A 224,176-nucleotide genomic window follows, 5' to 3' on the forward strand; every position below is an offset into this window, starting at 1 on the left:
GCGGGGAACTGCGCGACCAGCCCACCACCGGGCGGCAGACAAAGTCCGGGCCCTGAAGGGGCGCGGGGAACTGCGCGACCAGCCCACCACCGGGCGGCAGACAAAGTCCGGGCCCTGAAGGGGCGCGGGGAACTGCGCGACCAGCCCACCACCGGGCGGCGGACAAAGTCAGCCCGCACCTCGTCCCGCACCCGGCACACCTCACCCCTCCGGACGGAACACCGGCACCGTCACCCCGCCCCCCTCCCGGAACCCCACCCGTAACGGCATCCCCACCCGCAGCACAGCACCCCCCACCACCTCCGTCATCATCCGGGGCCCCTCCGCCAGGTCCACCACCGCCGCCGTGTACGGCACCCGGTCCCCGAAGGGCGGGAGGTCGTTGCGGTGGACCACCGACCACGTGTACAGCGTGGCCCGGCCGCTCGCCCGTTCCCAGGACACGTCCTCGCCCCAGCAGTACGGGCAGAACTCGCGCGGGTAGTGGTGCGCCCGCCCGCACCCCCCGCAGCGGCGGATCAGCAGATGACCGGCCGCCGCCGCGTCCCAGTACGCGCGCGTGAACGCGTCCGTCTCCGGCACCGCCCCACCACCGGGCGTCGGCTTCATCGGAACCAGCCGATCGCGTCGTCCAGCGACCACGTCTGCCAGGACACCGCGAAGAGCGCCACCAGCGAGATCAGCGCCATCATCGCGTTCTGCCCCTGTTCGGCCCAGTCGTGGATCATCAGGACGAGGTAGAGCAGGTTGAGGACCAGGCCCCCTACCAGTGCCACCGGTGTGAGCAGGCCCGCCACCAGGCCGAGGCCGAGGGCCAGTTCGGCGTAGACCACCACGTACGCCATCGTCCGGGGCCGGGGCTTCACCACGAGCGCGAAGCCGCTGCGGACCGCCTCCCAGCGGTGCTTCGCCGCCACGTCCGCCGCCCAGGCGATCCCCGTGCCGCGCTCGAACCACCCCTTCTTGTCCTTGTGGCGCCAGCTCTCCAGCCACCACAGACCGAGGCCGATCCGCAGGACGGCCACCCACTCCGCGCCGCTGAGCCAGATCGCTTCCATCCGCCGCCCCTTCCCCACCACGTCATCACCCCATCTGACGGTACGTCAGTTCAGCGGACCTTGCCGCCCCGCGCAAGGACTCCCGCTCCCCCGCACTCCGGAGCGTGATCGATTCGTAACCGATTCAGGTCTTGACCGAGACCCATCAAAGAACCGCGTCGTTACGCTCGGTTCCCATGGCCACCAACGACCCCACGCGCCCCGTCTACGTCATCGGCGCCGGCCCCGGCGGGCTCGCCGTCGCCGCCGCGCTGCGCGGCCGGGGCGTACGGGCCGTCGTGCTGGAGAAGGCCGACGCCGTGGGGGACTCCTGGCGCCACCACTACGACCGGCTGCGGCTGCACACCACGCGGCGCCTCTCGTCGCTGCCGGGCCTGAAGATGCCCCGTTCGTTCGGGCGCTGGGTCGCCCGGGCCGACGTCGTGCGGTACCTGGAGAAGTACGCCGAGGTCCATGAGCTGGAGATCGTCACCGGCGTCGAGGTGTCCCGCGTCGAGCGCGCCGAGGACGGCGGCTGGCTGCTGCACGCCACCGGCGGGCGGCGGCTGACCGGGCGGGCGGTCGTGGTGGCGACCGGGTACAACCACACCCCGTACGTGCCCGAGTGGCCCGGCGCGGACACGTACACCGGCACCTTGCTGCACGCCGGGCAGTACACGAACCCCGCGCCGTACGCCGGTCGTGACGTGCTCGTGGTGGGCGCGGGCAACACCGGTGCGGAGATCGCCGTCGACCTGGCCGAGGGCGGCGCCGGGCGGGTGCGGCTCGCCGTGCGCACGCCGCCGCACATCCTGCGCCGCTCCACCGCCGGCTGGCCCGCCCAGCGCTCCGGCATCCTGGTACGGCGGCTGCCGGTCCCGCTGGTGGACCGGGCGGCCGGGGCGCTGGCCCGGCTCAGCGTGCCCGACCTCGCCGCGAAGGGGCTGCCCCGGCCGGACAAGGGCCTCTACGCGCGCGTGCGCGAAGGCGCCATCCCCGTACAGGACGTGGGGCTGATCGCGGCCGTGCGGGCGGGCCGAATCGAGCCGGTGGCGGCGGTCGAGTCCTTCGAGGGCGCCAAGGCCGTCCTGGCCGACGGCAGCCGCGTCTCGCCCGAGGCCGTCGTCGCGGCCACCGGCTACCGGCGAGCCCTGGAAGGACTGGTCGGCCACCTCGGCGTACTGGACGGGCGGGGTCGTCCGGTCGTCCACGGCGGCCGTGCCGCGCCCGGCGCCCCCGGCCTCTACTTCACCGGGTTCACCAACCCCATCAGCGGCATGCTCCGCGAGCTGGGCATCGACGCCCGCAAGATCGCCCGGGCGGTCGCCGGCTCCTGACGCGGCCGGGACCGGCGCCCGGCCCGCGCCCCCGTGACGCCACCCGCGCACGCCGTAGTTGGCGCAATGGTGACGGGTAGCCGCCCTGCGGACGGGTACGGACAACGTACTCGGCCGGACCTCCCGCGCGTCCCGGAGCCTTCGGTGAGCATTTGCCCGCACGACGGTTCCTGACTGGTCGTCAGGTCTGTAATCTGACTGTGCGTCAGTTACCAGCCAGTCACGTCACGACAGCCGCGCACGTGCCATGTTGGCCATCGACCAGGAGCGGGCGGAACGATGCTTGGATCGACTCACGGCACCCTCACGACCGACCTCCGCGCCCGGGTGGTGGCCTGCGGCGAGCAGCCCCGGCCCGGCACCGTCCACGGCACCGCCGCCGCCCAGGGCGACCTGGACGTCAGCGGCCGGCCCCTGTACGCGCCCGTGCCCGACCTCGACCGGTTCTTCCGGCCCGAGTCACTGGCCGTCGTCGGCGCCTCCGACACCGAGGGCCGCCCCAGCACCGGCATCACCCGCCAGCTGATCGCCTGGGCCGAGCGGGTGGGCGCCCGCGTCCATCCCGTGCACCCCACCCGCGACGCCGTCTTCGGCCTGCCCTGCACCGCGTCCGTCGCCGAGCTGCCGGAACAGGTGGACCTGGCCGTGCTGCTGGTGGGCGACCCGCTCCCGCTGATCGACGAACTGGCCGAGGCCAAGGTGAAGTTCGCCGTCGCCTTCGCGAACGGCTTCGCCGAGACCGGTGACGACGGCGCCGCCGCCCAGGAGCGCCTGGGCGCCGCCGTGCGACGCTCCGGGATGCGCCTGCTCGGCCCCAACACCAACCTCAACGCCTTCGAGCGCTTCCGGGACGACCTGGAAGGGCCCGCCATCGCCCTGATCACCCAGTCCGGCCACCAGGGCCGCCCGCTCTTCGCGATGCAGGAGCTCGGGGTGCGCCTCTCCCACTGGGCGCCCACCGGCAACGAGGCCGATCTGGAGAGCGCCGACTTCATCGCCTACTTCGCCGAGCGCCCCGAGGTCGGGGCCATCGCCTGCTATCTGGAGGGGCTCAAGGACGGCCGCTCCTTCCTGCTCGCCGCCGACCGGGCGGCCCGTGCGCGGGTGCCGGTGGTGGCGGTGAAGGTCGGCCGCACCGAGACCGGGGCGCGCACCGCCGCCTCCCACACCGGCAAGCTGACCGGCGCGGACCAGGTGGTGGACGCGGCGATGCGGCAGTACGGGGTGATCCGCGTCGACGGGCTCGACGAGCTCCAGGACACCTCGGCCCTGCTGGCGCGGGCGCGTCCGCCGGTCGCCGAAGGGGTGGCCGTCTACTCGATCTCGGGCGGCACCGGCGCCCACTTCGCGGACCTGGCGACGGCGGCCGGACTCACCCTCCCCACGCTCTGCGAGGCCAAGCAGGCCGAGCTGCACACCTGGATACCACCGTATCTGAACGTGGCCAACCCGGTCGACAACGGCGGCCACCCGGTGGGCGACTGGCGCGGCCGGAAGATCATCGACGCGATCCTGGACGACCCCTCGGTGGGCGTGCTGATCTGCCCCATCACCGGGCCGTTCCCGCCGATGAGCGACCGGCTCGCGCGGGACCTGGTGGAGGCGGCGGAGCACACCGACAAGCTGGTGTGCGTGGTGTGGGGCTCGCCGGTGGGCACCGAGGCCGCCTACCGCGAGACGCTGCTCGGCTCCTCGCGCGTCGCCACCTTCCGTACGTTCGGCAACTGCGTGGGCGCCGTCCGCGCCTACCTCGCCCACCACCGCTTCACCTCCTCCTACCGCTCCCCCTTCGACGAGGCGCCCCGCCTGCCCTCGCCCTCCTTCCGCAAGGCGCAGGCGCTGATGCGGCCGGGCCGCCAGCTGAGCGAGCACGCCGCCAAGCAACTGCTGCGGGCGTACGGGATACGGGTGCCGCGCGAGCAGCTGGTGACCAGCGCGGCTGCGGCCGTGCGGGCGGCGGGCCAGGTCGGCTACCCGGTCGTCATGAAGGCTTCCGGCACCCGCCTCGCCCACAAGACCGAACTCGGCCTGGTCAAGGTCGGGTTGACCTCGGCCAGCCAGGTGCGCGACGCCTACCGCGAGCTCACCGACACCGCCCGGTACGAGGGGGTGGAGCTGGACGGGGTGCTGGTGTGCCAGATGGTCGCCCGGGGGGTCGAGATGGTCGTCGGCGTCACCCACGACGCGCTCTTCGGACCGACCGTGACCGTGGGCCTGGGCGGCGTCCTGGTGGAGGTCCTGGGCGACGCGGCCGTGCGCGTGCCGCCCTTCGGCGAGGAGCAGGCCCGCGCGATGCTCGGCGAACTGCGCGGCCGGGCGCTCCTGGACGGCGTACGCGGCGGGCCGCCGGTCGATGTGGACGCGCTGGTGGAGGTGGTGCTGCGGGTGCAGCGGATGGCCCTGGAACTGGGCGGGGAGCTCGCGGAGCTGGACATCAACCCGCTGATGGTCCTGCCGCGCGGGCAGGGCGCGGTGGCCCTGGACGCGCTCGTGGTGTGCTCATGAGCGGCGAGGACGCCCGCCCGCTCACCGAGACCGTCCGCCACACCACCGACGGCGGCGTCTCGTGGATCACGCTCGACCGGCCCGAGGCGATGAACGCCGTGACCGGGGAGCAGCGGGAGCGGATCATCGCGCTCCTGGACGGAGCGGGCGCCGACCCGGCCGTACGGGCGGTCGTGCTCACCGCCACCGGCAGGGGCTTCTGCGCGGGCGCGGATCTGCGGGGCGCGGTGGTGTCCGGGGAGCGGGTCGCCGGGGACGTGGCCCGCACGATCCGCCGGGGCGCCCAGCGGCTGGTGGCGGCGGTGCTCGACTGCGAGAAGCCGGTGATCGCGGCCGTCAACGGCACGGCGGCCGGGATCGGCGCGCATCTGGCGTTCGCCTGCGACCTGGTGCTGGCGGCGGAGTCGGCCCGCTTCATCGAGGTGTTCGTGCGGCGCGGGCTCGTCCCGGACGGCGGGGGCGCGTATCTGCTGCCCCGGCTGGTGGGGCCGCAGCGCGCCAAGGAGCTGATGTTCTTCGGGGACGCGGTGGCGGCGGCGGACGCCGAGCGTCTCGGCCTGGTCAACCGGGTGGTGCCGGACGAGGACCTGCCCGCACTGGCCCGGCAGTGGGCCCAGCGCCTCGCGGCCGGCCCGACCCGCTCGCTGACGCTGGCGAAGCAGCTGGTCAATGCCTCCCTGGACGGCGACCGTACGAGCGCCTTCGCCGCCGAGGCGGCCGCCCAGGAGATCAACATGACCACCCGGGACGCCCAGGAGGGCGTGGCGAGCTTCGTGGAGCGCCGGACGCCCAAGTACCGGGGCCTGTGAGGGTTCCCATCTGATGACCCGTCAGGTTCAATGAGGGCGTGATGGGACACGAAGGGATGGCGGCGACCGTCGTCCGATACCTGCGGTCCGTCGGCGGCCTGGCCACGGACCCCGCCGAGCCCGTCGAGGCGCTGCCGCGGCCCGACTTACGGGCGGTACGCGACGACGAGCGACTGCCGGTCGACCCCGCCGAGTTCCGGGGCGTCCTTGGCCACTTCGCCACCGGCGTCACGGTCGTCACGGCCCGCGACGAGCTGGGCCCGACCGGCTTCGCCTGCCAGTCCTTCGCCTCGCTCTCGCTGGACCCGCCGCTGGTCGTCTTCATGGTCGGCCGTACGTCGACGACGTGGCCGCGCATCGCCCGCGCGGGCACCTTCTGCGTGAACATCCTGGGCGCGGCCCAGGGGCCGCTGTGCCGGGCGTTCGCGGTGAGCGGCGCCGACAAGTTCGCGGGCGTGGACCACGACGCGGCCCCCGTGACCGGCTCCCCGCGCCTGGCGGGCGTACCGGCGTGGGTGGACTGCCGCATCCAGACCGTGCACACCGGCGGCGACCACCTGATCGTGGTGGGCCGCGTGGAGGCGCTCGGCGGGACCCCGGAGGGCGAGCCGCTGCTGTTCCACCGGGGCCGGTTCGGGCGCTTCACCGCCTGACGGCGCCGGGCGCCCCCGTCCTCACCAGGACCGCTCGACGACCCTGCCGCCACTGCGGGTCTCGATCCGCAACCGCCCCTTGTCCCCGTACGCCGCGTGGCGCCAGGCGGCGAAGACGTCCGCGATCCGGCGGCCGTCGTAGTCGTCCTCGCCGGACGGGACGAAGTTGACGGTGACCAGCGCGCTGACCGAGTCGCCCTCCTGCTTGAGGCGGGCGGCCGCCACCGAGGGCCACCGGCCGTCGTCGGCCTTGGTGAGGTGCTGGGCGTAGTAGTCGGTGAACTCCTCGGTCATGTCGAACCACCCGGCGGGCAGACAGGGCGGGGCGGTGCCCTCGGTGGGCGGCCCGGGGTCACCGGCGTCGTCGTCAGTGGTCTCGTCCGTGGGCGGCCCGGAGGAACCGGCACCGTCGTCGGTCGTCTCGTCGCTCGTCTCGTCGACACCCGGGCCCGACGCCTCGTCGGTGGTCTCGTCGGTCCGGGCCGACGTCCCCCCCGACACCTCCTCCGACGTCTCGTCCACGCCCCCGCCCGCCGACGCGTCCTCGGTCGTCCCGTCCGGCGGGCACGGCCGCTTCCCCGCCGCGGCGGCCGACGACGGCGGGGCGGGCCGCCCCCCGGCCCCCGCACCGCCCGCCTCCTCGGTCCCGCACCCCGCCAGTACGGCGCAGAGCAGCCCCGCCACCGCCACCGCGCCCGGTATGTTCCTCGGCTTCATCCGGCCCCCCTCCCCCGGGAAGAGGGGATCACGCGACCGCCGGTTCCGCAGGCGGCGTGGCGGCCGCGCCCGTTCCCGGGCGGCGGATCACCAGGGCCATCAGCGCGGCCACCGCGCACAGCGTGCCCGAGCCGTACCAGACCAGGTCGTAACTGCCGAAGGCGTCGCGCGCGAGGCCGCCGAGGAAGGCGACGACGGCCGCGCCCACCTGGTGGGAGGCGAGCACCCAGCCGAAGACGATGGCGCTGTCCTCGCCGTAGTGCTCGCGGCAGAGCGCGAGGGTGGGCGGGACGGTGGCGACCCAGTCCAGACCGTAGAAGACGATGAAGAACAGCATCGGCGGGTGGATGGAGGGCGCGAGCAGCATCGGCAGGAAGAGCAGGGAGACGCCGCGCAGCGCGTAGTACGTGGCGAGCAGGCGGCGGGACTCGAAGCGGTCGGTCAGCCAGCCCGAGAAGATCGTGCCGGCCACGTCGAAGACGCCGATGACCGCGAGCAGTCCCGCGGCGGCCGTCACCGGCATGCCGTGGTCGTGCGCGGCGGGCACGAAGTGGGTCTGGATGAGACCGTTGGTGGAGGCGCCGCAGATCGCGAAGGTGCCGGCGAGCAGCCAGAACGGCCCGGTGCGCACCGCCGAGAACAGCACCTTCACCGCGCGCCCCGCGGCACCCGGCACGGGGGCGGGCTTCTCCACGTACGTGTCCGAGCCGTACGGCGCGAGTCCCGAGTCCGCCGGGTGGTCGCGCAGCAGCAGCCACACGAACGGCACCACCGCGAGCGCGGCGAGCGCGACCGTCACCGCGGCCGGCCGCCACCCGTGGTGCTCCACCAGCCACGACAGGACCGGCAGGAAGATCAGCTGCCCGGAGGCGGACGCGGCGGTGAGGATGCCGGTGACCAGGCCGCGCCGGGCGGTGAACCAGCGGTTGGTGACGGTCGCGGCGAACGCCAGCGCCATCGACCCGCTGCCGAGCCCCACGAGCAGGCCCCAGCAGAGCATCAGCTGCCAGGCGGCGTCCATGAAGACGGTGAGCCCGGCCCCGGCCGCGATCACGGTCAGCGCCGCGGCCACGACCCGGCGGATGCCGAACCGGTCCATCAGCGCGGCTGCGAAGGGCGCGGTGAGCCCGTACAACGCGAGGTTCACCGAGACCGCCGCCCCGATCGTGCCGCGCGACCAGCCGAACTCCTCGTGCAGCGGGTCGATGAGCAGCCCCGGCAGCGACCGGAAGGCGGCCGCGCCGATGATCGTCACGAAGGTGACGGCGGCGACGAACCAGGCGCGGTGGATACGGCGGCCGGGCCCGGGCCGCGGGGAGGGGGCCGCCTGAGCGCCCGGGGCGACGGCATCGGTGGTCTGGGACATGCGGACAGCCTGGCGTGGTGGTCCGGTCCGCACGAGTGGCCGGATAGCCATGCTTCGCAGAGATCGGGCCATATACACTCGGCCGTATGACCCCGGCCGCTCCCCACCGCGTCGTCGTCCTCGCCCTCGACGGCCTCCTCCCCTTCGAACTCGGCATCCCCCAGCGGATCTTCGGGCTGGCGCGGAGCACGGACGAGGGGCGCGAGCCGCTGTACTCCGTCACCACTTGCTCGGTGCGCGCGCCCGGCCCCGTGCGGACCGACGCCGACTTCGCCGTGCTGGTGGAGAACGGGCCCGAGGCGCTGGCGCTCGCGGACACCGTGGTCGTGCCCGCCTCGCACGAACTGGGACCGGTCTACGAGGAGGGCGTGCTCACCGACGACCTCGCCCGCGCCTTCGCCCACGTACGGCCCGGCACGCGCATGGTCTCCATCTGCACCGGCAGCTACGTCCTGGCCGCCGCCGGGTACCTCGACGGGCGGCCCGCCACCACCCACTGGCGGCACGCCGAGCACTTCCAGCACCTCTTCCCGTCCGTCGCCGTCGACCCGGACGTGCTGTTCATCGACGACGGGGACGTGCTGACCTCGGCCGGGGTCGCCGCCGGGATCGACCTCTGCCTGCACCTGGTGCGGCGCGACCACGGGGCGGCGGTCGCCAACGACGTGGCCCGGCGGACCGTGGTGCCCCCGCACCGGGAGGGCGGGCAGGCCCAGTACATCGAACGGCCGGTGCCGCAACCCCAAGTGGCGACGACCACGGGCGCCCGCGCCTGGGCACTGGGCCGCCTGGGCGAGCCGATCCAGCTGCGGGACATGGCGGAGCAGGAGGCGATGTCGGTACGGACGTTCACGCGCCGGTTCCGTGAGGAGACGGGGACGAGCCCCGGCCAGTGGCTCACCCAGCAGCGCGTGGAGCGGGCCCGGCACCTGCTGGAGTCGAGCGACCTGTCCGTGGACCGGATAGCGCGGGCCGCCGGGTTCGGCACGGCGACCTCGCTGCGCCAGCATCTCCAGGCCGCGCTCGGCGTCCCGCCGACCGTCTACCGGCGCACCTTCCGCGCCGCCGGACGCGACCGCGTGGGGGGCTGAGCCGCCCGCCCCTCAGAACGTCAGCACCCCGCGCGCCACCCTCCCCTGCCGGGCGTCCTGAACCGCCTTGGCGAAGTCCTCCACGGGGTAGGTCTCGGTCACCAGCTCGTCGAGGAGCAGGGCGCCGGTGCGGTACAGCTCGGCGTAGCGGGGGATGTCGCGCTGGGGACGCGAACTGCCGTAGCGGCAGCCGAGGATGGACTTGTCCAGGAACATCGCGGCGGGCGCGAAGGTCGCCTCCTCGGTCGGCGCGGGCATCCCGAGCAGCACGGCCTGGCCGTGCCGGTCGAGGAGGTCGACGGCCCGGCGGACGAGCCCGACGTGGCCGACGCACTCGAAGACGTGGTCGGCGCCGGTCTCCAGAACCTCCCGTACGCCGTCCACCGAGGTCAGGAAGTGCGTGGCGCCGAACCGGCGCGCCGCGGCCTCCTTCGCCGGGTTGCTGTCGACGGCGACGACCGTGCGCGCGCCCGCGATCCGTGCTCCCTGGAGGACGTTGAGGCCGATGCCTCCGGTGCCGATGACGACGACGGTGTCCCCGTGTTCGACGCGGGCGCGGTTCAGTACGGCGCCGACGCCGGTCAGGACCGCGCAGCCGATGAGGGCCGCGGAGGTGAGCGGCAGGTCGGCGGGGATCCTCACCGCCTGCACGGCCTTGACCACCGTACGTTCGGCGAAGGCGGAGTTGGCGGCGAACTGGTGGACGGGCGCGCCGCCGCGCGAGAACGGCCGCCCCGGCCGTCCGATCGCCCGGCGGCACATGGTGGGCCGCCCCCGGTCGCAGTCGGCGCAGGCCCCGCAGTTGGCGAGGGTGGAGAGCGCCACGTGGTCACCGGGGGCGACATGGGCGACCCCGGTCCCGACCGCCTCGACCACGCCCGCGCCCTCGTGGCCGAGCACCACGGGCACGGGGAAGGGGATGGTCCCGTCGATGACGGAGAGGTCGGAGTGGCACAGGCCCGCCGCGGCGATCGCCACCCGGACCTCACCGGGCCCCGGGGCGCGTACCTCCAGGTCGTCGACCACCCGCGCGTGGGTACCGTCGAACAGGACACCTCTCACTCGCCCCGTGCCTCCTTCGGCAGGCCGAGCACGCGCTCGGCGATGATGGTGCGCTGGATCTCGTCCGACCCGCCGTAGACGGTGTCGGCGCGGGAGAAGAGGAACAGCCGCTGGAGCGCGTCGATGCGGTACGGCTCCCGCTCGCTCCACTCCTGCGGCCCGACCGTGCCGGCCGCGCCCCGCACGGCCATGGCGAGTTCGCCGAGGCGCTGGTGCCAGCCGCCCCACAGGAGCTTGGCGACGCTGGGGGCCCCGGGGTCGCGGCCGCCGAGGGTGCGCAGGGCGTTCCAGCGCATGGTGCGCAGCTCGGCCCACTGGCGGATCAGCAGGTCCCGCAGGAGCGGGTCGCTCGCCGCCGGCTCCCGTCCCGCCCACTCCCGTACGACCTGCGCCAGCTCCTCCTCGAACCCGATCTGCTGGGCGAGCGTGGAGACTCCGCGCTCGGCGGCGAGCAGGTCCATGGCGACGCGCCAGCCGTTGCCCTCGCCGCCGACGAGGTGACCGGGGTCGGCGCGGGCGCCGTCGAAGAAGACCTCGTTGAACTCGCTGGTCCCCGTCAGCTGCCGGATCGGCCGGACCTCGACGCGGCCGTCCGGCTGGTCCATCGGGACGAGGAGGAAGGAGAGTCCGTGGTGGCGGTGCGAACCGGGTCCGGTACGGGCCAGCACGAAGCACCAGTCGGCCTCGTGGGCGTGCGAGGTCCAGATCTTCTGGCCCGTGACGCGGTACGCGCCCGTGGGGTCGCCCACGTCGCGTACGGCGGTGGTGCGCACCGCCGCGAGGTCGGATCCGGCGCCGGGTTCGCTGTAGCCCTGGCACCAGATCTCCTCCCCGCGGGCGATCGGCGGCAGGAAGCGGTCGCGCTGGGCGGGGGTGCCGTGGGCGAGGAGGGCGGGGGCGAGGAGGTTCTCCCCGATGTGGCCGAGGCGGGGCGGGGTGGCGGGGTGGCGGGCGTACTCCTCGGCCCAGACGACCTGCTGCGTGATCGTCGCGGACCGGTTCCCGTACGGCGTGTCCCCCCATCCGAGCCCGATCCATCCGCCGGTGCCGAGCTCGTGCTCCCACTGGCGGGGGGTGCCGTGGGGTGGGTGGGTGGTGAGCCAGGTGCGGGCGGTGTGGCGGAAGGTTTCGTCGGCGGGGCTGGGGGCGAAGTCCATGGGGTGCCTTCCTTGTGGGCCGGGTGTGTCTCCCCCACCCCACCCCTCCCCGAAGTCCCTCGCCGGGCGGCGGCGGCCTGCGGCCGGGGCTCGGTGGTTGGCTGCGGGTGCTGGTGGGGTGCTCGCGCAGTTCCCCGCGCCCCCTGTCGGGCCGGTAGTCGGCCGCGGGTCGGGGTGGGTTGCTCGCGCCGTTCCCCGCGCCCCTGTCGGGCCCGTAGTCGGCCGCGGGTGGAGGTGGGCTGCTCGCGCCGTTCCCCGCGCCCCTGGGTGGTTGGGGGCGCGGGGAACTGCGCGCTCAGCCACAGACGGTCCGCGGATCTTCGCGAAGCGGGTGGGAGCGGGCCGCAGGCCCGAAGCGGGGGTACGGGGGGCGGAGCCCCCGCCCGGGGGGCAGGGGGCACGGCGCGGCCCCCCGGCCGTGGGACCCCCTCCAGGGGGTGCAGGGGGCGCAGCCCCCAGTTGGGGTTCCGGGGAAGTGTCCTCGGGGTTCACGCGTTGGGGCGGGCGCCGGAGGCCGCCGCCCGGCCCATCTCCCCCACCCGCCCCAGCAACGGCATGGGATCCACCCCCACACCCCCCGGCAGAAACTCCGCGATCCGCTCCGGAGTCCACCCACCCCCCGCCACATACCCCGACCGCAACTCCCGTGGCTGCGCCCACACCGCGATCTTCGGCCCGGCCACCGTGTAGACCTGCCCGGTGACCCCCGCCTCGCGGGCCCGGTCGCTCAGGAGGTACACCACGAACGCCGCCACGTCCTCCGGCTCGCCGATCTCCGTCAGCTCCGTGGGCACGTTGGCGGACATCCGGGTCCGCGCCACCGGCGCGACCGCGTTGGCGGTGACGCCGTACTTGTGCAGCCCGAGCGCCGCGCTGCGGACCAGGGAGATCACACCGCCCTTGGCCGCGCTGTAGTTGGCCTGCGCCACACTGCCCTGGTGGTTGCCGCTGGTGAACCCGATCAGCGTGCCCGTGCCCTGCCGGCGCATCACCGCCGAGGCCGCCCGGAACACGGTGAAGGTGCCCTTGAGGTGGGTGGCGACCACCGGGTCCCACTCCTCCTCCGTCATGTTGAAGAGCATGCGCTCGCGCAGGATCCCCGCCACGCACACCACCCCGTCCACCCGCCCCCACCGGGTGAGGGCGGTGTCGACGATCCGCAGGCCGCCCTCCATGGTCGAGACGTCGTCGGCGACGGCCACCGCCTCCCCGCCCGCCGCCTCGATCTCCTTGACCACCGCGTCCGCGATCTCACTGCTGGGCGAGGCGCCGTCGATGGAGACGCCGTAGTCGTTGACGACGACCCGGGCGCCCTGGGCCGCCGCCGCGAGCGCCACCGCGCGGCCGATGCCGCGCCCCGCGCCGGTCACGGCGACCACCTTGCCTGCCAAGAAGTTCCCCACGCCGGCCCCTTCCCGCGGTTTCTGACGGACCGTTAGATTCTAGGGCCCGGCAGGCACCGGAAGACAAGACCCAGGGAGGGCCCACATGTCCGCCACGTCCGTCGCCCCCACCGCGTCCGCGCTGCCGCCCGAGTTCCACGAGATCGCCGAGCGCGTGAACAACTGGGGGCGCTGGGGCCGCGACGACGAGATCGGGACGCTCAACCTCGTCACCGACGAGGTGGTACGGGAGGCCGCCGCCACCGTCCGCTCCGGCCGCCGCGTCCCGCTCGCCCTCCCTCTGGAGCAGAACGGCGTCCAGACCGGCCTGATCCCCGGCCGGGTCAACCCGCTGCACACCATGGTGCAGATCAACCAGGAGATCTTCGGCCCGGGCACCGTCGCCACCAGCGACGACACGGTGACCTTCGGCCTCCAGGCCGCCACCCACTGGGACGCGCTGACCCATGTCTCGCACTCCGGCCGCCTCTACAACGGCCGCCCCGCCACCACCATCACCGCCCACGGCGGCGCCGAGTTCAGCGGCATCGACAAGCCCCGCCACCTCGTCTCGCGCGGTGTGCTGCTGGACGTGGCCCGCGTCCACGGCGTGGACCGGCTGCCCGGCGGGCGCGCGGTCACCCCGGAGGACCTGTCGGCCGCCGAGGAGCTCGGCCGGGTCACCGTCCGCGCGGGCGACATCGTGCTCGTACGGACGGGGCAGGTCCAGCTCTGCCTCGCCGGTGACAGGCACGGGTACGCCTTCCCCTCGCCGGGCCTGTCGCTGCGTACGCCCGAGTGGTTCCACGCGCGCGATGTCGCGGCCGTCGCCAACGACACCCTGACCTTCGAGATCTTTCCGCCGGAGATCGAGAACCTGTGGCTCGCCGTGCACGCGCTCGATCTGGTCGAGATGGGGATGCTCCAGGGCCAGAACTGGAATCTGGAGGAGTTGTCCACAGCCTGTGCGCAGGAGCGGCGGTACGCGTTCTGGCTGTCGGCGATGCCCGAGCCGTTCGTGGGGGCCACCGGGTCCCCGGTCGCGCCGGTCGCCGTGCTGTAGCGCCGCGCCGGGACGTACGAGGAGTCCGCGTCCCGGTCCGACCACGGGTGGCGGCGCGTCATGCGCACCCCGAGCACGGCACGGCGGCCGCCACCCGGCCACGGCGTGCTCGCCCTGCTCCCCATGCCCTGAAGGAGCCTTGCCCTGAGCCCACGCCGGGCCACGACCCGCACTCGCCGAGGAGAACCAGGACCGGCCCAGGACGGACCAGGGGCCAGCCCGCGCCCTCGACGTCCCCTCGCGACGAATCGCTCATCCAAGGGTGATCAGGCCACCACGGCGCGTCAACACCTAGTGAAAGCTTTGCCCTTTACGCCCGATTTGTGACAGCGCACGACGGCTCATACGCGCCCGGCTCGAACGCCCCGCCCGTACGCTCCGGCGCGCCCCCGTCGCAGCAGCGGTCCACTTCGCACCAGATCGACTTGCCCACGCCCTCGGCCTGCCAGCCCCAGCGGTCGGCGAGGCCGTCGACCAGCTCCAGGCCCCGGCCGTTGGTGTCGTCCCCGTCCGCGTGGCGCGGCCTGGGGGCGCAGGCGCTGCTGTCGGCCACCTCGACCCGGACCGTGCCGCCGTCGTCCGGCCCGTCGACGGGGCCGAAGAGCATCCGCAGCACGGCGGGACAGCCGGTGTGCACCACCGCGTTGGTCACCAGCTCGGAGATCAGCAGGATCAGGGTCTCGGCGAGGGGCTCGTCGAGCCGTATCCCGCACCCGGCCAGCCGCGAACGGGCCCATCTGCGAGCGCGTCCCACCTCGGCGGGGTCGGCTCCGACCTCCAACTGAACCTGAAGCACCTGCACCGCTCACACCATCCGAACCGGCGGACACATCGCCTCGCGCCTCGAGAAGCTCACGGAACGTGATTTCCTTACGAGACAGCATGGTTGACGTACAGTCACCGCAACAAGCGCTTCAGGCATATTCCAGCGCGAAGGAGTACGCGTGGTGCATACTGTGCGACGCACATTGCGGGGGGTCGAACAGGGGCGCGCCGGATGCCTGGGGGATCGCACTCCACGGAGGGTACCCGAGGGCGGCCCCGACTCCGGGGTGTGACGAGTCCTTCGAAGGACACAACCCGGTATCGACGCACGGTGACGCTTCATCACGCTCCGGCCAACGCCTGAGGGGAAACCGCGCCCGGGCGGCCCCACGCCCGCCTCACACCGCCACCCCCGGCTCCCCGCCCCGTCCCTCCTCCCGCCCCTCCCCCATCGCCTCCTCCAGCGCCGCCGCCTGGAGCTCCCGCGCCCGCTCCGCGGTCGGCCACCGCGCGCCGCGCAGCCACGCCCGCTTCAGGTGGAGGTGGACCTCCGCCTCCCAGGTGAAGCCCATCCCCCCGTGCACCTGGAGGCAGTCCCGGGCGCACCGCACGGCCGCCTCGTCGGCGAGCAACTTGGCTCCCGCGATCTCCACCGGGTCGCCGGTGACGGCCGCCGCGTAGACGGCGGCGCGGGCCACCTCGGTGCGGACCAGCATGTCCGCGCACAGGTGCTGCACCGCCTGGAAGGCCCCGATGGGCCGCCCGAACTGCTCACGGGTCCGTGCATGTTGGACCGCGAGGGCGGTGCTGCGGCCCGCGCTGCCCAGTTGCTCGGCGGCGCTCAGGAGCGCCCGCTCCGGGATCTCGGGGCTTCGGGCCGCGGCGGTGTCCGGGAGGCGGTGCAGCGGGGTGAGCGGGTCGGCCGAGCGGACGGGCTCGGCGCCGGTGACGTCCCCCCGGACGGCGTCGGCCTCCGCCAGCCACTCCACCAGGCCCCCGTCGGGCGCGGTCACCACGGTCGCGCCCTCGGCCGCCCCCTCCACCAGGCCCGCCGCCAGCTGCGTGGCGATCAGCGGGCCGGGCAGCAGCGCCCGCCCCGCCTCCTCGAAGAGCAGCACCGCCTCCGCCAGCCCGAGCCCGACCCCGCCCGCCTCCCGGGGCAGCCGCAGCGCGAAGAACCCGGCCTCACCGAGCGCCCGCCACAGCTTCCGGTCGAGCCCGCACCCGTCGAGGGCGGCGCGCAGCGCGGCGGCGTCGAAGCGCCGGGCGAGCACCTCCCGTACGCCCGCCCGCAGGGCCCGCTGGTCCTCGCTCAGCCGGAAGTCCATCAGCGGCCCCCCTTGGGCAGGCCGAGGATCCGCTCGGCGACGATGTTGCGCTGGATCTGGGAGGTGCCGGCGGCGATGGTGTACGAGAGCGAGGAGAGCCGGTCCCGGGTCCACTCGCGGCCGAGGTCCAGTGCGTCGGGGCCGAGGACGGCCGCGGCCGCGTCGTACAGCTCCTGGCGGGCGTGCGAGTAGCGCAGCTTGAAGACCGAGCCGCCGACGCCGGGCACGCCCCCGCCGCGCTCCGCCTCGCTCACGTTCCACTGGATCAGCCGCCACAGGGCGGCGAACTCCGCGTGCAGCGAGCCGAGTCGGCGCCGCACCCCGGCATCGTCCCAGGTCCCGTTGGCGTGCGCCGCGCGGGCGACCTCCAGCAGGACGCGGCGGCAGGCGACCACCTCGCCGACGAAGGCCGTGCCCCGCTCGTACGACAGCGTCACCATGGTCACGCGCCAGCCGTCGTTCTCGGCGCCGACCCGGTGGGTCACCGGGACGCGCACCTCGTCGAGGAAGAGCTGGGCGAACTCCTGCGACCCGGCGAGCGTGCGCAGCGGCCGTACCGTGATGCCGGGCGCGTCCATGGGCATCGCCAGCCAGGTGATGCCCCGGTGCCTGGGCGCGTCCGGGTCGGTGCGCACCAGCAGCTCGCACCAGTCGGCGACCTGCGCGTGCGAGGTCCAGATCTTGGTGCCGCTCACCACGTACGCGTCCCCATCCCGCACCGCCCGGGTCCGCAGCGCCGCGAGGTCCGACCCCGCCTCCGGCTCGGAGAACCCCTGGCACCACACCTCGTCGCCGCGCAGCACCGGCTCCAGCCACCGCGCGCGCTGCTCCTCGCTGCCCTCGGCGGCGATGGTGGGGCCCGCGTGCAGCAGTCCCACGAAGTTGGCGCCGACATAGGGCGCGCCGGCCCGCTCGGTCTCCTCCAGGAGGATCAGGCGCCGGGTGGCGCGGGCGTCCCAGTGCACGCGGGCGTACCCGGCGTCGTGGAGCATCCGCTGCCAGCCGGTGTCGTACGCGCGCCGCCCCGGCCAGTCGAGCGGATCGGGCCTCGGCGGCAGCCCCGGCAGCACGGCCGCGAGCCACTCCCGCAGCCCGGCCCGGAACTCCTCCTCCTCGTCGGTGTGGGTGAGGTCCACTACCGGCGGCCCTTGTCCAGCTCCAGACCGAGCATGCGGATCGCGTTGCCGCGCATCAGCTTGTACACCGTCTCGTCGTCGAGGCCCTTCACATGGTCGAGGGCGACCTCCTTGGTGTGCGGGAAGGTGGAGTCGACGTGCGGGTAGTCGGTCTCGAAGGTCGCGTTGTCCCGTCCCACCACGTCGAGCGACGCCACCCCGTGCTTGTCGCGGAAGAAGCAGCAGAAGATCTGCCGGTAGTAGTACGTGGACGGCGGCTCGGGGATCAGGTCGCGGACCCCGCCCCAGGCGCGGTGCTCCTCCCACACGTCGTCGGCGCGCTCCAGGGCGTACGGGATCCAGCCCATCTGGCCCTCGCTGTACGCCAGCCTCAGGCGCGGGAACTTCACCAGCACCCCGCTGAACAGGAAGTCCATCATCGACGCCATGGCGTTGTTGAAGGAGAGCGCCGCCTGGACGGCGGGCGGGGCGTCGGGGGACGCGGCGGGCATCTGCGAGCTGCTCCCGATGTGCATGTTGACCACGGTCCCGGTCTCCTCGCACACCGCGAAGAAGGGGTCCCAGTGGCCGGAGTGGATCGACGGCAGGCCGAGGTGGGTGGGGATCTCGGAGAAGGTGACGGCCCGCACCCCGCGTGCGGCGTTGCGGCGGATCTCGGCGACGGCCAGGCCGATGTCCCACAGCGGGATGAGGCAGAGCGGGATCAGCCGCCCGCCGCTGTCCCCGCACCACTCCTCCACCATCCAGTCGTTGTAGGCCCGCACACAGGCCAGCGCCACCTCCTTGTCCTGCGCTTCGGCGAAGGTCTGGCCGCAGAAGCGCGGGAAGGTGGGGAAGCAGAGGCTGGCCTCGACGTGGTTGAGGTCCATGTCCGCCAGCCGCGCCTGGGGGTCCCAGCAGCCGCGCCGCATCTCCTCGCGGGTGATGCCCTCCAGGGTCATGTCGTCGCGGTCGAAGCCGACGGCGGCGATGTTGCGCTTGTACGGGAACTTCAGGTCCTCGTAGATCCACCAGTCGGCCGGCGGCCCGTCCGGGTCCATGGTGATCCGGTACCTGCCGCCCACGTAGGCGAGTTCCCCGATGCCGGCGGTCAGCGGGCGCGGCCCCCGCTCGCGGTACTTCACCGGGAGCCAGGTCTCGAAGAGGTGGGCCGGTTCGATCACATGGTCGTCGACGCTGACGATGCGCGGCAGTTCGGTCATGCGTGGCCTCCACCCGCTGGCATATCTGATGGGCCGTCAGAAGGCAGGCTAGCCCCGTACCCCTGGACCGACAAGGCGGTGCGCCCCTACGCTCCAGGCACGATCTGACTGACCGTCAGCTACCGTTGTTCCCTGGGGGTCGACGTGAACGACACCGCACACGCACTGGGCACCTCGCACACCCTCTGGGAGCTGGTCACCCGGCGCGCCTCCCTCACCCCCGGCCGCCCCGTCCTGCTCCAGGACGACCGCGCCCTGACCTTCGGCGAGCTGCGCGACCGCGCCGAGCGGGTGGCCGCGGGCCTGTACGGCATGGGCGTACGGCCCGGCACCGTGGTCGCCTGGCAGCTGCCGACCCGGATCGAGACCGCGCTCCTCTCCTTCGCCCTGACCCGCCTCGGAGCCGTCCAGACGCCCCTCATCCCCTTCTACCGCGACCGCGAAGTGGGCTTCGCGCTGCGGAAGTCGGGCGCGGAGTTCTTCGCGGTGCCCGGGCTCCGGCGCGGGTTCGACCACGGGGCGATGGCGGCCCGGCTCGGCGCGCGGGGCGTCTTCGAGGCGTACGGGACGCTCCCGGACGGCGACCCGGCCGTCCTGCCGCCCCCGCCCTCCGACGGCACCGCCGTCCGCTGGATCTACTGGACCTCCGGCACCACCTCCGACCCCAAGGGCGTCCTGCACACCGACCGCTCACTGATCGCGGGCGGCTCGTGCCTGGCCCACGCGCTGCGTCCGACGGCCGACGACGTGGGCTCGATGGCGTTCCCGTACGCCCATATCGCCGGGCCCGACTACACCGTGATGCTGCTCCTGTACGGCTTCCCGGCGGTGCTGTTCGAGCACTTCGCGCTGCCGGACGCGCTGGAGACGTACCGCGAGCACGGCGTGACCGTGGCGGGCGGGTCGACCGCGTTCTACTCCATGTTCCTTGCCGAGCAGCGCAGACGGCCGGGCGAGAAGGTCATCCCCACGCTGCGGTTGCTCGCGGGCGGCGGGGCGCCCAAGCCGCCGGAGGTCTACCGCGCGGTCGTCCGCGAGATGGGCGTGCGGCTCACCCACGGCTACGGCATGACCGAGGTCCCGATGATCACGATGGGCGACCCGGACGACACCGACGAGAACCTGGCGACGACGGAGGGACGGCCGTCCGAGGGGATGGAGATACGGATCGTGGACGGGGAGGTGCGGCTGCGCGGGGAGGCCGTCTGCCAGGGGTATCTGGACCCGGCGCAGAGCGCGGAGGCGTTCGACGAGGACGGCTTCCTGCGCACGGGCGATCTGGGGTACCTGACGTCCAGCGGGCATCTGGTGCTCACCGGGCGGCTCAAGGACGTGATCATCCGCAAGGGGGAGAACATCTCGGCGAAGGAGATCGAGGATCTGCTGCACCAGCACCCCGCGGTGGGTGACGCGGCGGTGGTCGGACTGCCGGACACGGAGCGGGGGGAGCTGGTCTGCGCGGTGGTCGAACAGCCCCCGGGCGCGCCCGTGCTGACCCTCTCCGACGTCACCGCGCATCTGCGGGCGCGGGGGCTGTCCGTGCACAAGCTGCCGGAGCGGCTGGAGGTGGTGGAGGCGCTGCCGCGCAACGAGACGCTGCGGAAGGTGCTGAAGTACCGGTTGCGGGAGAGGTTCGGGGGTGGTGGGGGCTGAGTTCCGGGTGCGGGCTGTGGGTGGCTGAGCGCGCGGTTCCCCGAGGCCCTTTTCGGCCCGGGGTTCGTCTGCGGGCCGGTGGTGGGCTGGTCGCGCAGTTCCCCGCGCCCCTTGAGTGGCCCCGGATGTCACGGCTGGCGCGCCCCTTGAGTGGCCGCGGACGTCACGGCTAGACGGAGAGTGGTTCCGCTTCCTCTCGGGCCGCCGTCGCCACGTCCCCGTAGACGTCGAAGAGGCGGCGGACGCCCAGCGCCGCCAGCACCCGGTTCACATGGGAGCCGTCCTCCGCTCCCCGGGCCGGGAGGATCAGGCGGAGCCTGCCCTGGCAGGAGCGGATCAGGCGGCGGCTGGCGATCAGCACGCCCACGCCGCTGGAGTCGCAGAAGAGCACCCCGGACAGATCGAGCACCAGATCGTGCCGCCCCGCCGCGACCACGTCGTGCACCACGCGCCTGACCTGCGGCGCCGTCACCAGGTCCAGTTCCCCGCGGACGCACACCACGGCCCATCCGCCCTGCTCGGCCTCGTTCACGATCAGCGTCACGCGTCCGGTACCTCTCTGTGCCGTCGGCCCCCGCCCGTGCCCGGCGCCTTCCCGGCCCGCATCGCGCGAAACCACCTCGCCCCTACCACGACCTGCCGCTTCGGGGGCGCACTTGCGGTAAACGAGCGCTCCTTCTCGGCCGGGCGCACTACATTCGAGGAGACACGAGTAACAGGGGCGCGGACAAAAGACACAAAGAGCGCGGAACGGTACACGCACAGACGGTTGGGGAGCCGCATGGCGAAGGACGCACCACCTCGCTGGGACCGCAGGATGCAGCAGCGCCTCGCGCGCGGCGAGGCGGCCGCGCTCGGCGAGCTGTACGACCGGTTCGCCTCGCTCGTGCACAGCCTCGCCCACCGGGTGCTCGGCGAGGACTCCGCCGCCGACCAGATCACCCGCGAGGTGTTCGGCTACGTCTGGGAGAACCCGGACGCGTACGACCCGAAGCAGGGCTCCATGCGCTCCTGGGTCGCCAAGCTCACCCAGCGCCAGGCCGTGCTGCGGCTGCGCCAGGCCGAGGCGGCGCAGTACGCGCGCCACGGCGGCTCCGCCGAGGAGCTGGAGGCCAAGGTGTCGCGGGCCACGGCCGCCGCCCGCGCCGACTACATCGTGACGTCGATGCCCGCGCCGCTGCGGCAGGCGCTGGAGCTGGCGTACCACCAGCGCCGCGACTACCGGCAGGCCGCCGCCGACCTCGCCATCAGCGAGGACGAGGCACGGCGCCGGCTGCGGCTCGGGCTGCAACTGCTCTCCACGGCCAACACCCGCCCCGCGGAGGGCTCCTCGCCGCCCGGTTACGGACGGGCGCTGTGAGCGGGCCCGCCGAGCAGGGCCCGGCCCTTCCCGACGACGAGAACGGCACGCCGCGCATACCGCCACCGCGGCGCGCGGCGGACGACATCGAACGCCTCCCGTCCCCGCCGTCGGCACCCGATCCCGCGCCCGCACCCGACCCCGCGCCCGGGCCCGAGCCCGTGGTCCGCACGCACGCCATACTGAAATCGCTGCTCGGGGCGTGGGCGCTGACCGCGTGCTCGACGGAGGAGACCGAGGCCGTGGAGGCGCATCTCACCGAGTGCGCGCCCTGCGCGGAGGAGGCGCTGCGGCTGCGGGACGCGGTGGGGCTGCTGCACACCGACCGCAACCTGGACCTGGACCCGCTGCTGCGGTCCCGGGTCCTGGAGAACTGCCTGGGCCGACGCCCCGCGCGCATCCCCGTCCCCGCCTGGGCGTCCGCGTACGACGCGGAGGCCGCCCGGCTGGACGCGCTGCTCCATGACTTCGGCGACGCGGAGTGGCATGCCCCGGTGCGGCTGAAGTGGTTCGAGCAGGAGCGGCAGACGAGCCGCAGGACCACGGTGGCGGGGGTGATCGGTCACCTGATGGCGGTGGACGGCCTGGTGGCCGCCGCCCTCGGTCTGGACGACCCGGCGGGCACGGGCCTTCCGGCGGGGCCGACGGCCCGTACCGAGGCGTTCTGGACCTCGACGCGGTTTCCGCTGACCCGGGCGGTACGGGAGCCGTGGCGCGAGCAGACGCACACGCTGATCCGTACGGTGTCGTTCGCGGGGCGGGGCGCGGCCGAACTCGCGGTCCCCTACGGCGGCTTCGCGCTTCCCCTCCAGGACGCGCTGCTCGACCGGGCCTTCGAGTGCTGGATCCACGCGGGGGACATCGCGGACGCGGTCGACTATCCGTACGACCCGCCGTCGGGCGCCCATCTCCACCGGATGATCGACCTCGCGGCGCGGATCCTGCCGGACGCGCTGGCGGCCCGGCGGCGCGCGGGCCTCGCACCACCGCCGGCCCGGCTCGTCACGGCGGGCTCGCCCGGACGGTCGTTGCGGCTGGAGATCGAGGGGGCGGGCGGGGGTGACTGGTACATCGCGCTGGACTCCCCGGCGGCGCTCGGCTCCCCCGACCACGAGGTGGCCCACATCGCCCTGGACAGCGTCGAGTTCTGCCGCCTGGCAGCGGGGCATGTGCCACCGGAGGACGCGGCGGCGGGGCGTCTCGGGGACCGCGAGGCGATCAGAGACGTCCTGTTGGCCACAGCGTCCCTGAGCCGCCTGTAGCCCCCCGGGGGCTGCGGCCCCGCCCCGCCCGTGTCATCCACGGACGTGACGGACCACCCACGAAGTTCCCCGCGCCCCTGAGCTGCCGGGGTTTCGCCTGCGGGCCGGTGGTGGGCTGCTCGCGCAGTTCCCCGCGCCCCTGAAGGGGCCTGCGGCCCCACCCGTTTTCGTCTGCGGGTTGTACGGGGTCGCTCGCGCAGTTCCCCGCGCCCCCAAAAAGGGGCCTGCGGCCCCATCACCCCGTTCGCGCCTGCGGACCGTGCTGGGTCACCCGCAGTTCCCCGCGCCCCTGGGCAGTCAGGGGCGCGGGGAACTGCGCGACCAGCCCACCACCGCCCGCAGACGAACCCCCGGCCCCATAGGGGCGCGGGGAACTGCGCGAGCAACCCCCCACCGCCCGCAGCCAAAGTCCCGGGCCCTGAAGGGGCGCGGGGAACTGCGTGACCAGCCCGCCACCGCCCGCAGACGAACCCCCGGCCCCATAGGGGCGCGGGGAACTGCGCGCTCAGACACAGACGGCCCGCAGAAGAACCCCGGGCAGCCCAGGGGCGCGGGGAACTGCGCGAGCAACCCCCCGCCCACCCGCAGACGACCACCGGGCCAAAACCGCCGCACCCCACCGCCCGCCCACCGGCACAGACCCCCCGGCCCGGCAGGGCACAGGGGACTGGGGCCGCAGCCCCGGATGGGGTTACGCGAAGACCACCGTGCGGCGCCCGTTCAGCAGAATCCTCCGCTCCGCATGCCACTTCACCGCCCGCGCCAACGCCTGGCACTCCACATCACGCCCGACCGCCACCAGCTGGTCGGGGGTGACCCCGTGCCCCACCCGCTCGACCTCCTGCTCGATGATCGGCCCCTCGTCGAGGTCCGCCGTCACATAGTGCGCCGTCGCCCCGATCAGCTTCACGCCCCGGGCGTGCGCCTGGTGGTACGGCTTCGCGCCCTTGAAGCTCGGCAGGAACGAGTGGTGGATGTTGATGATCCGGCCGCTCAGCTGCGTGCAGAGGTCGTCGGAGAGCACCTGCATATAGCGGGCGAGCACGACGAGCTCGACGCTCTCCTCCCGTACCAGCGCCAGCAGCTCCGCCTCCGCCGCCGCCTTCGTCTCCTTCGTCACGGGGATGTGGCGGAAGGGGATGCCGTACGAGGCCACCAGCTCCGCGAAGTCCGTGTGGTTGGAGACCACCGCCGCGATCTCCACCGGCAGCGCGCCGATCTTCGAGCGGAAGAGCAGGTCGTTGAGGCAGTGGCCGAACTTGGACACCATCAGCACGATCCGCATGCGCTCGTCCGCGCGGTGGATCTGCCAGTCCATCTGGAAGGAGTCGCCCACGGCCGCGAAGCCGGCCCGCAGCTTCTCCACCGTCACCGGCGCCTCGGCCGAGAAGTGGACCCGCATGAAGAAGAGACCGGTGTCGCGGTCCCCGAACTGCTGACTGTCCTCGATATTGCAGCCGGTGATGAAGAGATAGCTCGACACGGCGTGCACGATGCCCTGTTTGTCCGGGCAGGAGAGCGTGAGGACGTACTGGTCAGTCATCCAGGCAGGATGCCACAAACCACCCCGCCCCCCGGGCACGGCCCAGGATGCGGACCCCCCGCGACCGCTACGCCACGCCGCTACGCCGACCGCGTCAGGATCCGCAGGACCTCCAGGGAGCGCGGCTCCGCGTCCGGGTCGTCCCCGTCGTTCACCGCCAGCCGTACGTGCGCCTCGCGCGCCGCCCGTACCGCCTCCGGCCACCCGTGGTGGGCGAGGAACGCCGAGACCGGGGCGTCCGCGCCGACCTGGTGCATGATCCGCAGCACCCGCAGCACGGCCACGTCCACCAGCGCGGCCTCACCGGAGTCCCGGAAGACCGTGCCGACGTACTTCTCGGCCGACCAGTTGTCCAGCCAGGTGTCCTCGACCAGCCGGTAGACGGCGTCGGTGATGTCCCCGTACCCCTCCCGCCCGGCCAGCCACACCTCCTGCTGGAAGGCGTCGTCGGAGAGCATGTGCAGCGCGGACCGCACGTTCGCGCGCCAGCGCCACCAGGGCATGTCATTCAACGGCATGCCGCCCATGGTGGAGGAGCGGCGGCCGCGACGGGAAGAGCTGGCTGAACCTTGCTGCACGCGTTCGATCGTACGTTCACCTCCGCCCGCACGTCTCCCGGACCCCGGGGACCCGGGTTATTCACCCGCCCGTCACCCTGTGTTGGGAAATGCTCACTCCGCCGTTACCCGTGGGGCGGAATTGTGCAGGGACATGACCGGATGGCGCAGCTCCTTCCTCCCCCGCCCCTTCCACTGCGCGATGACCGCCCTGGTGGCCGCGTGCACGGCGGCCGGAGCCACGCTGGTGACCGGCTGTGGCGCGCTCCCTGGGACCACGGGGGGATCCAGGGAGTCCGTCACGGTCATGACGTGGGCACCGGACCACACCCGCGCGACCAATATGCCCGGAATGCCGGCCATGGCACAGGCGTACGCCCGCTGGGTCAACGCCCACGGCGGCATCGACGGGCACAAGCTCCGGGTCCTCACCTGCGACGAGCAGAACACCGCCGTCGGCGCCGCCGAGTGTGCGCGGCGCGCGGTGAAGGAGCACGCGGTCGCCGTCGTCGGCTCCTACAGCCAGCACGGCCGCGCCTTCATGGCCCCCCTGGAGGCCGCCGGCATCCCGTACATGGGCGGCTACGGCGTCTCCGACGAGGAGTTCACCAGCGCGCTCTCCTATCCCGTCAACGGCGGCCAGGCCACCCTCCTCGCCGGCACCGGCAAACAGCTCGCGGTGTGGTGCGAGAAGGTCGCACTGGTACGGCCGGACACCGTCTCCGGCGACATCCTGCCCGTCCTGCTCAACTCCGGCCTGACCGCCGGCCACCGCGGGCCGTCCGCCGACATCCGCACCACCGAGGACGCGGGCGACTACACCCCGCAGGCCCAGGAGGCGCTCGTACGGGCCGGGGCGGACCCGGAGCTGCCGGGGAAGGTCGGCAGGAAGGCGGCGGCGGAACGGGCCCGCAAGGGGTGCGTCACGGCCGTCCTGGGCGACCGCACCGAGACCTTCTTCGACTCCTTCCGGCGCGTCGAGAGCGACGGCCAGAAGGTGCAGATCGCCTCGGTGCTCGGCTCGGTCGGACAGCCGCTGGTCGACCGGACCGGCGGCGCGGACGGCCCGTTCGAGGGCGCGTACATCACCGGCTGGTACCCGGAGGCGGGCGACAGTCGCTGGGACGCGATGAAGCAGGTCATCCGGGAGCAGGCGTTCCGGGACGAGTCCATCGACGCGGCGGACGCGGGGGTGCAGACGACCTGGATCGCGTACAGCGTCCTGAAGAAGGTCGTCGAGTCGCTCGGCCAGGACGGCATCGCCGCGCACGACCTCGTCCGCGCCCTCAACAAGGGCGTGAGCGTGGAGACGGGCGGGCTGACGCCGACGCTGCGGTGGAAGTTCGAGGACATGCTGGCGGCGCCGGGCTTCCCCCGGATCGTCAACCGCCAGGTGACGTTCCAGGTGGTGAAGGCGGGGCGGCTCACCGCGGCGCAGCGCGGGTTCACGGACGTGAGCCGGACGCTGGAGGACGCCTCGGCGCTGGGCTGACACGCCGTCACGGTCCGGCGCCGGTACGGTCCGGCGCTGTCGCGGTCCGGCGCTGTCACCATGCGACGCCGGTACGGCTCGGACCAGTACGGGTCAGAGCTGCGTGGAGGAGCGCTTGGTCAGCCCGTACTTGCCCGCGATGGCGTTCCACAGGCTCGCCGCCTGCTTCTTGGCGAGGGTGGCCTCGCCGCTGGCGCGGTCGCCCTGGGCGGCCTCGGGCGTACGGCGGGCGTGGCCGTGCTTGCAGCCCTTGTCCTTGCCGGACTGGTCGGCCCAGGCGGCGTAGTGGTTGTCGGCGGACGCCGATGCCTGCCACGCCTTGGTGAGTTCGGCGGTCAGCCGCGCGTTGTTGGGCAGCTTGTCCACGGCGACCTTCTGGAGCCGGGTGACCAGCTCGCCGCGCTGGCGGGCCGCGCCGCGCAGGGTCGAGGCGGCGGTGTCCAGCCTGTCGCAGCCGCGGATGTCGGCGACCGCGCCGATGACGGCGTCCCGGCTGTTGTTGCTGTCCGCGAGGAGCTTGTCGAGCTCGACGGCCTGCGCCTTGGCGGGGTCGGCCTCGGGCTTGCCGTCGGCGCCGCCGGTGGTCGGCGTGGTGGCGGCGATGGGCGCGTTGTCGTCCTTCTCCGGGCCGCCACCGCCGCCGCCACCGCTGATGAGGTACCCGGCGCCGAGGCCCACGACGGCGAGACCGACGCCGACGGCGGCGATGACACCGAGGCGGGAGCGGCGCGGGGGCTCGTCGTCGTACGCGTCGTAAGGGTCGTGCGCGGCGGGCGGGGGCGGTGCCTGCGGGGTCTGGAGCTGGACCTGGACGGGCGGGGCCGGGGCGAACCGCGGCAACTGCTGGCTTCCGGCCGCATGGTGGCCCTGCGGGTGCCGGCCCTGCTGCGCCGCGTCGCTCCTGAACAGGCTGTCGAACTCGGCGGGCGGCTGCCGCTCCTCGGGCGCGTCCGGCCGTATGCCGTAGGGAGCGTCCTGCGAGGCGGCGGCCGGTATGGGCGGCAGGTACTGGGTGGCCTCGGCGCCGCCGCCCGGGGTCTCCGGGGGGAGCGCGCCCGGGGGGCCCTGGGGCACGGGGGCGATGTACTGCGTCGCGTCCGAGGCGCCGGGGGACGCCGGGGGCACGGGGGCGATGTACTGCGTGGCGTCGGAGGCGCCCGGGGGCGGCGGGGGGACGGGCGCGATGTACTGCGTGGCGTCCGAGGCGTTCGCCGGGGGCGGGGTGAGGTACTGGGTCTCCTCGGGGCCCGCCGGTACGGGAGCGATGTACTGGGTGGCGTCACCGCTCTCCGGGGGCAGTGGCTGCGCCCACCCGTCCTGCTGGGCTCCCCACGGGCGGCCGCCGGGCGGCCAGGGGGCGGATCCGTCGGCGGGCAGCACGACGCCCTCGTGTGCGGGCCGTGCAGCGGGCTGCTGCGGCTCGTCACCCTGTCGGCTCTGCGTCACCGGGACTCCTACGCGTGGGACTACGGAATCGTCGAGTCACGCTACCGGGTCGGCGGCCCGGGGTGCCACGCCGCCCGCCGCCCCCTCCCCCCTGGGGCCCGCCCCAGTCCCCCGCCACTTCCGACGAGACCCACGCCCTGTCGGGCCGGGACTTCACCTGCGGGCCGGTGGACGACCGGTCGCGCAGTTCCCCGCGCCCCTCATAGGGCCGGGACTTCGGGTGCGGGCCGGTGGTGGCTTACTCGCGCAGTTCCCCGCGCCCCCTATGGGGCTGGGACTTCGTCTGCGGCTCGGTGGTGGGCTGGTCGCGCAGTTCCCCGCGCCCCTTCAGGGCCCGGTGGTCGTCTGCGGGTCGTCTGTGGCTGAGCGCGCAGTTCCCCGCGCCCCCAACTGCCCAGGGGCGCGGGGAACTGCGCGAGCAACCCACCACGGTCCGCAGACGAACAAGGGGTTGGGGGCGCGGGGAACTGCGCGACCGGCCCACCACGGTCCGCAGACGAAGGCGGGCACCGGGGCGCAGCCCCGGTCAGGGGACGGGGTCCCCGGGGCCGGCCCCGGGGAGGTGCGGCCCCGTCGCCGGAGGGGACTACGCCGCCTGGAGTTCCAGGCGCTCCCCGAACTCCCGCACAGACGGCTCCTCCGCATACGGCTCCAACCGCTGCTGAAGATCGTCCAGATAATCCGCCCCCCGGTTCGTCCGCAGCGTGGACAGCAACTCCACCGCCCGCGTCCCCGTCGCACACGCCAACTCCACCTCCCGCTGCTGCACCTGCGCCGTGGCCAGCAGGATCATCCCGATCGCCCGGCGCCGCGCCCGCGTCTCGGGATGCCCCGCCAGGGACTCCTCCGCGCGCCGCGCCGCCGCCTCGGGCTGCCCCAGGTCCCGGTGGCAGTGGGCGAGTTCGTCACAGAGGTAGGCGTGGTCGAAGTGGGCGATCCACGACGGGTCGTCCCCGGAGTCCGCCGAGGCGGCCTCCATCGCGGCCAGCGCCCGCCCCGCCACGGTCTGGCACGTGCGCACGTCCCCGAGCAGCGCGTGCCCCCGTGCCTCGGCCGCGAAGAACATCGCCTCCGCACGCGGGGTGACCCGCCCCCGGGCCCCCTCCTGGGCCGCCCGCGCCAACTGCGCGATCTCGCGCGGATTGCCGAGCTGGGCGGCGAGGTGGCTCATGGAGGCGGCCAGCACGTACCCCCCGTACCCCCGGTCCCCGGCCGCCTGGGCGAGCCGCAGCGCCTGGATGTAGTAGCGCTGGGCGAGACCGGGCTGACCGGTGTCGACCGCCATGTACCCCGCCAGCTCCGTCAGCCGCGCCACCGCCGCGAACAGCTGGCGCCCGACCGTCTCCCGGTACGAACCGGCCAGCAGCCCGGACACCACGCTGTTGAGGTAGTGGACGACGACCGGCCGTACGTGCCCGGAACCGAACCGGTGGTCGAGCTCGACCAGCGCCTGGGTCATCGCCCGCACCGCGTCGACGTCCGCGACCCCGACCCGCTGCCCAGCGTGCCGCGCGACCTGCGCGTCCGCCCCGGTGATCAGCCAGTCGCGGCTCGGCTCGACCAGCGCGGAGGCGGCGACCGTGGAGCCGGTGAGGAAGTCGCGCCGGCCCACGTCGCTGCGCCACAGCTCGCAGACCTGCTCGATCGCGCCGACGACCGTGGGCGAGAACTGCAGGCCCACCCCGGACGCCAGGTTCTTGCCGTTCGCCATGCCGATCTCGTCGATCGTCACCGTGCGCCCGAGCTTGCGCCCCAGCGCCTCCGCGATGATGCCCGGCGCGCGTCCCCTGGGCTGCTGGCCCCGGAGCCAGCGCGCCACGGAGGTCTTGTCGTACCGGAGGTCGAGCCCGCGCTCGGCGCCGACCATGTTGACGCGCCGGGCGAGACCCGCGTTGGAGCACCCGGCTTCCTGGATGAGCGCCTGCAGCCGTTCATTGGGCTGGCGGGCGACTAGCGGCCTGGCTGCCATGTGAACCCCCTGATGCGGCAGTTGATCACTGCTGTGATCACTGCCCTGCGAAAAGGCAGAGAATGCGAAGGAAGTGAAGGGAACGAAGAAAAGTGCGGGAACCGCAGAAAACGCAGAATGCGCCGTTAATCGGATGAATGACGTTCCTGACTGTTGTCGAACGAACGCGCGGATTGTCCGGTTCCTCTGAGCCCCCCGCTTGTGGTTACCCGCCATGAGCGGCCCGGCCGCACGCGCGCCCCCGTCCATGCACCCATGCGCCCCGGATGCAGGATCGATGCGCCCGCGCCGCCCGTCGCGCGCCCGTAACCCGGGGTGGTGGGGGGAGTTGAGTCCTGCGTGGAAGAGACCATCACAGGCACGGAAGCGGCACAGATCCCCAAGCAGCGCGGTGACCAGCTCCTCGACAGCGCGGTGCGGTACGCGGAAGAGCGGCACTGGGACGTGTTCCCCGGCACCTGGCTGGAGGCGGCCGAGGGCGTGGAGCACTGCTCCTGCGGCGACGCCGCCTGCCCCGCGCCGGGGGCGCACCCGTCCCGGCCCGACTGGGCGACCCAGGCCACGGGAAGCGCGGTGGCCGCCCGGCGCCTGTGGTCGAAGCAGCCCAAGGCGTCGATCCTGCTCCCCACCGGCCGCACCTTCGACGCGATCGACGTCCCCGAATCGGCCGGCTTTCTGGCACTCGCCCGGATGGAGCGCATGGAGCTCACGCTGGGCCCGGTGACCTGCACCCCGGACCGCCGGATGCTGTTCTTCGTGCTGCCCGGAGCCTGCGCGAAGGTCCCCGACCTGGTGCGCGCGCTGGGCTGGACGGCCTCCTCGATCGACCTGGTCACCCGCGGCGAGGGGGAGTACGTGGCGGCGCCGCCGACCCGGGTCGGCGGCCACGGCGCGGTGCTGTGGGCCCGCCGCCCCACCCCCGCCAACCGCTGGCTGCCCGACGCGGAGGAGCTGATCAGCCCCCTCGCGTACGCCTGCGGACGCGAGGCCGCCGACGCCCGGGGGCGCCGCTCGTAGGCTGTCCCCCGAGGCCGTACGGACAGCCGTACGGACGGGGACGAAAGGCGCACCACCATGCCGGACCAGACATTCGACGGCGGCTCCGCTCCGGCGGAACCGGCACCCGCGGGGCACCGGCCGCCCGCCGTCCGGGTCAGCGATCTGTGGAAGCGCTTCGGTGACCAGATCGCCGTCGCCGGGATCGATCTGGAGCTGCCGGCGGGCAAGTTCATCGGTTTGGTCGGGCCGAACGGGGCGGGCAAGACCACCACCCTGTCGATGGTGACCGGCCTGCTCCGCCCCGACCGGGGCACCGTCGAGATCGGCGGCCACGACGTGTGGCGCGACCCGGTGGCGGTGAAGTCCCGGATCGGTGTGCTGCCCGAGGGGCTGCGGCTCTTCGAGCGCCTCACCGGCCGCGAACTGCTCGGCTACACCGGCCGGCTGCGCGGACTGCCCGGCGCCGAGGTCGACAAGCGGGCCACCCAGCTCCTGGACGTGCTGGACCTCGCGGGCTCCCAGCACAAGCTCGTCGTGGACTACTCGACGGGGATGCGCAAGAAGATCGGGCTGGCGGCGGCGCTGCTGCACAACCCCGAAGTGCTCTTCCTGGACGAGCCGTTCGAGGGCGTCGACCCGGTCTCGGCAGCCACCATCCGCCGCGTCCTGGAGCGCTACACCGCCTCCGGCGCGACCGTGGTCTTCTCCAGCCACGTCATGGAACTCGTGGAGTCGCTGTGCGACTGGGTCGCGGTGATGGCCGCGGGGCGCATCCGCGCGCAGGGCACGCTCGCGGAGGTACGGGGGAGCGCGAACTCGCTCCAGAGCGCCTTCCTCGAACTCGTGGGCGCCCACGGCCGCGACACCGGCGACACCCTCGACTGGCTCGGCGGCGGTGCGGCCCGATGAGCACGCGCACGGCGCCCGCCTCCCCGGGCGCGCCCTCCCTCACCCCGCTCTTCGTCCGGCTGAAGCTGTCGCTGCTCAGGAACGGCCTGCGCCAGTCCGGCGGGCGGCGCGCCGCCTACGTCACCTCGATCGTCCTCGCGCTGCTCTTCGCCGCCCTCCAGCTCCTGGGCCTGGTGGCGCTGCGCGGCGACGCCCACGCGGCCACGGTGGCCGTCCTGGTCGCCGCCGTCCTCGCGCTCGCCTGGACGGTGATGCCGCTCTTCTTCCCCAGCGGCGACGAGACGCTGGACGCGACGCGGCTGGTGATGCTGCCGCTGCGGCCGCGCCCGCTGATCGTGGCGCTGCTCGTGGCCTCCCTGGTCGGCATCGGGCCGCTGTTCACGCTCTGCCTCGCGCTCGGCGCGGCGCTCGCGGTGGCGCACGGCGCGGCGGCGGCCGGGGTCGCGGTCGTCGCCGTACCGCTGGCGATCCTGGTGTGCGTGGCTCTGGCGCGGACTGTGGCGACCGCCAACACCCGTCTGCTCACCTCCCGCAAGGGCCGCGACCTCGCCGTCCTGAGCGGTCTGGTGATCGCCATCGGCTTCCAGGCCGTCAACTTCGGAGCGCAGAAGCTCGGGGACTCCGGCGGCCTCTCCGCCCTGGACCCGGTCGCGGACGTGGTGCGCTGGCTGCCGCCCGCCGCCGCGATCGGCGCGGTCGACGCGACGAGCGAGGGCGCGTACGGCCGGGCCGCCGCGCAACTCCTGCTCACCGCCGTGGCGCTGGCGGCCCTGCTGTACGCCTGGCAGGGCTCGCTGGTCCGGCTGATGACGAGCCCGGACAGCTCCACCCTGCGCCCCGCCGACTCCGCCCGCGAGCAGGCCGGGCGGCCCGGCCTGACGGCGCTGCTGCCCGAGGGCCGCACCGGCACCGTGATGCTGCGCACCCTGCGGTACGCCTGGCGGGACCCCAAGACCAAGGCGGCGTGGATCACCTCGCTCGCCCTCGGTCTGATCGTCCCGGTCGTCAACGCCCTCCAGGGCAACGGCACGGTCTACTTCGCCTCGTTCGGCGCGTTCATGCTGGGCGCCCAGATGTCCAACCAGTTCGGCCAGGACACCTCGGCGTTCTGGATGGTCGTCCAGACGGTCTCCACACCCCGGGACGCGTTCCTGGAGCTGCGCGCCCGCGCGCTGGCGATCGCCCTGGTGACGGTGCCGTACACCGTCCTGGTCGCGGTGGTGACGGCCTCGCTGGTCGGCAACTGGTCGGCGTTCCCGCAGGCGTTGGGGCTCTCGCTGGCGCTGCTCGGGGCGATGCTGGGCACCGGCGCGGTCGCCTCGGCGGCGTTCCCGTACTCGATCCCCCAGGACAGCCGCAAGAACGTGGCGCCGGGCCAGGGCGGGATCGCGTTCCTGGCGATCATCGGCGGGATGCTCACCTCCGCGCTGCTCTGCGCGCCGCTGATCGCCCTGACGGTCTGGCTGCACCTCACCGACCGGCACGGCGCGCTGTGGCTGCTGCTGCCGGTGGGGGCGGTGTACGCGGCGCTCGTCGCGTACACCGGACTGCGGGCGGCGGCCCCGCGCACCGCGAAGCGGCTGCCGGAGATCCTCGCGGCGGTCAGCCGGGGCTGACGCGGGGGCTGGCTCAGGGGTCGGTCCCGGGCTGGTTCAGGGGCTGGTCAAGGGTTGGTTCAGCTGATGCGGGGGCGGGGGCTGGTTCATGGGCCGGAGGGGACGGGGTGCCCGGCCGTCTCCTGGAGGAACGGCTCGACCACCGCCCGCCAGGCCTCGGGCTGGTCGCAGTGGACGAGGTGGCCGGCGCCGTCCACCTCCGCGTACCTCCCCCGGGGCAGGACGCGGACCATCTCCTGGGCCTCGGCACGGCCGAGCTCGCCGTCGAGGCCGCGTACCACCAGCGCGGGGCAGCGCACCTGCGCCAGCTCCTCCCAGTGCGCGTCGAACACCCAGGTCTCGCGGGCCCGCAGCATCTGGCGGCGGGAGAAGAGCGGGCGCCAGCCGTCGCCGCGCTCGGCCATCACCTCGGCGAAGAAGTCGCCGCGCGCGGGGCTGGGGCGCTCCACCCACGGGTCGTCCTCGCCGAACCACTTCCGTACGTCCGCGAGCGTCGCGAAGGGGACCGGCCAGGACGTGAACCAGTCCTCCCACTCCCGCTGGGAGGCCGCGCCGAGCGCCGAGGCGCGCATGTCGCAGATGACCAGGGCCCGGACCAGGTCGGGGCGGCGGGCGGCGAGCTGCCAGGCGGTGAGGGCGCCCATGGAGTGGCCGACGAGGACGACCGGGGCGAGGCCCAGCTGCTCGATCGCCGCCTCGGCGTCCGCCACGAAGGCCTCGCGGGTGAAGGGGCCCTCGGGGGGCTTGTCGCTGCGGCCGTGGCCGCGCTGGTCGAGGGCGACCACGCGGTGCTTCTCGGCGAGCCAGCGGGCGGTCGGCGCCCAGTGGGCGGCGCGGCCCATCAGTCCGTGGAGCAGTAACACCCCGGGGGCGGCCCGGTCGCTCTCCCCCCGGTCCTTGGGAGGGTCCGCGAACTCCCAGGCAGCGAGGCGTACGCCATCGGATCCCGTCACGTCGCTGCGTCGCACCATGTGTCCTGGCACCCCCTTCAGCCCCCGAAGCTCTCGGTCGCTCTGGAGTCAGTTCACCGCAGGGTATCGAACCTCTATTCGAAAACTCGCGTCTCTCACGCAACACCCCTCGTTCGAGTGACCGCTCTCAAGGATTGACGGGCCGCCCCGAGGGGAGATCTTCTGCGGGAGGCGGGCGGCCACGGTGGGACACCGACCGGCCGGCCCGAGGGAGCTGACCCCGAGAGCTCGGGGCTCCGGGTCAGCACCGGGGAGGGCAGGCCCCGGCGCCGCAGGGCGCCGGGGCCCTCTGCCGCTCCACGGGGGGTGGCGGGATGGGGGGTGGCTAAGCGGGGCGGGGCTGCAAGGGCGGGAGCCGTGCGGGGCGTGGCGCCGGGCGCAGCCGTGCGGGCCGGGGTGCCGGTCACGGCCGTGCGGGGCGTGCCTCGGTGGGTCGTGGCCTCCGGCATGGTCCCCACCCTCCCCTCGCGGGCCGTGCGCCCTTCGGCCCCTCCGGGCCCTTCAGGTCATATGCCTCACCCGACAGCGTGGCACGCGAACCGCCCGTCCGCTGCCGATCCGACCGGAAAGAACGGGCGGAAACGGCACCCGGCCCGCTCCCTCGACTTCCTTGTGCCCCAAAGGAGACGGGAGCGACGCCGCGCACCCGCGCGACACCGCTCCCGTCCGACGCAGGGATCCGCCCCGCCCCTACCGCTTGGCCACGAAGACGTGGGACGCCACGTCCGCGCCGAGCTCGGCGGCCTCGCCGCTGCTGCCGACCAGGAAGCCGCCCGGGGAGGAGGTCACGCTGACGACCGCGCCGGGCTGCACACCCGCGCGCCGCAGGGTGTACATCAGCTGGGCATCGGTCTGGATGGGCTCTCCGATGCGGCGCACCACGACCGTCATGCCGTCGTCCGCCGGCTCCAGCTCGGCGAGGCTGATGATGCCGTCCTCCAGGAAGGCGTCGGCCTCGGCCTTCTCGCCGAGCTCCTCGAGGCCGGGGATCGGGTTCCCGTACGGGGACTCGGTCGGGTGGCGCAGCAGCTCCAGCACGCGGCGCTCCACCGCCTCGCTCATCACGTGCTCCCAGCGGCAGGCCTCGGCGTGCACCTGCTCCCACTCCAGGCCGATCACGTCGACGAGCAGGCACTCCGCGAGCCGGTGCTTGCGCATGACGCGGGTGGCCAGACGGCGGCCCTCCTCGGTGAGCTCCAGATGCCGGTCGCCCGCGACCTGGACCAGGCCGTCGCGCTCCATGCGCGCGACCGTCTGGCTCACGGTCGGCCCGCTCTGGTCGAGTCGCTCGGCGATCCGGGCGCGCATGGGGACCACACCCTCTTCCTCAAGTTCGAGGATGGTGCGGAGATACATCTCCGTCGTGTCGATCAGTCCGGACATACGTGCCCCTCGATGCTGTGAATGTTGAAAGCACTCGTGCGCTGGCCCTGGCTCAATTCTGACGCATCGCACTGACAACCGTGCCCCGGCCGCGTACGGCCCCCGCGACGGACCGCGCCGAGTTGGATGACGGGTGGATGACGGGCGTATTGACACGGCAATGGTCCAGACCGCAACGTGTGCGGCGGCACGGACTATTCCCATTCCCCAGCATTCCCCCGGAAAGGGCCCAGGCGATGAGCGAGAGCAAACTGGCCGGTCAGTTCTTCGACGCCGCCATCGGGCTGCTCCAGCGGGTACGGGACGAGGAGGGCGGGAACGTCGCCGCCGCCGGGGCCGCGATCGCGGACACCGTGGCGGCGGGCGGCCGGCTGTTCGCGTTCGGCGCCGGGCACTCCTCGCTGGCCGCGCAGGACGTGGTCTACCGGGCCGGGGGTCTCGCCCTGATGAACCTCCTGGCCGTGCCGGGCACGGTCGGGGTGGACGTGACGCCCGCGACGCTGGGGTCGGCGCTGGAGCGGGTGGACGGGCTTGCCGGGGCGGTCCTGGACTCCAGCCCCGCGAAGCCCGGCGACGTCCTGGTGGTCGTCTCGCTCTCCGGGCGCAACTCGCTGCCGGTCGAGATGGCGATGAACGCTCGGGCGCTGGGGCTGAAGGTCATCGGGGTCACGTCGCTGGCGTACACCGAGGGCACGAAGTCGCGGCACGTGTCGGGGACGTTCCTGCGCGACCACTGCGACATCGTCCTCGACAGCAAGATCGCGATCGGCGACGCGGAACTCACCCACGAGGCGGTCCCGGCGCCGTTCGCACCGGCGTCGACGGTGGTCACGAGCGCGCTGATGCAGGCGATGATGGCCGCCGCCGCGGAGTCCCTCGCGGAACGCGGCATCGAACCGCCGCTGCTGCGGTCGGGGAACGTGGACGGGGGCCACGAGTGGAACGGGCGGGTGCTGGCGGAGTACGGGGACCGGATCTTCTTTCGGCACTGACGGGGCCGGGGGGCGGCGGCCGGGGGGCTGGGATGCCGCTAGGTGCCGGATGCCTCTGACGTCTCATGGGCCTCTGCTGTCTCAGGGGACTTTGACGTCTCAGGGGCCTCCGACGTCTCGTACACCTGCGGCTTCGTATAGAGGATCTCCCTAGCCTGTTCCGCGGCGCGGGTGATGCTTTCGCCCACGAAGTCGACGAAGCGGGCGATGTTCTCCAGGCGGGCGGCGGCCGGGGTGTCGCGGCCCAGGACATGGACGCCCTGCCGGGCGGTCTCGGCGAGCTGGGCCTGGGAGCGGGCGGCAGCGATCATGGACTGGTACCAGACGTCGTCGTCGACGACATAGCGCTCGCGCCGCCCCTGGCCGCGTTCGCGGCGGACCAGTCCCTGGCTTTCGAGGAACGTGATGGCCTTGGAGATGGACGCCGGGCTGACCTGGAGGCTCTGGACGAGCTCGGCCGCGGTGAGGCTGCCCGCGTCCGCGGTGTAGAGACGGGTGAGCACCCCGGCCATCATCCTGGGCAGGCCGGACTGCATGAGCAGCGTGGTGAAGGTCTCCTCGTACGCGCGTACGGCCTCGGGGTCGCGCCCGTGCGCCTGCTCGGGCGCCCGCGCGCCCCGGGGTGCGGCCGGTGCGGTCCGCTTGCGGCGGCGGGCGCGGTGCTCGGTGGCGCGGTGGGCGAGGTCGGCCCGGTAGGCGGCGGGGCCGCCGTTGCGCATGACCTCGCGGGTGACGGTCGAGGTGGGGCGGTCGAGGCGCCGGGCGATCTCCGCGTAGGGGAGGTCGTCGGCCAGGCCCAGGGCGATCTGCTGGCGTTCGTGGTGGGTGAGTCTGCCGCCGGGCACGGGGGTCTCCTCGGGGTGGTCCTCTGGGCTGGTTCTTCGGGGTGCCGAGCATAGCGTTCAGTTTTGGTTCATTGCAACGGCATTGCGGCATCCTGTTGCGTTAGATCCAGGACGGTTGCAACGATTGAGGGCCTTTGAGCTGTGCTTATGCGTTTCTGGCGCAACATTCATATTGCCGCTCCCTCGAACGCAACGTAGCTTTTCCTTCATCAGAAACGACAAGCCGAAGGACAGGCATCATGCAGAAGTTCGCCACCGCCGCGCCGATCTCCGCAGTCCTGGACGTTCCCGCCGGGCGGGTGCGGTTCATCGCGGCCGACCGGGCCGACACCACGGTCGAGGTGCTGCCGGCCGACGCCGCCAAGGGGCGGGACGTGAAGGCGGCCGAACAGACCACCGTCGAGTACGCGGACGGGGTGCTGCGGATCACGGGCGCCGCCAGGAACCAGGTCCTCGGGGCGTCCGGCTCCGTCGAGGTGACCGTCCAACTGCCGTCCGGGTCCCGCGTGGAGGCGAAGGCGGCCAGCGCCGAGATCCGGGGGGTCGGCCGGCTCGGAGAGGTCACCGTGGAGAGCGCGCACGGCCCGATCAAGCTCGACGAGACGGCCGGGGCTCGGCTCAGCACGCTCGCCGGGGACATCTCGGTGGGGCGGCTGGGCGGCGCGGCCGAGATCAGCACGGCGAAGGGGGACATCCGGGTCGCGGAGGCGGTGCGGGGTGCGGTGGTGCTGCGTACGCAGTCGGGTGATGTGACGGTCGGGGCGGCGGCGGGGGTGTCCGCGGTGCTGGACGCGGGGACGGGGTATGGGCGGGTCCACAACGGGCTGAGGAATGTGGAGGGGGCGGGGGCCGGGCTGAGCATTCATGCGACGACCGAGCATGGGGACATTACGGCGCGGAGCGTCTGAGTGGGGGCGGGGGGTTGCCCGCGCCCCCTGTTCGGCCCGGACTTCGACTGCGGCACGGTGGTGGGCTGCTCGCGCAGTTCCCCGCGCCCCTATCGGGCCGGAACGTCGACTGCGGCCCGGTGACCGGTTGCTCGCGCAGTTCCCACCGGGCCGCACGCCGAACAACACACCCCCCACGGGGCGAAGCCCCGTTCCAAGGGGCGCGGGGAACTGCGCGAGCAGCCCACCACCGGCCCGCAGCCGAAGTCCGGGCCGGACAGGGGCGCGGGGAACTGCGCGAGCAGCCCCCACCGGGCCGCACGCCGAACGGCACACCCAGAACCCCGCCGGGCGGCACCGCGGGCACCACCCCCCACGGGGTGAGGCCCCCCGGCCCCGGAGGGTTCAGGGAACGGGCGGGGTGGGGGAAAGCAGCCCGGACAAGTCCAGGGACGCCGCCACCCTCACCGCCACACTCTCCGCGAACACCGCGTCCGGCCGCTCGAACGCCGGCCGCCCGGGCCCCCGCAGGAACGTCAGGACCCCCAGCGTGCGCCCCCGGCTGCGCAGCACCGTGCACAGGGCGTGCCGCGCGTCCGGAGGCCACTGGCGCTCCCGCCCCCACGCCCCGTCCCCGCTGGCCCGCACCGACCCGATCCGGTCGACCGCCTGGAGCGCGGGGTGACCGGGCGCGTACCGCACCGGGAACCCGCCACCCGCCACCGCCGCGACGGGGCCGGGCGCGCTCGCGGGCGACGCCGCCGTCCGTACCAGCCGCTCCCCCACCGCCACGTCCACCAGCGCGTGCTCCGCGAAACCGGCGAGCGCGAAGTCGAGGTAGACGATCGCCGCCTCCTGAGGTTCCTCGCACTCCGCCGCCGTCCGCGCCGCCCGGTACAGCTGGTTCCAGCGGAAGCGCAGCCGGTCCGCCTCCTGTTCGGCCAGTTTCGCGTCGGTCACGTCCTGGAAGAGCCAGGCGACCCCCAGCGGCACCGGTTCCTCCGCCAGCGGCGAGGACAGCCGCAGGAAACCGCTGCGCCAGCAGCGCCGCCGCTCGCCCTCGGCGGTGCGCAGCGTCACCCACAGCTCGGCGGGCGAGGTGGGCGGGCCCTCCGCGAGGACGTGGTGGAGGGCGTTCTCCAGCTCCTCCACGCCCTGGGTGATCAGCTCGCCCAGCGGGCGCCCGAGCAGCGTGGCTCGTCCGGTCCCGAGCGCCCGCGCCGCGTACGCGTTGACGACCGTCGGGCGCAGGTCCACGTCCACCAGGACGACGCCCCACGACCCGTCCTCGAACAGCGCCTCGCTGAGCGCGATCGCGCGCTCCAGGTCGATCTGCGCGTGCACCTCGCCGAACGCGCAGTACACGCCCGCCGGTCTGCCGTCCGCGCCCCGGACCCCGGCCGACTGCGTCCGCACCAGCACCCGTCCGCCGTCCTTCGTCAGCAGCGCGAACTCGTGCACCTGGCGGCCGGGCGCCTCCATCGCGGCCATCAGCCGACCCTGGATCTCGTCCGCGTCGGCGGCCCGGACCGCCCAGCCGGCGAAGCCCCGGCGCCCTACGGCCTCCTCGGCGCTCCAGCCGAGGATCCGCTCAGCCTCGCGGTTCCAGTGGGTCACCACGCCGCCCGCGTCGAACGCGCAGAGCGCCGCGTCCATGCCGTCGAGCAGCGCGGCGAGCAGGTCGCCGCCGTGCTCGGGCCCGGGGGCACCGCCGGGGCCGTGGTCGTCGCCCCGGTCCGGCTCGTCGGGACCGAGGGCGTTGGTGGTCTCACTCCGGGAAGCACTCATCCTGGCACCCCCTGCAGGACGTGTCGCCGCGTCACACGGACGCGCCGACGCACCGACGCGCGTCAGATCATTCAACTGGAACGTGACGCATCCCACAGCGACTTCCCGGAAATCGCCATGGCGGAGGGATCGTTTTTCGACGCCCGGGCGAAGGGGGAGGGGCGTGCCCGGACAGCCTGGCTCAGGGGGTGAGCTCCGCGCTCCAGCGCACCTCGCCGTCCTGGCGCCCGTCGGTCGGGGAGAGTCCCGCCGCGCGCGCGACGGCGGCGGACGCGGTGTGATCGGGGTGGATGTGCGCGACGACGCGGCGCACCCCTCGGGCGGCGAGCCCCGCCACCAGCGTCCGCGCGGCCTCGGCGGCGAGTCCGCGACCCTGCCACGGCGTCCCCACGACCCAGGCGATCTCGGCCGTACCGCTCTCCACAGTGGCCTGGACCGTACCCACCGCGCGGTCCTCGCACCGCAGCCGGACGACCCAGTTGAGCCAGTGCACGGCCGGGTCGCCCGACCCGGCGGTGATCCGGGCGTACCGGGCGCGCAGCTCTTCGGCGGTGTCCGGGGCGCCGCCGATGAAGCGGTGCAGGGCCGGGTCGCCGAGCACGCCGGCCATCTCCTCGGCGTGAGCGGTCACCAGGGGTTCCAGGCCGACGCGCGCACCGGACATGGCCCACGCGCGCGTAAAGCCCTTTTCGGCCCCGGACTCTTCGAACATAGTGACGCCCATGAGCTCTCTTGTACGTCATACGACGTTCGACTGCACCGACGCCCACACCCTGGCCACCTTCTGGGCCGCGGTCCTCGACGGCAAGGTCGGCGACGAGGACTTCCCCGGCGACCCGGAGGCGCTGGTGACCGCCGAGGGCGCCACGCTCCTGTTCGTGACGGTCCCCGACGCCAAGACCGTGAAGAACCGCGTCCACCTCGACCTCCAGCCCCAGGACCGCACCCGCGACGAGGAGGTGGACCGGCTGCTCGCCCTCGGCGCCACGCTGGTCGGCGACCACCGCCGCCCCGACGGCCGGGGCTGGGTGACGCTCGCGGACGTGGAGGGCAACGAGTTCTGCGTCGAGCGGTCGGCCGGGGAACGGGCCGAATAATTCGGTTGTCGCGCCGCGCGCGGCTTCCTAATGTGTGGTGCACACGAGAAGGGAGGTGGTTCGGCAGATGTATGGATACCGGACGCGTGAGGTGACTGCGGGCTAGCGCCTGCCAGTCGCACACTCTGTGTGGTGCCGGCACGTCGCCGGCCGAAATTCCCAGCAGTCACCGACCCGCGGGCTCGCCGGTACGTCCGGCCGGCTCCTCTCCGGAGGAACCCGAGCCCGCGGGTTTCTGCGTGCCCGGGCCCGTGGATGCCCCCCTGCCCCCCTGGCGCGGTTCACGGGCGGCCGCGGGCGGCCTACGGGGCCAGTCGCTCCACCCGCCAGGTGTCCGGGGCCGGCGCCGCGGGCACATAGCGCAGCCGGTCGTGCAGCCGGTTCTCGTGGCCCTGCCAGAACTCCACCGTCTCCGGCGCCACCCTGAAGCCGCCCCACTCCGGCGGGACGGGGACCTCGGTGCCCTCGGGGTAGCGGGCCGCCAGCTCCTCGTAACGCGTCGTCAGCTCCGCGCGGGAGACGAGCGGGGACGACTGGGGGCTCGCCCAGGCGCCCAGCTGCGAGCCGTGCGGCCGGACCCGGAAGTACGCCTCGGTCTCCTCCCGCGCCACGCGCGCCGCCCTGCCCGCCACGATGACCTGGCGGGAGATCTGGTGCCAGGGGAAGAGCAGGGAGACCTGGGGGTTGGCCGCCAGTTCGCGGCCCTTGCGGGAGGCGTAGTTCGTGTAGAAGACGAAGCCGCCCTCGTCGTAGGCCTTCAGCAGGACCGTACGGGTGGACGGCCGGCCGTCGGGGGTGGCGGTGGCGACGACCATGGCGTTCGGCTCGTGCAGACCCCCGGTGACGGCCTCCTGGAACCAGCGCGCGAACTGGGCCATGGGGGTGGCGGCGAGGTCCGCCTCGTCCAGGAGCGTGGTGCGGTACTGGCGGCGCATGGCGGCGGGGTCGTGATCGGTCACGGCGTCATCCTGCCGCAGGAGGGCGCGGGCGCGCCCGGCCGCCCCCGCATGGCACGGCGTGTCAGTTTTCCCGGCACGGAGGGTCGCCAACCCTTCGCGTGGCAAATGGGGCAGTGTGCCGGATGTCACGCTTCCCCGCACCCGTCGGACCCGCCAAACTCTCCGCTGGGCCACTGTGGCCCCCCTACGACCCGGTGGGTGACTTTCCACCGCGCACGGGGCATCACGGGGGGAGGGGCGCCCCCCTGCCCGACCCATTCCCGCAGCTGTCGCACGCATCACGAGGAGCCGCCTGATGTCCGACTTCGTACCCGGACTTGAAGGAGTCGTCGCGTTCGAGACGGAGATCGCCGAACCCGACAAGGAAGGCGGTGCTCTGAGGTACCGGGGTGTCGACATCGAGGATCTCGTCGGCCATGTGTCGTTCGGGAACGTCTGGGGGCTGCTGGTCGACGGCGCCTTCAACCCCGGGCTGCCGCCCGCCGAGCCGTTCCCCATCCCCGTGCACTCCGGTGACATCCGCGTCGACGTGCAGTCGGCGCTGGCGATGCTCGCCCCGGTCTGGGGGCTGAAGCCGCTGCTCGACATCGACGAGCGCACCGCCCGCGACGACCTGGCCCGCGCCGCCGTCATGGCGCTCTCCTACGTCGCCCAGTCGGCGCGCGGCCAGGGGCTGCCGATGGTGCCGCAGCGCGAGATCGACAAGGCCGAGTCGGTGGTCGAGCGGTTCATGATCCGCTGGCGCGGCGAGCCGGACCCCAAGCACGTCAAGGCGGTCGACGCGTACTGGACCTCCGCCGCCGAGCACGGCATGAACGCCTCGACGTTCACCGCCCGCGTCATCGCCTCCACCGGCGCCGACGTCGCCGCCGCGCTCTCCGGCGCGGTGGGCGCGATGTCCGGCCCGCTGCACGGCGGCGCCCCCTCCCGCGTCCTCGGCATGATCGAGGAGATCGAGCGGACCGGCGACGCCACGGCGTACGTGAAGAAGGCTCTGGACAAGGGCGAGCGCCTGATGGGCTTCGGCCACCGCGTCTACCGCGCCGAGGACCCCCGCGCGCGGGTGCTGCGCCGCACCGCCAAGGAGCTCGGCGCGCCCCGCTTCGAGGTCGCCGAGGCGCTGGAGAAGGCCGCGCTGGAGGAGCTGCACGCCCGCAGGCCCGACCGGGTGCTGGCCACGAACGTGGAGTTCTGGGCGGCGATCATGCTGGACTTCGCGGAGGTCCCGGCGCACATGTTCACGTCGATGTTCACCTGCGCCCGTACGGCGGGCTGGTCGGCCCACATCCTGGAGCAGAAGCGGACGGGCCGTCTGGTACGCCCGTCGGCCCGCTACATGGGCCCGGGCCCGCGCGACCCGCGCGAGGTGGAGGGCTACGGGGACATCCGGGCCTGAGCCCCGGCCCGACGCGGCCCCAGCCGTGCGTGCGGCGCCGCCCCCGACCCGGGGGCGGCGCCGCACGCGCATCCGCCCCCACCCGCCCCCCTTGATCATTTGGGTGGCGGGATTGGATAGGGTTTCGGGTACCAGTCCACCCCACAACGGGCTTTCCGGGCCCGGGATTTGGAGTACCCATGCGTCGTACCGTGACCGCTGTCCTCTCCGCCGCGCTGCTCGCCGGCGGTCTGGCCGCGACCGCCGCGCCCTCCGCGCAGGCCGCCGAATTCATCTGCAAGCCGGCCGAGCTGCGCCAGGAGGCCGCCAAGCTCGACCGCAAGGCCGAGGAGCTGAAGCACCTGGGCGAGCGCGCCGCCGCCACCAGGGCGCACCAGAAGGCCGACGCCCTGCGCAAGAAGGCCAAGATGTGCGAGGACGCGGACAGCCGCGCCTCCTAGCCGACCGGACGGGCCGGGGCGGTCGTCCGCCCCGGCCCGTCCCGCTTCCGTGGACGCGCCCCGGCCCGTCGTCCCGGCCGCGGCCCGGTGACCGGGAGGGCCGTGGGCTCACCCCAGCGCCCGGTCCACCAGCTCCGCCCACTGCGCCACGACCCGTTCCCGCCGTGCCCCGTCGTCCGTCAGGACGTTGGCGAGGCCCAGGCCGCGGGCCATGTCGAGCAGGCCCTGGACCGTTTCGCGCACGCCGGGCACCGACTCGTCCGCCCCGAGCAGCGCCACCGCGATCCGGTGCGACTCCCGGCCGACCCGCGCCTCCAGCTCCCTTACCCGCGCGTGCAGTTGCGGCTCGTTGGCGGCGGCCACCCACAGATGCAGGGCGGCCCGGAACAGCGGGCCCGTGTACAGGTCGACGAGGCGGGCGACCACCGTGCGGCGGTCGGTGGGGCCCAGGGCCCGCAGCGCCGAGGAGCGCTCCTCGGCGACGTACTCGACGGCCGCCGTGAACAGGTCCTCGCGCGTGGGGAAGTGGTGCTGCGCGGCCCCGCGCGAGACACCGGCCCGCTCCGCCACGACCGACACCGTCGAGCCCGTCCAGCCGTGTTCGGCCAGGCAGGCGACCGCCGCCTCCAGCAGGCGCTGCCGGGTCGCCCGGCTGCGGTCCTGCTTGGGGCTCTTGGCGGCGGACGTCACCACACCCATACGGGATCCCGTCGTTCCAGGAACGCGGCGACGCCCTCCCGCGCCTCCTTCGAGGCGAACAGGGCCGCCGATCGCGCGCTCAGCTCTTGCGTCCAGCGGTCGAACGTCTCCACCACGGTAGCCGTGACCAGTGCCTTCGAGGCGGCCAGGCCCTGCGGGGAGGCCCGGCGCAGCCCGTCGAGGACCGGGGCGAGGGCCGCGTCCACGTCCTCGGCCGCCTCCGTGAGCAGCCCGGCCCGTACCGCCTCGGCCGCCCCGAACCGCTCCCCCGTGAGGTAGTAGCGCCCGGCGGCGCGCGGGTCCATCCGGGGCAGCAGCGGCATGGAGATGACGGCCGGGGCGAGCCCGAGCAGCGACTCGGTGAAGGCGTACGAGGAGTCCGGGCCCGCCACCGCGATGTCGCAGGCCCCGAGCAGCCCGAGCCCCCCGGCCCGCACGTGTCCGGTCACCCGCGCCACGACCGGCTTGGGCAGCTCGACCACGGCCCGCAGCAGTGCCACGAAGGCGGCGGGGTCGGGCGGCTCCTTCAGATCGGCGCCCGCGCAGAACGCCGAGCCGGTGTGGGTGAGCAGGACGGCCCGGACCTCCTCGTCCCGGCCGCAGCGCTCCAGCGCCGCGGCCAGCTCGCCGACGAGCCCCGCCGACAGGGCGTTGCGGTTGGCGGGCGAGTCCAGGGTGAGCGTCTCGATCCCCCGCTCCCGCGACCGCTGCACGTAGGTCATGCGCTGCCCTTCTGCCGTTGCCTCAGTTCGCGGCGCAGGATCTTGCCGGTGGCCGCGCGCGGTACCGCGCCGACGAACTCCACCCGGCGCACCTTCTTGTACGGGGCCACACGCTCGGCCACGTACGCCATCACGTCCTCGCCGGTGAGCTCCGGCGCGCCCGGCGCCCGTACGACACAGGCGCACGGCACCTCGGTGCCGTCCTCGTCGTACACCCCGACGACCGCGGCGTCCGCGACGGCGGGGTGGGTGAGCAGCAGCGCCTCCAGTTCGGCCGGGGCCACCTGGTAGCCCTTGTACTTGATGAGCTCCTTGACACGGTCGACGACGAAGAGCCAGCCGTCGTCGTCGACGCGGCCGACGTCGCCGGTGTGCAGCCAGCCGTCCGCGTCGATCATCTCGGCGGTGGCGTCGGGCCGTCCGAGGTAGCCCTTCATGACCTGCGGGCCCCGGATGGCTATCTCGCCCCGCTCGCCCGGCGCCGCGTCCCGGCCGGGGTCGTCCAGGGACAGCAGCCGCATCTCGGTGCCGGGCACCAGCTTGCCCACGGTGCCGGGCGGCGGGTCCTGCGCCGACAGGGGGACGGCATGGGTGCCGGGCGAGAGCTCGGTCATCCCGTACGCCTGCCGCACCGGCGGCAGCTTCAGCCGGGCCGAGCAGGCGGCAGCGAGCGCCGCGTCCAGCGGGGCGGCGGCGCTGACGACGTACTCCAGGCAGGAGAGGTCGTACTGCGCGACCGCCGGGTGCTTGGCGAGGGCGAGCACGATCGGCGGGGCCACGTACAGGCCGGTGACGCGGTGGCGCTCGATGGCCGCGAGGAACTGCCCGAGGTCGAAGCGCGGCAGCACCACGACCGTGGCGCCGTGCCGCAGGGGCGCGTTGAGCAGCGCGGTGAGCCCGTAGATGTGGAAGAAGGGCAGTACGGCCAGGATGCGGTCGCCGGGTTTCATGGGGACGAGCGGGGCGAGCTGGGCGAGGTTGGTGGCGATCGAGCGGTGGGTGAGCATCACCCCCTTGGGGACGCCGGTGGTGCCCGAGGAGTAGGGCAGGACGGCCACGTCCTCGCCGGGGTCGATCTCCACGACGGGTTCGGGGGCGGTGGAGGCGAACATGTCCAGGACCGAGCGGTGGCCCTCGGCCCGGTCGCAGACGAAGATCTCCGCTGTGCCGCCACTGAGTTCGGCCGCCCGCCGGGCCGTCTCCAGCAGGGGCGCGACGGTGACGACGAACCGCGCCGAGGAGTCGGTGAGCTGCCGGGCGAACTCCTCGGCCGTGGCCTGCGGATGGACCGTGGTCACCGAGGCCCCGGCGCGCGTCGCCCCGTAGAACACGGCCGGGAAGAGCACCGAGTTGGGGCTGTGCAGGGCGAGCACGTCCCCCTTGCGCAGCCCGGCCTCGGCGAGGGCGGCGGCCAGACGGCGGTGCCGGGTGTCGAGCAGGTCGTACGAGACGGTGGCGGAGCCCGTCGGGTCCGTGCCGTCGATCAGGGCCGGGGCGGCGCCGTACCGGGCGGCGTGGCCGAGGACGGCCTCGTGGATGGGTGCGTCGACGGTCTCGACGGGCGGGTACTCGCTGTGGAAGACCATGGGGGCACGTCCTAGTACGGCTAGTAGGACTTGGGAAGCCCCAGCGTCCGATGCGAGACATAGTTGAGGATCATCTCCCGGCTGACCGGCGCTATCCGCGCCACGCGCGCCGCCGTGATCAGCGCGGCGAGCCCGTACTCTCGGGTGAGGCCGTTGCCGCCGAGGGTGTGCACGGCCTGGTCGACGGCCCTGACGCAGGCCTCGGCCGCCGCGTACTTGGCCATGTTGGCGGCCTCGCCCGCGCCCGCGTCGTCGCCCGCGTCGTAGAGCGCGGCCGCCTTCTGCATCATCAGCCGGGCCAGCTCCAGCTCGATGTGCGCCTGGGCGAGCGGGTGGGCGATGGCCTGGTGGGCGCCGATGGGCGCCTTCCACACCTGCCGCTCGCGCGCGTAGCTGACCGCCCGGCCCAGCGCGTAGCGGCCCATGCCGATCGCGAAGGCGGCCGTCATGATCCGTTCGGGGTTGAGCCCGGCGAAGAGCTGGAGCAGCCCGGCGTCCTGGTGGCCGATCAGCGCCCCGGCGGGCAGCCGCACCTCGTCCAGGACGAGCTCGAACTGCTTCTCCTGGGCGTGCAGTTCCATGTCGATCCGCGAGCGCCGGAAGCCCGGGGCGTCGCGGGGGACGATGAACAGGCACGGCTTGAGGCTTCCCGTCCGCGTGTCCTCGGTGCGGCCGACGATCAGGGTGGCGTCCGCGATGTCCACGCCCGAGACGAAGACCTTGCGGCCGGTGAGGATCCAGCCGCCGCTCTCCTCGTCGCGCCGGGCGGTGGTGGTGATGCGGTGGGAGTTGGAGCCGGCGTCGGGCTCGGTGATGCCGAAGGCCATGGTCCGCGAGCCGTCCGCGAGCCCCGGGAGCCAGGCGCGCCTCTGCTCCTCGGTGCCGAAGCGGGCGATGACCGTGCCGCAGATCGCGGGCGAGACCACCATCATCAACAGCGGGCACCCGGCCGCGCCCAGCTCCTCCAGGACGATGGACAGCTCTGCCATGCCGCCGCCCCCGCCCCCGTATTCCTCGGGCAGGTTCACGCCCAGATAGCCCAGTTCGGCGGCCTCGGCCCACAGCGCCTCGCGCTGGTGGTCCCTGCCGTGCCGCCGCCCCAGGGCCGCGACGGCGGCCCGCAGGTCCTTCAGTTCGGGGCTTTCCACGGCACTGCTGCGTACGGGGGTCATGACGGCTGGTCCTCCTGTGCGACGGGGGCGTCCTGGACGACGGCGAGCAGGGCGCCGACCTCGACCTGGCGGCCGGGGGCGGCGTGCAGCGCGGTGAGGGTGCCGGTGGCGGGGGCGGTGATGGGGTGGGTCATCTTCATCGCCTCCAGCCAGATCAGCGGCTGCCCGGCGGTGACCTCGGCCCCTTCGGCGAGCCCGTCCGCGACCCGGACGACCACGCCCGGCATCGGCGCGAGCAGCGATCCGGGGGCGAGCGGGCCGCCGGGGTCGGGGAAGCGGGGGTGCGCGGTCAGCGTGTACGAGCCGGCGGCGGTGTCGACGTACACCCGGTCGCCGTACCGCGCGACCAGGAAGTCCCGCGCCACTCCGTCGGCTTCGAGCCGTACGCGGCCGGGTTCGCACGCCAGGAGGCGCACGCCGGGGAAGTCCTCGGCCACCAGGCCCTCTCGGGTGAGGCGGTAGCGGATCTCGTTCTCGCCGTACCGTTTCGTCTGTGGCTGGGACGGCAGGTTGCGCCAGCCCCCGCCGAAGCGGGAGGTGCGGCCCGCCGCGTCCGCCAGAGCGGCGGCGAGGGCCGCGTGCGCCTCCCCCTCGCGCGGCACGGTGAGGGCGGGCAGATGCCGGGCGTAGAAGCCGGTGTCGACGCGGCCGGAGGTGAAGTCCGGGTGGCGCAGGGAGCGCACCAGCAAATCGCGGTTGGTCGCGGGCCCGTGCACCCGGGCCCGTTCGAGCGCGCGGGCCAGCCCCCGGACGGCGGCGGCGCGGGTGGGGGCGTGGACGACGGCCTTGGCGAGCATCGCGTCGTAGTGGACGCCGATGGTGTCGCCGTCGCCGTAGCCGCGGTCGAGGCGGACCCCGGGCACGTCGAGCAGGTGCAGCACCCCGCTCTGCGGGGTCCAGCCGGCCGCCGGGTCCTCCGCGTACAGCCGCGCCTCGACGGCGTGACCGGAGGGCTCGGGCGGCTCGGCGGACAGGGCCGCGCCCTCGGCGACGTGGAGCTGGAGCGCGACCAGGTCGAGCCCGAACACCGCCTCGGTGACCGGGTGTTCGACCTGGAGGCGGGTGTTCATCTCCAGGAAGTACGCCCGGCCGTCCGGGTCCACCAGGAACTCGACCGTGCCCGCGCCCCGGTAGGAGACGGCCCGGGCGGCGGCCACGGCCGCGTTGCGCAGCCGGGTGTGCACCGCCTGGGGCAGCCCGGGCGCCGGGGCCTCCTCGATGACCTTCTGGTGGCGGCGCTGGAGCGAGCAGTCACGGGTGCCCAGCGCCCACACCGTGCCGTGCGCGTCGGCCATGATCTGCACCTCGACATGGCGCCCGCGCTCCACATAGGGCTCCGCGAACACCTCGCCGTCCCCGAACGCGGACGACGCCTCGGCGGCCGCGGCGGCCAACTCCGCGTCGAGTGCCGCCAGTTCCGTGACGATGCGCATCCCGCGTCCGCCGCCGCCCGCCGCCGCCTTCAGCAGCAGCGGCAGATCGGCGGCGGTGGCCTTCGCCGGGTCGACGGGCGTGAGCAGCGGCACCCCGGCCGCCGCCATCAGCTCCTTGGCGCGGGTCTTGGAGGCCATCGCCTCCACCGCCGCCGGCGGCGGGCCGATCCAGGTGAGCCCCGCGTCGAGGACGGCCCGGGCGAACCCGGCGCTCTCGGAGAGGAACCCGTACCCCGGGTGCACGGCGTCCGCGCCGGCCGCGAGTGCGGCCTTCACCAGGAGGTCGCCGCGCAGATACGTCTCGGCGGGCGTGGCCCCCGGCAGCCGCACGGCGGCGTCGGCCTCCCGGACGTACGGCAGGGACGCGTCCGGGTCGGAGTGCACGGCGACCGTGGAGATGCCCAGGTCACGGCAGGTACGGAAGATCCGGGAGGCTATCTCGGCCCGGTTGGCGACAAGAACGGACTGGATCATCAGCGCCTCACATCCTGAAGATGCCGAAGCCGCCGCGCGCGCCTTCGACCGGGGCCGTGTGGACGGCGGACAGACAGATGCCGAGGACCGTGCGGGTGTCGCGGGGGTCGATGACGCCGTCGTCGTAGAGCCGCCCGGAGAGGAACACCGGCAGCGACTCGGCCTCGATCTGCTGCTCGACCATGGCGCGCAGCCCGGCGTCGGCGTCCTCGTCGTACGGCAGCCCCTTGGCCCGTGCCGAGGCGCGCGCGACGATCGACAGCACGCCCGCGAGCTGCTGTGGGCCCATGACGGCGGACTTGGCGCCGGGCCAGGCGAAGAGGAAGCGGGGGTCGTAGGCGCGCCCGCACATGCCGTAGTGCCCGGCGCCGTAGGAGGCGCCCATGAGCACCGACAGGTGCGGCACCTTCGAATTGCTGACCGCGTTGATCATCATCGCGCCGTGCTTGATGATGCCGCCCTGCTCGTACTCCCTGCCGACCATGTAGCCGGTGGTGTTGTGCAGGAACAGCAGCGGGATGTCGCGCTGGTTGGCGAGCTGGATGAACTGGGCGGCCTTCTGCGACTCGGCGGAGAACAGGACGCCCTGGGCGTTGGCGAGGATGCCGACGGGATAGCCGTGCAGCCGTGCCCAGCCGGTGACCAGGCTCGGCCCGTAGAGCGGCTTGAACTCGTCGAAGTCGGAGCCGTCGACGATCCGGGCGATCACCTCGCGCGGGTCGAACGGCGTCCTGAGGTCCCCGGGCACGATCCCCAACAGCTCGTCCTCGTCGTACTTCGGCGGCTCGTACACCGGGTCCGGGTCGGGTCGCGCCTTGCGGTGGTTGAGGCGGGCGACGATCCGCCGGGCCTGGCGCAGGGCGTCGTGCTCGTCCACCACGTAGTGGTCGGCGAGACCGGAGGTGCGGGCGTGCATCTCGGCGCCGCCCAGCGACTCGTCGTCGCTCTCCTCGCCGGTGGCCATCTTCACCAGCGGCGGACCGCCGAGGAAGACCTTGGACCGCTCCTTGATCATGACGGTGTGGTCGGACATCCCGGGCACATAGGCGCCGCCTGCCGTGGAGTTGCCGAAGACCACCGCGATGGTGGGAATGCCGGCGGCGGAGAGCCGGGTGATGTCGCGGAAGAGCGCCCCGCCCGGGATGAAGATCTCCTTCTGGGAGGGCAGATCGGCGCCGCCGGACTCCACGAGGCTGACGCAGGGCAGCCGGTTGGCGTACGCGATCTCGTTGGCCCGCAGCGCCTTCTTCAGCGTCCACGGGTTGGAGGCGCCGCCGCGCACGGTCGGGTCGTTGGCGGTGATCAGGCACTCGACGCCCTCGACGACCCCGATGCCGGTGACCATCGAGGCGCCCACGGGGTAATCACTCCCCCAGGCGGCGAGCGGCGACAGCTCCAGGAACGGCGTGTCCGGGTCGAGCAGCAGCTCGATCCGCTCACGGGCGAGCAGCTTGCCGCGCCCCCGGTGGCGTTCGGTGTACTTGGCGCCGCCGCCCGCGAGCGCCTTGGCGTGCTCGGCGTCCAGCTCGGCCAGTTTGGCGAGCATGGCCTCGCGGTGGGCGGCGTACTCGGCCCCGGCGGTGTCGAGCGCGGTGGGCAGGACCGTCACAGCAGTACCTCCGGGATGTCCAGGTGGCGCGAGCGCAGCCACTCGCCGAGCGCCTTGGCCTGCGGGTCGAAACGGGCCTGCGAGGCGACGCCCTCGCCGAGCAGGCCGTGAAGGGTGAAGTTCAGGGCGCGCAGCCGGGGAAACAGATGCCGCTCGACCTCCAGCCCGGCGCACTCGGGAAGCAGTTCGCGCAGCCGGTCCGTGGTGAGGGTGTGCGCGAGCCAGGCGAAGGCGTCGTCGGTGCGCACCCACACCCCGACGTTGGCGTCCCCGCCCTTGTCACCGCTGCGGGCCCCGGCGACCAGGCCGAGGGGGGCGCGCCGGGTGGGGCCGGGGGGCGGGGGCGGCGGCAGCGGGGGCGCCTCCACGCCCTTCAGGGGCCGGGTCCGTACGGGGTGGGGCAGCGTCCGCCGGGAGCCGTCGGGCAGCGCGGCGAGGTGCTCGACCTCGGCGGCCGGCAGGGAGTCCGCCTCGAACACCCCGTACGGCGTGCCCTTTCCGGGCGGGGCCGTGACGTGGAAGCCCGGGTAGCTGCCGAGGGCCAGCTCGACGGCGGCGCCGCTGACGGTCCGCCCCACCGCGTCCGGATCGGGGTCCCGGACGACGAGGCGCAGGAGAGCGCTGGCCGTCTCCTCGGTGGACGCGTCGGGCCGGTCGGTGCGCGCGAGCTCCCACTTCACGTGGCGCGGGCGGGACTTGGCACGGGCGAGGGCGTCCTCCACCTGGGCGCGGACGAGGGCGGCCTTGGCGTCGATGTCGAGGCCGGTGAGGACGAAGACGACCTCGTTGCGCCAGCCGCCGACCCGGGTGCGGCCGACCTTGAGCGTGGGCGGCGGCTCCTCCCCGCGCACCCCTGCGATCCGCACCCGGTCGGGCCCGTCCTGGACGAGCGTCACGGTGTCGAGCCGGGCGGTGACGTCGGGCCCGGCGTACCGGGCGCCCCCGGTCTCGTACAGCAGCTGGGCGGTGACGGACCCGACGTCGACGACCCCTCCCGTACCGGGGTGTTTGCCGATGACGCTGCTGCCGTCGGCGCGGATCTCGGCGAGCGGGAAGCCGGGGCGGCGGACGTCGTGGTCGCGGAAGAAGGAGTAGTTGCCGCCGGTCGCCTGGGTGCCGCACTCCAGGACGTGCCCGGCGACGACGGCTCCGGCGAGCGCGTCGTACTCCTCGGGCCCCCACCCGTGCCACCAGGTGGCGGGCCCGGTGACCAGGGCCGCGTCGGTGACCCTCCCGGTGACGACGACATCGGCCCCGGCGGCGAGGCAGGCGGTGATCCCGGCGCCGCCGAGGTAGGCGTTGGCGGTGAGGGCGCCGGGGGGCAGGGGAAGGGCGTCGCCCTCGACGTGACCGACTCTCGTGGGCACACCGACGCGGGCGGCCAGCTCCTTCACGGCGTCGGCGAGCCCGGCGGGGTTGAGCCCCCCGGCATTGGCGACGATCCTCACGCCCCGCTCATGGGCGATTCCCAGCACCTCCTCCAACTGCCGCAGAAAGGTCTTGGCATAGCCGAGGCGGGCGTCCTTGAGGCGGTCGCGGCCGAGGATGAGCAGGGTGAGCTCGGCGAGGTAGTCCCCGGTGAGCACGTCGAGCGGGCCGCCGGTGAGCATCTCGCGCAGGGCGTCGAAGCGGTCGCCGTAGAAGCCGGAGGCGTTGCCGATCCGCAGGGGGCGGCGCATCAGGCCCCCTTGGGCGTACGTCCGGGTCCGGCCGGCCCGGCGAAGGCCTGGGCGATGTCGAGCCAGCGGTCGGCGTCGGGCCCCTCGGCGCGGACGGCGGTGTCGCGGCGGTGGACGCGCTGGGTGACGAGGAGGCAGAAGTCCAGGGCGGGGCCGGTGACGCGCTGGGGCGCGTCCTCGGGGCCGTACGTCCACAGCGTCCCCCCGTCCGGGGCGACGAGCTCGACCCGGAACTCCTCCCCCGGCGCGGCGAGCCCCCGCACGCCGAAGGCGAAGTCCCGTGCGCGCACCCCGATCCGGGCGACGTGGCGCAACCGGTCGGTGGGCTCGCGGGTGCGGCCGAGCGCGTCCCACACGTCCTGGCCGTGGGCCCAGGTCTCCATGAGCCGCCCGGTGGCCATGGAGGCGGCGGACATGGGAGGGCCGTACCAGGGGAACCGGGCGCCCCGGGGCGCGCCGAGCAGCGCCTCGCGCAGCCGGGCGCGCCCGTCGCGCCAGCGCCGCAGGAGCTCACCGGGCGCGAGCCGGGCCCCCTCCTCGGCACCCTCGTCGACGAAGGTGTCCGGGGCGGCGGCGGCCTTCTCGACCTCGGCGGCGAAGGCGTCCGGGTCGGTGAGGGCGAGCAGGGCGGCACGGTCGGTCCAGGCGAGGTGAGCGATCTGATGAGCCACACTCCACCCCTCGGCGGCGGTCCCCCGCCGCCAGACCCCTGGCTCCAACTCCCCCACGAGCCGATCGAGTTCTTCCCCTTCGTCACGCAGATCGTCGAGCACGGCGGTCGTCGGATCGGACACGGGGGATCCCTTCGGGGTGGGATGCGGGGGTGTTCGTGTCGGGGAGCATGGCAGCGGGGCCGAAAACAAGCAAGCGTGCTTGCATGATTTTTTGACGGGGGTTTGGGGTGAGGATGCGGCTGAGTGGGACCCCGTTTTCGGCCCGGCCGCTGTCTGCGGCTGAGTGGGGGTTGTTCGCGCAGTTCCCCGCGCCCCTGAAGAACTGGTGGCTGATCCAAGTTCCCCGGCTGCGGCCGACTACCCAAGGGGCGCGGGGAACTGCGCGACCAGCCCAAGCCAGCCCGCAGACGAACAAAGGCCCCAAGGGGCGCGGGGAACTGCGCGACCAGCCCCCGCTCAGCGGCAGAAAAGGTCCGGCCGGAGCAGGGCGCGGCGGGCACCCCTCGGCCGGCCGCAGGCGAAGGGGTGGGGCCGGACGGGCTACCGCCCCCGACCCGCCTGCGACCGCACCGCCCCCACGCTCGCCCCGATGACCAGCGCGATCGCCAGCGCGTCGGCGGCCGACAGGGCCTGGTGCAGGACCAGGAAGCCCGCCGTCGCCGCGATGGCCGGTTCCAGGCTCATCAGGATCGCGAACGTGGACGCGGGCAGGCGGCGCAGGGCCAGGAGCTCCAGGGTGTACGGCAGGACCGAGGACAGCAGCGCCACCGCCACGCCCAGGCCGACCGTCGACGGCACCAGCAGCTTCCCGCCCGACTGGAACGCCCCCAGCGGGAGGGACAGGACCGCGGCCACGGCCATCGCCAGCGCCAGGCCGTCCGCCTGCGGGAAGCGGCGGCCCGTACGGGCGCTGAACAGGATGTACACCGCCCAGCACGCCCCCGCCCCCAGCGCGAACGCCGCCCCGGCGAGGTCCAGCGCCCCGAACCCCTCGCCCCCGCCGCTGCCCAGCAGCGCCACCCCGGCGAGCGCGAGCCCGGCCCAGACGAAGTTGACCAGGCGGCGTGAGGCCAGGACGGAGAGGGCGAGGGGGCCGAGGACCTCCAGGGTCACGGCCGTGCCGAGCGGGATGCGGTCGACCGCCTGGTAGAAGAGGCCGTTCATCCCGGCCATCGCGGCGCCGAAGGCGACCACCGTGCCCCAGTCGGCCCGCCGGTAGCCCCGCAGCTTCGGACGGCACAGGACGAGCAGGACCAGTGCCGCCGCCGCGAGCCGCAGCGTCACCACGCCCGCCGCGCCCGCCCTCGGCATCAGCATCACCGCGACCGCCGAGCCGAACTGCACCGAGATACCGGCTGAGACCACCAGCGCGACGGGCGCGAGCGCCACCCCGCGGCCGCGCGCGGTCCGCAGTCCGCCCGCCGCCTCCGGCGTGGAGACGGCCGCCGCCGCGGTGGCGGTCGGCTCTGCGGCGGCGGTGTGCGGACTGGTCACCGTGGCTCCTGTGCGATCGGTACGTTCACTTCATTGGACTGAGTAGGCAATATATTGCACTCATCGCGCCGCACGGTCCAGGGGATACCCGCCGACGCCCGGGCGGACCCCAAGCGGAGCGCAGCCCTCCGTACCAATGTACGGGTCCATGTAAGTGGCGCTGCCCGGCTCCGTCCCTAACCGGCCTCGCCCGGCAGATGTTCCGCCAGCACCTCCGCCAGATGCCGGGCCCGCCGCCCCGCCAACTGCTCCAGCTGCGTACGGCACGAGAACCCGTCCGCCAGGATCTCCGTGCCGGGCTCCGCCGCCCGTACCGCAGGCAGCAGTCGGTCCTCGGCGCAGGCCACCGACACCTCCCAATGGCCCCGCTCGAAGCCGAAGTTCCCGGCCAGTCCGCAGCAGCCGCCGCTCAGGTCGCCCGTCAGCCCGGCCCGCTCCCGCAGCCGGCGCTCGGCCGCGTCCCCCAGCACCGCGTGCTGGTGGCAGTGCGTCTGCCCGGCCACCGCCCGCCCCACGTACGGCGGCGACCAGTGCGGCGCGCACTCCTGGAGCGTCTGCGCGAACGTCCGCACCGAGGCAGCCAGCCGCGCCGCCCTCGGGTCGTCCGCCAGCAGCTCCGGCAGATCGGTCCGCAGCGCCGCCGCGCAGCTCGGCTCCAGGACGACGACCGGGAGGCCGCGCTCCAGCAGCGGCTCCATCGCGTCGAGCGTGCGGCGCAGGACCGCGCGGGCGCGGGTGAGCTGGCCGGTCGAGACGTACGTCAGACCGCAGCACACCCGCCCGCGCGGCGCCACCACCCCGACCCCCGCCGCCTCCAGGACCCGTACCGCCGCCCGGCCCGTCCCCGGCGACAGATGGTCGGTGAAGGTGTCCGGCCACAGGATCGCGGCGGCCGGGGCCCGGCCGTCCCCGCGCCGCCTCAGCCACGACCGCAGCGTCCGCGTCGCCAGCACCGGAAGACCCCGCTCCGGGGCGATCCCCGCCAGCCGCTTCACGGCGGCCGCCAGCGGACGCACCCGGGCCAGCGCGTTCAGGCCCCGCGCCCACGGCGCCGCGAGCCGCAGCCAGCGGGGGAGCCACCCCATCGCGTAGTGGGAGGCGGGTCGCCGCCGCCCCGCGTAGTGGTGGTGCAGGAACTCCGCCTTGTACGTGGCCATGTCCACCCCGACCGGGCAGTCGCTGCGGCAGCCCTTGCAGGACAGGCACAGGTCGAGCGCGTCCCGCACCTCCGAAGAACGCCAGCCGTCCGTGACGATCTCGCCCGCCAGCATCTCGTGCAGCAGCCGCGCCCGGCCCCGCGTGGAGTGCGCCTCCTCGCCGGTGGCCCGGAACGACGGGCACATCACGCCCGGACCGGCCTGCGTCGTACGGCACTTGGCGACGCCCACACACCGCCGTACCGCCGCCGAGAAGTCCCCGCCGTCGTGCGGATAGCCGAACTCCACCTCCACCGGCCGCCTCGGCAGCACCGCGAAGCGCAGGTTCTCGTCCAGCCGGGCCGGACGCGCCAGGATGCCGGGGTTGAGCAGCCCCGACGGATCCCACACGTCCTTGAACTCCCCGAACAGGCCCACCAGTTCGGCCCCGTACATCTTCGGCAGCAGCTCCGCCCGCGCCTGCCCGTCGCCGTGCTCACCCGAGAGCGAGCCGCCGTGCGCGGCCACCAGGTCCGCCAGTTCCCCGGAGAACCGGCGAAAGCGCGCCACACCCGCCGCGCTCAGCAGGTCGAAGTCGATCCGGACGTGCACACAGCCGTCGCCGAAGTGCCCGTACGGCGTGCCGCGAAGGCCGTGCTCCCGCAGCAGCGCCCGGAAGTCGCGCAGATACGCCCCCAGGCGCACGGGCGGCACCGCGCAGTCCTCCCAGCCGGGCCACGCCTCGCTCCCTCCCCCGAGGCCTCCGTCCAGGGGGGACTCCCGGATCCGTGTCGCCGTCCCGGCCGCGTCCTCGCGCACCCGCCACAGCGCCCGCTGCCCGGCCGGGTCGGTGATCACGGCCGCGTCCAGCGGGTCCGCCGCGCGCACCAGCTCGCGGGCCCGGGCCAGCGCCTCGGCGGCCCCCTCGCCGCCCGTCTCCACGAAGAGCCAGGCGCCCCCTCGTGGCAGCCCGGCAGCGCCGCGCACCAGGTCGGCGGCCATGCCCTCGACGGTCAGCGGCCCGTACGGCAGCAGGGCGGGCGCCGCCTCGGCCGCCGCGCTCTCGTCCGGGTAGCCGAGCACGGCGAGCGCCCGCGCGCCCGGCGTCCGCACCAGCCGTACGGTCGCCTCGGTCAGCACCCCGAGCGTGCCCTCGCTGCCGCAGAAGGCGCGGGCGAGGTCGGTGCCGCGCTCGGGCAGCAGCGCGTCCATGGCGTACCCGGAGATCCGGCGCGGCAGGTCCTGCGGATAGCCCGTGCGCAGGGCGGCGAGGTTGCGGCCGACGAAGGCGCGCAGGCCCTCCGGGGCGCCCGTCCAGCCCCGGCCCAGGTGGAGCGGGCCGCCCGCGCCGCTCACCACCGTCAGCGCCCGGACGTTGTCGGCGGTCGTCCCGTACGCCACCGAGTGCGCCCCGCAGGCGTTGTTGCCGATCATCCCGCCCAGCGTGCAGCGGCTGTGCGTCGAGGGGTCGGGCCCGAACGTCAGCCCGTACGGCCGGACCGCCTCGCGCAGCACGTCGAGGACGAGGCCCGGCTGGACCACCGCCGTGCGCGCCTCGGCGTCCACCGAGAGCAGGGACCCCATGTGCCGGGTGAAGTCCAGGACGAGCCCGGTCCCGGTGGCCTGCCCCGCGATCGAGGTCCCGCCGCCGCGTGGCACCACCGCCACCCCGTGCTCCCGGCAGACGGCGAGCGCCGCCGCCACGTCCTCGGCGTCCCGGGGCGCGAGGACCGCCCGCGGCACCCGCCGGTAGTTGGACGCGTCCATCGTCGTCAGCGCCCGCGCGGTGGCCGAGGAGTCCACCTCCCCGCGCACGGCGTCCCGCAGCTCCCGCTCCCACGCCCGCCAGGCCCCGGGCGTACGCCCCCGGCCGCCACCGTCACCCCTGTCACCCATGGGGACCAGCCTGCCCGTCCGGCCCCGCCGCAGGCGGGACGGCGGCCGGGCGCGTCTCGCGGGGTGGACCGGAGCCGCGCGCTCCCCTCGCGTGCCGATACCCTGCGCTCGTGGCTGAGATCCAGATTCCCGCTGACATGAAGCCCGCCGACGGCCGTTTCGGCGCGGGCCCCTCCAAGGTGCGGACGGAGGCGCTGGACGCCCTGGCCGCGACCGGTACCTCGCTCCTGGGCACCTCCCACCGCCAGGCCCCGGTCAAGAACCTGGTCGGCGAGGTCCGCCAGGGTGTACGGGACCTGTTCTCGCTGCCCGAGGGGTACGAGGTGATCCTGGGCAACGGCGGCTCGACCGCGTTCTGGGACGTCGCGACCCACGGGCTGATCGAGAACAAGTCGCAGCACCTGAACTTCGGCGAGTTCTCCTCCAAGTTCGCCAAGGCCGCCAAGCTCGCGCCGTGGCTCGCCGAGCCCAGCGTGATCGCCTCCGAGCCCGGCACGCACCCGGAGGCTTCCGCCGAGGCGGGCGTCGACGTCTACGCCCTCACCCACAACGAGACCTCCACCGGTGTCGCGGCCCCCGTCCGGCGGGTCGCGGGCGCCGACGAGGGCGCGCTCGTCCTGGTCGACGCGACCTCGGGCGCGGGCGGTCTGCCCGTCGACATCACCGAGAGCGACGTCTACTACTTCGCCCCGCAGAAGTCCTTCGCCTCCGACGGCGGACTGTGGATCGCGGCCTTCTCGCCCGCCGCCCTGGAGCGCGCCGCGCGGATCCACGCCTCGGGCCGCCACATCCCGGAGTTCTTCAGCCTGCCGACCGCGATCGACAACTCGCTGAAGAACCAGACGTACAACACCCCGGCGCTCGCCACGCTCTTCCTGCTCAACGAGCAGCTGAAGTGGATCAATGGCCAGGGCGGTCTGGAGTGGTCGACGGGCCGTACGGCCGCGTCCGCCAAGGCGCTGTACGGCTGGGCCGAGGAGTCCAAGCACGCCAGCCCGTTCGTCGCCGACGCGGCGAAGCGGTCGCAGGTCATCGGGACCATCGACTTCACGGACGAGGTGGACGCGGCGGCCGTGGCGAAGGTGCTGCGGGCCAACGGGATCGTGGACACCGAGCCCTACCGCAAGCTCGGCCGCAACCAGCTGCGGATCGCGATGTTCCCGGCGATCGACCCGGCGGATGTCGAGGCGCTGACGGCTTGCGTCGACTACGTGATCGAGCAGCTCTGAGGTCGTTCACCTGCGGGTGATCTGGTGCCCGGACTCTGTCTGCGGCCCGGTGGTGGGCTGGCCTTCAGGGCCCGGCCTTTGGCTGCGGGTCGTGGGTGGCTGAGCGCGCGGTTCCCCGCGCCCCTGACTACCTGGGGGCGCGGGGAACCGCGCGAGCAACCCAGCACCGGGCCGCGGGCAAAGACCGGGCAACCGATCACCCGCGCCGGAAGAGCCTCCTCAGCCCCACCCACGCCGCCCCCACCCCCACCACGGCCAACCCCCCGTACACCAGGCTCCGGTGCCCACCCCCGGAGTCGGCGCTCGCGCCACGCCCCCCCGCACCGGACGGTGAACTCCCCCCGCCCGACGACGACTCGCCCCCGGCGACGGCGACCCGCACCACCGGACTCCCCGCCCCCTCGCTCCCGAACAGCAGCCCCTTCCCGTCCGGCGTGTACGTGACGGACTCCGCCTGCCGCATCAGCGGGGCGGACACCCCGTGCCGCGCCCCCGGTTTCCCGCCCTTCCAGTCGTACTCGGCCGCCCAGAAGTACCCGCGCAGCGCCAGCTTCGTCCCGTCCGGGGAGAAGGCGCCGTCGGTGACCCACGGCACGTCGCCGACCCGCCGGAAGACGTTCGTACCGGCCGTGGAGAGGTGCTCGGGGCCCTCGTAGAGCCCGCCGCCGCCCTCCTTCTTGGAGGCGATGTAGACCCGCCCGGTCCGTGGGTGGACCATCAGCGCCTCGGCGTTGCGCGGCCCGTCGGCGTACTTCACCACGTACTGCGTCGCCTTGACGGTGGCGTCCTTCAGCCGCTTCGGCTCGGGGAACTTGTAGATCCAGACGTTCTTCCAGGTGCCGCCGAGGTTGTCCCCGATGTCCCCCACGTACACGTTCCCGTCCGGGCCGACCGAGATCGCCTCGACGTCACGCGGGCGCCCGACGCCGGTCAGGGTGATCCGGGCGACGGTCTCGCCGGTCTTCGCGTCGACCGCGTAGACGTACGGCCCGTCGTCGCTGTCGTTGTGCGTCCAGTAGATCCCCGGGTGCGCCCGGCTGGCGGCGAGTCCGCTGGACTCCTTGATCCGGGGGTCCTTGATCGTGAAGCCGCCGTCGCCGCCGTCGGCCGCCGCCGGTCCGGCGGCCCCCAGGACGACGAGCCCGGCGGCCGTGACGGTGGACAGAAGCGAACGCATCGGGAAACGCATGAGGCCAAGTGTCCATCGTCACGTGGCAGCCCGTCGAAGCGGTCCAGGTGATCCGCCATCATGGCCCCATGCGTTTCATGTTCGTCGGCGACTCCATGACCATCGGACGCGCCGGCGACATCACCTGGCGCTACCGGATGTGGCAGCACCTCACCACCTCCTTCGCCGGCCCCTTCGCGATCGTGGGGCCGCGCAGCGAGCTGTACGACACGGAGGCCGGGGCCCCCTCGGCGTCCGCGTACGGCGCCGAGGACTTCCCCGCACCGGCCCGCCGCCATCTGTCGGGGTGGGGCGAGGGGTGGCTGCACATGGCCCCGCTGATCGCCGATGCGGTGACCCGGGCGCGGGCGGACGTCCTGCTGGTCTCGCTCGGCCTCATCGACCTGGGCTTCTACACCGACAGCGACCAGACGGCGGCCAACGTCCGCGCCTTCGTGGCGGCGGCGCGCACCGCGAACCCGGCGATCCGGATGGTGCTGCTCCCCGTCATCCCGAACATACGCGCCGAGTCGGACGCCCCCTTCGCGGCCGAGGTGGCCCGCTTCAACGAGCTGCTCGCGAAGGCGGTGGCGGACCTGGACCAGCCCTCCTCCCCGCTGCTGCTCGCCTCGCACCCGCCGACGTACGACATCCACGCGGACACCTACGACGGCACGCACCCCTCCGCCTCCGGCGAGCACAAACTGGCGGCGGCCTTCGCGGACGCGATGCACCAGGGGTGGGGGCTCGGCGGGCCGTACGCGGCGCCGGTGGCCGGCGCCCAGGAAGCCCCGGTCGGCTAACGCGGCCCGGCCGGCGGAACACCTCCGGCGGGAGGCCGGGCGGCACCCCGTGCCCGCGACCGGCCCCCCTTGCTTCGAGTGCACTTCAACAGCTTCGCTGGTACCTCATGGAGTACACGCAGCTCGGACGCACCGGACTCAAGGTCAGCCGCCTCGTCCTCGGCACCATGAACTTCGGTTCCCAGACCGAGGAGGCCGAGAGCCACGCCATCATGGACGCCGCCCAGGACGCGGGCATCAACTTCTTCGACACCGCCAACATCTACGGCCTCGCCGAGCACAAGGGTCTGACCGAGGAGATCGTCGGGTCCTGGTTCGCCCGGGGCGGCGGGCGCCGGGAGCGGACGGTCCTGGCGACCAAGGGCTACGGGAACATGACCCAGGACGGCAGCTCCTGGAACACCAGCGTCTGGCCCAACGACAACAAGCTCTCCGCTCTCAACATCCGCCGCTCGGTGGAGGCCAGCCTCAAGCGGCTCGGCACCGACTACATCGACCTCTACCAGTTCCACCACGTCGACCGGCAGACCCCCTTCGAGGAGATCTGGCAGGCCATGGACGTCCTCGTCCAGCAGGGCAAGGTGCTCTACGTCGGCACCTCCAACTTCCCCGGCTACAAGATCGCCCAGGCGAACGAAGTGGCCGCGCGGACCGGGCGGCTCGGGCTCGTCAGCGAGCAGTGCCTCTACAACCTCGCCGAGCGCCGCGCCGAGATGGAGGTCATCCCCGCCGCCCAGGAGTACGGCGTGGGGATCATCCCCTGGTCCCCGCTCCACCAGGGCCTCCTCGGCGGCGCCCTGCGCAAGGAGCGGGACGGGGACGGGGCGCGCACCAAGGGCGGCCGGTCCGCCGCCGGACTCGCGGACCCGGCGGTCCGGGCGCAAGTGCGGGCGTACGAGGACCTGCTCGCCAAGCATGAACTGGAGCCGGGCGAGGCGGCGCTGGCCTGGCTGCTGACCCGTCCGGGCGTGACCGGCCCGATCGTCGGCCCGCGCACCTCCGGGCAACTGGCCTCGGCCCTGCGGGCGGTGGAGCTGGAGCTGACCGAGGAGGTGCTGGCCGGGCTCGACGAGATCTTCCCGGGGCCGGGGCCGTCCCCGGAGGCGTTCGCCTGGTAGCCGCCGGGGAGACGGGGCGGGGACGGGCGGAGGACGGGACCGCGCGGGGTACTTGCTTCGAGCGCACTTCAAGGCGTTCGCTGGTGCCCCATGGAGTACACGCAGCTCGGACGCACCGGACTCAAGGTCAGCCGTCTCGTCCTCGGCACCATGAACTTCGGCCCCCAGACCGAGGAGACCGAGAGCCACGCCATCATGGACGCCGCCCACGAGGCGGGCGTCAACTTCTTCGACACCGCCAACGTCTACGGCCAGAGCGCGGGCAAGGGCCGCACCGAGGAGATCATCGGCAACTGGTTCGCCCGGGGCGGCGGGCGCCGGGAGCGGACGGTCCTGGCCACGAAGGTGTACGGGAACATGTCCGCCGACGGCGCCCCCGTCTGGCCCAACCACGACAAGCTGTCCGCCCTCAACATCCGCCGGGCGGTCGAGGGCAGCCTCAAGCGCCTGGGCACCGACCACATCGACCTCTACCAGTTCCACCACATCGACCGGCAGACTCCCGTCGAGGAGATCTGGCAGGCCATGGACGTCCTCGTCCAGCAGGGCAAGGTGCTCTACGTCGGCACCTCCAACTTCCCCGGCTACAAGATCGCCCAGGCGAACGAAGTGGCCGCGCGGACCGGGCGGTTGGGGCTGGTCAGCGAGCAGTGCCTGTACAACCTCTTCGAGCGCCGCGCCGAGATGGAGGTCATTCCGGCGGCACAGGAGTACGGCCTGGGGATCATCCCCTGGTCCCCGCTCCAGGGCGGTCTGCTCGGCGGGGTGCTCCGCAAGGAGCGCGAGGGCGGCGGCTCGCGGTCGACCGGCGGACGCGCGGCCGAGGCGCTGGCGGACCCGGCGGTGCGGAGCCGGATCCAGGCGTACGAGGACCTGCTCGCCAAGCACGGTCTGGAGCCGGGCGAGGCGGCGCTGGCCTGGCTGCTGACCCGTCCGGGCGTGACCGGCCCGATCGTGGGCCCGCGCACCTCCGGACAGCTCGCGTCGGCCCTGCGGGCGGTGGAGCTGGAGCTGTCGGCCGAGGTGCTGGCGTCCCTGGAGGAGATCTTCCCGGGGCCGGGGCCGTCCCCGGAGGCGTTCGCCTGGTGACGCGCGCGGCGGGCGCGGCGACTCCCCGGCGGGGGCGTCAGCCGCGCGCCGCCGCGACGGCCACGACGACGAACATCAGCACGAGTACGCCGGCCATGATCCGGTTCCTGGTCTTCGGGTTCACGCGTACGAGCGTAACGAACGCGCCCGCTCCCCCGTTTGCCGCCCCTGGCGCGCCGCCGTACACGGGCGATGACTCAGTGTTACCGTCCCGAAGGTGGATCACGTACGGCGTCGGCGACACCACCTCGTTCCGGTCACCCTCCTTGTGGTGGGGCTGCTGCTTTCGGGCTGCTCTTCGGGGTCGGACGAACCCCCCGGGCCGCCGGGCGACACCTCGCAGACCGACGAGCCCACCGGACCGCCGTCCCCGGAGCCGACCGGACAGCCGACCGAGGACACGGGCGGTCAGCAGACCAGCGGCGGCGGGGACGGTGGCAGCGGCGGCTTCAACACGGCGGGGCGGGTCTCGACCGACTTCGACGGGGTGTGGCCCAGCGTCAGGGTGACCTTCACCAACCCCACCAGCGACTCGTACAGCGGCACCGCGACGGTCTACGACTGCAGTCCCACGGGCGCCTGGACGACCGGGACGGGCCCTCAGCCGGTCAACCTCGCACCCGATGAATCCGTGACACTCGAATGGGTGTTCGCGAACACCTCCCATGCGCCACTCATCCCCGTCCACGTCGCGTGCGTGAAGCTGACCGGCAAGCCCGACCCGCAGAGCAGCCCGTTCCCGGCCGACACCGAGCCGCCGGACCCGGACGAGGAGCCCGAGCAGCCCGACCCCTCCGTGTCCCCCTCCGCGTCCCCCTCCGTCGACGTCACCTGACCCAGGAGGCCGCACATGGAGGACCAGCCCGCCCCGGACCGGCCCCCGTGGGGCACCTGGCTCAAGGCCGCCGCCGGGTTCGTCGCGCCCACGACCCTGCTCACCGGGCTCCTCCTCTACTTCGGCTACGCGTACAGCTCCTCCTTCTACGCGTACTTCGGCGTCGATCTCGCCACCCTCGCCCTGTCCACCCAGGACCTGCTGCTGCGCAGCGCGGCAAGCCTGTACATGCCCTTGGCCGTGGCGCTCGCCGCCGCGCTCGCGGGAGTGCTCGGGCTCGCGTGGGTGTCCTCCATCGGTGACGCGCGACCGGGCCTGGTGCGCCGGCTGGGGCAGGCGGGCGTGGGGCTGGCCGGGTGCGGCGGCGCGCTCTTCGTGCTCGGGCTGCTCGGCGGTCTCCAGGTGTGGCCCGCCGGGCCGCTCGACACCCCGCTGCTCTTCGGCGGCGGCCTGCTGCTCGTGGCGTACGGGCGCACCCTGCACCTCAAAACCACCGGGCGCCCCTTCCCGGGTGAGCTGAAGGCCCTCGCCGTCGTGGCGGCGCTGGTCGCCCTGAGCTCGTTCTGGGCCGTACAGGCCTACGCCCAGATCCACGGCAGGGACGACGGGCGGGAGCTGGCCCGGAATCTGTGGCACCGGCCGACGGTGGTCGTCGACACCGCCGAGCAGCTCTACTTCGGGGCCGCGCCGGTGAGGGAGACCTCGCTGCCGACGGGCGGCCCGGGGCAGAAGTACAAGTACCGCTATCGCGGCGTGCGTCTGCTCGCCCAGTCCGGCGGCCGCATGTTCCTCATCCCGGACGGCTGGACCCGTACGCGCGGGTTCGTGATCATGGTCCCGGCCGACGCCACGGTCCGCGTCGCCTTCCGCCCCGGCTGAGCGGCGCCCCCCGCGCCGCCCCCGCTCACGCCGCCGTCGCCAGCTGCTCCCTCGGCACGAACTCCAGGTGCCGGTGGCCGGGCCGCATGTCGACCTTGAGCCGCAGGTTCGCCGCGCGTGCCAGCGCCAGGCCGACGCCGACCGCCGCGACCGCGCAGATCAGGCCGCCCAGGGCGAGGCTGATCCGTACGCCGTACTCGTCGGTGAGCCAGCCGAAGAGCGGGCCGCCCAGCGGGGTGCCGCCGGTGAAGACCATCATGAACAGGCTCATCACCCGGCCCCGCATCTCCGGGTCGGTGGCCATCTGGACCGAGGCGTTGGCGGTCACGTTGACCGTGAGGCCGAGGACGCCGACGGGGATCAGCAGGGCGGCGAAGAACCCGATGCCGGGCGTCACCGCCGCCGCGATCTCCAGGACCGCGAAGAGACCGGCCGCGCCCGCCAGCAGCCGTAGCCGCGTGGTGCCCCGGCGGGCCGCGAGCAGCGCGCCGACCAGGGAGCCGATCGCCATGAGGCTGTTGAACAGGCCGTACATCCCGGAGCCGCCGTGGAAGACGTCGTGGGCGAAGGCGCTGAGCCAGATCGGGAAGTTGAAGCCGAAGGTGCCGACGAAGCCGACCAGGACGATGGGCCAGATCAGCTCCGGCCGCTTGGAGACGTAGTCCAGGCCCTCGCGGAGCTGACCCTTGCCGCGCGGGGCGAGCTTGGTGGGCCGCAGGTCCGCGGTACGCATCAGGGCCAGGCCCGCCAGCGGCGCGAGGAAGGAGAGGCCGTTGGCGAGGAACGCCCAGCCCGGGCCCACCGCCGCCATCACCCCGCCCGCGACCGCGGGGCCCACCAGACGGGCCGACTGGAAGTTGGCCGAGTTCAGGCTGACCGCGTTGCGGACCTGGTCGGGGCCGACCATCTCGGAGACGAAGGACTGGCGGGTCGGGTTGTCGACGACCGTCACCAGTCCGGTGAAGAACGCCGTCAGATAGACATGCCACACCTCGACGTTGCCGGAGAGCGTCATGGCCGCCAGGAACAGTCCGCCCAGGCCCATCGCGCTCTGGGTGACGAAGAGGATGCTCCGCTTGGCGAAGCGGTCGGCGATGACGCCGCCGTACAGCCCGAAGAGGAGCATCGGCAGGAACTGCATGGCGGTGGTGATGCCGACCGCCACCGAGGAGCCGGTGATCTGGAGGACCAGCCAGTCCTGGGTGATCCGCGCCATCCACGTCCCGATGTTGGAGACGATGGCACCGGAGAAGAACAGCCGGTAGTTGCGGATCGCGAGCGAGGAGAACGTCCCCCGCCGGGTGCTGCCGGGGGCAGCGGTGTCGTGGGTGGATTTGTGTGCGGGGGCGGAGTCTGCTCCGGATCCCGTACTCAAAAGGTTCGCCTCCTATCGTGCGCGGTCGTTCACAGGTGTGCGAGCTTCTCCAGTACGGGTGCGGCGGCGCGCAGCTTCGCCCACTCGTCCTCGTCCAGGCCTTCCGCGAGGGAAGCCAGCCAGACGTTGCGCTTGCGGCGGCTCTCTTCGAGCATCGCCTCGGCCTCTTCGGTCTGGCTGACCACCTTCTGGCGGCGGTCGTCGGGATGCGGCTCCAGCCTGACCAGTCCCTTGGCCTCCAGCAGCGCGACGATGCGGGTCATCGACGGGGGCTGGACGTGCTCCTTGCGGGCCAGCTCACCGGGGGTGGCCGAGCCGCAGCGGAAGAGGGTGCCGAGCACCGACATCTCGGTCGGGCTCAGCGACTCGTCGACGCGCTGGTGCTTCAGGCGCCGGCTCAGGCGCATGATCGCCGAGCGGAGGGAGTTCACGGCGGCGACGTCGGCGTCGCTGTCGTGGGGCAGGTCAGACATGTTCGTTAGATTAACTCATTACTCTGGCTAAATACCAGCCGAAGCACCACCGCCGCGCTGTAACGGTGGCCACACCCCGCCCCGTACACCCCGCCCCACATCACCCGAACGAGTGAGGCTCGTCGGAAAAGTGACGCACCGGGGCGGGGGCTGCGGCGACCCTCGTCCCATGGGGACCAGCGTGCTCAGCCTGCGGATAGACGGTGAGCTGCTCGAACGGCTCCGGCAGCATGCCGCCAAACGGCAAATGAGCGTCCAGGACTATGTGGTCCGGACGCTCATTCGCGACGATTTCGACGAGCGGTTCAACGCCGCGGTCGACGAGACGGAGAAGTTCTACGGGGCGGCCTAGCGCGGCCCCCGGCCGGACCGGCTACGTCAGGTCAAGGGCCGGCATCAGGTAGTAGAAGGCGAACACCGCCGAGACGACGTACATCGCCACCGGCACCTCACGCCCGCGGCCCGCCACCAGGCGCAGCACCGTGAAGGTGAGGAAGCCCATGCCGATGCCGTTGGTGATCGAGTACGTGAACGGCATCATCACCATCGTCACGAACGCCGGGATCGCGATCGTCCAGTCGTCCCAGTCGATCTGCCGGATGGAGCCGGACAGGATCAGGAAGCCCACCGCCAGCAGCGCCGGGGTGGCCGCCTGGGACGGGACCATGGTGGCGAGCGGGGTCAGGAACAGGGCGACGGTGAACAGACCGCCGGTGACCACGTTCGCGAGGCCGGTGCGCGCGCCCTCGCCGACGCCCGCGGTGGACTCCACGAAGCAGGTGGTGGCCGAGGAGGACGAGGCACCGCCCGCCGCGACCGCGATGCCGTCCACGAACAGCACCCGGTTGATGCCCGGCATATTGCCCTCGGCGTCGGTCAGCTCCGCCTCGTCGCTGATGCCCATGATCGTGCCCATGGCGTCGAAGAAGCAGGACAGCAGCACGGTGAAGACGAACAGGACACCGGTCAGCACACCGACCTTGTCGAAGCCGCCGAACAGACTGACCTCGCCGACCAGGCCGAAGTCGGGGCTGGCGACCGGGTTGCCGGGCCAGGTCGGGGTGGTCAGGCCCCAGGACGGGACGGTGGCCACGGCGTTGATGATCATCGCGACGCCGGTCATCACCACGATGGAGATGAGGATCGCGCCGGGCGTCCTGCGGACCAGCAGCGCCAGGGTGAGCAGGACGCCGAGGACGAAGACCAGGACCGGCCAGCCGAGCAGATGACCGTTGCCGCCGAGCTGGAGCGGGACGGTGGTGTGCGCGGCGTCCGGGATACGGGAGACGAAGCCCGAGTCGACCAGGCCGATCAGCATGATGAAGAGGCCGATGCCGATCGCGATGCCCTTGCGCAGGCCCAGCGGCACCGCGTTCATCACGCGCTCGCGCAGCCCGGTGGCGACCAGGATCATCACCACGAAGCCCGCGAGGACGACCATGCCCATCGCGTCGGGCCAGCTCATCCGGGGCGCCAGCTGGAGGGCCACCACGGTGTTCACACCGAGCCCCGCGGCCAGCGCGATCGGCACGTTGCCGATGACGCCCATCAGGAGCGTGGTGAAGGCGGCGGTCAGCACGGTGGCGGTGACCAGCTGGCCGCCGTCGAGCTGGTGGCCGTACATGTCCTTGGCGCTGCCGAGGATGATCGGGTTCAGCACGATGATGTAGGCCATCGCGAAGAAGGTGGCGAAGCCGCCGCGGACCTCCCGGGCGACGGTGGAACCGCGCTCGGAGATCTTGAAGTACCGGTCCACGGCGTTGGCCGGCGGCTTCGGGGCGGGCTGGGGCGCTTCGACCTTGGCGGTGGCCGACGGGGACATGCGGAACCTCAGTCGTGAGACGGGGCGGGGAGGGAGAGCTGCGCACTGCGGAAAAGCGGCTTTACCCGAACTTCTTTGGACGTTTCAACGAACAAAACGAGTCAGCCGTAAGCCGTTTCAGTATGAATACATCAGACGAAGATCGCTATCTCCGCGCGTAGACACAAGGGGCGCCCGGGTCGCGGGAGGCCGCGAGCGGTCCGCCGGGGCCGTACGGACCTCCCCCTACACTGATCGCATGGAGAAGTGGACCCCGAAGCACGAGGCGCCGGAGCCCCTGGAAGGGCCGGTCGTCGCCACCATCACCGGCGGCACGATCCTCTGGTTCGTCCTCTTCCTGGTCCAGCTGCCGTTCTACGGCTGGTTCGACGACCACGGCCATCTGTGGTGGGTGTGGACGTGCCTGGCCGGCGGCGGTCTCGGTCTGATCGGCATCTGGTACGTCCGCGGACGCGACGCGGCCCTCAAGCGGCACGCGGCGGATCGGGAAGCGGCGGCGGGGAAGCCGTAGGGGCGCCGGCAGCGGGTGGAGGCTCCCCTCGCGGGCATACCGCCACGGGACCATTCGCCTCCTCCCCTGGTCTGATGTTCGACGTTCCCGGCAGGTGAAGCGGGAATTCCCCCCGTACCGTCGAAAACATGACGCAGCGCGCCAATATCGACGCCGGGGCGGAACTCGACCCCGTCCACCCCGTGCCGCCGCCCGAGGCGTCCGGCCGGGCCACCGGTCTGACCACCGCCGAAGTCGCCGAACGCGTCGCCCGGGGCGAGGTCAACGACGTACCGCTGCGCAGCAGCCGCTCCACCGGCGAGATCGTCCGCGCCAACGTCTTCACCCGCTTCAACGCGATCATCGGCCTGCTCTGGCTGGTCATGCTCTTCGTGGCGCCGCTCCAGGACAGCCTCTTCGGCTTCGTGATCATCGCCAACACGGGCATCGGCATCATCCAGGAGCTGCGCGCCAAGAAGACCCTCGACGGGCTCGCGCTCATCGGCGAGGCCAAGCCGACCGTGCGGCGCGAGGGGAGCGCCACCGAGATCTCCACCTCCGAGATCGTCCTGGGCGACCTGGTGGAGCTCGGGCCGGGCGACAAGGTCGTGGTCGACGGCGAGGTGGTGGAGGCCGACGGCCTTGAGGTCGACGAGTCGCTGCTGACCGGTGAGGCCGACCCGGTCCTCAAGAAGCCCGGCGAGCGCGTGATGTCCGGGTCGTTCGTGGTCGCGGGTGGCGGCGCGTTCACCGCGACGAAGGTCGGCCGCGAGGCGTACGCGGCGCAGCTCGCGGAGGAGGCCAGCCGCTTCACCCTGGTCCACTCCGAGCTGCGCTCGGGCATCTCGATGATCCTCAAGTACGTGACGTGGCTGATGGTCCCGACCTCGATCGGGCTGGTGATCAGCCAGCTCGTGGTCAAGGACGACGACTTCAAGCAGTCGGTCGCGTACACGGTGGGCGGGATCGTCCCGATGATCCCGGAGGGGCTCGTCCTGCTCACCTCGGTCGCCTTCGCCATCGGGGTGATCCGGCTCGGCCGCAAGCAGTGCCTGGTGCAGGAGCTCCCGGCGATCGAGGGCCTCGCGCGCGTGGACGTGGTCTGCCTCGACAAGACCGGCACGCTCACCGAGGGCGGCATGGACGTCACGGAGCTGCACCCGCTGGGCGGCGCGGACGAGGCCTACGTACGCAAGGTGCTCGGCGCGCTCGGCGAGTCCGACCCGCGTCCCAACGCCTCGCTCCAGGCGATCATCGACGCGTATCCGGACAGCGAGGAGTGGCGGTGCACGGAGTCGCTGCCGTTCTCCTCCGCGCGCAAGTACAGCGGGGCGGCGTTCAGCGAGGGCGACGGGGAGAACTCGACGTGGCTGCTCGGCGCGCCTGACGTCCTGCTGCCGGCGGGCGACCCGTCGCTCGCGGAGATCGACTCCCTCAACGAACAGGGCCTGCGCGTCCTGCTGCTGGCCCGGGCCCGGCGCGAACTGGACGACCCGCGGGTGGCGGCGGACGCGCGGGCGACGGCTCTGGTGGTGCTGGAGCAGCGGCTGCGGCCGGACGCGGGGGAGACCCTGCGCTACTTCGAGGAGCAGGACGTCCACGCGAAGGTCATCTCCGGTGACAACGCGGTGTCGGTGGGGGCGGTGGCCGGGAAGCTGGGCATGCCGGGCGCGTCCGGCACGGTGGACGCGCGGAAGCTGCCCGACGGGCAGGCGGAGATGGCGGAGGTCCTGGACTCCCACGCGGTGTTCGGGCGGGTGACACCGCAGCAGAAGCGGGACATGGTGGCGGCGCTCCAGTCCCGCGGGCACACGGTGGCCATGACGGGCGACGGCGTCAACGACGTCCTGGCCCTCAAGGACGCGGACATCGGCGTCTCGATGGGGTCGGGCTCGGAGGCGACGCGGGCGGTGGCCCAGATCGTCCTGCTGAACAACAGCTTCGCCACACTGCCGTCGGTGGTGGCGGAGGGGCGCCGGGTGATCGGCAACATCACGCGGGTGGCGACGCTGTTCCTGGTCAAGACGGTGTACTCGGTGCTGCTCGCGCTACTCGTCGTGTGCACGCAGGTGGAATACCTGTTCCTGCCGCGGCATCTGACGCTCCTCTCCACCCTGACGATCGGGATCCCGGCGTTCTTCCTGGCGCTGGCCCCCAACACGGAACGGGCCAAGCCGCATTTCGTACGGCGGGTGATGCGGTACGCGATCCCCGGCGGGGCGATCGCGGCGGGGACGACCTTCGCGACGTACATGCTGGCGCGGCACTACTACGAGGGCCCGGGCGCCCGCGAGGCCGAGACCAGCGCGGCGACGCTGACGCTGTTCCTGGTGTCGATGTGGGTCCTGGCGATCATCGCCCGCCCGTACACGTGGTGGCGGATAGCCCTGGTGGCGGCGATGGGCGCGGCTTTCCTCCTGGTCCTGGCGGTCCCGTGGCTCCAGACGTTCTTCGCCCTGCGCCTGGTGGGGACGACACTGCCGTGGGCGGCGGTGGGGGTTGCGGTGGTGGGGGCTGTGGGGTTGGAGGGGGCTTGGAGGTGGTTGTCGCGCCGCGGGACGGATGCCTAGCCCCGCCCGTCTGTGGTCGAGCGCGCGGTTCCCCGCGGCCCTGTCGGCCGGGGGTTCGTCTGCGGATGAGTGGTGGGCCGCTCGCGCAGTTCCCCGCGCCCCTTGTCGGGCCGGGACTTCGGCTGCCGGTTGTGGGGTGGCTGGTCGCGCAGTTCCCCGCGCCCCTGTCGGGCCGGACCTCGTCTGCGGGCCGTGGGCGGTTGCTCGCGCAGTTCCCCGCGCCCCCAGGTGCTTGGGGGCGCGGGGAACTGCGCGAGCAAGCCACCACGGGCCGCAGACGAAGACCGGGCCCCTTCAGGGGCGCGGGGAACTGCGCGATCAGCCCCCACCGGGCCGCAGGTGACAGACGGGGGCCGGGGCGCAGCCCGGCAGCGGGTGCAGGGGCGTAGCCCCGGCTCGGGTTCGGGGCGTAGTCCCGCTCGGGTTTGGGGGGTGGGCCCCTAGTCGAACCAGCGCGCTCGGGACAGTTCCGCTGTTCGCGACGGGTCCTCCAGCAGAGCCCCCACCTCGAACCGCCGCGGCCACTGCCCCGCAGCCCACGCCAGCCCCGCCGCCACCCCCTCCAGCGTCGCCGCGTGAACCGTTCCGTCCGGCGCGCGGTGCCAGTCCAGCTCCACCCCGCCCGCCAGCAGCTCCTCGTGCTCGACGTAGTGCGACGGCACCCGGGGGCCGAGCAGGACCCGGACCGCCTCCGGGACCTCCCGCTCGGTCCCGACGCTCGTCACCTGCGCCTGGGCGGTCTCCCCCAGGCCGCGGACCTGGAGCAGCTCCGCCAGCTCGGCCGCCCGCGCCGGGGCGACCGGCAGCAGCGGCACCCCGGACGCCAGCGGCAGCAGATCCGGCGCGTCCGCCACCAGCGCGTCCGCCGCGTCCACGACCCGTACCTCCCCGTCCACCACCGCCCGCAGCTCGTCGGGGAGCGTCACCTGCTCGGGGTCCAGGTCGGCCAGGGCCGTGTACAGGGCGTGCAGCTGGGCGTCCGAGACCGGGCGGTCGGGGTCCGCGAGGCGGCCCAGCAGCTCGGCCGCGCCGCCGGGCTCGTCGAGCAGCGCCGCCACCGACGTACGGACGCCGAGCGCCCGCAGCACCTGCTCGTCGTCGAACCCGGTCGCGTCGGCGGTCTCGTACAGACCGGCGAGCAGCGGGTCGGACCCGGCCGCGCGCAGACCCGCCGGGCGGCGCCCGCCGAGGACGGGATGGCCGCGCAGCCACCACGCCGTGTACGGGCGGACCGTCTCCGTCGTGCCATCCGGCAGCAGGATCCGTACGGGCTGGGTGAGCGCGTCCCGCAGCGGCGGCCGCGCCAGCATCGCGAGGGCCTGCGGCCAGGCGTCGTCGTCGACGAGGTCGAGGTCGCGCACGGCGACGATCTCGGTGGCCACGGGCGGTACGGGCGTGTGGGGCAGCCGGTCGAGGACGTCCTCGCACCACACGTCGACCGCGTCGAGCAGTCCGGCGTCGTCGGGCTCGGCGAAGTCGCCATCGCGGGGTTCAAGTTCATCCGGGTCGAGGACGACGTCGGTGGCGCGGACCAGCGCGAACGTGGCCAGCACCCCGCACGCGGCGAGCGGCTGCTCACCCCAGCGGGCGGCCAGTTCGCCGTCCACCTCGGCGAGTTCGCCGGAACGGATGACGGAGGCGAAGGGGCTGTGGGGCAGAACGAGTTCACCGGCGGGGGCGAGCTCACCGTCCTCGTCGGGCAGGGCGAGCGCGCCGAGCCACGGCTCCTCGCCGGGTTCGAGCGCGGCGTCCCGTACCAGCGTCAGGACGGTCTCGGCGAGTTCCTCGGCGTCGAGCGCGTCCTCGTCCCAGATCTCGCCGCTGTCCAGGGAGGCGGCGACGGCGGCCCGCACCTGAGGGGTGGTCAGGACGGCCCGGGGGGTGGCGGGGAGGGCGCCCAGCTTCTCCAGGAGGGGGTGGGCGGCGTCCGCGTGCGCGACCTTCAGACCGAGGCGGGTGAGGTCGGCGGGGGTGTCGGCCAGGGGCAGCAGGATCTGGCGCGGGCCGATGGCCGTACGCCCGTCGCTCAGCGGCACCGGGAGCCCCGAGAGGCGGTCCGGGTCCACCCCGGCGAGCGTGTCGTAGAGGCGGTGCCACCACGCCGGGTCGCGTTCGGCGCCGCCGATGCGCTCGATGGCGTCCCCGAGCGGCAGCCGCCCCACGCCCAGGGTCCGCAGCTCGGCCCGGCGCTCCAGGCCCGCGGGCAGCAGCGTGGGCAGCACCTCGGCCAGCACCTTCACGGTGTCCGCGCCCGCCCCCTCGACCACCTCGGCCTCGAACGGCCGCAGCGCGGGCAGCTCTTCGGAGGGCGCGGCCGGGGCGAGGAAGGCGATGCGGGGCAGCCGCTCCAGGACCGCCGCGCGCAGCGCCCCGTCCAGCTCGCCCCGCCCGAGCGGGCCGGGTACGAGGTCGACGGTGCCGGTCGAGACGGGCTCCCAGTCGCCGAGCAGCCGGGCGTACGCGTCGGCGGCGCGCTCCACCAGGAAGTCGGTCAGCGGACCCGGGGCCGGGTGGCGCCGGGCGGTGTCCAGCGGCAGCGAGGCGATGAGCAGGGCGGGCAGGCCCAGGGGCTCGTCGGTGGGGGTGGGGGCGTGGACGACCGGGGCGGTACGAGGCCGCCGAGGGGCGCCGTCCAGGTCCACGGGGACGGCCCAGGTGACCGACCAGTGGGGCCGCAGCCGCTCCTCGACGGGGCGGTCGGCGAGCAGGTCGGCGGTGAGGGGGCCGCTCGCGCTCTCGACCCGCCAGCGGTTGGCCCCGTCCCGGGTGTCGTCGATGTGGACGTACCCGTCGCGCTCGGAGCGGCGCAGTACGCGGGAGCCGTCCGGGGTCTCGATGACGACCTCGACGAGGCCGGGGAGGGTGAGGAGCAGGGCGTCGTCGACGGCGGCGAGGAGGCGGTGGACGAGGTCCTCGGCGGGCTCGTCGCGCAGCGGCAGCACGACGACGGTGTCGTACCCCTCCGGCGCGAAGCCCTCGGCGGGCAGCGGGAGCCGCAGCAGGGGTACGTGGCCGTCGCGGCGGCGCAGTTCGTCGCCGAGGCCGGGGCTGAAGCGGGCGGCCTCGGCGGCGATGTCGCGGGCCTCGGCGAGCGACCAGCGGACGCCGCCGGTGCGGCCGACGACGGCGGGTTCGTCGCTGACGGCGAGGACGGCGGCGAAGCCGACGCCGAACCGGCCGACGGCCGTGCCGGCGTCGCGGCGCTTGGCGGAGGCGCGCAGGGTGGACAGCGACTCCACGCCGGTGGCGTCCAGGGGGGCGCCGGTGTTGGCGGCGGCGAGGACGGACTGCTCGCCGGGGGCGCCGGGGTGGAGGGTGAGCCGCAGCCGGCCCGGGACGCCGGCGCGGGCGGCGGCGTCGGCGGCGTTCTGGGCGAGTTCGACGACGAGGCGGTCGCGGTAGCCGCCGAGGGCGAGGTCCTCCTCGGCGTTGGCGTCCTCGCGGAAGCGGGTGGGGGTGGTGGCCCAGGCGTCCACTACGCCGCGGCGTAGCCGCGCCGTCCCGAAGGGGTCCAGCCCCTCGTCCGCCGTTGCCTTCACGATCACGCCGTACCCCGCTTCTCGCGTCCACCGCATCGGTAACCAACCCTGCGCCCGAAGGTACCGCGTCCCCACTCCCCCGCGCCCCGACGCCCCCCGAGCCCCACCCGGGCTCCGCCCCGACCCGGGGGCCCAGTGCGGCCCGGGGTTCGCCTGCGGGCTGGTGGTCGGCTGGTCGCGCGGTTCCCCGCGCCCCTATCGGGCCCGGAGTTCGTCTGCGGCCCGGTGGTGGGCTGGTCGCGCAGTTCCCCGCGCCCCTCAAGGGCCGGACCTCGTCCGACGGTCGACCTCGGCTGGTCGCGCAGTTCCCCGCGGCGCCCCTTCGGGGCCCGGAACTCGTCTGCGTCCTGGGCGGCTGCTCGCGCCCCCGAAAGCCTGGGCCGAGCCTCGTTCGCCGGGTGCCGGCCACCCCCTTGAGGGGCGCGGGGAACTGCGCGGGCAACCCCCCACACACCCGCAGACAAAAGCCGGCCCCTTCAGGGGCGCGGGGAACTGCGCGAGCAACCCACCACCGGGCCGCAGACGAAGCCCGGACGGAACAGGGGCGCGGGGAACTGCGCGACCAGCCCACCACCGGCCCGCAGACCGAGCCCCGGCCAAAAGGGGCGCGGGGAACTGCGCGAGCACCCCGGCGCCACCCGCACGCATCATCCGGTCGCACGGGGCGCGGGGCGCAGCCCCGCCCGGGGGGCCGGGGGGGGACGCCCCGGAGGAGGGCTCAGCGCGTCACGAGTGGCCCAGGTCCTCCGAGTCCTCGTCCGCCGCCCCCACAGACCCACTGCCCCCCACAGAACGCAACCCCAGCGCATCCGCCCCCATCGTGTCCAGCACCGGCGCAGACGGCCGCGGAGGCTTCGGCATGACCGCCGCCTCCGAGTGGCCGCCGCAGCCGTAGGACAGGGACACCACACGACCGTCCGCGGGGCTGAACTCGTTCGCGCAGACCCCGAAGGCCTGCCGCAGCGATCCCGCCAGCGGGACCAGGAACGCGCACGACTCACAGGACGCCGGCGCCGCCTGCGCCATCGGGGTCTTCGCGCCGAACGACTCGTCCCAGCGGTCCGCCGCCGCGTGCAGCCCGTACCGGGACAGCACACGCGCCCGGCGCATGCCGAGCTCCTCGGCCACCGCCGCGATCGAGCCGCGCGCGGTGCCGGGACGGGCCACCAGCTCCGCGTCCTCCGCCTCGACCCGCTCGGCCATCTCCTCGGAGACGGCCGAGTTCGGCGGCGGGGCGTCCTCCCCGCTGTAGCCGGGCTCCAGGCGCGGGTCGTCCGCCTCGGTGGGCAGCAGGTCGCCGGGGCCCATGTCCCCGGGGCGCAGCCGCTCGCTCCACGGCACCCATTCGGGGGCCTGGAGGGCGTCCGGCCCCGGCAGCAGGACGGTCTCGTCGAGCGTGACCAGTTTCGCGCGGGAGGCCCGCGCGACGGTCACCGCCCAGCGCCAGCCCCGGTACCCCGGTTCCTTGCACTCGAAGAAGTGCGTGACGACCCGGTCGCCCTCGGCCACCACCGATACGTGCTCTCCGACCACCCCGGGCGCGGCGGCCTCCTCGGCCGCCTCCCGGGCGAGGTCGACCGCTTCGGCGCACAGGCGGTCGGGGGTACGGCTTCGCGTCGTCGCAGCACTCACAGGTCTCGCTTCTCTCCTACGCCGTCTCACGGGTGCGCCGGGGACCGCGTACGTACGAGTCGCGGACGGAGCGGACCAGGGGGCCGCGTCGACGTCCGCGCCCGGGCCGTGAACTGATCAGGGGCGCGCCTTTCGCCATCCATTCTGCGGGATCGCGGAGAGGCGCGCGGCCATGAGCAGCCGCGGGCGGCGCGCCTGTCACGCTACCCCCTTCGCGGCCCGCGGCCCACCTGCCGGTCCGAATCCCTGTCGGTACGTCATGGTCAGACGGGGTTGGGGCACTATGACTGCGTGGCTACCGCGAGGTCCGTCGACACGGCCGGTCCCCTCCGCAGGGCGGGGCGGACGGTCGGCCGAGCGCTGCATCTGCCCTTCACAGGCACCGCGCGTTCCATCCGAAAGGCGACACACGCCCATGGCGCCGGTGAGTCGGGCCTGGGCAAACTCATCGAACTGCACGCCGTGAACGGCGCCGGCGACGTCATGATCACCGTCGCCCTGGCGTCCACCGTCTTCTTCTCCGTCCCCACCGACCAGGCACGCGGCCGGGTCGCGCTGTATCTGGCGATCACGATGGCGCCCTTCACCCTGCTGGCCCCGGTGATCGGCCCGCTGCTCGACCGGATGCCGCACGGCCGGCGCGCCGCGATGGCGGGCGCCATGCTGGCGCGGGCGCTGCTCGCGCTCACCATGTCGGGCGCGGTCGCCACCGGCGGCCTGGAGCTGTATCCGGCTGCGTTGGGCGTCCTGGTGGCGTCGAAGGCGTACGGAGTGGTGCGCAGCGCGGTCGTGCCCCGGCTGCTGCCACCGGCGTTCTCGCTGGTCAAGGCCAATTCGAGAGTCACGCTCGCGGGACTCTTGGCGACGGCCGCGGCGGCCCCCATCGGCGCGGGGCTCCAGCACGTGGGGCCCGAGTGGCCGCTCTACGGGGCGTTCTGCCTCTTCGTGACGGGGACGTTCCTGGCCTTCACGCTCGACCACAAGGTGGACTCCGCCAAGGGGGAGAGCAAGGCCGGGCTCGTCGAGCGCGCGGGCCGCAAACCGGGGCTGAGCTCGGTCGGCTCGTCCGTGCGCAGCGGGCTGATCGCCAACGCGGCCCTGCGCGCGCTCTCCGGCTTCCTGATCTTCTTCCTGGCGTTCCTGCTGCGCGAGCACCCGCTGTCCGGGCAGAGCGCCGCCGTGTCGCTGGGCGTGGTCGGTGTCTCGGCGGGCGTCGGCAACGCGCTGGGCACGGCGGCGGGCTCGATGCTGCGCTCGCGGGGCCCGGAGATCATCATCGTGGCGGCGCTCCTCGCCGCGCTGGGCGCGGGGGTGTGCGCGGCGGCGTTCTTCAGCGGGGTGCTGATGGCGGTGCTCGGTGCGACCGCGGGCTTCACCCAGGCGCTGGCGAAGCTGTCCCTGGACGCGATGCTCCAGCGCGATGTGCCCGAGGAGGTCCGTACCTCCGCGTTCGCCCGTTCGGAGACCGCGCTCCAGATGTCGTGGGTGCTGGGCGGTGCCATAGGGATCGTGCTGCCGCTCAACGGCGTGCTCGGGATGTCGGTCGCCGCGGGGCTGCTCGCGGTGGGCGCCCTCACGTCCGTACGGGGGCTGCTGAGCTCGTCGCGGCGCGGCACACCACACCCGCGCGTGGCGTGATCACGAGGGACCGATAGCCTTCGGCTCATGACCGCCTCGTTCACCTCCGGTAAGGCCCGCCGGGCCGGCATCGCCCTGGGCGCTGTCTCCGTCGGCCTCCTCGTCCTCTCCGCCTGCGACAAGCCGACGCCCCTCGCGACCGTGACGGTCGGGACGACTTCGGTGCACGCCGAGGCCGCCTGCCGCAACGACGGCAAGGTGCTCTCCGAGGAGAAGCTCACCACCTGCCTGAGCAGCGTGAAGACCTCGAAGACCATCAAGTACTCGCCGGGCGCCACCATGCGTCTGGGCGTGGACCCGGACGTCGTGGAGGACGGTGACAAGTGGGTCGCGGTCCTCGACGGCAACCCGATCACCGAGCCGTCGAACAAGACGTACCGCTCGTTCCCGAACGCGGACGTCTTCGCGACGGGCGGGCAGGGTGCCACGCCCAAGAGCAAGAAGATCAACATCATTCAGGTCAACGACGACAACAAGCCCAAGTCGGTCTGGAGCTTCACGCTCAAGCGCGACGACAGCTGAGACGACGGCTGACATGCGCGTCCTGGTCGTGACCGCCGTCCCTGCGGAGCGGGACGCGGTCACGAGGGCGTGCCCGGCGGGCGCGGACGTCCTGGCCGGTGGCGTGGGCCCCGCCTCGGCCGCCGCAGCCACCGCCGCGGCCCTGGCCCGTACCCCGTACGACCTGGTCGTCTGCGCCGGGATCGGCGGCGGTTTCGCGCCCCTCGCCCCGGTCGGGGCCCTCGTCGTCGCCTCCCGGATCGTCGCCGCCGACCTCGGGGCCGACACGCCCGAGGGGTACGTCGATGTCGAGGCGCTCGGGTTCGGGCGCTGCGCCCATCTGCCGCCCGAGCCGCTCGCGCGGGCGGCCGCCGAGGCCGTCGGCGCCGCGTACGGGCCCGTCCTCACCGTCTCCACCGTCACCGGCACCGCCGCCCGCGCCGCGGAGCTCGCCGCCCGCCACCCGGGGGCCGCCGCCGAGGCGATGGAGGGCTTCGGGGTCGCGGAGGCCGCCGCCCAGCAGGGCGTTCCCGTCCTGGAGATCCGGGCCGTCTCCAACGCCGTGGGGCCGCGCGACCGTTCCGCCTGGCGGATCGGGGACGCGCTCGCCGCACTCACCGACGCCTTCGGGAAGCTCCCGCCCGTACTGGAGAGTTGGAACGGTCATGACTGAGCCGCTGCGTATCGCCTACTCGCCCTGCCCCAACGACACCTTCGTCTTCGACGCCTGGGCGCACGGCCGCGTCCCCGGCGCGCCCGAACTCGACGTCACCTTCGCGGACATCGACGTCACCAACGGCATCGCCGAACGTGGTCCCGGCGACGGCGGCTTCGACCTGCTGAAGGTGTCGTACGCCGTGCTGCCCTGGGTCCTCGACGACTATGCCCTGCTGCCCTGCGGCGGGGCGCTGGGGCGCGGCTGCGGCCCGCTGGTGCTCACCCGCGAGCCCGGTGTGGACCTGACGGGCAGGACCGTCGCCGTGCCGAGCGAGCGCTCGACGGCGTATCTGCTCTTCCGGCTCTGGGCGGCCGACGTGGTGCCCGGCGGGGTCGGCAAGGTCGTCGTGATGCCGTTCCACGAGATCATGCCCGCCGTGCGCGACGGCCGGGTGGACGCCGGACTCGTCATCCACGAGGCCCGCTTCACCTACCGGGAGTACGGGCTGCACTCGCTCGCCGACATGGGTGAGCACTGGGAGTCCACGACGGGGCTGCCCATCCCGCTGGGCGCGATCATCGCCCGCCGCTCGCTCGGCGAGGCCCGGCTGGCCGAGCTGGCCGAGGTCGTCCGGACGTCCGTCCGCATGGCCTGGGACGACCCGGAGGCCTCCCGGCCGTACGTACGGGAGCACGCCCAGGAGATGGACCCGGCGGTGGCCGACCAGCACATCGGGCTCTACGTCAACGAGTTCACGCACGACCTGGGCGAGGACGGCTACGCGGCGGTGCGGGGGCTGCTGACACGGGCCGCGGCCGAGGGGCTCGTGCCTCCGCTCGGCCGCGACGCGCTCGCCTTCGTGTGACGCGGGTCCGCTAGACGTCGAGCTGGTCCGCCACCGCCCGCAGCAGTCCGGCGATCTTCTTGCCGGCCGCCTTGTCGGGATAGCGGCCGCGCTCCAGCATCGGCGTGATGTTCTCCAGCAGTGTCGTCAGGTCCTGGACGATGGAGGCCAGTTCGTCGGGCTTGCGGCGCTGGGCCGCGGCGACCGAGGGGGCCGGGTCGAGGACGGTCACCGAGAGAGCCTGGTCACCGCGCTGGCCCGCGACCACGCCGAACTCGACGCGCTGGCCGGGCTTGAGTGTCTCGACCCCGGAGGGGAGCACGGACGAGTGGACGAAGACGTCGCCGCCGTCGTCGCGGGAGAGAAAGCCGAAGCCCTTCTCGCTGTTGAACCATTTGACCTTGCCGGTAGGCACGTCTGTCCTCGTCCTCGTACTCGTCGTCGGGTGCTCGGGGCGCCGCGGAGAACGGCTCTGGATAGCACTGCAGCGGGCCGCCTTGGGACCCGCCGACACCAAGGCTAATGGTCCAGAGGCTGCTGACAAGACGTCCCGGCGGGTCCTTACGGGCAGGGAACTACCCTGACCGAGTGAGTAACGAAACCCAAGCGAATTCGGCCAGGGACGAGTCGAACAGCGGGGACCGGCTGGTTCGCGCCGGTGTCATCGTCTTCTTCGTCGGCGCGCTCGCCACGCTGGTCACGGTGGCGCCGCTGTTCCTGCACACGTCCCCGTTCCCGCCCGTCGCCTACGCGGTGTGCATGCTGATGGGCGTCGGCTTCCTCATCGCCGGGGCGGGTGTGGTGCGGTCGGTACGGGCGGGGCGCGGGGCGGCCTAGACGGCGTTCTGGGCGTACCCGTCGTTCTGGGCGTTCTCGGCGTTCTGGGCGTTCTGGGCGTTCTGGGCGTTCTCGGCGTTCTCGGCGCTGACGTGCGCCTTCCACCACGGGCGGAACTCCGTGAGGTCGGCGAGGACGACGTCCGCGCCCGCCTCGCGCAGCTCCCGCGCGCCGATCGGGCCGGTCGGTACGGCCACCGAGAGCGCGCCCGCGGCGTGGGCGCCGCGGATGTCGCCGGTGTGGTCGCCGACGTACACCGTGGCGCCGTGCGCGCGCAGCGCCTCCGCCTTGGCCTCCGCCCACAGCCCGCCGATCAGCTCGTCGGGCTCAAGACCGAGGTGGGTGAGGTGCAGGCCGGCCTGCGGCCGGTTCTTGGCGGTGACCACGATGGCGCGGCCGCCGAGCTCCTGGACGGCGCGTATCGCGTCGGCGGCGCCGGGGAGGGCGGGGGTGGGGTGGATGGCGTACGTGGGGTACAGCTCGCGGTACCGCGCGACCATCTCCGGGATGCGGTCCTCGGGGAACCAGTGGCTCAGCTCCCACTCCAGTGGGGGGCCGAGGCGGCTGACGGCCGCGTCCGCGTCGATGGGGGTGCCGGTGTCTTCGGCGAGGCGGGTGTAGCAGGCGTGGATGCCGGGGCGGGAGTCGATGAGGGTCATGTCGAGGTCGAACCCGACGGTACGCGTAGCCATGCCCCCCATTGTGTCTCCCCCACCCCGCCCCTCCCCTGAACCCTCCGGGGGCGAAGGCGACCCTCCCTGGGACCACACCCCCAGCCCCCCATGTGGGGCTGCCCCCCGGCCCCCGCCTTTCACCCGCGGACCGTGCTGGGCTGATCGCGCAGTTCCCCGCGCCCCTAAGGCAGCCCCCCGCACCCGGAAACCCACCCTCGGCCCCCCAGGGGCGCGGGGAACTGCGCGAGCAACCCGCCACCACCCGCAGGCAAAGACCGGGCCACACACCCCCCGCAGCCGAACCGCAGGCACCCCCTCAGCGCGGGCGGCGCGCTCGCCAGAGCAGGAATGCTGCCGACCCCAGCGCCGCCCCCCGCACCACCCACGGCCACACCCCCACCACCGCATCCCCCATCGCCCCCTCAGCGATGGGCGCCCCCCACCGCCCGTCCCGGCGGCCCCACAGCCACACCGCGCCCGCGGCCACCGCCAGGCCGGGCACGCCCAGGACCGCCCACTTCGTCTCCGCGGGCGTCAGGCGGCGCGTCACGTACGCAAGGAGCCAGCCCCCGCCCAGGGCCGGCCAGTTGCCCAGGGCCGCGCCCACCACCAGCAGCGCCGCGGCGACCACCAGCAGCGGGCTGGAGAAGGACGGGCGCGGGAGAACCGTCCGCCAGCCCCTCCGGGGCGCGGGAAGCTCCTCCTCGACGGGCCCCGCGACGGCCCCCGGGGCGGGGCCGTCGGCGGCCCCGGCCCCGGCCCCCGCCACCCCCTCCCCCTTCCCCAACTCCTCCGGCGGCCGCAGTATCTCCGGGATCTCCACCCCGCCCACGAACCCCGCCACCGACTCCCCGGCGCCGCCACCGAAGGGTCCCGGTTCGATCCGCCACCAGTCCGGTTCGCCGCCGGAGGGGCCGAGTTCGTCCATGCCCGCGAGGTGCGGCGGCGACGCGGCCGTCGCCGGAGGGGGTGGGGACGCCGGCGCGGGAGGGGACGGCGGGGACGACTCGCGCGGGCGCGGGAAGATCTGGCGGCGCCCCCGGCCCCCGTCCCGCTGCCCCGGCACCCCCCGCCCCGCCGTCTCCACCTCCGGCGGCGCCTCGTACGCCCCGGCCGTCGAGACGGACTCCACCACCTCGTCCGGCGTACCGAGCCGCCCCAGGATCCGGCGGACCGCCGCCGGGCTGTCGGCGCCGAACTTCGCCCGTCTGCGGTCGATCTCGTCGCGCAGCCCGGACACCAGCCGCATCCGTGCCGCGGAGGGCAGCTGCCGCCGCTGGGCCAGGTCGCCGACCCGGCTCAGGTAGTCGTAGACCAGCTGGTCGCTCTCGATCCCCACACCGTTCCCCTTCGTGCCCCGCCGGGGCCCGCCGCCGCCTCCCTGCCCTGACGGTAGCGCGCAGCGGCTACCGTGGGGCGGATGGGGACCGGCGAGCGCGACCAGGAGGCGCACGTGTCCGAAGCAGCGACCGGAGCGGGTGGAGTGAGCGGTACCGACAGCGACGCCGCCGCCGACGCCACCACCGGCGGCACCCGCGCGTCCGCCGCACCCGCCGCACCCCGCACCCTCGCCGAAGCGCTCCGCTCCCGCCCCGACTCCTCCCTCGCCGCGCTCCTGCGCGCCCGGCCCGATCTGCTCACTCCCGTACCCAATGACCTGACCCAGCTGGCCACCCGCGCCGGGACCCGGGCCTCGGTCGTGCGGGCGCTGGAGCGGCTCGACCGGTTCGCGCTCCAGACCGCGCAGGCGCTGGCGGTGGCGCCCGACCCGGCGCCCTACCCCGTCCTGCTGGCCCTGCTGGCGGGCGACGAGGGCGACGCGGCCGTCGAGGAGGCGCTGCCTGGGGCGCTCGCGGGGCTGCGGGAGCAGGCGCTGGTGTGGGGAACCGACGAGCGGCTGCGGCTGGTGCGCACCGCCCGCGAGCTGCTGGCGCCCTCCCCCGCGCACCCCTCCCCCACCGGCCTCGGCCCGACCGTCGCCGAGGCCACGGCCGGGATGTCGCCGGGGCGGGTGCAGGAGATCCTCCAGGCGGCCGGGCTCCCGGCCACCCATGACGCTGTCTCCGCCGTCGCCGCGCTGACCTCGCTCTTCACCGACCGGACGCGGATGTCGCACCTGCTGGACACCGCCCCGCCGGAGGCGCTCGCGGTGCTCGACCGGCTGGTGTGGGGGCCGCCGTACGGCGAGGTGTCGGCGGATCCGGCGCCGCCCGTCCGCTGGCTGCGCGACCACGGGCTGCTGCTGCCGACCTCGGCGCGCACGGTGGTCCTGCCGCGCGAGGCCGCCCTGCATCTGCGCGCCGGGCGCGCACACCGGGCGCCCGAGCCGGTGGCGCCCGCCGTCGCGCCGGCCCGGGAGTACAAGCCGCAGGTGGTGGACTCCGCGGCGGCGGGGCAGGCGCTCACCGCGCTGACCATGGTCGAGGACCTGCTGGCCGAGTGGAACGAGGGCGGGCCCGCCGTGCTGCGCGCGGGCGGCCTGAGCGTGCGTGACCTGAAACGTACGGCCGCCGCCCTGGACACCACCGAGCAGGCCGCCGCTTTCTGGCTCGAACTCGCCTACGCGGCGGGGCTGCTGGCGTCCGACGGGGAGGCGGACGAGCGGTACGCGCCGACGCCCGCGTACGACGACTGGCTGGACCTGCCGCCCGCCGAGCGCTGGTCGCGGCTGGCCGCCGCGTGGCTCACCGCGACCCGTACGCCCGGCCTGGTCGGCGACCAGGACGCCCGGGCCCGCACCCTCGCGGCCCTCGGCCCCGACCTGGACCGCTCCCCCGCCCCGGAGGTCCGCCACCGGGTGCTGGCCCTGCTCGCGCTGCTGCCCGAGGGGACCGCGCCCGACCCGGAGACGCTGCTGGCCCGGCTGCGCTGGGAGCACCCGGCGCGCACCGGCCCCGAGGACCTGCGGCCCCGGCTGGCCCGGTGGACGCTGGCCGAGGCGGAGTGGCTGGGCGTGACGGGCCGGGGCGCGCTCGCCGGGCACGGGCGGGCGCTGCTCGCCGGGGGCGGCGACGGGGGCACCCCGAAGGCGGCCCGTCCCGGTGGGGGCGACGATGGCGCCCAGAAGGCGGCTCGTCCGGGCGCCGCCACGGCCCCGCCTTCCGGTCTCGCGGCCGCCGCCGCGCTCGCGCCGCACCTGCCCGAGCCCGTCGACCACGTCCTGCTCCAGGCCGACCTCACCGCCGTCGCGCCCGGCCCGCTGCGGCGCCCGCTCGCCGCGGCCATGAGCGTGCTGGCGGACATCGAGTCGAAGGGCGGCGCGACGGTGTACCGGTTCACGCCCGCCTCCGTGCGCCGCGCCCTCGACGCCGGGCAGGCCGCCTCCGACCTGCACGCCTTCCTCGCCGCGCACAGCGCCACGCCCGTCCCGCAGCCGCTCAGCTACCTCATCGACGACGTGGCCCGCCGCCACGGCCACCTCCGGGTCGGCGCCGCGTCGGCGTACGTACGCTGCGACGACGACGCGCTGCTCGACGAGATCGTCGCGGACAAGCGGTCCGCGGGGCTGCGCCTGCGCCGGCTCGCTCCGACCGTGCTCGCCGCCCAGGCCGACCCCGCCGCGCTCCTCGAAGGGCTGCGCGCGATGGGGTACGCCCCGGCCGCCGAGTCCGCCGAGGGCGATGTGGTGATCACCCGCGCCGACACCCGCCGCACCCCGCCCCGCAGTGCCCCCGCGCCCGTGCCGGACGGTCCGCCGGTGCCCGACGAGACGCTGCTGGGCGCGGCGGTCCGGGCGATCCGGGCGGGCGACGAGGCCGCCACGGTCGTACGCAAGGAGGCGCCGCGTACCGTCCCCGCCGAGCCGGGCGGGCTGCCGCGCACCACGGCCGCCGAGACGCTGGCCACCGTCCAGGCCGCGGTGATGACGGGCTCGGCGCTGTGGATCGGCTACGTCAACGCGGACGGCGCCGCCAGCCAGCGGGTGATCGCGCCGGTGCGGGTGGAGGGTGGGTTCGTGACGGGGTACGACCACACGGCCGACGAGGTGCGCACGTATCCGCTGCACCGGATCACCGGGGTGGCGGAACTGGCGGACGACCCGGCGTGAGCTCGCGCGGGGGCGTGGCTGCGGCGGCGTGTGGTTGCCCGCACCTGCCCGGCCCGGGGCTCACCTGCGGCCCGGCGGGTGCCCACTCGCACAGTTCCCCGCGCCCCTGAAAGGCCGCTGTTCATCTGCGGGCCCGTGGTGGGCCGGTCGCGCAGTTCCCCGCGCCCCCAAAAGCCTCGTTCGTCTGCGGACCGTGGTCGCTTCTCGCGCAGTTCCCCGCGCCCCCAAAAGCCTGTGGCTGAGCTGGTCTCTCCGGCGAACCCCAACCCCCAGGGGCGCGGGGAACTGCGCGACCGGCCCACCACCGACGTGCAGACAAAGCCCGGGCCGACCAAGGGCGCGGGGAACTGCGCGAGCAACCCACCACCCACCCGCAGACAAAGACCCGGCCGACCAGGGCCGCCGGGGAACACCGAGCCCACCCCGCCCCCACCCCCGCCCCGCTGAGGCACACTGGAGGTTTGGCACCTGCGGAGGGATGTAGGTACGTGAACGGGCCACTGATCGTCCAGTCGGACAAGACCCTGCTTCTGGAAGTCGACCACGAGCAGGCCGACGCCTGCCGCCGCGCCATCGCCCCCTTCGCCGAGCTGGAGCGGGCGCCGGAGCACATCCACACCTACCGGCTGACCCCGCTGGGGCTGTGGAACGCGCGCGCCGCCGGGCACGACGCCGAGCAGGTGGTGGACGCGCTCGTGGAGTTCTCCCGCTACCCCGTGCCGCACGCCCTGCTCGTCGACGTCGCGGAGACGATGGCGCGCTACGGACGGCTCACCCTGAGCAAGCATCCCGTCCACGGCCTGGTGCTGACCAGCACCGACCGGCCGGTCCTGGAGGAGATCCTGCGCTCCAAGAAGATCGTCCCGCTGGTCGGCGCCCGGCTCGACGCGGACACGGTCGCGGTGCACCCCTCCGAGCGCGGCCAGATCAAGCAGACCCTGCTCAAGCTCGGCTGGCCCGCCGAGGACCTCGCGGGGTACGTGGACGGCGAGGCCCACCCCATCGAGCTCGCCGAGGACGGCTGGGCGCTGCGCCCGTACCAGAAGCAGGCCGTCGAGGGGTTCTGGCACGGCGGCAGCGGGGTTGTGGTGCTGCCCTGCGGCGCGGGCAAGACACTGGTGGGCGCGGGCGCCATGGCGCAGGCCAAGGCCACCACGCTCATCCTGGTCACCAACACCGTCTCGGCCCGGCAGTGGAAGCACGAGCTGGTCAAGCGCACCTCACTGACCGAGGAGGAGATCGGCGAGTACAGCGGGACGCGCAAGGAGATCCGGCCCGTCACCATCGCCACCTACCAGGTGCTCACCACCCGCAGGAAGGGCGTGTACCCGCACCTGGAGCTCTTCGACTCCCGGGACTGGGGGCTGATCGTCTACGACGAGGTGCACCTCCTGCCCGCGCCGGTCTTCAAGTTCACCGCCGACCTCCAGGCCCGGCGCCGCCTCGGGCTCACCGCCACCCTGGTCCGCGAGGACGGCCGCGAGTCGGACGTCTTCTCGCTGATCGGGCCGAAGCGGTTCGACGCGCCGTGGAAGGAGATCGAGGCGCAGGGCTACATCGCGCCCGCCGACTGCGTGGAGGTCCGGGTCAATCTGACCGACGCCGAGCGGCTGGCGTACGCGACCGCCGAGACCGAGGAGAAGTACCGGTTCTGCGCGACCACCGCCACCAAGCGGAAGGTCACCGAGGCGCTGGTGCGCAAGTTCGCGGGTCAGCAGATCCTCGTCATCGGGCAGTACATCGACCAGCTCGACGAGCTGGGCGAGCATCTGAACGCGCCGGTGATCAAGGGCGAGACGCCCAACGCGCAGCGCGAGAAGCTCTTCGAGTCCTTCCGGCAGGGCGAGATCTCCGTGCTCGTCGTCTCCAAGGTCGCCAACTTCTCCATCGACCTGCCCGAGGCGACGGTCGCCATCCAGGTCTCCGGCACCTTCGGCTCCCGCCAGGAGGAGGCCCAGCGGCTGGGCCGGGTGCTGCGCCCGAAGGCCGACGGCCACCAGGCGCACTTCTACTCGGTGGTGGCCCGCGACACCCTCGACCAGGACTTCGCGGCGCACCGCCAGCGGTTCCTGGCGGAGCAGGGGTACGCGTACCGGATCGTGGACGCGGACGATCTGCTCGCGGGGGACGTGGGCTGACATGGGCTGACGTGGGCTGAGTCCCGCGGTTCTCCGGGCGCCCGATCGGCCGGTCATTGTCCGCGGACCGTGGCCGGTTGCCCGCGCGGTTCCCCGCGCCCCTCAGGTGCGCCCCTCCTGGACGCCCGCCAGCGGGGCGGGGAAGCTGCGCGGCGAGCCCCCGCCGGGCCGCAGGCGGGTGGCGGCCTGGGCTGACAGGGCGAGTCCCAGCAGCGCGTACGGTGACGCCAACGGCTGCTGCCACCAGGGGAGATGGAGGTCCAGCTCCCCCTCGTGCGGCACCAGCCACAGCGTGCGCGCGGTGAACACCACCGCCACGGCGACGGCGGTACGGGTCCGCCCCTCGGCCACCAGGACCGCCAGCAGCGGCACGCACCACACCCAGTGGTGTGACCAGCTGACCGGGGAGACGAGCAGGGCGGTCAGGGCGGTGACCAGGACCCCCCACCGCTCGGGCGCCCGGCGGGCGGTCCACAGCCCGGCCACGGCGACGAGCGACGCCACCGCTACCCCCGCCGCGCCGGGCGCGGGCGTGTGGAGCAGCCGGGCCACCAGGCCCTGGAGCGACTGGTTGTCGACGATCCACACCTTGCCGACCCGGTCGGTCTCGAAGAGCCGCCGCGTCCAGAAGTCCACGCTGGCGCCGGGCAGGACGAGCCCGCCGAGCAGCACGGTCCCGGCGAAGGCGGCGGCGCCCGTTCCCGCCTCCCGCCACCGCCCCCTGAGCAGCGCGTACAGCAGGAAGAGCGCGGGGGTGAGCTTGACGCCCGCCGCCACGCCGGTCGCGAGGCCCTTGCCCGGGGCGCCGGGCGCTCTGGTGAGGTCCCACAGGACCAGGCAGGTCAGCGCGAGGTTGATCTGGCCGAAGAGCAGCGTCTGGAAGACCGGTTCGAGCCAGAGCCCGGCGGCGGTGGCGCCGAGCAGGGCGGCGGGCCGGGGGGCGATCCGGGCGAACCGGCACGAGAGCCGTACGAGCAGGGCCAGCAGCAGCGCGTTGCCGACGGCGAAGGCGGCCTTGAGCACCGGTACGGGGAGCCAGGTCGTCGGTACGAAGAGGAGCGCGGCGAACGGCGGGTAGGTGGCGGGCAGGTGCCAGCGGGTGACGGTGAAGCCGTACAGATCGGTGCCGTGCGCGACGGCCGCGCCCTCCGCCCGGTAGACCAGGGCGTCCGCCATGGGGACGCGCAGGGCGAGGCAGAGCGCTGCCAGCGCGGTGAGGGAGACGGCGAGCAGGACGACGCCGGTCGCGGGCTTGGCGACCGCGGCGGATATGGCTCTGTGCGAACGGCCGATCACGTTCCGGTACTTCACGGCCGTGACCCTAGAGGATCCGACGAGCGCGCCGGGGCAGGCTCGGCGGGGGGCGGGGTGAGGGGGTGGGGTGAGGGAGCGGGCCGGGCGTTCGGCTGCGGGTCGCCGGTGGCTGGGCGCGCAGTTCCCCGCGCCCCTTGGGGGTACCGGCGAGGTACTTGGCTCGGGGGCGGGTCAGCGGTGGCGGCGTACGCCCGCCTCTTCCGAGTACTCCCCGAGGACGACGACGCTCAGGGCCGCGCCCGCGAAGGCCTTGGCGGCGCGCAGGGCGTTGCCGACGCGGTGCGGGGAGTGCTCGGCGCCGGTGGCGGTCGCGCCCCGGGGAGCCGGGACGGTGGGCGCGGGGGTGAAGGTCACGGGGCTCATGTATCCATGGTGCTCCCGGGCCCCTCCTCTTTCATCGCTCTGCGGTCGGAACCGCCCGGCCCCCCGCGTCCACCTCTGGTCCACCCCCGTCCCCTACGGGTAGGACCCCGTAGGACCCCGCTCCCTAGGGGCTCCCCCGGAGTCCGGACCGCGTCCGGGAAAATTCGTTCGCCCCTCCCCGGCCCCCTGACTACAATCGCCGCTTCCCCGCCTCCCTCCGAGGAGCGCCGCCGCCCGGACGGAAACCGGCCGGCCGCCGAAGCCGCAAGGCGATCCCGCCCGATCAGCCTCCCGGAGGAACCCCGTGTCCCCGCACGACCCCGAAGACCCCCTCAGCCGTGAGCGCGCCCACCTCGCCGAGTCGCGCGCGGCCCTGCGCGCCATGCGCGAGGACGTGCAGAATCTCGACATCAAGGACGTCACCGCGAACTGGGTGAACGCGGCCGTCCTCCAGCGCCAGATCGACGACCGCATCAAGGCCCTGGCGGACCTCTCGCACACCCCGCTCTTCTTCGGCCGTCTCGACTACCTGCACGCTCCCGGCGCGGAGCTGGCCGAGGGCGCCGGGGGCGAGCGCTTCTACATCGGGCGCCGCCACGTCCACGACGCCGAGGGCGACCCGATGGTGATCGACTGGCGCGCGCCGGTCTCCCAGCCGTTCTACCGCGCCTCCCGCAAGGACCCGCAGGACATCGCGCTGCGCCGCCGCTTCGGCTACACCGGCGGCGAGCTCACGGCGTACGAGGACGAGCACCTCACCGACCCCGCCGAGGCGGCCACCACCAGCAAGCTGCTCCAGGCGGAGATCGAGCGCCCGCGCGTCGGCCCGATGCGCGACATCGTGGCGACGATCCAGCCGGAACAGGACGAGATCGTCCGCTCGGGGCTCGGCGGCTCCGTCTGCGTCCAGGGCGGCCCCGGCACCGGCAAGACGGCCGTCGGCCTGCACCGGGTGGCGTACCTCCTCTACGCGCACCGCGATCGCCTCGCCCGCACCGGCACCCTGGTCATCGGCCCGAACGCCTCCTTCCTCCACTACATCGAGCAAGTGCTGCCCGCGCTGGGCGAGTTGGAGGTCCGCCAGGCGACCGTCGACGACCTGGTGGCGCACGTCGAGGTGCGGGGCACCGACGAGGCACCCGCCGCGATCGTCAAGGGTGACGCCAGGATGGCCGAGGTGCTGCGCCGGGCCGTCCGCAGCCATGTGAGCCTGCCCACCGAGCCGCTGGTGGTGGTGCGCGGCTCGCGCCGGTGGCGGATCCCGGCGTACGAACTGGAGGAGATCGTCCGCGAGTTGCGGGAGCGCGACATCCGGTACGGGGCCGCCCGGGACGCCCTGCCGCAGCGCATCGCCCACGCCGTGCTCGTACGGATGGAGCAGGCGGGCGAGGCGCCCGACGACCGGGTGCAGGACGCGGTGGCGCGCAACGCGGCGGTGAAGGCGGCCGTGAAGGAGCTCTGGCCGCCGGTCGACCCGGCGAAGCTGGTGCTGCGGCTGCTCTCCGACGCCGACTTCCTCGCCGCGCACGCGGAGGGCCTGCTCAGCGCGGATGAGCAGAAGACGATCCTGTGGGCGAAGCCCGCGCGCAGCGTCAGGTCAGCCAAGTGGTCGGCGGCGGACGCGGTGCTGATCGACGAGGCGAACGACCTGGTGGCACGGACCCACTCGCTCGGCCATGTGGTGGTCGACGAGGCGCAGGACCTCTCCCCCATGCAGTACCGGGCGGTCGGCCGCCGCTGCTCGACCGGCTCGGCGACGGTCCTGGGCGACCTGGCGCAGGGCACCACACCCTGGGCGACGGCGAGCTGGGACGAGGCGCTGCGTCACCTCGGCAAGCCGGACGCGGTGGTGGAGGAGCTGACGGCGGGCTTCCGCGTACCGCGCGAGGTGATCGCGTACGCCTCGCGGCTGCTGCCGTCGATTTCACCGGGTCTGGCGCCGGTGGAGTCCGTGCGCGAGACGCCCGGCTCGCTGGACGTGCGCGCCTCGGCCCCGGAGGAGCTGGACGCGGCCGTCCTGTCCGCCTGCCGCGAGGCGCTCGGGCACGAGGGCTCGACGGGCCTGATCGCGGCGGACGCGCGCATCCCGGTGCTCACCGAGGCCCTGAAGGCGGCGGGTCTGCCGTTCCTGCACCCCGGCGAGGAGACCACGGCCGAGTCCCGGCTCACCCTGGTCCCCGCCTCGCTGGCGAAGGGCCTGGAGTACGACTACGTGGTCCTGGACGAGCCCGCCGCCGTGGTCGACGGCGAGCCGGACGAACGCACCGGCCTGCGCCGCCTGTACGTGGCGCTGACCCGGGCGGTCTCGGGCCTCACCGTCTGCCACGCGGCACCCCTGCCCGCCCAGCTGACCTGATCCGCCGCCGCTGAGCCCCAGGTCGCCCCAGGTCGCCGATGTCCGCCTCGCGTAGCGCTTTCGTCCTGGCGACGTCATGAATCGGCCACGGGCCCTGGCATTTCGGACACCCCGCTGGCGACGCGTCGCGCTCGTCCCGTAGGAACTCTGTTCGTAGAGATCGCCAAGGCGGTCCACAGCATCGGTCCACAGCGTTATCGCTTCAACGGGGGAGTTCACACCATGAGCAGTTCTGTCATGCGCAAGGGCGGCGGCCGGGTCAAGCTGGCGTCCGTCGGCCTGGTGGTCGTCGGTTCGCTGGCGCTGAGCGCGTGCAACGGGGACGACGGCGCGGACCAGCCGGTCGGCGGGGCAAAGCCGACGCCGTCCGCACCCGCGTCCCAGGCGCCCTCCACCCAGCCCCCGGCGCCCTCGGGCGGCGGCGGAGCCGGCCAGGCCAAGGGCGGCCAGACGTTCAAGCTGGGCGAGGCCGCGCGGTTCCCGTTCACCTACGGCACCACGACGAAGGGCGAGATCGCGCTCACCGTCGACGCGATCGAGAAGGGCGCCCCCGCCGACCTGGCCCCGCTCAAGCTCGGCGACAAGGTCAGCGGGAAGGTCCCGTACTACATCCGCTACACGGTCGAGAACGTCGGCACGACGGACCTGGCGTACGCCTCCGTCGGCCACATGAAGGGCCACCTCGGCGACGACACCGAGGCGCAGAACCTCATGGTCATCGGCCACTTCGACAAGTGCCCGAGCGAGTCCCTGCCCAAGGACTTCACCCACGGCAAGACCCAGAAGGGCTGCGCGGTCGCGCTGGCGCCCTCCGCGACGACGAAGGTCGTGTCGGCGGAGTACTGGGGCAGCCCCTTCACCATGGGCCAGGGCCTCTACTGGAAGTAGCCCGCTCCTAGCCGGCCGCGTACGGGACGAACCGCGCCCACGCGGCCGGCGACAGGGCGAGCGCGGGGCCCTGCGGGTTCTTGGAGTCGCGGACGTGGATGGTGGCGGGGCAGGTGGCCACCTCCACGCAATCGCCGCTGGAATCACCGCTGTACGTGGACTTGCGCCAGTCGAGGGCGACTTCGACGCAGTCGTCACCGGATCCGCTGCTGTAGCTGCTCTTGAACCAGGCGAGTTCGGTGGCGGTCATAACGCTCCTCGCAGTTGCTCCAACAGGCGCACGGAGTCCTCGGGGGTGAGGGCCTGCGTGCGCAGTTTCGCATACCGCGTGTGGAGCGTGCTGACCACTTTGGGATCAGAGATGAACTGGCCGCTCTCCTGCCCCTCGCAGTACCCGAACCAGCGGTTCGCCGGGGTTTCGAGCAACTGAATGGGACCGTTCAGCCCGGCATGAACATCTGTGGCCATGGGCATAATTTGTAGCTGGATGTTCCGAGCAGAGGTGCACTCCAGGATGTAGTCGATGAGCTCGCGGGTCACGTCGGCCCCACCCGTGCGCCGCAGGAAGACGTGCTCCTCGATGATGAAACTGAACGACGTGTTGGGCCGGTCCCGCAGAAGCTGCTGCCGCTCCTGCCGGGCCGCCAACTGGACCTCGACCTGGGCGTCGGCCAGAGGCGGCACGCGCTCCCCGAACAACGTCCGCGCGTACGCCTCCGTCTGCAACAGCCCCGGCACAAGCCGCGACTCGTACGTGTAGAGGCTGATAGCGCACCGTTCGTACTGGGCCCAGCGGCGGAACCAGCGGGCGAGTCCCGGCTGGCGGTTGAGGTACTGCATCGCGCTGCGCAGCGCGTTCGTGTTGCCGAGGGCCGCCTCCGCGCTCTCGACGAAGTCGGGGTCGGGCATGCGGCGGCCCAACTCAACCGACGCGACGGTGTGTTTGGAGAAGCCGACCAGGACGGCGAAGTCCTCGCGGCTCAGCCCCGCGTGTTCCCGCAGGGCCTGGAGGACCGCGCCGAACGTCCGCAGACTGTCCGACGGCTCCGGCTCGCTGTCGTATCCCTCGTGGTCCCAGGCCATTCCGGCTACCTCCGGTGAGTGGATCTCCCCGCGCGCAACTCACCCAGAGTTACGGCCCGTTAGCCGTACTGTCTACAGCACGGCCGCGTACGCTCGCGCGGAGTACGCGCTCCCAGCCTGGTCACGGGCGTGCGAGCGGCGCCACTGTGGCCCCATGCACCCCGAGAACGGAACGACGACCGCCCATCTGTCCACTACCGTACGTATGTTCAGACGCCGGATCTCCGCCACCCGGCACGGCGCGCGGCTGGCCCGGCTGCTCGCCGTCCGGCGGCTCGCGGAGTGGGGCGTGCCGCGTCACGGCGAGGCGTCGGACACGGCCGCGCTGGTCGTCGCGGAGCTGGCGTCCAACGCGGTCCTGCACGCGCGCGTGCCCGGCCGCGACTTCGAACTCGCCCTCGCCCTGCGGGAGGGGACGCTGCGCATCGCGGTGACGGACGGGCGGGGGGACCGGCGGCTGCCGGCCACCGTGGGCGCGTCGGCGGACGCGGGCGGACGGGCCGAGGCCGAATCGGGGCGGGGGCTGCTGCTGGTGGCGGCGGTGGCCGCGCGCTGGGGCACGGAGGAGGGGCCGGTGCCGCGCAAGACGGTGTGGGCCGAGGTACGGGTGGACGGGTAGCCGGATGCCGTCGCGGTGGACGTACCGTTGGTGGCGCTTGTGTTCGAAGAGGGCATGTGTGGTGGGATAAGACGATGCGCTCCCCCACACGCATGCAACCTCGTCCCCGCAACCCCTACGACGAACTCGCGGCCCTGGCCGATCCCGAGCCCGGTCACGAGGGCGGTTCGCAGACCGGTCACGAGCCCGGCTCCGAGACCGCCGCCGGGCTCACGGTCCTCCCGCTCGACCTCAGCAGCATGCACGCCGGGCCCGAGGACGACCCGTGGTCACCGCCCGACCACCGGCGCGCGGGGAAGGGACGGCGGCGCGCCGGGCGCGGCCGTCGGCGCCGCCGCAGCCCCCTCGCCGCGCTCCCGCGCCTGGCCAAGCTGGTGTTCGGGCTGGTCGTGTGTGTCGGGTTCCTGGTCCTGGCGGACCGGTGCGCGGCGATGTACGCGGAGAAGAAGGCGCGGCAGGCCCTCCAGGACGAACTCCATCTGGCCGCCGCTCCCGAGGTGGACATCCACGGGTTCCCGTTCCTCACGCAGGTCCTGGACAAGCGTCTGGAACGGGTGGACGTCACCGTGCCGCACGTGGCAGCCGACCGCATATCGCTCGCGAAGGTGCAGGCCAGTGCGCGGGACATCAAACTGACGGGGGATCTGCCGAGCGACATCCGCAGTGCGGTCATCGGTGACCTGCACGGCCGGATCACCCTGTCCTTCGACGACATGAACCGCGAACTGGCGGCCTCGCAGCTGAAGTTCAGCAGGGTGAGCGGCGACACGGTGGGCGCGGACGGCCGGCTGACGATCGCCGGTCAGGAGCTGCGCGTACGGGCACGGGCCCAGGTGCGGCTGGTCGGCACCAACGGGCTGTCCACGGACGTCGACGGCATGAGCCTGGACATGCCGGGGATCGCCACGTACCGGCCGGGGCGGAACCGGGGGCTGACCCTGCACCGCGAGTCCGCCGAGCTCATCAGCCGGGACACCGCGCGCGTGAAGGCGCTGCTGTCGGTCCCGGCGGTGGTGGAGCGGCTCGGCGTGCCGAAGGCGGACGTCGCGGCGGCGCTGCGCAGCGAGGAGAAGCTGCACGAGCTGACCGGCACGCCCCGGTTCGCCGAGCAGCTGGCGGGGGTCAACCTCGTCGACGTGGTGGCGGACCACCCCTGGCTGCTGTCGAAGATCGGCATCGACCCGAAGCTGGTCTCGGGCCTGCTGGCGATGCGCCCGCCGGAGCTGTCCGACCGCCTGTCCTTCTCGTACACGCTGCCGCGCGAGGCGCGGATGCTGCGGGTGCGGGACGTGCGGGTGGAGAAGGACGGCGTGGTGGCGACGGTCTCGGGGGTGCAGCTGGTGGTGGGGAAGGGGCGGTAGCCCCAGGCCTCGGGGCCGGGGCCGGGGCCAGGGCCCCGGTAACCCCCGCTGCCCGCTGCCGAGGTGCCCTGCTCGCCGCGTACTCCCGCTCCCGCTCCCTCTCCTGCCTGGCGTCCGCTACGCGTCCAGGGCCTCGCGCCACTGCGCGACGGCCTGGGCCGAGACCGGGGCCGACCAGCCGCCGGGGCGCGACGCGCCGCCGATGTGCACCGCGTCGATCCCGGCCTCCCGCAGACGCGGCAGGTGGTCGAGGCGGAGACCGCCGCCGACGAGGATGCGGGGCTCGTAACCGGGCTCGCCGGACCGGCCCGCCTCCGCGACCAGCGTCTCCAGGCCGTCGTCGACGCCTCCGGCCGCACCCGCCGTCAGATACGTGTCGAGGCCGGGCAGGCCCGCGAGCTCCTTGCGCAGGGCGTCGCGGTCGGCGGCGCGGTCGACGGCCCGGTGGAACGTCCACCGGCATCCGTCCAGCTCCGCCACCAGCGCCCGTACGGCCGTCATGTCCGGGGCGCCCGTCTCGTCGAGGAAGCCGAGCACGAACTCCTCCGCGCCCTCCGCGCGCAGCGCCCGCGCGTCCCGTACGAGCGCGTCCACGTCGCCCGCCGCGAAGCCGTCCGCCGCGCGCAGCATCACGCGCAGCGGGATGTCCACGGCGGCGCGGATCGCCGCGAAGGTCCGCCGGGACGGGGTGAGGCCGTCGGCCGCCATGTCGGTGACCAGCTCCAGCCGGTCCGCGCCGCCGGCCTGTGCCGCGACGGCGTCGTCCGCGTCGAGAGCGATCACCTCAAGCAGTGCACGGTTGCTCATCTGACCCCAATTCCTCGGCTGCCTACAGGTCAACAGGTCTAGTCCAATAACAGCCTACGCGGCGGGGCGCGGGGCCGCATGCGTCAGGGGGCGGCGCGCCGGGGGCTCACTCCACGAACCGCACCTCCGGCCAGCGCCGCGAGGGCCGTTCCAGGAGGCCGGCGTCGTCGCGGCCGCGCAGCCACCGGTCGAAGAAGGCGGCGACGTACGCCTGCTGGGCGGCGACGGAACGTACCGGGTCGATGGTGCCCACGTTCCCGGTGACGAAGGCGTCCGGCAGACCGAGCCGGCGGGCGATCTGCGGGATCTGCGACTGGAGGTCGGTGAACGAGGCGTGGGCGGTGCCGGTGAGGGTCAGGTCCCGGTGCCAGCCGGTGCTGTGCCGCCACACGGCACCCCAGGAGGGGAGGGTGTGGTGGTCGTCGCCGTCCATGCCCATGAGGAGCAGGGGGCGGGTGACGCCGTCGGTGCCGACGGACGACGGGTTCGCCGGGTCGTGGTCGTTCTCGGTGTAGCCCATCACGCCGTCCATGTTGAGCGCGGCCCTGATGCGGCGGTCGTCGTGCAGGGTCTGCGCGGCGGTGAACCCGCCCGCGCTCTGCCCGAACATCCCGACCGCCCCGAGGTCGAGGAGCCGCCCGAGGGGGCCGGGGAGGTGGCGGAGCCGGTCGAGGACGAACCGGGTGTCGGCCACCCGTACGTCCACGACCTTCTTCAGCAGCGCGACGACGTGCTCGGGCCCGGCCTTCTTGGCGCGGGCGTACTCGCGGGGCAGCACCGTCCGTTCGAGCCGGCCTCGGGGGAACTCGACGACCTGGGCGTCGTACGGGTGGTCCAGCATCACCACGACGTACCCGCGCGAGGCGAGCTCGTCGCAGTGGGTGGTGCCCAGGGTGCGGGGGTCGCCGGCGCCGGGCGAATAGAGGACGACGGGGAAGCCGGCGGAGTGGGGGGCGGGGTGGGCGACAGGGGCGTGGGTGTGGGCGTGGCTGCGGGTGGCGCCCCAGTCCACGCTTCCCTCGGGCACGTCGAGTCCGCTCGTCCGGCCGTACGCGTCGGCGGCGGCGCGGGTCATCTGCGGCGCGCGCGCGTACCCGCGCACCCGGCGGGCGGGATACCGCACCCCCACCATCAGCTCCCGGCAGCTCCGCGTACCCCACGGATCCCGCCGCGCCCGGTCGACGAGCCGCAGACTCACGGTGCCGACGAGGTGGGGGCCGGTGGGTGGGGGGAGTTCGGTGTGGATGCGGGGGGTTGCGGTGGCGGTGGCGGCTCCGCTGCCGAGGAGGACGGTGGCGGCGGTGGCGGTCAGGACGATCCGGCGAGAGGGCGCGATCATGCCTCCGACTGTCCCAGGGGGCCGCTCCCCTGCCCATCGGGGAGGCCCCCGGGGCGGGGCGGGGGGTAGCCCGAGGGTGCTCACCTGCGCCCCGGTGGTGGGTGACTCGCACAGTTCCCCGCGCCCCTGATCCGGCCCGGCCTTCGCCTGCGGGCCGTGCTGGGTTGCTCGCGCAGTTCCCCGCGCCCCTTATCGGGCCCGGACTTCATCTGCGGGTCGGCTTCGGTTGCTCGCGCAGTTCCCCGCGCCCCTAGGGGGTTGGCCGCAGCCGAACAGTTGGCTCAGCCACAGGCTTTTAGGGGCGCGGGGAACTGCGCGGCCAGCCCACCACCGAGCCGCACACAAAAGCCGGACCCGCACACGCCAGGGGCGCGGGGAACTGCGCGAGTCACCCACCACCGGGCCGCAGGCGAACAACGGGCCCGATAAGGGGCGCGGGGAACTGCGCGACCGGTCCACCGCCTCCCGCAGGCGGAAACAGGGCCCGGGGAGCAGCCCCAGTGGAGGGGGGCGGGGCGTCGTTACGCTCGGGGGATGGTCGATCTCGTTGCCCGTTGGGCCGACACCCTCAGCGCCGCCCGCCAGACCCCCACCCCCGACCCCACCCCCTACGCCACCAACCTCCTCACCCGCTGGAGCGAGCCCCACCGCAAGTACCACACCGTCGCCCACCTCACCGCCGTACTGCGCCACATCGACACCCTCGCCGACCACGCCACCGCCCCCGAACTCGTCCGCCTCGCCGCGTGGTTCCACGACGCCGTCTACCGCCCGGACCGGTCCGAGAACGAGGAGCGCAGCGCGGCGCTGGCCGAACGGGCGCTGCCCGAGGCCGGGTTGGGCCGCGAGGACACCGCCGAGGTCGCCCGGCTCGTACGCCTGACCGTCACCCACGACCCCGCCGAGGGCGACACCAACGGCGAGGTCCTGTGCGACGCGGACCTCGCGGTGCTCGCGGGCGGCCCCGAGGAGTACGCCGCGTACGCCGCCGCCGTCCGCGAGGAGTACGCCTTCGTCCCCGACGACGCCTTCCGCACCGGCCGCGCCCAGGTCCTGCGCCAGCTCCTCGCCCTGCCCAGGCTCTTCCGTACCCCGTACGGCGCCCGGGAGTGGGAGACCCGCGCCCGCGAGAACCTGACGACGGAGCTGGAGCTGCTCACCGGCTGAGCCACCGACCGGCCGAGCGACGGCCAAGACGGCCGCGGAGGCCACGACGGCTGCCGGCAGCCGAAACCACCACGGCTAAGGCGCCGGGCGCCCCTTCGGCCGCCGCAGCCCCGCCCCCGTCAGCCGCCGCACCAGCTCCTTGGAGCCGACCTCCACCGCCCCGGCCCGCACCGCGTCCACGTACCGCGACTGGGGTACGTCGTAGTGGTCGCGCTCGAAGGCGCGCGGCGGGCAGCCGATGGCGGCCGCGAAGGCGTGCAGCTCCTCGTAGGACACATCGCTGACCAGGTGCGACCACAGGCGGCCATGGCCCGGCCAGGTCGGCGGGTCGATGTAGAGCGTCATGCCAGGGGGCCCGTGCCCAGGCCGCCGACCGGCGCCACCGTCACGCCCGCCTTGCCGCAGACCCAGTGCGGATCGGGCCCGAGCTCGGGCTCCACGTCGAGGGCGTGCGGGTCCCCGGCGTGGCAGACGGGGCAGATGGGCCAGCGGCCGTACTTCTCCAGGAGCGCGTCCTGCACGTCCTGCGCGACCAGCCCGGCGACGTACGACGCCCCGTCCGGCCACTGCTCCACCCACCACCGGCGATGCGTCACCGCGTCCTCGACCAGCGAGACCACATCGGCCTGGGCCACGTCGCGCGCGGCCAGATCCGCCAGCACCAGGGCGCGGGCGGCGTGCAGGTACTGCTCCAGGGGGTCGACGTCGTCCATGGAGCCATTGTCACCCCATCCCCCACTTCCGCCCGTCCCGGGCCGAGGGGTTGACCCCGCCCCACCTGCGAAAATATCTTCCAAGGGTGAACCACGACGTGAAGGAAACTTTCACCGGCGACGCGGCTCCCCCGGCCCCCGCCGCCCTCGCGGCCAAGGTGCGCACCCTGGCACCGTCGATGACCCGCTCGATGCAGCGCGTCGCGGAGGCCGTCGCCGGGGACCCGGCCGGGTGCGCCGCCCTCACCGTCACCGGCCTCGCCGAGCTCACCGGCACCAGCGAGGCCACCGTGGTCCGCACGGCCCGCCTCCTCGGCTACCCCGGCTACCGCGATCTGCGCCTCGCGCTCGCCGGACTCGCCGCCCAGCAGCAGTCGGGGCGCGCCCCGGCCGTCACCGCCGACATCGCCCTGGACGACCCCCTCGCCGACGTCGTCGCCAAGCTCGCCCACGACGAGCAGCAGACGCTCGCCGACACCGCCGCCGCCCTCGACACCGCCCAGCTCGGCGCGGCCGTCGCCGCCCTCGCGCAGGCCCGCCGCATCGACGTCTACGGCGTCGGCGCCTCCTCGCTCGTCGGCCAGGACCTGGCCCAGAAGCTGCTGAGGATCGGCCTGATCGCGCACGCGCACACCGACCCGCACCTCGCCGTGACCAACGCCGTGCAGTTGCGCGCGGGGGACGCGGCCGTCGCCATCACCCACTCCGGCTCGACCGGCGACGTCATCGAGCCGCTGCGCGTCGCCTTCGACCGGGGCGCCACCACCATCGCCGTCACCGGCCGCCCCGACGGCCCGGTCTCCCAGTACGCCGACCACATACTGACCACCTCCACCGCCCGCGAGAGCGAGCTGCGCCCGGCCGCGATGTCCTCGCGCACCAGCCAACTCCTCGTCGTGGACTGCCTGTTCATCGGTGTCGCCCAGCGCACGTACGAGACGGCGGCCCCCGCGCTCGCCGCCTCCTACGAGGCGCTCGCCCACCGCCACAACCCGCGCACCCGCTGACCCCGGGTGCCCCCGCACACGTCACGAAAGAGCAGCGCCGCCATGACTTCCACGCAACTGGAACTCCGCGCCCAGCTGGCCGCCCTGACCACCGAGGCGTTCCGGCCCGAGCTCGCCGACATCGACCGGCTGCCGACCGCCGAGATCGCCCGCCTCATGAACGGCGAGGACGCCACGGTCCCCGCCGCCGTCGCCGCCCAGCTCCCGCGCATCGCCGCCGCCATCGACGCCACCGCCGAGCGGATGGGCCGGGGCGGGCGGCTGGTGTACGCGGGCGCGGGCACCGCCGGGCGGCTCGGCGTACTGGACGCCAGCGAGTGCCCGCCGACCTTCAACACCGACCCCTCCCAGGTCGTCGGGCTGATCGCGGGCGGCCATGCGGCCCTCGCCTCCTCCGTCGAGGGCGCCGAGGACTCCCGGGAGCTGGCGGCCGCCGATCTGGACGGGCTCGCCCTGACCGCGCTCGACACGGTCGTCGGCGTCTCCGCCTCCGGCCGCACCCCGTACGCGGTGGGCGCCGTCGAACACGCCCGGGCGCGCGGGGCCCTCACCATCGGCCTGGCCTGCAACGCCGGGTCGGCGCTGGCCGCCGCCGCCGAGCACCGCATCGAGGTCGTGGTGGGCCCGGAGCTGCTGACCGGCTCGACCCGGCTGAAGTCCGGCACTGCCCAGAAGCTCGTCCTCAACATGATCTCGACGATCACGATGATCCGGCTGGGCAAGACGTACGGGAACCTGATGGTGGACGTCCGCGCCTCCAACGAGAAGCTGCGCGCCCGCTCCCACCGCATCGTCGCCCTGGCCACGCAGGCGCCCGACGACCGGATCGAGGCGGCCCTGAAGGCGGCGGACGGCGAGGTGAAGACGGCGATCCTGATGCTGCTCGCGGACCTGGACGCGGCGGCGGCGACCCGGCGCCTGGCCGAGACCCGGGGCCGGCTGCGGGCCGCTCTGCCGTAGCGGGCCGCCGGTCGCCGCCGCCGGCCGGCCGGTTGTCCGCCGGTATCCGCGAACGCCGAAGGGCGGCACCCCCAGTGGGGTGCCGCCCTCCGTACGCAATCGGGCCTGCCGATCCTCCAGGGAGGATCAGAAGTCCATGTCACCGCCCGGCATGCCGCCCGGAGCGCCGCCCGCGGCGGCCTTCTCCGGCTTGTCGGCGATGACGGCCTCGGTGGTGAGGAACAGCGCGGCGATCGACGCGGCGTTCTGCAGCGCGGAGCGCGTGACCTTCGCCGGGTCGATGATGCCCTCGGCGATCATGTCCACGTACTCACCGGTCGCGGCGTTCAGACCGTGGCCGACGGGCAGGTTGCGGACCTTCTCGACGATGACGCCACCCTCGAGACCACCGTTGACGGCGATCTGCTTCAGCGGGGCCTCCAGGGCGAGCTTCACGGCGTTGGCGCCGGTCAGCTCGTCACCCGACAGGTCCAGCTTCTCGAAGACCGAGGAGGCCTGGAGCAGGGCCACGCCACCGCCCGCGACGATGCCCTCCTCGACGGCCGCCTTGGCGTTGCGCACGGCGTCCTCGATGCGGTGCTTGCGCTCCTTGAGCTCCACCTCGGTGGCGGCGCCGGCCTTGATGACGGCCACGCCGCCGGCCAGCTTCGCCAGACGCTCCTGGAGCTTCTCGCGGTCGTAGTCCGAGTCCGAGTTCTCGATCTCGGCGCGGATCTGGTTCACGCGACCGGCGACCTGCTCGCTGTCACCGGCACCGTCGACGATGGTGGTCTCGTCCTTGGTGATGACGACCTTGCGGGCGCGGCCGAGCAGGTCGAGGCCCGCGTTCTCCAGCTTGAGGCCGACCTCCTCGGAGATGACCGTGCCGCCGGTGAGGATGGCGATGTCGTTGAGCATGGCCTTGCGGCGGTCGCCGAAGCCCGGGGCCTTGACGGCGACGGACTTGAAGGTGCCGCGGATCTTGTTCACGACCAGGGTCGACAGGGCCTCGCCCTCGACGTCCTCGGCGATGATCAGGAGCGGCTTGCCCGACTGCATGACCTTCTCGAGGAGCGGCAGCAGGTCCTTGACCGAGCCGATCTTCGAGTTGACGATCAGGATGTACGGGTCGTCGAGCGCGGCTTCCATGCGCTCCATGTCGGTCGCGAAGTACGCCGAGATGTAGCCCTTGTCGAAGCGCATGCCCTCGGTGAGCTCGAGCTCCAGACCGAAGGTCTGGGACTCCTCGACCGTGATGACGCCTTCCTTGCCGACCTTGTCCATCGCCTCGGCGATGAGCTCGCCGATCTGGGTGTCGGCGGCGGAGATGGAGGCCGTCGAAGCGATCTGCTCCTTGGTCTCGACATCCTTGGCCTGCTCCAGGAGCGCACCGGAGACGGCCTCGACGGCCTTCTCGATGCCGCGCTTCAGGGCCATCGGGTTGGCACCCGCGGCCACGTTGCGCAGACCCTCGCGCACGAGCGCCTGGGCGAGGACGGTCGCGGTGGTCGTACCGTCACCGGCGACGTCGTCCGTCTTCTTGGCGACTTCCTTGACCAGCTCGGCGCCGATCTTCTCGTACGGGTCCTCGAGCTCGATCTCCTTGGCGATGGAAACACCATCGTTGGTGATCGTGGGGGCGCCCCACTTCTTCTCGAGGACGACGTTGCGGCCCTTGGGGCCAAGGGTGACCTTGACGGCGTCGGCGAGCTGGTTCATCCCGCGCTCGAGACCGCGCCGTGCCTCCTCGTCGAACGCGATGATCTTGGCCATGTGAAGTGGTCCTCCCGGACAGGGGTGGCGTTCTTCGTGGACCGCGCCGGTGCCCGCGACGGACGGCTCGCGACCCTTGTGGTTCCTTGCCCCACCCGGTCCGCGGGCCTCACTGACCCGATCCAAGTTCTGTCACTCTCACTCGGAGAGTGCTAACGCCAATGATTAGCACTCGACCCCGGAGAGTGCAAGGCCGTCCCACCCTCGCGGCCCGGTCCCGGACACCCGGGCGCCGGGGGCCGGGCCACCGGCCGGGCCCGGACGCACACGTGGGGCCCGCATCCATTTACAGAGGATGCGGGCCCCACGGGCCTGTGTGCGTCGGTGGCCGATCGCGCCGAGATCAGACGGCGAGCTTGACCATGTCCGCCTGCGGACCCTTCTGGCCCTGCGAGATCTCGAACTCGACTCGCTGACCTTCTTCAAGGGTGCGGTACCCGTCCATCTGGATCGCGCTGTAGTGGACGAAAACATCCGCACCACCGTCGACCGCGATGAAGCCGTACCCCTTCTCCGCGTTGAACCACTTGACGGTGCCCTGAGCCATGCCTAACTCCCCTATTACTGGCCCTTGCACGGGACCGCACTTCGCGGACCCGGGTCAGATCTCCACCCTCCGACAGGAGAGGGTGTGCGCCGGAACGCGTCGACCGCGGCTGAATGTATCTGCCCAACTGCCCTCTGCAACAGGTCAGTCGGACGAGAATTCCGGGCACGGACCGGGAGCGGAATGCCGCCTATTCCAGCATTACGGGGCAAGTCGGGCCGGGCAAAGCGCACTTAGGGAGCAATATGCTCGAACACTTTGACTGCATCTCGACGGCCGTTCGTCGCGTTCTCATATGCGCGTGGCATGCGCGGCGACGGGGACTTCCCCACTGTACCGCGCTGAACCACACTGAATTGCCCCCTCCGCTTAGCTTGCGGAGGGGGCAATTCAGGTAACGCCGAGTAGCTCAGCAGCCGCCCGCCACGGCGGGAATGATCGAGACCCCGGCGCCGTCCGGCGTGGCCGTCTCGAGCCCCTGCTCGAAGCGGACGTCGTCGTCGTTGACGTACACGTTGACGAACCGGCGCAGCTTGCCCTGGTCGTCCAGGACCCGGGCGGCGATCCCCGCGTGGTTCTTCTCCAGGTCGGCGATGACCTCGGCGAGGGTGGCACCCTCGGCCGCGACCTCGGCCTTGCCGCCGGTGTACGTACGGAGGATGGTGGGGATGCGGACGTTGACGCTCATGGGGCTTCCTGCCTTCCGTCTGGGAGCTGGGTGGAGTCAGCCGGCCAGGCCGGCGTCGCGGAACGCGTCCAGGCTCGGGCGGATGGTCGCGGACGGGCCGGTGGTCGGCGCCACCGCGTCCAGGGTCTTGAGGCCGTCACCCGTGTTGAGGACGACAGTAGTCAGAGCCGGGTCCAGAAGCCCGCCCTCGATGAGCTTGCGGGTGACACCGACCGTCACGCCGCCCGCCGTCTCGGCGAAGATGCCCTCGGTCCGGGCGAGCAGCTTGATCGCTTCCACGACCTGCTCGTCGTTGACGTCCTCCACCGCGCCGCCGGTGCGCCGGGCGATGTCCAGGACGTACGGGCCGTCCGCCGGGTTGCCGATGGCGAGGGACTTGGCGATGGTGTCCGGCTTCTGCGGGCGGACCACGTCGTGGCCCGCCTTGAAGGCGGTGGACACCGGCGAGCAGCCCTCGGCCTGGGCGCCGAAGATCTTGTACGGCCGGTCCTCCACGAGTCCCAGCCGGATCAGCTCCTGGAGCCCCTTGTCGATCTTCGTGAGCTGGGAGCCGGAGGCGATCGGCACGACGATCTGGTCGGGCAGCCGCCAGCCGAGCTGCTCGCAGATCTCGTACGCCAGCGTCTTGGAGCCCTCGCCGTAGTACGGGCGCAGGTTCACGTTGACGAAGCCCCAGCCCTCGCCGAGCGGGTCGCCGATGAGCTCCGAGCAGAAGCGGTTGACGTCGTCGTAGGTGCCCTCGATGCCGACCAGCTCACCGCCGTACACGGCGGCCATGACGACCTTGCCCTGCTCCAGGTCGTGCGGGATGAAGACGCACGAGCGCAGGCCCGCCCGGGCGGCGGCGGCACCGACCGCGCCCGCCAGGTTGCCGGTGGAGGAGCAGGAGAGCGTGGTGAAGCCGAAGGCGCGGGCGGCCTCTACGGCGATGGCGACGACGCGGTCCTTGAAGGAGTGCGTCGGGTTGCCGGAGTCGTCCTTGACGTAGAGACCGCCGGTGACGCCCAGCTCGCGGGCGAGGTTGTCGGCCTTGACGAGCTTGGTGAATCCGGGATTCAGGTTGGGCTTTTCAGCCACATTGGCCGGAACGGGCAGCAGCGGCGCATAGCGCCAGATGTTGTCGGGGCCCGCTTCGATCCGCTTGCGAAGCGCTTCGGGATCACCGGCCGGAAGGTCGTACGCGACTTCGAGCGGCCCGAAACACAGGGCGCAGGCGAAGATCGGGCCGAGGTCGAACCGCTCGCCGCATTCCCGGCAGGAAAGCGCGACGGCGGGACCGAGATCCACGGAGGTGGCGGCGTTTGCGGTGGCAGCGGTGGTGGTGGCAGCTACGTCGGCGGTGTGCACAGCCATGATGGCGAGGCCCTTTCTCCTCATCTTCCCCATGGCGCATTTCGCCATGAGACGGAATTGGCACCTTCCCCACCGTGACCTCGCGGTCGGCAGGAGGGTTGCCGGGACTTCAACGGGCCGTTCCCTCAGTCCCTCTGGATGAGCGCTGTGGCACCGGGTCCAGGGACCCGGGCATTTGTCCGCGCGGCGACCCCGACATGCGAGGGCCGTCCGCGTTGTTCAAGACTGTAACCGAAGGCCCGGACGCTTGAGATAGTCGTCCGAACCGCGAGATGGATCACACGCGGCACCCGCGCCGCCGCTCGCACCGTCACTCACAGAGGGGTCACCGATCGTGCTGGAAGAGGTGGAACGCTGGCTGAGCAGGCGTTCCTGGTCGGCGGCCGACCGCCCGCTGGACGCGATCACGGCCGCCAAGCGCCGCACGGGCACCACGGTCAGCGTGGTCCTGCCGGCGCTGGACGAGGAGGCCACGGTCGGGCAGATCGTGACCGCGATCCGCCGCGAGCTGATGACCGCCGCCGTGCCGCTGGTGGACGAGCTGGTGGTGGTCGACTCCGGCTCCACCGACCGCACGGCCGAGGTCGCGTCCGCCGCGGGCGCCCGGGTGGTGCGCCGGGACGCGATCCTGCCCCGGATACCGGCGCTGCCCGGCAAGGGCGAGGTCCTGTGGCGCTCCCTGCTGGTCACCACGGGTGACATCGTCTGCTTCATCGACGCGGACCTGCGGGACTTCGACCCCGGCTTCGTCTCGGGAATCGTCGGCCCGCTCCTGACCGATCCGGACGTGGACCTCGTCAAGGCGATGTACGACCGGCCGTTCGGCGACTCCCCAGGTCAAGGCGGTCGCGTCACCGAACTGGTGGCCCGGCCGCTGCTCAATCTGCACTGGCCGCAGCTGGCCGGTTTCGTCCAGCCGCTGGGCGGCGAGTACGCGGCCCGGCGCTCCCTCCTGGAGCGGCTGCCGTTCCCCGTCGGTTACGGAGTGGAGCTGGGTCTGCTCGTCGACGCGCTGCACACCGTGGGGCTCGACGCGCTGGCGCAGGTCGACGTGGGTGTGCGCAAACACCGCCACCAGGACGGCCAGGCGCTCGGCCGGATGGCCGCGGCGATCTACCGCACGGCCCAACTGCGCCTCTCCCGGGCCCACTTGGTCCGCCCCTCGCTGACCCAGTTCGAGCGCGCCGAGGAGGGCTTCGTCCCGCGCACCTACGCGGTGGACACCGAGGAACGGCCGCCCATGCGCGAGATCTCGGAGTACGCGGTGCATCGCGCGGCGTGAACGGGGGACGGCGTGAGCGGGGACCGGTACGAGCGGGACGGCGTGAGCGGGGCGCGCCCTGAAAGGGGCCTGTGACGCTGTTCGCACGTTTGAGGCATTCCGCTTCGGGCTAGGTTCGTCTCCATGGTCCCCGCGCGTGCTGCCCAGATCCTCGTCGCGTCCAACCGCGGCCCGGTCTCGTACACCCTCGACCCCGACGGAACCCTCACACCCCGCCGCGGCGGCGGCGGCCTGGTCTCGGGCCTCTCCGCCATCGGCGCCGAGGCGGACACCCTGTGGGTGTGCTCCGCGCTCGGCGACGGCGACCGGGAGGCCGTGCGGCGCGGGGTGGGCGAGCCGGGCGTACGGATGCTGGACATCGACGCCGCCGTCCACACCGACGCCTACAACGGCATCGCCAACTCGGTGCTGTGGTTCGTCCACCACATGCTCTACCAGACACCGCTGGAACCGGCCTTCGACGCCGAGTTCCGGCGCCAGTGGGCCGCGTACGAGACGTACAACGGGGCCTTCGCTCAGGCGCTTGCGGACGAGGCTGCGGACGGGGCGGCCGTGGTCGTCCAGGACTACCACCTGGCCCTGGTCCCCGGCATGCTCCGCGAACTCCGCCCAGACCTGCGCATCGGCCACTTCTCGCACACCCCCTGGGCGCCCCCCGAGTACTTCCGGATGCTCCCGGACGACGTGGCCGAGCAGCTCCTGAAGGGGATGCTCGGCGCGGACCGGCTCGGCTTCCTCACCCACCGCTGGGCCGACGCGTTCACCCGCTGCTGCGCGGACGTCGTCGGCGGTACGGGCGACACCCGGATCGGGGTGCACGGGCTCGGCGCGGACGCGGAGTTCCTGCGGCGCCGCTCGCACGAGAGCGACGTCGAGGAGCGGATGGCCGCGCTGCGGGAGGAGATCGGCGCGGGCCGCCGCGCGATCGTGCGGGTGGACCGCACGGAGCTGTCGAAGAACATCGTGCGGGGCATGCTGGCGTACCGCGAGCTCCTGGAGGAGCACCCCGAGTGGCGCGAGCGGGTGGTGCACGTCGCCTTCGCCTACCCGTCGCGGCAGGACCTGGCGGTGTACCGGAAGTACACCGAGGAGGTGTCCCGGGTGGCCGCCTCCATCAACGACGCGTACGGCACGGACGACTGGACCCCGGTGGTCCTGCACGTGAAGGACGACTTCGCCCGGTCGCTGGCGGCCTACCGGCTGGCCGACGTGGCGCTGGTCAACCCGATCCGGGACGGCATGAACCTGGTCGCCAAGGAGGTGCCGGTGGTCTCGGACTCCGGGTGCGCGCTGGTGTTGTCGCGGGAGGCGGGGGCGTACGAGGAACTGGGCGAGGACGCGGTGGGGGTGAACCCGTACGACGTCTCGGGGACGGCGTCCGCGCTGCACGAGGCGCTGTCCATGGGGCGGGAGGAGCGGGCGGCGCGCACCAAGCGGCTGGCCGCCGCGGCGACCGCGCTGCCGCCGCAGCGGTGGTTCCTGGACCAGCTGGAGGAGCTGCGGCGCTGATTCCGCGGACCGTGGGTGGCTGGTCGCGCGGTTCCCCGCGCCCCTGACTGCCCAGGGGCGCGGGGAACCGCGCGAGCAACCCACCACGGTCCGCGGACGAACGACACCCTCGGAGAGTTTCGGGAAGGGGCGGTGTGGGGGCGCCTACAGGCGCTCGGCCAGCGCCGAGAGGAACTCCACCACCGACGCCGGCCCCGCCACCCGCACATCCGCCCGCTCCGCGAGCTCCGGCACCTCCCCGGCCCCACTGCACACCAGCAGCCCCGGCACCCCGTCCGAGCGCAGCTTCTCGACCGCCCCGAACGCGGGCAGGTCCCCGAGGTCGTCCCCCGCGTACACCACGGACCCCGCGTCCACCTCCCGCAGGTACTCCGCCAGCGCCACCCCCTTGTCCATCCCCGGCGGCCGCAGCTCAAGGACCAGCCGGCCGGGCTCCAGGATCAGGCCGTGCCGGGCGGCGAGGTCGGCGAGCGGGTCGCGCAGGGCGGCGTACGCGGCCTGGGGGTCCGAGGCGCGCCGGGTGTGGACCGCGACCGCCTGCCCCTTCTCCTCGATCCAGGTGCCCCGCCAGGCCCCGTGCGTGTCCAGGACCCCGGGCAGCTCGGCCCGGGCGGCGGTGACGCCGGGGTGCGGCGCGGGCGCGTGGACCGTCCCGGTCACCGCGTCCCAGCGCTCGGCCCCGTAGTGGCCCAGCACCACCAGGTGCTCGAGACCGGGGACGCCCGCGAACCCGCCGTACCGTACGGCCACCCCGGCGGGGCGCCCGGTGATCACGGCGACCGAGGCGACCTTCGGGGCGAGCGCCGCGAGCGCGGACACCGCGCCGGGGTGCGCCCGGGCCTGTTCGGGGTCGGCGACGATCTCGGCGAGCGTGCCGTCGAAGTCGAGCGCGATCGCGGCCCGCTCCGGCGCGGCCAGGATCGCGGCCAGCGCCTCGCGCCCGGCGGACGTGGCAGGAGTCGGCAAAGAATGCGTGTGGCTGCCCATGCCACGACCCTAACGGCGCGGCCCGGACCACAGCCATGCCGGGGTGGGGAAGAGGGCCGGTCAGCCCCGGCGCTCGCGCTGGGCCTCGCGCACCCGGCGCAGCCGGTTCACCGTGACCGGGTCGTGGGCCAGCGCCCGCTCGTCGTCGAGCAGGGCGTTGAGGAGCTGGTAGTAGTGCGTCGGCGAGATGCCCAGCCGCTCGCGCACGGCCCGCTCCTTGGCGCCGGGACCGGTCCAGGACCGCCGCTCGATGGCCAGCACGGCCAGCGCCCGCTCCCCGAGCCCGCGCCCGCCCTCGTCGTGTTCCGTCATACGTCCCAACGTATCGCCGCCGGGCAACCCGCCCGGGCCCGGTCCGCCCGCGGACCTTCTGGGGGCGCCGGGAACCGCGCGAGCAACCCACCACTCACCCGCAGACAAATCCCGGGCAGCCCTACTCCGCGTTCTCGGCCTCCGTGGCGACCTTCGCGATGCCTTCGAGCACCGACCGGGGATCGCCCTCGGGCGACACCGCCCCGCCGATCCGCTTCTTGATCGTCTCGCTGACCTTCGGCCAGGAGGTCTTGCCGACCGGCGGCAGCTCGGAGGTGGGCAGCGCGGCCAGGAACTCGTTCAGCTCCGGGTGCTTGCCGTCGCTCTGCATGGCCTGCGACGCCGTACGGGTCGCGGGCAGCAGGTCGTACTTGTCGGCGAAGGCCAGCACGTTCTGGTCGTTGAACGCGAAGTCGAGGAACTTGCCGATCTCCTCGCGGTGCCCGTTCTGCTTGAAGCCCATGATCCAGTCGGCCACGCCCATCGAGGCCTTGGCCTTGCCCTCCACGCCGGGCAGTTCGACCTTGCCGAACTTCACGCCCTTCTTGCGCGCCTGCTCCATGAGCGAGGGGTGGCCGTTGAGCATGCCGACCTCGCCCTTGGCGAACGCGTCGAAGGCCGCCTGCCGGTTGAGCCTGGCGGGCGCGACGGGCCCGGTGAGGCCCTCCTCCACCAGGTTCTTCTTCAGCCAGTTGAAGGTCCTGATGTTCTCGGGGGAGTCGATGTCGTAGCCGGAGATCTGGTTGACGTAACCGCCACCGCCGCTCAGCATCCACATCATCGTCTCGGCCTGGGCCTCCTCGCTGCCCAGGGGCAGCGCGAACGGGGTCTTCACCCCCTTGGCCTTCAGCGCCTTCGCGTCGGCCGCCAGCTGCGCCCAGGTCTGCGGCGGCTTGATGTGCGCCTTGTCGAAGAGCGTCTGGTTGTAGAAGAGCAGCCGCGTGGAGGCGACGAACGGGATGCCGTACTGGACGCGCTTCATCTCGCCCGCGTCCGCCAGCGGCGCCAGGAAGTTCGCCTGCACGGGGATGGAGAGCAGCTGGTCGACGGAGTAGAGCTTGCCGGAGGCGGCGTAGTCGGAGTACGCGCCGATCTGCGCGATGTCGGGGGCCTTGCCCGCCTTCACCATCTCGGCGACCTTGGCGTCGACGACGTCCCAGGACAGGACGGAGACCTCGACCTTGATCCGGGGGTTGTTCTTCTCGAACGCGCCGACGACGTCCTGCCAGTACGCCTTGGTGCTGCTGCCGCCCGCGATGTCGTAGTCGGCGGCGACCAGCTTGAGGGTGACGCTGCCGGAGCCGCCGTCGCTGCCGCAGCCGGTGAGGCCCGCCGCCGCCATGCCGAGTGCGGCCACCGCCGCCGTCAGACCGAAGAAGCGCCGCTGCACGTGCTCTGTCCCACCCTCGTTGTTCGCCAGTCGGTCCCCCGTGAACGTCCTGTTCGCAACGTCCTGTCTACATGAGCTGCGATCTTCCCTCGCAGCCGGGGCTGAGGTCTACACCAGTTGGATATCACTTCCGCAACTTCTCCCCCGGATGCCCCACCCGTACGGCCGTATTCGGGGCGGCACTTGGGAAAACGCTTACCCCGCCATACGGTGAGTGGACTAGACCTTTCATGGGTGAACGCGCGAGACTGTCCCCCGTGAGACACGTCATCGCCCTGGATGTGGGCGGCACCGGGATGAAAGCCGCCCTCATCGGGGTGGACGGCGGCCTGCTGTACGAGGCGCGCAGGCCCACCGGCCGCGAGCGCGGCCCCGAGGCCGTCGTGGCGGGCATCCTCGACTTCGCCGCCGAGCTGCGGTCGTACGGTGAGGAGCACTTCGGCGAGAGCGCCCGTGCGGCCGGCGTCGCCGTGCCCGGCATCGTCGACGCCGAGAACGGCGTCGCCGTCTACGCCGCCAACCTCGGCTGGCGCGACGTCCCGATGCGGCGGCTGCTGAGCGAGCGCCTCGACGGCGTGCCCGTCGCCCTCGGCCACGACGTGCGCACCGGCGGCCTCGCCGAGGGCCGCATCGGCGCGGGCCGGGGCGCCGACCGCTTCCTCTTCGTGCCGCTGGGCACCGGCATCGCCGGGGCCATCGGCATCGACGGCCGCATCGAGCCGGGCGCCCACGGCTACGCGGGCGAGATCGGCCACATCGTGGTGCGCCCCGGCGGCATCCCCTGCGGCTGCGGCCAGCGCGGCTGCCTGGAGCGCCTCGCCTCCGCCTCCGCCGTCACCCAGGCGTGGGCCGAGGCCAGCGGCGACCCGGACGCGGACGCCGCCGACTGCGCCAAGGCCGTCGAGTCCGGCGACCCGGCCGCGCGGGCGGTCTGGCACGACGCCGTAGCCGCGCTCGCGGACGGCCTGGTCACCGCGCTCACCCTGCTCGACCCGCGCACCCTGATCATCGGTGGCGGACTCGCCGAGGCCGGGGAAACCTTGTTCCTGCCGCTGCGGGCGGCCGTCGAGGAGCGCGTCACGTTCCAGAAGATGCCCGCGATCGTCCCGGCGGCCCTCGGCGACACGGCGGGCTGCCTGGGCGCGGGACTGCTCGCCTGGGACCTGCTCGACGCCACCGGCACCGCGCCCGCCCCCGGCACCGGGACCCCTCCCGGCGCCACCCACTCCACGGAGGTAACCGCCTGATGGCCGCAGTCAAGGTCCTCTCCGGCGCCCGCGTCGTGCTGCCGACCGGCGTCGTCGAGAACGGACGCGTGATCGTCGAGGGCGCGCGGATCGCGGGGAGCGCGCCCGAAAGCGCCGAGCGCGTCGACCTCAGCGGCCACTGGGTCGTCCCCGGCTTCGTCGACATGCACGTCCACGGCGGCGGCGGCGCCTCCTTCACCAACGGCACGGTCGAGGACGTCCTCACGGGCATCCACACCCACCGCCTGCACGGCACCACCACCATGGTCGCCTCCACCGTCACCGGCGAGATGGACTTCCTCGCCCAGCGGGCCGGGCTGCTCTCCGAGCTGGTCGAGCAGGGCGACCTGGCGGGCATCCACTTCGAGGGCCCCTTCATCTCGCCGTGCCGCAAGGGCGCCCACAGCGAGGACCTGCTGCGCCACCCCGACCCGGCCGAGGTCCGCAAGCTGATGGACGCGGCCCGGGGCACCGCCCGGATGTTCACCCTCGCCACCGAGCTGCCCGGCGGCCTGGACTCCGTACGCCTGCTCGCCGAGCACGGGGTGATCGCCGCCATCGGCCACACCGACGCCACCTACGAGCAGACCGTCGAGGCGATCGACGCGGGCGCCACCGTCGCCACCCACCTCTACAACGCGATGCCCGCGCTCGGCCACCGCACGCCCGGCCCGATCGCCGCCCTCCTGGAGGACGAGCGGATCACCGTCGAGCTGATCAACGACGGTACGCATCTGCACCCGGCCTCGCTCGAACTGGCCTTCCACCACAAGGGCGCCGACCGGGTCGCCTTCATCACCGACGCCATGGACGCGGCCGGGTTCGGCGACGGGCTCTACCACCTCGGGCCGCTGGAGGTCGAGGTCAAGGAGGGCGTCGCCCGGCTCGTCGAGGGCGGCTCCATCGCGGGCTCCACCCTCACCCAGGACCGCGCCTTCCGGCGCGCGGTGAGCGTCGACGGCCTCTCGCCCGAGGACGCGGTCCGCGCGCTCAGCGCCAACCCGGCGCGGCTGCTCGGCGTGTACGACAGGGTCGGCTCACTGGAGCCCGGCAAGGACGCGGACCTGGTGATCCTGGACGAGGCGTTCACGCTCAAGGGCGTGATGCGCCGAGGCGAATGGATCGTGGCGCCAGCGCTCGGCTGAGCTCCTCCGGGCACGGCGGTGGCCGGAACCGGGCCCATGGGGTCTGGGTCGGCCCCCGTCCGTTTGGCATGATCACCCCGTGATCCTGACCGTCACCCCGAACACGGCACTCGACCTCACCTACCGGGTCCCCGAGCTCGTCCCGCACACCGCGCACCAGGTGCGGGAGGTGACCGAGCGCCCCGGCGGCAAGGGCCTCAACGTGGCCCGGGTGCTGGCCGCCCTCGGCCATGAGTGCGTCGTCACGGGCTTCGCGGGCGGCCGCACCGGCGCGGTCCTGCGCGACCTGCTCGCCCCGCTCGCCCCCGTCGACGCGCTGGTCCCCATCGCCGGGACCACCCGCCGCACGGTCGCGGTCGTGGACGCGGCCACCGGCGACACCACCCAGCTCAACGAGCCGGGACCGCACGTCACGGCCGAGGAGTGGGAGGCGTTCCTGGCGGCGTACGAGCCGCTGCTGCGGGAGGCGGACGCGGTGGCCCTGTGCGGCAGTCTGCCGCCCGGGGTCCCGGTCGGCGCCTACGCGGACCTCGTCCGCCGGGCCCGCGCGGCGGGCGTCCCCGTCCTCCTGGACACCAGCGGCGAGCCCCTGCGGCGCGGCCTCGCCGCCCGCCCCGACCTGATCAAGCCCAACGCGGACGAGCTGGCCCGGCTCACCGGCTCCCGCGAGCCCCTGCGCGCGGCCCGCGACGCCCGCCGCCGAGGCGCGCACGGCGTGGTCGCCTCGCTGGGCCCCGAGGGCCTGGTGGCGGTCACCCCCGAGGGCACCTGGCGGGCGGCCCCGCCGTCCCCGGTCCGGGGCAACCCCACGGGCGCGGGCGACTCGGCGGTGGCGGCCCTGCTGTCGTCCCTGGTGGAAGGCCTGCCCTGGCCGGACCGTCTGGCCAGGGCGGTGGCCCTGTCGACGGCGACGGTGCTGGCGCCGGTGGCGGGCGAGTACGACACGCAGGCGTACGAGGAACTGCTGACCGGGGTACGGGTGAGCGCGCTGCCGGAGTGAGCGTCGTCGGCCGCGGACCGTGCCGGGCCGCTGCCGGCAACGCACTCAGGGACGCGTCTAGTACTGCTTCTTCGTCTTGCTGATCTCGACCCAGTCGAAGACGGCATCGCACTGGTTCCCCTGCTCGCAGGAGAACTTGATGGTGTTCTGCCCCCGCTTCAGGCTGACCTGCGTCCACGAGTACTGCCAGTTGTTCTCCAGCTTCGGGTCGGTGGACCCCCTGAAGTTCTTCAGGCCTATCGGCTGGGCGTTCGGCTTGCCGTTGACCGTCACGGTCGCGTTGGCGTCCTTCGCCGGGATGGCGAACCGCACGTACAGGTAGTACGAGCCGGCCGACGGCAGATCGGCCTGCCAGGTCAGCGAGGCGCCGATCTGGTTGAAGCCGTTGACGTACGCCCCGTCCGTGCCCTGCGCGCCCTTGACGTCCTTGGCCAGCACCGCGCCCCCGCCCAGCTTCAGCGTCGCCGCGTCCTGCTTGGGGAGCTCCTGGACCGGGGCGGAGGGCGAGCCGGAGGGCTTCTTCGACGGCGACTGCGGGGCCCCCGTGGAGGCGCCGCCCGTCGGCGTGCCCGCGCCCTCGTCCTTCTTGCCGTCGTCGTTGGTGGCGAGCGCCACACCGATGCCGATGACGACCGCCGCGACCACCGCGACCGCGCCGATCAGCAGGCCCTTGGTGTTGGGGCCCCGACTGCCGCGCCCGCCGCCCTGGGCGGCCGGGGGCGCGGGACGGCCGGTACCGCCGCCGTACGTCTCGGGCGCCGCGTACTGGGCGGTGGGCTGGCCGTACTGCTGCCGGCCCTGCTGCTGCGGGGGCTGGCCGTACTGCTGGTTGTACTGCTGGTTGTACTGCTGCTGCGGGACCTGCCCGTACTGGCGCTCGCCGACCGTCCGCACCTGGTTGTACGAGGTGCGGGGCACACCGGGCTGCTGCGGAGCCGTCGGATTGGGGTAGCCGTAGCCGCCCGAGCGGGGCGGGGTGGCGCCGGAGGCCTGTCCGTCCTCGTACAGATAGCCGAACGGATCGTCGTCCTCGGGCGTGCTCGCGCCGTTGTTGCCGGGCGTCATCCGGGGTCACTCCTCACTGTTCGCCAGCCGTCGCCGACCGGCCGAGCCTACCCCGAACGGCCGACACCATGGCCGCGACCTCGGCCGCACGCCCCGGCGGCAGGGAGCTAACCGGCGCGCCGGTGGACCTTCGCGCGCGACCGCTTCTCGATGTACATCCGCTGGTCGGCGGAGCGCAGGACCTCCTCGACGGACATCCCGCAGCTGGCCCAGCCGATGCCGAAACTCGCCCCGACCCGGACCGCCCGTCCGTCCACCCTGATGGGCGGGATGATCGCGTTGCGCAGCCGGACCGCGAGGTCGGCCGCGTCGGCCGCGCCCAGGCCGTCGGCGAGGACGACGAACTCGTCACCGCCGAGCCGGGCGACCGTGTCGCCGTCGCGCACGCCGGTCGTGAGCCGGCGCGCGACCTCGATCAGGACGGCGTCGCCGGTGTTGTGACCGAACCGGTCGTTGATCGACTTGAAGCCGTCGAGGTCGCAGAAGAGGACCGCGAGCCCCTTGCTGCCGTCGTCCACGTCACCCTCGGGGGCGACCATGTGCACATGGTGGTCGAAGGGCCCCGCGCCCGGCACCGGGCCGAAGTCGAAGCCGGGGTCGCAGACCGCGTGCCCCGGGGTCTCGGGCCGCCCGTCGCGCACCTCCCCGTACGCCGCGTCCAGCGCCTCCACGGCGGTGGCGCCCACCGCGTACGGCCGCTGGCAGAGCCGCGCGGAGAGGCGGGCGCGCAGCTCCGCGCTGTTGGGCAGTCCGGTGAGCGAGTCGTGCGAGGCGCGGTGGGCGAGCTGGAGCTCGTGCCGCTTGCGCTCCTCGATGTCCTCGACATGGGTGAGCAGGAAACGGGGACCGTCGGCGGTATCGGCGACGACGGAATTGCGCAGCGACACCCAGACGTACGAGCCGTCGCGGCGCCCGAGCCGCAGCTCGGCGCGGCCGCCCTCGGCCGAGGTGCGCAGCAGGAGCCCTATGTCCTCGGGGTGGACGAGGTCGGCGAAGGAGTAGCGGCGCATGGCGGCGGCGGGCCTGCCGAGCAGTCGGCAGAGCGCGTCGTTGGTGCGCAGCAGGCGTCCGTGCTGGTCACCGCCCATCTCGGCGATGGCCATGCCGGACGGCGCGTACTCGAAGGCCTGCCGGAAGCTCTCCTCGCTGGCGCGCAGCGCCTGCTGCTCCCGCTCCAGGCGTACCAGCGCGCGCTGCATGTTTGCGCGAAGCCGGGCGTTGCTGATCGCAATGGCGGACTGGGAGGCGTACATCTGGAGCGCTTCGCGCCCCCAGGCGCCCGGGCGCCGCCCGTTGCGCGGCTTGTCGACGGAGATGACGCCGAGGAGCTCGCGCCCGCCCCCGGAGGCGTACATCGGCGCGTAGAGGCGGTCCTGGGGGTGCCACTCGTCCTCGAAGCGCGGCTCGGGGCCCTCGGTGTACCACTGCGGGACGTCGTCCTCCAGGAGCACCCAGCCCTCGGTGTGCGGGATGAACCGCAGGTCGCCCCAGCCCTCGCCCATGGTGAGCCGGCGCTCCCAGGAGGCGCGCGAGCCGACCCGTCCGGTGATCAGGGCCTCGGCGGCGGCGTTCCCCGCGAAGGCGGCGACCACGAGATCGCCGTCAGGGCGTACGAGATTGACGCAGGCCAGCTCGTATCCGAGCCCGGCGATGACGCCGTCGGCGACGGTCTGCAGCGTGTCCGCCAGGCTGCGGGCCGTGTTCAGGTCGGTGACCACCTGATGCAGCTGCCGCAGAGTCGCAAGACGGACGTACGGCTCCGACTCGGTCTCCATTGCTCGCTCTCCCCGAGACCTCGACAGCAACTCCAGGATCCTGATTCGGCGTGCTTCTTCTCCGGCTTCCGGCCCGGCTTCCGGCTTCCCCGTGGGCGCTTTTCGTGCAACGTCCCCGTCACTGAATCACAGCGAGCTGCCCACTCGGTACACAGGGTCAACAATTACTGCACTCTGTGACTCAAGTCACACGGGGTGATGACGGAGGCCCTGTCGGGAGTGGGAGCGCTCCGCAGAATTTCGGAATGCAAACAGGCGTTAATGCCGGTTTTCGGGGGCGGGGAGGGCGTGGTGCGGGGGTCCCGGTTTGCAGTACGGCGGGCTCCGGCCCGGTCCCCCCGGTCCTCCCTGGTCCTAGGACCTCTCTGGTCCCAGGGCCCGATGTGCGGCGTTGACCCCGGAGACTAGCGTTCTGTACGTGTTGCAGACAGACGTTCTCCGAGCTCTCCCGTCCCTGCCGTCGCAGACCCCCCATGCTGAGGGGGTGAGCAATGACGAATTCCGCGCCGCGATGTCCCGGCTGGCCGGGGGGGTGGTGCTGGTGACCGCCCACGACGGGGACGCGGGCCCGCGCGGCGAGGACGTCGGCATGACGGCCACGGCGTTCCTGTCCGTCTCCATCGACCCGCCGCTGATCCTGGTGAGCGTACGCAACGGCTCCCGCATGGACGACCTGCTCGCCGAGCAGCCCCTCTGGGCGGTCTCGGTCCTCTCGGAGAGCCAGCGCCACATCGCGGGCCGCTTCGCGATGAAGGGCCGCATCAGCGACCGCCTGCTCTTCGACGACATCCCCTACAAGAGGGGTGAGCTGAGCGGCGCTCCGCTGGTGGGGGGTGCGCTGTCGACGCTGGAGTGCCGGACGGAGCAGCGGGTGGAGGCCGGCGATCACACGCTGGTGATCGCCCGGGTGCTGGGGGTGGAGTTGCCCAGTGCGGAGGGGGGGCCGCTGACGTACTTCCGCGGCCGCTACCGCCACCTGGGCTGACCCCGGCTCCCCGAAGCCCTCGGACTGCGGCCGGGTCAGGGCCTGATTGCGCAGTTCCCCGCGCCCCTGGGCACTTAGGGGCGCGGGGAACTGCGCGAGCAACCCACCATTAACCCGCAGACGAACAACCACCTAGGGGCGCGGGGAACTGCGCGAGCAAGCCTCCACAACCCGCACCAGACCACCGGCCCCATCAGGGGCGCGGGGAACTGCGCGACCAGCCGGCCACCGGCCCGCTGACGAAAGCGGGGCTCGGGGCGCAGCCCCGTAGAGGGGGGTCCGGGGCGCAGCCCCGGGGAGGGGGGTTACCAGTCGCGGCCCGTGCGGCCCCGCTTCGTCTCCCCCCGCGCCTTCTTCTCCCGCAACCGCCGCTCATTGATCCCCCGAGGAATCCGCGTGGCCCGCCGCGGCTTCGGCGGCGGCGCCGTCGCCTCGGCGAGCAGCGCCGCCAGCCGCACCGCCGCCGTCTCCCGGTTGCGCCACTGCGACCGGTGCTCGGAGGCCCGCACCGTCACCACCCCGCCCACCAGCCGCGAAGCCAGCCGCGACAGTGCCCGCTCCTTCCACACCTCCGGCAGCGCCTCCGTACGCCCGAGGTCGAAGCGGAGCTCCACCTGCGAGTCGCTGGTGTTGACGTGCTGCCCGCCGGGCCCGGAGGACCGCGAGAAACGCCACATGAGCTCGGCCTCCGGAAGGGAGACGGAGCCGCGGATGAGGTAGGGCCCGGACATGGGCTCCATGGTCCCCCGAGCGACGCGCCGCGTCACCCTCTTTTGCGCGGCACCCGTCCGCCCGCGCCCTCCGGCAAAGAAAGTAAAGCCAACTGGAACCCGGCATGCCCTGCCGACGTTATGAGGGATGACGGTAGCTTCGGGAACGGCCGTAGCCCGCACATCACGATGAAGGGGACTTCCCATGGCTGTAAGCCTGTCCAAGGGCGGCAACGTCTCGCTCACCAAGGAGGCCCCGGGCCTGACCGCCGTCACGGTGGGCCTCGGCTGGGACGTCCGCACGACCACCGGCACCGACTTCGACCTCGACGCCTCCGCGATCGCGGTCAACCCGGCGGGCAAGGTCTACTCGGACGCGCACTTCGTCTTCTTCAACAACAAGTCCACCCCGGACCAGACCATCGTCCACACCGGTGACAACGTCACGGGCCAGGGCGAGGGCGACGACGAGCAGATCAACGTCAACCTGGCCGGCCTCCCCGCCGACGTCGACAAGATCGTCTTCCCGGTCTCCATCTACGACGCGGAGAACCGCTCGCAGAACTTCGGCCAGGTCCGCAACGCCTTCATCCGCATCATCAACCAGGCCGGCGGCGCCGAGATCGCGCGCTACGACCTGAGCGAGGACGCCGCCACCGAGACCGCCATGGTCTTCGGCGAGCTGTACCGCAACGGCGCGGAGTGGAAGTTCCGCGCGGTCGGCCAAGGGTACGCCTCGGGCCTCGTCGGCATCGCCCAGGACTTCGGCGTCAACGTCTGAGCGACCGCCACCGGCACCGGCACGGACTCCGGCGCGCGCGTCGCCACCAGCGCCTGAGAGAACGATCCCCGAAGCCCCCCGCGCCCCCGGCGCCGGGGGCTTCGGCGTGCCCGCGCCCGGTACCCGGTTCCCGCCCCCGCGAACCGCACGTTTACCGGACACCCCGCACCCCCTGACGGACACATTCCAGTCAAATACTTGTCGGTACCCTGTCAAAAACCGGTCACCGGCTGGCACGCTCCCCCCACGCACCACACGCAGACGCGCCCCACGCGTCTGCGCCCAACCCCTGTGCGGACACCGCCCGGACGGGCCCCACCCGCACGGGGACCACCCACTCGCACCACCCCCCACCGCGCACCCCCACCGCGCAACGGATCGAGTGAAGGAGACCCCGCCGTGAGAACTTCCCTGCGTGCCGCCGCACTTGCCGCCACCGCCGCCATGGTCGTCGTCGGCGTCCAGTCGGGCACCAGCGCCGGAGCCGCCGACCGCGAGGCGGGTGCCGGCGCCCGCGTGCTCGGTGTGGCCGAGCGCGCCGGCGCGCTCCAGGCCGCCCAGGCCGCCGCGCCCGCCGCCGCCCGCCAACTCGGTCTCGGCGCCAAGGAGGCGCTCGTCGTACGGGACGTCGTCAAGGACGTGGACGGCACCGTCCACACCCGTTACGAGCGCACCTATGACGGCCTGCCCGTCCTCGGCGGCGACCTCGTCGTCCACGCCAAGAAGGACGGCAGCCTGAAGGGGGTCAGCAAGAGCACCGAGGCCCGGATATCCGTGGCCACCCCGGGCGCCTCGCTCAAGGCCGCCCCGGCCCACGCCCGCAAGGTCGTCTGGGCCGCGAGCGGCAGGCCCGTCCTGGCCTACGAGGCCGTCCTCACCGGCACCCAGCGCGACGGCACCCCCAGCGAGCGCCACGTCATCACCGACGCGGCGACCGGCGCCGAGCTCTACTCGTACGAGGCCATCGACACCGGGACCGGCACCAGCGAGTACTCGGGCAAGGTCACCCTCGGCACCTCCAAGTCCGGCACCACGTACAGCCTGACGGACGCGGGACGCGGCGGGCACAGGACGTACGACCTCAAGCACGGCTCCTCCGGCACCGGCACCCTCTTCACCAAGCCGGTGGACACCTGGGGCGACGGCACCCCGCAGAACCGCGAGACCGCCGGTGTGGACGCGCACTACGGCGCCGCCGTGACCTGGGACTTCTACAAGGCCGAGCTCAACCGCAACGGCATCGCGGGCAACGGCAAGGCCGCGTACTCCCGCGTCCACTACGGCAACGCGTACGTCAACGCCTTCTGGGACGACAGCTGCTTCTGCATGACGTACGGCGACGGCGCGAACAACCTCAAGCCGCTCACCGCGCTCGACGTCGCCGGGCACGAGATGAGCCACGGCCTGACCGCCGCCACCGCGAAGCTCAACTACAGCAAGGAGTCCGGCGGCCTCAACGAGGGCACCAGCGACATCCTCGGCACGTCGGTGGAGTTCTTCGCCAACAACGCCAGCGACCCCGGTGACTACCTCATCGGCGAGAAGATCGACATCCGCGGCAACGGCACCCCGCTGCGCTACATGGACAAGCCCAGCAAGGACGGCCAGTCGGCCGACTACTGGTCGAGCACGGTCGGCAACAAGGACGTGCACTACTCGTCCGGCGTCGCCAACCACTTCTTCTACCTGCTGTCCGAGGGCAGTGGCGCGAAGGTCATCAACGGAGTGAGCTACAACTCCCCGACCTCCGACGGCTCCAAGGTCACCGGCATCGGCCGGACCAAGGCGTACAAGATCTGGTACAAGGCGCTGTCCACCTACATGACGTCGACGACCAACTACGCCAAGGCGCGCACCACGACCCTCCAGGCCGCGGCCGACCTGTACGGGGCGAGCAGCACCGAGTACAAGACGGTGGCCGCCGCCTGGACCGCCGTCAACGTGAAGTGACACACCGGTAGGCCGACCCGGCGGCACAACCCGCCAGGCTCTACGGGGACTTGGGTTTGCCCTCCCCGTAGAGCCAGGCGTCCCACAGATCCGTCAGGTCCTCGTCGGACCGCTCTTCCACGAACCGGGTGAAGTCCTCGGTGGAGGCGTTCGCGTGCCGGTACCGCTTCGTCCACCCCTGGACGAGGTCGTAGAACGCGTCGTCCCCGAGGGCCCGGCGGATCCGGTGGACCACCATCGCCCCGCGCTCGTACACCGGCTTGTCCGAGATCCTGGCGGCCGACGGGGGCTCGGCGGGCGGGAAGTCCCACACCTCGTCGTCGGCCGCCTTGGCGTACACCTCGTCGAAGTGCGCCTGGGCGGACCTGCCGCCGTGGTCCTCGCTCCACAGCCACTCCGCGTACGTCGCGAAGCCCTCGTTGAGCCACATGTCCTTCCAGCGCCGGGGCGTCACCGAGTCGCCGAACCACTGGTGGGCGAGCTCGTGGACGAGTGTCGTGGTGTCGAGCTGGTCGGCGGGGATCACCGGCCGGTTCTGGGTCTCCAGCGCGTACTCGGCCGATCCCTCGGGCGCCACGATCACCCCGGTGGAGGAGAAGGGGTAGGGGCCGAAGTTCTCCTTCCCCCAGGCCACGATCTCCGGGAGCTGCCCGACCACCTCGGCGGACTCCTTCGCCGCGTCCCGGTCGACCGCGGTGTGGAAGGGCAGTCCCGACGCCGTCCTGCCCGCCTTGAGGTCGTACCGGCCGATCGCCACCGTCGCCAGATAGCTCGCCATCGGCTCTCCGGTGTGCCAGGTGAACGTGGTGCGCCCGTTCCTGGTGGCCGTCGAGGCGAGCTCGCCGTTGGAGACCGCCGTCAGCCCCTCGGGCACCGTGACCGCCAGGTCGTACGTGGCCTTGTCGGCGGGATGGTTGTTGGAGGGGAACCAGCTCATCGACCCGGCGGGCTCGCCGAGCGCGAGCGCGCCGCCGCCGGCCGTCCGCAGCCAGCCCTCGTGCGAGCCGTCCCGGTCGGTCAGGGCCCTGGGGGTCCCGGAGTAGGCCACGGTCGTACGGAACCGCTCCCCCTTGCCGATCTCGTCCGCCGGGCGCAGGGTCAGCTCGTTGCCCGCCCGGTTGGCGTCCGCGCGCTCCCCGCCGACCGTCGCCGAGACCACCTCCATCCCCGCGAAGTCGAGGTTGAAGGCGCTGAGGGCGCGGGTGGCGCGGGCGTCGAGGGTGACGCGGCCGGTGAGGTGGCCGCGGGCCGGGTCGTAGTCGAGGACGACGCTGTAGTGCTCGGCGTCGTACCCGCCGTTGCCCAGCCGGGGGAAGAGCCCGTCCCGCAGCCCCGCCGTCCCCGGCTTGCCCTCCACCCCGCCCGTGCACCCGCCGAGGGCGAGCAGGAGGGCCGCGGCGGGGAGGGTGAGCCGGCGTATCGCGCTGCGATGATCCACACGGCGATCCTACGGGCGGGGGGGCGCGGGAGGGCTTGGGGGCGCGGGGCGCGGGGACGGTTTCGCGCCAGGTGAGGGGCGGCTCGTGCCGTCGGCGGCTGGGGCCCGGGCGCGGCTACCTGTTCAGCGCCGCCACGCCCGCCTGGGCGAACTTCTCGTCCAGGTCGCCGCTGGGGGCGCCGGCCACGCCGATGCCCGCGATCGGGGCGCCCTGGGCCTGCACGGGCGCGCCGCCCGCGAGGAAGAGCGTGCCGGGGATGTCCTTGAGCTGGGGCGCCTGGGCGAGGCGGCCGGCCAGCACGGAGGTGGGGGCGTTCCAGGAGACGGCCGTGTACGCCTTGCGCTCGGCCGACTCGTACGACTGCGGGCCCGCGCCGTCGCCGCGCAGGGTGACCACGGTGTTGCCGTCGCGGTCGACGACGGCGACCGAGACACGCTGGTTGTCCTTGCGGGCGGCGTCCAGGGCAGCGGTGGCGGCCTTGGTCGCGGCGGCGACGGTGAGGCGGGTGGTGTGGGTGAGGTTGCGGTCGCCCGCGTCGGCCCGGACGGCGGCGGGCGCCTCGGCGGCGGGGGCGGCGGCGCTGGCGCCGACCGCGCCGAAGGTACCGGCGGCCAGGGCCGCGGCGGCGAGGGCGCCGAGCACGACCTTCTTGGTGCGGCGGCTGACCTGGCGGCGGTGAGCGTTCGTGTTCGCGTTCATGTTCGTGTCCATGCTTCGATCGTGGGCCCGGCCGGGGCGCCGGACGGTCGGCGCACCGGCTGCTCCCGGCGGGCGGACCGGTGGACCCGGCCGTCATCCGATCGGCTGATGCGAGGGTGGCCGTACCGGGTGAGGATGAGTACGGATACGTACGTACGCGCAGGTCAGGAGCCGGACGATGGAGGCAGGGGCAGAGCGCCGCGCCGGTGCGCGGGCCGTCCGTCCCGCAGGCGACGAACGCTGGCTGCCCGCGGTGATGCACGCCGCCTTCTTCCTGCTGCTCGGCGCCTCGCTCGCGCGCTTCCTCATCCGCCACCCCGGCGACGGCCGCACCGCGTGGATCGTCGCCCTGTCGGCGGCCCTGGCCGCGCTGTACGTCCTCGGCCCCGCCCTGGGACCTCGGCCCACGCCCCGGCGGCTGGGCTGGCTCGGGGTGGTGGTGGCGGTGTGGATGGTGCTGGTGGTGCTCGCGCCGAGCTTCTCGTGGTGCGCGGTGCCGCTGTTCTACACCGGGCTGCGGACACTGGCGACGCGGGCCGCGCTGGTGCTGGTGGCGCTGCTGACGGCGTTCGTGGTGGCCGCGCAGCTGAGGCTGGCCGACGGGGTCGACCCCAACCTGGTGATCGCGCCGCCCGCCGTCGCGGCCGTCGCCACCGCCGTCTTCGTCCATATGCAGCGCCAGGGCGACCGCCAGCGGCTGCTCATCGACGACCTGCTCCGCACCCGGCGCGAACTGGCCGCCACCGAGCGGCGCGAGGGCACACTCGCGGAGCGTCAGCGCCTGTCCATGGAGATCCACGACACGCTCGCCCAGGGCCTGTCCAGCCAGCAGATGCTGCTCCAGGCGTCCGAGCGGGTGTGGGAGTCCGACCCGGCGGCGGCCCGCCGCCACGTCCGTACGGCCGAGTCGATCGCGGAGCGCAACCTCGCCGAGGCGCGCCGCTTCGTCCACGACCTCGCGCCCGCGGAGCTCGCGGCGGGCGGCAGTCTGCCGCAGGCGCTGCGGGCGCTGGCCGCGCGGGCGGCGGCCGAGTCCGGCCTGGACGTACGGCTGCACGTCGACGGTGTGCCGGTGGCGCTGCCCGACCGGGTCGAGTCGGCGCTGCTGCGGATCGCCCAGGGGGCGCTGGCGAACGCCACCGAGCACGCCCGGGCGGCCACGGCCGCGCTCACCCTCACCTATCTGGGTGACCAGATCGTGCTGGACGTGGCGGACGACGGGCGCGGGTTCGCGGTCGCGGGCGTGGCTCCCCGGGGCGGCCGGGGTCACGGACTGCCCGCGATGCGGGCGCGGGTGCGGCAGCTCGCGGGGACGCTGACGGTGGAGTCGGCGCCCGGCGAGGGCACGGTGCTGTCGGCGGCGATCCCCCTGGAGGAACGGTGAACGCGGTGGTACGGATCCTGTTGTGCGACGACCACGCGGTCGTACGGGCCGGGCTGCTCGCCCTGCTCGGCAGCGAGCCCGACATCGAGGTGGTCGGGGAGGCGGGCAGCGGCGAGGAGGCGGTCGCGGCGGCGGCCCGGGTACGGCCCGACGTGGTGCTGATGGACCTCCAGCTCGGCCCGGGCATCGACGGAGTCGAGGCGACGCGGCGGATCGCGGGTGCGGGGGTTCGGGTGCTCGTCCTGACGACGTACGACACGGACGCGGACATCACCCGGGCGATCGCGGCGGGGGCGACGGGCTATCTGCTGAAGGCCGAGCGCCCGGAGGAGCTGTTCGCGGCGATCCGCGCGGCGGCCCAGGGCCGCACGGCGCTGTCGCCACCGGTGGCGAGCCGCGTCATGGAACGGATGCGGGGTACGGGCGCGCCCTCGCTCACCGACCGCGAGCTGGACATCCTGGCGCAGCTGTCCCGGGGGCTGGGCAACCGGGAGATCGCGCGGGCGCTGTTCATCAGTGAGGCGACGGTGAAGACGCATCTTGGGCGGATCTACGAGAAGTTGGGGGTGGAGGGGCGGGCGGGGGCGGTGGCACGGGGGAAGGAGCGACGTCTGCTGCCGTGAGGTTCTGCCCCCACCCCGCCCCCGCCTTTCGTCCGCGAACCGTGCTGGGCCGCCCGCGCAGTTCCCCGCGCCCCCGAGGCAACCGGCCGCCCCCGGAACAACAACGCTCGGCCCCAACCTGCCGCCGCCCGAGGCCCGGGTCCCCACCAGGGGCGCGGGGAACCGCGCGAGCAACCCAAGTCAACCGTCAGACGAGGTCCAGCCCTTCAGGGGCGCGGGGAACTGCGCGACCAGCCACCCACCGGCCCGCAGCCAGAACCCCGGCCCAAAGGGGGCGCGGGGAACTGCGCGAGCGGCCACCCACGGTTCGGACGGACCCCGGGCAAAAGGGCTCGTCCGTTCACGCCGCGGCCATCCGCAACCCCCGCACCGCAGCCAGCCCCGCCTCCACCCCGCTCGCGAACGCCACCTCCGACAGGACCCCCGGCGCCGCCACCTGGTCCCCCGCCAGGAACACCCCGTGGCCGCGATCGATCGCGGGACGGTCGCGCCACGTGGTCCCGGGCAGATCCACCGCCCCCGTACGCCCCGCCGCCAGCGCGTCCCGCCGCCACGTGAGCCGCTGGCGCCACCCGGCGTACGCCGCGTCCAGCAGCCGCTCGCCCCGCGCGACCCCGTCGGCCTTCGACTCGTGCGGCGCGATGGGGAACTGGGCCTGGAGGAGCGTGTGCCCGGCCGGCGCGAGCGTACGGCCCGCGGCCGTGAAGCGTTCGATCCAGCCCGGGGTCTCCAGGTCGGAGACGACGAACGGGTCCCCCCGGCGGCTGGTGAGCCCGATGTCCAGCAGGACGGTACGACCGCTGGTCCAGCGCAGCGAGTCGTCCCCGAGCAGCCGACGCGCGGCGTCGAGGGAGGTCGCGACGACCACCGGCCCGTGGTCGTCGGGGAGCGCGTCCACGCGCGCGGTGGTCTCCACGTGCACCCCCAGCTCCCACGCGCGCGTGGCCATCCGGTCCACCAGCGCGCCCCAGCCCCCCACCGGATAGCGCGCCTCGGGCGGCAGCGCGGCGGCGCGGTGCAGCCGCTCCTGGACGAACGCGGCGGAGAGCGAGCCGGGATCGTGGTGGAAGAGGGCGACCGCCGCGTAGTTGGCGGCTGCCCTGGCCGCCTTCGCGCCGACGATCCCGGCCGCCCAGGACGCGAAGTCGCTGTCCACGGGGGCGCCCTGCGGACTCTGCCGGGCCAGCTTCAGCAGGGCCAGAGGCGGAGTGTGCCGCAGCGAGCCGTCCCAGTGGAAGCGGAATCTCGCGGCCTCCAGCGGCGGTACGGAGGCGACCTGCCCGAGCAGCCCCCTGCGTTTGAGCCAGGTCCAGTGCGGACCGCCGTTGTACAGCGCGTGCGGACCGTCGTTCGTGAGGTACGGGCCCTCGGCCGTACGCGCGCGCCCGCCCAGCGTGTGGTGCGACTCGTACAGGTTCACCCGGGCGCCGGACTCGGCGGCGGTGATGGCCGCGGTGAGCCCGGCGAGGCCGCCGCCGATGACGGTGATCCGGTCCATTCTGCTCTCCTGTCGCTGTACGGGCACTCATCGTTAGAGACGGAGGAAGGAGGGTGGAATGTGACAGGTAGGGTTGGGGCGGTTGTCAGTGGCGTGGTCCAGCATGGAGTCATGGCGAAGAGGGCGAGCGAAGTGACGGCGGTGCGGCGTCCGGAGGTCCGGCTGCCCCCGCTGGCACCACACGGTCCGGCGGAACTGGAACCGGAGGGTGACTACGACGGCCTGGAGTTCCGGAATCTTGACCTGTCGGGCCAGGAGGGCACCGGGGCCCGCTTCATGGACTGCGGGGTCTTCGGCTGCGTGCTGGACGGGACGCGGCTGCCGGGGGCCCGTCTCATCGACACGCTGCTCTCGGGGATCCGGGGCGTGGGGACCGACCTCTCGCGCGCGTCCCTGCGCGACGTGGAGATCCACGACGTCCGGATGGGCGGTGTGCAGCTGCCCGGCGCGGTGCTCGAACGGGTCCTGATCCGCGGCGGAAAGATCGACTACCTCAATCTGCGCGACACGGACCTGCGGGACGTGGTCTTCGAGAACTGCGTCCTGGCCGAGCCGGACTTCGCGGCGGCCCGGCTCGACCGGGTGGCGTTCGCGGGCTGCGAGGTGCGCGGGGCGGACTTCACCGGGGCCCGGATGAAGGACGTGGACCTGCGCGGGGCCGCGGTCCTGGACATCGCCCGGGGCGTGGACCGCCTGGCGGGCGCGGTGATCACCCCGTCCCAGCTGGTCGACCTGGCGCCGGCGTTGGCGGCGCAGATGGGGGTGCGGGTGGTGGCGTGAGGCCGGGCCCGCCCCCGGTGCGTCCGTCAGTCCGTCAGGCGTGGGAAGCGGGCCTGGAGGGTCCAGATGACGGGGTTCTCGGCGAGGTCGTCGTGCATGTCGCTGAGGTCGGCGATCACGTCGTGCAGGAAGTCGCGGGCCTCGCGGCGCAGCAGGCGGTGGCTGAAGGTGAGCGGGGGCTCGTCGCCGGGCATCCAGTCGGCCTCGACGTCCACCCAGCCGAAGCGGCGCTCGAAGAGCATGCGGTCGCTGGACTCGGTGAAGTCGATCTCGGCGTACTGGCTCCGGGAGGAGCGGCTGCCGCGCGGGTCGCGGTCGAGCGCCTCCACGGTGTCGCAGAGCGCCCAGGCGAAGTCGAGCACCGGCACCCATCCCCAGGCTGTGGACACCTCGCGGTCCGCCTTGGTGTCGGCGAGGTAGACGTCTCCGCAGAAGAGGTCGTGGCGCAGGGTGTGGATGTCTGCGCGGCGGTAGTCGGTCTGTGGGGGGTCGGGGAAGCGGTTGGAGAGGGAGTAGCCGATGTCGAGCACGCTCGATGGTCCCACGCCCGCGACGCACACACGTTCCTGAGCCCCCCGTGCTGCCGGGCCGCGCTTCCCCCCTCCACGGGGTTCCGCCCCGCCCCCAGTACTGCCGGAGGCTCGTCTCCCGGGCCGTCGCGGCAGCTCAGGACGGTGCGGGCGGAACCCCCGCGGCCGTTCCGCCGTCCCGCCCGGCTACCCTGCGGCCATGATTCGTACCGCGACGCCCGACGACGTCCCCGTCATCCACGCCATGGTCCGCGAGCTGGCCATGTACGAGAAGTGCCCGGACGAGGCGCGGGCGACGCCGGAGCAGTTGCACCAGGCGCTGTTCGGCGAGCACCCGGCGGCGTACGCGCACATCGCCGAGACCGACACCGGCGAGCCCGCGGGCTTCGCGCTCTGGTTCCTCAACTTCTCCACCTGGCGCGGAGTGCACGGCATCTACCTGGAGGACCTGTACGTACGCCCCGAACTGCGCGGCGGCGGCCACGGCAAGGCCCTCCTGACGGAGCTGGCCCGCATCTGCGTGGCCCGTGGCTACGGGCGCCTGGAGTGGTCGGTCCTGAACTGGAACGCCCCGTCCATCGCCTTCTACGAGTCGCTGGGCGCCCGGCCGCAGGACGAGTGGACGGTCTACCGCCTGGCGGACGAGGCACTGGCGGAGCTGGGCGCGACCGACCGCTAGCAGGCGGCGGCCGGCGCACCCTGACGCCCCCGCCCTACTCCACCTCGACCCCGAAGTCCCCCACCAGCTCCTCCAGGCCGCCCCGGTACCCCTTCCCGCCCACCACGAAGTCCCAGTCGCCCCCCGCCCTGCGCCGGAACGAGCCGAGGACCAGGGCCGTTTCGCCCGCGCGGCCGTCCGAGACCTCCAGGCGGTCCAGTTCCGTGCCCGCCGCGTCGCGCAGCCGGACGGCCGCGTCCGTGAAGCCGGAGAGGTCCGCGTCCGGGTTCGCCTCGGGGTCGACCGAGGCGACCAGGACCAGGCGGTCCGCCCGGCCCGGCAGCGCGTCGAACGCCACCCGGACCGCCGCCCGGTCGCCCAGCGCGCCCGGCACCATCCGCACCGAACCGCCGGGTATCTCACGGTTGTTGAAGAAGACGAAGTGGGCGTCGTCGAGGACGCGGCTCCCCTCGCACACCAGCGCGCACACGTCCAGGACCACCGACCCGCTCCACGTCATGCCCAGGACGTTGAAGTCCGCGTCGGCCCCGGGCGCCTCCGGCTCGTCGTCCGCGCCCGCCGCCGGTATGTCCACCAGCGTGCCCGAGGGACCCGTCCCGTCCGGCGCCCCGCGCCCGGGCCGCTCCCCCAGCCTCCCCCGCAGTCCGCACGCGCGCAGCAGCTCCACCAGCTCCGCCCCCGACACCAGGGTCAGCGGCTTGCCCTGCGCGAAGGCGTACGAACCGGGGCCGAAGCCCGAAGTCGTGACCAGGACGCCCTTGTTGGCGCCGGCCGCCTGGACCGTGCCGTACAGATCGCGGACCGCGGTGGGCGGGACCGTGTTGCGGTAGCGCTTGACCTGGACGATGATCCGGCCGCCGCTGATCGGGTCGGGGTCCACCGCCTCCACGTCCACGCCGCCGTCGTTGGAGCGCTGGGTGGTCACCGCGTCCATCCCGCGCGCCCGGAACAACTCCGCCACCAGGGACTCGAAGACGATCGGGTCCATCACGAACAGGTCCGGGTCCTCCTCGCGGTCCGCGCCATGGGTGAGCACGCCGCTGCCGACCTCGCCCGGGCGGCGCACCGCTGCCACCGCGGTGCGCTGGTCCGGGCGGGCCGAGAGCCGGCCCCGCACCGCCTCCACCAGGCAGTCCACCGCGCTCACCTGCGTGAGGTTCAGGCCCTCGAAGACCGCCCGGTCCACCATGACGGAGGCCAGCACGATCTCGGCCCGGCGACCGGTCGCCGGGTCGACGTCGTCCACGAAGCCGTTGAGCGCCACCGCGTCCAGGACGCCGTACTCGTCCGCCGCGAACAGGTCCCGCACCACCAGGAGCACGCTCTGCGCCAGCACGTCCCGGTACAGCGCCCGCCGCTGGGTCAGCGGACGGGCCGACTCGCGCTCCTCGTCCGTACTGGCCACGTACCGTACGGACTTGGCGGCGGGGACCACGTCGAAGGCGGGCAGCTCCCAGTCCACCACCAGCTGGCGGGCGCCCCGGTCGTACGCGCAGGAGACCTGGCGGGGGAAGCCCTCGGGCCAGGCGGAGGCCGCGTACAGCGCCGCCGAGAAGTACTCGACGACCGCGTCGGGCTCGCCCGCGCGCAGACCGGCCACCAGCTCGGCCACGCCCGCGTTGTGGTTCCGGACCTCCGCGAGCCGTTCGCGCGCCCAGGACTCGTACCGCGCCCGGTAGTCGGCCAGTTGGCGGCGGCGCTCGGTCTCGGCGACCTGCGCCGCGTCCCAGTCCCGCCGGTAGGCGGCCCGGGCCTCCTGCTGGGCGCGCCGGCCCGACCAGCCGCCCGGGGCCTCGTAGCGCGCCGGGTCCGGCATCGGCACCGGCCGCGCCAGCGCCCCGGGCGAGAACGGCTCCACGCCCTCCTCGCGCAGCAGCGACCCCGTACGGAACGCCGGCTGCGCGCACCCCGCCGCCAGCAGCCCCGTGAGCTCCGCCACGCGCGCGTCCAGCTCCTGCGAGCGCCGGCGGGCGTCCGCCTCCCGGCTCTGGCGGTAGGCCGCCCGCTGCTCGCGGTGGACCCGCGCGGCGTCCCTCTCGTACTCCCGCTGCCGGCGCTCCATCTGCCGCTGCTGCTGGACCGCCGTCCGGTGCTGGTCCTCCCGCTCGCGCTGCTGCTGGCGCTGCGCCTGGGCCCACACCCCGGCCAACCCGCTGGAACGACGACTCATACGGCTCCCCGGCCCCTTTCCCCGCACACCCCTCGAAGCACCCCAGGCACCCCGAGCGCCCCTTGAAACACAATTGTCCCGGACCAGAAAGGTCCGGGACACGGTGTGACGCGGTGTTTCGGTGGAGCCGCCTGTCGGAATCGAACCGACGACCTCAAGATTACAAGTCAAGCGCTCTGGCCAACTGAGCTAAGGCGGCGGCACGTGCGCCGGGCCGCGCACGCGAGGCGCCCCCACCTCGCGACGGGGGCTCCCTCACTCTACACAGAGCACGATCGGCGGCTCCAGGAAGTTCCCCTCCCGCACCTGCTGACAGATCGGACAGCGCCGGGTAGCGTCTCGTGCAGCCCACCCAGGTGGACTACACCACTTCTCCCTCTACTCGGATCGTCCGGCACGTTCCTGCCGGTGAAGGGACAGGTCTGTCATGGCCACTGTCACGTTCGACAAGGCGACCCGGATCTACCCGGGCTCCACCAAGCCCGCGGTCGACGGGCTCGAGATCGAGATCGAGGACGGCGAGTTCCTCGTCCTCGTAGGCCCCTCGGGCTGCGGAAAGTCCACCTCCCTGCGGATGCTCGCGGGCCTGGAGGACGTCAACGGCGGAGCCATCCGCATCGGCGACCGCGACGTCACCCACCTCCCGCCGAAGGACCGGGACATCGCCATGGTGTTCCAGAACTACGCGCTCTACCCGCACATGACCGTCGCCGACAACATGGGCTTCGCGCTCAAGATCGCCGGGGTCAACAAGGCGGAGATCCGCAAGAAGGTCGAGGAGGCGGCGAAGATCCTCGACCTCACCGAGTACCTGGACCGCAAGCCCAAGGCCCTCTCCGGCGGTCAGCGCCAGCGCGTCGCCATGGGCCGCGCCATCGTGCGCGAGCCGCAGGTCTTCCTCATGGACGAGCCGCTCTCCAACCTCGACGCCAAGCTGCGCGTCTCCACCCGTACCCAGATCGCCTCGCTCCAGCGGCGCCTGGGCATCACCACGGTGTACGTCACCCACGACCAGGTCGAGGCCATGACCATGGGCGACCGCGTGGCGGTCCTCAAGGACGGTCTGCTCCAGCAGGTCGACTCGCCGCGCAACATGTACGACCGCCCGGCCAACCTCTTCGTCGCGGGCTTCATCGGCTCGCCCGCGATGAACCTGGTCGAGGTCCCGATCACCGACGGCGGTGTGAAGTTCGGCAACAGCGTGGTCCCCGTCAGCCGGGAGGCGCTGTCCGCGGCGGCCGACCGGGGCGACCGCACGGTGACGGTCGGCGTCCGGCCCGAGCACTTCGACATCGTCGAGCTGGGCGGCGGCGTCGCCGCGTCCGTGGCGTCCCTCTCCAAGGACTCCGACGCCGACCCCGCCGGCCTCGCCGTCACGGTGAACGTGGTGGAGGAGCTCGGCGCCGACGGTTACGTCTACGGCACGGCCGAGGTCGGCGGCGAGCAGAAGGACCTCGTGGTCCGGGTGAACGGCCGCTCGGTCCCCGAGAAGGGCTCCCAGCTCCACGTGGTCCCGCGGCCCGGCGAGACGCATGTCTTCTCGACCTCGACGGGCGAGCGCCTCAGCGACTGACGTACGGCGGCACGTCAGCCGGCCCCGCACCCTCCTACCGGGGTGCGGGGCTTTCCCGTGTCCCCGACGAAAGCTGTCGCCTCTCCGACGGGAGCTGGCGACAAATACCCCGGCAGACCGCCCATTTCGAACATTGTTCGTCAACACGGGATTCGAAAAACCGCCTCGAACCATCCCTCGACCGGGTGACTAAATGTCGCCAAATCATTACTCCCCGCTACGCTCGCCTCCGTGACGCACACAGCCCGCCGAATCGGCCGCACCCTAGCTCTCGTCCTGCCCGTCGTCCTCGTCCTCTCCGGGACGCTCGCGGTCACCCGGGTCAACTGGGCCGGGACCAGCGACTCGCAGCTGCTGACCGCCTCCTCCCAGGACGTCTCCGTACGCGCGAAGCCGCGCGCCCCGCAGGACGTCCTGCGCGACGCACTCCTCGTCGAGCTCCAGGAGAAGGACCCCGGGACCGCCCTCACCCACCTCCAGCGCGAGGTGGAGCAGCGCCCCTCCCTCGCCAAGCACTGCATGTCGATCGCGCGTGCGCTGGGACGGGCCGCCGTGGAGCAGTACGGCCCCGCCAAGGCCCAGTCGTACTCGCGCCCCGTCTGCGACACGTCGTTCGCCTCCGGCGTGGCCCAGGAGTCCTGAGCGCGGCAGCCCGGCCGTACCGCGTCCGGTCCACGGCATAGGGTTCACCGCATGACTGCGAGCACGACTTCGACCTTCCCGACGCAGGCCGTGGTCCTGGCGGGCGGCCAGGGCTCACGACTGCGTCCGTACACCGACGACCGCCCCAAGCCGATGGTCGAGATCCCGGGAACCGGGACCCCGATCATCGGCCATCAGCTTGCCTGGCTCGCGGCGGAGGGCGTCACCGACGCCGTGATCTCCTGCGGCCACCTCGCCGACGTACTCCAGGAGTGGCTGGACTCGGCGGACCTTCCGCTGCGCGTCACGACGGTGGTCGAGAGCGAGCCGCTGGGGCGCGGGGGCGGCCTCAAATACGCGGCGGCGCACCTGCCGCACGCCGACCAGCCCTGGTACGCCACGAACGGTGACATCTGGACGCGGTTCTCGCTGCGCGAGATGGCGTCCTTCCACGGGGAGCGCGACGCGACGGCCACGCTGGCGCTGGCCCGTCCCCGCATCCCGTGGGGGGCGGTCGAGACGGACGCGTTCGGGCACATCACGGACTTCATCGAGTCCCCGCCGTCGCCGTATCTGATCAACGCCGGCGTGTACGTGTTCTCGTCCGCCTTCACGGGGATGCTGCCGGACCGGGGCGACCACGAGCGCACCACGTTCCCACGCCTGGCCCGCGAGCGGCGCCTGGCCGGGTTTCCGCTGCCGCACGGGGCGTACTGGCGGGCGATCGACACGGCGAAGGATCTGACGGAGGCGGCGAAGGAACTGGCGACGGGGCGCCACTGAGGGCGTTGCTCTCCCCCGCCCCGCCCCTTCCCCAACCCCTCCGGGGGCGGGGGGCTGCGCGGGGTACGAAGCCAGTCCCCGGGGCTACGCCCCCGAGCCCCAGGCGGGGCCTGCGGCCCCTGCACCCCGCTACGGGCTGCGCCCTCGGACCCCGGTGGATCCCGCGCCCCGGCGCCCCGCTGTGCGGCTCCTTCGTCGGCGGACCGTGCTGGGTTGCTCGCGCTGTTCCCCGCGCCCCCAAAGGGGCCTCCGGCCCCTCCCGAGCCCCAACGCCCAGAACAGGCAACCCCCTGAGCACCTGAGCACCCGGACACAACGCCCGGGACGCCCCCAACCTCCTAGGGGCGCGGGGAACTGCGCGAGCAACCCAGCATGGTCCGCAGGCAGAAGAGGGGGCTGGGGGGGGCGCAGTCCCCGTGGCGGGGTGCGGGGACCGCAGGCCCCGCAGGGAGGCGCCGGGGCCGCAGGGAGGCGCCGGGGCCGCAGGACACGGTCGGGGGCGGGGGCGTAGCCCCCGGGGAAGAGCAGCCCCGCCCCTCCCCCGCCCCCGGAGGGTTTGGGGAAGGGGCGGGGCGGGGGCTGAACCCCTCAGCCCAGTAGGCCACCGATCGGATTCCGATTACCCCCGGTAGTCCCCCCCGCCCCTCCGGACGGAGCAGACGCACCCCCCGTGGACGCCGGCCCGGATGTCGTCGACGGCGGCGGCGCGACCGGCGCCGGCTTGTGGCGGGGCGCCGGAGCCTTGTGCCCCGTCGTCCCCTGGGACGTCCGGCTGGGGACACCCCCCACGGCCCCCGACTCCCGCACCGACTTCGACGCCGCCCGCTTCGACGGCTTCACCGACGGCTTGGCCGACCCGCTCACGGAAGGCCGGGGCGAGCCGGGGCGACGTACGGACGGGGTGTGCGGCGTGGGCGCCAGCGGCGTGCCCGGGAGGTAGTTGGTGGGGTCGGAGTGCGGCCCGGGCACCGTCACCATCTCGGTGGAGCGCACCGCACCACCGAGCAGCGACCCGATCACCAGGGTCAGCCCGACCACCACCGTCGCCATCACCGTGCCCCGCCGCAGCACCCGCCGCCGCAGCTCCCACAGCGTGGAGCGCGGGCCGAGGCGGCGCCACGCCTCCCCGGCCAGGCGGGCGTCCAGCGAGTACACCGGCGCGCCCGCCGTGATCAGCGGGGACCAGGCGGCGAGGTAGATGAAGTCCGGCGCGTCGTACGCCGGGACGGTCTGCCAGCTCACCGTCAGCAGCAGGGCCGCCGAGAGCAGCGCTCCGAACACCGCCGCGACCCGCTGCCACAGCCCCAGCATGGTCAGCACGCCCACCACGATCTGGAGGAAGGCCACCGACAGGCCCGCCCCGACCGGATGCTGGATCGCGAAGGTGCGCAGCGGCTCGGCGAGGGCCCACGGGTGCAGCGAGTTGAGCCACTTCATCATCGAGCCGCGCTCGCCGCCGTCGAAGTAGACGGGGTCGCAGAGCTTGCCCATCCCCGCGTACACGGAGATGAAGCCGAGGAAGACGCGCAGCGGGAGCAGGACCACGCCGAGGTTCATCCGGCGGCCCGGGTAGTACGCGTGGCGCACCTGGTCCGCGCCGTGCCGCTGGCCGCGCGCGTCGGAGCCGTCGGGCCCTTCGGGGCCGTCCTCGCCGTAGCCGCGCTCGAACTCGTCGAAGTCGCCGTCCCCGTACGCCCCTTGGGCGCGCACCGCCTGGAGCAGGGCCGTCTCCGCGCCGGCCCCGGAGTCCGCGAGCGGCGCGCGCGGGCCGACCACCACGGGCGTCGGCCTGGTGTCCTCGTCGACGCGCGGGATGGTCTGGGTGGTGCCCACGTCGAGCGCCTCGCCCGGCGCGGCGGGCGCGTCCAGGCCGCGCACCGCCTGCAACAGACCGGTCGCCCCGGGCGCCGCCCGGCCGCTCCACACCACCGGGGCCCGGCGGCGGGCCGCCCCGGAGGCGGCCGGCATCCTCGCCGGGTCCCTCAAAAGGTGCTTCGACTGGGCCTTCGGGGCGAAGTGCACCCGGAAACTGGCGTGGTTGACGATGACCTGCGCCGGGTCGGAGTCCACCTTGACCATACTCAAGGCAGGCTGATCGTCGAACCCGGGCCGGGGCGTTCTGGTGTCCACACTCATCTAACCGAGTGACGGTGGTTTAGGACACTGCTTGACGCTCGCGATCTGTCCGAGGCCCGTCAAGATCACCTACTCCGGACGGGCGCCGGGCGGATCCGTGCCTCAGCCCTTGCGGCGGCGCGCGGCCTCGTAGAGCACGATGCCCGCCGCGACACCGGCGTTCAGCGACTCGGCGCCGCCCGGCATCGAGATGCGCACCCGGTAGTCGCAGGTCTCCCCGACCAGGCGGCCCAGGCCCTTGCCCTCACTGCCGATCACGATGACGACCGGACCGGCCAGCGCCTCCAGCTCCTCGACCGTGTGCTCGCCGTCGGCGGCGAGGCCGACGATCGTGACACCGGCCTTCTTGTAGTCCTCCAGGGCGCGGGTCAGGTTGGTGACGCGCGAGACCGGCGTACGGGCGGCGGTGCCCGCCGAGGACTTCCAGGCGCCCGCCGTCATCCCGGCCGCGCGGCGCTCGGGCACGACCACGCCGTGGCCGCCGAAGGCGGAGGTGGAGCGGACGATCGCGCCGAGGTTGCGCGGGTCGGTGACGCCGTCGAGGGCGACGATCAGCGGCTCGTCGTGCGCGTCGTACGCGGCCTCCAGGAGGTCCTGCGGGTGCGCGTACTCGTACGGCGGGACCTGGAGGACCAGGCCCTGGTGGTTGAGCCCGTTGGTCATCCGGTCGAGCTCGGCGCGCGGGGCCTCCATCAGGTGGATGTTGCCGCGCTCGCCCGCGAGCTGGAGCGCCTCGCGCACCCGCTCGTCGTTGTCGATGTACTGCTGCACGTACAGCGTGGTCGCCGGGACGCCGTCGCGCAGGGCCTCGAAGACCGGGTTGCGGCCGACGACCATCTCGGACGTGCCCTTGGGGCCGCCGCGGCGCGGGGCGGGGCGGCGGGTCGCGGCCTGCTTGGCCTTGGCGGTGGCGATGCGGTTCTTCTTGTGCTTCTTGCGGGCCTCCGCGGGGGGCGTCGGGCCCTTGCCCTCCAGGCCCCGGCGCCGCTGGCCACCGCTGCCGACCGTCGCGCCCTTCTTGTTGGACGTGCGGCGGTTCCTGCGCTGGCTGTTCCCGGCCATGACCTACCTGTTTCCGTGATTGAGCGACCTGCGGGGTGTCGTGGCGTCCGCGGGTCCTGCGTACGTACGTATATGAAGTGTGCCGCCCAGTCGCCCGGGCGGCACATCGCGCCTGCCCGTCAGCGGGGGCCGAGGGTCCAGCGGGGGCCGCCGGGGCTGTCCTCGACGACCAGACCGGACTGGGTCAGCTGGTCGCGGATGGCGTCCGCGGTGGCCCAGTCCTTGCGGGCGCGGGCCGCCTCGCGCTGTTCGAGCACCAGCCGTACGAGCGTGTCGACGGCCCCGTGCAGGTCTTCCCCGCGGTCCGCCTCGCCCGCCCAGTGGGCGTCCAGCGGGTCAAGACCGAGGACGCCGAGCATGGCGCGGACCTCGGCGAGGCGGGCGACGGCCTCTTCCTTGTCGTCGGCGGCCAGCGCGCTGTTGCCCTGGCGGACCGTGGTGTGGATGATCGCGAGCGCCTGCGGGACGCCCAGGTCGTCGTCCATCGCCTCGGCGAACGCGGGCGGCACCTCGGCGGCGGGCTCGACCACGCCCCCCGCCTTCTCGACCACGCGCTGGACGAAGCCCTCGATGCGCGCGAACGCCGACTCGGCCTCGCGCAGGGCCTCCTCGCTGTACTCGATGGTGGAGCGGTAGTGCGGGGTGCCCAGGTAGTAGCGCAGCACGATGGGGCGCCACTGCTTGACCATGTCGGAGACGAGGACCGAGTTGCCGAGCGACTTGGACATCTTCTCGCCGGACATGGTCACCCAGGCGTTGTGCATCCAGTACGCGGCGAAGTCGTCGCCGTACGCCTTGGCCTGGGCGATCTCGTTCTCGTGGTGCGGGAAGATCAGGTCGCGGCCGCCGCCGTGGATGTCGAAGGCGCTGCCCAGGTACTTGTGGGCCATCGCCGAGCACTCCAGGTGCCAGCCGGGACGGCCGCGGCCCCAGGGCGTCTCCCAGTCGGGCTCGCCCGGCCTGGACGCCTTCCACATGGCGAAGTCGCGCGGGTCGCGCTTGCCCGCGACGCCCTCGTCGGGCTGGCGCAGGTCGTCGATGTCCTGGTTGGACAGCTCCAGATAGCCCGGGAAGGAGCGCACGTCGAAGTAGACGCTGCCGTCGGCCTCGTACGCGTGACCGCGCTCGATCAGACCGCGCATCATCTCGATCATCTCCGGGACGTGCCCGGTCGCGCGCGGCTCATAGGTCGGCGGCAGGCAACCGAGAGCCTCGTAGCCGTCGTTGAAGGCGCGCTCGTTCTCGTAGCCGATCGACCACCAGGGGCGGCCCTGTTCGGCCGACTTCGCGATGATCTTGTCGTCGATGTCGGTGACGTTGCGGATGAACGTGACGTCGTAGCCGCGGTACTGGAACCAGCGGCGCGCGATGTCGAAGTCGAGGTAGGAGCGGACGTGCCCGATGTGCGGGGCGGCCTGCACGGTCGCGCCACAGAGGTAGATCGAGACACAGCCCGGCACGAGCGGGGTGAAATCACGGATCTGCCGGGCGCTGGTGTCGTACAGGCGAATAGTCACGGGTCCAGGGTAGTGGGCCCGTGGCGGTGCCCCGCGACCCTTGGGCCACGGGGCACCGAAGTGTGACAGAAGCTTTTCCGGCGGGCTCCTGGCCGGGCGTCCGCCGGGTTTCCGGCCGCCGCCGGAACGGATTCACCCGGTCCGGTACACCAGCGCCGTGGCGATCGCGGCGAGGCCGTCACCGCGGCCGGGGAAACCGAGGCCGTCGGTGGTGGCGCCGGAGACCGAGACCGGCGCGCCGACCGCGTCGGAGAGCACCTTCTGCGCCTCGTCGCGCCGCTTGCCGATCTTCGGGCGGGGGCCGACGACCTGGACGGCAATATTGCCGATGCCGAAGCCCGCGGCCCGGACGATCCGGGCCGCCTCGGTGAGGAGGGTGACACCGGAGGCGCCGGACCACTCGGGGCGCCCGGTGCCGAAGTGGGCGCCGAGGTCACCGAGGCCCGCCGCCGAGAACAGCGCGTTGCAGGCGGCGTGCGCGACGACGTCGGCGTCGGAGTGGCCCGCGAGGCCGGGGCCCTCGCCCTCCCAGAGCAGGCCCGCGCACCACAGCTCGCGGCCCTCCTCGAAGGCGTGGATGTCGGTGCCGATGCCGACCCGCGGAATCAGCGGAATCACCGGGACCGGCGGGGGAGTGGCGGGGGCCGTGGGCGCCGGCGTCGGGTCAGAAGCCATCGTTGGCCCTCCTGCGCGCCAGGACCGCCTCGGCCAGCACCAGGTCCAGCGGGCGGGTCACCTTGAAGGCCTCCTCGTGGCCCGGCACGACCACGACCTTCAGGCCGAGCCGCTCGACCATGGACGCGTCGTCCGTGACCTCGCCGCCGACGCTCTCGTGGGCGCGCACCAGGGTGGCGCGGTCGAAGCCCTGCGGGGTCTGGACCGCGCGCAGCCGGGACCGGTCGGGCGTGGCGAGCACCGGCTCGGGGGCGCCGTCGGTGTGCGGCTCGACCTCCTTGACGGTGTCGGCCAGCGGCAGCGCGGGCACGACGGCCGGTGCCCCGTCCCGTACCGCCTCGATCACCGCGTCGACCGTGTCGACCGGCACCAGCGGGCGGGCCGCGTCGTGGACGAGGACCACGTCGATGCCGGGCGGCAGTGCCTCCAGGCCCCGGCGCACGGACTCCTGGCGGCTCCCGCCCCCGGGCACCACGACGAAGTCGGTCCTCTCCGGCAGGGCGTGCTCGGCCAGCAGATTCCTGACCTCGGTGGCGCCCTCGGGCGGGGCCACGACGACGACGAGCGAGACGGCGCGGGAGGCGGCCATGGCCCGGACGGCGTGGATGAGCATCGGCGTGCCGTTCAGCGCGCGGAGCGCCTTGGGGGCGCCCGGGCCGAGCCGCACGCCGCGGCCGGCCGCGGGGATCACGGCGGCGGTGCGGAGAACGCGCGTTTCCTCAGACAAGGTTTGTGTCCTTCGGCGACATGGGTATGGCCTCAGCAAGCCGGGCGCGACGCCCCTGACCGGCCCTTCCGTGACGACCGGTCGTGCGCTCTGCCCGGCGCGGCGAGCCGCTGCGGGTGCCGTGGGCGTACGAATGATGTCCGAACATGCCGCAGCGCCCGGCGACACAACAGTAGGGTCACTGCTGGTCAGCGGGCACCGCGGCAATTACTGGCCGCCCGGGGGGCGCAGGCCCCCGGAGCCGGCCGGTGTCAGGACGCGAGAACCTCGTCGAGGAGGGCCTCGGCCTTGTCTTCGTTGGTGTTCTCAGCGAGGGCCAGCTCGCTCACCAGGATCTGCCGCGCCTTGGCGAGCATGCGCTTCTCACCTGCGGAGAGTCCGCGCTCGCGCTCACGGCGCCACAGGTCGCGCACCACTTCGGCGACCTTGATGACATCGCCGGAGGCGAGCTTCTCCAGATTCGCCTTGTAGCGACGGGACCAGTTCGTGGGCTCCTCCGCATACGGTGCGCGCAGCACCTCGAAGACCCGGTCCAGCCCGTCCTGCCCGACCACATCGCGCACGCCTACGAACTCCGCATTGTCCGCGGGTACGCGTACCGTCAGATCGCCCTGGGCGACCTTGAGCACCAAGTAGGTCTTGTCCACGCCTTTGATCTGGCGAGTTTCGATGGCCTCGATCAGCGCGGCCCCGTGATGGGGATAGACCACGGTGTCGCCAACCTTGAACGTCATGTGACAGGTACCCCTTCCGTGGCTATCCAGAGTAACACGAGAACAGCCTGTTCTGAATGGCGTTTTCGCAGGTCAGGGCATATCTCGGGGCTTGACAACAGCAACAGGAACGTGCTGCGGAGGGCTCGCGGGAAGGGGTATTCGCAGGTCGGAGCGGCTGTTCGGGGGCAGGGAAACATGCCCGTCACACTCTTCGCAACCCCCTTCCGATGCCCCGAACATCCCGGTTTGTCGGGTTCCAAGCGGTGAACTTCCACTGCGCCGTTCGGTGATCGGTCACCCGTTCGGCGGGACCCCGGCCTTTTCGCGAATTGATCACCGGGGGCGGGCCGGGAGGTTTTCGGCAAGGAATACGTGGCGGTCCGGGGAATTGATCACCGGTGATATGTGAACGCCGCGGGAAACGCCGAGATCAGAGCGGGTGCGGAGGTTCGGAGGAGGTTGTGGGGAGAGTTGTGCGGGCGCGCTCGGCGGGTGCGCCGGGAAGGGCGTACGACTCCCGGCGCGGCGCACCGGCGCACAGGGGCGGGTCGGGTGCGGGCTCGCCGCGACGGCTCGGTAACCTGATCCAGCTGACACAGACTTTGCCGTCCTTTAGATGTCCTTACGTCCAAGGAGTTGCCGCCGCCGTGAGCCGCAGCCTTCGACGCGGCGCCCTCGCCGCCTCTGCCATCGCGTTCTCGCTCGCCTCCCTCGCCGCCTGCTCGGCGGGCAACGACGCGCAGACGCTCGAAGTGAAGCCGGACAACGCCGCCGTCAAGGTCGGTGACATCAAGATCCAGAACGCGACCGTCCTGACGCAGCCGAAAGCGGACGCCCCCGGGCCGGCCGTCATCGCGGCGACGCTCTTCAACAACGGCGACAAGCCGCAGACGCTCGACGCGGTCAAGCTCGCGGCCGCCGGCGCCACGGTGAAGCTCTCCCCCGCCAAGGGCCAGAAGGGGCTCACCGTGCCCCCGCACGGCTCGCTGATCCTCGGCGGCAAGGACAACGCGTCCGCCGTCGTCGAGAACGGCAAGGAGGCCGCCAGGAACGGCGACGCCCAGCCGGTCACCTTCCAGCTGAGCAAGGCCGGCGACGTGACGCTGCGCGCCTTCGTGGTCCCCTCCACCAGCTACTTCGAGGGCTATGGCCCCAGCGAGCTCCCCAAGCCCCCGGCGGCCACCCCGGGCGCGCCGGGCGCGTCCGCCTCGCCGGAGGCCGGCACCACGCCGGGCGCCACCGCGAGCGGCAAGCCGTCGGGCAAGCCGTCGAACACCCCGGCCAAGGGCAAGCCGTCCGGCGCCGCGAGCACGGGTGCGGCGCACTGACGTACCCGTACGCACGAGGAGGGGCCCCGGACAGACGTCCGGGGCCCCTCCTCATTGCGCGGGGTGCGGCGCGTGTCTACGGCTCGAACTTGTAGCCCAGCCCCCGCACCGTCACCAGGTACCGCGGCGCCCCCGGGTCCGGCTCGATCTTGGCGCGCAGGCGCTTGACGTGGACGTCGAGGGTCTTGGTGTCGCCCACGTAGTCCGCGCCCCAGACCCGGTCGATCAGCTGCATACGGGTCAGGACGCGGCCCGCGTTGCGCAGCAGCATCTCCAGGAGGTCGAACTCCTTCAGCGGCAGGTCGACCTTGCCGCCGGAGACCGTGACCACGTGGCGGTCCACGTCCATACGGACCGGGCCCGCCTCCAGGGCCGCCGGGGTGACCTCCTCGGGCTCGCCGCGCCGGCGCAGCACCGCGCGGATGCGGGCGACGAGCTCGCGGGAGGAGAAGGGCTTGGTGACGTAGTCGTCGGCTCCTATTTCGAGGCCCACGACCTTGTCGATCTCGCTGTCCTTGGCGGTGACCATGATCACCGGGACGTTGGAGCGGCCGCGCAGCTGGCGGCAGACCTCCGTGCCGGGCAGCCCCGGCAGCATCAGGTCGAGCAGCACGAGGTCGGCGCCGTTGCGCTCGAACTCGTCAAGACCGTCGGGCCCGGTGGCCGCCACGGCGACCTCGAAGCCCTCTTTGCGGAGCATGTAGGACAGTGCGTCGCTGAACGATTCCTCGTCCTCGACGACGAGCACTCGGGTCACGGAAGGACCTCCGGGGCAGGGGGCACAGTGGTGGAGTCGTGCGCGATGGGGAAGGTGTCGTACGGCGGCTCGTCGACGGCGTCGTCGTCCGGGCCCGCCGGGTCGGATGCGGCGCGGTCCCGGACGGCGCCGGCCTCCGGCAGCCTCAGGGTGAAGGTGGAGCCCTGTCCCTCGGAGCTCCACACCGTGACCTCCCCGCCGTGCGAGGCGGCCACGTGTTTGACGATGGCCAGGCCCAGGCCCGTACCGCCGGTGGCGCGGGAGCGTGCCGGGTCGACGCGGTAGAAGCGCTCGAAGACGCGCTCGCGGTCCTTCTCCGAGATGCCTATGCCCTGGTCGGTCACGGCTATCTCGATGAGGTCCCCCCCGGGCGCGGCGACGCGGCGGCCCGCGATGCCTACCCTGGTCCTGGCCGGGGAGTAGTTGACGGCGTTCTCGACGAGGTTGCCGAGGGCGGCGGCGAGCTGGCCGCGGTGGCCCCAGACGTACAGGTCCGCCGTGCCGCCCGCGGCCATGGTGATCTGCTTGGTGGAGGCGGTGTGGCGGGAGCGGTCGATGGCCTCGGCCACCAGCTCGTCGACCCGGACCGGCTCGGCGTCGTCCAGCGGGTCGTCGTTCTGCACCCGGGAGAGGTCTATCAGCTCCTGGACCAGATTGGTCAGCCGGTTGGCCTCGATCTGCATCCGGCCCGCGAAGCGGGTGATCGCCACGGGGTCGTCCGAGGCGTCCATGACGGCCTCGGAGAGCAGGGAGAGCGCGCCGACCGGGGTCTTGAGCTCATGGCTGACGTTGGCGACGAAGTCGCGCCGGACCGCCTCGATGCGGCGCGCCTCGGTGAGGTCCTCGACCAGGAGCAGCACGAGCCGGGAGCCGAGCGGGGCGACCCGGGCGGAGACCGCCAGCGCCTCGCCCCGGCCGGTGCCCCGGCGCGGCAGGTCCAGCTCCACCTGCCGTATCTCGCCGTCCCGCCGGGTGTCGCGGGCCATGTGGAGCATCGGCTCCACGGCCAGCTTGCCGCCCCTGACCAGCCCCAGGGCGTACGCCGCCGAGCTGGCCTTGACCACCGAGTCGCTCTCGTCGAGGACCACCGCCGAGGAGCGGAGCACCGAGAGCACGGTGTCCACGCCGGGCGGCAGGACCGCGTCCGTGTGCAGGGATGTCCGGGTGGGCCGCGCCTGGTCGCGCTCGCTCCAGCGGAACGCCAGCATGGCGATGACGCCGGTGCACAACCCGGCGATCGCTGCAGCTGCGGCGACCGCCGCGTTCACGTCCATGCCTCCAGGTTATGCGGGTGCGCCGACACTCTCCCAGCCATCCGGGGGCCTGCTCGAACGTTCGTCGCCCAGAGTTCACCATGGTGATAGTGCTGGTTCACTTGGTGTGGCCGAATCGGACGCGTAACCCACGGAGCGTGGGAGCGTGGGGGCCGCGGCATCCCCTGCCTCCCCCGGAGTCATAGCCCGGAGTCATCGAAAGAGGGACACCCATGCGGGACGCGTACCACGAGGAACTTGACTCGATCGGCGAGGGCCTGGTCGAGATGGCCCGCCTTGTCGGGTCGGCGATCGGGCGCGCCACGACGGCCATGCTCGACGCCGATCTGAAGCTCGCCGAGAGTGTGATCGCCGCCGACCAGAAGGTCGACGACCTCCAGCACGACCTGGAGGCGCGGGCGATAGCCCTGCTGGCCCGCCAGCAGCCGGTCGCCACCGACCTGCGGATCGTGGTGACCTCGCTGCGGATGAGCGCGGACCTGGAGCGCTCGGGCGACCTGGCCCAGCACGTGGCCAAGCTGACCCGGCTGCGCTACCCGGCCCGGGCGGTCCCGCACGACCTGCACGCCACCATCCTTGAGATGGGCCAGCTGGCCCAGCGCCTGATGGCGAAGGCCGCCGAGGTGATCATCACCAAGGACGTCGACCTCGCGCTCCAGCTGGAGCAGGACGACGACGAGATGGACCTGCTGCACCGCTCGGTCTTCCAGCACCTGATGGACGACCGCTGGAAGCACGGGATCGAGACGGCCGTCGACGTGACGCTGCTCGGCCGCTACTACGAGCGGTTCGCCGACCACGCGGTCTCGGTCGCCAAGCGGGTCGTGTACCTGGTCACCGGCGAGCACGCGGACGAGCTCCAGCCGCCGGTGCAGGTCGAGACGCACCCCATCGAGGGCGCTGCGGGCGTGTAGCGCCGTCCTCGGGACGTCCCGGAGCACGCACGGCGCGCGAAGGGGATGCCGCGCGCCGTTGATGCGCCTGCCCCGGTGGGCATCCAATGGGGAGAGGTGCGCGTGTACCCCCAACCCCGGGAGGGACCATGACCGAGACCCCGACCCCCGCCCCCGCAGCCTCGGGCTGCTCCTGCGGCCCCGGCTGCCAGTGCGGCTGCCAGTCGGGCGGCGCCTGCCAGTGCGGCGGCGGCTGCTGAGGAAGCGATACGGGAAGGGCCCCGTCCGGCTGCCGGACGGGGCCCTTCGCGCGGTGCGGGCAGGGAGTGGTTACTTCTTCTTGCCCTGGTTCTTGACCGCCTCGATCGCCGCCGCCGCCGCGTCCGGGTCGAGGTAGGTGCCGCCCGGCTTGACCGGCTTGAAGTCGGCGTCGAGTTCGTAGACGAGCGGGATGCCGGTCGGGATGTTCAGGCCCGCGATGTCGGCGTCGGAGATGCCGTCGAGGTGCTTGACCAGGGCGCGCAGCGAGTTGCCGTGCGCCGCCACCAGGACCGTGCGGCCCGCGAGCAGGTCCGGGACGATGCCGTCGTACCAGTACGGCAGCATGCGGACGACGACGTCCTTGAGGCACTCCGTGCGCGGGCGCAGCTCCGGCGGGATCGTCGAGTAGCGCGCGTCGTCCGACTGGGAGAACTCGGTGCCGTCCTCCAGGGCGGGCGGCGGGGTGTCGTACGAGCGGCGCCACAGCATGAACTGCTCCTCGCCGAACTCGGCGAGCGTCTGCGCCTTGTCCTTGCCCTGGAGCGCGCCGTAGTGGCGCTCGTTCAGGCGCCACGAGCGGTGCACGGGGATCCAGTGGCGGTCGGCGGACTCCAGCGCCAGCTGGGCCGTGCGGATCGCGCGCTTCTGGAGGGAGGTGTGCAGCACGTCGGGGAGCAGGCCGGCGTCCTTGAGCAGCTCACCGCCGCGCGCCGCCTCCTTCTCGCCCTTCGCGGTGAGGTTGACGTCCACCCACCCGGTGAACAGGTTCTTCTCGTTCCACTCGCTCTCGCCGTGGCGGAGGAGGATCAGCTTGTACGGTGCGTCGGCCATGCGTCCGAGCGTAATCGACGCGCGCGGGCCCTCGCGCGCGTGGGCGCCGAGCCGCCGGGGGCGTCTCGGCAGCTGGACGATTGACGGTCGCCGTCAAATGAGTGGCGGCCGCGCGCCCCGGAATCGTAAGTTGCCGTTATCGCCAGCACCACTTACACCGATCGGTGCTGTCCGTTCGTCGCTCCGGGGGGAAACCGATGTCCGTCGCCAGTGTCAGGCGTGCCGCACGAGAGAGCGTCTCGGGGCTGCCCCGGGAGTTCTGGTGGCTGTGGACGAGCACGCTGATCAACCGGCTCGGGGCCTTCGTCGCCACCTTCATGACCCTGTACCTGACCCATGAGCGCGGCTACTCCGCCTCGTACGCGGGCCTGGTGGTCTCCCTGCACGGCCTGGGCGGCGTCGTCTCCTCGCTCGGCGCGGGCGTCCTGACCGACCGGCTCGGGCGGCGCCCCACGATGATGATCGCGCAGACGGCGACGGCCTTCTCGGTGGCGCTGCTCGGCTTCGTGACCGACCCGGCGGCGATCGTCGCGGTGGCCTTCCTCGTCGGCATGGCCTCCAACGCCTCGCGCCCGGCGGTGCAGGCGATGATGGCGGACATCGTGAGGCCCGAGGACCGGATGCGGGCCTTCTCGCTCAACTACTGGGCGATCAACCTCGGGTTCGCCGTCTCCTCGGCGGGCGCCGGCTTCATCGCCCAGCACAGCTATCTGGCGGGCTTCCTGGGCGAGGCCGCGCTGACCCTGGTCTGCGCGGTCCTGGTCTTCCTCAAGCTGCCCGAGTCCCGCCCCGAGGCGGCCGCGACCGCACGGGAGAAGGACCGCGAGCCGGAGATCGGCCTCGGCACGGTCTTCCGCGACGGCCGCTTCATGGGCGTGGTCGGCCTCTCCTTCCTCATCTCCCTGATCTTCCAGCAGGGTTACGTCGGCCTGCCGGTGGCGATGGGCGCGGACGGCTTCTCCAGCGCGGACTTCGGTCTGGCGATCGCGGTGAACGGCGTCCTCATCGTCGCCCTGCAGATCCCGGTCACCCGGGCCATCGAGCACCGCGATCCGCGCCGGCTGCTGATCGTCTCGGCGCTCCTGGCGGGATACGGCTTCGGGCTGACCGCGTTCGCCGGTTCGGTGGCGGTGTACGCGCTGACGATCTGCGTCTGGACGCTGGCCGAGATCGTCAACTCTCCCACCCAGACCGGCCTGGTGGTGCGCCTCTCCCCCGTCCAGGGCAGGGGCCGCTACCAGGGCGTCTACACGATGTCCTGGTCGGTGGCGGCCCTGGTCGCCCCACTGCTGTCCGGGTTCGTCGTCGACAACTTCGGCGCGGACTGGCTGTGGGCCGCCTGCGCGGTGCTGGGAACGGTGGCCGCGGCGGGGTACGCCCTGCTGATGCGCGGCCTCGCGGACGACCAGGACGTGGTGGCCGGCGTCAGCGCCCCGGAGCCCGCCGAACCTCGTACAGGTTCCACGGACGGCCAGCAGGTGGTGGCCCGGGCCGGCGCCCCGGAGCGCGCCGAACCGCGTACAGGTTCCGTGGTCTGACGGGCCCGGGGGCACCCGTACGCCCCCGGGCGGGTGCGCGGGCCCCCGGGGCGCGGGGAACTGCGCGAGCAACCCGCCACCACCCGCGGACGACCCCCGGGCACCCTGCGGAGCTACCCCTTGGGCCGGGTCAGGCTCTTGAACGCGTCCAGGTTCCGCGTGGACTCCCCGCGCGACACCCTCCACTCGTACTCCCGCCGGATCGCCGTCGCGAAGCCCAGTTCCAGCAGGGTGTTGAAGGAGCCGTCCGCCTCCTCCAGGACCGTGCCGAGCAGCCGGTCCAGCTCCTCGGGCGTGACCGAGGAGAGCGGGAGCTTGCCAGCGAGGTAGACGTCGCCCAGCTGGTCGATGGCGTAACCCACCCCGTACAGGCGGAGGTTGCGCTCCAGGCACCAGCGGTGGACGCCCGTCGCGTTCTCGTCGGGGTGGCGGACCACGAAGGCGTTCACCGACAGGGAGTGCCGTCCCAGCCGCAGCGAGCACGTCGTGGACAGCTTCCTCGTGCCGGGGAGCTTCACCACGTACGAGTCCGGCTCGGGGGACTCCCACTCCAGCTCCGCGTCCTTGAGGTACGCGTCGATCACCGCGCGTGCGTCAGCCATGGTGCGAGCGTACGCGACGGCGGTGTTCCTGCATGGCGGCGGTGTAGACGTCGGCCGTGGCCGACGCGGCCGTCCCCCAGCCGAAGGACTCGGCGTGCCGGGCCGCCGCCGCGCCCATCCGGTCCGCCAGCGACGGGTCGTCCACGAAGCGGCGCAGGGCGCGCGCGTAGTCGGCCGGGTCGTGGCCGGGCACCAGGAAGCCGGTCTCGCCGGAGCGCACCGCGACCGGCAGACCGCCCACCGAGGCCGCCACCACCGGCGTCCCCGCCGCCTGCGCCTCGATCGCCACAAGACCGAAGGACTCGCTGTAGGAGGGCATGACCAGGACCGACGCGGCCCGGAACCAGTCGGCGAGCCGGTCCTGGCCCACCGGCGGGTGGAAGCGGACCACGTCCGAGATGCCGAGCCGGGCCGCCAGCTTGTGCAGCCCCTCCGGTTTGGCCAGACCGCTGCCCGAGGGGCCGCCTATCACCGGCACCACCAGGCGCGAGCGCAGCGACGGGTGCTCGGTGAGCAGCACCGCCACCGCCCGTAGCAGGATGTCGGGGGCCTTCAGCGGCTGGATGCGGCCCGCGAAGAGCGGGATCAGGGCGTCCTGGGGCAGGCCGAGCCGGGCCCGGGCCGCCGCCCGCCCGTCCCCGGGGCGGAAGCGGTCGAGGTTCACGCCGGGGTGGACGACCGCGACCTTGCCGGGGTCGGCGTCGTAGAAGCGGACGAGCTCGTCGGCCTCCTCGGCGGTGTTGGCGATCAGCCGGTCCGCCGCGTCCACGATCTGCGTCTCACCGATCACGCGCGCGGCGGGCTCGGGCGTGTCGCCCTCGGCGAGCGCGGCGTTCTTGACCTTGGCCATGGTGTGCATGGCGTGCACCAGCGGCACGCCCCAGCGCTGGGCGGCGAGCCAGCCGACGTGGCCGGAGAGCCAGTAGTGGGAGTGGACGAGGTCGTAGTGGCCGGGCCGGTGGCCCGCCCAGGCCTGCATCACGCCGTGGGTGAAGGCGCACAGCTGGGCCGGCAGCTCCTCCTTGGCCAGGCCCTCGTACGGGCCCGCGTCCACATGGCGTACGAGCACGCCCGGCGCCATCTCGACCGTGGGGGCGAGGCCGCCGGTGGTGGCCCGGGTGAAGATCTCGACCTCGATGTTGATCGCGGCGAGCCGTTTGGCGAGCTCCACGATGTAGACGTTCATCCCGCCCGCGTCGCCCGTACCCGGCTGGTGCAGGGGGGAGGTGTGGACACTGAGCATGGCGATCCGGCGCGGTCTTCGGTGGGCACCGGGGAGCCGGAGCCGGGGCGGCCCCGCCAGGGTGCCGGTGAACCGGGACACGTACTGGCTCACGTCGACGTCCTCTCGGCCGGGAAGGCGGGTGGCGCTGCGGGCTGGGCATGCTCCTGGAGGGCACGTGGGCGCCCTCAATGACCGGTAACCACCGGAACCCTTCCTTTCATTTCCGCTTCCCCGCTCTTTTGCCGAAAACTTGCCCACCGGGCCGCCGCCCGGCACGTCCTTCCCCGGCGCCTACCCTCGTCGTATGGCTCCACCCAAGCGACCCGTCGGCACCGTCACGCGCGGCACCACCAATCCCAACCGGCTGCGCCGCATGGACCGCTGGATCGCCGAGGTCCACGGGCCGGCGCTGCGCCGCGCGCAGGCGCCCGTCGCGGTGGACCTGGGGTACGGGGCGGCCCCCTGGACGGCCGTCGAACTGCTCCAGCGGCTGCGCACCGCCGCGCCCGCCGTCTCGGTGGTGGGGATCGAGATCGACCCCGCCCGGGTCGCCGCCGCCCAGCCGTACGAGAGGGACGGCCTCTCCTTCCTGCACGGCGGCTTCGAGGTGCCGCTGCCCCGCCCGCCGCTGCTGATCCGGGCGGCGAACGTGCTGCGGCAGTACGAGGAGGGCGAGGTGGCGGCGGTGTGGGCGCGGCTGTGCGGGCGGCTGGCGGAGGGCGGGCTGCTCGTGGAGGGCACCTGCGACGAGATCGGGCGGCGGCACGTGTGGGTGGCCCTCGACGCCTCCGGCCCGCGCACGGTGACCTTCGCGACCCGGCTCGGCTCCCTCGACCGCCCTTCCGACCTCGCGGAACGGCTGCCGAAGGCGCTGATCCACCGGAACGTGCCGGGCGAGCCGGTCCACGCCTTCCTGCGCGACTTCGACCGGGCGTGGGCGGCTGCGGCGCCGTACGCCTCGCTGGGCGCGCGGCAGCGCTGGATCCGGGCGGTCCGGGACCTGGCGGCGGACTGGCCGCTGCGGGACGGGCCCCGGCGGTGGCGGCAGGGGGAGGTCACGGTGGAGTGGGGGGCGCTGGCGCCGCGGGGGTGAGGGGCGGGGGCACGCCCCGGGCGCTCCGGGGGCGGCTGACCTCGCACGGGTGAATCCGCGAGCGGATCGCCGCCGGGGGGAACGCACCGCCCCTTCCGTTCGTCCCACACGCGGGGGGTGACCCGTGAGGTAGCCGTCCGCCCCTGTCGTTTTGGGGGACGGCATGGCACCATCACGACGTCGCCAGAATGTTACTGACGGTAAATCACCTACCGTATTGCCTGGTGTTGTCCGGTTGTCCGGAGGGGGAGACTTAGTGCAGCCGCGCCGCTTGGCCACCGCGATCACCGTGGTGTGCGCCCTGACCGTGCTCGCGATGCCGGCGACGGCGTTCGCCGCGCCCAATCCGACGCCGGATCCGACCGCGTCGACCGCTCCCCCGGCCGGCCCGCCCGCGTCCGCGGAGCGCCTGGAGGACGTGCGCAAGCAGGTGGACGAGCTCTACCGGCAGGCGGCGGTCGCGACCGAGGCGTACAACCAGGCCCAGGAGCAGACCAAGCTCCAGTCCGCCGAGATCGTCAAGATCGCCCAGGAGATCGTCAAGGGCGAGGAGCGGATCAAGCGGCTCCGCGACCAGGCGGGGGCGACGGCCCGGCTCCAGTACCGCACGGGTGGGCTCCCCGCCGGTGCGCAGATGATGCTCAGCGGCAACCCGGAGAGCTTCCTCGACGGCGCCGACCGGCTGCGCCAGGGCCAGCAGGCCGCCCAAGGCATGCTGGCGGAACTGAGGCGTACGCAACAGGACTTGGCGCAGTACTCCAAGGACGCCTCCGCCCAGTGGAAGAGGCTGGAGGCGAACCGGGTCAAGAAGGAGACCGCCAAGAAGGAGATCACCGAAAAGATCGCGGCCGCCGAGAAGCTGGAGTCCCAGTTGGAGGCGAAGGAGCGCGAGCGCCTCGCCGAGCTGGAGCGCAGGCAGCAGTACAGGGCGCAGACCGACTGGCTCGGTTCGGGGATACTGAAGGAGATCAACGGCAGCGCCAGCGAGCAGGGCCGCAGGGCGGTGAGGTTCGCCACCGACCAGGTCGGCAAGCCGTACGTGTGGGGCGCCGAGGGGCCGCGCGCGTTCGACTGCTCGGGGCTGACCTCCCAGGCGTGGCTCGCGGCGGGCCGCGGTATCCCGCGCACCTCGCAGGAGCAGTGGGCGCGGCTGCCGCACGTCGCCGTCAAGGACATGCGCCCGGGCGACCTCATCATCTACTTCGCGGACGCCACCCATGTGGGGATGTACATCGGCGACGGCGCGATCGTGCACGCCCCCCGGCCCGGCCGCAATGTGACGGTCGCGGGCGCGGGCACCATGCCGATCCTGGGAGTGGTCCGCCCGGACAAGTAAGGCAATGTGGCATATGCCATGAGCCATTTGCCGAACAGTCACCGAACGCCATTCCGCTGTGCGGCCCACTGCGGCTAGGGTCCCGGACTGGCGGCAACGCAGCCCGGCGTTCCGCGGCGCCCTCGGGAGGAGGGAGACCGGAACGATGCCCGCACCGCACCAGGAGTCCCCCCACACGCCCCGGGGAGGACCGGACGCACCGGTCCCGCCCGTCTCGGCCGCCGCCGGCCCAGCGGCCCCCGCCCCTGCCTCTGCTCCTGCCCCCGTCCTGCCGGGGACGCGGGTGCCCGCCGCACCGGCCGGCGCGAGCGCCCCGGACGCCCTCGGGGGCACGGGCCGGGCCGTCCCGTCGGCCGCGCCGCACCCGGGCGGCGCGAGCGGTCCCGGGCCCGGGGGGAGCGCCGTCGGCGCCGCCCCGCAGCCCGTCACCGCCCTCAACCTGCTCGTCATCGAGGACGACCCCGGCGGCCCCTTCACCGTCTCCGAGCTGCTGCACAACACCGGGACCCGGGTCCGTATCCGTACCGCGCGCAATCTCACCGAGGCCGAGCGGCTGCTCACCGACGACGTGAACTGCATCCTCCTCGACCTCGCCCTGCCCGGCCGCGACCCCGACGACGAGCTCGCGGCGCTGCGGCATCTGCTGCGCCTCGCGCCCCGGCACCCGGTCCTCGCCCTCACCGCCTCCACCCACGCCGAGCGCGCCGCCGAGGCCGTCCGCGTCGGCGCGCAGGACTACCTCTTCCGCGACGAGCTGGACGGCCGGCTGCTGAGCCGCGCCATCCGGTACGCGGTGGAGCGCAAGCGCGCCGACACCGCGCAGTACAAGCTCGCGGAGTCCCGGCTGCGCGCCCAGGAGAACGCCCGCCTGGAGCGCGGGCTGCTGCCCACGCCCCTGCTGGAGGGCTCCGAGCTGCTCTTCGCCGCCCGCTACCGGCCGGGCCGGTCCCGCGCCCTGCTCGGCGGCGACTTCTACGACACCGTCCGCACCCCCGACGGCACTGTCCACGCCATGATCGGCGACGTCTGCGGCCACGGCCCGGACGAGGCCGCCCTCGGCGTCGAACTGCGCATCGCCTGGCGTGCGTTGACGCTGGCGGGCCTGAGCGGCGACGCGCTCCTGGCGACGCTTCAGCAGGTCCTGGAGCACGAGCGGGACGACGACGAGATCTTCGCGACGCTCTGCACGGTCGACATCGCACCGGACGGCCGCCGCGCCGACCTCAGTCTGGCGGGACACCCGGCCCCGCTGATCGCCCGCGCGGACCGCCCCGCGGGCCTGCTCGCGTACGAGAGCGGGGGCCCGGCGCTCGGCCTGCTGCCGCAGACCCACTGGCCGCGCCGCCGGGTCGAACTGGGCGAGGTGTGGAGCCTGTTGATGTACACGGACGGCCTGATCGAGGGCCGCACGGGCGTCGGCAACCAGCGGCTGGGCCAGGAGGGGATGACCGACATGGTCAACCGTCTGCTGACCGAGGGGCTGCGCGGCGAGTCACTGCTGGAGGCGGCGGTCACCGAGGCCCGCGAACTCAACGGCGGCGAACTCACCGACGACGTGGCGGTGGTACTGCTGGAACGGGCCCGGCCGGGCGCCTGACCCGACGGGGCCCGCAGGGTCAGGGCAGGGCCGGGGCAGGGCCAGGAACAGCCGCCCCCCGCCGGCGGCCTGGCCGCCGCCGACGAGGCGGTCGGCCCACCGGCGGTTGGATGGGAAGCGGACCGCGTCCGAGATGCCGAGCCGGGCCGCCTGCCCGCCCGCCGTCTACCGCCCGCCCTCTACCGGCCGCCGTTGTACGGCCCGTACGGACCGTCACTGCTCGATCCGCCGCGACGGCCGCCGCGCCCGCGCCCCCCACTGATCTGCCGGACCGCGGGACGGACGTCCACGATGTAGACGATCACCGCCACCGCGCCGATGACCGGCAGGAACGAGAGCACCGGGAACAACACGCTGACCAGCAGCGCGATGGAGAGGATGATCAGCCAGAACGGCTTGGTCTGCTTGTCCACCGCACGGAACGCGTCCTCCCGGCGGAAGGCCGCGTCCACCAGCGCGAACAGGCTCAGTGCGGTCAGGGCTGTGCTCAGCAGCCACATGAACCCCGTGAATCCCTGCATCAGCACGGTCGTCCACCACCTCTTCCGGGATCGTCCCTACGCGGCCAAGGTACCCGTCCAACGTGGCGGACACCGAAAGGGTGCCCGCCGCCGCGGACCCGGATCACTCGGAGGGCTTGGCCGTGCTCTTCTTGGCCGTGCTCTTGCGCGCGGTGGGCTTCTTGGCGGACGCGGACGGGGCCTCGGAGGCGGCCACGGACGGGGAAGCGGACGCCGGCTCGCTCGCGGCAGCGGCCGGAGCGGGCGAGGCCACGGGCACGTCGGCCGCTACACCGGCCCCAGCCCCGTTCTCGGACGGCGCCGACGCGGGCGCGGGCGCCGAACCCTCGACGGCCCCGGCGACCTCCAAGATCTCCTCGGCGGCCTCGCCGCGCCACTTCTTGACGGCGGCCTGACCGTGCTCGGCCACCTTCTCGTACCCCTCGCGGCCCTTGACCAGCGACTCGAACGCGAGGCCGACCGCCTGGAGCGCGAGGTGCTGGACGGAGTCGCCCAGCTTCTTCACATCGCCGTCGAGCGCGCCGACGACCTCGGTCACCTTGGCGGTGACCACGGCCTGCGCCTCCTTGGCCCGGTCGACAACCTTGTCCTGGACGGCCTTGGGGTCGGTCCTGCGTACGGCCTCCAGCCGCGCCGGGACCTCGTTCTGGATCCGCTCGACCAGGCCCGGGATCTTCTCCGGGACCTTCGCGGCCTGCTTGGCGCCGAGGTCGAGCGCCCCGGCGACGAAGAAGAGGGGCTTGGGGTCGGTCAGGGCATTACGCAGCTCATCGGTGACAGCCATGCTGGTTTCCTCCCGGATCGGTACGTGGGTCAGCTCGTGGGAGCCGAGGCGGCATCGCCCGTGTCGCCGTTCTCGCCGTTCTCACCGAGCCCGGGGCCCTCGGCCGGAGCAGGCGCGTCCGCGTCGAACCCGTTCTCCTTGCGGAAGGACGCGTAGATCTGGATCAGCACCTGCTTCTGCCGCTCGTCGAGCGAGGGGTCGGCGAGGATGGCACTGCGTGTCCCGGCCGCCTCCGGCTCGCGTTCGTCGAGGATCCCGGCCTGCACGTACAGCGTCTCGGCGGAGATCCGCAGCGCCTTGGCGAGCTGCTGGAGGATGTCCGCGCTCGGCTTGCGCAGCCCGCGCTCGATCTGGCTCAGATACGGATTGGACACCCCGGCGGCGTCCGCGAGCTGCCGCAGCGAGAGCTGCGCGGAACGCCGCTGCTCGCGCAGGAACTCGCCGAGATTGCCGACGTTGAGCGATGCCATGCCCCGATACTGCCCCCTCGTTGCTAACTATTGCAAGCGACTGCTTGCAATAGTGTGCCGCGCCACTTCCGGGGCATGGCCGCCCCGCCTCAGACCCGGCTCGCCTCCACATCCAGTGTGATCTTGATGGTGTCGCCGAGCGCCGCGCCCGTCGCGCCGCCGGTGACGCCGAAGTCCTTGCGGCTGAGCTGGGTGGTCGCGGAGAAGCCCGCCACCGAGCGGCCCTCGTACCCCTTGCCGAAGCCGTTCAGCTCCAGGTCGAGGGCGACGGGACGGGTGACGCCCCGTACGGTCAGCTCGCCGTCGAGGAGGAAGCCGTCACGGCCGCCGCGCCGGACCCCGGTGGAGCGGAAAATCATCTCGGGGTACTCCTCCGCGTGCAGGAACTCCTCCGACCGTATGTGGGCGTCCCGCTGGTCGTGCGCCGTGGAGACCGACTTGGTCCTGATCGCGGCGCGGACCGAGGACTCCAGCGGGTTCTCGGCGAGCGTGATCTCGCCGTCGAAGTCGTCGAAGCGGCCGCGCACGTTGGCGATGCCCAAGTGCCGTACGGAGAAGGCGATCTCGGAGTGGACCGGGTCGATCGCCCAGGTGCCGGTCTCGTAACCGGGCAGGTCGGCGGCCGAGACGGCCGACTCGTCGGCGGCGGATGACGGGGAGGAAGTGGCGGACATGCTGGTGACCCCCTGAGGACGGAAGCGTCGAGTGGTGGAGTGCGCGCGTCGCCGTGCGCCGCCCCGCGCCCCCGCGCGGGGCCGGCCTCACCCCGCGTAGGGCTCGGCCTCGTGCTTGAACCATCGACAACATAGTGAGTCGGAGCCACCCATGCATCCAACTCCCGCATGGAATCGGTGTGTTGGAGCGTGTTGCCGGACTTTCGGACGGATCGGGACCGCTTACCGCAGCGCGTCCGGCAGCGGTTCGCTGTGCAGGATTTCGAGCCGGGACACCGCCCGCGTCAGCACCACGTACAGCCGGTGCGGGCCGCGCTCCTCCGCCGCCGCGATCGCCGCCGGTTCCACGGCCACCACATGGTCGTACTCAAGGCCCTTCGCCATCGTCGCGGGCAGCACCGTCACCCGGGCCGCCGCCGTCAGCTCGTCCGGCTCCGCCGTCGCCAGGCCCGCCGCCGTGAGGGCCGCGCGCAGCTCCGGTACGTCCGCGTCGCGCGCGATCACGCCCACCGAACCCTCGTGCGCGAGCGCCGCCCGTACGGAACCGGCGAGCGCGGCCCGTACGTCCTCGACCCGGCGCACCGCCAGCTCCCCGTCCCGGCGCAGCGAGCGGGCCGGCGGTACGGCGACGCCGAGCGTCCCGAGCAGGCGGTTGGCCACGGCCACGATCGCGGCCGGGACCCGGAAGCCGGTGGTCAGCGGGACCACCGGGGTGTCCGGCTTGCCCAGGTGCGCGAGGTGCCCGGGCCAGTCGCGGGCCGCCCACGGCGTGGTGCCCTGCGCGAGGTCGCCCAGCACGGTCAGCGAGCCGAAGCCGGAGCGGCGGGCGACGGCCCGGCACTGCATGGGGGAGAGGTCCTGGGCCTCGTCGACGACGATGTGGCCGTATCCCCGGGGGCGTTCGATCAGGCCCGCGAGCTCGTCGAGCAGGATCTGGTCGGCCGCCGACCACGAGGCCGACTTGTACGAGCGCGGCGCCCGGCTCCACAGCAGGCGCTTCTGCTCCTCGGCCGTCAGTACCCCCTCGGCGGCCGCCGACAGCGTGTCCGGGTCGGCGAACAGCGCCGCGAGCACCTCCTCCGGCGTGACCTTGGGCCAGGCCGCGTCGACGAACGCGGAGACGGGGCGGGCCCGCGAGATCCGCTGGAGCCAGGTGCTGCTCATCGGCCCGGCCCGGCGCTCGGCCTCCAGCTGGATGACGCGCACGGCGCGGCTGCGCACCCGCTCGCGGCCCACCGCGTACGGGGGCGCCTCGGCCCGTACCTCCTCCACGATCCCCGCCAGCTCGCCGCCGGTCACACGCCAGCGGTAGGAGCCGTCGGGCACCTCGACCGCCTCGAACCGCCGGGACGGGCCCGCCACCCTGGCGTACAGCGCCCGGTGCAGCACCCGCGCCATCCGGGCGTCGTGCTTGAGGACCGCCGCGGCCTCGTCGTCGACGGCCCGCACGGGGGTGCGCGCGACCTCGTCGTCGACCGTGGACTGCCGGATGTCGATCTCGCCGAGGGCAGGCAGCACCTGGGCGATGTAGTGCAGGAAGGTCCGGTTGGGGCCGAGGACCAGCAGACCGCCGCGCTGGATGCGCTGCGGATGGGTGTAGAGCAGATACGCGGCCCGGTGCAGTCCGACCGCCGTCTTGCCGGTGCCCGGGGCGCCCTGGACGCACAGGGACCGGCCGAGCTCGGAGCGTACGAGGTCGTCCTGCTCGGGCTGGATGGTCGCGGCGATGTCGCGCATGGGGCCGACGCGGGGGCGCTCGATCTCCGCGGCGAGGATGCCGCCGGGCGGCCCGTCCGTCCCATCCAACCCGTCCGCCCCCTCCATCCCCTCCGCCCCGGCGGGCCCCGCCTCGCCCAGCCGCTCGTCCTCCAGGCCGGTGAGGTCCTCGGGGGCGCCGTGGCTGCCCGGGGCCCAGCCGAAGCGGCGGCGCACCGCGACGCCGAGCGGGTCGCGGGCGCCCGCCTGGTAGAAGGTCCGCGAGACGGGCGCCCGCCAGTCGACGACGAGCGGGGGCGCCCAGGGGTGCTCGCTGACGCGGCGGCGGCCGATGTAGTAGCGCTGCCCCGCGTGGTCGCCGCGGTCCTCGCCGTCCTCGAAGTCCAGCCGCCCGAAGAACAGCGGGCTGCCCGGATCCTGCCGCAACTCCTTGGCCCAGCTGCGCAGTTGGTAGCCGAGGACTTCCGCGTCCGCGCCGGAGGCGAAGGCGTTCTCGCCGGTCACCACCCGCTCGTCCGCGCCCTCGGCCATGGCGGCGAGGGCCGCGCGGCAGGCTTCGTGGTAGGCCCGTTCCCGGCTGAGTTCGCGGTCGAGTGGCGTCATGCCGTTAAGCGTAACGCAACTCGGTCACATTCTTTACCCGGTAACGAAATTAGCCACCGAGGCAGGCTCTCCCGGACCTCAGGCGTACCGCCCCAGCCCCTCCCCCAACTGCGCGAACGCCTCTTCCGCCGCCTCCACCGCGCCCCCGTACACCTCATCGGCGCTCTCGCCGGACTGGATGCGGCGCCAGTTCTCCTCCGCGAGGATCCGCTGCACGGCGACGATCTGCCCGGCCGCGAGGCGCGCCCCGATGTCCGTGCCCAGAGCCGCCGCGAGCGCGCCCTCGGCCCGGCTCTGGTAGGCGAACAGCCGTGCCACCAGGCTGGGCGTGCCGTAGAGCAGCCCGTGGTAGGCGCGCACCCGGGGGTCGTCGTTCAGCCCGGTCACCGGGTCCCGGCCGTCGAGCCCCGCCAGGAAGTGGCGGCGCAGGGCGGGAAGCGGCGCGAGCCCCTCCGTACGTCCCTGGGCGACCACGCGGGCGGCCTCGTCCTCGTGGTCGGAGAACCGGTGCAGGGCGAGGTCCTCCTTGGCCGGGAAGTAGCGGAAGAGGGTCGGTTTGGAGATCCCGGCGGCGGCGGCCACCTCCGCGACCGGCACGTTGGCGAAGCCCTTCTCCAGGAAGAGGGCGATCGCCACGTCCGAGACGGCCTGGTACGTCTGCTGCTTCTTCCGCTCCCGCAAACCCATGGGGTGAGCGTACGGGGGAGGCGGGGCGGCCCGGGCTTGACCTCAACCGCGCTTGAGGCCGAAGACTCCGGATCGAGGAAGCGCTCCGCCGCTTCCGGCGGCTTCGACGAACGACGGGACGGGTGAGCGGCATGCGCGTGGCGCAGGTGGAGGAGTTCGGCGGTCCGGAGGTGCTGGTTCCGGTGGAGCTGCCGGATCCGGTGGCCGGACCGGACGAGGTGGTGGTCGCGGTCGACCACATCGACACGCTCTTCGTGCAGACGCAGATACGCGGTGGCGCGTTCGGCGAGTACTTCGACGTCCGGCCGCCGTACGTGCCCGGCGGCGGCTTCTCCGGCACGGTGACGGCGACCGGGACGCAGGTCGACCCGGCGCGGTGGAGGGGGCGCCGGGTCATCGCCGCCGTCGACGCGGGCAGCTACGCCTCGCTGGCGGCCGTCCCCGTCGCCCACCTCGTCCCGGTCCCCGAGGGCCTGGGCCTGCGGGAGGCGGCGGCGCTGGTCCACGACGCCGTGACCGCGTCGGCCCTGCTGGACCTGACGGCCCTGAAGGCGGGCGAGACGGTCCTGATCACAGGGGCGTCCGGCGGCATGGGCACGCTCCTGGTGCAGCTGGCCCGCGCGCGGGGCGCTCGGGTGGTGGCGGTGGCACGGGGGGAGAAGAAGCTGGCACTGGTACGGGAGTTGGGCGCCTACGAGGCCGTGGACGCGGCGTCCCCCGACTGGCCGGGCCGGGCGGCCGAGGTGCTGGGCGGGGCGGGCGCGGACGTGGTCCTGGACGGCGTGGGCGGCGAAGTCGGCGCGGCTGCCTTCCCGTTGACGGCTGAGGGCGGCCGCTTCTCGGCCCATGGCGCCCCCACGGGCCACGGCTTCGCGGCGATCCCCCCGGAGGAGGCCCACCGCCGCTCGATCACGGTGCTGGGCATCACCGATGTCCAGCTCCCCCCGTCCCGCCGGGTGACCCTGGCCACCCGAGCCCTGGAGGAGGCGGCGGCGGGGCGGCTGCGCCCGGTGATCGGGGCTGTGTATCCGCTGGAGCGGGCGGGGGAGGCGCATGGGGCCATCGAGGGACGGGAGGTTCTGGGGAAGGTGCTGCTCGGGGTGTAGGGGTGGGGTGGCCCCCCGGGGCCCGACGGGGGGCCTGGGGTTGAGTGGCTGGGGACGCGGGGAGCGGCACACCCGGGGACGCGAGGAGGGGGACGCCCGGGGACGCGAGGAGCGGGACGCCCGGGAAGCCCGGGAGTTGAGTGGCTGGGGACGTGAGGAGCGGGACGCCCGGGACGCCCGGGAGTTGAGTGGCTGGGGACGCGAGGAGCGGAATGCCCGGGTTTGGAATGCCCGGCGGCGAGGGCGCGAAGCCCCTACCCCCGCCGCCCCACCCGCTCCCGCAGCCACTCCCCGTACGCCGTCCTGATCCGAGCGCGGGTGGGTACCGCGGGCAGGCCGAGGGCCTCCTTCGCCCCGGCCAGTACCCGTTGGATCCTGCCCGCCGCCCGGGCCAGGCGCAGACGGCTCGGGCCCGGTCCGGCGGTGGCTCCCGGCGCGCCCGCGACCAGGCCCGCCACCAGGGCCGGCGCGCCCGCGCCCACCAGCAGCGCCGCGGCCGTACGGATCACGTCCGTGTACACGGACTGCGCCCGCTTGAACGCCAGCAGGTGCGGCAGGTCCCGCTCCCAGCCCTCGCAGGCACCGGGGCGGGCGGCCCCGACCGCCTCCCGCCACACCTTCTTGATCCGTCGCGCGTCGCACTCGGGGTAGTCCATCAGATGCAGATGGGTCGCCAGCTCGTACAACGGGTCCCCGATCATGGCCAGTTCCCAGTCGATGAACCACAGATCACCCGTGGCGTCGACGATCAGATTCCGGCGGTGCAGATCGCCGTGCACAAGGGAGAACGGCCGCTCGGCCAACTCCCCGGCCCGCTCCCTCAGCCCTTTCAGCGACCTGGCCGAAACCCCCAGGCTGTCGAATAGCGCGCCGAACTCCCCCACATGCCTGCCATAGACCTGGAACCGCGTGAAGTCGATCAGCCTGCCGAGGAATCCCGCGCTGTCCCCGTCCCGGATCGGTGGCGGGAAACCGCCCCCGGGGCCATACGGCTCCTCGGGCAGCAGTTCCAGGGATAGTTTCGCGTGCTCGATGGCGGCCAGTTCCCGGAAGAACACGCCGAGTTGGCTCAGATGGCGTCCGGAGAGGCGGCCGAGTCCGAATCGCGCGCGGCCGAGCGTATCCCCCTCGACGAAACCCTGGAGGAACAGTCCCTCGGTGAATTCGGCGCACCGTGGAATGCGGGAGACGCGGCCCCTGAGCGCCATCAGGAGCGCGTCCTCGGAGGCGAAGGTACGCCGGTCGAACCAGAGCAGGTTCTCCCGGCGCACCCGCAGTTTCCCGCGCGTGTAGTCCGCGCCGAGCGGGTTCCCCGGCGGGAGCCGGATCGCGTACGCCTCGTGGTGGTGCCCCTGGAGCGGCCCGGACACTCCCCGGTCGCCGTCCGGGCTGAGCGCGACCGCCGTCAGCCGTGCGGGGGACGTCTCGGTTGCCATCGTGTCGAGCCTTCGGGTGCGGCGCGGGTCGGGCCGCGGGAGGACGGAGGAGCTGGGGCGGGACGTTACCGGGCCCCGGCACCGGACGAGGAGGATCCGGGGGTTTTCACCGTGGTGTCGCGCGGGCCGCCTCCTGCGGCGCCGCGCGCCGCCCGGCCGTCCGCCCCGTCACCTGCTCAGAAGCTCACTGAGCGACTCGACCACCGGCACCCGCCCGTACCATCGGCCCTCGGCATCCTGTTCGCCGGATTCCCGCCTTCTCCCGGCGTCCGGCACGAAGGCGATGAAGGGCACCCCGAGCCGGGCGGCCGCGCCGAGGTCGTTCTCGGAATCCCCGATCATGACGGACTCCTGCGGTGTGGACCCCGTCGAGCCGAGGACCCGCAGCAGGGAGTCCGGGTCCGGTTTCAGCCTGGCGATGTCGGACCCGCGGCCGTGGACGTGCGCGCCGAAACTGTCGGCCAGATCCATCCGCCGGAGATACGCCCCCACGGCTTCGGCGGAATTGTTGGTGGCGATGCCGAGCCGCGTCTCCACGGCGCCGAGTTCCCGTATCAGGTCGGCGGCTCCTTCTGTCGGCTGGGCCGACTCGGCGGCGCGTTCCTCTTGTTCGGCGAGACGTTTCTCCAGCTCTCTCGTCCACCGTCTGCCGTGCGGGCTCCACTCGACCAGCCTGAGATATCCGAGCGGATCGGCCACGTGTTTCCCCGGCGGGACACGCACACCGAGGTCACGTTCCAGCCATGCGCAGAGGTCTTCCACCACATCGGCCGCCGTGTATTTCGCGAAGAGATCGCATACGGGCCCGTCGAAGTCGAAAATGACGCAGTGAGCGGCGTCGAGGAGCTCGCGCGGATCGTCCACGGCACTCCGTCCGTCGAGGAGGAGGCAGAATAGCGTCACCCCGTCCTCCATACTGCCCCGTCCGCGCGACGCCCCCTTTCTCGACGCCACTTCGCCGGTGCGCCCCGGTGTTCAGTGCCCGAGGTCGAGGCGGGTGGTGATGGTCTCCCAGAGGTTGTCGAACCACCGCTGCGAGCGGTCCACGAAGGCCGCGTCCCGCGCGCCCGCGCTGCGCAGGAACTGGAACAGCATCGACTGGTTGCCCAGCGAGTCGAAGATCTCCACCGAGGTGTCGGCGATCTGCTGCTCGCGTTCGGTGATGTCGTAGTAGCCGAAGAGCGCCTCGGAGCCGTTCAGCAGGTACAGCTTGATCGGCGAGGTGAGCGGCAGCGCCTGGAACGCGATGTGGACGTCGATCCCCTCGATGCGCAGCGCCTCCAGGTTGTCCCGCAGGACGATGCCCTGGGTGTTGCGCTGGCTCAGCCACCGCTCGTGGACCAGCCGGTCGTCGGCCGCCGAGCGGCGCACGGGCCGGGGGAAGGCGAGGTTGATGCCCCGGTCCGGCAGCAGGATGCGGACGTGGACCGAGGCCGGGCGGAACACGCCCGCGTGGATGGCGGCGAGCGGCTCGCCCAGCGCCAGGTTGAGGGTCTCCGTCGTCAGGCACACCGCGTCGATCCGCACCTCCTCGGCCCGGAACGCCTCCGCCACCCGGGGGCTGAGCACGGCCGCCGTCAGCTTCGGCTCCTCGTCCGAGGGCCGGGAGGCGGCCGGCACGGCGCTGGCGATCCTCGCCGGGGCGCCCTTGCGGCCCTCGGTGATCAGCCCCTCCTCGTGCAGGTGCCGCAGGGCCTGGCGCACCACCGTCCGCTCCACCCCGTAGTGCTCCACCAGCCAGGCCTGGGTGGGCAGTTTGGCGCCCACGGTGAGCTCGCCCGCGCGGATCCGGGCCCGCAGCGAGGCGGCCACATCGTCGGGCGTGCGCCTGGCGCCGCCACCGTCCGTCACCTCAGGTTCCGACGTCACACCGGCACGCTACAACTATCCGTCAGCGGGAGGGAGTTGTTGAGAAGTTGGTTTATGGCTCTTGAGGCAGCGGGACAACTTCAGAAAGTTGTCCGCCAACTTGGTGAAGTTCGCGCGGAACCTCCATCAGGCGGACCTCTCGGGGGAGGGAACCCATGCCCGTGACCGCTCTCATACTCGCCCTCGCGGTGATCGCCGCCGAGAAGCTGGTGCACCACCGGCTCGGTCTCGTCGGCAGCGTGGGAATCGTCCTGCTGACAGTGGGTCAGCAGACTGACGAAGCCGCCTTCGGCCTCATCGGCGCTGCCGCCGTGCTGGCCGCGCTCATCCCGCGGAAGACCGACACATGACCGCGCCCGCCGCCCTCAGAACACGTCCGGGCACCAAGCCCGCCGCCCCGTCCGCAAGAGGGCGTCCGCCCGTTCCGCTGCCCCCGCCGTCTCCTCGGCGGCCCGGCCCAGCGCGGCCAGTCGTACCGCCGACTCGTCCCCCAGGTACAGCGCCCCCAACTCCCGTACGTCCAGGGCCAGATCCGGGGACGAGGTCGTGAGGGAGCAGGACGCGCCGGACGGGTCCGCCTCCAGGCGGTAGCGGCCCGAGGAGAGACCGGACGCGTCCGTGACCTCAAGCACCAGGGTGCCCGCCGCCGCGTACGTACGCGCTTCCAGGGCCCGTACGACGTCCAGCACCCGCAGCCACAGGAAGTCCGCGTGGGTCACGATCCTGGCCGCGCGCGGGTCCGGCAGGAGCAGCGGGAGCAGGTCGTCGGGGGCGCGGTAGCCGGTGCGGACCCTCGCTATCCAGTCGATCGAGCAGATGAAGTGCCACAGGGCGCGCTCGGCGGCCGGGGTCAGAGCGATCAGCTGGCGTACGGTCGCGGTGTTCAGCGGCTGCTTGGCGTCGGTCCACGTCTCGTCCGCGTGGTAGGCGGCCAGGCCCTCCACCTCGCCCGCCGCCGAGCGGTGGACGGCCCAGAACGGCTCGCTCCAGGGGTGGTCGTCGCGCCTGGCCGCGCCCGTGCTCAGGTCCCACCAGCGCGTGTCGCGGGACACCGCGCCGGGCTGCCGGGGCCTGAAGCGCGCGAAGAGCTCGGGGCCCAGCTTGCGCACGTCCTCGGAGGCGACCAGCTCGATGCTGCCGCCGTCCTGCGGGCCCGACCAACGCGGGTCCAGGCCCGCCCGGCCCGTGTCGACCTCCCACTCGGCGGTCCAGGTGGCGGGCCCGTAGCCGAACCGCCCGTAGATCGGGTACTCGGCGGCGATCAGCGTCGACACCACGTCGCCGCGCTCCTTCGCCGCCGCCAGGTCCCGCGCCATCATCCGGCTGAGCAGACCGCGCCGGCGGTGGGTCGGTGCGACGGCGACGTTGGTGACCGCGCTCGCCGGGACGGCCGCGCCGCCCACCACGGTCAGCTCCTGGGCGAAGGAGCGGAAGGCCGCCACACAGCGGCCGCTGTCGAAGACGCCCTGGGTGCGCGAGAGATCGCTGTGGGCCAGGCGGGCCGCCCGGTCGTTCTCGCTCACCACCGGCGGGCGCAGGAAACCGGTGTTCACCGCTCGCAGCCAGTCGCCGAACTCGGCCTCGGTGACGGTCCGCAGGTCGGGGGAGTGGGCAGGGGCGGCCGCGGGCGCGGTGGCGGGCGTGGTGGCGGGAGTGGGCACGGGAGCGGCTTCACGACGCGTCGGGCTCATGGCCGCCACGCTAAACACGCCCCGGCTCGCCTGTCGCCCCAATTTCCGCGGCCCCGGGGCCGTTCAGAACGCCGCCCGGATCTCCCCCACCCGCTCGGCCCCGCCCAGCAGCGGCGCGCTGCCGATGCGCTCCACCACCGGGCCGTCCACGCCCAGCAGCCGCAGCGCGCGGGCCAGGACCGGGCCCAGCGCGCGGGCGGCGCCGTCGTCGACCTTGAAGGCCAGCGCCCGGCCGTCCGGCAGCGCCACCGCCTGCACCGCCTCCGCGCCCATCTTGGACAGGGTCCCGGGCACCTCCCGCATCAGCCAGGTGTCGGGGCGGCGGGTGCCCGCCACGTACTCGGGGTGCGCGCGCATCGCGTCCGCCACCCGGCGCTCGGGCGTCCCGGCCTCGGCCAGCACGAACGTACGGAAGGCGCGGGCCAGGCCGGTCAGGCTGATCGCCATCAGGGGCGCCCCGCAGCCGTCCGTGCCGACCGCCGCCACCGGCTCGCCCGCCGCCGCCTCCACCCCGTCGTGGACGAGGCGCTGGAGCGGGTGGGCGGGGTCGAGGTAGGACCTCTCGTCCCAGCCGTTGAGCCGGCAGGCGGCGAGCATGGCCGCGTGCTTGCCGGAGCAGTTCATGGTGACCCGGTCTCGGACGTGGCCGGCCGCCAGGTACGTCTCGGCCTCGGCCGGGTCCAGCGGCAGGTCCGGCGGGGTCTGGAGGTCGTCCGGGGTCAGCCCGTGCTCGGCGAGCATCTTGCGGACCAGGTCCAGGTGGAAGCCCTCGCCCGAGTGGCTGGCGGCGGCGAGCGCGAGCCGCTCTCCGGCCAGGTCGAGCCCGGCCCGCAGCACGGCGGCGGCCTGCATGGGCTTGTTGCTGGAGCGCGGGAAGACGGGCGCCGCCGGGTCGCCGAGCGCGAATTCCACCCCGCCGTCGGGGCCCAGCACCACCAGCGAGCCCCGATGGTGGCCCTCGACGAAACCGGAACGTACGACTTCGGCGAGGACCGGGGATATGACGGTGTCGGTGCTCATGGCAGGGGCCTTCCGGGGCGGGACCGCCCGGTGACCTTGGAATCGTCGGTCAGATGAGCAGGTCGTCTACTTGTGCTTCCCCTTCACGGTACCTGCGGGCGATCTCCGCGCTGCAATCGTCGGCGGTCCGCTGGAGGTGCTGGCGGCGCCGCGAGACCTGCTGCTCGTAGCGGATCAGGCGTCCCATGGCGGTGTGCAGCTCCTCGTCCGTACGGGCGTCGAGGTCGGAGAGCTGGACCTCCGCGTCCATCTCGGCCGCCAGCCGCCGGTACTCGGCGCTGCGGGGCGTGGAGAGCGTGACGTGGCGGGCGGAGGCCCGGTGCGGGGATGGCGCGTCCGCCAGGATCTCGGAGAGCCGCTCCACGACGGGCGTGTGCGGCCCGGTGCGCCGGGCGAGCTCGGCCCGCAGGATGTCGATCCGGCCGTGCAGCAGCCGCCGCACATAGCTGAGGTCGGCCTCGTCGCTCTGCGACTGCCGCCGCAGACCCCGCAGCTCCGGCAGCCGCAGGGCGGTCAGATCGTGCTCCGCCGGTACGGACAGGTGGTCACCGGCGCGCTGTACGGGTGGCCGCGACACGGCCGCCCGCCCGGCCGGCGTGCCCGTCCGGATCAGCGAAACGGGGCCGGGCGAATGCTGCCCTGCGCCAGGAGTGCTCATGCGTCTTACCGTCCCCTCGACCGGTGCGGGATGGGGGCGCACCGCCTGTCAGCATCGTGCCACTCCCCGTGGTGCATATGCAGACCCACACCACCCGTTCGGCCCCCGCGGGTCCGGATTGGTGCGTGGAATAGGCTGGGACCCATGCGAGCGGTGGTACAGCGGGTCGACGGCGCGAGCGTCGTCGTGGCGGGCGAGACGGTCGGCGAGATCACGGGCGAGGGCCTGTGCGTCCTGGTCGGGGTGACCCACGGGGACACCCCCGAGAAGGCGGCGCACCTGGCCAGGAAGCTGTGGTCGGTGCGGATCCTGGAGGGCGAGAAGTCCTGCTCGGACGTGAACGCCCCGCTTCTGGTGATCTCCCAGTTCACCCTCTACGGCGACGCCCGCAAGGGCCGCCGCCCCACCTGGAACGCGGCGGCCCCCGGCGAGGTGGCCGAGCCGCTGGTGGACGAGGTGGTGGCGCGGCTGCGCGAGCTCGGCGCGACCGTGGAGACGGGCCGCTTCGGCGCGGACATGCGGGTGTCCCTGACCAACCACGGCCCGTTCACGGTGCTGGTGGAGGTGTAACCCCTCCCACCCACCGCCGCTGCGGGCAATCGTGCCCACCCGTTCCGCCCGGCGGAACGCCTGCCCACAACGGAGGCAACGGTTCAGCCCCCGTCCGGGATCAGGGCTCGACCACGACCTCCTGGGCGGCGGCCGTACCCCCCGCCAGCAACTCCGCGTCCACCGCAACATTCCGCTTCACCAGCGCCAGCGCGATCGGCCCCAGCTCGTGGTGGCGGGCCGACGTCGTGATGAAGCCGATCTGGCGGCCCTCCTGACCGTCCGCGGCGACCCGCAGCGGCGTCCCGTGCCCCGGCAGCAGCACCTCGCTGCCGTCCAGGTGCAGAAAGACCAGCCGGCGCGGCGGCTTCCCCAGGTTGTGGACGCGCGCGACCGTCTCCTGGCCCCGGTAGCAGCCCTTCTGCAGGTGCACGGCGGTGCCGATCCAGCCCAGCTCGTGCGGGATGGTGCGGTGGTCGGTCTCCAGGCCGAGCCGCGGCCGGTGCGCCTCGACCCGCAGGGCCTCGTACGCCAGGATCCCGATCGCGGGACCGTGCTCGGCGGCGAACGCCTTCAGCTCCTCGCGCGGCAGGAACAGGTCCCGCCCGTGCGAGGTCTCCCGGACCACCGTGTCCGCGGGCACCTCCGCGATCGACCCGGCGGGCAGGTGCACCACCGCGAACTCCGCCGTGCGGTCGGCGACTTCGACGCGGTAGAAGAACTTCATCGACTCCAGATACGCGACGAGCTCGTCCTGCGTACCGGGCTCGACGTGCGCCCACACCGTCGTACCGTCGTCGACGAGGTAGAGGGCGTGCTCGATGTGTCCGTGCGCGGAGAGGATCAGCGCCTCGGTGGCCACGCCCGGCCGCAGGTCGCTGACGTGCTGGGTCAGCAGCAGGTGCAGCCAGCTCAGCCGGTCGTCGCCGGTGACGGTGAGGACGCCGCGGTGCGAGAGGTCGACGAGGCCGGCGCCGCCGGCGAGGGCGCGCTGCTCGCGGAACAGGTCGCCGTAGTGCGCGGCGACACCTTCGTCGGGTCCCTCGGCGGGGACGGCGCCAGGCAGGGCCAGCAGAGGGCTCATCGTGGAATGTCGCTGCATGACAGCAAGCCTACGTCGCGGGGTCCGGACCCTCGCTGGAGGCGTTCTTGGCGCAGTCCTGGCACTGACCGAAGATCGCGAAGTGCTTCATGTCCGTGGTGAAGCCGAACGTCGAGCACAGCTTCGCGGTGAACTCCGCCGCCACGTCCACATCCGCCTCGATCACCGACGTGCAGTCCCGGCAGACCAGGTGGATGTGGTGGTGGCGGTCGGCCAGGTGGTAGGTCGGGGCGCCGTGGCCCAGATGGGCGTGCGAGACCAGACCCAGCTCCTCCAGGAGCTCCAGGGTCCGGTACACGGTGGAGATGTTCACGCCGCCCGCCGTCTTCCTCACCTCGGTGAGGATGTCGTCGGGCGTCGCGTGTTCCAGTACGTCGACGGCCTCCAGCACGAGCTGGCGCTGGGGGGTCAGCCGGTACCCGCGCTTGCGGAGGTCGCTCTGCCAGTCGGTGGTCACCACACGCCCAGTGTAGGAGCCACCGCGCGATTACCCCCGCGCGGAACGGATCTCCCCCGTATCTCCGTACTCGTCTCCGTACCCGCGCCTCGGGCCCGGCCTCCGTGACCGGTCCTCCTACTTGAAGAACGCGATCCCGTCGTCCGGCAGGTCACCCAGGCCCCGGGCCATCGCCGCGACCTCCTCGGGCGTGACGACCTTCTTGAGGTGCGCGGACATGTACGGCCGCAGCTCCACCTCGGGGGTCGCCTTCTCGCCGACCCACATGAGGTCGCTCTTCACGTACCCGTACAGACGCTTGCCGCCGGTGTACGGGCCGGAGGCGGCGGTGCGCGCCACGGCGTCGGTGACCAGGTCGATCTGCGGCTTCTGGTCGGCGAGCTCGCCGTACCAGATCTCCACGACGCCCTGGTCGCGGACCATGACGACCTCGACCTTGCGGTCCTTGTCGATGCGCCAGAAGCCGGACTCGGTCTCCAGCGGCTTCACCTTGTTGCCCTCGGCATCGAGGATCCAGGAGTGCGACACGTACTCCAGGAAGTCCCGGCCGTCGTGGCTGAAGGTGACGGACTGGCCGAAATTGGCCTTCTCGGCACCCGGGAAGTCGGTGACACCCGCGCCCTCCCACGTACCGAGGAGGAACGCGAGGGGGACGAGGTCCGGGTTCAGGTCGGACGGGATCTCGATCATGAGGCTTCGATCAGTCTTTCGTTACGTCTGCGGCTGGGGCGCGGTTCAGCGCTGGCCCTGGTACAGCTTCTTCACGGCCAGACCGGCGAAGGCGAGGACACCGACGCAGACCAGGACCAGCAGGGTTTCGAAGAAAGCCTCAAGCACGGGGTGCTCCTCGGATGAGCGTGTGGGCAGTAAAGGGCCGAACCCCAGCCTAATGGGTTCGGCCACGGCCTTCTCTGTGAGGTGCGCCCCGTCGGCCCAGCGGCTGGTTCTGCGGGACGTGTCCTCGGTCCTTGGCGTCCTGTCGACGTACGGAGGGTGCGCATTACAGTTCGGCCCATGGCCAAGAAGCTCGTACTGAAGGTGACCGCCGGGGCCGATGCCCCCGAGCGGTGTTCGCAGGCGTTCACCGTGGCGGCCGTCGCCGTCGCCAGTGGGATCGAGGTCTCGCTCTGGCTGACCGGCGAGTCGTCGTGGTTCGCGCTGCCGGGACGGGCTGCCGAGTTCGCCCTGCCGCACGCGGCGCCGCTGCCGGACCTGATCGACGGGATCCTGGCGGGCGGCGGCACGATCACGGTGTGCACGCAGTGCGCGGCCCGCCGGGACATCGCCGAGGCGGACCTGATCGAGGGCGCGCGGATCGCCGGGGCGCAGGTCTTCGTCCAGGAGGCGATGGCGCAGGAGACGCAGGCGCTGGTCTATTAGTACCGGCAGGACGGATCAGTACGGGTCAGTACGGGTCAGTACTTCCTCTTCCCGTCCAGCTCGTCCCACCACTCGTCGGACTTCGGGTCCCCGGACGGGTCGTCCCACCAGCGGTCGTCCGGGCCCCGCCGGTTCGCCACCATCGCCGCGACCGGCGGAATCACCATGGCGACCACGCACATGGCGACCGCGGCCGGGACCGACCACAGCCGCACGAAGCCCCAGGCGGACACGAACAGGACCAGGCATCCGCCCATCATCCAGAAGTACTCGCGCCGGCGTCGGGCCAACATGACTCCAGCGTACGACCGTGTCGACCGGCCGGAAACGGCACGGAGGGCCGCACCCGGTCCAGGTAAGCGTCCAACCCCCTGGGGTGCGGCCCTCCGGCCGGTACTGACCGCCGTCGTCAGACGGCGATGGCGACCTCGGCGAGTCCGCCGGTCTGCGCCACGACCGTGCGGTCCGCGGTCGCGCCGGGCACCAGGGCCCGCACGGTCCACGTGCCCTCGGCCGCGTAGAAGCGGAACTGGCCCGTCGCCGAGGTCGGGACCTCGGCGGTGAACTCGCCGGTCGAGTCCAGCAGCCGGACGTAGCCGACCACGGGCTCGCCGTCCTTGGTCACCTGGCCCTGGATGGTGGTCTCACCGGGCTTGATCGTCGAGGCGTCGGGGCCGCCTGCCTTCGCTCCACACATGGTTCTTCCTTACGGTCTGTGTTCTCGGGGGCCGGGGCTGTGCGGGGTTACTTGTTGGCGCCGAGCTCGATCGGCACACCGACGAGGGAGCCGTACTCGGTCCACGAGCCGTCGTAGTTCTTGACGTTCTCGACGCCGAGCAGCTCGTGCAGCACGAACCACGTCAGGGCCGAGCGCTCGCCGATACGGCAGTAGGCGATGGTGTCCTTGGCCAGGTCGACCTGCTCCGCCGCGTACAGCTCCTTCAGCGCGTCGTCCGACTTGAAGGTGCCGTCGTCGTTGGCGTTCTTCGACCACGGGATGTTGCGGGCGCTGGGCACGTGGCCCGGACGCTGCGACTGCTCCTGCGGGAGGTGGGCCGGGGCGAGCAGCTTGCCGCTGAACTCGTCGGGCGAGCGCACGTCGACCAGGTTCTGCGAGCCGATGGCCGCCACCACGTCGTCGCGGAAGGCGCGGATCGCGGTGTTCTGCGGCTTGGCCTTGTAGGAGGTGGCCGGGCGGGAGGGCACCTGCGAGCCGTCGACCAGGTCGCGGGAGTCGAGCTCCCACTTCTTGCGGCCGCCGTCGAGCAGCTTGACGCTGTCGTGGCCGTAGAGCTTGAAGTACCAGTAGGCGTACGAGGCGAACCAGTTGTTGTTGCCGCCGTAGAGGACGACGGTCGTGTCGTTCGCGATGCCCTTCGCCGACAGGAGCTTCTCGAAGCCCTCCTGGTCGATGAAGTCACGGCGGACCGGGTCCTGGAGGTCCTTGGTCCAGTCGATCCGGATCGCGTTCTTGATGTGGTTCTTCTCGTACGCCGAGGTGTCTTCGTCGACCTCGACGATGGCGACCTTCGGGTCGTCGATGTGGGCCTCGACCCAGTCGGCGTCTACCAGGACGTCGCTGCGGCTCATGCGGGTTCTCCTCCGGGGCAGGTGCGGCGGGTGGTGCGGAGGTGCGGGGGTACGCCACGCGAGCGGGCGCGGCGGTGCCTCGGCACGGGGGGGGGTGGCCCTGAAAAGGTTCAACGGGCCCGGGGAACACGGGAGTTGCCGTCTCTTCGCAGAGAGGGGCGGGTCCCGGTCAGACGGAGCGACAGAGCATGGCGGCGACGCGGCACAGGTCGACTGCCCGCCGCTTCGTGAGGTCCGCCTGTCGCTTCATGGGTCCGATCGTAGGGACGGACGGGTGGCCATGTCACCGGCGTGTCGCATGGTGAGACACGATCATCCGGATAGTGGGACAGCACCCGCCCGAGGCCGCCCCGCCGTCGCCCCGGGGCCGACCCCGCCCGGCGAACCATCTGCGGAGCGGACACCCCCGTCTCACGATCCGGCTATCGAACCGCTGGAGGCCCGCCCCATTCCCCAGGGGCGCGGAAAACTGCGCGACCAGCCCACCACCGGCCCGCAGCCGGGAGGCGACCGCAGCCGGCCATCACCCCGCCAGGGAAACGTTCGTCCCCGTCCCGGAGAACCGCAGCCCGTCCTCCACCGCGGTCACCTTGTCCAGCTCGATCCCCCGAGGAAGACCCTCGATTTTCAGGTCGTAGTCGACGGCCTTGCGCAGCTTCTCGTCGAAGCCCGGCACCGGCAGCTTGGGCAGCTCCGAGGACCGCACCCGCACGGTCGCGCCCCCGTCCGTCGTCACCGTGCTGTACGCGCTGACCGTCCGCCCCGCGAGCAGCACCTTCAGGCCGGCGGGGACCTGCACGCCCGCCCCTTCCAGCAGGTCCGCGAGCGGCCCGCTCACCCGCACCTGCCCCTTGGCCGCCCGCTCCGGCCCGGCGTAGCCGACCGTGGCGCCCTTGGGCGCGGACTTCGTCAGGTCGGCGTAGGAGATACGGGCCGAGCCGTCCGCCCGGACGGCCGTGGCGGAGGAGTAGCTGCTGTCGACCTTCACGTCGTGCAGCTTGGCGCGGACCTCGGTGACGTTGACCGAGTGGCCGTCGGCGGTCGCGGTGACGCCGCCCAGCTTCACGTCGACCTCGTCGAACTCCTTGCCCATCGCCTGGGTGAGGAAGGGAAAGCCGGTGATCGAGACGTCAGGGGTCTCCCGCAGCCCCTGACTGGCCTTTATCTTGTCGGCCACCTTCGACTCGACGACGTTCACCGCGATGCGGTCCGCGGCGACGAAGAGGCCGCCGAGAACCACCGCGACGATGAGCCATATCCGGAGTGCGCGCATTGCGTACGAGTCCCCCCACGCTGGTCGTTGACCCTGCGAGCCTAACTCCCGGAATTACCCGATCACTCGACCGATCAGATACAGAGCGGGAACAGCCGCGGTCAGCGGCAGCGCCACGCCGGCCGTCATGTGGACGAACCGCGACGGGTAGTCGTAGCTGGCCACCCGCAGCCCGATCAGCGCGCACACGCCCGCCGCGAGCCCCAGCAGGGCGCCCTGGGCACCCATGTCGGTGAGCCGGCCGACCACGATCCCCGCGCCCGCGGCCGCGAGCAGCGCGACCGCCACGGAGACCGGGGCGGGCAGCGGCAGCGCCCGGGCCGGGACGGCGACGGCCACCGCCACCGCGCCCACCGCCACCGCGTGCGGGATCGCGGCGAGATACCCGGCGGCCAGGATCGCCAGCGCCGCCGAGGCCACGGTCGCCATCAGGCCGTACATCCGCTCGTCCGGGTCCGCGTGGCTGCGCAGCTGGAGCACCAGCGTGAGCAGCACCCACACCCCGAGCGTGCCGAGGATCGCCGCGGGCGCGTGCTCGTCGCCGACGGCGAGCAGCGCCGCGTCGGCGACCAGGCCGCCGAGGAAGGCGAGCGCGATGCCCTGCCGGGCGGGCCACATCCCGTTGAGCCGGAACCAGCCCGCCGCCGTGACGGCCTGGAGCAGCACCAGCGGCACCACCAGCGCGTACTGCCCGATGCCGGACGCGGCGGCGAGGAGGGCGCCGAGCACGGCGGTCAGGGCCGCGGGCTGCATCCCGGGCGCGATGATCGGCGAACGCCCCTCGGCACGGGCCCGCTGGGCGTCGGTGATCCGGGTGTTGCCGACGGTGGTGGGCGAGCCGTAGGCGGGACCGCCCTCGCTCGGCGCGGGCGCGGGCGCGGCGGGCGGCTCCGGCTCGTACACCGGCGCCTCGGGGGGCAGCGGCACGGACCCCGTCTGCGGCGGCAGGTACGGGGAGTCGTCGGCGGACTGGGAGTACACCGCCTGCCCGTACTGCTGCTGCCCCGGCTGCGGCTGGACCGGCTGCTGCACCGGCTGCCGGGACTCCGGCTGGACCGTGGGCTGGTACTGGGTGTCCCAGGTCTGGCCCTCCCACGTCTGCGTGTACCGCTGCTGCTCCTGGTACGACGCGTCGTGCGGGAACTGCTGCTGCACGGGCGGCTGGACCGGCGGCTGGTACTGCTGCCGCGCGGGCTGCCCGTACTGGTCGTACTGGTCGTACTGCTGCTCGTACTGCTGATATCCGTCGTACTGCTGCGGCTGCTGCGGCTGGGCCTGCTGCTGCGGGTACTGCTGGACCGGCTGCCCGTACTGGTCGAACCGCGGATAGGGCTCTTCGTACGGATGCGGGTACTGCTGATCGCTCATGACGTGGGGGTCACCCTCCTGCGAACGGCGGGAGCACCTCGACCGTGCCGCCCTCGGCAAGCCGTACGGTCTCATGCCCACGGGTCCCGACGGGGTCCCCGTCGACGAGGAACGAACACCTCAGCAGCACACGCGTCAGCTCGCCGGGGTGGCGCTCGCGCACCGCGTCCAGCGCCTCGGCCAGCGTGGCCGCCGCATACGGCTCCTCCGCGACACCCGCGGCGGACTTGGCCGCGGCCCAGAAGCGGATGGTTCCCGCTGCCATGGCGACCCTCCTTTCGTCGTCCCCCATGATGGGCTACGCCACCGACAGCCAGTGCGCGATCCTGCGCAGCAGCGCATCCCCGGCCGCGTTCTCCGCGTGCCCCATGCCCTCTTCCAGCCACAGCTGCGCAGGTCCGGCGGCCGCCAGCATCCTGGGGTGGTCGACGGGGAAGTACGGGTCGCGGTCGCCGTGGACGATCAGGAGCGGGGTCGGCGCGATCAGCGGGACCGCCTCGACCGGCGAGAGGGGCACCGGGCTCCACGGCCGGGAGTCGATCCGGGTGGCGAAGCCGAACCGCCCGACCAGGCGCCCGGCGGGCCGCGTCACCATCCAGTGCAGCCGCCGCATCGGGGCCGTCCCCCGGTAGTACCAACGGGCCGGCGCACTGACCGACACGACGGCGTCGCTCCGCGCTTCGGTGAGCCCCTTGTGCGTCGCCGCGTGCCGCAGGACCACCGAGCCGCCCATGGAGAACCCGACGGTCACCACGCGCGCGTAGCCGAGTGATCTCGCCCACTCCACTGCCGCCGCCAGGTCGAGCACCTCGCGGTCGCCGACCGTGGAGCGCCCGCCGGAGCCGCCGTGGCCCCGGAAGGAGAACGTGACCACGCCCGCGTACTGGGCGAACACCTCCGCCGCCCGCCGCAATGCGGGCCGGTCCACCGAGCCCGTGAAGCCGTGCGCGACCACGATCGCGGTGTCCGTCCGGCCCGCCGCGCAGGGGTCGTGGACTGCCTCCACCGACACCCCGTCCGAGGTGCGGAGAGTGGCGCGCCGCGGTCCCCTGGTGATCGAGGAAACATCCACAGTGTGAAATCGGCCCTCTGCCCCGGAACTCATGTGGGCTATTGTGCTGGGCAGAGGATCCGGGCAGCGCAGCCCCCGGGTCCTTTTGCGTTTCCAGCTCGTTGTTACGAGCAGGTGAACAAAGGCTCTCAGGGCGCGAGAGCCTGTGGATGCGCAGTGCCGTAAACGTCCTCGCAGGGACCGAGGAGGAACCGACGTCATGGGCGAGCAATCCGTGCACGAACCGAAGAAACCGACGACGACCCGGGCAGGTGGGGCGCGATGAGCTCGCTGCTGCTCCTGACCAACGCCCTCCAGCCGTCGACGGAGGTGCTCCCCGCGCTCGGCCTGCTCCTGCACAACGTGCGGGTGGCCCCCGCCGAGGGCCCGGCCCTGGTCGACACCCCCGGCGCCGACGTGATCCTCGTCGACGGCCGCCGCGACCTCCCGCAGGTCCGCTCCCTCTGCCAGCTGCTGCGGTCCACCGGGCCCGGCTGCCCGCTGATCCTGGTGGTCACCGAGGGCGGCCTCGCGGCCGTCACGGCCGACTGGGGCATCGACGACGTGCTCCTGGACACCGCGGGCCCCGCGGAGGTCGAGGCGCGGCTGCGGCTGGCGACCGGCCGCCAGCAGATCACCTCCGACGACTCCCCCATGGAGATCCGCAACGGTGACCTTTCGGTGGACGAGGCGACGTACAGCGCGAAGCTCAAGGGCCGGGTGCTGGATCTCACCTTCAAGGAGTTCGAGCTCCTGAAGTACCTGGCGCAGCACCCCGGCCGGGTCTTCACGCGCGCGCAGCTCCTCCAGGAGGTCTGGGGCTACGACTACTTCGGCGGTACGCGGACGGTCGACGTCCACGTACGGCGGCTGCGGGCCAAGCTCGGCCCCGAGCACGAGTCGCTGATCGGCACCGTCCGGAATGTCGGGTACCGGTTCGTCACCCCCGAGAAGGTCGAACGGGCGGCCGAGGAGGCCAAGGCGAAGGCGGCTGCGGAAGCCGAGGCCAAGGCGGCCGCGCGATCCGTGGCCTCCCCACCGGGTCCGGCCGCCGCGGAGCCGGAGGAAGCCTCCGTACGCCCTGCCCAGAGGTAGGTCACCCCGCGTAGACTCCCGCTCGTGGCCAAGGTGACGCGGGATGATGTGGCGAGACTGGCGGGTACGTCGACCGCGGTCGTCAGCTATGTCATCAACAACGGACCGAGGCCGGTCGCCCCGGCCACGCGCGAGCGGGTACTCGCCGCGATCAAGGAGCTGGGCTACCGGCCCGACCGGGTTGCCCAGGCGATGGCCTCCCGGCGCACGGACCTCATAGGCATGATCGTCCCGGACGCGCGCCAGCCGTTCTTCGCGGAGATGGCGCACGCGGTGGAGCAGGCGGCGGCCGAGCGCGGAAAGATGGTCCTGGTCGGCAACTCCGACTACCTGGACGACCGCGAGGTCCACTATCTGCGGGCGTTCCTCGGGATGCGCGTCGCCGGTCTGATCCTGGTCAGCCAGGGTCCCAGCGAGCGCGCGGCGGCCGAGATCGACGCCTGGGACGCGCGGGTGGTGCTCCTCCACGAACGCCCGGAGGCGATCGACGACGTGGCCGTCGTCACCGACGACATCGGCGGCGCGCAGCTGGCCACCCGCCACCTCCTCGAACACGGCCACGCGTACGTGGCGTGCCTCGGCGGGGTCGAGTCGACCCCGGCGGTCGGCGACCCGGTGGCCGACCACGTGGAGGGCTGGCGGCGGGCGATGCTGGAGTCCGGGCGTGCTACGGAGGGGCGGCTCTTCCAGGCGCCGTACAACCGGTACGACGCGTACCGGGTCGCGCTGGAGATCCTCGGCGGTCCCGACCGCCCCCCGGCGATCTTCTGCTCGACGGACGACCAGGCGATCGGCGTGCTGCGCGCGGCGCGGGAGCTGCGGATCGACGTTCCGGGGGAGCTGGCTGTGGCGGGCTTCGACGACGTGAAGGAGGCGGGTCTGACGGATCCGCCCCTCACCACGGTCGCCTCCGACCGGCCCGCGATGGCCCGCGCGGCGGTGGACCTGGTTCTGGACGACGGGCTTCGGGTGGCGGGCTCACGCCGCGAACGCCTGAAGCAGTTCCCGTCCCGCCTGGTGATCCGAAAGTCCTGCGGCTGCCTGTAACGGAGCCACGACACCCCGCACCCTCCCAACTGCCCGGGCCTTCGCCTGCGGCCCGTGGGGGGCTGATCGCGCAGTTCCGCGCCCCTGAGAGGGTCCCGGCCAGTCGGCGAACAGAGCTCGGCCACAGCCCCCTGAGGGGCGCGGGGAACTGCGCGAGAAGCCCCACCGGCCCGCACACAACCCATGACCCCAGGGGCGCGGGGAACTGCGCGAGCAACCCACCACCCCCCGCGGGCAAAAGCCCACCCCTCACGGCCCGCAGGCAAGCACCGGCCGTCCGCCCGAGGACTTTCGGGAAGGGGCGGGGTGGGGGGAACCCCGCACGAGCAACCCCCACCCCGCCCCCGGACAAAGCCCGGCCAAACCGCCCTACTCCACCAACTCCACCTGAAGCTCGACCTCAACCGGCGCATCCAGCGGCAGCACAGCCACCCCCACAGCACTCCGGGCATGCACCCCCTTGTCCCCGAGCACCGCCCCCAGCAGCTCACTCGCCCCGTTGAGCACGGCCGGCTGGCCCGTGAAGTCGCTCGCCGAGGCGACGAACCCCACGACCTTCACCACGCGCGCGATCCGGTCGAGATCCCCCACCACGGACTTCACCGCGGCGAGCGCGTTCAGCGCACACACCCGCGCCGCGTCCTTCGCCTCCTCGGCCGTGACCTCCGCGCCCACCTTGCCGGTCAGCGTCAGCTTGCCCTCGACCATCGGCAGCTGCCCGGCCGTGTACACGTACACACCGGACCGCACGGCCGGCTGGTACGCGGCCAGCGGCGGCACGACCTCCGGCAGCGTCAGGCCGAGCTCGGCCAGCCTCGCCTCGACGACACCGGCACCCGCGGCCGCACCCGCGCCGCTCATGCCTGCTTCTCCCGCTTCAGGTAGGCCACCAGCTGCTCGGGGTTGTTCGGCCCGGGAACGACCTGGACCAGCTCCCAGCCGTCCTCGCCCCAGGTGTCCAGAATCTGCTTGGTCGCGTGCACGAGAAGGGGCACGGTCGCGTATTCCCACTTGGTCATGGGGCCGACTGTATCCGCTGGCGGGGGCAGCCTCATGCGTAGGCCGCCGGGGGACTGGTTAGGCTCGACGGTGTGAGCAGGCTCCAGGTCGTCAGCGGCAAGGGCGGTACCGGCAAGACCACGGTCGCCGCAGCCCTCGCGCTCGCCCTCGCGACGGAGGGCAAGCGCACGCTCCTCGTCGAGGTCGAGGGCAGACAGGGCATCGCACAGCTCTTCGAGACGGAGGCCTTTCCGTACGAGGAGCGGAAGATCGCCGTGGCGCCGGGCGGCGGGGAGGTGCACGCGCTGGCGATCGACGCCGAACGGGCCCTCCTGGACTACCTCCAGATGTTCTACAAGCTGGGCTCGGCCGGCCGCGCGCTCAAGAAGATCGGCGCCATCGACTTCGCCACCACCATCGCCCCCGGCGTCCGCGACGTCCTGCTGACCGGCAAGGCGTGCGAGGCGGTCAGACGCAAGGACAAGCAGGGGCGGTACGCATACGACCACGTGGTCATGGACGCCCCGCCCACCGGGCGGATCACCCGCTTCCTCAACGTCAACGACGAGGTCGCGGGCCTCGCCAGGATCGGCCCGATACACAACCAGGCGCAGGCCGTGATGCGGGTGCTCAAGTCGCCCGAGACGGCCGTGCACCTGGTGACGCTGCTGGAGGAGATGCCGGTCCAGGAGACCGCCGACGGACTCGCCGAGCTGCGCGCCGCCGACCTTCCGACCGGCGCCGTGATCGTGAACATGGTCCGCCCGCACCTGCTGGACGAGGAGGCGGTCCGGGGCGTCACCGGCGACCGGCGCAAGGAGGTCGCCAAGGCGCTCACCCGGGCCGGGGTCACCGGCTCGGCCAAGCTCGTCACCCCGCTGCTCCAGGAGGCCGCCGAGCACGCCGAGCGGGTGGAGCTGGAGCGCGAACAACGGGCGGTGGTCGCCGGGTTGGGGGTCCCGGCGTACGAGCTGCCGCTGATCGGTGAGGGAATGGACCTGGCCGGGCTCTACCGCCTGGCCGTACGACTGCGAGGGCTCGGGGTGGGGCAGTGACCATGGACACGGCGACGCCGCTCGACATCGACCCCCTGCTCGACGACCCCGGCACACGGATCGTGGTGTGCTGCGGCTCCGGGGGCGTCGGCAAGACCACGACGGCCGCGGCGCTCGGGCTGCGGGCCGCCGAGCGCGGCCGGAAGGTGGTCGTCCTGACCATCGACCCGGCGCGCCGGCTCGCCCAGTCGATGGGCATCGACTCGCTGGACAACACCCCGCGCCGGGTCAAGGACGTCGAGGGCGACGGCGAGCTGCACGCCATGATGCTCGACATGAAGCGGACCTTCGACGAGATCGTCGAGGCGCACGCGGACCCCGAGCGCGCCCGGGCGATCCTCTCCAACCCGTTCTACCAGTCCCTGTCGGCCGGCTTCGCGGGCACGCAGGAGTACATGGCGATGGAGAAGCTGGGCCAGCTGCGGGCCCGCGACGAGTGGGACCTGATCGTCGTGGACACCCCGCCCTCGCGCTCCGCGCTCGACTTCCTCGACGCGCCGAAGCGGCTCGGGTCGTTCCTGGACGGCAAGTTCATCCGGCTGCTCATGGCCCCCGCGAAGATGGGCGGCCGGGCCGGGATGAAGTTCCTCAACGTCGGCATGTCCATGATGACGGGCACGCTGGGCAAGCTCCTCGGCGGCCAGCTGCTGCGGGACGTCCAGACGTTCGTGGCGGCGATGGACACCATGTTCGGCGGCTTCCGCACCCGCGCCGACGCCACCTACCGGCTGCTCCAGGCCCCCGGCACCGCCTTCCTCGTGGTCGCCGCGCCCGAGCGGGACGCGCTGCGCGAGGCCGCGTACTTCGTGGAGCGCCTGGCGGCCGACTCCATGCCGCTCGCCGGCCTCGTACTGAACCGGGTGCACGGCAGCGGCGCGGTCCGGCTGTCGGCCGAACGGGCGCTCGCGGCGGCCGAACACCTGGAAGACCTCCACCCCGAGGAGAGCCACGACGAGGCCCACGAAGAGACCCAGGATCCGAACCACGAACGGGGTCATGAGCCGGGTCACGAGGCCGGTCACGAGCCGGGCCACGAGGCGGAAGACCGCCCCCAGGAGGGACCCGGGGAAAATCTTGTCGACGGCCGCATTGTCGATCAGGGGTACGGGAAGGCTGAGGATCGTGGCACCGGTGGTTCCTCTCCCGAAGCTCCCTCCCCCACCGGTCCCGAGGACGGCGTGTCGGTCGACCGGCTGACCGCCGGTCTGCTGCGCCTGCACGCCGAGCGGATGCGGGTGCTCGCCCGAGAACAGCGCACGCGTGACCGCTTCACCGCGCTCCACCCCGAGGTTCCGGTGGCCGAAGTGGCCGCCCTGCCCGGCGATGTCCACGATCTCGCCGGGCTCCGGGCCATCGGGGAACGGCTCGCGGCCCAGGAAGAGGCGGCCGGAGCGCTCTGAGTACGGCCGGCGCGTCTCCTCGACGGCGCGCCGGACGGATACGGCCTACCCCACGGCCGCGTACGTCTCCTCCACGGCGTGCCGGTAGGCGTACGCCTCCTCGTCGTCCATGCCCACGGGCAGGATGCCCGTGCTGCGCTCGTACTCCGTACGCGCCGTCTCCAGAAGACGGCGCCAGGACGTGACGGTGGGACGCCGGCGCAGCAGCGCGCGGCGTTCCCGTTCCGTCATACCGCCCCACACGCCGAATTCGACGCGGTTGTCCAGTGCGTCCGCGAGGCACTCGGTCCGCACCGGACATCCGGTGCACACCGCCTTCGCCCTGTTCTGAGCCGCACCCTGTACGAACAGTTCGTCCGGATCGGTAGTGCGGCAGGCTGCCTGCGCACTCCAGTCGGTTACCCAGCCCATGCCGGCGCCGTCCTCTCCCGAATCGAGGCTCCCCCACGGCGGCAGAGGCATATTCACCGCTGCCAGTTGAGGACGTTACGGAAGGTGGGCACAGCGCAACACCCCCTTCGGGCCCAATCTTGAATGGCCCGAACGGACTATGCGTACGCGGCAGATCACCCAACGGAGTGAGCCGGCGACAAACGTCAGAAACCCGACCAAGCGGGACGTTCCAGTTGAGCCACAACGGACGCCGGATGACGCATGAGGCGTAAACGGGCGGCGAATCCGGGACAGCCGCCCTCCTGCGAGAGCCGAACAGCGCTCTTGATCGACCGGCACCGACCGGCCTGACCGGCACCGACACACACACCGGCACGCGCATCGCCGCAAACATCGATTGATGCACGACCACCCTGCTGTGACAGTTGAGAGCAGCTTAGGCCAGAGCATTGACCCGTGTCCGGCGAATCAGAACGTAGGCTGCCCCCATGGCAAAGAAGCGCTCGGGCGGTGGTCTGACCGGGACCCAGCAGGCCGCCAAGTTCGTCGGGGTGAGTGTGCTCTCCGGAGCGGTGCTCGCGGGGATCGCGCTGCCCGCGTTCGGCGCGCTGGGACTCGCGGCCAAGGGCACGGTCGAGGGATTCGACGAGATCCCCGCCAATCTGAAGACCCCGCCGCTGAGTCAGCGCACCACGATCCTGGACAACAAGGGCGGCCAGATCGCCACGGTGTACTCGCGCGACCGCACGGTGGTCCCGCTGGCGGACATCTCGCCGTACATGCAGAAGGCGATCGTCGCGATCGAGGACGCGCGGTTCTACGAGCACGGCGCGGTCGACCTCAAGGGCGTGCTGCGCGCCCTGAACAAGAACGCCACGTCCGGCGGGGTGGCCCAGGGCGCCTCCACGCTCACCCAGCAGTACGTGAAGAACGTCTTCGTGGAGGAGGCCGGCGACGACCCCGACAAGGTCGCCGAGGCCACCCAGCAGACGCTCGGCCGCAAGGTCAAGGAGCTGAAGTACGCGATCCAGGTCGAGGAGGAGCTCGGCAAGAAGAAGATCCTGGAGAACTACCTCAACATCACGTTCTTCGGGCAGCAGGCGTACGGCGTCGAGGCCGCCGCCAAGCGCTACTTCTCCAAGGCGGCCAAGGACCTGAAGCTGGAGGAGGCCGCCATGCTGGCGGGCATCGTCCAGTCGCCGAGCCGGTACGACCCGGTCAACGACGCCACCGAGGCCAAGAAGCGCCGTGACGTGGTCCTCCAGCGGATGGCCGACAAGAAGGACGTCTCGCAGGCCGAGGCGGACCGCGCCAAGGCCGCGCCGATCAGGCTGAAGGTCTCCAAGCCGAAGAACGGCTGCATCACCGCCATCAGCGGCGCGGGCTTCTTCTGCGACTACGTCCGCGAGGTCTTCCTCTCGGACCCGGTCTTCGGCAAGACCAAGGAGGACCGGGCCAAGCTCTGGAACCAGGGCGGCCTGACGGTCCGTACGACCCTGGACCCGCAGGCCCAGCAGGCCGCCCAGGCCTCCATCAAGGACCACGTCTACCAGTCCGACAAGGTCGCCACCGCCGTGACGCTGGTCCAGCCCGGCACCGGCAAGATCATGGCGATGGGCCAGTCCCGTCCGTACGGCTTCGGCAACCACGAGACGCAGATCAACTTCTCGGTCAACCGGCAGATGGGCGGCTCGAACTTCGGCTTCCCCGTCGGCTCGACCTTCAAGCCGTTCCTGGCCGCCGCCGCGATCGAGGGTGGCAAGCCGCCGACGCAGGAGTACCCGTCGCCGTACGAGATGGACTACCCCGACACCGTCCAGACGTGCAGCGGCAAGCCGTGGCAGAACCTGAACCACGAGTCGCTTGAGAACGAGAACGAGTCCGAGCACGGGCCGTACTCGCTGCGCAAGGCGATGGAGAAGTCCGTCAACACGTACTTCGTGCAGATGCTCGGCGACATCGGCATGTGCCCGGTGTCGCAGATGACGGACAAGCTGCACGTGGTCGAGGGCAGCGGCGCCAAACTGCCGCTGTCGCCGTCGGCGCTCACCCTCGGCTCCCGCGGCATCTCGCCCCTGACGATGGCGACCGCGTACGCGGCCTTCGCCAACCGGGGCACCTACTGCACGCCGATCGCCATCGAGTCGATCAGGAAGGCGGACGGCAAGGCGCTGCGGGTGCCGAAGTCCACGTGCAGCCAGGCGATGTCCCAGAACACGGCGGACGCGATCAACACGCTGCTGCGCGGGGTGACGGACTCCGGTACGGGTGCGCAGGCGGGCCTGTCGGACCGCGACAACGCGGGCAAGACCGGTACCACGGACGCGCGCAAGAACGCCTGGTTCGTCGGCTACACGCCGAACATGTCGGGCGCGGTGTGGGTCGGCAGCCCGCTGCAGAACGTCGAGATGGAGAACATCACGATCGGCGGCGTCTACAAGGAGAAGGTGTACGGCGGTGAGGTCCCCGGACCCATCTGGAAGGACGCCATGACCGGCGCCCTCTCCGGCCTGCCGGCCCCCGAGTTCGTCCGGCTGGACATCCCCGACCCGCAGCAGTCGAAGGAGCCCCCGGCGGACCCGGACAACGCCAAGGCCCCGACCCCCGGCAAGAACAAGGGCGGCAAGAAGCACCGCCCCGGCACCGGCGACAACAAGCCGGGCGCCGCGGGCGGAGGCGGGGGCGTGACGGTCCCGCCGAACCCGGGGATCTCGCTTCCGCCGGGAGTCATTGGGGGGGCGGGGCAGACGATCGGGGGGAACTGGCCGTAGGGCTGTGGGTGTGGCCGTAGGGCTGTACGTGTGGCCGTACGCGTGGCTGTACGTGGCCGTAGGGCCGTACGTGAAGAGGGGCGCCCGGGGGTCCGGGCGCCCCTTTCGCGGGCCGTGGGCATGGCGGGTGACGGCTCGGGGCCGGGGGCCTGGGGCGGCAGGACCGGGGCGGGCCGACCGAAACGGGCCCGAGGCGAGTCCGGGCGGCCCCGGGTGGCCACCCCCGATGGCCAAGGGCCGGAGCGAGCCGTTCCGGTGTCCGGGGTCAGCCGGCCAGCAGGCTCTTCACGGCCGCCGAGACCCGTCCGCCGTCGGCCAACCCCGCCACCTTCGGCTGCACGATCTTCATGACGGCGCCCATGGCGCGCGGCCCCTCGGCGCCGGCGGCCCGGGCCTCCGCCACGGCCTCCGCGACGATCGCGTGGAGCTCGTCGTCGGACAGCTGCTTCGGCAGGTACGCGTCGAGGATCTCGCCCTCGGCGCGCTCCTTGGCCGCCGACTCCGTCCGGCCGCCCTGCTCGAACGCCTCGGCCGCCTCGCGCCGCTTCTTCGCCTCCTTGGCGATCACCTTCAGCACCTCGTCGTCGGAGAGTTCGCGCGCGCTCTTGCCCGCGACCTCCTCCTTGGCGATGGCGGTGAGGGTCAGTCGCAGCGTCGACGAGCGCAGCTCGTCGCGCGCCTTCATGGCGGTGGTGAGGTCGTCCTTGAGCGTGGCCTTGAGCGTGGTCATGCGCCCAGTGTGGCAGGTGGCACCCGCGGGGCGCGTGCCAGTTTCACCCGGGGAGCGCGGCCCCGAGCGCACGCGGGGGCGCAAGCCCGGGGCGTACGTACCCAACTCCGCGCGTCTGCGACGATGGAGCGCATGCACGCGCGATACGGGATTCCCTTGAAGGCAACGGCGGCTCTCACGGCGATCGGCGCGGCCGGCGTCGCCTACGCGGCGGGCTTCGAAGCCCGCTCGTTCCGGCTGCGGCGGGTGAACGTACCCGTACTGCCGAGCGGAATGAGGCCGCTGCGCGTGCTCCAGGTCTCGGACATCCACATGGTGAGCGGCCAGCGCAAGAAGCGGGCGTGGCTCCAGTCGCTGGCGGGGCTGCGCCCGGACTTCGTGGTGAACACGGGCGACAACCTGTCCGACCCGGAGGGCGTACCGGAGGTCCTGGACGCGCTGGGCCCGCTGATGGAGTTCCCCGGCGTGTACGTCTTCGGCTCGAACGACTACTACGGCCCCAAGCTGCGCAACCCCGCCCGCTACCTGCTCGAAAAGGTCCAGGGCAAGCACGGCCTGAACGGCAACCCGCCGGCCGTCGGCGTCGTCCACAACCCGTGGGAGGACCTGCGGGACGCGTTCGACACGGCGGGCTGGGTCGGCCTCAGCAACACGCGGGGCCGGCTGAAGCTGGAGGGTCTGGAGCTGGCGTTCACGGGCCTGGACGACCCGCACATCAAGCGCGACCGGTACGCGGAGGTGGCCGGCGGCCCGGAGGCGGACGCGGACCTCTCGATCGCGGTGGTCCACGCCCCCTACCTGCGCTCCCTGGACGCCTTCACGGCCGACGGCTACCCCCTGGTCCTGGCCGGCCACACCCACGGCGGCCAGCTGTGCGTCCCCTTCTACGGGGCCCTGGTCACCAACTGCGACCTCGACACGGACCGGGTGAAGGGCCTCTCCACCCACGAGTCCGGCGGCCACCGCTCCTACCTCCACGTCTCGGCGGGCTGCGGCACGAACCGCTACACCCCGGTCCGCTTCGCCTGCCCCCCCGAGGCCACCCTCCTGACCCTGACGCCCCGCCCCTGACCCCGCCCGCCTCCTCCCCGAGCAGAGCCACCCCACCGCGCCCGCCCCGCCCCGCCCCCGAAACCGGATTTCGTCTCCGGCCGCCGGTGGGCTAAAGTAAACGACGTCGCCGCGACAACCGGTGACATCGGGGTGTAGCGCAGCTTGGCAGCGCGCTTCGTTCGGGACGAAGAGGTCGTGGGTTCAAATCCCGCCACCCCGACAGCCGAAATCAGTCAGGCCCGGTTTTCCTTCCAGGGAAGACCGGGCCTGACTTGCGTTTCGGTATCGCTGAGGAGTGGATCAAGGCCTCAGCGCGTTCCGCTCGGGCTACCTACGCGGTCCCGTAGCGGCCCCTTCGGTCGGATGGGCGCCGTGCGTCGACCTGCGAGTACGCGCAGGGGCTCGGCGGGCTCGCAACGGACGGGGCTCGTCCTTGTGGGTGCCGGCGCCCTCGCCTCACGAGTGGCCCGTCCGGTGCCCGGCGGTGACCGGATACGGGGAAAGCCCCTGGCCCGCTGCCCCTACTGCCCCGCCCTGGAAGCCTCCACCTCGATTCCCTTCACCGTCATCCGGTCGTCGTACGCGACCCGTACGAAATAGCCGTCGCGGAAGGCGTTCAGGACGCGTTCGATCACGAACTGGCTCGGGTGTGGGAGGTGTACCTCGCGGCCGTTGACCATCAGTGTCATTGCCCCCTCTGTTCCGGGGAACGCGGCTATCGGCGCCTGTACGGCTGTTGCGTACGCCACGAAGTATCGCGGTTGTGGGGGGACTTGGGGCTGGCGTTGTAGCTGTGGCTGTGGCTGTGGCTGTGGCTGTGGCTGGTTGGTCTGCTGCCCCTGCTGTCCCTGCCGCCCCTGCTGCTCCTGGCCGAACTGATGCAGTAGGGACTGGAACGGCTGTTGCTGACCCAGTTGGTGCAGTTGGGAGAGTTGTTGCTGGAGGAGTTGTGGGGCCGCCGTCCCCGCGCCCCCGCCCACGCCCCCTCCCCCGCCCTCGCACTCACCCTCACCGAACCTCTGTGGTTCGTTCATTCCGGTCCCCCTCTCCCCTTCTCCCGCCGGCCCTCCAGTCCCATCCCACCCCACCCCCACCTCTCCCCCCTCATCTCTCCCTGTCACCCTCACCCCCACCACCTCACCGTCATCCGTGTACCGCACCCGTACGACATGACCGGCTCCCCCGAACGCCGCGTGGATCGCCATGCGGACGTGTGGGGCGGGGTCGGGCAGGGTGTGCCAGGAGCCGTTCGCGTGCAGGCGCAGGTGGGTCGTGCCGGTGTGCGGGTCGGGCAGGAGGTCGTCCCAGAGGCGTTCCGCAAGGCCCTCCGTGGTCCGGCGGGGGGCCAGGTGCGCCACGATCGCCCGTAGGTCCGGGCGGTTGCCGATGTGCTGGGAGGACGGGCGGCCCGGCGCCTCCCGCTGGGGTGAGCCGGTGCGGCGCAGCAGCGCGCGCAGGGGCTCGGGCGCCAGCGGCGCGAGCCCCGCCGTGCGCAGCATGCCCTGGAGGGAGGCCAGTACGCCCGCGACCTGCGCCGCCGCCGGTGACGTACCGGAGAACGCGTCCGTGTACCAGGTCTCCTCCGACTGCCCGCCCTGGAGCTCGCCCGGCCGGTTCCAGAAGCCGCCCGCCGTGGTGACCTCGTGGCCCCAGCCCTGGGCGTCCACGCGCGTACCGAAGTTGGAGAACCCCAGGCGGGAGCGGTCGGGGCCGTGGTCGCGGCCGTGGGTACCGGGGGGCGGGGCGCCCGCGCCGACCACGATCGCGCCGGAGGGCGGGGCCGCCGGGTCGAACGGGTTGCGCCACCATGCCGGGAAGCCGTCCGGGCGCGACGCGTACAGCGCGTCGTCCAGGCTCTCCGCGCCGTTCCCGGCGGCCTCGACGACCACCACGCCACGGGCCGTCGCGTACCGTACGGCCGCGAAGTCGTCGGGCCACCACTCCAGCGGGATGTGTCCGCGCTGATGGTCGTCGGCCGCGTACCCGAAGCGCGGGCCCGGGCGGTGCAGCGGGACCAGCAGGATGTCGCCCGCGCCGAGGCGGTCGGCGGCGCAGGTGATGGCCCGGGCCGTGCCGATGCCGTGGATGGACGCGGCCGCGAGGACGGCCTCCGGGACGATGCCCAGCGTGCCGCTGCCGCCGCGGCTGCCGCCGAGCACCCCGAGCACGCCGGTGCCGTGGTTGCGCCAGGCCAGGTCGTCGACCGGGGTGCCCGCGACCATCCCGGCGAGCTTCGGGCCGAGGTCGCGGTGGCCGAGCTGCCAAGCCGCCTCCACGTCGACGATGCTCACGCCCTCGCCGGAGCCGCCCGCCTGGAGCCACGCCCAGGCCGCGTCCACGCCCTCGGGCGCGGGCCCCAGATAGCCCTGGCGCCCGCTGAAGTCGGGTGTTGCGGCCCCCTCCTTCTCGCGCCGTCCTTCGTCGGCGCGCTCGTCGGAGCCTCCGTGCTCCTCCCTCCCGCCGAACGGGCCCGTCGCCGGGAGCGCGCTCGGCTTCACGTACGCCGTCTCGATTCCGGGGAGCCCCGCCAGGCGGCAGGCGAGCTCCTCCAGGCGGTCCTCGCCGCCCCGGACGCGGTGGAAGAGCGTGAGGTCGGGTACGTCGGCGCCGTGCCGGGGGAGCAGCGCCAGCGCCTCCCGTACCCGTGCCTCACTGCCGAACAGTGGCTCCAGGGCCAGCTGTTGGTCCATCAGGAACATGTCCAGGGCCGGTGAACCCTGGTGCTCCCCGGTGCGTCCCGAGCCGCTTCCGGTGGGCCCGTAGGCGTTTTCGGTGTGCCCGTAGGCGGCTGGGGCGGGCTCCGACCCGTCTCCGGCGAGCTCCGGGAGGGCGACGACGATCAGCTCCCGCTCGACGGGGTGGTACGCGAAGCCCGCGCCCTCGGGACCGGGGTCCTGCGCCCCGGCCGGACCGGCCGCCCCGGGCGGGTCGCCCATGGTTCGCCTCCCATCGGTCGCGTCCTCGGTGCGCGCTCCCCCGGGGCGCCGCGGCCCTGCCGCCGGGAAGAACCCTGCTGCGGGGAGCGGCGGCTGTACAGGCCGCAAACGCGACAAACGGCGGGGAGTGCGGGACACGGCCGAATCGTGGGGGCCGGTATCGGACACTCCGGCCTGCCGGGCGGGCGCGGCCCCCGGACGCAGCCCAGCGGGTCGGCGTCCCCGTGCCCTCGCTGGTCAGAGGCCTTGTGGATACGTTTGCGTATCGGATACGTTCGCGTATCGGATACGTTCGCGTATCGGATACGTTCGCGTATCCACGAGGAGGACCCCATGGCCCCGCCCGCCGCCCCGGCACAATCGCCCGCGTCCCCGTCCATGTCCCCGTCTACGTCCCCGCCCGCCCCCAAGCGCGTCACCACCCGCCGCGCACGCACCCGGCGGCGGCTGCTCGACTCCGCGCTCGAGGTGTTCGCCGAGGAGGGCTTCGGCCGGTCCACCGTGGAACAGGTCTGTGAGCGCGCCGGATACACCCGCGGCGCCTTCTACTCGAACTTCACCTCCCTCGACGAGCTGTTCCTCGCCATGTGGGAGGAGCGCTCGCAGCGGCTGCTCACGGATGTACGCGACGCCCTGGCCGAGGTGTCGGCGGCGGCGCCCGAGGACGCCGTACGGGCCGCGCTGCGGGCGATCCCGGTCGACGACGCCTGGTACCGGGTCACCGCCGAGTTCACCGCGCACGCCCTGCGCAACCCCGCCCTGCGGCGGGTGATGGCCGCCCGGGAGCAGGCGATCCAGGACGCCGTGCTGCCGGTGGTCGTGGCGGCGCTCGGGCGCGCCGGGCGCCGGGTCACCGACGAGGACGCGCTCGGACAGGCGCTCGTCGCGGTCCACGACGGCACCGCCGTCCAGGTCCTGCTCGATCCGGCGAGCGAGGCCGTCCGCGCTCGCCGCGAGGCGCTCTTCCTGCACGTCCTCCACGCCTACAGCACCGAGATCACCGCCACCTCTTAGCCCCCGACCCCCAGGAGACCCCCGTGAGTGACGACGCCGATGTCATCGTCGTGGGAGCCGGCCTCGCCGGACTCGTCGCCACGTACGAACTCGTGCGCGCGGGCCGCAAGGTGCTCGTCGTCGACCAGGAGAACGAGGCCAACCTCGGCGGCCAGGCCTTCTGGTCGCTCGGCGGGCTGTTCCTCGTCGACAGTCCCGAGCAGCGCCGGATGGGCATCAACGACTCCTACGATCTCGCGCTCGCCGACTGGATGGGCTCGGCCGCCTTCGACCGCGAGCGCGAGGACCACTGGCCGCGCCAGTGGGCCAGGGCGTACGTCAACTTCGCCGCCGGGGAGAAGCGGAGCTATCTGTCCGGGCTCGGGCTGCGTCTGACGCCGACCGTCGGGTGGGCCGAGCGCGGCACGGGCACGGCGGGCGGGCACGGCAACTCGGTGCCCCGCTTCCATCTGACGTGGGGGACCGGCCCCGAGGTCGTCCGCGTCTTCCGCGAGCCGGTCCTGGAGGCCGCCGCACGCGGGCTCGTGACCTTCAAGTACCGCCATCGCGTGGACGGGCTGGTCGTCGAGGGCGGGGCGGCGGTCGGGGTGCGCGGCACCGTCCTGGTGCCGTCGTCCGAGCCGCGCGGTGTGGCCTCCTCCCGTGAGGCGCGGGGCGAGTTCGAGCTGCGCGCGCAAGCCGTCGTCGTCACCTCCGGAGGCATCGGCGGGGACCACGATTTGGTCCGGCGGAACTGGCCGACCGAGCGGATGGGGCCCGCGCCGCGCTCGATGGTGACCGGTGTGCCCGCGTATGTGGACGGACGGATGCTGGGGATCACCGAGGAGGCGGGCGGTTCGGTCGTCAACCGCGACCGGATGTGGCACTACACCGAGGGCCTGAAGAACTGGGACCCGGTCTGGCCCGGCCACGGCATCCGGATCCTCCCCGGGCCCTCCTCGCTGTGGCTGGACGCGACCGGACGGCGGCTGCCCGCGCCGTTCTTCCCCGGCCACGACACCCTCGGCACGCTCCGGCACATCGCGGGGACCGGCCACGACCACACCTGGTTCGTGCTGACGCGTTCCATCGTGGAGAAGGAGTTCGCGCTCTCCGGCTCGGAGCAGAACCCCGACATCACCGGCAAGAACCTGAAGCTGGCGCTGTCGCGGGTACGCAGGGGCGCGCCCGGTCCCGTACAGGCGTTCCTCGACCACGGTGAGGACTTCGTCGTCCGCCGCAACCTGCGCGACCTCGTCGACGGCATGAACGCGATCCCGCCCGGCCCCAAGCTCGCATTCGACCAGGTGGAGCGGGAGATCCTGGCGCGCGACCGCGAGATCGACAACTCCTATGGCAAGGACTTCCAGGTCATGTCGATGCGCAACGCGCGTGCGTACTGGCCGGACCGCCTCTCCCGGGTGGCCAGGCCGCACCGGCTGCTCGACCCGGCGCACGGGCCGCTCATCGCCGTGCGGCTGCACCTGCTGACGCGCAAGACGCTCGGCGGTCTGGAGACGACGCTGGAATCCCAGGTCGTACGGCCGGACGGGACCCCGTTCGACGGGTTGTACGCGGCCGGGGAGGTCGCCGGGTTCGGCGGCGGCGGGGTGCACGGCTACAACGCGCTGGAGGGTACGTTCCTCGGCGGCTGCATCTTCTCGGGCCGGGCGGCCGGACGGACGCTGGCCCGTCGGCTGGCGTGAGCCGACGGGCCCACGCGTGCGCCAACGGGCGCCTGGGGGTCACTCGTTGACGAGAACCGGGACGGACAGGACCGCGCTCGCCGGGGTGCCGGTCAGCGCGGTCTTGGGCGCGGCGGAGAAGTCGATGCCGGTGCCCTCCGCACGGGACTCGGCGTGTCCGGCGGTGCCGTGGACGGCCTCGCCCGCCTCGCCCTCCTCCGCGTACTGGAAGGAGCCGGTACCGACCAGGTGGCCGCGCTCGTCGTAGAAGGCGGCGCGCAGCTCCAGCGCCAGCACATCGCTCACGTCGGAGGTGATGGCCAAGTGGCCGGTGACGGACGGCTTGCGCTCCTGTGAGAGCGCGAGCTCGGTGAGCCGGATACGGTCCGTGAACGGGCCCTGCTCCAGGCGCACTTCCCCCTTCGCCGGGACCTGGGCGAGGGTCACTGCGGGCGGGGGCGCCCCGCCCGGCGCGGGGAAGGTGACGGCCGGGGCCGCCGCCCGCTCGGCCCGTGCGGGCCGCTGCCCGGCGTCGGCCCCGTCGTCGCCGGAGCCCCCGCAGGCCGTGGTGAGGGCCAGGGCGCTCAGGGCGAGGGCGGCCAGACGGATCGAGCGGTTCACTGCGTACTCCCGGGGTGGCGGTGCGGGGCCGGGGGAGGGTGGCCCCCCGGCCCTTGGCGGGCGGTAGTGGTGTCGTCAACCGCCTGGTGGAAAAGGGACGTTGGGGCGATGTTTCACGTGAAACAGCGTGGGGTGTTTCACGTGAAACAGTGCGCCGCCAACCGTCCTGCCGTGTCAGCCGCGCGGCGCCCGGCCGAAGAGCGAGCGGTACATCTTGCCGTACAGCTCGGTGTTGACCTGGCTCGCCGCGAACTTCTCGGCGCCCGGTCCGTACGCGTAGATCGGCACGTCGGCGCCGGTGTGGTTGCCGGAGAGGTAGGTCAGCCACAGGCTCGCGTCGGGGGTGCCGTCCTTGACGCCCGCCGGGTCGTCCGGCGTGCGGAAGGTCGCCGGGGCGAAGTTCTTGGCGTCAGCGGAGCCGGAGCCGTTGAGGATGCCGGGCGAGCGGACCGGGTCCTTGGCACCCGACTTGTCGCGCGACGGCGTCGAGTTGTTGGCCGGGTTGCCCGCGTCCGTGTTGGCCGGGGGCGCGACCGACTCGGCGTTGGTGTAGGTGCCCTTCTCGATGATGTTGAAGCCCGCGCACTCGTGGTCGGCGGTGACGACGACCAGGGTGTGGCCGTCCTTGCGGGCGAAGTCGTAAGCGGCCTTGACGGCGTCGTCGAACGCCTTGACCTCGGCCAGCGTCTGGGCGGCGTCGTTGGCGTGCGAGCGCTTGTCGATCTGGGCGCCCTCGATCTGGAGGAAGAAGCCCTTCTTGGAGCGCTTGTCGAGCAGGTCGATCGACTTCTTCGCCATGTCGGCGAGAGTCGGCTCCTGCTTCTGCGGGGCACCCGCCGGGAGACCGGCCTTGGCCTGCTCGACGGTGAGGTTGCCACGGTTGAAGAGGCCGACGACCTTCTTGGCCTCGACGGCGTCGAGGTCGGCCTTGGTGGCGACCTTCTGGCTGGCGGCGCTCTGGGCGGGCAGGCTCGGGTCGCCGAAGCTGCCGAGCACCTGGTAGCCCTGGGCCTGGAGGGCCTTCTGGTCGTCCGGCTCGAAGCGGGCGAGGCCGCCGCCGAGCACCACGTCGGCGGTGCCGTTGCGGGCGATCTGCTCGGCGACCGGGGTGATCAGCGTCTTGTCCTCGGGCGCCTTCTCGTACGAGCCGTCCGCGTTCTTCGGCAGGCAGGCCGCGTCCGAGTACACCGGGCCCTGGCAGCCGCGCAGCAGCACATGGCTGAACTGGGCGCCCGGGGTCGCGTCGGTGACCTCGGCGGTGGAGACGTTGCCCGTGGCGAAGCCGGCCTTCTTGGCCTGCTCCATCAGCGTCACACGGCGCTTCTCGTACGCGTCCACGCCCAGTGCGGCGTTGTAGGTCTTCACGCCGGAGGACCAGGCGGTCGCGGAGCTGGCCGAGTCGGTGACGAGCGCGGGCTGGTCGCTGCCCTTCTCCACGGCGTACGTGGCGACCGCGCCGGTGTACGGCAGACGCTCCATGTTCAACTTGCCCTGGGCGCCGTAGTAGCGCTCACGGCCGGCGGTGACGTGGGTGCGGCCCATGCCGTCGCCGAGGAGGTAGATGACGTTGTGTATCTCCTGGCCGTGGCCCGGGAACGGGCGGCCGCCGTGCTGCGGGGCGGAGTTGGCCGTGACGGCGCTGCCCGCCGCGACGGCGGAGGCCAGCGCCACCACCGTCAGCGCCTTGCGGCGCTTGTGTCCCATGGATCTCATGGCCGCGAAGCTATGAGCCCAATATGAACGAGTTGTGAGGCGCGGGCGTACGGCGGACGAACGGCTGCGCCCTTCCCCGGTGGCACGACCGCCGAAGGCCCTGGCCGCCCCCCCTGCCCGTACGCGGGCCGGGGGCGGCTCACCCGTACGAGACTCCTGAGCAGATGTCGTCGTCCGCCGAGCGGGCCTTCCGGGCGCCCTCGGAGGGGGCTGCGGCGGAGGGGGCGGTGCCCGTGGGGGGCTGCGCGTACGTCGAGCCGAGGGTGACGGTGAGCCCCGCTGTCCCGGCCGGACGCAGCAGCGCGCCGGGGAAACGCCGGGCGAGCGTGCCGGCGTGGGTGCGCTCGCCCGGTCCGTACTCGATGACGGTGTGGACGAAGTCCTGGGAGGCGGCGGTCGCGGTGCCGGTGACCCGGTAGCCGCCCGCCTTCAGGGACACGGCGACGCGGGCCGCCAGGCCGTCGGTGGTGGTGCCGTTGCGGACGGCGACGGCCACCCCGGCGCCGGGCGGGGGCGCGCTCGGGGCCGGTGGGGCGGTCCGGTCCTGCTCCTGCCCGCCGCCCGCCTCCTTGCCGCTCGCGTCCTTGCCGCCGACGGTGCGGTCCGCGCGCAGGGCCGCGAAGAGCGCGTCGGCCTGCGGCCGCTCGATGGCCACGCGCGCGCCCTCGTACCGCCAGGGCAGCGTGACGAACTCGGTGTTGTGCAGGTCGACGCTCTTCATCGACATGGCGAAGGAGATCAGCTTGTCGGCCGAGCCGAGGCCCGCGTCGACGGTCAGGGACCCGGTGGCGGCCCTGGCGAGCGGGAGCAGGGTGGTGGGGTCGAGTCCCTGCTGCTTCACTTTCTTCAGGAGACCGCCGACGAACGCCTGCTGGCGCTGGATCCGGCCGATGTCCGAGCCGTCGCCGATGCCGTGCCGGATGCGTACGTAGTCGAGGGCCTTCTGGCCGGACACCTCCTGGACGCCCTGCGGGAACAGCCGCGCCCCGCGCGCGTGGCGGTTCGGGTCGAGATCTCCCTCGTAGACGTCCTCGGGCACGCAGACCTGGACGCCTCCCACGGCCTCGGTCATCCGGGCGAAGCCCGCGAAGTCCACGACGACGGTGTGGTCGACGCGCAGCCCGGTCAGCCTCTCGACGGTGTTCTGGGTGCAGGCCGGATTGCCCTGGGCGGTGTCGCCCACGGAGAACGCCGAGTTGAACATCACGTCGTGCCGCGTCCTGGTCCATTCGCCGTTCGGCAGCTTGCAGGGCGGCACGTCGACGAGGGCGTCGCGGGGCAGGGAGACGGCCGTGGCGTGTTGGTGGTCGGCGTGGACGTGCATCAGGAACGCGGTGTCCGAGCGGCCGATGTCACCGCTGCCGTGGCCGTACCGGACGTTGTCGCCAGCGCGTGAGTCCGAGCCGATCACCAGGACGTTCTGCCCCTTGACCGAGGCGGCCGGGCGCTCGCCCGAGATCCCGCCGTCGTCGAAGGTGTGGATGCCACCGTCGAGCTGGAGGTAGCCCCAGCCGAGCCCGGCCGCCGCGAGGACCAGCAGGGCCACGGGCAGGCTCAGCCTGCCGCGTCCGCGCCCCGCCGGGGACGCGCCCGCGCCTGCCCGGGGTCCGCCGCGTGTCTGTCCCGCCTTCTGGGTGCCTGCCATGCGTACGCCCTGTCCGTGACCGATGGGTTGTACAGTTGCGCAATGTAGCAAGTCTTAGGGGAGAGTCGCCGGGCGTGGAAGGACGAGCGGAAGCCGCACGGCCGGACGACACGCACCCCCGACCGCTCCCGGCCCGCTCGGCAGGGCCCGCTCGGCATGCCCACGCCCATAGTTGTCCACAGGCTGCGGACGGTGGGGGCGGGTTGTCGGCGCGGCGGCGCATGATGGGGTCCATGAACGAGATGCCGGAGTGGGAGAAGCGGTTCAGGGCGCCCAGGGTCGGGCTCCCCGACTGGGCGGAGGACGCCCCGGACCGCTCGCTGTTCGTGTCCAACGCGACGGGGACGTACGAGCTGTACGCATGGGACCGCGCCGGCGGGGCCCAGCGCCAGGCGACGGACCGGCCGAACGGGACGACGGACGGGGTGCTGTCCCCGGACGGCGAGTGGATCTGGTGGTTCAACGACACGGACGGCGACGAGTTCGGCGTGTGGATGCGCCAGCCGTTCGGCGGGGGCGCCGACGAGCCCGCCGTGCCCGGTCTGGAGCCGTCCTACCCGGCGGGCCTCGCGCTCGGCCGGGACGGGACGGCGGTGGTCGGCCGCTCCACCGACGAGGACGGCACCACGGTCCACGTCGTCCGGCCCGGGGCCGCCCCGGTCGAGATCTACCGGCACCGCGAGTCGGCGGGCGTCGGCGACCTCTCGCACGACGGCACGCTGATCGCCCTGGAGCACACCGAGCACGGCGACGCGATGCACTCGGCGCTGCGCGTGGTCCGGCTCGACGGCTCCACCGCCGCCGAGCTCGACGACACCAAGGGCGGCGCCGAGGAGCTCGGCCTGGAGGTGCTGGGCTTCGCACCGCTGCCCGGCGACACCCGGCTGCTCATCGCCCACCAGCGCCGGGGCCGCTGGGAGCCCATGGTGTGGGACGTGGCGTCCGGCGAGGAGACCGAGCTCGCGCTCGAACTGCCCGGTGACGTGGTGGCGGAGTGGTATCCGGACGGCTCGGGGCTGCTCGTCGTCCACAGCTTCGAGGCCCGCAGTGAGCTGTTCCGGTACGACCTGGCGGCGGCCGAGCTGATCGAGGTGGAGACCCCTGCCGGTTCCGTCTCGGGCGCCACGGCCCGGCCCGACGGGACCGTGGAGTATCTGTGGTCCTCGGCGGCGCGCCCCTTCGAGGTGCGCTCCACCACGGGCGCGGTCGTCCTCGACCCGCCGGGGATGAAGGCACCGGCCTCGGTGCCGGTGGAGGACGCGTGGGTGGAGGGCCCCGGGGGCCGTATCCACGCGCTGGTGCAGAAGCCGGCCGGGGCGGGCCCGTTCCCGACGGTCTTCGAGCTCCACGGCGGCCCGACCTGGCACGACAGCGACGCGTTCGCGGCGGGCCCGGCGGCCTGGGTCGACCACGGATACGCGGTGGTGCGCGTCAACTACCGGGGCTCCACGGGCTACGGCAGACAGTGGACGGACGCGCTCAAGCACCGCGTCGGGCTCATCGAGCTGGAGGACGTGGCGGCGGTCCGGGAGTGGGCGGTGTCGTCCGGCCTCGCCGACCCGTCCCGGCTGGTCCTTGCGGGTGCGTCCTGGGGCGGCTATCTGACCCTGCTCGGCCTCGGCACCCAGCCGGACGCGTGGGCGCTCGGGATCGCGGTGGTGCCGGTCGCGGACTACGTGACGGCGTACCACGACGAGATGGAAGCCCTCAAGGCGATGGACCGCACGCTGCTCGGCGGCACGCCGGAGGAGGTGCCGGAGCGCTTCGAGGCGTCGTCGCCGCTGACGTATGTGGACGCGGTGAAGGCGCCCGTCTATATCTCTGCGGGCGTCAACGACCCGCGCTGCCCGATCCGCCAGGTCGAGAACTACGTGGACCGCCTGGCCGCGCGCGGCGCGGTGCACGAGGTGTACCGCTACGACGCGGGGCACGGCTCGCTGGTGGTGGAGGAGCGGATCAAGCAGGTGCGGCTGGAGCTGGAGTTCGCGGGGAGGCATCTGGGGAGCTGAACCGTCCCCGGGCGCCCGGTGGCTCCGGACACGCGGCACCCTGGGCGCGCCCGGGCACTCCCGGGCCCCGGGCACTCCTGGGCGCCCGGGCCCTGCGCCCGCGCCCGCCGGGGGGCGGCTCACGCTCCCGGTCCCGGACCCCCGTACCCCGGGCACCCCGAGGCCCGGGACCCCGGGGGGATTCCGTACCGTGGTGGTGTGTACCGGTTCCTGCTGACGCCCCGCTGGTGGGGGATCAACGTCTTCGTCGTGCTGGCCATCCCGTTCTGCGTGTTCATGGGGTCCTGGCAGCTCGGCCGCTTCGAGGACCGCGTGCAGTCGCACAACGCGGCCGAGGAGCGGCCCGACCCGGCCGAGCAGAAGGCCGCGCCGCTGCGCGAGCTGCTGCCCGTCGACCAGAAGACCTCGGGCCGCACGGCGAGTGCGACCGGGCGGTACGGGGAGCAGTTCCTGGTGCCGGACCGGCGGGTGGAGGGCCGCGACGGGTCGTATGTGCTGACCCTGCTGCGTACCGACACGGGCAAGGCGCTGCCGGTGGTGCGCGGATGGCTGCCCGAGGGCCGCCCGGCGCCCGCGCCGCCCACCGGCGAGGTCACCGTCACCGGGGCGCTCCAGGCGTCCGAGACGCCCGGGACGGACGGGGTGAACGCCTCGGGCGGGCTGCCCCGGGGGCAGCTCGGGATGATCAGCGCGGCATCGCTGGTGAACCTGGTGCCGTACGAGGTGTACGACGCGTGGGTCACGCTGACGGCGGCGGACTCGGGGATGACGGCGGTGCCGGCCGTGAAGCCGCAGAACACCGGGCTGGATCTGAAGGCGTTCCAGAACCTCGGGTATACCGGGGAGTGGTTTGTCTTCGCCGGGTTCGTGGTGTTCATGTGGTTCCGGTTGTTGCGGCGAGAGGCTGAGGCGGTGGAGGACGCGGAGCTGGGCTTGGCGCCCGAGCCCAGCGCCACGGGCTGACCCGCCCGCGCCCCGCCCCGCCCGTGGCCCTTCTGTGGCTGCCTGCGCGGTCCCCCGCGGCCCTTTTTGGCCCGGTGTTTGTCTGCGGGCCGGTGGCTGGTCGCTCGCGCAGTTCCCCGCGCCCCTGATCCGCCCGGGCTTTGTCTGCGGGCCGGTGGGTGGTCGCTCGCGCAGTTCCCCGCGCCCCTAGGGGGTCGGGGTCCGCCGGAGAGACCAGCTCAGCCACAGGCTTTTAGGGGCGCGGGGAACTGCGCGAGAAGCGACCACGGTCCGCAGACGAACGAGGGTTTTGGGGGCGCGGGGAACTGCGCGAGCAACCGCCCACGGTCCGCAGACGAACGAGGGGTTTCAGGGGCGCGGGGAACTGCGCGACCGGCCCACCACCAAGCCGCAGATGAACACCGGCCTTTCAGGGGTGCCGGGGGACTGCGCGAGCAACCACCCCCCCCCAGACAAAGCCCCGGCCCAACAGGAGCGCGGGGAACTGCGCCGGCAACCCAGTGCCGGCCGGCCCGCAGGCGGACACCGGACCCGCCCGACCGCAGCGGTCAGGGGGACGGCGGTGCCGGGGCCTCCAGGACTCCGGTGCGGTAGATCGTTCCGGCGCAGGCGTTGGGGATGGTCGCCTCGGCCGTCGGGGCGCCGGGCTCGGCCACATGGGTCACCGCGACCTTCCCGGCCGCCGGGGCCGCCGGAGTCGCCGGATCGACGGCGGCCAGCTGCGGCTGGGTGCCGGTCGTCGCCGTCACGGTGCCGGTGCCCGTGCCGGTACCGGCGGTCGCCCCGCCGCTACCGCCCCCGGCCGTCGACGGCGAGGGATCGGGCGAGGGCTGGGGCTTGGGACAGGTCTCGGACGGCACCCAGGCGAACTTGACCTCGTACGCGGCCGTCGGCTTGAGCACCAGTCCGGTGGCCTCCAGCGAGGGGTCGGGCAGCCCGGCCGCCGGGTCGCCGGTGGCGTGGTCGACGACGGTGATCCGGGAGGCGTCGGCCGCCCCGAGCGCCTGGAAGTCGACCTTGCCGGCCCCGCTGACCTGGCAGAGCTTCTTGGAGACATTGGCGACGCGGAACGTGCCGTAAACCTTGCCGTCGGCGTCGGGCTTGCTGATGCGCGCGGACTTCACGCCGAGCTCGGTGGCGTCGCAGGCCGGTGAGTCGACCTGCGCGGGCCCGTCGGCGGGTGCGCTCGGGCCCCCCACCGTGCCGCCGACGGGGGTCCGGCCGGGCTCCTGGGACTTCACGGTGCCGCTCGGCGTCGGGGCGGGGGTGCTGCGGCCGGAGGACCGCCCGGCTGTCCGCTCACCGTCCTCCACGCCCGGCGCCGCGCCGGTGCCGCCCTGGGTCTGTTCGCCGTGCCCGGCGATGGTGGGCCGCTCCTCGGAGGTCCCGCCGGTGTTGGCGACGTGCAGAAAGGCGGGGATCGCGGTGCCGATGAGCAGCGCCGCGGCGACCGCCCCGACCACCGCCTGCCGTTTGCGGGCCTGGCGGGCGGGGACGGCCCTGCGCAGATGGTCCAGGGCCCCGTCGGACGGCTCCAGGCCGTCCACGGCGCCCCGCATCAGCCGCCGCAGCGCGTCCTCGTCGGGGGTGAGGCCAGGTGGGAAGGGGTCGTTCACAATGATGGTTCCAGTCCGGTCGTCCCAAGGGCGGTCGGGCCCGTATGTGCTCTCCCCGTGGTGACGGTCCGCCTGGTGGCGGTCCGCGTAGTGGCGGTCCCCAATGTGGCGGTCCGCGTGGTGTCCGTGTTCCCCCCGGAGCCCGCGGTGGTCGCCGCGCTCCCCGCCGTCTCCCCGCCGGCCCCCCGTGTCCCTGTCCCCCTCGTTCCCCCTGTCTTCGAATCCCGCGTTCCACTTGGCGCTCATACCGGTGCCTCCATGGCGATCCGGAGGGCCGCGATCCCGCGCGAGCCGTACGCCTTCACCGAGCCCAGGGATATCCCCAGTGTCTCGGCGACCTGGGACTCGGTCATGTCCGCGAAGTACCGCAGCACGAGCACCTCGCGCTGGCGGCGCTGGAGGCCGCGCATGGCCTTGATCAGCTCGTCCCGCTCCAGCTGGTCGTACGCCCCCTCCTCGGCGCTCGCCATGTTGGGCATCGGCTTGGAGAGCAGCTTGAGCCCGAGGATGCGGCGGCGCAGGGCGGAGCGGGAGAGGTTGACTACGGTCTGGCGCAGATACGCGAGCGTCTTCTCGGGTTCGCGCACGCGCGAGCGGGCCGAGTGGACGCGGATGAACGCCTCCTGGACGACGTCCTCGCAGGAGGCCGTGTCGTCGAGCAGCAGCGCGGCGAGCCCGAGCAGCGAGCGGTAGTGCGCGCGGTAGGTCTCGGTGAGGTGGTCGACGGTGGTGCCCGCGGCCATGGCGTCGTCAGTGCCCTCGCGCGCCGGCGTCGGCTGCGCGGGGACGCGGGTGGGGCGCGCGGTCGGCACGGGGGCGATCACCGGCATGCCGCCGGAAGGCCGCGGCCGCCGGAGCGGGCGGACCACTGAGCCGCGCACCGGGATCGCGGTGATGTCGAGTACCTCTGCCACGCCAGTTGGACACGCTTCCCCCCGTCAGGGTTGTACGCGTACGGCACCGTTTTTGACAGTGCGACAAATGCCCTCATGCGTACTCGCTCTTCCCCAATGCCCCGATATTTACGGCGCCTTGATGGGCGACCGCATAGACGCTCCATGCCGGGCTGCCGGTTGCAGGGACACGGAAATGAATCGTGTAACAGGGCAACGGCGCAGTTCAAGTGGTACAGACCAGCGACTTGCTCACAGAGCGTTCACAGATCGTACAAAGTCTGTGGCCTTCTCGCCGGGAAATCGCTCTGGTATTCAGCCGGGGAAGTCGGCGGCCGCCAGTTCGGCGATTTGAGCGGCGTTCAAAGCCATGCCCTTGCGGAGATTGTCGCCGCAGACGAAGAGATCGAGCGCGTACGGATCGTCGGGCGAGCGCCGCACCCGTCCCACCCACGCGGGATCGGTGCCGACCGCGTCGGCGGGCGTGGGGAACTCCCCCGCGGCCGGGTCGTCCAGGAGCACCACGCCGGGCGCGGTGGCCAGGATCTCGTGGGCCCGCGCCACCTCGACCTCGTTCTCGAAGGTCGCGTGGACGGAGACGGAGTGGGTGGTGACCACCGGGACCCGGACACAGGTCGCGGCCACCGCCAGCCGCGGCAGACCGAGCACCTTGCGGGTCTCCTCGCGCAGCCCCAGCTCCTCGGAGGACCAGCCGTCCTCGGCCGGATCCCCGCACCAGGGCACCACGTTGAGCGCCACCGGCGCCGCGAAAGGACCGGTGTCCTCGCCCACGGCCCGGCGCACATCACCGGGTCCGGTGCCCAGTTCCGTACCGGCGACGAGGGAGAGCTGTCCGCGCAGGGCCGCGACCGCGGCCCGGCCGGCGCCGCTGACCGCCTGGTACGTGGAGACGACGAGCCCGCTCAGGCCGTACTCGGCGTGCAGCGCGCCCACCGCCACGATCAGCGCGAGAGTGACGCAGTGCGGGGAGGCCACGATCCCGCGCGGACGCATCCGTACGGCATGGGGATTGACCTCGGGCACCACCAGCGGCACGTCCGGGTCGGCCCGGAAGGCCGCCGAGGTGTCGACGACCACGGCGCCCTTGGCCGCGGCGACCGGCGCCCACTGGGCGGCGACCTGCTCGGGCACCAGGAAGAGGGCCACGTCGACGCCGTCGAGCGCCTCCTCGTCCAGCGCGAGGACCTCGCACTCCTCGCCGCGCACCGCGAGCTTGCGGCCCGCCGAGCGCGGGGAGGCGACGAGTCTGATCTCGCCCCAGACGTCCGCGCGCTGGGACAGGATCTGGAGCAGCACCGCGCCGGCGCCCCCGGTCGCTCCGACGACCGCGAGCGCCGGCTTGCGGGTCATCGTCCGGTGCCCCCGTAGACGACCGCCTCGTCGGAGTCGGAGTCGAGGCCGAAGGCGGTGTGCACGGCGCGGACGGCCTCGTTGACGTCGTCGGCGCGGGTGACCACCGAGATGCGGATCTCGGAGGTCGAGATGAGCTCGATGTTGACCCCGGCGTCGCTGAGCGCCTCGAAGAACCCGGCGGTGACGCCCGGGTTGGTCTTCATCCCGGCGCCGACCAGCGAGATCTTGGCGATCTGGTCGTCGTAGCGCAGCGACTCGAAGCCGATGGTCGCCTTGGCCCGCTCCAGGGCGTCGATGGCCTTGCGGCCCTCGGCCTTGGGGAGCGTGAAGGAGATGTCGGTCAGCCCGGTCGAGGCGGCCGACACGTTCTGGACGACCATGTCGATGTTGATCTCGGCGTTGGCGATGGTCCGGAAGATGGCCGCGGCCTCGCCCGGCTTGTCGGGGACCCCGACCACCGTGATCTTCGCCTCGGAGACGTCGTGGGCGACTCCGGAGATGATGGCGTGCTCCACCTTCTGACCTTCCGCCTGGGAACGTGGTTCGTTGCTGACCCAGGTGCCCTGCAGTCCGCTGAAGGACGACCGCACATGGATCGGGATGTTGTAGCGACGTGCGTACTCGACGCAGCGGTGCAGCAGCACCTTGGAGCCGGACGCGGCCAGCTCCAGCATGTCCTCGAAGGAGATCCAGTCGATCTTCCGGGCCTTCTTGACCACCCGCGGGTCGGCGGTGAACACGCCGTCGACATCGGTGTAGATCTCGCAGACCTCGGCGTCGAGCGCCGCCGCGAGGGCGACCGCCGTGGTGTCGGAACCGCCGCGGCCGAGCGTGGTGATGTCCTTCTTGTCCTGGGACACGCCCTGGAACCCGGCCACGATCGCGATGTTGCCCTCGTCGAGGGCGGTGCGGATGCGGCCCGGCGTGACGTCGATGATCCGCGCCTTGTTGTGGACCGAGTCCGTGATGACGCCGGCCTGGCTGCCCGTGAACGACTGGGCGTTGTGGCCCAGGTTTTTGATCGCCATCGCCAGCAGGGCCATGGAGATCCGCTCTCCGGCGGTCAGCAGCATGTCGAACTCACGGCCGGTAGGCATCGGGGATACCTGCTCGGCGAGATCGATCAACTCGTCCGTCGTGTCGCCCATCGCGGAAACCACGACGACCACCTGGTGGCCGTTCTTCTTGGCTTCCACGATCCGCTTGGCGACGCGCTTGATGCCCTCGGCATCGGCAACGGAGGAGCCTCCGTACTTCTGCACGACAAGGCCCACGTGCGCTCCTCGCTCGGTTCATTACTGCGGTCGGCTCAGTCTAACGAGCGGGCCGGATCCGCCCGGGAGGTGCCACATCGTGAGATGTCCCGCTCGCGATGCGGGGAGTCCCGGGAGGGGGGGTCGGATCCGGTCCGCTCGTGGAGGCGCACCTGCCCCTGCGCCCCGCATGTACGCATGGTGTGGGACGGCTCACAGAGCGGCGGGGCGCCGCGGAACGGGACGGCGGGCGCCGCCCCGCGCGGGTGACCGTTCGACCGCGCCGGTGACCGTTCGACCGTACGGGGACCTCTCGACCGTACACGGGCCTCCAGGCCGTACGGCGGCTACTTGACCGTACGCAGACCCAGCGGGCCCGCGATCTCCTCGGCCATCACGCGCCCCGCCTCGTCGGCGAGCGAGTCCTCGGACAGGTCCTCGTCCGTGTCCAGGCCGTCCAGCTCCTCCAGGGGCTGGTTGAGGCGGACGTGGGCGACCAGGGACTGCAGGGCGCGCAGGGTGGCGGAGGCGGTGGAGCCCCAGTTGGAGAAGTAGGAGAACTGCCACCACCACAGGGCCTCGCTGGTGCGGCCCGCGCGGTAGTGGGCGAGGCCGTGGCGCAGGTCGGTGACGACGTCGGCCAGGTCGTCGGAGATCCGGCAGGGGACGGGCGCCTTGCGCGGCTCGTACGGGTCGAAGACCTCCGAGTACACGTCGATCGGCTCCAGCAGGGCGGCGAACCGCTCGCGCAGGTCGTCGACGTCCGGCTCGGGGCCGAGGTCCGGCTCGTACCGCTCGTCCGGGACGATGTCCTCGTGCGCGCCGAGGCGGCCCCCGGCGAGCAGCAGCTGGGAGACTTCCAGGAGCAGGAACGGCACGGCGCTGTCCGGCTCGTCGCCCTTGGCCACCTCGGTGACCGCGACGATGAAGGACTCGACCTGGTCGGCGATCTGGACCGCGAAGGAGTCCGGATCCTGGTTGACCGCGTGCAGCGTTGCGTCAGACATCGAGAAGTCGCCTTCCTTCAAAGGCCCGCCCCAGCGTGACCTCGTCCGCGTACTCAAGGTCTCCCCCGACGGGGAGTCCGCTGGCCAGCCGGGTGACCCGCAGGCCCATCGGCTTGATCATGCGGGCGAGGTACGTCGCCGTGGCCTCGCCCTCCAGGTTCGGGTCGGTGGCCAGGATCAGCTCGGTGACCGTGCCGTCGGCGAGCCGGGCGAGCAGCTCGCGGATGCGCAGATCGTCCGGACCGACCCCCTCGATGGGGCTGATGGCGCCGCCGAGCACGTGGTAGCGGCCCCGGAACTCACGGGTCCGCTCGATCGCGACGACGTCCTTCGGCTCCTCCACCACACAGATGACGGCCAGGTCGCGGCGGGCGTCGCGGCAGATGTTGCACCGCTCCTGCTGCGCCACGTTCCCGCACACCTCGCAGAACCGGACCTTGTCCTTCACTTCGAGCAGGGCGTGCGCGAGGCGGCGGACGTCGGTGGGCTCGGCCTGGAGGATGTGGAAGGCGATCCGCTGCGCGCTCTTGGGACCGACGCCGGGCAGCCTGCCCAACTCGTCGATGAGGTCCTGGACCACGCCTTCGTACAACGGACTGCCTCTCGTGGGTCTTCCGGGTGCTTACGGTAGTTGGTGGGCGGGCGCCGCAGAAGGGCGGACCCGCGTTGTTCACCACTGTTCACATGGGCGGTACCGGCCGCGGGGCGCGGCCGTCCTGCGCGCCCGTCTCAGAAGGGCAGGCCCGGCATGCCGCCGAGGCCCTGCGCCAGCGGGCCGAGCTTCTGCTGCTGGAGCTGCTGGGCGTTCTCGTTGGCCGCGCGGACGGCCGCGACGACCAGGTCGGCGAGACCCTCGGTGTCCTCCGGGTCGACCGCCTTCGGGTCGATGACGAGGCCGCGCAGCTCGCCGGAGCCGGTCACGGTCGCCTTCACCAGACCGCCGCCGGCCTGGCCGTCGACCTCGGTCGCGGCGAGCTCCTCCTGCGCGCGGGCGAGGTCCTGCTGCATCTGCTGCGCCTGCTGGAGCAGCTGCTGCATGTTGGGCTGGCCACCACCAGGGATCACGGTGCACTCCGTCTTCACGTCGACTGCTGACTGCTGATTGCTGACTGCTGTTGCTGTCTGTTCCGGGCCGGAAGGATCCGGCACTCCGAGCCTACGTGGTCTCCCCGCGCCCTGCTCCGCAACTCTTTCGAGTGACTCCACGGAGGTTCTCCGACCTGATCAAGGCCCACTTACGGGGTGAAAACCCGGGATACCGGCTCTGGCCCCCACCATTCGGCGGTAGGAAGGGCCGTCACGTCTCGGGGGAGGCCGAAAGACGTAACTGTACGTTACGTCACCGTCACTGCCGTCGTCGGCGGCGGGGACGTGGGATGACGATTCGCACCGCGGAGGGAGCGCCGGGTGAGCCAGCCGGAGATGCAGCCCGAGGGGCCCCCGGGACCGCCCCGGGACGAGCGCGACCTGACCGGACGCCCGTTCCCGCTCGGCGACTGGGGCGAGCCCGCGGAACGGCTGGACGAGCTGTACCGGTGGGTCGAGGCGGGGGCGCTGCGCACGGCCGAGTGGTACCTGGCGGACCGGCTGTGGAAGCGGCGCGGGGCGCGGGCGCTGCGGGTGTGCACGGCGGGGGGCGCGATCGCCGGGGCGACGCTGCCGCTGCTGGATGTGACGGGGGCGCTGTCGGGCGCCTCCGGCTGGGGGTACGTCTTCCTCCTGCTCGGCGCGGCGTGCCTGGCCTGCGACCGCTACTTCGGGCTGACGTCCGGGTGGATGCGGGACGTGGCGACGGCGCAGGCGGTGCAGCGGCGGTTGCAGGGGCTCCAGTTCGACTGGGCGTCGGAGAGCGTGCGGGAGGTGCTGGGGCCGACGGAGGGGACGGCGGGGGAGGCGGCGGAGCGGTGTCTGTCGGTGCTGCGGCGGTTCTCCGAGGACGTGACGGAGTTGGTGCGGTCGGAGACGGCGGACTGGATGGTGGAGTTCCGGTCGGGGCCGGCGCCGTTGGTGATGCAGTCCCTGGCGGCGGCGTCGCCTCGGCCGGATGTCGCGCCCGGGCCCGGGCGGTTTCCCCTTCCGCCGGGGACGCGGCCGAACATGCCGCGCCAGCGGCCGCCGGAGTCCCCCCGATAGGTTTTCCCCACCCCGCCCCGTTCCCTCAAGCCCTCGGGCGGGCGGCCGGTCCTACGCCTGCGGGTGGGTGGGGCTTGCCCGCGCAGTTCCCCGCGCCCCTGATCGGCCCGGGGTTCACCTGCGGCCGGTGGGGGCTGGTCGCGCAGTTCCCCGCGCCCCTTGACGGGCCGGACCTTGGCCGCGGGTCTGCTTGGGTTGCTCGCGCCGTTCCCCGCGCCCCTGGGTGGTTAGGGGCGCGGGGAACTGCGCGAGCAACCCAGCACGGTCCGCAGGCGAAAACGCAGGCCGCCCGGCCAGGGCTTTCGGGAAGGGGCGGGGTGGGGGATCAAGTCCTCAGCGACGCGGCAGAAGCGACCTCGCCAGGCGGCGCGCCAGCGGGGGCCGCCGCTTCGGGGACGCCGGCGGCGGGGGCGTGGCGCCCAGGGGCGCCGGCGGCGGGGGCGTGGCGCCCGGGGACGCCGGCGGCGCGGGCACGGGGGCCGGGGACGCGGGACCGGAGCCCGGGGACGCCACCCCCACGTGGCGGGAGCGCGGCGCCTGCGGCGCCACCGCCTTCTTCCCGTCGATCCGGATCAGCGGCGCCCCCGCCACCTCCTCCACCCCGTGCCACATGTCGGAACGACCCCCAAGCCACGACAGAAGCTCGGAGCGCACCGGCTCCGGATCCGCCCACGTGCCGTAGAACTTCGTGCCGGTGATGCACACCGGCCGCAGCCCGTGCGTCGCCACCGCGCCCCACACCGCCGCCGCCACCCCGGGACAGTGCTCCGCCCGGAAGTCGTCGAACGCCACGATCCCGTCCGGCGCGATCAGCTCCCGCGCCGCCTCGATGTCCCCGTACACGTGCTCGTACAGGTGTGAAGCGTCCACGTGGACGAAGCGGCAGGTGCCGGGGCGCACCCGTGAGGTGATCACCGAGGTGGGGGCCTGCACGACCACCGGCAGGGAGTCGTGGAAGGAGAGGTAGTTCGCCTCGAAGGCCCGCCGCGTCAGGGTCGCGTACGAGCGGTCCATCTCCTCGCTGTTGGGGTCGTCCGGCGCGGGCGAGTCGAACAGATCGCAGACCGTGAACGTCTCGCCCGGCCGTAGGTACGACCCGAGGAAGATCGCGCTCTTGCCCAGGTATGCGCCGAGTTCCAGCAGGTCACCCCGGAGGCCCTGGCGCTCCTGGCGGGCCAGGAACCAGTCGAAGAGCAGTTGGTCGGCGGGCCAGAACCACCCCTTGACGTCGGAGAAGCGGTCCGGGGCGGCGCTCGCGGCGCTCGTCGTGTGTGCCATGGACCCGGTCCTACTCCCGCCGGATGGCGCGGAGTTTACGGCCAGGGGTGAGGCCGGTGGTGGCGCGGCGACATCCCCGCCCGGCGGCACCGCGCTCCACGGCACCCCCGCCCGGCGCCACCGCGCGCCCGCCGCGACCTCAGCTGAAGATGATCATTGAGCCCTGTGCCAGCGACCGCGTCGCCGCCGCGTGCAGCCCCAGCCACACGTGCCGCTCCCGGGCGAAGGGGCTCTCGTCGTACGGGATGGGGCCGGCCGGTTCCTCCAGCGAGGTCGGGCGGTCCGGCGGGGCGGGCGCCATCGGCGGGTTGACCGGGTCTATGCCGATCGCCGGGGCCACGAACTCCAGCTCCCTCAGCAGCCCGTGGGTGGAGCCCAGCGGACCACCGCCGGCCAGCAGCTCCTCGTTGGCGAGCGGGGTGTGGAAGTCCACCGGCACGTACGCGCCCGCGTGGTCGTAGTGCCAGACCAGATGGGACTGCTGGGCCGTCGTCTCGAACATCTCCAGGAGCTGTTCGTAGTCGCCGCCGAGTTCGTCCACCGGGGTCACCGCGAGGCGGCAGAGCTGGAGGAGGTAGGCGCGGCGCAGGAAGTGCAGCGCGTCGTAGTCGAAGCCCGCGACCGGGGCGACGTCGCCCGAGAGGCCGGGCATGTACGCGAAGACGGGCACGGGCGGCAGCCCTGCCTCACCGAGTGCCTTGTCGTACGAGGCGATCTCCTCGGCGAACGGGTTGTCGGGGCTGTGGCACAGCACGTCGACGAGGGGGACCAGCCACAAGTCACAGGCCACGGGGCTCCTTACGAGGTCGCGATGGTCGGGACAGCGTAGTCCGCCGAGCACGCTCCGCGAAGCTCGCCCGTCAACTCCCGTGCGGAGCACGCGTCAACGCGCCGCCGGACCACCGGCCCGGGCGTCCCGCACGTCTCGTGAGACCCAGAAACGCCCACCGCCGCCGGCCCTCAGCGGCCCACGTCCCAGATCCATACCCCGTCCACCCGCCGGCCCTCGCTGCCGAGGAGCCGCGACACCGTGGTGTACAGCGCCTCCTCGTTCTCCTGCGGCGGCAGGACGACGAGCCCGGCCTTCCAGTACGCCAGGTCCGCCCGCGCCTGGGCGCGCCAGCCGTCGTCGATGGGGGGGATGGGGGCGCCGTAGCGCACATCGCGCAAGAGGTTGGAGGTCCAGCGCGGGGAGGCGCCGTAGATGCCGATCCGGTCCGGGCCCCAGGGGCCGTTGAAGTAGCCGCCGGGCAGCGGGAAGCCGAGACCCGCGCGGACCTGCCAGTGCAGGGCGTCTGCGGCGGCCGGGTCCGGCAGCGGCACGGTCACCACGGACTCGCCGGGCTTGAGATACGTCCGCCACAGGCCGTCCGCGAAGAACGGCGGCACCGGAGTCCGCGCGGTCACCGGAAAGGGGGTGGGGACGATCGGCAGCAGCGCCGCCGCGACCGCCGCGAGGACGGCCGTCCGTTTCGCCCGGCCCGCCGTGGCCGCCCGCCCGGCGGCGAGCGCGACCAGCGCGCCGACCGCCGGCGCGCAGACCATGGCGACCCGGCCCTCGATGACCGACTCGAAGAGCGGCCGGTGGGCCAGGGCGCGCCAGGGGCCCGGCAGCACCACGTCCGTGTACGGGACGCGGATCCTCCGGCCGAGCGAGAGCAGGGCGGCCGCGACCGCCGTGAGGGCCAGCGCCTTCACCAGGGCATGCCGCCACAGCCGTACCGTGATCACCAGGGCCAGCAGGATCAGCGGCCAGCCGTAGAAGGCGTTCTGCTCGGTCCGGTTGAGCGCCAGCTTGTCCGCCGCCGCCTCGTCCCCGAGCAGCGACCGCCCGGAGAACGTCCAGAACGACAGCGGGCTGTTGCCCGCCGCGTCGCCGTGCAGCACCGAGTGGTAGCTCTGCTCGCCGAAGAACTGCCGGGTCAGCGGATAGGCGACCAGCGGCAGACAGACCAGGGCGGCCACCCCCAGGCCCTTGGCGAGGGTGGGTCCTGCCTGCCGGATCACCTCGCGGCGGGCCAGCGCGTACGACAGCGCGAAGAGCAGCGTGCCGAGCGAGGCGAGGAGCAGCACCTCCTCGCCGAGGAAGATCTGGTACGCGCCGAAGAGCCCGAGCAGCACGCCGTCACGGCGTACGTCGGCGGTGGGTGAGCACAGCCGCAGCGCCCGGTCGATGATGACCGGGATCATGAACAGGACGCAGAAGTTCGGGTGCGCGGTGGCGTGCGAGACCATCGGCGGCGCGAAGCCCGCGAGCGCCCCGCCGAGCCCCGCAGCCCACGGATCGGCCGTCACCCACCGCGCGAAGAGCCGGTACCAGGCGTATGCGGTGGCGGCCAGGCCCAGGGTGAGCACGAGCGCCCAGGTGACGGTCGGACCGAACGCCAGCGTGACCGGCGTGAGCGGTACGGACAGGCCCAGCATGGGCGTGTTGCCCATGAGGTTCACCCCGTCCGGGTAGCCCTGGAGGGTGGTGAAGAGGGGGTCGCGCAGCTGCCGGACGTTGTCGGCGGTGACCGAGAAGAACCATTCCCACTGGTTCTGGTCCTGCCCGGAGTCGGCGAGGTAGCCGTGGCCGAGATCGGCCCACAGGTTCTGGTAGAGCAGGACCGAGGAGAGCAGGAAGAGGCCGAACAGGGCGAGGCTCGCGCGGCCGGCGGAGCGCGCTTTGAGGCGGACGAGTTCGAGGAGCACCCGGCCGTAGTCGGCGGGGCCGACCTTGGAGCCCTCCTGGTGGGACCAGCGGACCGGGACCTCGGCCACGGCCCAGCCGTGGCGGCGGAAGTACTGCAGTATCTCCACGTCGATGCCCCAGCCGTCGAGGCGGGCGTCCGCGAAGGCCGCGCGCGCCTTGTCGCCGTCGAAGAGCTTGAAGCCGCACTGGGTGTCGTGGATGCCGGGGACCGCGACCGCGCGTATCAGCCGGTTGCCCATCCGCCCCAGCCACTCGCGGATACGGCTCTGGTGGACCGCTATGTCGGCCTCGGGATGGGCGCGGGAGCCGATCGCGGCGGCGGCCTCGGCGCCGTCGAGCTCCTTGGTGAGCCGGTCGAGTTCGGCGACGGGGGTGGCCAGGTCGGCGTCGGTGAGCAGCACCCGGGCGCCCCGGGACGCGGCGACGCCGAGCCGCAGGGCGTGGCCCTTGCCGTGGTTGCGGTCGGCGGCGACGAGGCGGATGCGCCCATCGGCGCCCGCTGCGTCCCGGGCGACGTCCGCCGTGCCGTCCTGGGACCCGTCGTCGACGACGATCAGCTCCCAGGAGAGCGGGGCGTCGTGGAGGTGGTCCCGGATCGCGTCCAGGGTGGGACCCAGACGCCGTTCCTCGTTGTACGCGGGGACGACGACCGAGAGGTCGAGCAGGCCGCCGTCGGTCACCGCTTCAGCCGCTCCGCCCAGGTCAGCGAGTGGTCGTTGTACGCGCTGATCACGGCGTACGCGGCGTCGCCGTCGCCCTGGACCACCGCGTCGACCAGGTCCCCGTGGCCGTTCCACAGCCAGTCGCACAGGTCGGAGCGGCCCCGCAGGTACGGCACGGCGAAGACCCAGCACTGCATCCGCAGCCGGTGCAGGAAGTCCGAGATGTACGGGTTCCCGGCGAGGGCGCCGAGCTCCCGCCAGAACCGCAGGTCGTACCCGATGAGGATGTTCAGGTCGCCGCTGCGGGCGGCGCGGGCGCACTCCTCGGCGCGGCGCCGTACGGAGACGAGCGCGGGCCCGTGCCCGGCGCCCAGCTCCGTGATCTTCCGGAAGATGCCGTTCACCACGACGGACCGGGCCTCGACCATGCCCCGGTAGTCCTCGACGGTGAACTCGTGGACGCGGAAGCCGCGGTGCTGGTCGGAGTCGAGCAGACCCTGCGCGGTGAGGTCGACGAGCGCCTCGCGCACGGGGGTGGCGCTGACCCCGTACTGCTCGGCGATCTGCTTGACGGTGAACTCCTCGCCGGGCTGGAGCCGCCCGGCCAGTATCTCGTCACGCAGCGCGTCGGCGATCTGCTGCCGCAGCGTACTGCGGGTCACGCCGCCACTCGCGGGCACGGGCGCCCCTCCCCTCGTCGGTGTTCCGCACACGATAGGCCAGGGGTGGGGAAAGGGGGATTTCCCGGGGCGGGGCCCCCGCGCCCCCGGGGCGCGGGGGGGTCTCCTGCCTGTCCGGGGTGGTCAGACGGTGTACTCGTCCGCCACGGCCAGCGCCTCGTCCAGCACCGCGAGCCCCTCCTTGGCCTCGGCCTCGGTGATGGTGCACGGCGGCACGACATGCGTCCGGTTCATGTTGATGAAGGGCCACAGGCCGTTCTTCTTGCAGGCCGCGCCGAAGGAGGTCATCGGGGCGGCGTCGGCGCCGGAGGCGTTGTACGGGACGAGCGGCTCGCGCGTCTCCCGGTTCTTGACGAGTTCGAGCGCCCAGAAGACGCCGGTGCCGCGCACCTCGCCGACGGCCGGGTGGCGGGCGGCGAGCTCGCGCAGGCCCGGCTCCAGGACGGTCGCGCCGATGTGGGCGGCGTGGGCGACGACGCCCTCGTCCTCCATCACGTTGATGGTGGCGACGGCGGCGGCGCAGGCCAGGGGGTGCCCGGAGTAGGTGAGGCCGCCGGGGAAGGGCCGCTTGTCGAAGGTGGCGGCGATCTCGGCGGAGATGGCGACGCCGCCGAGGGGGACGTACCCGGAGTTCACGCCCTTGGCGAAGGTCATCAGGTCCGGGGTGACGCCGTACAGGTCCGCGGCGAACCACGATCCGGTGCGGCCGAACCCGGACATGACCTCGTCCAGGACGAGGACGATCCCGTACCGGTCGCAGATCTCGCGCACACCCGCGAGGTAGCCCGGGGGCGGGGTCATGATTCCGGCGGTGCCCGGGACCGTCTCCAGGATGATCGCGGCGATACCGGCGGGGCCCTCGAAGGCGATGGTGTCTTCCAGGTGGGTGAGGGCGCGGGCGCACTCCTCGGCCTCGGTGGTGGCGTAGAAGGGGGACCGGTAGAGGAACGGGGCCCAGAAGCGGACCACGCCGGCGGAGCCGGTGTCCGAGGCCCAGCGGCGGGGGTCGCCGGTGAGGTTGACGGCCTGGGCGGTGGCGCCGTGGTACGAGCGGTACGCGCTCAGCACCTTGTGGCGTCCGGTGTGCAGCCGGGCCAGCCGGACGGCGTTCTCCACGGCCTCGGCGCCGCCGTTGGTGAAGAAGATCTTGTCGAGGTCGCCGGGGGTGCGCTCGGCGATGAGCCGCGCGGCCTCGGAGCGGGCCTCGACGGCGAAGGCGGGTGCGAAGGTGGCCAGCTTGCCCGCCTGCTCCTGGATCGCGGCGACGACCTTCGGGTGCTGGTAGCCGATGTTGGTGAAGACGAGACCGCTGCTGAAGTCGAGGTAGCGGTTGCCGTCGTAGTCCCAGAAGTACGAACCCTCCGCGCCGGCGACGGCGAGCGGGTCGATCAGGCCCTGGGCGGACCAGGAGTGGAACACGTGCGCACGGTCGGCGGCCTTCACGGCCGCGCCGGCCCGGGGATCGGGGTCGACATGAGGGGTCATGGGGCCCAGGGTAAGGAGTGGGGGGTGGGGGTGGGGATGGCCATGGTGTCTGTCCTGGGGGCCGCGGGTCGGCAGGGTGTCGCCCCTCCCGGAGCACGAGCCGCTCACCCGCCCCCGACCACCCCCGGGCCGGGCTGCCCACGCGGTTCCCCGCACCCCTGAAAACTACGGGGCCGAGCCACATACCCCGCTACAGGCAACCCCCTCAGGGGCGCGGGGAACTGCGCGACCAGCCAGCCACCATCCGCAGACGCACGACAAGCCACCCCGGATCCGACGGTCACACCGGCCCCCCACCCACTATCCTCACCCCGTTGAAGCTCGTTCGAGCGAGGGGGGCGGCGGGCGCCATGGAGAGGCTTCACGACGGGGATCCGCAGCGGATCGGCGCGTACCGGCTGCTCGCGCGGCTCGGAGCGGGCGGCATGGGCCAGGTCTACCTCGCCCGTTCCGACCGCGGCCGCACCGTCGCCGTCAAGCTCGTGCGCGAGGATCTCGCCGCCCGCGAGGAGTTCCGCGACCGGTTCCGGCAGGAGGTGCGGGCCGCCCGCCGCGTGGGCGGCCGGTGGACCGCCCCCGTCCTCGACGCCGACACCGAGGCCCCCGTCCCCTGGGTCGCCACCGGATACGTCGCCGGCCCCAGTCTCCACACCGTGGTGGGCGGCGACCACGGCCCCCTGCCGGAACGTTCCGTACGCGTCCTGGCCCGCGGCCTCACCCACGCCCTCCAGGACATCCACGCCGCCGGGCTGATCCACCGCGACCTCAAGCCCTCCAACGTCCTCGTCACCATCGACGGCCCCCGCGTCATCGACTTCGGCATAGCCCGGGCCCTGGAGACCGCGGCCGGAGAGGGCCTGACCCGTACCGGCGCGCTCGTCGGCTCGCCCGGCTTCATGGCCCCCGAGCAGGTGCGCGGCGACCGGATCACCCCCGCCTGCGACGTCTTCTGCCTGGGGTCCGTGCTGGCGTACGCCGCGAGCGGCAGGCTCCCCTTCGGCGGCAGCGACAGCGGTGTGCACGCGCTGATGTTCCGGATCGCCCAGGAGCCCCCGGAGCTGGACGGCGTCCCGGAGTCCCTGCGCGACCTCGTACGCGACTGTCTGCACAAGACCCCCGGCTCACGGCCCTCGCCCGACGCGATCCTGGAGCGCCTCGGCCCCGAGGACGCCTCCCCGGGCCCCTGGCTCCCCGGCCCCCTGGTCGCCGAACTCGGCAGCCACGCCGTGCAGTTGCTGGACGTGGAGAACCCCGAGGGCGGCACGGCACCGGCCCCGGTCCCGGCCCTGCCCCCCATGCCCGCCCTCCCGCCGAGCCCCCCGACCCCGCCCCCGGCTCCGGACCCGGCACCCACCCCCGCCCCCACCCCCACCGTGATCTCCCCCAACGGGACGGGCACCCCGCCGCCCCCGTTCCCCCCGGCCTGGGCCAACGGGAGCGGCCCCGGCTACCCGCCCCAGCCCCAGTACCCCCAGCACCCGTACCCCGCCCCGCACCTGAATTCGGCCCCGCACCCCAACGCCAGCCCCGCCCCGAATCCGTATCAGCCCGCCCACCAGCCCCCCGCCTACGGCCATCCCCACCCCAATCCCCCCTACGGCTACGGCCCGCCCCCGCCCCCCGAGGACGGTCCGCGACGCAGCACCAGATCGACGATCGCGCTGGTGGTCGTGGCGCTGGTGGTGGCGGTCGCCGCGGGCGGCTCCGTGTACGCGTACATGAACGGCGACAACGGAAAGCCGAAGCGGACCGGCGGCTCCTCGGCCTCGCCCGTCCCCTCCTCCGCGCGGCCGACCCCGGACCCGGCCACCAGCGGCCCGAGCCGGAGCCCGAGCCCGAGCGAGAGCCCGGCCGGGGACGTCCCGCGGCAGTACCTCGGGACCTGGGCCGGGTCCATCGACAGCGGCTCCGGGCACAACAGCCGCCGCCTGGTCATCCAGCCCGGCAAGGTCGGCGACACGGTGCTCACGCTCACGGCCGACGGCCCGCTGGACTCCGGCGGTACGTACCACTGCGTCTTCCGCGCCAGGCTCACCGCCGCGCCCGGCTCCCCCGACGGCCCGCTCAGGTTCGGCCCGTCGAGCGTCGAGTCCGGCCCGACCACGTCCTGCTCCCCGGGCGCCGCCACCACCGTCACCCTCCTCGCGGACGGCCGGCTGCGCCGCGAGAACGACGACACGGGTGAGCAGTTGACGTACGACAGGGCCGGGGAGCAGTGAGCGGAGGAGCGCGAGGATCCGCGGGCACGGGCGTACACGGACGGCTCAGCGGGCGGCGGCCGCCTGCGTGAGGAGTTCGCGCAGCGGCTCCGCCGACTCCGTGCCCGACCTGCCGAACGGCGCGTCGAAACTCCACACCAGGAAGAGCAGGAAGACGATCAGGCCGCTGAAGATCCCGGCGAGCAGCAGCTCCCGGGCCGAGCGGCGGATCTGGAGCGTGAAGATCAGCCCGATCGTCACCACGGCCCCGGCGAGAAGGCCCAGCCAGACGACGTCCGGCAGCGTGGACCCGGCGCCCGCGATGCGGGCGTGCCGGGCGTCGTCGGCGGTGGCGATCTGGTCGAGCAGCGGCTGGTACGCCTGCGCCTGGAGGTCGTTGGCGGGGGCGCGGTGGGCCACGTCGGCGCGTACGGCGGCGAGCAGCGCGGCGCCGTCCGGCGACGGCTCCCGCCCCTTGACCAGCAGCGGCCACTCGGCCGTCACCGCGTGCTGGGCGTAGCTGCCGATCTCGCCCCGGACGCGGTCGCGCACGGCGGGCGGGTAGACGTCGACGCGCTGCCCGACCTCGTACAGGGCCTGGGCCTCGCGCCGCACGGAGTCCTCGGCCGCGCCCCGCGCCTCCCACACCCCCGCGATCGCGAGGCCGAGCACGATGGCGTACACGACGCCGACCATCATCACCATGTACTCGATGACGTCGGGCGTCTCGCTGGGGTCCTCGGCCTCGGCCACCCGCCGGTGGCGCAGGACGGTGACGGTCAGGACGACGGCGCAGACGAGCGCCATGGCGACGACGAGGACTAGCCATTGCGACACGGGCGGGCTCCGGAACGGGATCGGGGGCGGAGGATCGCGGCGGCCAGGACGGCCGGGGTGGTGACGAGGAGCATCAGCGTGACCGTGGAGAACCCGGCCGGGGCGGCCCGAGCGGCCGTACTCGGGCGGTACGGGTGGCCGAAGCGGGCGCGGGCCGTCCCCGGCCGCGGCACGCGCGCGTCCGCCGCCCGCACGGGGGCGGGACGCGGCCCGGGACGCGGCCCGGCCACCGCCGCCCGGGGCCGGGCCGGGGCCGCGAGAGGGCCGGGACCGGGGCGTTCACCGCGGGGCGCGGGCCGGGACCGCGGGGCCTGGGCGGGCACGACGGGCGCGGCGGGCACGGTTGCCGCGGGCACGGGCGGCGCGGCCCTCGGCGCCGCCGGCACGGGGCCCACCGGGCACGCGCCGGTCTCCGCGTACACCTGCGCGCCGAGCGGGCCCAGCGCCACGCTCACGCCGAGGCAGAGGAGCAGCTGACGGGTGATCACACCCGGCAGAACGACCACCGGGCCGTCACGATACGGCCGCGGCACCGGCAGTAGTGACGCCGAAGGGCCTGCCGGTACGTACCGGCAGGCCCTTCGGGGCGGGGCGTCCGCCTACAGGAACGAGTTGATCTCGATCGTCTCGGTCCGGCCGGGGCCGACGCCGATCGCGGAGATCGGCGCGCCCGACATCTCCTCCAGCGCCTTCACGTACGCCTGCGCGTTCTTCGGCAGGTCGGAGAAGGTCTTCGCCTTGGTGATGTCCTCGGACCAGCCCGGCAGCATCTCGTAGACCGGCTTCGCGTGGTGGAAGTCGGTCTGGGAGTACGGCAGCTCCTCGACGCGCTTGCCGTCGATCTCGTACGCCACGCAGACCGGGATCTGCTCCCAGCCGGTGAGGACGTCGAGCTTGGTGAGGAAGAAGTCCGTCAGACCGTTGACCCGGGTCGCGTACCGCGCGATCACCGCGTCGAACCAGCCGCAGCGGCGGTCGCGGCCGGTGGTCACACCGCGCTCGCCGCCGATGCGGCGCAGGTCCTCGCCGTCCTGGTCGAACAGCTCGGTCGGGAACGGGCCGGCACCGACGCGGGTCGTGTAGGCCTTGAGGATGCCGATGACCCGGCTGATCTTCGTGGGGCCCACGCCCGCACCCGTGCAGGCGCCGCCCGCGGTCGGGTTCGACGAGGTCACGAAGGGATACGTGCCGTGGTCGACGTCGAGGAGCGTGCCCTGGCCGCCCTCGAAGAGGACGACCTTGCCGTCGTCGATCGCGTCGTTGAGGATCAGCGTCGTGTCGGCCACGAACGGCCTGATCTGCTCCGCGTACTGGAGCATCTCCTCGACGATCTTCTCCGCCTCGATCGCACGGCGGTTGAAGACCTTGGCGAGCAGCTGGTTCTTCGACTCCAGCGCCGCCTCGACCTTCTGCGTCAGGATCGACTCGTCGTACAGGTCCTGGACGCGGATGCCGACGCGGTTGATCTTGTCCGCGTAGGTCGGTCCGATGCCACGGCCGGTGGTGCCGATCTTGCGGGATCCGAGGAACCGTTCCGTCACCTTGTCGAGCGTGACGTTGTACGGCGTGATCAGGTGAGCGTTACCGCTGATGAGCAGCTTGGACGTGTCGACGCCGCGCTCGTTCAGCCCGCTCAGCTCGGAGAGCAGGACCGCCGGGTCGACGACGACTCCGTTGCCGATGACCGGGGTGCACCCCGGCGAGAGGATCCCGGAAGGGAGAAGATGCAGCGCGTACTTCTGGTCGCCGACGACGACGGTGTGGCCGGCGTTGTTGCCGCCCTGGTAGCGCACTACATAGTCAACGGATCCACCGAGCAGGTCGGTGGCCTTTCCCTTGCCCTCGTCACCCCACTGAGCACCGAGCAGCACAAGTGCGGGCACAGGCGTACACCCCTTCCGGGCGGGGCATGTCCAAGGTCAGGGGCGTGTCCGCCGCCTCACCCGTGTGCCCCGGAATAGACGAAGCCCCTGGCGCAATAGCGCAAGGGGCTCTTGCACAAAGATGCTACCCGAGGAAGGACCGACGTGTCGGCTGCCGACCGGCTACTGGTGGTCATCGACCCGGTCGCCCGCCGTATCGACGGCGAGTCCGTACGGATCGCGAAGGATGTGCTGTGCGCGGCCGCACAGGCGAAAATATGCTGGCCGGAGGGGGCGGAGGAGTTCTCCCGGGCCCTGGCCAGGCGGGGTGGACGGCGGCTGGTGGTGGTAGGTGACGACCGGGCCCTGCTACGTACTGTGACCTTGCTCCAACGAGATCGTGAGCCGTCCGGCCCGGCCCTGTCCGTGGTGCCCGTGGGAACCCCTTCCACCGTGGAAACCACCAGGTCACTGGGGGTGCCGACGGACGCGGTCGCGGCGGCCCGGGCGGTCCTGGAAGGCGTTCCCCGCCGACGCGGCCTCCTGGTGGACGACGCCGGGGGCGTGGTGCTGGGGGAACTGCGCATCCCGGCGCCGGCGCCGGCACCCGCGCGAGCCGTGGGCCCGACGGTGTGGGGGACGTGCCGCTCGCTCGTCCGGACCCTGGTGGGCGCGCCGACCCCGGTGGCGGCGGCGCTGGCGCACCACCTGCGCATCGAGACGGACGGCACCCTCCTGACCGACCTGGACCGTCCCCTCGCGGGCGTGTCGGTGGGGTGCGGGGAGGGGGTCGTCCAGGTGGTGGTGGAGGAGTGCGGGGGGTCGGTGGTGCGGGGGCGGGGGGCGGTGGTGGAGGTGTCGGTGGGAGGGATGTCGGTGGGAGGGATGTCCGGGGGGCCGGCAGGGGCTGGGTCCGGGGGCTTGGCCGGGGGCTTGGCCGGGGGCGGGTCCCCTGGCTCGGCCGGGGGCGGGGAGGGGTTCCGGTACCGGGTGGGGCCGGTGGTGGTGGGGCCGGTGTGGAGACGTACGTGGACGGCGGGGTCGTGGTCGCTGATGCTGCCCGCCGGGGGGTGAGGGGGCCCGGGGCCAGGGCTCGGGGCCGGGGCTCGCGGCTGAGGTGGTCCGCGAGCTGAGGTGACCCGGGGGTGAGGTGGGGTCCGGAGGCCGCGGACCCTCGCTCAGACCTCCACCTGGAGGGCGGTGAGGCCGCGGATCACGTACCCCGGTTTCCACCGGGGCTCGGCCAGCAGCCGCATGCGTGGAGCCTCGCGCAGCAACAGGCCGAACGATGTGGTCAGTTCGAGACGGGCGAGGGGCGCGCCGAGGCAGTAGTGGATGCCCGCGCCGAAGCTGACGTGGCGGTTGGTGGCCGGTGGGCGGCGTACGTCGAAGGTCTCCGGATCCGGGAAGACCGCCGGGTCGCGGTTGGCGGAGCCGAAGAGCAGGGCGACTTCGCTGCCGCGCGGGATCAGGGCGTCGCCCACCTCGATGTCGTCGAGCACCCAGCGCTCGAAGAGCTGCAACGGGGTGTCGTAGCGCAGCAGTTCCTCGACGGCGCCGGGCAGGAGCGCCGGGTCGGCGCGGAGCAGGGCGAGCTGCTCGGGGTGGTGGAAGAGGGTCCACCAGCCGTTGGCCGTGGTGTTGACGGTGGCCTCGTGGCCCGCGTTGAGGAGCAGGACGCAGGTGGAGATCAGCTCCTGCTCGGTGAGGGTGGTGCCGTCGGTGTCGTGGACGGCGATGAGGGCGGAGACGAGGTCGGGGGCGGGGGCGCGGCGCCGCTCACCGATCAGCTCCCGCAGATAGGCCGAGAACTCCACGGACGCCCGGACCGCGCGGGCGGCGGTCTCCTCGTCCGGGTTGAGCTCGTACATCCCGCAGATGTCGGCCGACCAGGGGCGCAGCAGATGCCGGTCGGCCTCGGGGACACCGAGCATCTCGGCGATCACGGCTACGGGGAGGGGCTCGGCCACCTCCGCGAGCAGGTCCCCACCGCCGGCCGTGACGAAGTCCCCCACGAGGCGCCGGGCGATCCGCTCGACGACGGGCCCCAGCTCCTCGACCCGCCCGGGCGTGAACGCCTTCGCCACGAGCCGCCGGATACGGGTGTGGTCCGGCCCCTCCAGATCGAGGATGCCGTGGTCGTTGAGGGTGTGGAACGGCTCGTGGGCGGGAGGCGGGGGTGTACGCCCGAACTCCTCGTGGCTGAACCGGTGGAGGTGGGTACGGCCGAGCCGACGGTCCCGGAGGAGGGCGGAGACGTCGGCGTGGTGGGGGATGAGCCACTGGCCGGTGGGGGGGTAGTGGTGGGCCCGGGTGGTGCGGCGGAGGTGCTGGTAGGCGGGGTAGGGGTTGGCGATGAAGTGGGGGGAGGTGGGGTGGAAGGGGTGGGTGTCCATGGGGGTTTCTTCCCCACCCCGCCCGTTCCCTTAAGCCCTGGGCGGGCGGCCGGGGGGTGGGTGTTTTGGGCGGGGGTTCGGGTGCGGTGGGTGGAGGGCTGGTCGCGCAGTTCCCCGCGCCCCTGGGGAGGCGGGGAGTCGGGACTTCGTCTGCCGACCGGTGGGGACTGAGCGCGCAGTTCCCCGCGCCCCTGGGGAGGCGGGGAGTCGGGACTTCGTCTGCCGGCCGGTGGGGACTGGGCGCGCAGTTCCCCGCGCCCCTTCAGGGCCCCGAGTTCGTCTACCGGCCCCGGGGGGTGCTCGCGCCCGTGGGGGTGGGGGCCGAGGCTTGTTCTCCGGGGGCGGGCGGTCCCCTTGGGGGCGCGGGGAACTGCGCGACCAGCCCGCCACGGTCCACAGAAGAATGCCGGGCCCGGGGCGCAGCCCCGAGGTGGGGTGCAGTACGCCCGAGCCCACGGTTCTAGTACGCCAGCTGCGCGATCTCCTCCGCCACGACCGCGCAGGCGTCGGCCGCGGGGTCGATGAGGGGAAAGTGGCCGACGCCGTCGAGCACGGTGAACCCGACGGGCTCGCCGGCCCGGGCGGCGGCGTCGGCATACGCCTCGGCGACGGCCCGCGGCACGACGATGTCGTCCCGGCCCTGGACGAGGGTGGTGGCGATGCCGGTGGGCAGGAGCGCGGCGGGGTCCGCGCTCGCCACCCGCGCCCCGGCCCTCTCCTCGCCTCCGGGTCCCTCGCCCCCGAGGAGCTGGAGCACGGCCCC

At 73.1% G+C, this 224,176-nt stretch carries 203 protein-coding genes, 2 tRNA genes and 1 riboswitch (1 of these 206 running past the window's edge); of the genes, 80 read left to right on the forward strand and 125 right to left on the reverse strand.

Annotation, left to right across the window (positions count from 1 at the left end):
* Positions 1–201 precede the first annotated feature (201 nt).
* Complete coding sequence (locus tag ACZ4MU_RS01300; RefSeq protein ID WP_467869511.1) at positions 202–609, reverse strand: Zn-ribbon domain-containing OB-fold protein; 408 nt, start codon at positions 607–609, stop codon at positions 202–204.
* The gene (locus ACZ4MU_RS01305) at positions 606–1,058 is read right to left on the reverse strand and encodes a DoxX family protein (RefSeq protein WP_467869513.1); all 453 of its coding nucleotides are present in this window, start codon (positions 1,056–1,058) and stop codon (positions 606–608) included. Before ACZ4MU_RS01305 ends, ACZ4MU_RS01300 begins: the two co-directional genes overlap by 4 nt.
* A 176-nt stretch (positions 1,059–1,234) precedes the next feature.
* Here ACZ4MU_RS01305 and ACZ4MU_RS01310 point away from each other — a divergent pair, with 176 nt between their 5' ends.
* From ACZ4MU_RS01310 to ACZ4MU_RS01325, 4 genes are all read left to right on the forward strand, one after another.
* Positions 1,235–2,374, forward strand: coding sequence for a flavin-containing monooxygenase (locus ACZ4MU_RS01310; RefSeq protein WP_467869515.1), 1,140 nt, complete (start codon positions 1,235–1,237; stop codon positions 2,372–2,374).
* A gap of 279 nt (positions 2,375–2,653) precedes the next feature.
* Positions 2,654–4,879, forward strand: coding sequence for an acetate--CoA ligase family protein (locus ACZ4MU_RS01315; RefSeq protein ID WP_467869517.1), 2,226 nt, complete (start codon positions 2,654–2,656; stop codon positions 4,877–4,879).
* The gene (locus ACZ4MU_RS01320; protein WP_467869519.1) at positions 4,876–5,688 is read left to right on the forward strand and encodes an enoyl-CoA hydratase/isomerase family protein; all 813 of its coding nucleotides are present in this window, start codon (positions 4,876–4,878) and stop codon (positions 5,686–5,688) included. Before ACZ4MU_RS01315 ends, ACZ4MU_RS01320 begins: the two co-directional genes overlap by 4 nt.
* A gap of 56 nt (positions 5,689–5,744) precedes the next feature.
* The gene (locus ACZ4MU_RS01325) at positions 5,745–6,341 is read left to right on the forward strand and encodes a flavin reductase family protein (protein WP_467870586.1); all 597 of its coding nucleotides are present in this window, start codon (positions 5,745–5,747) and stop codon (positions 6,339–6,341) included.
* 21 nt (positions 6,342–6,362) lie between these two features.
* Here the strand turns inward: ACZ4MU_RS01325 and ACZ4MU_RS01330 are convergent, their stop codons facing one another.
* Both ACZ4MU_RS01330 and ACZ4MU_RS01335 read right to left on the reverse strand, forming a co-directional pair.
* Positions 6,363–7,058, reverse strand: coding sequence for a hypothetical protein (locus ACZ4MU_RS01330; protein ID WP_467869521.1), 696 nt, complete (start codon positions 7,056–7,058; stop codon positions 6,363–6,365).
* Positions 7,059–7,086: 28 nt separating this feature from the next.
* Entirely contained in the window at positions 7,087–8,424 is a 1,338-nt protein-coding gene (locus ACZ4MU_RS01335) for an MFS transporter (protein WP_467869523.1), read from the reverse strand.
* A gap of 86 nt (positions 8,425–8,510) precedes the next feature.
* Here ACZ4MU_RS01335 and ACZ4MU_RS01340 point away from each other — a divergent pair, with 86 nt between their 5' ends.
* Positions 8,511–9,515: a GlxA family transcriptional regulator gene (locus ACZ4MU_RS01340; protein ID WP_467869525.1), complete on the forward strand. Its 1,005-nt coding sequence runs from the start codon at positions 8,511–8,513 to the stop codon at positions 9,513–9,515.
* 12 nt (positions 9,516–9,527) lie between these two features.
* Here ACZ4MU_RS01340 and ACZ4MU_RS01345 read toward each other — a convergent pair whose 3' ends face one another.
* The 3 genes from ACZ4MU_RS01345 to ACZ4MU_RS01355 all read right to left on the reverse strand — a co-directional run bounded on the left by ACZ4MU_RS01345 (position 9,528) and on the right by ACZ4MU_RS01355 (position 13,137).
* Positions 9,528–10,577: a Zn-dependent alcohol dehydrogenase gene (locus ACZ4MU_RS01345; RefSeq protein WP_467869527.1), complete on the reverse strand. Its 1,050-nt coding sequence runs from the start codon at positions 10,575–10,577 to the stop codon at positions 9,528–9,530.
* Complete coding sequence (locus ACZ4MU_RS01350) at positions 10,574–11,734, reverse strand: acyl-CoA dehydrogenase family protein (RefSeq protein ID WP_467869529.1); 1,161 nt, start codon at positions 11,732–11,734, stop codon at positions 10,574–10,576. Before ACZ4MU_RS01350 ends, ACZ4MU_RS01345 begins: the two co-directional genes overlap by 4 nt.
* A 488-nt stretch (positions 11,735–12,222) precedes the next feature.
* Positions 12,223–13,137 (reverse strand): SDR family oxidoreductase, encoded by a 915-nt coding sequence (locus tag ACZ4MU_RS01355; RefSeq protein WP_467869531.1) that lies wholly within the window; start codon positions 13,135–13,137, stop codon positions 12,223–12,225.
* A gap of 85 nt (positions 13,138–13,222) precedes the next feature.
* Here ACZ4MU_RS01355 and ACZ4MU_RS01360 point away from each other — a divergent pair, with 85 nt between their 5' ends.
* Entirely contained in the window at positions 13,223–14,179 is a 957-nt protein-coding gene (locus ACZ4MU_RS01360; protein ID WP_467869533.1) for a cyclase family protein, read from the forward strand.
* A gap of 310 nt (positions 14,180–14,489) precedes the next feature.
* On the opposite strand, the gene ACZ4MU_RS01365 is transcribed toward ACZ4MU_RS01360, so the two are convergent.
* From ACZ4MU_RS01365 to ACZ4MU_RS01380, 4 genes are all read right to left on the reverse strand, one after another.
* On the reverse strand, positions 14,490–14,981 hold the full coding sequence (locus tag ACZ4MU_RS01365) for an ATP-binding protein (protein ID WP_467869535.1): 492 nt from the start codon (positions 14,979–14,981) through the stop codon (positions 14,490–14,492).
* Between the two features lie 361 nt (positions 14,982–15,342).
* On the reverse strand, positions 15,343–16,272 hold the full coding sequence (locus ACZ4MU_RS01370) for an acyl-CoA dehydrogenase family protein (protein ID WP_467869537.1): 930 nt from the start codon (positions 16,270–16,272) through the stop codon (positions 15,343–15,345).
* Positions 16,272–17,408, reverse strand: a complete 1,137-nt coding sequence (locus tag ACZ4MU_RS01375) for an acyl-CoA dehydrogenase family protein (protein WP_467869539.1) — start codon at positions 17,406–17,408, stop codon at positions 16,272–16,274. The genes ACZ4MU_RS01370 and ACZ4MU_RS01375 overlap by 1 nt, the downstream gene beginning before the upstream one ends.
* Complete coding sequence (locus ACZ4MU_RS01380; RefSeq protein ID WP_467869541.1) at positions 17,408–18,610, reverse strand: amidohydrolase family protein; 1,203 nt, start codon at positions 18,608–18,610, stop codon at positions 17,408–17,410. Before ACZ4MU_RS01380 ends, ACZ4MU_RS01375 begins: the two co-directional genes overlap by 1 nt.
* 144 nt (positions 18,611–18,754) lie before the next feature.
* Here ACZ4MU_RS01380 and ACZ4MU_RS01385 point away from each other — a divergent pair, with 144 nt between their 5' ends.
* Entirely contained in the window at positions 18,755–20,263 is a 1,509-nt protein-coding gene (locus ACZ4MU_RS01385) for a class I adenylate-forming enzyme family protein (RefSeq protein WP_467869543.1), read from the forward strand.
* 169 nt (positions 20,264–20,432) lie between these two features.
* On the opposite strand, the gene ACZ4MU_RS01390 is transcribed toward ACZ4MU_RS01385, so the two are convergent.
* Complete coding sequence (locus ACZ4MU_RS01390; RefSeq protein ID WP_467869545.1) at positions 20,433–20,807, reverse strand: STAS domain-containing protein; 375 nt, start codon at positions 20,805–20,807, stop codon at positions 20,433–20,435.
* 237 nt (positions 20,808–21,044) lie between these two features.
* Between ACZ4MU_RS01390 and ACZ4MU_RS01395 the strand changes: the two genes are divergently transcribed.
* Together ACZ4MU_RS01395 and ACZ4MU_RS01400 are read left to right on the forward strand one after the other, a co-directional pair.
* Complete coding sequence (locus ACZ4MU_RS01395) at positions 21,045–21,623, forward strand: sigma-70 family RNA polymerase sigma factor (RefSeq protein WP_467869547.1); 579 nt, start codon at positions 21,045–21,047, stop codon at positions 21,621–21,623.
* Entirely contained in the window at positions 21,620–22,885 is a 1,266-nt protein-coding gene (locus ACZ4MU_RS01400; RefSeq protein WP_467869549.1) for a zf-HC2 domain-containing protein, read from the forward strand. The genes ACZ4MU_RS01395 and ACZ4MU_RS01400 overlap by 4 nt, the downstream gene beginning before the upstream one ends.
* A gap of 691 nt (positions 22,886–23,576) precedes the next feature.
* Here the strand turns inward: ACZ4MU_RS01400 and purU are convergent.
* Complete coding sequence (gene purU, locus ACZ4MU_RS01405; protein ID WP_467869551.1) at positions 23,577–24,428, reverse strand: formyltetrahydrofolate deformylase; 852 nt, start codon at positions 24,426–24,428, stop codon at positions 23,577–23,579.
* Between the two features lie 80 nt (positions 24,429–24,508).
* The gene (locus tag ACZ4MU_RS01410; protein WP_467870588.1) at positions 24,509–24,955 is read right to left on the reverse strand and encodes an SCO4402 family protein; all 447 of its coding nucleotides are present in this window, start codon (positions 24,953–24,955) and stop codon (positions 24,509–24,511) included.
* 184 nt (positions 24,956–25,139) lie between these two features.
* On the opposite strand from ACZ4MU_RS01410, the gene ACZ4MU_RS01415 reads away from it, so the two are divergent.
* Positions 25,140–26,477 carry an ABC transporter substrate-binding protein gene (locus tag ACZ4MU_RS01415; protein WP_467869553.1) on the forward strand — a complete coding sequence of 446 codons (1,338 nt, stop codon included), beginning with the start codon at positions 25,140–25,142 and terminating at the stop codon, positions 26,475–26,477.
* Between the two features lie 93 nt (positions 26,478–26,570).
* Here ACZ4MU_RS01415 and ACZ4MU_RS01420 read toward each other — a convergent pair whose 3' ends face one another.
* The gene (locus ACZ4MU_RS01420; RefSeq protein ID WP_467869555.1) at positions 26,571–27,923 is read right to left on the reverse strand and encodes a hypothetical protein; all 1,353 of its coding nucleotides are present in this window, start codon (positions 27,921–27,923) and stop codon (positions 26,571–26,573) included.
* A 586-nt stretch (positions 27,924–28,509) separates the two neighbouring features.
* Entirely contained in the window at positions 28,510–29,892 is a 1,383-nt protein-coding gene (locus tag ACZ4MU_RS01425; RefSeq protein WP_467869557.1) for a transcriptional regulator, read from the reverse strand.
* A gap of 339 nt (positions 29,893–30,231) precedes the next feature.
* On the opposite strand from ACZ4MU_RS01425, the gene ACZ4MU_RS01430 reads away from it, so the two are divergent.
* The 3 genes from ACZ4MU_RS01430 to ACZ4MU_RS01440 are packed head-to-tail and all read left to right on the forward strand — an operon-like array spanning position 30,232 to position 33,416.
* A complete protein-coding gene (locus ACZ4MU_RS01430; protein ID WP_467869559.1) occupies positions 30,232–30,909 on the forward strand; it encodes a bifunctional DNA primase/polymerase in 678 nt (225 codons plus the stop codon).
* Between the two features lie 57 nt (positions 30,910–30,966).
* Positions 30,967–31,800, forward strand: coding sequence for an ABC transporter ATP-binding protein (locus tag ACZ4MU_RS01435; protein WP_467869561.1), 834 nt, complete (start codon positions 30,967–30,969; stop codon positions 31,798–31,800).
* Positions 31,797–33,416 (forward strand): transporter, encoded by a 1,620-nt coding sequence (locus tag ACZ4MU_RS01440; protein ID WP_467869563.1) that lies wholly within the window; start codon positions 31,797–31,799, stop codon positions 33,414–33,416. The genes ACZ4MU_RS01435 and ACZ4MU_RS01440 overlap by 4 nt, the downstream gene beginning before the upstream one ends.
* 86 nt (positions 33,417–33,502) lie before the next feature.
* On the opposite strand, the gene ACZ4MU_RS01445 is transcribed toward ACZ4MU_RS01440, so the two are convergent.
* Both ACZ4MU_RS01445 and ACZ4MU_RS01450 read right to left on the reverse strand, forming a co-directional pair.
* Positions 33,503–34,387 carry an alpha/beta fold hydrolase gene (locus tag ACZ4MU_RS01445; protein ID WP_467869565.1) on the reverse strand — a complete coding sequence of 295 codons (885 nt, stop codon included), beginning with the start codon at positions 34,385–34,387 and terminating at the stop codon, positions 33,503–33,505.
* 690 nt (positions 34,388–35,077) lie between these two features.
* On the reverse strand, positions 35,078–35,770 hold the full coding sequence (locus ACZ4MU_RS01450) for a metal-dependent transcriptional regulator (RefSeq protein WP_467869567.1): 693 nt from the start codon (positions 35,768–35,770) through the stop codon (positions 35,078–35,080).
* A gap of 236 nt (positions 35,771–36,006) precedes the next feature.
* Here ACZ4MU_RS01450 and ACZ4MU_RS01455 point away from each other — a divergent pair, with 236 nt between their 5' ends.
* Positions 36,007–36,762, forward strand: coding sequence for an SIS domain-containing protein (locus ACZ4MU_RS01455; RefSeq protein WP_467869569.1), 756 nt, complete (start codon positions 36,007–36,009; stop codon positions 36,760–36,762).
* Between the two features lie 38 nt (positions 36,763–36,800).
* Here the strand turns inward: ACZ4MU_RS01455 and ACZ4MU_RS01460 are convergent, their stop codons facing one another.
* Positions 36,801–37,607 carry a GbsR/MarR family transcriptional regulator gene (locus tag ACZ4MU_RS01460; protein WP_467869571.1) on the reverse strand — a complete coding sequence of 269 codons (807 nt, stop codon included), beginning with the start codon at positions 37,605–37,607 and terminating at the stop codon, positions 36,801–36,803.
* Between the two features lie 239 nt (positions 37,608–37,846).
* Here ACZ4MU_RS01460 and ACZ4MU_RS01465 point away from each other — a divergent pair, with 239 nt between their 5' ends.
* On the forward strand, positions 37,847–38,515 hold the full coding sequence (locus tag ACZ4MU_RS01465) for a DUF4097 family beta strand repeat-containing protein (protein ID WP_467869573.1): 669 nt from the start codon (positions 37,847–37,849) through the stop codon (positions 38,513–38,515).
* A 384-nt stretch (positions 38,516–38,899) separates the two neighbouring features.
* Here the strand turns inward: ACZ4MU_RS01465 and ACZ4MU_RS01470 are convergent, their stop codons facing one another.
* On the reverse strand, positions 38,900–40,282 hold the full coding sequence (locus ACZ4MU_RS01470) for a PAS domain-containing protein (protein ID WP_467869575.1): 1,383 nt from the start codon (positions 40,280–40,282) through the stop codon (positions 38,900–38,902).
* A 181-nt stretch (positions 40,283–40,463) separates the two neighbouring features.
* Positions 40,464–40,946 carry a GNAT family N-acetyltransferase gene (locus tag ACZ4MU_RS01475; RefSeq protein WP_467870590.1) on the reverse strand — a complete coding sequence of 161 codons (483 nt, stop codon included), beginning with the start codon at positions 40,944–40,946 and terminating at the stop codon, positions 40,464–40,466.
* Positions 40,947–41,004: 58 nt separating this feature from the next.
* Here ACZ4MU_RS01475 and ACZ4MU_RS01480 point away from each other — a divergent pair, with 58 nt between their 5' ends.
* Entirely contained in the window at positions 41,005–41,379 is a 375-nt protein-coding gene (locus ACZ4MU_RS01480) for a VOC family protein (RefSeq protein ID WP_467869577.1), read from the forward strand.
* A 302-nt stretch (positions 41,380–41,681) separates the two neighbouring features.
* On the opposite strand, the gene pdxH is transcribed toward ACZ4MU_RS01480, so the two are convergent.
* Positions 41,682–42,338: a pyridoxamine 5'-phosphate oxidase gene (pdxH, locus tag ACZ4MU_RS01485; RefSeq protein ID WP_467869579.1), complete on the reverse strand. Its 657-nt coding sequence runs from the start codon at positions 42,336–42,338 to the stop codon at positions 41,682–41,684.
* A 295-nt stretch (positions 42,339–42,633) separates the two neighbouring features.
* On the opposite strand from pdxH, the gene ACZ4MU_RS01490 reads away from it, so the two are divergent.
* Both ACZ4MU_RS01490 and ACZ4MU_RS01495 read left to right on the forward strand, forming a co-directional pair.
* Complete coding sequence (locus tag ACZ4MU_RS01490; RefSeq protein ID WP_361382485.1) at positions 42,634–43,734, forward strand: citrate synthase 2; 1,101 nt, start codon at positions 42,634–42,636, stop codon at positions 43,732–43,734.
* 179 nt (positions 43,735–43,913) lie between these two features.
* Positions 43,914–44,174 (forward strand): hypothetical protein, encoded by a 261-nt coding sequence (locus tag ACZ4MU_RS01495; RefSeq protein ID WP_467869582.1) that lies wholly within the window; start codon positions 43,914–43,916, stop codon positions 44,172–44,174.
* Positions 44,175–44,282: 108 nt separating this feature from the next.
* Here the strand turns inward: ACZ4MU_RS01495 and ACZ4MU_RS01500 are convergent, their stop codons facing one another.
* From ACZ4MU_RS01500 to ACZ4MU_RS01545, 10 genes are all read right to left on the reverse strand, one after another.
* Positions 44,283–44,873: a TetR/AcrR family transcriptional regulator gene (locus tag ACZ4MU_RS01500; RefSeq protein ID WP_467869584.1), complete on the reverse strand. Its 591-nt coding sequence runs from the start codon at positions 44,871–44,873 to the stop codon at positions 44,283–44,285.
* Positions 44,861–45,595, reverse strand: a complete 735-nt coding sequence (locus tag ACZ4MU_RS01505) for an enoyl-CoA hydratase family protein (RefSeq protein WP_467869586.1) — start codon at positions 45,593–45,595, stop codon at positions 44,861–44,863. The genes ACZ4MU_RS01500 and ACZ4MU_RS01505 overlap by 13 nt, the downstream gene beginning before the upstream one ends.
* Positions 45,592–47,181, reverse strand: coding sequence for an AMP-binding protein (locus tag ACZ4MU_RS01510; protein ID WP_467869588.1), 1,590 nt, complete (start codon positions 47,179–47,181; stop codon positions 45,592–45,594). The genes ACZ4MU_RS01505 and ACZ4MU_RS01510 overlap by 4 nt, the downstream gene beginning before the upstream one ends.
* 20 nt (positions 47,182–47,201) lie before the next feature.
* Positions 47,202–48,353 carry an acyl-CoA dehydrogenase family protein gene (locus ACZ4MU_RS01515; protein WP_467869590.1) on the reverse strand — a complete coding sequence of 384 codons (1,152 nt, stop codon included), beginning with the start codon at positions 48,351–48,353 and terminating at the stop codon, positions 47,202–47,204.
* Positions 48,350–50,260 (reverse strand): acetyl/propionyl/methylcrotonyl-CoA carboxylase subunit alpha, encoded by a 1,911-nt coding sequence (locus ACZ4MU_RS01520; protein WP_467869592.1) that lies wholly within the window; start codon positions 50,258–50,260, stop codon positions 48,350–48,352. The genes ACZ4MU_RS01515 and ACZ4MU_RS01520 overlap by 4 nt, the downstream gene beginning before the upstream one ends.
* 7 nt (positions 50,261–50,267) lie before the next feature.
* Positions 50,268–51,869 carry an acyl-CoA carboxylase subunit beta gene (locus tag ACZ4MU_RS01525; RefSeq protein ID WP_467869594.1) on the reverse strand — a complete coding sequence of 534 codons (1,602 nt, stop codon included), beginning with the start codon at positions 51,867–51,869 and terminating at the stop codon, positions 50,268–50,270.
* On the reverse strand, positions 51,866–53,548 hold the full coding sequence (locus ACZ4MU_RS01530) for an acyclic terpene utilization AtuA family protein (protein WP_467869596.1): 1,683 nt from the start codon (positions 53,546–53,548) through the stop codon (positions 51,866–51,868). Before ACZ4MU_RS01530 ends, ACZ4MU_RS01525 begins: the two co-directional genes overlap by 4 nt.
* Positions 53,548–54,342: a TIGR03084 family metal-binding protein gene (locus ACZ4MU_RS01535; RefSeq protein ID WP_467869598.1), complete on the reverse strand. Its 795-nt coding sequence runs from the start codon at positions 54,340–54,342 to the stop codon at positions 53,548–53,550. The genes ACZ4MU_RS01530 and ACZ4MU_RS01535 overlap by 1 nt, the downstream gene beginning before the upstream one ends.
* Positions 54,343–54,762: 420 nt before the next feature.
* Positions 54,763–55,716 carry an EamA family transporter gene (locus ACZ4MU_RS01540; RefSeq protein ID WP_467869600.1) on the reverse strand — a complete coding sequence of 318 codons (954 nt, stop codon included), beginning with the start codon at positions 55,714–55,716 and terminating at the stop codon, positions 54,763–54,765.
* A gap of 176 nt (positions 55,717–55,892) precedes the next feature.
* Complete coding sequence (locus ACZ4MU_RS01545) at positions 55,893–58,748, reverse strand: FAD-binding and (Fe-S)-binding domain-containing protein (RefSeq protein ID WP_467869602.1); 2,856 nt, start codon at positions 58,746–58,748, stop codon at positions 55,893–55,895.
* A 110-nt stretch (positions 58,749–58,858) separates the two neighbouring features.
* Between ACZ4MU_RS01545 and serC the strand changes: the two genes are divergently transcribed.
* Complete coding sequence (gene serC, locus ACZ4MU_RS01550) at positions 58,859–59,977, forward strand: phosphoserine transaminase (RefSeq protein WP_467869604.1); 1,119 nt, start codon at positions 58,859–58,861, stop codon at positions 59,975–59,977.
* 196 nt (positions 59,978–60,173) lie between these two features.
* On the opposite strand, the gene ACZ4MU_RS01555 is transcribed toward serC, so the two are convergent.
* A complete protein-coding gene (locus ACZ4MU_RS01555; protein WP_467869606.1) occupies positions 60,174–61,166 on the reverse strand; it encodes a WD40 repeat domain-containing protein in 993 nt (330 codons plus the stop codon).
* 68 nt (positions 61,167–61,234) lie between these two features.
* Between ACZ4MU_RS01555 and ACZ4MU_RS01560 the strand changes: the two genes are divergently transcribed.
* From ACZ4MU_RS01560 to ACZ4MU_RS01570, 3 genes are all read left to right on the forward strand, one after another.
* Positions 61,235–61,948 (forward strand): SGNH/GDSL hydrolase family protein, encoded by a 714-nt coding sequence (locus ACZ4MU_RS01560; protein ID WP_467870593.1) that lies wholly within the window; start codon positions 61,235–61,237, stop codon positions 61,946–61,948.
* A 107-nt stretch (positions 61,949–62,055) separates the two neighbouring features.
* A complete protein-coding gene (locus tag ACZ4MU_RS01565) occupies positions 62,056–63,066 on the forward strand; it encodes an aldo/keto reductase (RefSeq protein WP_467869608.1) in 1,011 nt (336 codons plus the stop codon).
* A 90-nt stretch (positions 63,067–63,156) separates the two neighbouring features.
* Positions 63,157–64,155: an aldo/keto reductase gene (locus ACZ4MU_RS01570; RefSeq protein WP_467869610.1), complete on the forward strand. Its 999-nt coding sequence runs from the start codon at positions 63,157–63,159 to the stop codon at positions 64,153–64,155.
* Positions 64,156–64,192: 37 nt separating this feature from the next.
* Here ACZ4MU_RS01570 and ACZ4MU_RS01575 read toward each other — a convergent pair whose 3' ends face one another.
* On the reverse strand, positions 64,193–64,402 hold the full coding sequence (locus ACZ4MU_RS01575; RefSeq protein ID WP_467869612.1) for a hypothetical protein: 210 nt from the start codon (positions 64,400–64,402) through the stop codon (positions 64,193–64,195).
* A 24-nt stretch (positions 64,403–64,426) separates the two neighbouring features.
* On the opposite strand from ACZ4MU_RS01575, the gene ACZ4MU_RS01580 reads away from it, so the two are divergent.
* Together ACZ4MU_RS01580 and ACZ4MU_RS01585 are read left to right on the forward strand one after the other, a co-directional pair.
* Entirely contained in the window at positions 64,427–64,990 is a 564-nt protein-coding gene (locus ACZ4MU_RS01580) for a hypothetical protein (protein WP_467869614.1), read from the forward strand.
* A 15-nt stretch (positions 64,991–65,005) separates the two neighbouring features.
* Positions 65,006–65,869, forward strand: coding sequence for a hypothetical protein (locus ACZ4MU_RS01585; protein ID WP_467869616.1), 864 nt, complete (start codon positions 65,006–65,008; stop codon positions 65,867–65,869).
* Positions 65,870–65,894: 25 nt separating this feature from the next.
* Here ACZ4MU_RS01585 and ACZ4MU_RS01590 read toward each other — a convergent pair whose 3' ends face one another.
* Both ACZ4MU_RS01590 and ACZ4MU_RS01595 read right to left on the reverse strand, forming a co-directional pair.
* Positions 65,895–67,244 (reverse strand): MFS transporter, encoded by a 1,350-nt coding sequence (locus ACZ4MU_RS01590; RefSeq protein WP_467869618.1) that lies wholly within the window; start codon positions 67,242–67,244, stop codon positions 65,895–65,897.
* A 29-nt stretch (positions 67,245–67,273) separates the two neighbouring features.
* Positions 67,274–67,717 (reverse strand): MarR family winged helix-turn-helix transcriptional regulator, encoded by a 444-nt coding sequence (locus ACZ4MU_RS01595; protein WP_365113421.1) that lies wholly within the window; start codon positions 67,715–67,717, stop codon positions 67,274–67,276.
* Positions 67,718–67,886: 169 nt separating this feature from the next.
* Between ACZ4MU_RS01595 and ACZ4MU_RS01600 the strand changes: the two genes are divergently transcribed.
* Positions 67,887–68,069 (forward strand): ribbon-helix-helix protein, CopG family, encoded by a 183-nt coding sequence (locus ACZ4MU_RS01600; protein WP_369378181.1) that lies wholly within the window; start codon positions 67,887–67,889, stop codon positions 68,067–68,069.
* A 21-nt stretch (positions 68,070–68,090) separates the two neighbouring features.
* On the opposite strand, the gene ACZ4MU_RS01605 is transcribed toward ACZ4MU_RS01600, so the two are convergent.
* On the reverse strand, positions 68,091–69,539 hold the full coding sequence (locus ACZ4MU_RS01605) for an NCS2 family permease (protein WP_467869620.1): 1,449 nt from the start codon (positions 69,537–69,539) through the stop codon (positions 68,091–68,093).
* A 238-nt stretch (positions 69,540–69,777) separates the two neighbouring features.
* Between ACZ4MU_RS01605 and ACZ4MU_RS01610 the strand changes: the two genes are divergently transcribed.
* A complete protein-coding gene (locus ACZ4MU_RS01610) occupies positions 69,778–70,050 on the forward strand; it encodes a DUF2530 domain-containing protein (protein ID WP_467869622.1) in 273 nt (90 codons plus the stop codon).
* A 128-nt stretch (positions 70,051–70,178) separates the two neighbouring features.
* Entirely contained in the window at positions 70,179–72,599 is a 2,421-nt protein-coding gene (locus tag ACZ4MU_RS01615) for an HAD-IC family P-type ATPase (protein ID WP_467869624.1), read from the forward strand.
* 440 nt (positions 72,600–73,039) lie between these two features.
* Here ACZ4MU_RS01615 and ACZ4MU_RS01620 read toward each other — a convergent pair whose 3' ends face one another.
* Positions 73,040–76,174, reverse strand: coding sequence for a sacsin N-terminal ATP-binding-like domain-containing protein (locus tag ACZ4MU_RS01620; RefSeq protein WP_467869626.1), 3,135 nt, complete (start codon positions 76,172–76,174; stop codon positions 73,040–73,042).
* A gap of 690 nt (positions 76,175–76,864) precedes the next feature.
* Complete coding sequence (locus ACZ4MU_RS01625; protein ID WP_467869628.1) at positions 76,865–77,770, reverse strand: DUF3027 domain-containing protein; 906 nt, start codon at positions 77,768–77,770, stop codon at positions 76,865–76,867.
* Between the two features lie 291 nt (positions 77,771–78,061).
* Here ACZ4MU_RS01625 and ACZ4MU_RS01630 point away from each other — a divergent pair, with 291 nt between their 5' ends.
* From ACZ4MU_RS01630 to ACZ4MU_RS01645, 4 genes are read left to right on the forward strand one after another with little or no spacing between them, the layout of a single operon-like run.
* Complete coding sequence (locus tag ACZ4MU_RS01630) at positions 78,062–79,408, forward strand: MFS transporter (RefSeq protein ID WP_467869630.1); 1,347 nt, start codon at positions 78,062–78,064, stop codon at positions 79,406–79,408.
* 27 nt (positions 79,409–79,435) lie between these two features.
* A complete protein-coding gene (locus tag ACZ4MU_RS01635; protein WP_467869632.1) occupies positions 79,436–79,930 on the forward strand; it encodes a DUF2771 domain-containing protein in 495 nt (164 codons plus the stop codon).
* Positions 79,931–79,943: 13 nt separating this feature from the next.
* A complete protein-coding gene (locus tag ACZ4MU_RS01640) occupies positions 79,944–80,582 on the forward strand; it encodes a futalosine hydrolase (protein WP_467869634.1) in 639 nt (212 codons plus the stop codon).
* A complete protein-coding gene (locus ACZ4MU_RS01645; protein WP_467869636.1) occupies positions 80,575–81,432 on the forward strand; it encodes a 1,4-dihydroxy-6-naphthoate synthase in 858 nt (285 codons plus the stop codon). Before ACZ4MU_RS01640 ends, ACZ4MU_RS01645 begins: the two co-directional genes overlap by 8 nt.
* A 10-nt stretch (positions 81,433–81,442) precedes the next feature.
* Here ACZ4MU_RS01645 and ACZ4MU_RS01650 read toward each other — a convergent pair whose 3' ends face one another.
* The gene (locus ACZ4MU_RS01650) at positions 81,443–81,826 is read right to left on the reverse strand and encodes a cold-shock protein (protein ID WP_067162767.1); all 384 of its coding nucleotides are present in this window, start codon (positions 81,824–81,826) and stop codon (positions 81,443–81,445) included.
* Positions 81,827–81,999: 173 nt separating this feature from the next.
* Here ACZ4MU_RS01650 and ACZ4MU_RS01655 point away from each other — a divergent pair, with 173 nt between their 5' ends.
* Positions 82,000–82,248, forward strand: coding sequence for a hypothetical protein (locus tag ACZ4MU_RS01655; RefSeq protein WP_358831508.1), 249 nt, complete (start codon positions 82,000–82,002; stop codon positions 82,246–82,248).
* Here ACZ4MU_RS01655 and ACZ4MU_RS01660 read toward each other — a convergent pair.
* Together ACZ4MU_RS01660 and ACZ4MU_RS01665 are read right to left on the reverse strand one after the other, a co-directional pair.
* Positions 82,245–82,949: an HAD family hydrolase gene (locus ACZ4MU_RS01660; RefSeq protein WP_467869639.1), complete on the reverse strand. Its 705-nt coding sequence runs from the start codon at positions 82,947–82,949 to the stop codon at positions 82,245–82,247. The genes ACZ4MU_RS01655 and ACZ4MU_RS01660 overlap by 4 nt on opposite strands.
* Before the next feature lie 289 nt (positions 82,950–83,238).
* Positions 83,239–84,261 (reverse strand): hypothetical protein, encoded by a 1,023-nt coding sequence (locus tag ACZ4MU_RS01665; RefSeq protein WP_467869641.1) that lies wholly within the window; start codon positions 84,259–84,261, stop codon positions 83,239–83,241.
* An 81-nt stretch (positions 84,262–84,342) separates the two neighbouring features.
* Here ACZ4MU_RS01665 and ACZ4MU_RS01670 point away from each other — a divergent pair, with 81 nt between their 5' ends.
* Both ACZ4MU_RS01670 and ACZ4MU_RS01675 read left to right on the forward strand, forming a co-directional pair.
* Entirely contained in the window at positions 84,343–86,970 is a 2,628-nt protein-coding gene (locus ACZ4MU_RS01670; RefSeq protein WP_467869643.1) for a helicase-associated domain-containing protein, read from the forward strand.
* A gap of 488 nt (positions 86,971–87,458) precedes the next feature.
* The gene (locus ACZ4MU_RS01675) at positions 87,459–89,108 is read left to right on the forward strand and encodes a DNA repair helicase XPB (protein WP_467869645.1); all 1,650 of its coding nucleotides are present in this window, start codon (positions 87,459–87,461) and stop codon (positions 89,106–89,108) included.
* Between the two features lie 102 nt (positions 89,109–89,210).
* Here the strand turns inward: ACZ4MU_RS01675 and ACZ4MU_RS01680 are convergent, their stop codons facing one another.
* Complete coding sequence (locus ACZ4MU_RS01680) at positions 89,211–90,419, reverse strand: glycosyltransferase 87 family protein (protein ID WP_467869647.1); 1,209 nt, start codon at positions 90,417–90,419, stop codon at positions 89,211–89,213.
* A 174-nt stretch (positions 90,420–90,593) separates the two neighbouring features.
* Positions 90,594–90,785, reverse strand: a complete 192-nt coding sequence (locus ACZ4MU_RS01685; protein ID WP_467869649.1) for a hypothetical protein — start codon at positions 90,783–90,785, stop codon at positions 90,594–90,596.
* Between the two features lie 304 nt (positions 90,786–91,089).
* On the opposite strand from ACZ4MU_RS01685, the gene ACZ4MU_RS01690 reads away from it, so the two are divergent.
* Together ACZ4MU_RS01690 and ACZ4MU_RS01695 are read left to right on the forward strand one after the other, a co-directional pair.
* Entirely contained in the window at positions 91,090–93,141 is a 2,052-nt protein-coding gene (locus tag ACZ4MU_RS01690) for a HelD family protein (protein WP_467869651.1), read from the forward strand.
* Between the two features lie 222 nt (positions 93,142–93,363).
* Positions 93,364–94,029 (forward strand): hypothetical protein, encoded by a 666-nt coding sequence (locus ACZ4MU_RS01695; protein WP_365100327.1) that lies wholly within the window; start codon positions 93,364–93,366, stop codon positions 94,027–94,029.
* A 7-nt stretch (positions 94,030–94,036) separates the two neighbouring features.
* Here ACZ4MU_RS01695 and ACZ4MU_RS01700 read toward each other — a convergent pair whose 3' ends face one another.
* Both ACZ4MU_RS01700 and ACZ4MU_RS01705 read right to left on the reverse strand, forming a co-directional pair.
* Positions 94,037–94,279 (reverse strand): DUF397 domain-containing protein, encoded by a 243-nt coding sequence (locus tag ACZ4MU_RS01700; protein ID WP_467869653.1) that lies wholly within the window; start codon positions 94,277–94,279, stop codon positions 94,037–94,039.
* On the reverse strand, positions 94,276–95,112 hold the full coding sequence (locus tag ACZ4MU_RS01705; protein WP_467869655.1) for a helix-turn-helix domain-containing protein: 837 nt from the start codon (positions 95,110–95,112) through the stop codon (positions 94,276–94,278). Before ACZ4MU_RS01705 ends, ACZ4MU_RS01700 begins: the two co-directional genes overlap by 4 nt.
* Positions 95,113–95,317: 205 nt before the next feature.
* On the opposite strand from ACZ4MU_RS01705, the gene ACZ4MU_RS01710 reads away from it, so the two are divergent.
* Positions 95,318–95,731: an ATP-binding protein gene (locus ACZ4MU_RS01710; protein ID WP_467869657.1), complete on the forward strand. Its 414-nt coding sequence runs from the start codon at positions 95,318–95,320 to the stop codon at positions 95,729–95,731.
* A gap of 92 nt (positions 95,732–95,823) precedes the next feature.
* Entirely contained in the window at positions 95,824–97,092 is a 1,269-nt protein-coding gene (locus tag ACZ4MU_RS01715) for an LmeA family phospholipid-binding protein (protein ID WP_467869659.1), read from the forward strand.
* A 117-nt stretch (positions 97,093–97,209) separates the two neighbouring features.
* Here ACZ4MU_RS01715 and ACZ4MU_RS01720 read toward each other — a convergent pair whose 3' ends face one another.
* Together ACZ4MU_RS01720 and ACZ4MU_RS01725 are read right to left on the reverse strand one after the other, a co-directional pair.
* Positions 97,210–97,899: a copper homeostasis protein CutC gene (locus ACZ4MU_RS01720; protein WP_467869661.1), complete on the reverse strand. Its 690-nt coding sequence runs from the start codon at positions 97,897–97,899 to the stop codon at positions 97,210–97,212.
* 106 nt (positions 97,900–98,005) lie between these two features.
* Entirely contained in the window at positions 98,006–99,238 is a 1,233-nt protein-coding gene (locus ACZ4MU_RS01725) for an alpha/beta hydrolase family protein (protein ID WP_467869663.1), read from the reverse strand.
* Between the two features lie 534 nt (positions 99,239–99,772).
* Here ACZ4MU_RS01725 and ACZ4MU_RS01730 point away from each other — a divergent pair.
* Entirely contained in the window at positions 99,773–100,405 is a 633-nt protein-coding gene (locus ACZ4MU_RS01730; RefSeq protein WP_467869665.1) for an HD domain-containing protein, read from the forward strand.
* A gap of 75 nt (positions 100,406–100,480) precedes the next feature.
* Here ACZ4MU_RS01730 and ACZ4MU_RS01735 read toward each other — a convergent pair whose 3' ends face one another.
* Entirely contained in the window at positions 100,481–100,750 is a 270-nt protein-coding gene (locus ACZ4MU_RS01735; RefSeq protein WP_467869667.1) for a DUF4031 domain-containing protein, read from the reverse strand.
* A complete protein-coding gene (locus ACZ4MU_RS01740; RefSeq protein WP_467869669.1) occupies positions 100,747–101,118 on the reverse strand; it encodes a hypothetical protein in 372 nt (123 codons plus the stop codon). Before ACZ4MU_RS01740 ends, ACZ4MU_RS01735 begins: the two co-directional genes overlap by 4 nt.
* 86 nt (positions 101,119–101,204) lie before the next feature.
* Between ACZ4MU_RS01740 and ACZ4MU_RS01745 the strand changes: the two genes are divergently transcribed.
* Positions 101,205–102,125, forward strand: a complete 921-nt coding sequence (locus ACZ4MU_RS01745) for a MurR/RpiR family transcriptional regulator (RefSeq protein ID WP_467869671.1) — start codon at positions 101,205–101,207, stop codon at positions 102,123–102,125.
* 42 nt (positions 102,126–102,167) lie between these two features.
* Complete coding sequence (gene murQ / locus ACZ4MU_RS01750; protein WP_467869673.1) at positions 102,168–103,085, forward strand: N-acetylmuramic acid 6-phosphate etherase; 918 nt, start codon at positions 102,168–102,170, stop codon at positions 103,083–103,085.
* 126 nt (positions 103,086–103,211) lie between these two features.
* On the opposite strand, the gene groL is transcribed toward murQ, so the two are convergent.
* The 4 genes from groL to thrC all read right to left on the reverse strand — a co-directional run bounded on the left by groL (position 103,212) and on the right by thrC (position 107,449).
* Entirely contained in the window at positions 103,212–104,837 is a 1,626-nt protein-coding gene (groL, locus tag ACZ4MU_RS01755; protein ID WP_365100344.1) for a chaperonin GroEL, read from the reverse strand.
* Positions 104,838–105,180: 343 nt separating this feature from the next.
* Positions 105,181–105,384, reverse strand: a complete 204-nt coding sequence (locus tag ACZ4MU_RS01760) for a cold-shock protein (protein ID WP_005315736.1) — start codon at positions 105,382–105,384, stop codon at positions 105,181–105,183.
* Between the two features lie 409 nt (positions 105,385–105,793).
* Positions 105,794–106,072 (reverse strand): MoaD/ThiS family protein, encoded by a 279-nt coding sequence (locus tag ACZ4MU_RS01765; RefSeq protein WP_467869676.1) that lies wholly within the window; start codon positions 106,070–106,072, stop codon positions 105,794–105,796.
* A gap of 36 nt (positions 106,073–106,108) precedes the next feature.
* Complete coding sequence (gene thrC / locus ACZ4MU_RS01770; RefSeq protein ID WP_467869678.1) at positions 106,109–107,449, reverse strand: threonine synthase; 1,341 nt, start codon at positions 107,447–107,449, stop codon at positions 106,109–106,111.
* Positions 107,443–107,570, reverse strand: a riboswitch (SAM riboswitch). (Overlaps the previous gene by 7 nt.)
* A 189-nt stretch (positions 107,571–107,759) precedes the next feature.
* On the opposite strand from thrC, the gene ACZ4MU_RS01775 reads away from it, so the two are divergent.
* Both ACZ4MU_RS01775 and ACZ4MU_RS01780 read left to right on the forward strand, forming a co-directional pair.
* Positions 107,760–108,707 (forward strand): glucosyl-3-phosphoglycerate synthase, encoded by a 948-nt coding sequence (locus ACZ4MU_RS01775; protein ID WP_467869680.1) that lies wholly within the window; start codon positions 107,760–107,762, stop codon positions 108,705–108,707.
* A gap of 123 nt (positions 108,708–108,830) precedes the next feature.
* On the forward strand, positions 108,831–110,216 hold the full coding sequence (locus tag ACZ4MU_RS01780) for an alpha,alpha-trehalose-phosphate synthase (UDP-forming) (RefSeq protein WP_467869682.1): 1,386 nt from the start codon (positions 108,831–108,833) through the stop codon (positions 110,214–110,216).
* A gap of 144 nt (positions 110,217–110,360) precedes the next feature.
* Here the strand turns inward: ACZ4MU_RS01780 and otsB are convergent, their stop codons facing one another.
* The 3 genes from otsB to ACZ4MU_RS01795 all read right to left on the reverse strand — a co-directional run bounded on the left by otsB (position 110,361) and on the right by ACZ4MU_RS01795 (position 112,857).
* A complete protein-coding gene (gene otsB / locus ACZ4MU_RS01785; protein WP_467869684.1) occupies positions 110,361–111,203 on the reverse strand; it encodes a trehalose-phosphatase in 843 nt (280 codons plus the stop codon).
* 60 nt (positions 111,204–111,263) lie between these two features.
* Positions 111,264–111,515, reverse strand: a complete 252-nt coding sequence (locus ACZ4MU_RS01790; RefSeq protein WP_467869686.1) for a DUF3263 domain-containing protein — start codon at positions 111,513–111,515, stop codon at positions 111,264–111,266.
* Between the two features lie 121 nt (positions 111,516–111,636).
* Positions 111,637–112,857 (reverse strand): extracellular solute-binding protein, encoded by a 1,221-nt coding sequence (locus ACZ4MU_RS01795; RefSeq protein ID WP_467870595.1) that lies wholly within the window; start codon positions 112,855–112,857, stop codon positions 111,637–111,639.
* A gap of 305 nt (positions 112,858–113,162) precedes the next feature.
* On the opposite strand from ACZ4MU_RS01795, the gene ACZ4MU_RS01800 reads away from it, so the two are divergent.
* The 3 genes from ACZ4MU_RS01800 (at position 113,163) to ACZ4MU_RS01810 (ending at position 116,297) form a co-directional block, all read left to right on the forward strand.
* Positions 113,163–114,152 carry an ROK family protein gene (locus tag ACZ4MU_RS01800; RefSeq protein ID WP_467869688.1) on the forward strand — a complete coding sequence of 330 codons (990 nt, stop codon included), beginning with the start codon at positions 113,163–113,165 and terminating at the stop codon, positions 114,150–114,152.
* On the forward strand, positions 114,152–115,297 hold the full coding sequence (gene nagA / locus ACZ4MU_RS01805; RefSeq protein ID WP_467869690.1) for an N-acetylglucosamine-6-phosphate deacetylase: 1,146 nt from the start codon (positions 114,152–114,154) through the stop codon (positions 115,295–115,297). Before ACZ4MU_RS01800 ends, nagA begins: the two co-directional genes overlap by 1 nt.
* 79 nt (positions 115,298–115,376) lie before the next feature.
* Positions 115,377–116,297, forward strand: a complete 921-nt coding sequence (locus tag ACZ4MU_RS01810) for a 1-phosphofructokinase family hexose kinase (protein WP_467869692.1) — start codon at positions 115,377–115,379, stop codon at positions 116,295–116,297.
* Positions 116,298–116,354: 57 nt separating this feature from the next.
* Here ACZ4MU_RS01810 and ACZ4MU_RS01815 read toward each other — a convergent pair whose 3' ends face one another.
* Complete coding sequence (locus ACZ4MU_RS01815; RefSeq protein ID WP_467869694.1) at positions 116,355–117,362, reverse strand: carbohydrate-binding protein; 1,008 nt, start codon at positions 117,360–117,362, stop codon at positions 116,355–116,357.
* A gap of 107 nt (positions 117,363–117,469) precedes the next feature.
* Positions 117,470–119,137: a diguanylate cyclase CdgB gene (gene cdgB / locus ACZ4MU_RS01820; RefSeq protein ID WP_467869696.1), complete on the reverse strand. Its 1,668-nt coding sequence runs from the start codon at positions 119,135–119,137 to the stop codon at positions 117,470–117,472.
* A 511-nt stretch (positions 119,138–119,648) separates the two neighbouring features.
* Here cdgB and ACZ4MU_RS01825 point away from each other — a divergent pair.
* Entirely contained in the window at positions 119,649–120,122 is a 474-nt protein-coding gene (locus ACZ4MU_RS01825; RefSeq protein WP_467870596.1) for a flavin reductase family protein, read from the forward strand.
* Positions 120,123–120,427: 305 nt separating this feature from the next.
* Here ACZ4MU_RS01825 and arfB read toward each other — a convergent pair whose 3' ends face one another.
* The gene (arfB, locus tag ACZ4MU_RS01830; RefSeq protein WP_467869698.1) at positions 120,428–120,862 is read right to left on the reverse strand and encodes an alternative ribosome rescue aminoacyl-tRNA hydrolase ArfB; all 435 of its coding nucleotides are present in this window, start codon (positions 120,860–120,862) and stop codon (positions 120,428–120,430) included.
* Between the two features lie 175 nt (positions 120,863–121,037).
* On the opposite strand from arfB, the gene ACZ4MU_RS01835 reads away from it, so the two are divergent.
* Both ACZ4MU_RS01835 and ACZ4MU_RS01840 read left to right on the forward strand, forming a co-directional pair.
* The gene (locus ACZ4MU_RS01835; RefSeq protein WP_101388906.1) at positions 121,038–121,613 is read left to right on the forward strand and encodes a TerD family protein; all 576 of its coding nucleotides are present in this window, start codon (positions 121,038–121,040) and stop codon (positions 121,611–121,613) included.
* A 444-nt stretch (positions 121,614–122,057) separates the two neighbouring features.
* Positions 122,058–123,563 carry a M4 family metallopeptidase gene (locus ACZ4MU_RS01840; RefSeq protein WP_467870599.1) on the forward strand — a complete coding sequence of 502 codons (1,506 nt, stop codon included), beginning with the start codon at positions 122,058–122,060 and terminating at the stop codon, positions 123,561–123,563.
* 40 nt (positions 123,564–123,603) lie between these two features.
* Here ACZ4MU_RS01840 and ACZ4MU_RS01845 read toward each other — a convergent pair whose 3' ends face one another.
* Together ACZ4MU_RS01845 and ACZ4MU_RS01850 are read right to left on the reverse strand one after the other, a co-directional pair.
* Positions 123,604–125,001 carry a M1 family metallopeptidase gene (locus ACZ4MU_RS01845; RefSeq protein WP_467869700.1) on the reverse strand — a complete coding sequence of 466 codons (1,398 nt, stop codon included), beginning with the start codon at positions 124,999–125,001 and terminating at the stop codon, positions 123,604–123,606.
* Positions 125,002–125,116: 115 nt separating this feature from the next.
* Positions 125,117–125,713: a GlcG/HbpS family heme-binding protein gene (locus tag ACZ4MU_RS01850; protein ID WP_467869702.1), complete on the reverse strand. Its 597-nt coding sequence runs from the start codon at positions 125,711–125,713 to the stop codon at positions 125,117–125,119.
* Positions 125,714–125,879: 166 nt separating this feature from the next.
* Here ACZ4MU_RS01850 and ACZ4MU_RS01855 point away from each other — a divergent pair, with 166 nt between their 5' ends.
* Positions 125,880–127,085, forward strand: coding sequence for a sensor histidine kinase (locus tag ACZ4MU_RS01855; protein ID WP_467869704.1), 1,206 nt, complete (start codon positions 125,880–125,882; stop codon positions 127,083–127,085).
* Entirely contained in the window at positions 127,082–127,708 is a 627-nt protein-coding gene (locus ACZ4MU_RS01860; protein WP_467869706.1) for a response regulator, read from the forward strand. The genes ACZ4MU_RS01855 and ACZ4MU_RS01860 overlap by 4 nt, the downstream gene beginning before the upstream one ends.
* 340 nt (positions 127,709–128,048) lie before the next feature.
* Here ACZ4MU_RS01860 and ACZ4MU_RS01865 read toward each other — a convergent pair whose 3' ends face one another.
* Positions 128,049–129,206: an NAD(P)-binding protein gene (locus ACZ4MU_RS01865; protein WP_467869708.1), complete on the reverse strand. Its 1,158-nt coding sequence runs from the start codon at positions 129,204–129,206 to the stop codon at positions 128,049–128,051.
* A gap of 111 nt (positions 129,207–129,317) precedes the next feature.
* Between ACZ4MU_RS01865 and ACZ4MU_RS01870 the strand changes: the two genes are divergently transcribed.
* A complete protein-coding gene (locus tag ACZ4MU_RS01870; protein ID WP_467869710.1) occupies positions 129,318–129,986 on the forward strand; it encodes a pentapeptide repeat-containing protein in 669 nt (222 codons plus the stop codon).
* Positions 129,987–130,012: 26 nt separating this feature from the next.
* Here ACZ4MU_RS01870 and ACZ4MU_RS01875 read toward each other — a convergent pair whose 3' ends face one another.
* Positions 130,013–130,516 (reverse strand): hypothetical protein, encoded by a 504-nt coding sequence (locus ACZ4MU_RS01875; RefSeq protein WP_467870601.1) that lies wholly within the window; start codon positions 130,514–130,516, stop codon positions 130,013–130,015.
* Positions 130,517–130,715: 199 nt separating this feature from the next.
* Here ACZ4MU_RS01875 and ACZ4MU_RS01880 point away from each other — a divergent pair, with 199 nt between their 5' ends.
* Complete coding sequence (locus ACZ4MU_RS01880) at positions 130,716–131,195, forward strand: GNAT family N-acetyltransferase (RefSeq protein WP_467869712.1); 480 nt, start codon at positions 130,716–130,718, stop codon at positions 131,193–131,195.
* A gap of 34 nt (positions 131,196–131,229) precedes the next feature.
* Here the strand turns inward: ACZ4MU_RS01880 and ACZ4MU_RS01885 are convergent, their stop codons facing one another.
* Together ACZ4MU_RS01885 and ACZ4MU_RS01890 are read right to left on the reverse strand one after the other, a co-directional pair.
* The gene (locus ACZ4MU_RS01885) at positions 131,230–133,365 is read right to left on the reverse strand and encodes a restriction endonuclease (protein WP_467869714.1); all 2,136 of its coding nucleotides are present in this window, start codon (positions 133,363–133,365) and stop codon (positions 131,230–131,232) included.
* Between the two features lie 122 nt (positions 133,366–133,487).
* Positions 133,488–133,564: transfer RNA gene (locus tag ACZ4MU_RS01890), tRNA-Thr, on the reverse strand.
* Positions 133,565–133,792: 228 nt separating this feature from the next.
* Between ACZ4MU_RS01890 and ACZ4MU_RS01895 the strand changes: the two genes are divergently transcribed.
* The 3 genes from ACZ4MU_RS01895 to ACZ4MU_RS01905 all read left to right on the forward strand — a co-directional run bounded on the left by ACZ4MU_RS01895 (position 133,793) and on the right by ACZ4MU_RS01905 (position 136,363).
* A complete protein-coding gene (locus tag ACZ4MU_RS01895; RefSeq protein WP_467869716.1) occupies positions 133,793–134,938 on the forward strand; it encodes an ABC transporter ATP-binding protein in 1,146 nt (381 codons plus the stop codon).
* Between the two features lie 231 nt (positions 134,939–135,169).
* Positions 135,170–135,580, forward strand: coding sequence for a hypothetical protein (locus ACZ4MU_RS01900; RefSeq protein ID WP_467869718.1), 411 nt, complete (start codon positions 135,170–135,172; stop codon positions 135,578–135,580).
* 51 nt (positions 135,581–135,631) lie between these two features.
* Positions 135,632–136,363, forward strand: a complete 732-nt coding sequence (locus ACZ4MU_RS01905; protein ID WP_467869720.1) for a nucleotidyltransferase family protein — start codon at positions 135,632–135,634, stop codon at positions 136,361–136,363.
* Positions 136,364–136,951: 588 nt separating this feature from the next.
* Here ACZ4MU_RS01905 and ACZ4MU_RS01910 read toward each other — a convergent pair.
* The 6 genes from ACZ4MU_RS01910 to ACZ4MU_RS01935 all read right to left on the reverse strand — a co-directional run bounded on the left by ACZ4MU_RS01910 (position 136,952) and on the right by ACZ4MU_RS01935 (position 143,214).
* Positions 136,952–138,499, reverse strand: a complete 1,548-nt coding sequence (locus ACZ4MU_RS01910) for a DoxX family protein (RefSeq protein WP_467869722.1) — start codon at positions 138,497–138,499, stop codon at positions 136,952–136,954.
* Positions 138,500–138,601: 102 nt separating this feature from the next.
* A complete protein-coding gene (gene rlmB / locus ACZ4MU_RS01915; RefSeq protein ID WP_467869724.1) occupies positions 138,602–139,561 on the reverse strand; it encodes a 23S rRNA (guanosine(2251)-2'-O)-methyltransferase RlmB in 960 nt (319 codons plus the stop codon).
* Positions 139,562–139,680: 119 nt separating this feature from the next.
* Complete coding sequence (gene cysS / locus ACZ4MU_RS01920) at positions 139,681–141,078, reverse strand: cysteine--tRNA ligase (protein ID WP_467869726.1); 1,398 nt, start codon at positions 141,076–141,078, stop codon at positions 139,681–139,683.
* A gap of 132 nt (positions 141,079–141,210) precedes the next feature.
* Positions 141,211–141,753, reverse strand: a complete 543-nt coding sequence (ispF, locus tag ACZ4MU_RS01925) for a 2-C-methyl-D-erythritol 2,4-cyclodiphosphate synthase (RefSeq protein ID WP_467869728.1) — start codon at positions 141,751–141,753, stop codon at positions 141,211–141,213.
* On the reverse strand, positions 141,743–142,480 hold the full coding sequence (gene ispD, locus ACZ4MU_RS01930) for a 2-C-methyl-D-erythritol 4-phosphate cytidylyltransferase (protein ID WP_467869730.1): 738 nt from the start codon (positions 142,478–142,480) through the stop codon (positions 141,743–141,745). The genes ispF and ispD overlap by 11 nt, the downstream gene beginning before the upstream one ends.
* Before the next feature lie 251 nt (positions 142,481–142,731).
* A complete protein-coding gene (locus ACZ4MU_RS01935) occupies positions 142,732–143,214 on the reverse strand; it encodes a CarD family transcriptional regulator (protein WP_003953493.1) in 483 nt (160 codons plus the stop codon).
* Between the two features lie 629 nt (positions 143,215–143,843).
* Here ACZ4MU_RS01935 and ACZ4MU_RS01940 point away from each other — a divergent pair.
* Positions 143,844–144,524: a copper chaperone PCu(A)C domain-containing protein gene (locus ACZ4MU_RS01940; protein ID WP_467869732.1), complete on the forward strand. Its 681-nt coding sequence runs from the start codon at positions 143,844–143,846 to the stop codon at positions 144,522–144,524.
* A gap of 76 nt (positions 144,525–144,600) precedes the next feature.
* Here ACZ4MU_RS01940 and phoP read toward each other — a convergent pair whose 3' ends face one another.
* A complete protein-coding gene (phoP, locus tag ACZ4MU_RS01945; protein WP_465270246.1) occupies positions 144,601–145,272 on the reverse strand; it encodes a two-component system response regulator PhoP in 672 nt (223 codons plus the stop codon).
* Between the two features lie 5 nt (positions 145,273–145,277).
* Positions 145,278–146,555 carry a two-component system sensor histidine kinase PhoR gene (gene phoR / locus ACZ4MU_RS01950; protein ID WP_467869734.1) on the reverse strand — a complete coding sequence of 426 codons (1,278 nt, stop codon included), beginning with the start codon at positions 146,553–146,555 and terminating at the stop codon, positions 145,278–145,280.
* Between the two features lie 212 nt (positions 146,556–146,767).
* Here phoR and phoU point away from each other — a divergent pair, with 212 nt between their 5' ends.
* Complete coding sequence (gene phoU / locus ACZ4MU_RS01955; protein ID WP_467869736.1) at positions 146,768–147,469, forward strand: phosphate signaling complex protein PhoU; 702 nt, start codon at positions 146,768–146,770, stop codon at positions 147,467–147,469.
* A gap of 309 nt (positions 147,470–147,778) precedes the next feature.
* On the opposite strand, the gene ACZ4MU_RS01960 is transcribed toward phoU, so the two are convergent.
* On the reverse strand, positions 147,779–148,540 hold the full coding sequence (locus tag ACZ4MU_RS01960; protein ID WP_467869738.1) for a phosphoglyceromutase: 762 nt from the start codon (positions 148,538–148,540) through the stop codon (positions 147,779–147,781).
* 197 nt (positions 148,541–148,737) lie between these two features.
* Here ACZ4MU_RS01960 and ACZ4MU_RS01965 point away from each other — a divergent pair, with 197 nt between their 5' ends.
* On the forward strand, positions 148,738–150,078 hold the full coding sequence (locus ACZ4MU_RS01965; RefSeq protein WP_467869740.1) for an MDR family MFS transporter: 1,341 nt from the start codon (positions 148,738–148,740) through the stop codon (positions 150,076–150,078).
* A 113-nt stretch (positions 150,079–150,191) separates the two neighbouring features.
* Here the strand turns inward: ACZ4MU_RS01965 and ACZ4MU_RS01970 are convergent, their stop codons facing one another.
* Together ACZ4MU_RS01970 and mshA are read right to left on the reverse strand one after the other, a co-directional pair.
* Positions 150,192–150,680, reverse strand: coding sequence for a type III secretion system chaperone family protein (locus tag ACZ4MU_RS01970; RefSeq protein WP_467869742.1), 489 nt, complete (start codon positions 150,678–150,680; stop codon positions 150,192–150,194).
* Positions 150,673–152,016 carry a D-inositol-3-phosphate glycosyltransferase gene (gene mshA, locus ACZ4MU_RS01975; protein ID WP_467869744.1) on the reverse strand — a complete coding sequence of 448 codons (1,344 nt, stop codon included), beginning with the start codon at positions 152,014–152,016 and terminating at the stop codon, positions 150,673–150,675. The genes ACZ4MU_RS01970 and mshA overlap by 8 nt, the downstream gene beginning before the upstream one ends.
* Before the next feature lie 193 nt (positions 152,017–152,209).
* Here mshA and ACZ4MU_RS01980 point away from each other — a divergent pair, with 193 nt between their 5' ends.
* The 3 genes from ACZ4MU_RS01980 to ACZ4MU_RS01990 all read left to right on the forward strand — a co-directional run bounded on the left by ACZ4MU_RS01980 (position 152,210) and on the right by ACZ4MU_RS01990 (position 155,931).
* Complete coding sequence (locus ACZ4MU_RS01980) at positions 152,210–152,998, forward strand: class I SAM-dependent methyltransferase (RefSeq protein ID WP_467869746.1); 789 nt, start codon at positions 152,210–152,212, stop codon at positions 152,996–152,998.
* A 316-nt stretch (positions 152,999–153,314) separates the two neighbouring features.
* Positions 153,315–154,334: a C40 family peptidase gene (locus ACZ4MU_RS01985; RefSeq protein WP_467870602.1), complete on the forward strand. Its 1,020-nt coding sequence runs from the start codon at positions 153,315–153,317 to the stop codon at positions 154,332–154,334.
* A gap of 145 nt (positions 154,335–154,479) precedes the next feature.
* On the forward strand, positions 154,480–155,931 hold the full coding sequence (locus ACZ4MU_RS01990; protein ID WP_467869748.1) for a PP2C family protein-serine/threonine phosphatase: 1,452 nt from the start codon (positions 154,480–154,482) through the stop codon (positions 155,929–155,931).
* Positions 155,932–156,110: 179 nt separating this feature from the next.
* Here the strand turns inward: ACZ4MU_RS01990 and ACZ4MU_RS01995 are convergent, their stop codons facing one another.
* From ACZ4MU_RS01995 to ACZ4MU_RS02020, 6 genes are all read right to left on the reverse strand, one after another.
* Entirely contained in the window at positions 156,111–156,452 is a 342-nt protein-coding gene (locus ACZ4MU_RS01995; protein WP_467870605.1) for a DUF2516 family protein, read from the reverse strand.
* Positions 156,453–156,555: 103 nt separating this feature from the next.
* Complete coding sequence (locus ACZ4MU_RS02000) at positions 156,556–157,236, reverse strand: hypothetical protein (RefSeq protein ID WP_467869750.1); 681 nt, start codon at positions 157,234–157,236, stop codon at positions 156,556–156,558.
* A gap of 29 nt (positions 157,237–157,265) precedes the next feature.
* Positions 157,266–157,706, reverse strand: coding sequence for a helix-turn-helix domain-containing protein (locus tag ACZ4MU_RS02005; RefSeq protein ID WP_467869752.1), 441 nt, complete (start codon positions 157,704–157,706; stop codon positions 157,266–157,268).
* 89 nt (positions 157,707–157,795) lie between these two features.
* Entirely contained in the window at positions 157,796–158,380 is a 585-nt protein-coding gene (locus tag ACZ4MU_RS02010) for a YceI family protein (protein ID WP_467869754.1), read from the reverse strand.
* 222 nt (positions 158,381–158,602) lie between these two features.
* On the reverse strand, positions 158,603–160,699 hold the full coding sequence (locus tag ACZ4MU_RS02015; RefSeq protein ID WP_467869756.1) for a HelD family protein: 2,097 nt from the start codon (positions 160,697–160,699) through the stop codon (positions 158,603–158,605).
* Between the two features lie 78 nt (positions 160,700–160,777).
* Positions 160,778–161,386, reverse strand: a complete 609-nt coding sequence (locus ACZ4MU_RS02020) for a TetR/AcrR family transcriptional regulator (RefSeq protein WP_467869758.1) — start codon at positions 161,384–161,386, stop codon at positions 160,778–160,780.
* A gap of 131 nt (positions 161,387–161,517) precedes the next feature.
* On the opposite strand from ACZ4MU_RS02020, the gene ACZ4MU_RS02025 reads away from it, so the two are divergent.
* Positions 161,518–162,492 (forward strand): zinc-binding dehydrogenase, encoded by a 975-nt coding sequence (locus ACZ4MU_RS02025; RefSeq protein WP_467869760.1) that lies wholly within the window; start codon positions 161,518–161,520, stop codon positions 162,490–162,492.
* 254 nt (positions 162,493–162,746) lie between these two features.
* Here ACZ4MU_RS02025 and ACZ4MU_RS02030 read toward each other — a convergent pair whose 3' ends face one another.
* From ACZ4MU_RS02030 to ACZ4MU_RS02040, 3 genes are all read right to left on the reverse strand, one after another.
* Positions 162,747–163,928 carry a phosphotransferase gene (locus ACZ4MU_RS02030; protein ID WP_467869762.1) on the reverse strand — a complete coding sequence of 394 codons (1,182 nt, stop codon included), beginning with the start codon at positions 163,926–163,928 and terminating at the stop codon, positions 162,747–162,749.
* Positions 163,929–164,096: 168 nt separating this feature from the next.
* Positions 164,097–164,792 (reverse strand): HAD family hydrolase, encoded by a 696-nt coding sequence (locus ACZ4MU_RS02035; protein ID WP_467869764.1) that lies wholly within the window; start codon positions 164,790–164,792, stop codon positions 164,097–164,099.
* Between the two features lie 111 nt (positions 164,793–164,903).
* The gene (locus ACZ4MU_RS02040) at positions 164,904–165,797 is read right to left on the reverse strand and encodes a winged helix-turn-helix domain-containing protein (RefSeq protein ID WP_467869766.1); all 894 of its coding nucleotides are present in this window, start codon (positions 165,795–165,797) and stop codon (positions 164,904–164,906) included.
* 161 nt (positions 165,798–165,958) lie between these two features.
* Between ACZ4MU_RS02040 and ACZ4MU_RS02045 the strand changes: the two genes are divergently transcribed.
* A complete protein-coding gene (locus ACZ4MU_RS02045; RefSeq protein ID WP_467869768.1) occupies positions 165,959–166,147 on the forward strand; it encodes a hypothetical protein in 189 nt (62 codons plus the stop codon).
* Between the two features lie 15 nt (positions 166,148–166,162).
* Here ACZ4MU_RS02045 and ACZ4MU_RS02050 read toward each other — a convergent pair whose 3' ends face one another.
* The 3 genes from ACZ4MU_RS02050 to ACZ4MU_RS02060 form a co-directional block, all read right to left on the reverse strand.
* Positions 166,163–167,488 (reverse strand): GNAT family N-acetyltransferase, encoded by a 1,326-nt coding sequence (locus tag ACZ4MU_RS02050; RefSeq protein WP_467869770.1) that lies wholly within the window; start codon positions 167,486–167,488, stop codon positions 166,163–166,165.
* A 63-nt stretch (positions 167,489–167,551) separates the two neighbouring features.
* Entirely contained in the window at positions 167,552–168,508 is a 957-nt protein-coding gene (locus ACZ4MU_RS02055) for an asparaginase (protein ID WP_467869772.1), read from the reverse strand.
* 49 nt (positions 168,509–168,557) lie between these two features.
* A complete protein-coding gene (locus ACZ4MU_RS02060) occupies positions 168,558–169,166 on the reverse strand; it encodes an RsiG family protein (RefSeq protein WP_467869774.1) in 609 nt (202 codons plus the stop codon).
* Between the two features lie 144 nt (positions 169,167–169,310).
* On the opposite strand from ACZ4MU_RS02060, the gene dtd reads away from it, so the two are divergent.
* A complete protein-coding gene (gene dtd, locus ACZ4MU_RS02065; protein ID WP_467869776.1) occupies positions 169,311–169,736 on the forward strand; it encodes a D-aminoacyl-tRNA deacylase in 426 nt (141 codons plus the stop codon).
* A 100-nt stretch (positions 169,737–169,836) separates the two neighbouring features.
* On the opposite strand, the gene ygfZ is transcribed toward dtd, so the two are convergent.
* The 3 genes from ygfZ to ACZ4MU_RS02080 form a co-directional block, all read right to left on the reverse strand.
* Positions 169,837–170,817, reverse strand: a complete 981-nt coding sequence (gene ygfZ / locus ACZ4MU_RS02070; protein ID WP_467869779.1) for a CAF17-like 4Fe-4S cluster assembly/insertion protein YgfZ — start codon at positions 170,815–170,817, stop codon at positions 169,837–169,839.
* 10 nt (positions 170,818–170,827) lie between these two features.
* The gene (locus ACZ4MU_RS02075; RefSeq protein ID WP_467869781.1) at positions 170,828–171,277 is read right to left on the reverse strand and encodes a Fur family transcriptional regulator; all 450 of its coding nucleotides are present in this window, start codon (positions 171,275–171,277) and stop codon (positions 170,828–170,830) included.
* A 114-nt stretch (positions 171,278–171,391) separates the two neighbouring features.
* The gene (locus tag ACZ4MU_RS02080) at positions 171,392–171,964 is read right to left on the reverse strand and encodes a heme-binding beta-barrel domain-containing protein (protein ID WP_344080589.1); all 573 of its coding nucleotides are present in this window, start codon (positions 171,962–171,964) and stop codon (positions 171,392–171,394) included.
* A 324-nt stretch (positions 171,965–172,288) separates the two neighbouring features.
* Here ACZ4MU_RS02080 and ACZ4MU_RS02085 point away from each other — a divergent pair, with 324 nt between their 5' ends.
* Entirely contained in the window at positions 172,289–172,654 is a 366-nt protein-coding gene (locus ACZ4MU_RS02085; protein WP_467869784.1) for a DsrE family protein, read from the forward strand.
* A gap of 35 nt (positions 172,655–172,689) precedes the next feature.
* Here the strand turns inward: ACZ4MU_RS02085 and ACZ4MU_RS02090 are convergent, their stop codons facing one another.
* The 8 genes from ACZ4MU_RS02090 to ACZ4MU_RS02125 all read right to left on the reverse strand — a co-directional run bounded on the left by ACZ4MU_RS02090 (position 172,690) and on the right by ACZ4MU_RS02125 (position 177,990).
* A complete protein-coding gene (locus tag ACZ4MU_RS02090) occupies positions 172,690–172,947 on the reverse strand; it encodes a DUF3099 domain-containing protein (protein ID WP_467869786.1) in 258 nt (85 codons plus the stop codon).
* 116 nt (positions 172,948–173,063) lie between these two features.
* Positions 173,064–173,351, reverse strand: a complete 288-nt coding sequence (locus tag ACZ4MU_RS02095; protein WP_010985465.1) for a DUF1416 domain-containing protein — start codon at positions 173,349–173,351, stop codon at positions 173,064–173,066.
* A 47-nt stretch (positions 173,352–173,398) separates the two neighbouring features.
* The gene (locus ACZ4MU_RS02100; protein WP_467869788.1) at positions 173,399–174,244 is read right to left on the reverse strand and encodes a sulfurtransferase; all 846 of its coding nucleotides are present in this window, start codon (positions 174,242–174,244) and stop codon (positions 173,399–173,401) included.
* 169 nt (positions 174,245–174,413) lie between these two features.
* Positions 174,414–174,494, reverse strand: a complete 81-nt coding sequence (locus tag ACZ4MU_RS02105) for a putative leader peptide (RefSeq protein WP_350497993.1) — start codon at positions 174,492–174,494, stop codon at positions 174,414–174,416.
* Between the two features lie 273 nt (positions 174,495–174,767).
* On the reverse strand, positions 174,768–175,517 hold the full coding sequence (locus tag ACZ4MU_RS02110; RefSeq protein WP_467869790.1) for an LmeA family phospholipid-binding protein: 750 nt from the start codon (positions 175,515–175,517) through the stop codon (positions 174,768–174,770).
* Positions 175,518–175,571: 54 nt separating this feature from the next.
* Entirely contained in the window at positions 175,572–176,885 is a 1,314-nt protein-coding gene (locus tag ACZ4MU_RS02115; RefSeq protein ID WP_467869792.1) for a hypothetical protein, read from the reverse strand.
* A gap of 10 nt (positions 176,886–176,895) precedes the next feature.
* Positions 176,896–177,150, reverse strand: a complete 255-nt coding sequence (locus tag ACZ4MU_RS02120) for a MoaD/ThiS family protein (RefSeq protein WP_190087954.1) — start codon at positions 177,148–177,150, stop codon at positions 176,896–176,898.
* Between the two features lie 33 nt (positions 177,151–177,183).
* Positions 177,184–177,990, reverse strand: a complete 807-nt coding sequence (locus tag ACZ4MU_RS02125; RefSeq protein ID WP_467869795.1) for an alpha/beta hydrolase family protein — start codon at positions 177,988–177,990, stop codon at positions 177,184–177,186.
* Positions 177,991–178,218: 228 nt separating this feature from the next.
* Here ACZ4MU_RS02125 and ACZ4MU_RS02130 point away from each other — a divergent pair, with 228 nt between their 5' ends.
* Entirely contained in the window at positions 178,219–179,031 is an 813-nt protein-coding gene (locus ACZ4MU_RS02130) for a response regulator transcription factor (RefSeq protein WP_467869797.1), read from the forward strand.
* 24 nt (positions 179,032–179,055) lie between these two features.
* Positions 179,056–180,078: a LacI family DNA-binding transcriptional regulator gene (locus tag ACZ4MU_RS02135; RefSeq protein WP_467869799.1), complete on the forward strand. Its 1,023-nt coding sequence runs from the start codon at positions 179,056–179,058 to the stop codon at positions 180,076–180,078.
* A 369-nt stretch (positions 180,079–180,447) separates the two neighbouring features.
* Here the strand turns inward: ACZ4MU_RS02135 and ACZ4MU_RS02140 are convergent, their stop codons facing one another.
* Positions 180,448–180,939, reverse strand: a complete 492-nt coding sequence (locus ACZ4MU_RS02140) for a RidA family protein (protein ID WP_467869801.1) — start codon at positions 180,937–180,939, stop codon at positions 180,448–180,450.
* Positions 180,936–181,097 carry a DUF4177 domain-containing protein gene (locus ACZ4MU_RS02145; RefSeq protein ID WP_003975360.1) on the reverse strand — a complete coding sequence of 54 codons (162 nt, stop codon included), beginning with the start codon at positions 181,095–181,097 and terminating at the stop codon, positions 180,936–180,938. The genes ACZ4MU_RS02140 and ACZ4MU_RS02145 overlap by 4 nt, the downstream gene beginning before the upstream one ends.
* Positions 181,098–181,169: 72 nt before the next feature.
* On the opposite strand from ACZ4MU_RS02145, the gene bagA reads away from it, so the two are divergent.
* Together bagA and bagB are read left to right on the forward strand one after the other, a co-directional pair.
* Entirely contained in the window at positions 181,170–182,132 is a 963-nt protein-coding gene (gene bagA / locus ACZ4MU_RS02150; protein WP_467869803.1) for an ATPase BagA, read from the forward strand.
* A 2-nt stretch (positions 182,133–182,134) separates the two neighbouring features.
* Positions 182,135–183,532 (forward strand): ATPase BagB, encoded by a 1,398-nt coding sequence (gene bagB / locus ACZ4MU_RS02155; protein ID WP_467869805.1) that lies wholly within the window; start codon positions 182,135–182,137, stop codon positions 183,530–183,532.
* Positions 183,533–183,577: 45 nt separating this feature from the next.
* Here the strand turns inward: bagB and ACZ4MU_RS02160 are convergent, their stop codons facing one another.
* Positions 183,578–183,943, reverse strand: coding sequence for a WhiB family transcriptional regulator (locus tag ACZ4MU_RS02160; RefSeq protein ID WP_467869806.1), 366 nt, complete (start codon positions 183,941–183,943; stop codon positions 183,578–183,580).
* Between the two features lie 470 nt (positions 183,944–184,413).
* Here ACZ4MU_RS02160 and ACZ4MU_RS02165 point away from each other — a divergent pair, with 470 nt between their 5' ends.
* Positions 184,414–186,696, forward strand: coding sequence for a transglycosylase domain-containing protein (locus ACZ4MU_RS02165; protein ID WP_467869807.1), 2,283 nt, complete (start codon positions 184,414–184,416; stop codon positions 186,694–186,696).
* Between the two features lie 265 nt (positions 186,697–186,961).
* On the opposite strand, the gene ACZ4MU_RS02170 is transcribed toward ACZ4MU_RS02165, so the two are convergent.
* Positions 186,962–187,426 carry a GatB/YqeY domain-containing protein gene (locus ACZ4MU_RS02170; RefSeq protein ID WP_467869808.1) on the reverse strand — a complete coding sequence of 155 codons (465 nt, stop codon included), beginning with the start codon at positions 187,424–187,426 and terminating at the stop codon, positions 186,962–186,964.
* A gap of 132 nt (positions 187,427–187,558) precedes the next feature.
* Between ACZ4MU_RS02170 and ACZ4MU_RS02175 the strand changes: the two genes are divergently transcribed.
* Together ACZ4MU_RS02175 and ACZ4MU_RS02180 are read left to right on the forward strand one after the other, a co-directional pair.
* Positions 187,559–188,497, forward strand: coding sequence for a metallophosphoesterase (locus ACZ4MU_RS02175; protein ID WP_467869809.1), 939 nt, complete (start codon positions 187,559–187,561; stop codon positions 188,495–188,497).
* Between the two features lie 128 nt (positions 188,498–188,625).
* A tRNA-Pro gene (locus ACZ4MU_RS02180) sits at positions 188,626–188,699 on the forward strand.
* A 301-nt stretch (positions 188,700–189,000) separates the two neighbouring features.
* On the opposite strand, the gene ACZ4MU_RS02185 is transcribed toward ACZ4MU_RS02180, so the two are convergent.
* Positions 189,001–191,415 carry a S8 family serine peptidase gene (locus ACZ4MU_RS02185; protein ID WP_467869810.1) on the reverse strand — a complete coding sequence of 805 codons (2,415 nt, stop codon included), beginning with the start codon at positions 191,413–191,415 and terminating at the stop codon, positions 189,001–189,003.
* Between the two features lie 378 nt (positions 191,416–191,793).
* Between ACZ4MU_RS02185 and ACZ4MU_RS02190 the strand changes: the two genes are divergently transcribed.
* Together ACZ4MU_RS02190 and ACZ4MU_RS02195 are read left to right on the forward strand one after the other, a co-directional pair.
* Entirely contained in the window at positions 191,794–192,429 is a 636-nt protein-coding gene (locus ACZ4MU_RS02190; protein ID WP_467869812.1) for a TetR/AcrR family transcriptional regulator, read from the forward strand.
* Between the two features lie 23 nt (positions 192,430–192,452).
* A complete protein-coding gene (locus ACZ4MU_RS02195) occupies positions 192,453–194,114 on the forward strand; it encodes an FAD-binding dehydrogenase (protein WP_467869814.1) in 1,662 nt (553 codons plus the stop codon).
* A 39-nt stretch (positions 194,115–194,153) separates the two neighbouring features.
* Here the strand turns inward: ACZ4MU_RS02195 and ACZ4MU_RS02200 are convergent, their stop codons facing one another.
* From ACZ4MU_RS02200 to ACZ4MU_RS02210, 3 genes are all read right to left on the reverse strand, one after another.
* Positions 194,154–194,714 carry a hypothetical protein gene (locus tag ACZ4MU_RS02200; protein WP_467869816.1) on the reverse strand — a complete coding sequence of 187 codons (561 nt, stop codon included), beginning with the start codon at positions 194,712–194,714 and terminating at the stop codon, positions 194,154–194,156.
* Positions 194,715–194,888: 174 nt separating this feature from the next.
* Positions 194,889–196,427, reverse strand: a complete 1,539-nt coding sequence (locus ACZ4MU_RS02205; RefSeq protein ID WP_467869818.1) for an alkaline phosphatase — start codon at positions 196,425–196,427, stop codon at positions 194,889–194,891.
* Between the two features lie 139 nt (positions 196,428–196,566).
* Complete coding sequence (locus ACZ4MU_RS02210) at positions 196,567–198,072, reverse strand: LCP family protein (protein WP_467869820.1); 1,506 nt, start codon at positions 198,070–198,072, stop codon at positions 196,567–196,569.
* Between the two features lie 242 nt (positions 198,073–198,314).
* Between ACZ4MU_RS02210 and ACZ4MU_RS02215 the strand changes: the two genes are divergently transcribed.
* Together ACZ4MU_RS02215 and ACZ4MU_RS02220 are read left to right on the forward strand one after the other, a co-directional pair.
* Positions 198,315–200,081 (forward strand): S9 family peptidase, encoded by a 1,767-nt coding sequence (locus ACZ4MU_RS02215; protein ID WP_467870606.1) that lies wholly within the window; start codon positions 198,315–198,317, stop codon positions 200,079–200,081.
* A 198-nt stretch (positions 200,082–200,279) separates the two neighbouring features.
* A complete protein-coding gene (locus ACZ4MU_RS02220) occupies positions 200,280–201,044 on the forward strand; it encodes an SURF1 family protein (RefSeq protein WP_467869822.1) in 765 nt (254 codons plus the stop codon).
* Between the two features lie 548 nt (positions 201,045–201,592).
* Here the strand turns inward: ACZ4MU_RS02220 and ACZ4MU_RS02225 are convergent.
* The 7 genes from ACZ4MU_RS02225 to ACZ4MU_RS02255 form a co-directional block, all read right to left on the reverse strand.
* On the reverse strand, positions 201,593–202,660 hold the full coding sequence (locus tag ACZ4MU_RS02225) for a hypothetical protein (RefSeq protein ID WP_467869824.1): 1,068 nt from the start codon (positions 202,658–202,660) through the stop codon (positions 201,593–201,595).
* Between the two features lie 242 nt (positions 202,661–202,902).
* Entirely contained in the window at positions 202,903–203,574 is a 672-nt protein-coding gene (locus ACZ4MU_RS02230) for a SigE family RNA polymerase sigma factor (protein WP_467869826.1), read from the reverse strand.
* A gap of 294 nt (positions 203,575–203,868) precedes the next feature.
* Entirely contained in the window at positions 203,869–204,924 is a 1,056-nt protein-coding gene (locus tag ACZ4MU_RS02235; protein WP_467869828.1) for an aspartate-semialdehyde dehydrogenase, read from the reverse strand.
* Positions 204,921–206,201, reverse strand: coding sequence for an aspartate kinase (locus tag ACZ4MU_RS02240; RefSeq protein WP_467869830.1), 1,281 nt, complete (start codon positions 206,199–206,201; stop codon positions 204,921–204,923). Before ACZ4MU_RS02240 ends, ACZ4MU_RS02235 begins: the two co-directional genes overlap by 4 nt.
* Positions 206,202–206,527: 326 nt before the next feature.
* Positions 206,528–207,187, reverse strand: coding sequence for a DUF5063 domain-containing protein (locus ACZ4MU_RS02245; RefSeq protein ID WP_365100510.1), 660 nt, complete (start codon positions 207,185–207,187; stop codon positions 206,528–206,530).
* Entirely contained in the window at positions 207,180–207,779 is a 600-nt protein-coding gene (recR, locus tag ACZ4MU_RS02250) for a recombination mediator RecR (RefSeq protein ID WP_358833676.1), read from the reverse strand. The genes ACZ4MU_RS02245 and recR overlap by 8 nt, the downstream gene beginning before the upstream one ends.
* A gap of 137 nt (positions 207,780–207,916) precedes the next feature.
* Positions 207,917–208,252: a YbaB/EbfC family nucleoid-associated protein gene (locus ACZ4MU_RS02255; RefSeq protein WP_079126087.1), complete on the reverse strand. Its 336-nt coding sequence runs from the start codon at positions 208,250–208,252 to the stop codon at positions 207,917–207,919.
* 342 nt (positions 208,253–208,594) lie between these two features.
* Here ACZ4MU_RS02255 and ACZ4MU_RS02260 point away from each other — a divergent pair, with 342 nt between their 5' ends.
* Positions 208,595–209,320 (forward strand): SLATT domain-containing protein, encoded by a 726-nt coding sequence (locus ACZ4MU_RS02260; protein WP_467869833.1) that lies wholly within the window; start codon positions 208,595–208,597, stop codon positions 209,318–209,320.
* 333 nt (positions 209,321–209,653) lie between these two features.
* Here ACZ4MU_RS02260 and ACZ4MU_RS02265 read toward each other — a convergent pair whose 3' ends face one another.
* The 5 genes from ACZ4MU_RS02265 to ACZ4MU_RS02285 all read right to left on the reverse strand — a co-directional run bounded on the left by ACZ4MU_RS02265 (position 209,654) and on the right by ACZ4MU_RS02285 (position 216,120).
* Positions 209,654–210,598: a class I SAM-dependent methyltransferase gene (locus tag ACZ4MU_RS02265; RefSeq protein ID WP_467869835.1), complete on the reverse strand. Its 945-nt coding sequence runs from the start codon at positions 210,596–210,598 to the stop codon at positions 209,654–209,656.
* Positions 210,599–210,737: 139 nt separating this feature from the next.
* Entirely contained in the window at positions 210,738–211,388 is a 651-nt protein-coding gene (locus ACZ4MU_RS02270) for a hypothetical protein (protein WP_101389000.1), read from the reverse strand.
* Between the two features lie 170 nt (positions 211,389–211,558).
* On the reverse strand, positions 211,559–213,973 hold the full coding sequence (locus ACZ4MU_RS02275) for a glycosyltransferase (protein ID WP_467869837.1): 2,415 nt from the start codon (positions 213,971–213,973) through the stop codon (positions 211,559–211,561).
* The gene (locus ACZ4MU_RS02280; RefSeq protein ID WP_467869839.1) at positions 213,970–214,635 is read right to left on the reverse strand and encodes a GntR family transcriptional regulator; all 666 of its coding nucleotides are present in this window, start codon (positions 214,633–214,635) and stop codon (positions 213,970–213,972) included. The genes ACZ4MU_RS02275 and ACZ4MU_RS02280 overlap by 4 nt, the downstream gene beginning before the upstream one ends.
* A 123-nt stretch (positions 214,636–214,758) precedes the next feature.
* Positions 214,759–216,120: an aminotransferase class III-fold pyridoxal phosphate-dependent enzyme gene (locus tag ACZ4MU_RS02285; RefSeq protein ID WP_467869841.1), complete on the reverse strand. Its 1,362-nt coding sequence runs from the start codon at positions 216,118–216,120 to the stop codon at positions 214,759–214,761.
* A gap of 350 nt (positions 216,121–216,470) precedes the next feature.
* On the opposite strand from ACZ4MU_RS02285, the gene ACZ4MU_RS02290 reads away from it, so the two are divergent.
* On the forward strand, positions 216,471–218,339 hold the full coding sequence (locus tag ACZ4MU_RS02290) for a serine/threonine-protein kinase (RefSeq protein ID WP_467869843.1): 1,869 nt from the start codon (positions 216,471–216,473) through the stop codon (positions 218,337–218,339).
* 45 nt (positions 218,340–218,384) lie between these two features.
* On the opposite strand, the gene ACZ4MU_RS02295 is transcribed toward ACZ4MU_RS02290, so the two are convergent.
* The 3 genes from ACZ4MU_RS02295 to ACZ4MU_RS02305 all read right to left on the reverse strand — a co-directional run bounded on the left by ACZ4MU_RS02295 (position 218,385) and on the right by ACZ4MU_RS02305 (position 221,038).
* A complete protein-coding gene (locus tag ACZ4MU_RS02295; protein ID WP_467869845.1) occupies positions 218,385–219,155 on the reverse strand; it encodes a bestrophin-like domain in 771 nt (256 codons plus the stop codon).
* Positions 219,140–219,661: a hypothetical protein gene (locus ACZ4MU_RS02300; RefSeq protein ID WP_467869847.1), complete on the reverse strand. Its 522-nt coding sequence runs from the start codon at positions 219,659–219,661 to the stop codon at positions 219,140–219,142. The genes ACZ4MU_RS02295 and ACZ4MU_RS02300 overlap by 16 nt, the downstream gene beginning before the upstream one ends.
* Positions 219,662–219,754: 93 nt before the next feature.
* The gene (locus ACZ4MU_RS02305; RefSeq protein WP_467869849.1) at positions 219,755–221,038 is read right to left on the reverse strand and encodes an adenylosuccinate synthase; all 1,284 of its coding nucleotides are present in this window, start codon (positions 221,036–221,038) and stop codon (positions 219,755–219,757) included.
* Positions 221,039–221,182: 144 nt separating this feature from the next.
* Between ACZ4MU_RS02305 and ACZ4MU_RS02310 the strand changes: the two genes are divergently transcribed.
* The gene (locus ACZ4MU_RS02310) at positions 221,183–222,091 is read left to right on the forward strand and encodes a diacylglycerol kinase (protein ID WP_467869851.1); all 909 of its coding nucleotides are present in this window, start codon (positions 221,183–221,185) and stop codon (positions 222,089–222,091) included.
* Between the two features lie 104 nt (positions 222,092–222,195).
* Here the strand turns inward: ACZ4MU_RS02310 and ACZ4MU_RS02315 are convergent, their stop codons facing one another.
* Together ACZ4MU_RS02315 and ACZ4MU_RS02320 are read right to left on the reverse strand one after the other, a co-directional pair.
* Complete coding sequence (locus ACZ4MU_RS02315) at positions 222,196–223,413, reverse strand: cytochrome P450 (RefSeq protein WP_467869853.1); 1,218 nt, start codon at positions 223,411–223,413, stop codon at positions 222,196–222,198.
* A gap of 460 nt (positions 223,414–223,873) precedes the next feature.
* On the reverse strand, positions 223,874–224,176 hold the 3' portion of the coding sequence (locus ACZ4MU_RS02320) for an alpha/beta hydrolase (protein ID WP_467869855.1). The gene runs 588 nt beyond the window's last position; 303 of the gene's 891 nt are visible here — the last part of the coding sequence; its start codon lies beyond the right edge, outside the window; it ends in the stop codon at positions 223,874–223,876.

Source organism: Streptomyces sp. NPDC026377 (assembly GCF_055567715.1).

What these genes read in the sequence shown, in the direction of transcription:
- ACZ4MU_RS01935 (WP_003953493.1), bottom strand. Translation starts at nt 143,214, where the DNA reads ATGACGTTCAAGGTTGGCGACACCGTGGTCTATCCCCATCACGGGGCC.
- ACZ4MU_RS01510 (WP_467869588.1), bottom strand. Translation starts at nt 47,181, where the DNA reads ATGGTCTTCCACAGCGAGTACCCGCCCGTCGAGACCGTCGACGCACCC.
- ACZ4MU_RS02315 (WP_467869853.1), bottom strand. Translation starts at nt 223,413, where the DNA reads ATGGACACCCACCCCTTCCACCCCACCTCCCCCCACTTCATCGCCAAC.
- ACZ4MU_RS01585 (WP_467869616.1), top strand. Translation starts at nt 65,006, where the DNA reads ATGGAGGACCAGCCCGCCCCGGACCGGCCCCCGTGGGGCACCTGGCTC.
- ACZ4MU_RS01725 (WP_467869663.1), bottom strand. Translation starts at nt 99,238, where the DNA reads ATGATCGCGCCCTCTCGCCGGATCGTCCTGACCGCCACCGCCGCCACC.
- ACZ4MU_RS01370 (WP_467869537.1), bottom strand. Translation starts at nt 16,272, where the DNA reads ATGGACTTCCGGCTGAGCGAGGACCAGCGGGCCCTGCGGGCGGGCGTA.
- ACZ4MU_RS02000 (WP_467869750.1), bottom strand. Translation starts at nt 157,236, where the DNA reads ATGGCTGTCACCGATGAGCTGCGTAATGCCCTGACCGACCCCAAGCCC.
- ACZ4MU_RS01440 (WP_467869563.1), top strand. Translation starts at nt 31,797, where the DNA reads ATGAGCACGCGCACGGCGCCCGCCTCCCCGGGCGCGCCCTCCCTCACC.
- ACZ4MU_RS02145 (WP_003975360.1), bottom strand. Translation starts at nt 181,097, where the DNA reads ATGACCAAGTGGGAATACGCGACCGTGCCCCTTCTCGTGCACGCGACC.
- ACZ4MU_RS01595 (WP_365113421.1), bottom strand. Translation starts at nt 67,717, where the DNA reads ATGTCTGACCTGCCCCACGACAGCGACGCCGACGTCGCCGCCGTGAAC.
- ACZ4MU_RS01515 (WP_467869590.1), bottom strand. Translation starts at nt 48,353, where the DNA reads ATGACCCCCGTACGCAGCAGTGCCGTGGAAAGCCCCGAACTGAAGGAC.
- ACZ4MU_RS01560 (WP_467870593.1), top strand. Translation starts at nt 61,235, where the DNA reads ATGCGTTTCATGTTCGTCGGCGACTCCATGACCATCGGACGCGCCGGC.
- ACZ4MU_RS01735 (WP_467869667.1), bottom strand. Translation starts at nt 100,750, where the DNA reads ATGACGCTCTACATCGACCCGCCGACCTGGCCGGGCCATGGCCGCCTG.
- ACZ4MU_RS01660 (WP_467869639.1), bottom strand. Translation starts at nt 82,949, where the DNA reads ATGGGGGGCATGGCTACGCGTACCGTCGGGTTCGACCTCGACATGACC.
- ACZ4MU_RS01480 (WP_467869577.1), top strand. Translation starts at nt 41,005, where the DNA reads ATGAGCTCTCTTGTACGTCATACGACGTTCGACTGCACCGACGCCCAC.
- ACZ4MU_RS02015 (WP_467869756.1), bottom strand. Translation starts at nt 160,699, where the DNA reads ATGACGCCACTCGACCGCGAACTCAGCCGGGAACGGGCCTACCACGAA.
- ACZ4MU_RS02060 (WP_467869774.1), bottom strand. Translation starts at nt 169,166, where the DNA reads ATGAGCACTCCTGGCGCAGGGCAGCATTCGCCCGGCCCCGTTTCGCTG.
- ACZ4MU_RS01825 (WP_467870596.1), top strand. Translation starts at nt 119,649, where the DNA reads ATGTCCCGGCTGGCCGGGGGGGTGGTGCTGGTGACCGCCCACGACGGG.
- ACZ4MU_RS02170 (WP_467869808.1), bottom strand. Translation starts at nt 187,426, where the DNA reads ATGACCACGCTCAAGGCCACGCTCAAGGACGACCTCACCACCGCCATG.
- ACZ4MU_RS02090 (WP_467869786.1), bottom strand. Translation starts at nt 172,947, where the DNA reads ATGTTGGCCCGACGCCGGCGCGAGTACTTCTGGATGATGGGCGGATGC.
- ACZ4MU_RS01610 (WP_467869622.1), top strand. Translation starts at nt 69,778, where the DNA reads ATGGAGAAGTGGACCCCGAAGCACGAGGCGCCGGAGCCCCTGGAAGGG.
- ACZ4MU_RS01315 (WP_467869517.1), top strand. Translation starts at nt 2,654, where the DNA reads ATGCTTGGATCGACTCACGGCACCCTCACGACCGACCTCCGCGCCCGG.
- ACZ4MU_RS01645 (WP_467869636.1), top strand. Translation starts at nt 80,575, where the DNA reads ATGACTGAGCCGCTGCGTATCGCCTACTCGCCCTGCCCCAACGACACC.
- ACZ4MU_RS01685 (WP_467869649.1), bottom strand. Translation starts at nt 90,785, where the DNA reads ATGAGCCCCGTGACCTTCACCCCCGCGCCCACCGTCCCGGCTCCCCGG.
- ACZ4MU_RS02110 (WP_467869790.1), bottom strand. Translation starts at nt 175,517, where the DNA reads ATGCGCGCACTCCGGATATGGCTCATCGTCGCGGTGGTTCTCGGCGGC.
- ACZ4MU_RS02290 (WP_467869843.1), top strand. Translation starts at nt 216,471, where the DNA reads ATGGAGAGGCTTCACGACGGGGATCCGCAGCGGATCGGCGCGTACCGG.
- ACZ4MU_RS01995 (WP_467870605.1), bottom strand. Translation starts at nt 156,452, where the DNA reads ATGCAGGGATTCACGGGGTTCATGTGGCTGCTGAGCACAGCCCTGACC.
- dtd (WP_467869776.1), top strand. Translation starts at nt 169,311, where the DNA reads ATGCGAGCGGTGGTACAGCGGGTCGACGGCGCGAGCGTCGTCGTGGCG.
- ACZ4MU_RS01335 (WP_467869523.1), bottom strand. Translation starts at nt 8,424, where the DNA reads ATGTCCCAGACCACCGATGCCGTCGCCCCGGGCGCTCAGGCGGCCCCC.
- ACZ4MU_RS01865 (WP_467869708.1), bottom strand. Translation starts at nt 129,206, where the DNA reads ATGGACCGGATCACCGTCATCGGCGGCGGCCTCGCCGGGCTCACCGCG.
- ACZ4MU_RS02120 (WP_190087954.1), bottom strand. Translation starts at nt 177,150, where the DNA reads ATGGCAGCGGGAACCATCCGCTTCTGGGCCGCGGCCAAGTCCGCCGCG.
- ACZ4MU_RS01545 (WP_467869602.1), bottom strand. Translation starts at nt 58,748, where the DNA reads ATGGGTGACAGGGGTGACGGTGGCGGCCGGGGGCGTACGCCCGGGGCC.
- ACZ4MU_RS01565 (WP_467869608.1), top strand. Translation starts at nt 62,056, where the DNA reads ATGGAGTACACGCAGCTCGGACGCACCGGACTCAAGGTCAGCCGCCTC.
- ACZ4MU_RS01465 (WP_467869573.1), top strand. Translation starts at nt 37,847, where the DNA reads ATGCAGAAGTTCGCCACCGCCGCGCCGATCTCCGCAGTCCTGGACGTT.
- ACZ4MU_RS01700 (WP_467869653.1), bottom strand. Translation starts at nt 94,279, where the DNA reads ATGACCGCCACCGAACTCGCCTGGTTCAAGAGCAGCTACAGCAGCGGA.
- ACZ4MU_RS02165 (WP_467869807.1), top strand. Translation starts at nt 184,414, where the DNA reads ATGGCAAAGAAGCGCTCGGGCGGTGGTCTGACCGGGACCCAGCAGGCC.
- ACZ4MU_RS01635 (WP_467869632.1), top strand. Translation starts at nt 79,436, where the DNA reads ATGACCGCCTCGTTCACCTCCGGTAAGGCCCGCCGGGCCGGCATCGCC.
- phoU (WP_467869736.1), top strand. Translation starts at nt 146,768, where the DNA reads ATGCGGGACGCGTACCACGAGGAACTTGACTCGATCGGCGAGGGCCTG.
- ACZ4MU_RS02055 (WP_467869772.1), bottom strand. Translation starts at nt 168,508, where the DNA reads ATGAGCACCGACACCGTCATATCCCCGGTCCTCGCCGAAGTCGTACGT.
- ACZ4MU_RS02160 (WP_467869806.1), bottom strand. Translation starts at nt 183,943, where the DNA reads ATGGGCTGGGTAACCGACTGGAGTGCGCAGGCAGCCTGCCGCACTACC.
- groL (WP_365100344.1), bottom strand. Translation starts at nt 104,837, where the DNA reads ATGGCCAAGATCATCGCGTTCGACGAGGAGGCACGGCGCGGTCTCGAG.
- ACZ4MU_RS01330 (WP_467869521.1), bottom strand. Translation starts at nt 7,058, where the DNA reads ATGAAGCCGAGGAACATACCGGGCGCGGTGGCGGTGGCGGGGCTGCTC.
- ACZ4MU_RS01855 (WP_467869704.1), top strand. Translation starts at nt 125,880, where the DNA reads ATGGAGGCAGGGGCAGAGCGCCGCGCCGGTGCGCGGGCCGTCCGTCCC.
- ACZ4MU_RS01960 (WP_467869738.1), bottom strand. Translation starts at nt 148,540, where the DNA reads ATGGCCGACGCACCGTACAAGCTGATCCTCCTCCGCCACGGCGAGAGC.
- ACZ4MU_RS01600 (WP_369378181.1), top strand. Translation starts at nt 67,887, where the DNA reads ATGGGGACCAGCGTGCTCAGCCTGCGGATAGACGGTGAGCTGCTCGAA.
- ACZ4MU_RS01765 (WP_467869676.1), bottom strand. Translation starts at nt 106,072, where the DNA reads ATGAGCGTCAACGTCCGCATCCCCACCATCCTCCGTACGTACACCGGC.
- ACZ4MU_RS02010 (WP_467869754.1), bottom strand. Translation starts at nt 158,380, where the DNA reads ATGTCCGCCACTTCCTCCCCGTCATCCGCCGCCGACGAGTCGGCCGTC.
- ACZ4MU_RS01730 (WP_467869665.1), top strand. Translation starts at nt 99,773, where the DNA reads ATGGTCGATCTCGTTGCCCGTTGGGCCGACACCCTCAGCGCCGCCCGC.
- ACZ4MU_RS01530 (WP_467869596.1), bottom strand. Translation starts at nt 53,548, where the DNA reads ATGCGCCGCCCCCTGCGGATCGGCAACGCCTCCGGCTTCTACGGCGAC.
- ACZ4MU_RS01885 (WP_467869714.1), bottom strand. Translation starts at nt 133,365, where the DNA reads ATGAGTCGTCGTTCCAGCGGGTTGGCCGGGGTGTGGGCCCAGGCGCAG.
- ACZ4MU_RS01505 (WP_467869586.1), bottom strand. Translation starts at nt 45,595, where the DNA reads ATGACCTACGTGCAGCGGTCGCGGGAGCGGGGGATCGAGACGCTCACC.
- ACZ4MU_RS01520 (WP_467869592.1), bottom strand. Translation starts at nt 50,260, where the DNA reads ATGATCCAGTCCGTTCTTGTCGCCAACCGGGCCGAGATAGCCTCCCGG.
- ACZ4MU_RS01710 (WP_467869657.1), top strand. Translation starts at nt 95,318, where the DNA reads ATGTTCAGACGCCGGATCTCCGCCACCCGGCACGGCGCGCGGCTGGCC.
- ACZ4MU_RS01715 (WP_467869659.1), top strand. Translation starts at nt 95,824, where the DNA reads ATGCAACCTCGTCCCCGCAACCCCTACGACGAACTCGCGGCCCTGGCC.
- bagB (WP_467869805.1), top strand. Translation starts at nt 182,135, where the DNA reads ATGGACACGGCGACGCCGCTCGACATCGACCCCCTGCTCGACGACCCC.
- ACZ4MU_RS02265 (WP_467869835.1), bottom strand. Translation starts at nt 210,598, where the DNA reads ATGGCACACACGACGAGCGCCGCGAGCGCCGCCCCGGACCGCTTCTCC.
- ACZ4MU_RS01965 (WP_467869740.1), top strand. Translation starts at nt 148,738, where the DNA reads ATGTCCGTCGCCAGTGTCAGGCGTGCCGCACGAGAGAGCGTCTCGGGG.
- ACZ4MU_RS02130 (WP_467869797.1), top strand. Translation starts at nt 178,219, where the DNA reads ATGAGCTCGCTGCTGCTCCTGACCAACGCCCTCCAGCCGTCGACGGAG.
- ACZ4MU_RS01840 (WP_467870599.1), top strand. Translation starts at nt 122,058, where the DNA reads ATGGTCGTCGTCGGCGTCCAGTCGGGCACCAGCGCCGGAGCCGCCGAC.
- ACZ4MU_RS01350 (WP_467869529.1), bottom strand. Translation starts at nt 11,734, where the DNA reads ATGGACTTCGCCCCCAGCCCCGCCGACGAAACCTTCCGCCACACCGCC.
- ACZ4MU_RS01300 (WP_467869511.1), bottom strand. Translation starts at nt 609, where the DNA reads ATGAAGCCGACGCCCGGTGGTGGGGCGGTGCCGGAGACGGACGCGTTC.
- ACZ4MU_RS02140 (WP_467869801.1), bottom strand. Translation starts at nt 180,939, where the DNA reads ATGAGCGGCGCGGGTGCGGCCGCGGGTGCCGGTGTCGTCGAGGCGAGG.
- ACZ4MU_RS01760 (WP_005315736.1), bottom strand. Translation starts at nt 105,384, where the DNA reads ATGGCTCAGGGCACCGTCAAGTGGTTCAACGCGGAGAAGGGGTACGGC.
- ACZ4MU_RS02235 (WP_467869828.1), bottom strand. Translation starts at nt 204,924, where the DNA reads ATGACCCGCAAGCCGGCGCTCGCGGTCGTCGGAGCGACCGGGGGCGCC.
- ACZ4MU_RS01620 (WP_467869626.1), bottom strand. Translation starts at nt 76,174, where the DNA reads ATGCGGTGGACGCGAGAAGCGGGGTACGGCGTGATCGTGAAGGCAACG.
- ACZ4MU_RS01305 (WP_467869513.1), bottom strand. Translation starts at nt 1,058, where the DNA reads ATGGAAGCGATCTGGCTCAGCGGCGCGGAGTGGGTGGCCGTCCTGCGG.
- ACZ4MU_RS01490 (WP_361382485.1), top strand. Translation starts at nt 42,634, where the DNA reads ATGTCCGACTTCGTACCCGGACTTGAAGGAGTCGTCGCGTTCGAGACG.
- ACZ4MU_RS01475 (WP_467870590.1), bottom strand. Translation starts at nt 40,946, where the DNA reads ATGTCCGGTGCGCGCGTCGGCCTGGAACCCCTGGTGACCGCTCACGCC.
- ACZ4MU_RS01310 (WP_467869515.1), top strand. Translation starts at nt 1,235, where the DNA reads ATGGCCACCAACGACCCCACGCGCCCCGTCTACGTCATCGGCGCCGGC.
- ACZ4MU_RS02125 (WP_467869795.1), bottom strand. Translation starts at nt 177,990, where the DNA reads ATGAGTTCCGGGGCAGAGGGCCGATTTCACACTGTGGATGTTTCCTCG.
- ACZ4MU_RS01990 (WP_467869748.1), top strand. Translation starts at nt 154,480, where the DNA reads ATGCCCGCACCGCACCAGGAGTCCCCCCACACGCCCCGGGGAGGACCG.
- cdgB (WP_467869696.1), bottom strand. Translation starts at nt 119,137, where the DNA reads ATGGAGACCGAGTCGGAGCCGTACGTCCGTCTTGCGACTCTGCGGCAG.
- ACZ4MU_RS02100 (WP_467869788.1), bottom strand. Translation starts at nt 174,244, where the DNA reads ATGAGCCGCAGCGACGTCCTGGTAGACGCCGACTGGGTCGAGGCCCAC.
- ACZ4MU_RS01360 (WP_467869533.1), top strand. Translation starts at nt 13,223, where the DNA reads ATGTCCGCCACGTCCGTCGCCCCCACCGCGTCCGCGCTGCCGCCCGAG.
- ACZ4MU_RS01835 (WP_101388906.1), top strand. Translation starts at nt 121,038, where the DNA reads ATGGCTGTAAGCCTGTCCAAGGGCGGCAACGTCTCGCTCACCAAGGAG.
- ACZ4MU_RS02215 (WP_467870606.1), top strand. Translation starts at nt 198,315, where the DNA reads ATGCCGGAGTGGGAGAAGCGGTTCAGGGCGCCCAGGGTCGGGCTCCCC.
- ACZ4MU_RS01870 (WP_467869710.1), top strand. Translation starts at nt 129,318, where the DNA reads ATGGCGAAGAGGGCGAGCGAAGTGACGGCGGTGCGGCGTCCGGAGGTC.
- ACZ4MU_RS01320 (WP_467869519.1), top strand. Translation starts at nt 4,876, where the DNA reads ATGAGCGGCGAGGACGCCCGCCCGCTCACCGAGACCGTCCGCCACACC.
- ACZ4MU_RS01340 (WP_467869525.1), top strand. Translation starts at nt 8,511, where the DNA reads ATGACCCCGGCCGCTCCCCACCGCGTCGTCGTCCTCGCCCTCGACGGC.
- ispF (WP_467869728.1), bottom strand. Translation starts at nt 141,753, where the DNA reads ATGGCTTCTGACCCGACGCCGGCGCCCACGGCCCCCGCCACTCCCCCG.
- ACZ4MU_RS01795 (WP_467870595.1), bottom strand. Translation starts at nt 112,857, where the DNA reads ATGGCGGCGGCGGGCCTCACCGGCTGCGGCAGCGACGGCGGCTCCGGC.
- ACZ4MU_RS01880 (WP_467869712.1), top strand. Translation starts at nt 130,716, where the DNA reads ATGATTCGTACCGCGACGCCCGACGACGTCCCCGTCATCCACGCCATG.
- ACZ4MU_RS02245 (WP_365100510.1), bottom strand. Translation starts at nt 207,187, where the DNA reads ATGTCTGACGCAACGCTGCACGCGGTCAACCAGGATCCGGACTCCTTC.
- ACZ4MU_RS01455 (WP_467869569.1), top strand. Translation starts at nt 36,007, where the DNA reads ATGAGCGAGAGCAAACTGGCCGGTCAGTTCTTCGACGCCGCCATCGGG.
- purU (WP_467869551.1), bottom strand. Translation starts at nt 24,428, where the DNA reads ATGACTGACCAGTACGTCCTCACGCTCTCCTGCCCGGACAAACAGGGC.
- ACZ4MU_RS01415 (WP_467869553.1), top strand. Translation starts at nt 25,140, where the DNA reads ATGACCGGATGGCGCAGCTCCTTCCTCCCCCGCCCCTTCCACTGCGCG.
- ACZ4MU_RS01325 (WP_467870586.1), top strand. Translation starts at nt 5,745, where the DNA reads ATGGCGGCGACCGTCGTCCGATACCTGCGGTCCGTCGGCGGCCTGGCC.
- ACZ4MU_RS01905 (WP_467869720.1), top strand. Translation starts at nt 135,632, where the DNA reads ATGACTGCGAGCACGACTTCGACCTTCCCGACGCAGGCCGTGGTCCTG.
- ACZ4MU_RS01985 (WP_467870602.1), top strand. Translation starts at nt 153,315, where the DNA reads ATGCCGGCGACGGCGTTCGCCGCGCCCAATCCGACGCCGGATCCGACC.
- otsB (WP_467869684.1), bottom strand. Translation starts at nt 111,203, where the DNA reads ATGGGCAGCCACACGCATTCTTTGCCGACTCCTGCCACGTCCGCCGGG.
- ACZ4MU_RS01605 (WP_467869620.1), bottom strand. Translation starts at nt 69,539, where the DNA reads ATGTCCCCGTCGGCCACCGCCAAGGTCGAAGCGCCCCAGCCCGCCCCG.
- ACZ4MU_RS02175 (WP_467869809.1), top strand. Translation starts at nt 187,559, where the DNA reads ATGCACGCGCGATACGGGATTCCCTTGAAGGCAACGGCGGCTCTCACG.
- ACZ4MU_RS01395 (WP_467869547.1), top strand. Translation starts at nt 21,045, where the DNA reads ATGGCGAAGGACGCACCACCTCGCTGGGACCGCAGGATGCAGCAGCGC.
- ACZ4MU_RS01720 (WP_467869661.1), bottom strand. Translation starts at nt 97,899, where the DNA reads ATGAGCAACCGTGCACTGCTTGAGGTGATCGCTCTCGACGCGGACGAC.
- ACZ4MU_RS01780 (WP_467869682.1), top strand. Translation starts at nt 108,831, where the DNA reads ATGGTCCCCGCGCGTGCTGCCCAGATCCTCGTCGCGTCCAACCGCGGC.
- ACZ4MU_RS01640 (WP_467869634.1), top strand. Translation starts at nt 79,944, where the DNA reads ATGCGCGTCCTGGTCGTGACCGCCGTCCCTGCGGAGCGGGACGCGGTC.
- ACZ4MU_RS01500 (WP_467869584.1), bottom strand. Translation starts at nt 44,873, where the DNA reads ATGGGTGTGGTGACGTCCGCCGCCAAGAGCCCCAAGCAGGACCGCAGC.
- ACZ4MU_RS02030 (WP_467869762.1), bottom strand. Translation starts at nt 163,928, where the DNA reads ATGGCAACCGAGACGTCCCCCGCACGGCTGACGGCGGTCGCGCTCAGC.
- ACZ4MU_RS02205 (WP_467869818.1), bottom strand. Translation starts at nt 196,427, where the DNA reads ATGAGATCCATGGGACACAAGCGCCGCAAGGCGCTGACGGTGGTGGCG.
- ACZ4MU_RS01410 (WP_467870588.1), bottom strand. Translation starts at nt 24,955, where the DNA reads ATGGGCGGCATGCCGTTGAATGACATGCCCTGGTGGCGCTGGCGCGCG.
- ACZ4MU_RS02185 (WP_467869810.1), bottom strand. Translation starts at nt 191,415, where the DNA reads ATGGGCGACCCGCCCGGGGCGGCCGGTCCGGCCGGGGCGCAGGACCCC.
- ACZ4MU_RS01495 (WP_467869582.1), top strand. Translation starts at nt 43,914, where the DNA reads ATGCGTCGTACCGTGACCGCTGTCCTCTCCGCCGCGCTGCTCGCCGGC.
- ACZ4MU_RS01445 (WP_467869565.1), bottom strand. Translation starts at nt 34,387, where the DNA reads ATGGTGCGACGCAGCGACGTGACGGGATCCGATGGCGTACGCCTCGCT.
- ACZ4MU_RS01470 (WP_467869575.1), bottom strand. Translation starts at nt 40,282, where the DNA reads ATGAGTGCTTCCCGGAGTGAGACCACCAACGCCCTCGGTCCCGACGAG.
- thrC (WP_467869678.1), bottom strand. Translation starts at nt 107,449, where the DNA reads ATGAGGAGAAAGGGCCTCGCCATCATGGCTGTGCACACCGCCGACGTA.
- ACZ4MU_RS02050 (WP_467869770.1), bottom strand. Translation starts at nt 167,488, where the DNA reads ATGAGCCCGACGCGTCGTGAAGCCGCTCCCGTGCCCACTCCCGCCACC.
- rlmB (WP_467869724.1), bottom strand. Translation starts at nt 139,561, where the DNA reads ATGGCCGGGAACAGCCAGCGCAGGAACCGCCGCACGTCCAACAAGAAG.
- ACZ4MU_RS02085 (WP_467869784.1), top strand. Translation starts at nt 172,289, where the DNA reads ATGGCCAAGAAGCTCGTACTGAAGGTGACCGCCGGGGCCGATGCCCCC.
- nagA (WP_467869690.1), top strand. Translation starts at nt 114,152, where the DNA reads ATGGCCGCAGTCAAGGTCCTCTCCGGCGCCCGCGTCGTGCTGCCGACC.
- ACZ4MU_RS02190 (WP_467869812.1), top strand. Translation starts at nt 191,794, where the DNA reads ATGTCCCCGTCTACGTCCCCGCCCGCCCCCAAGCGCGTCACCACCCGC.
- ACZ4MU_RS01705 (WP_467869655.1), bottom strand. Translation starts at nt 95,112, where the DNA reads ATGGCCTGGGACCACGAGGGATACGACAGCGAGCCGGAGCCGTCGGAC.
- ACZ4MU_RS02115 (WP_467869792.1), bottom strand. Translation starts at nt 176,885, where the DNA reads ATGAGCGATCAGCAGTACCCGCATCCGTACGAAGAGCCCTATCCGCGG.
- ACZ4MU_RS01910 (WP_467869722.1), bottom strand. Translation starts at nt 138,499, where the DNA reads ATGAGTGTGGACACCAGAACGCCCCGGCCCGGGTTCGACGATCAGCCT.
- ACZ4MU_RS01815 (WP_467869694.1), bottom strand. Translation starts at nt 117,362, where the DNA reads ATGACGCCCGGCAACAACGGCGCGAGCACGCCCGAGGACGACGATCCG.
- ACZ4MU_RS01670 (WP_467869643.1), top strand. Translation starts at nt 84,343, where the DNA reads ATGGGGACCGGCGAGCGCGACCAGGAGGCGCACGTGTCCGAAGCAGCG.
- ACZ4MU_RS02105 (WP_350497993.1), bottom strand. Translation starts at nt 174,494, where the DNA reads ATGAAGCGACAGGCGGACCTCACGAAGCGGCGGGCAGTCGACCTGTGC.
- ACZ4MU_RS02005 (WP_467869752.1), bottom strand. Translation starts at nt 157,706, where the DNA reads ATGGCATCGCTCAACGTCGGCAATCTCGGCGAGTTCCTGCGCGAGCAG.
- ACZ4MU_RS02025 (WP_467869760.1), top strand. Translation starts at nt 161,518, where the DNA reads ATGCGCGTGGCGCAGGTGGAGGAGTTCGGCGGTCCGGAGGTGCTGGTT.
- ACZ4MU_RS01740 (WP_467869669.1), bottom strand. Translation starts at nt 101,118, where the DNA reads ATGGACGACGTCGACCCCCTGGAGCAGTACCTGCACGCCGCCCGCGCC.
- ACZ4MU_RS01850 (WP_467869702.1), bottom strand. Translation starts at nt 125,713, where the DNA reads ATGGACACGAACATGAACGCGAACACGAACGCTCACCGCCGCCAGGTC.
- arfB (WP_467869698.1), bottom strand. Translation starts at nt 120,862, where the DNA reads ATGGAGCCCATGTCCGGGCCCTACCTCATCCGCGGCTCCGTCTCCCTT.
- ACZ4MU_RS02285 (WP_467869841.1), bottom strand. Translation starts at nt 216,120, where the DNA reads ATGACCCCTCATGTCGACCCCGATCCCCGGGCCGGCGCGGCCGTGAAG.
- ACZ4MU_RS01695 (WP_365100327.1), top strand. Translation starts at nt 93,364, where the DNA reads ATGAGCAGTTCTGTCATGCGCAAGGGCGGCGGCCGGGTCAAGCTGGCG.
- ACZ4MU_RS01425 (WP_467869557.1), bottom strand. Translation starts at nt 29,892, where the DNA reads ATGGCAGCCAGGCCGCTAGTCGCCCGCCAGCCCAATGAACGGCTGCAG.
- ACZ4MU_RS01615 (WP_467869624.1), top strand. Translation starts at nt 70,179, where the DNA reads ATGACGCAGCGCGCCAATATCGACGCCGGGGCGGAACTCGACCCCGTC.
- ACZ4MU_RS02095 (WP_010985465.1), bottom strand. Translation starts at nt 173,351, where the DNA reads ATGTGTGGAGCGAAGGCAGGCGGCCCCGACGCCTCGACGATCAAGCCC.
- ACZ4MU_RS01970 (WP_467869742.1), bottom strand. Translation starts at nt 150,680, where the DNA reads ATGGCTGACGCACGCGCGGTGATCGACGCGTACCTCAAGGACGCGGAG.
- ACZ4MU_RS02210 (WP_467869820.1), bottom strand. Translation starts at nt 198,072, where the DNA reads ATGGCAGGCACCCAGAAGGCGGGACAGACACGCGGCGGACCCCGGGCA.
- ACZ4MU_RS01895 (WP_467869716.1), top strand. Translation starts at nt 133,793, where the DNA reads ATGGCCACTGTCACGTTCGACAAGGCGACCCGGATCTACCCGGGCTCC.
- ACZ4MU_RS01555 (WP_467869606.1), bottom strand. Translation starts at nt 61,166, where the DNA reads ATGCGTTTCCCGATGCGTTCGCTTCTGTCCACCGTCACGGCCGCCGGG.
- ACZ4MU_RS01790 (WP_467869686.1), bottom strand. Translation starts at nt 111,515, where the DNA reads ATGACGGAACACGACGAGGGCGGGCGCGGGCTCGGGGAGCGGGCGCTG.
- murQ (WP_467869673.1), top strand. Translation starts at nt 102,168, where the DNA reads ATGACTTCCACGCAACTGGAACTCCGCGCCCAGCTGGCCGCCCTGACC.
- ACZ4MU_RS01980 (WP_467869746.1), top strand. Translation starts at nt 152,210, where the DNA reads ATGGCTCCACCCAAGCGACCCGTCGGCACCGTCACGCGCGGCACCACC.
- ygfZ (WP_467869779.1), bottom strand. Translation starts at nt 170,817, where the DNA reads ATGCAGCGACATTCCACGATGAGCCCTCTGCTGGCCCTGCCTGGCGCC.
- ACZ4MU_RS01570 (WP_467869610.1), top strand. Translation starts at nt 63,157, where the DNA reads ATGGAGTACACGCAGCTCGGACGCACCGGACTCAAGGTCAGCCGTCTC.
- ACZ4MU_RS01380 (WP_467869541.1), bottom strand. Translation starts at nt 18,610, where the DNA reads ATGACCGAACTGCCGCGCATCGTCAGCGTCGACGACCATGTGATCGAA.
- ACZ4MU_RS02080 (WP_344080589.1), bottom strand. Translation starts at nt 171,964, where the DNA reads ATGATCGAGATCCCGTCCGACCTGAACCCGGACCTCGTCCCCCTCGCG.
- phoR (WP_467869734.1), bottom strand. Translation starts at nt 146,555, where the DNA reads ATGGACGTGAACGCGGCGGTCGCCGCAGCTGCAGCGATCGCCGGGTTG.
- ACZ4MU_RS01435 (WP_467869561.1), top strand. Translation starts at nt 30,967, where the DNA reads ATGCCGGACCAGACATTCGACGGCGGCTCCGCTCCGGCGGAACCGGCA.
- ACZ4MU_RS02020 (WP_467869758.1), bottom strand. Translation starts at nt 161,386, where the DNA reads ATGGGTTTGCGGGAGCGGAAGAAGCAGCAGACGTACCAGGCCGTCTCG.
- ACZ4MU_RS01450 (WP_467869567.1), bottom strand. Translation starts at nt 35,770, where the DNA reads ATGTCCGGACTGATCGACACGACGGAGATGTATCTCCGCACCATCCTC.